This is a genomic window from Pseudomonas bijieensis (assembly GCF_013347965.1).
Classification (GTDB): Bacteria; Pseudomonadota; Gammaproteobacteria; order Pseudomonadales; family Pseudomonadaceae; genus Aquipseudomonas; species Aquipseudomonas bijieensis.
Window position 1 is genome coordinate 2,010,701 of record NZ_CP048810.1, and the last position, 230,686, is coordinate 2,241,386.

189 protein-coding genes, 1 other RNA gene and 7 pseudogenes (2 of these 197 cut by a window edge) are annotated in these 230,686 nt (G+C 61.2%); 94 read left to right on the plus strand and 103 right to left on the minus strand.

Annotated features, from left to right (window positions below; translation table 11 throughout):
- Window positions 1-555, plus strand: the 3' portion of a protein-coding gene (locus tag GN234_RS08630; RefSeq protein WP_176689571.1) for a LexA family protein. 177 nt of this gene lie to the left of the window's left edge; the window shows 555 of its 732 coding nt (coding positions 178-732); the start codon falls outside the window, past its left edge; it ends in the stop codon at window positions 553-555.
- On the opposite strand, the gene GN234_RS08635 is transcribed toward GN234_RS08630, so the two are convergent.
- The gene (locus GN234_RS08635; RefSeq protein ID WP_176688295.1) at window positions 542-1,528 is read right to left on the minus strand and encodes a hypothetical protein; all 987 of its coding nucleotides are present in this window, start codon (window positions 1,526-1,528) and stop codon (window positions 542-544) included. The genes GN234_RS08630 and GN234_RS08635 overlap by 14 nt on opposite strands.
- A 367-nt stretch (window positions 1,529-1,895) precedes the next feature.
- Here GN234_RS08635 and GN234_RS08640 point away from each other — a divergent pair, with 367 nt between their 5' ends.
- The 8 genes from GN234_RS08640 to GN234_RS08675 all read left to right on the plus strand — a co-directional run bounded on the left by GN234_RS08640 (window position 1,896) and on the right by GN234_RS08675 (window position 6,730).
- Window positions 1,896-2,477 carry a hypothetical protein gene (locus GN234_RS08640; RefSeq protein WP_176688296.1) on the plus strand — a complete coding sequence of 194 codons (582 nt, stop codon included), beginning with the start codon at window positions 1,896-1,898 and terminating at the stop codon, window positions 2,475-2,477.
- A gap of 10 nt (window positions 2,478-2,487) precedes the next feature.
- Window positions 2,488-2,772, plus strand: coding sequence for a phage antirepressor KilAC domain-containing protein (locus GN234_RS08645; protein ID WP_072348346.1), 285 nt, complete (start codon window positions 2,488-2,490; stop codon window positions 2,770-2,772).
- A gap of 158 nt (window positions 2,773-2,930) precedes the next feature.
- Window positions 2,931-3,260 (plus strand): pyocin activator PrtN family protein, encoded by a 330-nt coding sequence (locus GN234_RS08650; RefSeq protein WP_123351314.1) that lies wholly within the window; start codon window positions 2,931-2,933, stop codon window positions 3,258-3,260.
- 43 nt (window positions 3,261-3,303) lie between these two features.
- Window positions 3,304-3,720, plus strand: a complete 417-nt coding sequence (locus GN234_RS08655; protein WP_176688297.1) for a hypothetical protein — start codon at window positions 3,304-3,306, stop codon at window positions 3,718-3,720.
- A complete protein-coding gene (locus tag GN234_RS08660) occupies window positions 3,717-3,938 on the plus strand; it encodes a hypothetical protein (RefSeq protein ID WP_176688298.1) in 222 nt (73 codons plus the stop codon). The genes GN234_RS08655 and GN234_RS08660 overlap by 4 nt, the downstream gene beginning before the upstream one ends.
- A complete protein-coding gene (locus GN234_RS08665; RefSeq protein WP_134923535.1) occupies window positions 3,935-4,477 on the plus strand; it encodes a phosphohydrolase in 543 nt (180 codons plus the stop codon). The genes GN234_RS08660 and GN234_RS08665 overlap by 4 nt, the downstream gene beginning before the upstream one ends.
- 244 nt (window positions 4,478-4,721) lie before the next feature.
- Window positions 4,722-6,464: a DNA cytosine methyltransferase gene (locus GN234_RS08670; RefSeq protein ID WP_176688299.1), complete on the plus strand. Its 1,743-nt coding sequence runs from the start codon at window positions 4,722-4,724 to the stop codon at window positions 6,462-6,464.
- The gene (locus GN234_RS08675; protein WP_176688300.1) at window positions 6,461-6,730 is read left to right on the plus strand and encodes a pyocin activator PrtN family protein; all 270 of its coding nucleotides are present in this window, start codon (window positions 6,461-6,463) and stop codon (window positions 6,728-6,730) included. The genes GN234_RS08670 and GN234_RS08675 overlap by 4 nt, the downstream gene beginning before the upstream one ends.
- Before the next feature lie 26 nt (window positions 6,731-6,756).
- Here GN234_RS08675 and GN234_RS08680 read toward each other — a convergent pair whose 3' ends face one another.
- Together GN234_RS08680 and GN234_RS08685 are read right to left on the minus strand one after the other, a co-directional pair.
- Window positions 6,757-7,443, minus strand: a complete 687-nt coding sequence (locus tag GN234_RS08680; RefSeq protein ID WP_176688301.1) for a hypothetical protein — start codon at window positions 7,441-7,443, stop codon at window positions 6,757-6,759.
- Between the two features lie 26 nt (window positions 7,444-7,469).
- Complete coding sequence (locus GN234_RS08685; protein WP_176688302.1) at window positions 7,470-8,561, minus strand: site-specific integrase; 1,092 nt, start codon at window positions 8,559-8,561, stop codon at window positions 7,470-7,472.
- 102 nt (window positions 8,562-8,663) lie between these two features.
- Between GN234_RS08685 and dusA the strand changes: the two genes are divergently transcribed.
- Both dusA and tal read left to right on the plus strand, forming a co-directional pair.
- The gene (gene dusA / locus GN234_RS08690) at window positions 8,664-9,683 is read left to right on the plus strand and encodes a tRNA dihydrouridine(20/20a) synthase DusA (RefSeq protein ID WP_176688303.1); all 1,020 of its coding nucleotides are present in this window, start codon (window positions 8,664-8,666) and stop codon (window positions 9,681-9,683) included.
- Between the two features lie 177 nt (window positions 9,684-9,860).
- Window positions 9,861-10,787, plus strand: a complete 927-nt coding sequence (tal, locus tag GN234_RS08695) for a transaldolase (protein WP_072407787.1) — start codon at window positions 9,861-9,863, stop codon at window positions 10,785-10,787.
- A gap of 211 nt (window positions 10,788-10,998) precedes the next feature.
- On the opposite strand, the gene rssC is transcribed toward tal, so the two are convergent.
- From rssC to GN234_RS08710, 3 genes are all read right to left on the minus strand, one after another.
- Window positions 10,999-11,481 carry an anti-sigma factor antagonist RssC gene (gene rssC, locus GN234_RS08700; protein WP_025212773.1) on the minus strand — a complete coding sequence of 161 codons (483 nt, stop codon included), beginning with the start codon at window positions 11,479-11,481 and terminating at the stop codon, window positions 10,999-11,001.
- Window positions 11,481-12,662, minus strand: a complete 1,182-nt coding sequence (rssB, locus tag GN234_RS08705) for a two-component system response regulator RssB (RefSeq protein WP_014339338.1) — start codon at window positions 12,660-12,662, stop codon at window positions 11,481-11,483. Before rssB ends, rssC begins: the two co-directional genes overlap by 1 nt.
- A gap of 333 nt (window positions 12,663-12,995) precedes the next feature.
- Window positions 12,996-13,685, minus strand: a complete 690-nt coding sequence (locus GN234_RS08710; protein WP_109751600.1) for an MlaA family lipoprotein — start codon at window positions 13,683-13,685, stop codon at window positions 12,996-12,998.
- A gap of 200 nt (window positions 13,686-13,885) precedes the next feature.
- On the opposite strand from GN234_RS08710, the gene GN234_RS08715 reads away from it, so the two are divergent.
- Complete coding sequence (locus tag GN234_RS08715) at window positions 13,886-14,506, plus strand: HAD family phosphatase (RefSeq protein ID WP_116831875.1); 621 nt, start codon at window positions 13,886-13,888, stop codon at window positions 14,504-14,506.
- A gap of 109 nt (window positions 14,507-14,615) precedes the next feature.
- Complete coding sequence (locus GN234_RS08720) at window positions 14,616-14,879, plus strand: DUF4404 family protein (RefSeq protein ID WP_116831874.1); 264 nt, start codon at window positions 14,616-14,618, stop codon at window positions 14,877-14,879.
- 171 nt (window positions 14,880-15,050) lie between these two features.
- Here the strand turns inward: GN234_RS08720 and queF are convergent.
- Together queF and copI are read right to left on the minus strand one after the other, a co-directional pair.
- A pseudogene (gene queF / locus GN234_RS08725) lies at window positions 15,051-15,883 on the minus strand (NADPH-dependent 7-cyano-7-deazaguanine reductase QueF).
- A 61-nt stretch (window positions 15,884-15,944) separates the two neighbouring features.
- Window positions 15,945-16,466: a copper-resistant cuproprotein CopI gene (gene copI, locus GN234_RS08730; RefSeq protein ID WP_176688304.1), complete on the minus strand. Its 522-nt coding sequence runs from the start codon at window positions 16,464-16,466 to the stop codon at window positions 15,945-15,947.
- Between the two features lie 152 nt (window positions 16,467-16,618).
- Here copI and GN234_RS08735 point away from each other — a divergent pair, with 152 nt between their 5' ends.
- Both GN234_RS08735 and GN234_RS08740 read left to right on the plus strand, forming a co-directional pair.
- A complete protein-coding gene (locus GN234_RS08735) occupies window positions 16,619-17,299 on the plus strand; it encodes a heavy metal response regulator transcription factor (protein ID WP_109751595.1) in 681 nt (226 codons plus the stop codon).
- The gene (locus GN234_RS08740; RefSeq protein ID WP_176688305.1) at window positions 17,296-18,648 is read left to right on the plus strand and encodes a heavy metal sensor histidine kinase; all 1,353 of its coding nucleotides are present in this window, start codon (window positions 17,296-17,298) and stop codon (window positions 18,646-18,648) included. The genes GN234_RS08735 and GN234_RS08740 overlap by 4 nt, the downstream gene beginning before the upstream one ends.
- Before the next feature lie 180 nt (window positions 18,649-18,828).
- Here the strand turns inward: GN234_RS08740 and GN234_RS08745 are convergent, their stop codons facing one another.
- The 3 genes from GN234_RS08745 to GN234_RS08755 all read right to left on the minus strand — a co-directional run bounded on the left by GN234_RS08745 (window position 18,829) and on the right by GN234_RS08755 (window position 22,078).
- Window positions 18,829-20,073 carry a lipoprotein-releasing ABC transporter permease subunit gene (locus GN234_RS08745; RefSeq protein WP_109751593.1) on the minus strand — a complete coding sequence of 415 codons (1,245 nt, stop codon included), beginning with the start codon at window positions 20,071-20,073 and terminating at the stop codon, window positions 18,829-18,831.
- 63 nt (window positions 20,074-20,136) lie between these two features.
- The gene (gene lolD / locus GN234_RS08750; protein WP_162843734.1) at window positions 20,137-20,820 is read right to left on the minus strand and encodes a lipoprotein-releasing ABC transporter ATP-binding protein LolD; all 684 of its coding nucleotides are present in this window, start codon (window positions 20,818-20,820) and stop codon (window positions 20,137-20,139) included.
- 7 nt (window positions 20,821-20,827) lie between these two features.
- On the minus strand, window positions 20,828-22,078 hold the full coding sequence (locus tag GN234_RS08755) for a lipoprotein-releasing ABC transporter permease subunit (RefSeq protein WP_176688306.1): 1,251 nt from the start codon (window positions 22,076-22,078) through the stop codon (window positions 20,828-20,830).
- A gap of 94 nt (window positions 22,079-22,172) precedes the next feature.
- On the opposite strand from GN234_RS08755, the gene GN234_RS08760 reads away from it, so the two are divergent.
- Complete coding sequence (locus GN234_RS08760) at window positions 22,173-22,769, plus strand: PilZ domain-containing protein (protein ID WP_116831869.1); 597 nt, start codon at window positions 22,173-22,175, stop codon at window positions 22,767-22,769.
- Window positions 22,766-23,488 (plus strand): glycerophosphodiester phosphodiesterase, encoded by a 723-nt coding sequence (locus GN234_RS08765; protein ID WP_116831868.1) that lies wholly within the window; start codon window positions 22,766-22,768, stop codon window positions 23,486-23,488. Before GN234_RS08760 ends, GN234_RS08765 begins: the two co-directional genes overlap by 4 nt.
- Window positions 23,489-23,530: 42 nt before the next feature.
- Here GN234_RS08765 and sthA read toward each other — a convergent pair whose 3' ends face one another.
- The gene (gene sthA, locus GN234_RS08770) at window positions 23,531-24,925 is read right to left on the minus strand and encodes a Si-specific NAD(P)(+) transhydrogenase (protein WP_003183399.1); all 1,395 of its coding nucleotides are present in this window, start codon (window positions 24,923-24,925) and stop codon (window positions 23,531-23,533) included.
- 375 nt (window positions 24,926-25,300) lie between these two features.
- On the minus strand, window positions 25,301-26,350 hold the full coding sequence (locus tag GN234_RS08775) for an FAD:protein FMN transferase (protein ID WP_411828785.1): 1,050 nt from the start codon (window positions 26,348-26,350) through the stop codon (window positions 25,301-25,303).
- Between the two features lie 203 nt (window positions 26,351-26,553).
- Here GN234_RS08775 and tcuC point away from each other — a divergent pair, with 203 nt between their 5' ends.
- Window positions 26,554-27,852: an MFS transporter gene (gene tcuC, locus GN234_RS08780; protein ID WP_116831866.1), complete on the plus strand. Its 1,299-nt coding sequence runs from the start codon at window positions 26,554-26,556 to the stop codon at window positions 27,850-27,852.
- A 171-nt stretch (window positions 27,853-28,023) separates the two neighbouring features.
- On the opposite strand, the gene GN234_RS08785 is transcribed toward tcuC, so the two are convergent.
- Complete coding sequence (locus GN234_RS08785; protein WP_109751586.1) at window positions 28,024-29,487, minus strand: glyceraldehyde-3-phosphate dehydrogenase; 1,464 nt, start codon at window positions 29,485-29,487, stop codon at window positions 28,024-28,026.
- A gap of 168 nt (window positions 29,488-29,655) precedes the next feature.
- On the opposite strand from GN234_RS08785, the gene mfd reads away from it, so the two are divergent.
- From mfd to GN234_RS08800, 3 genes are read left to right on the plus strand one after another with little or no spacing between them, the layout of a single operon-like run.
- The gene (gene mfd / locus GN234_RS08790) at window positions 29,656-33,105 is read left to right on the plus strand and encodes a transcription-repair coupling factor (RefSeq protein WP_176688307.1); all 3,450 of its coding nucleotides are present in this window, start codon (window positions 29,656-29,658) and stop codon (window positions 33,103-33,105) included.
- Between the two features lie 10 nt (window positions 33,106-33,115).
- Entirely contained in the window at window positions 33,116-33,682 is a 567-nt protein-coding gene (locus GN234_RS08795) for a CsiV family protein (protein ID WP_109751584.1), read from the plus strand.
- 11 nt (window positions 33,683-33,693) lie between these two features.
- Window positions 33,694-36,387 carry a DEAD/DEAH box helicase gene (locus GN234_RS08800; protein ID WP_109751583.1) on the plus strand — a complete coding sequence of 898 codons (2,694 nt, stop codon included), beginning with the start codon at window positions 33,694-33,696 and terminating at the stop codon, window positions 36,385-36,387.
- Between the two features lie 27 nt (window positions 36,388-36,414).
- Here GN234_RS08800 and nagZ read toward each other — a convergent pair whose 3' ends face one another.
- Together nagZ and GN234_RS08810 are read right to left on the minus strand one after the other, a co-directional pair.
- The gene (nagZ, locus tag GN234_RS08805) at window positions 36,415-37,413 is read right to left on the minus strand and encodes a beta-N-acetylhexosaminidase (protein WP_176689573.1); all 999 of its coding nucleotides are present in this window, start codon (window positions 37,411-37,413) and stop codon (window positions 36,415-36,417) included.
- A gap of 169 nt (window positions 37,414-37,582) precedes the next feature.
- Complete coding sequence (locus GN234_RS08810; RefSeq protein ID WP_109751581.1) at window positions 37,583-38,296, minus strand: TetR/AcrR family transcriptional regulator; 714 nt, start codon at window positions 38,294-38,296, stop codon at window positions 37,583-37,585.
- Between the two features lie 241 nt (window positions 38,297-38,537).
- Between GN234_RS08810 and lexA the strand changes: the two genes are divergently transcribed.
- Together lexA and sulA are read left to right on the plus strand one after the other, a co-directional pair.
- Window positions 38,538-39,146, plus strand: a complete 609-nt coding sequence (gene lexA / locus GN234_RS08815; RefSeq protein ID WP_003199651.1) for a transcriptional repressor LexA — start codon at window positions 38,538-38,540, stop codon at window positions 39,144-39,146.
- Window positions 39,147-39,156: 10 nt separating this feature from the next.
- Window positions 39,157-39,630: an SOS-induced cell division inhibitor SulA gene (gene sulA, locus GN234_RS08820; RefSeq protein ID WP_163854643.1), complete on the plus strand. Its 474-nt coding sequence runs from the start codon at window positions 39,157-39,159 to the stop codon at window positions 39,628-39,630.
- Between the two features lie 71 nt (window positions 39,631-39,701).
- Here the strand turns inward: sulA and GN234_RS08825 are convergent, their stop codons facing one another.
- The 7 genes and pseudogenes from GN234_RS08825 to GN234_RS08855 all read right to left on the minus strand — a co-directional run bounded on the left by GN234_RS08825 (window position 39,702) and on the right by GN234_RS08855 (window position 48,138).
- A complete protein-coding gene (locus GN234_RS08825) occupies window positions 39,702-39,935 on the minus strand; it encodes a hypothetical protein (RefSeq protein ID WP_003183419.1) in 234 nt (77 codons plus the stop codon).
- 106 nt (window positions 39,936-40,041) lie between these two features.
- Window positions 40,042-40,566 carry a DUF6586 family protein gene (locus GN234_RS08830; protein WP_109751579.1) on the minus strand — a complete coding sequence of 175 codons (525 nt, stop codon included), beginning with the start codon at window positions 40,564-40,566 and terminating at the stop codon, window positions 40,042-40,044.
- A 218-nt stretch (window positions 40,567-40,784) separates the two neighbouring features.
- A pseudogene (gene topA / locus GN234_RS08835) lies at window positions 40,785-43,397 on the minus strand (type I DNA topoisomerase).
- Window positions 43,398-43,512: 115 nt separating this feature from the next.
- Window positions 43,513-43,749, minus strand: coding sequence for a DUF1653 domain-containing protein (locus GN234_RS08840; RefSeq protein ID WP_025212748.1), 237 nt, complete (start codon window positions 43,747-43,749; stop codon window positions 43,513-43,515).
- A gap of 109 nt (window positions 43,750-43,858) precedes the next feature.
- Complete coding sequence (gene fadA, locus GN234_RS08845; RefSeq protein WP_024618393.1) at window positions 43,859-45,034, minus strand: acetyl-CoA C-acyltransferase FadA; 1,176 nt, start codon at window positions 45,032-45,034, stop codon at window positions 43,859-43,861.
- Window positions 45,035-45,064: 30 nt separating this feature from the next.
- Window positions 45,065-47,212 carry a fatty acid oxidation complex subunit alpha FadB gene (gene fadB / locus GN234_RS08850; protein ID WP_176688308.1) on the minus strand — a complete coding sequence of 716 codons (2,148 nt, stop codon included), beginning with the start codon at window positions 47,210-47,212 and terminating at the stop codon, window positions 45,065-45,067.
- A gap of 488 nt (window positions 47,213-47,700) precedes the next feature.
- Window positions 47,701-48,138, minus strand: a complete 438-nt coding sequence (locus tag GN234_RS08855; RefSeq protein ID WP_109751576.1) for a hypothetical protein — start codon at window positions 48,136-48,138, stop codon at window positions 47,701-47,703.
- Between the two features lie 101 nt (window positions 48,139-48,239).
- Here GN234_RS08855 and GN234_RS08860 point away from each other — a divergent pair, with 101 nt between their 5' ends.
- Window positions 48,240-48,680, plus strand: coding sequence for a universal stress protein (locus tag GN234_RS08860; RefSeq protein ID WP_163854648.1), 441 nt, complete (start codon window positions 48,240-48,242; stop codon window positions 48,678-48,680).
- Window positions 48,681-48,876: 196 nt separating this feature from the next.
- Here the strand turns inward: GN234_RS08860 and GN234_RS08865 are convergent, their stop codons facing one another.
- Window positions 48,877-50,796 (minus strand): ATP-binding cassette domain-containing protein, encoded by a 1,920-nt coding sequence (locus GN234_RS08865; RefSeq protein ID WP_109751574.1) that lies wholly within the window; start codon window positions 50,794-50,796, stop codon window positions 48,877-48,879.
- 214 nt (window positions 50,797-51,010) lie between these two features.
- Between GN234_RS08865 and GN234_RS08870 the strand changes: the two genes are divergently transcribed.
- Window positions 51,011-52,939, plus strand: coding sequence for a transglycosylase SLT domain-containing protein (locus tag GN234_RS08870; protein WP_116834202.1), 1,929 nt, complete (start codon window positions 51,011-51,013; stop codon window positions 52,937-52,939).
- A 217-nt stretch (window positions 52,940-53,156) separates the two neighbouring features.
- Here GN234_RS08870 and GN234_RS08875 read toward each other — a convergent pair whose 3' ends face one another.
- Complete coding sequence (locus tag GN234_RS08875; protein ID WP_162893807.1) at window positions 53,157-54,935, minus strand: ABC transporter transmembrane domain-containing protein; 1,779 nt, start codon at window positions 54,933-54,935, stop codon at window positions 53,157-53,159.
- Window positions 54,936-55,184: 249 nt separating this feature from the next.
- Here GN234_RS08875 and GN234_RS08880 point away from each other — a divergent pair, with 249 nt between their 5' ends.
- A complete protein-coding gene (locus GN234_RS08880) occupies window positions 55,185-55,364 on the plus strand; it encodes a PA1571 family protein (RefSeq protein ID WP_003199629.1) in 180 nt (59 codons plus the stop codon).
- 224 nt (window positions 55,365-55,588) lie between these two features.
- On the opposite strand, the gene pdxB is transcribed toward GN234_RS08880, so the two are convergent.
- Complete coding sequence (gene pdxB, locus GN234_RS08885; RefSeq protein WP_176688309.1) at window positions 55,589-56,731, minus strand: 4-phosphoerythronate dehydrogenase PdxB; 1,143 nt, start codon at window positions 56,729-56,731, stop codon at window positions 55,589-55,591.
- A gap of 292 nt (window positions 56,732-57,023) precedes the next feature.
- On the opposite strand from pdxB, the gene GN234_RS08890 reads away from it, so the two are divergent.
- On the plus strand, window positions 57,024-58,427 hold the full coding sequence (locus GN234_RS08890; RefSeq protein ID WP_163854652.1) for an MATE family efflux transporter: 1,404 nt from the start codon (window positions 57,024-57,026) through the stop codon (window positions 58,425-58,427).
- On the opposite strand, the gene tusA is transcribed toward GN234_RS08890, so the two are convergent.
- Window positions 58,424-58,675 carry a sulfurtransferase TusA gene (gene tusA, locus GN234_RS08895; protein ID WP_109751569.1) on the minus strand — a complete coding sequence of 84 codons (252 nt, stop codon included), beginning with the start codon at window positions 58,673-58,675 and terminating at the stop codon, window positions 58,424-58,426. The two genes, GN234_RS08890 and tusA, sit on opposite strands and share 4 nt — an antisense overlap.
- A gap of 144 nt (window positions 58,676-58,819) precedes the next feature.
- Complete coding sequence (gene rlmM / locus GN234_RS08900; RefSeq protein ID WP_176688310.1) at window positions 58,820-59,908, minus strand: 23S rRNA (cytidine(2498)-2'-O)-methyltransferase RlmM; 1,089 nt, start codon at window positions 59,906-59,908, stop codon at window positions 58,820-58,822.
- A 172-nt stretch (window positions 59,909-60,080) separates the two neighbouring features.
- Between rlmM and acnA the strand changes: the two genes are divergently transcribed.
- The 3 genes from acnA to GN234_RS08915 all read left to right on the plus strand — a co-directional run bounded on the left by acnA (window position 60,081) and on the right by GN234_RS08915 (window position 65,389).
- Window positions 60,081-62,822, plus strand: a complete 2,742-nt coding sequence (gene acnA / locus GN234_RS08905; RefSeq protein ID WP_109751567.1) for an aconitate hydratase AcnA — start codon at window positions 60,081-60,083, stop codon at window positions 62,820-62,822.
- A gap of 125 nt (window positions 62,823-62,947) precedes the next feature.
- Entirely contained in the window at window positions 62,948-63,736 is a 789-nt protein-coding gene (locus GN234_RS08910) for a CPBP family intramembrane glutamic endopeptidase (RefSeq protein ID WP_109751566.1), read from the plus strand.
- Between the two features lie 87 nt (window positions 63,737-63,823).
- Window positions 63,824-65,389, plus strand: coding sequence for a methyl-accepting chemotaxis protein (locus GN234_RS08915; RefSeq protein WP_109751565.1), 1,566 nt, complete (start codon window positions 63,824-63,826; stop codon window positions 65,387-65,389).
- Between the two features lie 169 nt (window positions 65,390-65,558).
- Here the strand turns inward: GN234_RS08915 and GN234_RS08920 are convergent, their stop codons facing one another.
- A complete protein-coding gene (locus tag GN234_RS08920) occupies window positions 65,559-66,251 on the minus strand; it encodes an alpha/beta family hydrolase (RefSeq protein WP_233459540.1) in 693 nt (230 codons plus the stop codon).
- Window positions 66,252-66,346: 95 nt separating this feature from the next.
- On the opposite strand from GN234_RS08920, the gene ccoN (GN234_RS08925) reads away from it, so the two are divergent.
- The 18 genes and pseudogenes from ccoN (GN234_RS08925) to GN234_RS09010 all read left to right on the plus strand — a co-directional run bounded on the left by ccoN (GN234_RS08925) (window position 66,347) and on the right by GN234_RS09010 (window position 82,839).
- Window positions 66,347-67,771: a cytochrome-c oxidase, cbb3-type subunit I gene (gene ccoN, locus GN234_RS08925; RefSeq protein ID WP_047227191.1), complete on the plus strand. Its 1,425-nt coding sequence runs from the start codon at window positions 66,347-66,349 to the stop codon at window positions 67,769-67,771.
- Window positions 67,772-67,781: 10 nt separating this feature from the next.
- Complete coding sequence (gene ccoO, locus GN234_RS08930) at window positions 67,782-68,390, plus strand: cytochrome-c oxidase, cbb3-type subunit II (RefSeq protein ID WP_109751563.1); 609 nt, start codon at window positions 67,782-67,784, stop codon at window positions 68,388-68,390.
- Between the two features lie 3 nt (window positions 68,391-68,393).
- Window positions 68,394-68,597 carry a cbb3-type cytochrome oxidase subunit 3 gene (locus tag GN234_RS08935; RefSeq protein WP_109751562.1) on the plus strand — a complete coding sequence of 68 codons (204 nt, stop codon included), beginning with the start codon at window positions 68,394-68,396 and terminating at the stop codon, window positions 68,595-68,597.
- Window positions 68,594-69,547 carry a cytochrome-c oxidase, cbb3-type subunit III gene (gene ccoP / locus GN234_RS08940; protein WP_116831855.1) on the plus strand — a complete coding sequence of 318 codons (954 nt, stop codon included), beginning with the start codon at window positions 68,594-68,596 and terminating at the stop codon, window positions 69,545-69,547. Before GN234_RS08935 ends, ccoP (GN234_RS08940) begins: the two co-directional genes overlap by 4 nt.
- A gap of 482 nt (window positions 69,548-70,029) precedes the next feature.
- Complete coding sequence (ccoN, locus tag GN234_RS08945; protein WP_063322203.1) at window positions 70,030-71,472, plus strand: cytochrome-c oxidase, cbb3-type subunit I; 1,443 nt, start codon at window positions 70,030-70,032, stop codon at window positions 71,470-71,472.
- Window positions 71,472-72,080, plus strand: a complete 609-nt coding sequence (gene ccoO, locus GN234_RS08950; protein WP_018925301.1) for a cytochrome-c oxidase, cbb3-type subunit II — start codon at window positions 71,472-71,474, stop codon at window positions 72,078-72,080. Before ccoN (GN234_RS08945) ends, ccoO (GN234_RS08950) begins: the two co-directional genes overlap by 1 nt.
- Before the next feature lie 5 nt (window positions 72,081-72,085).
- Window positions 72,086-72,271, plus strand: a complete 186-nt coding sequence (locus tag GN234_RS08955) for a CcoQ/FixQ family Cbb3-type cytochrome c oxidase assembly chaperone (RefSeq protein ID WP_003183474.1) — start codon at window positions 72,086-72,088, stop codon at window positions 72,269-72,271.
- Complete coding sequence (gene ccoP / locus GN234_RS08960; RefSeq protein ID WP_109751560.1) at window positions 72,268-73,251, plus strand: cytochrome-c oxidase, cbb3-type subunit III; 984 nt, start codon at window positions 72,268-72,270, stop codon at window positions 73,249-73,251. Before GN234_RS08955 ends, ccoP (GN234_RS08960) begins: the two co-directional genes overlap by 4 nt.
- A 151-nt stretch (window positions 73,252-73,402) precedes the next feature.
- Window positions 73,403-73,657, plus strand: coding sequence for a type II toxin-antitoxin system Phd/YefM family antitoxin (locus GN234_RS08965; protein ID WP_109751559.1), 255 nt, complete (start codon window positions 73,403-73,405; stop codon window positions 73,655-73,657).
- Window positions 73,658-74,086: a type II toxin-antitoxin system VapC family toxin gene (locus GN234_RS08970; protein ID WP_109751558.1), complete on the plus strand. Its 429-nt coding sequence runs from the start codon at window positions 73,658-73,660 to the stop codon at window positions 74,084-74,086.
- 280 nt (window positions 74,087-74,366) lie between these two features.
- A complete protein-coding gene (gene ccoG / locus GN234_RS08975) occupies window positions 74,367-75,782 on the plus strand; it encodes a cytochrome c oxidase accessory protein CcoG (RefSeq protein WP_109751557.1) in 1,416 nt (471 codons plus the stop codon).
- Window positions 75,783-75,793: 11 nt separating this feature from the next.
- Window positions 75,794-76,333 (plus strand): FixH family protein, encoded by a 540-nt coding sequence (locus GN234_RS08980; protein WP_109751841.1) that lies wholly within the window; start codon window positions 75,794-75,796, stop codon window positions 76,331-76,333.
- 134 nt (window positions 76,334-76,467) lie between these two features.
- Complete coding sequence (locus tag GN234_RS08985) at window positions 76,468-78,918, plus strand: heavy metal translocating P-type ATPase (RefSeq protein ID WP_163854660.1); 2,451 nt, start codon at window positions 76,468-76,470, stop codon at window positions 78,916-78,918.
- A 24-nt stretch (window positions 78,919-78,942) separates the two neighbouring features.
- Window positions 78,943-79,161, plus strand: a complete 219-nt coding sequence (gene ccoS, locus GN234_RS08990) for a cbb3-type cytochrome oxidase assembly protein CcoS (protein WP_047227179.1) — start codon at window positions 78,943-78,945, stop codon at window positions 79,159-79,161.
- The gene (locus GN234_RS08995) at window positions 79,154-79,837 is read left to right on the plus strand and encodes a sulfite exporter TauE/SafE family protein (RefSeq protein ID WP_046065274.1); all 684 of its coding nucleotides are present in this window, start codon (window positions 79,154-79,156) and stop codon (window positions 79,835-79,837) included. The genes ccoS and GN234_RS08995 overlap by 8 nt, the downstream gene beginning before the upstream one ends.
- Before the next feature lie 164 nt (window positions 79,838-80,001).
- Entirely contained in the window at window positions 80,002-81,384 is a 1,383-nt protein-coding gene (hemN, locus tag GN234_RS09000; protein ID WP_176688311.1) for an oxygen-independent coproporphyrinogen III oxidase, read from the plus strand.
- Window positions 81,385-81,478: 94 nt separating this feature from the next.
- Window positions 81,479-82,213, plus strand: coding sequence for a fumarate/nitrate reduction transcriptional regulator Fnr (fnr, locus tag GN234_RS09005; protein ID WP_109751553.1), 735 nt, complete (start codon window positions 81,479-81,481; stop codon window positions 82,211-82,213).
- A 76-nt stretch (window positions 82,214-82,289) separates the two neighbouring features.
- Window positions 82,290-82,839: pseudogene (locus GN234_RS09010) on the plus strand (adenine phosphoribosyltransferase).
- A 133-nt stretch (window positions 82,840-82,972) separates the two neighbouring features.
- Here GN234_RS09010 and recR read toward each other — a convergent pair.
- The 4 genes from recR to dnaX form a co-directional block, all read right to left on the minus strand.
- A complete protein-coding gene (gene recR, locus GN234_RS09015; protein ID WP_003199585.1) occupies window positions 82,973-83,575 on the minus strand; it encodes a recombination mediator RecR in 603 nt (200 codons plus the stop codon).
- A 66-nt stretch (window positions 83,576-83,641) separates the two neighbouring features.
- A complete protein-coding gene (locus tag GN234_RS09020; protein WP_176688312.1) occupies window positions 83,642-84,676 on the minus strand; it encodes an NADP-dependent oxidoreductase in 1,035 nt (344 codons plus the stop codon).
- A 286-nt stretch (window positions 84,677-84,962) separates the two neighbouring features.
- Entirely contained in the window at window positions 84,963-85,301 is a 339-nt protein-coding gene (locus tag GN234_RS09025; protein WP_003183512.1) for a YbaB/EbfC family nucleoid-associated protein, read from the minus strand.
- A 64-nt stretch (window positions 85,302-85,365) separates the two neighbouring features.
- Window positions 85,366-87,435 carry a DNA polymerase III subunit gamma/tau gene (dnaX, locus tag GN234_RS09030; RefSeq protein WP_176688313.1) on the minus strand — a complete coding sequence of 690 codons (2,070 nt, stop codon included), beginning with the start codon at window positions 87,433-87,435 and terminating at the stop codon, window positions 85,366-85,368.
- A 142-nt stretch (window positions 87,436-87,577) separates the two neighbouring features.
- Here dnaX and GN234_RS09035 point away from each other — a divergent pair, with 142 nt between their 5' ends.
- Window positions 87,578-88,348: a substrate-binding periplasmic protein gene (locus GN234_RS09035; protein WP_176688314.1), complete on the plus strand. Its 771-nt coding sequence runs from the start codon at window positions 87,578-87,580 to the stop codon at window positions 88,346-88,348.
- On the opposite strand, the gene GN234_RS09040 is transcribed toward GN234_RS09035, so the two are convergent.
- Window positions 88,294-90,042 (minus strand): putative bifunctional diguanylate cyclase/phosphodiesterase, encoded by a 1,749-nt coding sequence (locus tag GN234_RS09040; protein ID WP_109751549.1) that lies wholly within the window; start codon window positions 90,040-90,042, stop codon window positions 88,294-88,296. The two genes, GN234_RS09035 and GN234_RS09040, sit on opposite strands and share 55 nt — an antisense overlap.
- A gap of 338 nt (window positions 90,043-90,380) precedes the next feature.
- Here GN234_RS09040 and GN234_RS09045 point away from each other — a divergent pair, with 338 nt between their 5' ends.
- Both GN234_RS09045 and GN234_RS09050 read left to right on the plus strand, forming a co-directional pair.
- The gene (locus GN234_RS09045) at window positions 90,381-90,695 is read left to right on the plus strand and encodes a helix-turn-helix domain-containing protein (protein ID WP_063322219.1); all 315 of its coding nucleotides are present in this window, start codon (window positions 90,381-90,383) and stop codon (window positions 90,693-90,695) included.
- A gap of 198 nt (window positions 90,696-90,893) precedes the next feature.
- A complete protein-coding gene (locus GN234_RS09050; RefSeq protein WP_116834201.1) occupies window positions 90,894-91,400 on the plus strand; it encodes a DUF4823 domain-containing protein in 507 nt (168 codons plus the stop codon).
- Between the two features lie 175 nt (window positions 91,401-91,575).
- Here GN234_RS09050 and ffs read toward each other — a convergent pair.
- The 7 genes from ffs to GN234_RS09085 form a co-directional block, all read right to left on the minus strand.
- An RNA gene (ffs, locus tag GN234_RS09055) (signal recognition particle sRNA small type) lies at window positions 91,576-91,672 on the minus strand.
- Between the two features lie 425 nt (window positions 91,673-92,097).
- A complete protein-coding gene (locus GN234_RS09060) occupies window positions 92,098-92,448 on the minus strand; it encodes a hypothetical protein (protein WP_176688315.1) in 351 nt (116 codons plus the stop codon).
- A 149-nt stretch (window positions 92,449-92,597) separates the two neighbouring features.
- Window positions 92,598-93,758 carry a zinc-binding metallopeptidase family protein gene (locus GN234_RS09065; protein WP_116831849.1) on the minus strand — a complete coding sequence of 387 codons (1,161 nt, stop codon included), beginning with the start codon at window positions 93,756-93,758 and terminating at the stop codon, window positions 92,598-92,600.
- Window positions 93,759-93,899: 141 nt separating this feature from the next.
- The gene (gene ligA / locus GN234_RS09070) at window positions 93,900-96,257 is read right to left on the minus strand and encodes an NAD-dependent DNA ligase LigA (RefSeq protein ID WP_176688316.1); all 2,358 of its coding nucleotides are present in this window, start codon (window positions 96,255-96,257) and stop codon (window positions 93,900-93,902) included.
- Window positions 96,258-96,517: 260 nt separating this feature from the next.
- A complete protein-coding gene (gene zipA, locus GN234_RS09075; protein ID WP_109751546.1) occupies window positions 96,518-97,363 on the minus strand; it encodes a cell division protein ZipA in 846 nt (281 codons plus the stop codon).
- A 258-nt stretch (window positions 97,364-97,621) separates the two neighbouring features.
- A complete protein-coding gene (gene smc / locus GN234_RS09080) occupies window positions 97,622-101,110 on the minus strand; it encodes a chromosome segregation protein SMC (protein ID WP_109751545.1) in 3,489 nt (1,162 codons plus the stop codon).
- Between the two features lies 1 nt (window position 101,111).
- On the minus strand, window positions 101,112-101,771 hold the full coding sequence (locus GN234_RS09085) for a GntR family transcriptional regulator (RefSeq protein WP_109751544.1): 660 nt from the start codon (window positions 101,769-101,771) through the stop codon (window positions 101,112-101,114).
- A 379-nt stretch (window positions 101,772-102,150) separates the two neighbouring features.
- Here GN234_RS09085 and xdhA point away from each other — a divergent pair, with 379 nt between their 5' ends.
- The 4 genes from xdhA to guaD all read left to right on the plus strand — a co-directional run bounded on the left by xdhA (window position 102,151) and on the right by guaD (window position 108,288).
- A complete protein-coding gene (gene xdhA / locus GN234_RS09090; protein WP_163854678.1) occupies window positions 102,151-103,605 on the plus strand; it encodes a xanthine dehydrogenase small subunit in 1,455 nt (484 codons plus the stop codon).
- Window positions 103,598-105,997, plus strand: a complete 2,400-nt coding sequence (xdhB, locus tag GN234_RS09095) for a xanthine dehydrogenase molybdopterin binding subunit (protein WP_176688317.1) — start codon at window positions 103,598-103,600, stop codon at window positions 105,995-105,997. Before xdhA ends, xdhB begins: the two co-directional genes overlap by 8 nt.
- 124 nt (window positions 105,998-106,121) lie before the next feature.
- Entirely contained in the window at window positions 106,122-106,964 is an 843-nt protein-coding gene (gene xdhC, locus GN234_RS09100; protein WP_116831845.1) for a xanthine dehydrogenase accessory protein XdhC, read from the plus strand.
- Window positions 106,965-106,983: 19 nt separating this feature from the next.
- Entirely contained in the window at window positions 106,984-108,288 is a 1,305-nt protein-coding gene (gene guaD / locus GN234_RS09105) for a guanine deaminase (protein ID WP_176688318.1), read from the plus strand.
- Between the two features lie 131 nt (window positions 108,289-108,419).
- Here the strand turns inward: guaD and GN234_RS09110 are convergent, their stop codons facing one another.
- Window positions 108,420-109,184 (minus strand): GntR family transcriptional regulator, encoded by a 765-nt coding sequence (locus GN234_RS09110; RefSeq protein WP_003183531.1) that lies wholly within the window; start codon window positions 109,182-109,184, stop codon window positions 108,420-108,422.
- Window positions 109,185-109,427: 243 nt separating this feature from the next.
- On the opposite strand from GN234_RS09110, the gene GN234_RS09115 reads away from it, so the two are divergent.
- Window positions 109,428-110,618 carry a benzoate/H(+) symporter BenE family transporter gene (locus tag GN234_RS09115; RefSeq protein WP_116831843.1) on the plus strand — a complete coding sequence of 397 codons (1,191 nt, stop codon included), beginning with the start codon at window positions 109,428-109,430 and terminating at the stop codon, window positions 110,616-110,618.
- A 159-nt stretch (window positions 110,619-110,777) separates the two neighbouring features.
- Here the strand turns inward: GN234_RS09115 and GN234_RS09120 are convergent, their stop codons facing one another.
- Window positions 110,778-111,122 carry a YggL family protein gene (locus tag GN234_RS09120; protein ID WP_025212695.1) on the minus strand — a complete coding sequence of 115 codons (345 nt, stop codon included), beginning with the start codon at window positions 111,120-111,122 and terminating at the stop codon, window positions 110,778-110,780.
- Window positions 111,123-111,353: 231 nt separating this feature from the next.
- On the opposite strand from GN234_RS09120, the gene dacB reads away from it, so the two are divergent.
- Window positions 111,354-112,820, plus strand: coding sequence for a D-alanyl-D-alanine carboxypeptidase/D-alanyl-D-alanine endopeptidase (gene dacB, locus GN234_RS09125; RefSeq protein ID WP_176688319.1), 1,467 nt, complete (start codon window positions 111,354-111,356; stop codon window positions 112,818-112,820).
- Window positions 112,821-112,970: 150 nt separating this feature from the next.
- On the opposite strand, the gene GN234_RS09130 is transcribed toward dacB, so the two are convergent.
- Together GN234_RS09130 and rlmKL are read right to left on the minus strand one after the other, a co-directional pair.
- On the minus strand, window positions 112,971-115,355 hold the full coding sequence (locus GN234_RS09130) for a sensor domain-containing diguanylate cyclase (protein ID WP_109751536.1): 2,385 nt from the start codon (window positions 115,353-115,355) through the stop codon (window positions 112,971-112,973).
- 143 nt (window positions 115,356-115,498) lie between these two features.
- Window positions 115,499-117,769, minus strand: coding sequence for a bifunctional 23S rRNA (guanine(2069)-N(7))-methyltransferase RlmK/23S rRNA (guanine(2445)-N(2))-methyltransferase RlmL (gene rlmKL, locus GN234_RS09135; RefSeq protein WP_163854684.1), 2,271 nt, complete (start codon window positions 117,767-117,769; stop codon window positions 115,499-115,501).
- 530 nt (window positions 117,770-118,299) lie between these two features.
- On the opposite strand from rlmKL, the gene rmf reads away from it, so the two are divergent.
- A complete protein-coding gene (rmf, locus tag GN234_RS09140; protein ID WP_003223300.1) occupies window positions 118,300-118,515 on the plus strand; it encodes a ribosome modulation factor in 216 nt (71 codons plus the stop codon).
- 311 nt (window positions 118,516-118,826) lie between these two features.
- Here rmf and GN234_RS09145 read toward each other — a convergent pair whose 3' ends face one another.
- From GN234_RS09145 to GN234_RS09280, 28 genes are all read right to left on the minus strand, one after another.
- A complete protein-coding gene (locus GN234_RS09145) occupies window positions 118,827-119,846 on the minus strand; it encodes a quinone-dependent dihydroorotate dehydrogenase (RefSeq protein ID WP_176688320.1) in 1,020 nt (339 codons plus the stop codon).
- A 98-nt stretch (window positions 119,847-119,944) separates the two neighbouring features.
- Window positions 119,945-121,303: a hypothetical protein gene (locus tag GN234_RS09150; protein WP_176688321.1), complete on the minus strand. Its 1,359-nt coding sequence runs from the start codon at window positions 121,301-121,303 to the stop codon at window positions 119,945-119,947.
- A gap of 49 nt (window positions 121,304-121,352) precedes the next feature.
- Window positions 121,353-121,790, minus strand: a complete 438-nt coding sequence (locus GN234_RS09155; RefSeq protein ID WP_176688322.1) for a hypothetical protein — start codon at window positions 121,788-121,790, stop codon at window positions 121,353-121,355.
- Window positions 121,780-122,487, minus strand: coding sequence for an oxygen-regulated invasion protein OrgB (locus GN234_RS09160; RefSeq protein WP_176688323.1), 708 nt, complete (start codon window positions 122,485-122,487; stop codon window positions 121,780-121,782). The genes GN234_RS09155 and GN234_RS09160 overlap by 11 nt, the downstream gene beginning before the upstream one ends.
- Window positions 122,459-123,025: a secretion system protein gene (locus GN234_RS09165; RefSeq protein ID WP_176688324.1), complete on the minus strand. Its 567-nt coding sequence runs from the start codon at window positions 123,023-123,025 to the stop codon at window positions 122,459-122,461. The genes GN234_RS09160 and GN234_RS09165 overlap by 29 nt, the downstream gene beginning before the upstream one ends.
- Window positions 123,012-123,734, minus strand: coding sequence for an EscJ/YscJ/HrcJ family type III secretion inner membrane ring protein (locus tag GN234_RS09170; protein WP_176689576.1), 723 nt, complete (start codon window positions 123,732-123,734; stop codon window positions 123,012-123,014). The genes GN234_RS09165 and GN234_RS09170 overlap by 14 nt, the downstream gene beginning before the upstream one ends.
- 2 nt (window positions 123,735-123,736) lie before the next feature.
- Window positions 123,737-124,045, minus strand: coding sequence for a type III secretion system inner rod subunit SctI (gene sctI / locus GN234_RS09175; RefSeq protein WP_176688325.1), 309 nt, complete (start codon window positions 124,043-124,045; stop codon window positions 123,737-123,739).
- Between the two features lie 59 nt (window positions 124,046-124,104).
- Complete coding sequence (gene sctF / locus GN234_RS09180) at window positions 124,105-124,368, minus strand: type III secretion system needle filament subunit SctF (RefSeq protein ID WP_176688326.1); 264 nt, start codon at window positions 124,366-124,368, stop codon at window positions 124,105-124,107.
- A 3-nt stretch (window positions 124,369-124,371) separates the two neighbouring features.
- Window positions 124,372-125,550 carry a PrgH/EprH family type III secretion apparatus protein gene (locus GN234_RS09185; RefSeq protein ID WP_176688327.1) on the minus strand — a complete coding sequence of 393 codons (1,179 nt, stop codon included), beginning with the start codon at window positions 125,548-125,550 and terminating at the stop codon, window positions 124,372-124,374.
- A gap of 117 nt (window positions 125,551-125,667) precedes the next feature.
- A complete protein-coding gene (locus GN234_RS09190) occupies window positions 125,668-126,141 on the minus strand; it encodes a transglycosylase SLT domain-containing protein (protein ID WP_283246450.1) in 474 nt (157 codons plus the stop codon).
- Window positions 126,138-127,274: a winged helix-turn-helix domain-containing protein gene (locus tag GN234_RS09195; RefSeq protein ID WP_232200390.1), complete on the minus strand. Its 1,137-nt coding sequence runs from the start codon at window positions 127,272-127,274 to the stop codon at window positions 126,138-126,140. The genes GN234_RS09190 and GN234_RS09195 overlap by 4 nt, the downstream gene beginning before the upstream one ends.
- Before the next feature lie 385 nt (window positions 127,275-127,659).
- Entirely contained in the window at window positions 127,660-127,926 is a 267-nt protein-coding gene (locus GN234_RS09200) for a phosphopantetheine-binding protein (RefSeq protein WP_109751529.1), read from the minus strand.
- A gap of 79 nt (window positions 127,927-128,005) precedes the next feature.
- Window positions 128,006-129,100 (minus strand): IpaD/SipD/SspD family type III secretion system needle tip protein, encoded by a 1,095-nt coding sequence (locus tag GN234_RS09205; RefSeq protein WP_176688330.1) that lies wholly within the window; start codon window positions 129,098-129,100, stop codon window positions 128,006-128,008.
- Between the two features lie 13 nt (window positions 129,101-129,113).
- On the minus strand, window positions 129,114-130,220 hold the full coding sequence (locus tag GN234_RS09210; protein ID WP_176688331.1) for an IpaC/SipC family type III secretion system effector: 1,107 nt from the start codon (window positions 130,218-130,220) through the stop codon (window positions 129,114-129,116).
- Window positions 130,221-130,244: 24 nt separating this feature from the next.
- Window positions 130,245-132,017: a type III secretion system translocon subunit SctE gene (sctE, locus tag GN234_RS09215; RefSeq protein ID WP_116834198.1), complete on the minus strand. Its 1,773-nt coding sequence runs from the start codon at window positions 132,015-132,017 to the stop codon at window positions 130,245-130,247.
- A gap of 2 nt (window positions 132,018-132,019) precedes the next feature.
- The gene (sicA, locus tag GN234_RS09220) at window positions 132,020-132,502 is read right to left on the minus strand and encodes a type III secretion system translocator chaperone SicA (protein ID WP_116831828.1); all 483 of its coding nucleotides are present in this window, start codon (window positions 132,500-132,502) and stop codon (window positions 132,020-132,022) included.
- 271 nt (window positions 132,503-132,773) lie between these two features.
- Window positions 132,774-133,808: an EscU/YscU/HrcU family type III secretion system export apparatus switch protein gene (locus tag GN234_RS09225; protein WP_163854713.1), complete on the minus strand. Its 1,035-nt coding sequence runs from the start codon at window positions 133,806-133,808 to the stop codon at window positions 132,774-132,776.
- A complete protein-coding gene (gene sctT / locus GN234_RS09230) occupies window positions 133,783-134,586 on the minus strand; it encodes a type III secretion system export apparatus subunit SctT (protein ID WP_116831826.1) in 804 nt (267 codons plus the stop codon). The genes GN234_RS09225 and sctT overlap by 26 nt, the downstream gene beginning before the upstream one ends.
- A gap of 3 nt (window positions 134,587-134,589) precedes the next feature.
- Window positions 134,590-134,844 carry an EscS/YscS/HrcS family type III secretion system export apparatus protein gene (locus GN234_RS09235; RefSeq protein WP_116831825.1) on the minus strand — a complete coding sequence of 85 codons (255 nt, stop codon included), beginning with the start codon at window positions 134,842-134,844 and terminating at the stop codon, window positions 134,590-134,592.
- 10 nt (window positions 134,845-134,854) lie between these two features.
- Window positions 134,855-135,514: an EscR/YscR/HrcR family type III secretion system export apparatus protein gene (locus tag GN234_RS09240; protein ID WP_109751522.1), complete on the minus strand. Its 660-nt coding sequence runs from the start codon at window positions 135,512-135,514 to the stop codon at window positions 134,855-134,857.
- Window positions 135,507-136,430 (minus strand): FliM/FliN family flagellar motor switch protein, encoded by a 924-nt coding sequence (locus GN234_RS09245; protein WP_176688332.1) that lies wholly within the window; start codon window positions 136,428-136,430, stop codon window positions 135,507-135,509. The genes GN234_RS09240 and GN234_RS09245 overlap by 8 nt, the downstream gene beginning before the upstream one ends.
- A complete protein-coding gene (locus GN234_RS09250) occupies window positions 136,427-137,320 on the minus strand; it encodes a SpaN/EivJ family type III secretion system needle length determinant (RefSeq protein ID WP_176688333.1) in 894 nt (297 codons plus the stop codon). Before GN234_RS09250 ends, GN234_RS09245 begins: the two co-directional genes overlap by 4 nt.
- On the minus strand, window positions 137,317-137,772 hold the full coding sequence (locus tag GN234_RS09255) for a type III secretion protein (protein ID WP_176688334.1): 456 nt from the start codon (window positions 137,770-137,772) through the stop codon (window positions 137,317-137,319). Before GN234_RS09255 ends, GN234_RS09250 begins: the two co-directional genes overlap by 4 nt.
- Window positions 137,756-139,042: a type III secretion system ATPase SctN gene (gene sctN / locus GN234_RS09260; RefSeq protein WP_176688335.1), complete on the minus strand. Its 1,287-nt coding sequence runs from the start codon at window positions 139,040-139,042 to the stop codon at window positions 137,756-137,758. The genes GN234_RS09255 and sctN overlap by 17 nt, the downstream gene beginning before the upstream one ends.
- Before the next feature lie 34 nt (window positions 139,043-139,076).
- Complete coding sequence (locus GN234_RS09265; protein ID WP_116831820.1) at window positions 139,077-141,128, minus strand: EscV/YscV/HrcV family type III secretion system export apparatus protein; 2,052 nt, start codon at window positions 141,126-141,128, stop codon at window positions 139,077-139,079.
- A 23-nt stretch (window positions 141,129-141,151) separates the two neighbouring features.
- Window positions 141,152-142,258, minus strand: a complete 1,107-nt coding sequence (sctW, locus tag GN234_RS09270) for a type III secretion system gatekeeper subunit SctW (protein ID WP_176688336.1) — start codon at window positions 142,256-142,258, stop codon at window positions 141,152-141,154.
- The gene (sctC, locus tag GN234_RS09275; protein ID WP_176688337.1) at window positions 142,255-143,907 is read right to left on the minus strand and encodes a type III secretion system outer membrane ring subunit SctC; all 1,653 of its coding nucleotides are present in this window, start codon (window positions 143,905-143,907) and stop codon (window positions 142,255-142,257) included. Before sctC ends, sctW begins: the two co-directional genes overlap by 4 nt.
- 4 nt (window positions 143,908-143,911) lie before the next feature.
- Window positions 143,912-144,643, minus strand: a complete 732-nt coding sequence (locus GN234_RS09280; protein WP_176688338.1) for a helix-turn-helix domain-containing protein — start codon at window positions 144,641-144,643, stop codon at window positions 143,912-143,914.
- A gap of 246 nt (window positions 144,644-144,889) precedes the next feature.
- Here GN234_RS09280 and GN234_RS09285 point away from each other — a divergent pair, with 246 nt between their 5' ends.
- From GN234_RS09285 to cobA, 8 genes and pseudogenes are all read left to right on the plus strand, one after another.
- The gene (locus tag GN234_RS09285) at window positions 144,890-146,101 is read left to right on the plus strand and encodes a CmpA/NrtA family ABC transporter substrate-binding protein (protein WP_109751513.1); all 1,212 of its coding nucleotides are present in this window, start codon (window positions 144,890-144,892) and stop codon (window positions 146,099-146,101) included.
- Between the two features lie 14 nt (window positions 146,102-146,115).
- A pseudogene (locus GN234_RS09290) lies at window positions 146,116-146,692 on the plus strand (ANTAR domain-containing response regulator).
- A gap of 450 nt (window positions 146,693-147,142) precedes the next feature.
- On the plus strand, window positions 147,143-148,354 hold the full coding sequence (locus tag GN234_RS09295; RefSeq protein WP_025212688.1) for a nitrate/nitrite transporter: 1,212 nt from the start codon (window positions 147,143-147,145) through the stop codon (window positions 148,352-148,354).
- A 9-nt stretch (window positions 148,355-148,363) separates the two neighbouring features.
- A complete protein-coding gene (locus tag GN234_RS09300; RefSeq protein WP_176688339.1) occupies window positions 148,364-150,034 on the plus strand; it encodes a bifunctional protein-serine/threonine kinase/phosphatase in 1,671 nt (556 codons plus the stop codon).
- 562 nt (window positions 150,035-150,596) lie between these two features.
- Complete coding sequence (gene nirB / locus GN234_RS09305) at window positions 150,597-153,050, plus strand: nitrite reductase large subunit NirB (RefSeq protein ID WP_176688340.1); 2,454 nt, start codon at window positions 150,597-150,599, stop codon at window positions 153,048-153,050.
- The gene (gene nirD, locus GN234_RS09310; RefSeq protein WP_018605256.1) at window positions 153,047-153,364 is read left to right on the plus strand and encodes a nitrite reductase small subunit NirD; all 318 of its coding nucleotides are present in this window, start codon (window positions 153,047-153,049) and stop codon (window positions 153,362-153,364) included. The genes nirB and nirD overlap by 4 nt, the downstream gene beginning before the upstream one ends.
- Complete coding sequence (locus GN234_RS09315; RefSeq protein WP_176688341.1) at window positions 153,364-156,081, plus strand: nitrate reductase; 2,718 nt, start codon at window positions 153,364-153,366, stop codon at window positions 156,079-156,081. Before nirD ends, GN234_RS09315 begins: the two co-directional genes overlap by 1 nt.
- Before the next feature lie 10 nt (window positions 156,082-156,091).
- Entirely contained in the window at window positions 156,092-156,847 is a 756-nt protein-coding gene (gene cobA, locus GN234_RS09320; protein WP_109751508.1) for a uroporphyrinogen-III C-methyltransferase, read from the plus strand.
- A 224-nt stretch (window positions 156,848-157,071) separates the two neighbouring features.
- On the opposite strand, the gene GN234_RS09325 is transcribed toward cobA, so the two are convergent.
- From GN234_RS09325 to ppsA, 8 genes are all read right to left on the minus strand, one after another.
- Window positions 157,072-158,106: an OmpA family protein gene (locus GN234_RS09325; RefSeq protein WP_109751507.1), complete on the minus strand. Its 1,035-nt coding sequence runs from the start codon at window positions 158,104-158,106 to the stop codon at window positions 157,072-157,074.
- A gap of 107 nt (window positions 158,107-158,213) precedes the next feature.
- Window positions 158,214-158,804, minus strand: a complete 591-nt coding sequence (gene sigX, locus GN234_RS09330; protein ID WP_092197526.1) for an RNA polymerase sigma factor SigX — start codon at window positions 158,802-158,804, stop codon at window positions 158,214-158,216.
- A 91-nt stretch (window positions 158,805-158,895) separates the two neighbouring features.
- On the minus strand, window positions 158,896-159,720 hold the full coding sequence (locus tag GN234_RS09335) for a mechanosensitive ion channel family protein (protein WP_053183230.1): 825 nt from the start codon (window positions 159,718-159,720) through the stop codon (window positions 158,896-158,898).
- 2 nt (window positions 159,721-159,722) lie between these two features.
- Entirely contained in the window at window positions 159,723-159,968 is a 246-nt protein-coding gene (locus tag GN234_RS09340) for a hypothetical protein (protein ID WP_014337331.1), read from the minus strand.
- 63 nt (window positions 159,969-160,031) lie between these two features.
- Entirely contained in the window at window positions 160,032-161,027 is a 996-nt protein-coding gene (locus GN234_RS09345) for a zinc transporter ZntB (protein ID WP_109751506.1), read from the minus strand.
- A 25-nt stretch (window positions 161,028-161,052) separates the two neighbouring features.
- Window positions 161,053-161,544, minus strand: a complete 492-nt coding sequence (gene rraA / locus GN234_RS09350; protein ID WP_109751505.1) for a ribonuclease E activity regulator RraA — start codon at window positions 161,542-161,544, stop codon at window positions 161,053-161,055.
- 126 nt (window positions 161,545-161,670) lie between these two features.
- On the minus strand, window positions 161,671-162,660 hold the full coding sequence (locus GN234_RS09355; RefSeq protein WP_109751504.1) for an alpha/beta fold hydrolase: 990 nt from the start codon (window positions 162,658-162,660) through the stop codon (window positions 161,671-161,673).
- Window positions 162,661-162,911: 251 nt separating this feature from the next.
- Window positions 162,912-165,287, minus strand: a complete 2,376-nt coding sequence (gene ppsA / locus GN234_RS09360; protein WP_109751503.1) for a phosphoenolpyruvate synthase — start codon at window positions 165,285-165,287, stop codon at window positions 162,912-162,914.
- A gap of 176 nt (window positions 165,288-165,463) precedes the next feature.
- On the opposite strand from ppsA, the pseudogene ppsR reads away from it, so the two are divergent.
- Window positions 165,464-166,283 (plus strand): annotated as a pseudogene (ppsR, locus tag GN234_RS09365) (posphoenolpyruvate synthetase regulatory kinase/phosphorylase PpsR).
- Between the two features lie 123 nt (window positions 166,284-166,406).
- Here the strand turns inward: ppsR and GN234_RS09370 are convergent.
- A pseudogene (locus GN234_RS09370) lies at window positions 166,407-167,253 on the minus strand (type 1 glutamine amidotransferase domain-containing protein).
- A 103-nt stretch (window positions 167,254-167,356) separates the two neighbouring features.
- On the opposite strand from GN234_RS09370, the gene GN234_RS09375 reads away from it, so the two are divergent.
- Window positions 167,357-168,253: a LysR family transcriptional regulator gene (locus tag GN234_RS09375; RefSeq protein ID WP_176688343.1), complete on the plus strand. Its 897-nt coding sequence runs from the start codon at window positions 167,357-167,359 to the stop codon at window positions 168,251-168,253.
- A 191-nt stretch (window positions 168,254-168,444) separates the two neighbouring features.
- On the opposite strand, the gene GN234_RS09380 is transcribed toward GN234_RS09375, so the two are convergent.
- The 5 genes from GN234_RS09380 to GN234_RS09400 all read right to left on the minus strand — a co-directional run bounded on the left by GN234_RS09380 (window position 168,445) and on the right by GN234_RS09400 (window position 173,039).
- Window positions 168,445-168,672 (minus strand): MbtH family protein, encoded by a 228-nt coding sequence (locus GN234_RS09380; RefSeq protein WP_134923423.1) that lies wholly within the window; start codon window positions 168,670-168,672, stop codon window positions 168,445-168,447.
- Between the two features lie 83 nt (window positions 168,673-168,755).
- Window positions 168,756-170,168: an aspartate aminotransferase family protein gene (locus GN234_RS09385; RefSeq protein ID WP_109751497.1), complete on the minus strand. Its 1,413-nt coding sequence runs from the start codon at window positions 170,166-170,168 to the stop codon at window positions 168,756-168,758.
- A gap of 92 nt (window positions 170,169-170,260) precedes the next feature.
- A complete protein-coding gene (locus GN234_RS09390; protein WP_109751496.1) occupies window positions 170,261-170,782 on the minus strand; it encodes a GNAT family N-acetyltransferase in 522 nt (173 codons plus the stop codon).
- A gap of 248 nt (window positions 170,783-171,030) precedes the next feature.
- Entirely contained in the window at window positions 171,031-172,362 is a 1,332-nt protein-coding gene (locus tag GN234_RS09395) for an ATP-binding protein (protein ID WP_116831808.1), read from the minus strand.
- Window positions 172,359-173,039, minus strand: a complete 681-nt coding sequence (locus tag GN234_RS09400) for a response regulator (protein ID WP_109751494.1) — start codon at window positions 173,037-173,039, stop codon at window positions 172,359-172,361. The genes GN234_RS09395 and GN234_RS09400 overlap by 4 nt, the downstream gene beginning before the upstream one ends.
- Before the next feature lie 176 nt (window positions 173,040-173,215).
- Between GN234_RS09400 and dsbD the strand changes: the two genes are divergently transcribed.
- From dsbD to dsbG, 3 genes are read left to right on the plus strand one after another with little or no spacing between them, the layout of a single operon-like run.
- On the plus strand, window positions 173,216-174,943 hold the full coding sequence (gene dsbD, locus GN234_RS09405; RefSeq protein WP_176688344.1) for a protein-disulfide reductase DsbD: 1,728 nt from the start codon (window positions 173,216-173,218) through the stop codon (window positions 174,941-174,943).
- Window positions 174,943-175,812, plus strand: coding sequence for a TlpA disulfide reductase family protein (locus tag GN234_RS09410; protein WP_163854742.1), 870 nt, complete (start codon window positions 174,943-174,945; stop codon window positions 175,810-175,812). The genes dsbD and GN234_RS09410 overlap by 1 nt, the downstream gene beginning before the upstream one ends.
- On the plus strand, window positions 175,788-176,555 hold the full coding sequence (dsbG, locus tag GN234_RS09415) for a thiol:disulfide interchange protein DsbG (RefSeq protein ID WP_163854744.1): 768 nt from the start codon (window positions 175,788-175,790) through the stop codon (window positions 176,553-176,555). Before GN234_RS09410 ends, dsbG begins: the two co-directional genes overlap by 25 nt.
- A 165-nt stretch (window positions 176,556-176,720) precedes the next feature.
- Here the strand turns inward: dsbG and GN234_RS09420 are convergent.
- Both GN234_RS09420 and GN234_RS09425 read right to left on the minus strand, forming a co-directional pair.
- A pseudogene (locus GN234_RS09420) lies at window positions 176,721-177,534 on the minus strand (alpha/beta fold hydrolase).
- A gap of 218 nt (window positions 177,535-177,752) precedes the next feature.
- Complete coding sequence (locus tag GN234_RS09425; RefSeq protein ID WP_176688345.1) at window positions 177,753-190,739, minus strand: non-ribosomal peptide synthetase; 12,987 nt, start codon at window positions 190,737-190,739, stop codon at window positions 177,753-177,755.
- A 282-nt stretch (window positions 190,740-191,021) separates the two neighbouring features.
- Here GN234_RS09425 and GN234_RS09430 point away from each other — a divergent pair, with 282 nt between their 5' ends.
- Window positions 191,022-191,570 carry an RNA polymerase factor sigma-70 gene (locus GN234_RS09430; protein ID WP_025212663.1) on the plus strand — a complete coding sequence of 183 codons (549 nt, stop codon included), beginning with the start codon at window positions 191,022-191,024 and terminating at the stop codon, window positions 191,568-191,570.
- 146 nt (window positions 191,571-191,716) lie between these two features.
- On the opposite strand, the gene GN234_RS09435 is transcribed toward GN234_RS09430, so the two are convergent.
- From GN234_RS09435 to GN234_RS09445, 3 genes are all read right to left on the minus strand, one after another.
- Window positions 191,717-192,730 (minus strand): GNAT family N-acetyltransferase, encoded by a 1,014-nt coding sequence (locus tag GN234_RS09435; RefSeq protein ID WP_176688346.1) that lies wholly within the window; start codon window positions 192,728-192,730, stop codon window positions 191,717-191,719.
- Between the two features lie 70 nt (window positions 192,731-192,800).
- The gene (locus GN234_RS09440; RefSeq protein WP_109751487.1) at window positions 192,801-193,577 is read right to left on the minus strand and encodes a substrate-binding periplasmic protein; all 777 of its coding nucleotides are present in this window, start codon (window positions 193,575-193,577) and stop codon (window positions 192,801-192,803) included.
- Window positions 193,578-193,692: 115 nt separating this feature from the next.
- On the minus strand, window positions 193,693-194,319 hold the full coding sequence (locus GN234_RS09445; protein WP_116831802.1) for a TetR/AcrR family transcriptional regulator: 627 nt from the start codon (window positions 194,317-194,319) through the stop codon (window positions 193,693-193,695).
- Between the two features lie 179 nt (window positions 194,320-194,498).
- Here GN234_RS09445 and GN234_RS09450 point away from each other — a divergent pair, with 179 nt between their 5' ends.
- The 6 genes from GN234_RS09450 (at window position 194,499) to ppnP (ending at window position 202,390) form a co-directional block, all read left to right on the plus strand.
- Window positions 194,499-196,289, plus strand: a complete 1,791-nt coding sequence (locus GN234_RS09450) for an acyclic terpene utilization AtuA family protein (protein ID WP_176688347.1) — start codon at window positions 194,499-194,501, stop codon at window positions 196,287-196,289.
- A gap of 209 nt (window positions 196,290-196,498) precedes the next feature.
- Window positions 196,499-198,115 (plus strand): geranyl-CoA carboxylase subunit beta, encoded by a 1,617-nt coding sequence (gene atuC / locus GN234_RS09455; RefSeq protein ID WP_176688348.1) that lies wholly within the window; start codon window positions 196,499-196,501, stop codon window positions 198,113-198,115.
- Window positions 198,116-198,148: 33 nt separating this feature from the next.
- On the plus strand, window positions 198,149-199,303 hold the full coding sequence (gene atuD / locus GN234_RS09460) for a citronellyl-CoA dehydrogenase (RefSeq protein ID WP_109751483.1): 1,155 nt from the start codon (window positions 198,149-198,151) through the stop codon (window positions 199,301-199,303).
- Window positions 199,304-199,437: 134 nt separating this feature from the next.
- Window positions 199,438-201,408: an acetyl/propionyl/methylcrotonyl-CoA carboxylase subunit alpha gene (locus GN234_RS09465; RefSeq protein ID WP_176688349.1), complete on the plus strand. Its 1,971-nt coding sequence runs from the start codon at window positions 199,438-199,440 to the stop codon at window positions 201,406-201,408.
- Between the two features lie 62 nt (window positions 201,409-201,470).
- A complete protein-coding gene (locus GN234_RS09470; protein WP_176688350.1) occupies window positions 201,471-202,013 on the plus strand; it encodes a 3'-5' exonuclease in 543 nt (180 codons plus the stop codon).
- A gap of 92 nt (window positions 202,014-202,105) precedes the next feature.
- Window positions 202,106-202,390, plus strand: a complete 285-nt coding sequence (ppnP, locus tag GN234_RS09475) for a pyrimidine/purine nucleoside phosphorylase (RefSeq protein ID WP_109751480.1) — start codon at window positions 202,106-202,108, stop codon at window positions 202,388-202,390.
- Window positions 202,391-202,511: 121 nt separating this feature from the next.
- Here the strand turns inward: ppnP and GN234_RS09480 are convergent, their stop codons facing one another.
- Both GN234_RS09480 and GN234_RS09485 read right to left on the minus strand, forming a co-directional pair.
- Entirely contained in the window at window positions 202,512-203,321 is an 810-nt protein-coding gene (locus GN234_RS09480; protein ID WP_109751479.1) for an MOSC domain-containing protein, read from the minus strand.
- Window positions 203,322-203,392: 71 nt separating this feature from the next.
- Complete coding sequence (locus GN234_RS09485; RefSeq protein ID WP_039588994.1) at window positions 203,393-204,316, minus strand: chemotaxis protein CheV; 924 nt, start codon at window positions 204,314-204,316, stop codon at window positions 203,393-203,395.
- A 481-nt stretch (window positions 204,317-204,797) separates the two neighbouring features.
- On the opposite strand from GN234_RS09485, the gene GN234_RS09490 reads away from it, so the two are divergent.
- From GN234_RS09490 to GN234_RS09500, 3 genes are all read left to right on the plus strand, one after another.
- On the plus strand, window positions 204,798-205,268 hold the full coding sequence (locus tag GN234_RS09490) for a hypothetical protein (RefSeq protein WP_109751477.1): 471 nt from the start codon (window positions 204,798-204,800) through the stop codon (window positions 205,266-205,268).
- Window positions 205,269-205,501: 233 nt separating this feature from the next.
- Window positions 205,502-206,395 carry a sensor histidine kinase gene (locus GN234_RS09495; protein ID WP_116831797.1) on the plus strand — a complete coding sequence of 298 codons (894 nt, stop codon included), beginning with the start codon at window positions 205,502-205,504 and terminating at the stop codon, window positions 206,393-206,395.
- Entirely contained in the window at window positions 206,392-207,051 is a 660-nt protein-coding gene (locus GN234_RS09500; protein ID WP_116831796.1) for a response regulator, read from the plus strand. The genes GN234_RS09495 and GN234_RS09500 overlap by 4 nt, the downstream gene beginning before the upstream one ends.
- Here GN234_RS09500 and yegS read toward each other — a convergent pair.
- Window positions 207,035-207,952, minus strand: a complete 918-nt coding sequence (gene yegS, locus GN234_RS09505) for a lipid kinase YegS (protein ID WP_109751474.1) — start codon at window positions 207,950-207,952, stop codon at window positions 207,035-207,037. The genes GN234_RS09500 and yegS overlap by 17 nt on opposite strands.
- A 346-nt stretch (window positions 207,953-208,298) precedes the next feature.
- On the opposite strand from yegS, the gene GN234_RS30035 reads away from it, so the two are divergent.
- The gene (locus tag GN234_RS30035; RefSeq protein WP_232200418.1) at window positions 208,299-208,607 is read left to right on the plus strand and encodes a hypothetical protein; all 309 of its coding nucleotides are present in this window, start codon (window positions 208,299-208,301) and stop codon (window positions 208,605-208,607) included.
- Between the two features lie 48 nt (window positions 208,608-208,655).
- Here the strand turns inward: GN234_RS30035 and GN234_RS09515 are convergent, their stop codons facing one another.
- Window positions 208,656-209,843: a molybdopterin molybdotransferase MoeA gene (locus GN234_RS09515; protein WP_176689577.1), complete on the minus strand. Its 1,188-nt coding sequence runs from the start codon at window positions 209,841-209,843 to the stop codon at window positions 208,656-208,658.
- A gap of 22 nt (window positions 209,844-209,865) precedes the next feature.
- The gene (gene moaB, locus GN234_RS09520; RefSeq protein ID WP_109751472.1) at window positions 209,866-210,405 is read right to left on the minus strand and encodes a molybdenum cofactor biosynthesis protein B; all 540 of its coding nucleotides are present in this window, start codon (window positions 210,403-210,405) and stop codon (window positions 209,866-209,868) included.
- Window positions 210,406-210,483: 78 nt separating this feature from the next.
- On the opposite strand from moaB, the gene mobA reads away from it, so the two are divergent.
- The 3 genes from mobA to GN234_RS09535 all read left to right on the plus strand — a co-directional run bounded on the left by mobA (window position 210,484) and on the right by GN234_RS09535 (window position 212,932).
- Window positions 210,484-211,086 (plus strand): molybdenum cofactor guanylyltransferase MobA, encoded by a 603-nt coding sequence (gene mobA, locus GN234_RS09525; RefSeq protein ID WP_176688351.1) that lies wholly within the window; start codon window positions 210,484-210,486, stop codon window positions 211,084-211,086.
- A gap of 75 nt (window positions 211,087-211,161) precedes the next feature.
- On the plus strand, window positions 211,162-211,383 hold the full coding sequence (locus GN234_RS09530) for a YgdI/YgdR family lipoprotein (protein WP_092197592.1): 222 nt from the start codon (window positions 211,162-211,164) through the stop codon (window positions 211,381-211,383).
- A 185-nt stretch (window positions 211,384-211,568) separates the two neighbouring features.
- Window positions 211,569-212,932 (plus strand): IS3 family transposase gene (locus tag GN234_RS09535; RefSeq protein ID WP_176688352.1). Its coding sequence is split into 2 segments (ribosomal slippage): window positions 211,569-212,034 and window positions 212,034-212,932, totalling 1,365 coding nucleotides; the frame shifts between segments, so codons are not numbered across the junction.
- Window positions 212,933-213,034: 102 nt separating this feature from the next.
- On the opposite strand, the gene GN234_RS09540 is transcribed toward GN234_RS09535, so the two are convergent.
- The 3 genes from GN234_RS09540 to GN234_RS09550 all read right to left on the minus strand — a co-directional run bounded on the left by GN234_RS09540 (window position 213,035) and on the right by GN234_RS09550 (window position 214,649).
- A complete protein-coding gene (locus tag GN234_RS09540; protein WP_109751470.1) occupies window positions 213,035-213,925 on the minus strand; it encodes a pseudouridine synthase in 891 nt (296 codons plus the stop codon).
- Window positions 213,926-213,999: 74 nt separating this feature from the next.
- Complete coding sequence (locus GN234_RS09545; protein WP_116831793.1) at window positions 214,000-214,320, minus strand: transcriptional regulator; 321 nt, start codon at window positions 214,318-214,320, stop codon at window positions 214,000-214,002.
- 92 nt (window positions 214,321-214,412) lie between these two features.
- Window positions 214,413-214,649: a glutaredoxin family protein gene (locus GN234_RS09550; RefSeq protein ID WP_176688353.1), complete on the minus strand. Its 237-nt coding sequence runs from the start codon at window positions 214,647-214,649 to the stop codon at window positions 214,413-214,415.
- Between the two features lie 189 nt (window positions 214,650-214,838).
- Here GN234_RS09550 and GN234_RS09555 point away from each other — a divergent pair, with 189 nt between their 5' ends.
- Entirely contained in the window at window positions 214,839-216,551 is a 1,713-nt protein-coding gene (locus GN234_RS09555; RefSeq protein WP_176688354.1) for a cation:proton antiporter, read from the plus strand.
- A 32-nt stretch (window positions 216,552-216,583) separates the two neighbouring features.
- Here the strand turns inward: GN234_RS09555 and GN234_RS09560 are convergent, their stop codons facing one another.
- Window positions 216,584-217,792 (minus strand): ammonium transporter, encoded by a 1,209-nt coding sequence (locus GN234_RS09560; protein ID WP_109751466.1) that lies wholly within the window; start codon window positions 217,790-217,792, stop codon window positions 216,584-216,586.
- 339 nt (window positions 217,793-218,131) lie between these two features.
- On the opposite strand from GN234_RS09560, the gene GN234_RS09565 reads away from it, so the two are divergent.
- From GN234_RS09565 to GN234_RS09595, 7 genes are all read left to right on the plus strand, one after another.
- Window positions 218,132-218,446 (plus strand): ElaB/YgaM/YqjD family protein, encoded by a 315-nt coding sequence (locus GN234_RS09565; protein WP_092166820.1) that lies wholly within the window; start codon window positions 218,132-218,134, stop codon window positions 218,444-218,446.
- A 2-nt stretch (window positions 218,447-218,448) separates the two neighbouring features.
- Complete coding sequence (locus GN234_RS09570) at window positions 218,449-218,838, plus strand: phage holin family protein (protein WP_024618372.1); 390 nt, start codon at window positions 218,449-218,451, stop codon at window positions 218,836-218,838.
- Window positions 218,835-219,161 (plus strand): hypothetical protein, encoded by a 327-nt coding sequence (locus GN234_RS09575; RefSeq protein WP_109751465.1) that lies wholly within the window; start codon window positions 218,835-218,837, stop codon window positions 219,159-219,161. Before GN234_RS09570 ends, GN234_RS09575 begins: the two co-directional genes overlap by 4 nt.
- Window positions 219,162-219,284: 123 nt before the next feature.
- The gene (locus GN234_RS09580) at window positions 219,285-220,613 is read left to right on the plus strand and encodes a deoxyguanosinetriphosphate triphosphohydrolase (protein WP_109751464.1); all 1,329 of its coding nucleotides are present in this window, start codon (window positions 219,285-219,287) and stop codon (window positions 220,611-220,613) included.
- Window positions 220,614-220,999: 386 nt separating this feature from the next.
- The gene (locus tag GN234_RS09585) at window positions 221,000-221,626 is read left to right on the plus strand and encodes a response regulator transcription factor (RefSeq protein WP_014337291.1); all 627 of its coding nucleotides are present in this window, start codon (window positions 221,000-221,002) and stop codon (window positions 221,624-221,626) included.
- A 9-nt stretch (window positions 221,627-221,635) separates the two neighbouring features.
- On the plus strand, window positions 221,636-225,256 hold the full coding sequence (locus tag GN234_RS09590) for a transporter substrate-binding domain-containing protein (protein WP_176688355.1): 3,621 nt from the start codon (window positions 221,636-221,638) through the stop codon (window positions 225,254-225,256).
- A 117-nt stretch (window positions 225,257-225,373) separates the two neighbouring features.
- Entirely contained in the window at window positions 225,374-228,322 is a 2,949-nt protein-coding gene (locus GN234_RS09595) for an HD domain-containing phosphohydrolase (RefSeq protein ID WP_176688356.1), read from the plus strand.
- On the opposite strand, the gene GN234_RS09600 is transcribed toward GN234_RS09595, so the two are convergent.
- Window positions 228,323-228,805 (minus strand): GAF domain-containing protein, encoded by a 483-nt coding sequence (locus GN234_RS09600; protein ID WP_109751460.1) that lies wholly within the window; start codon window positions 228,803-228,805, stop codon window positions 228,323-228,325. It abuts the gene before it with no gap.
- Window positions 228,802-229,692 (minus strand): ATP-binding protein, encoded by an 891-nt coding sequence (locus GN234_RS09605; RefSeq protein WP_109751459.1) that lies wholly within the window; start codon window positions 229,690-229,692, stop codon window positions 228,802-228,804. Before GN234_RS09605 ends, GN234_RS09600 begins: the two co-directional genes overlap by 4 nt.
- Before the next feature lie 163 nt (window positions 229,693-229,855).
- Between GN234_RS09605 and GN234_RS09610 the strand changes: the two genes are divergently transcribed.
- On the plus strand, window positions 229,856-230,686 hold the beginning of the coding sequence (locus tag GN234_RS09610) for a hybrid sensor histidine kinase/response regulator (RefSeq protein WP_176688357.1). Its footprint extends 1,491 nt past the window's final position; the window shows 831 of its 2,322 coding nt (coding positions 1-831); the start codon lies at window positions 229,856-229,858; the stop codon falls past the right edge of the window.

Here is a 230,686-nt window from a genome sequence, read left to right on the forward strand (position 1 = left end):
GAAGCTGACAGCATGGCGGCTCTGTGCTCATGGCTCGGAGTGCGCCGTGAGTGGCTTGAGTACGGCGTACCACCAAAAGGCGCTGTCGGAGAAAATAATATCTATCGTCTGACTCTCGACGACGAAAGCAACGTTAGCGAGGTGTCGTTACGATTCGGAAAAGTTCCTTTGATATCTTGGGTACGCGCAGGGTCTTGGTGCGAAGCGATATCGAACCTTGAGAATTATGATGCCGACTCATGGATTTCTTGCCCTGTCCCTATTAGCGCAAATGGCTACGCACTGAAGGTAAAAGGTGACTCTATGACCAATCCAGGTCCAGGGCGCTCATATCCCGCTGGGTGTATTATTTTTGTTGATCCAGAGGCAGAAGCAAAAACTGGCGATCGGGTCATAGCAAGATTGTCTCGCACTAACGAAGCCACCTTCAAAGTCTTGGTTGAGGATGCAGGGCGTCAATTTTTAAGGCCAATCAATCCTCAGTACCCAATAATTGAGATCAGCGAAGAAACACATATTTGTGGCAAAATTGTAGGCTCCTTCATTCCGGAGTAAGTGCAATTCCAACTAAAGCCTTTTTCGCATCAGCTTGAAAAACTGAGTCTTTCTCTAATCGTGCCGCAATAAAATCCGGGGAGATATTTTTACTACGAGCCAGGTATTCATCTGCCAAATCTTGATTGAATGTTTTGTACAACCTTGCAATATTATAAAGAATAATTGATTCAGACAGCGGCACCATATTGACGGTACCCAGCACCCCCTCAAGCACGCTAATCATTCTTCTCTTTACTTCCACATCAGCACCAATTGTTTCTGCCGTAAGGATATCTGACTCAACCCAATATTTAGGGCGTCCGAAATGATTAGAGTATTCTTTGGCCCGATCAGCGAAACCGTGAAATGCCAATAAAGATGCTAGATTTTCCTGTTGATTACCGTAATTTTTATTTGACCGCCCTGTTAACCTACTAACAATTTCAAACATTACAAATCTGGATTTTTTATTGCTCATTAGAAAGGCGAACACACCTGCATAAGCAGCAACCAAAGCAATAAGCATAGTGGGGACATTTTCTGTATTATTTTTACCTACCTTCTCTCCCTTTATCCCTTTAGCTCGGAGCGAAACAAGGGGCTCTTCAGACTGACCTGTCTTACCTTTCACCAACGCAGAAACGCTAAACCTCTCAGTTGGATTTAGATTTTCAGCAGTGACAACGATAGAGCTCTCATCAACTTTCTGATTATTTTTAATAGAACCATCTACATCTACTATAGATTTCTCTATAACTGAATGAGGGAACGTCACCGAAAGATAAACGTCTTCCGCTGCTTTATCCCCAGAATTGAGCACCTCAAACTGCTGTATAAATACCCTATCATTATTATCTTCAAAAGAGATGCTCTTAACATAATTATAAGTAAGTTTTGGTTCTTTGTTTTGAATCCAAAATAAAGCAGCTCCAGTACCTAGAGTAACGCCCCCGGTTACGATCCCGTTAATCAATATGGTTTTCCAGCTCATCCCTGCCCCCCCCAGCTAAGCGAAATAGTTACCTTGTGTTGAGTCAGGCTCGAGACCTACGCGCGTCCTGATTGCACACGGCCAATCATACATAGCGAATTGACATCTCACAGAAAAAAATCAACGACGGTTGACTAAAATCAACCAGCAGTTGATATTTGTCTCACTCTTCCACCACAGAGCGAGGCAAAACCATGCACACCACAGCATCCCTGCACGTCCATCCGGCCGTTGCCGACCTATCCCGCATCTTCGAAGTAAGGCGCCTGGCCCGCATCTACGGCTGCACCTTCATCCCGTCTAAACCTAAGCAACATGCCCGTACCGCACCGACTTCCTTCGATCCAAACGACGGAGGCCGGGCAGCATGAGCAAATTCCTTATCGACAACCGCACACTGACATTGCTCAGCGCCCAGGTGAACCTGAGCGGGACTTTCAATCACACCCTTCGGCGACTGTATCGACGCGATGTGCTGGCGTTTCGGCTGAAAGTTGAACGCAACAAGCCCGACAGCATCTTCACCGTTGAGCTGGGCTCAGAGCGCCACACGCTGATCGTGCCCAACACCAAAAAGACTCACCTGAAGCTCGCCGACTTCATTGAGGAGGTCGTCAATGGCCCTTCTGACCTGACCGAACCCCAGATGAAACGACATGCTGAACGCGAGTACGGCGCTTTCAGTAGCCAGCAGCGGGAACAGGTTTACAGACTGGTTTCCACAGGTGGATTTATCGACCTGGACCTGGGCTTTGAACTGCCGATTCGGCTCGCCGTGCACAGGACACGTACACGCTCAGGCATCACCGTAGTCATGAGCATCGGCGTCAAAAGCCCGCGTACCAAATGCTTCACCGTGTACGGCACCGACGCAGAGATGTACGAGCAGGTTTGCGAATCCATCAACCACCTGGCTGCGCTGGCGACACCCGCCGCGCACGCAGCTTAGGAGTTATGCCATGGAGCGCAACCTCGAAAAGACCGCCAAGCACTTCGGCCTGACCAGACCAGCCCTGATCAAGCTCATGCGTGAGAAGGGCCTGCTTACTGACCGCAACCTGCCGGCGTTTCCCGTTCGTGACCGTGAGTACCTGCGGGTGAAGGACAGCAACTGGTACCACGACACGCTGGGCATGCAGTACAGCCAATCGACACGCGTTCGGCAGGCCGGCATCCCGTGGCTAGCAGAGCAACTGGGCCTCGACCTTCCTGCCATCCCGGCAGACAACCGTGACGTGGCCTAGGGAATACGCCCACCAGATCATCGCCCTACGCACCCGAGAGGAGCGCAACGCCGCGCTCCTTGAGGTGCCGGAGCATCTGCGCGAGCTGACCAAACGCCATTGCCTGAATGCCTGGAATCACCCAGCCCGAAATAAACGCATGGAGAGCCCAAAGCCTCATGACTAGCCAGCCTCAAAACCCGCTGCGCCTGATGCCAGCACCGGAGACGGCCACCGTCGAGCTGCTGTATCGCACCTTCGGCGACGTGCTTATCCCCCTCGAAAAGCTGCGCGTGCAGTACTTCCGCAACCTCAACGAGCAGTCATTTGCAGCTGAAATCACCAGCGGCCGCATTCAACTGCCCGTGACCACTCTGGACAGCAGCCGCAAGGCACCGAAGTACGCGCACATCCGCCACGTCGCGGCACTGATCGACATCCAGGCTTACAAGGCCGACGAAGTCCACGCGAAGGCCCAGGCCGACGCAACCGAAGAAGCCCAACCGTAACGGCTGCCACCACCAGCCACACAAACCACCAGGAGCACACCACATGACTGCAATTCAAATCTGCGCATTGATCGGCCTGATAGTCAGCGCCGCCCTCATCTACTGGACCGGCTACCGAGGCGGGCTCATTGACGGCCGCGTCGAAGGCATTGAAGAGGGCACAAATGACGAACGCGCCGCCAACGCGAAAACCATTCGTGAGCTGGAGGCATCCCTCCAATTCATCCGCGCCGATCACCAGCACCTCGCAGCCCATGCGAAGCGGCTGAGAGAAAGCCAAGCCTTCGGCCCTCAAGAGCGCCAAACGCTTATGCAGATCGCCGAAAAACTGAGGCTGGCCTCTGACACCTTCCGCGCCATGAGTTCGAAGGCGCAGGCACAGCAGGCGCTCGACCTGCGCGAAAAAGCGCTGGGCATGGCCGCTCTGCTGGATCAGGTCGAAGTGGAGGACGCAGCATGAGCCGTCATTGCCCGATGCTACGCCTCTCACCTCAAGATGCCGGCGTGCTGCACCAGCAACACGCCAAAGCCACCGCTGAACTGCGCGAAGTGACTCGATTCCGCAAAGAGTTTGACCGACAACTGTCGCTGCTTATCGGCTACGACGCCCTGCGCAAGCTGCACAAGGATACCCAGAACGCCCTGCTGCTCGTCGACCTGATCAAGGAGGCCGCATGACTCAGATTCTTACCGCAACCGGCAAACGCTTTGACCTGTATGAGCCGGATGCCGACCTAATCGACCCACGCGATATCTCCCACTCGCTGTCAAACTTGTGCCGCTTCAATGGCCACACCCGAGAGTTCTACAGTGTGGCCCAGCACTGCTGCATAGTCGCAGATCTGGTGCCTGAAGAGGACAAGTTGGCGGCACTTCTACACGACAGCACCGAAGCCTTTGTCGGCGACATGGTCCGACCGCTGAAGGAATGGATGCACGCCTTCCAAGACGTCGAGCACTGGATCTGGGAGCGCATCTGCACCCGCTTCAACCTCGATCTCACACTACCAGCATCCGTCCACCATGCAGACCTTGTTGCCCTGGCCACCGAACGCCGCGACCTGATGCCGCCCGACCCGGCCACCTGGGATTGCCTTTTCGGTATCGAACCCGCGCCCGAACGCATTCGGCCGTGGTCACCCACCGAAGCCCGGCTCACCTACCACCAGCGCCTGATGGACCAACTCGCTATCGAACACCGGAGGAAAGCGGCATGAAGCAAGTACAGAACCACACCCCATCCCAGGCCGCTTTGCTCCGCAGCGCTAGCAAGGTCGACGCGCCTGTAAATAACAGTCTCTGCTGCGCAGCAGCAGGCATTACTGCTCTTCCCAGCAGCACCGCCGAGGCGCTTATACCCCACGAAAAGCTGCGCGGGGCAGCGCACACTGAAGCAACGCTAATCGCTCAGGATCGCCCGCTCGCGCAGCCTGTCGTGGGGTATACGCATGGAGGTTGGGTATGACCGCCTTTTCCAAAACCCCAATAAGCACTGCCGTCATCACCCAATTTGGCCTCGACCTTACGGGCAAGATCCGCGTCGATCTGTTTGCCGGTGGTGGCGGCGCAACCATGGGCCAGGAAATGGCCACGGGTAAAGCCGTCGATATCGCGATCAACCACAATCCCAAAGCCATCAGCATGCACAAGCGCAACCACCCAGGCGCAGAGCATTACATCTCGGACGTCTATGAGGTGTGCCCCCGAAAGGCGACACGAGGCCGCCCCGTCGCACACCTACACGCAAGCCCCGAATGTACCCATCACAGCCTTGCCGCCGGAGGTCAACCACGCAGCAGTGCCAGCCGCTCCCTGTCGTGGGTCACCGTCAAGTGGGCCGGACAGGTCAAACCCGACCTCATCACTATGGAAAACGTCTGGCAGATCCTGCAATGGGGCCCCTTGATTGCTAAGCGATGCAAAACCACCGGCCGGGTGATTCGCCGCGATGGGAGCGTGGCCGCACCAGGCGAGCGCGTTCCAGTTCAGGATCAATACCTGGTGCCTGATCCAAAACGTAAGGGCAAGACCTGGCGCCGCTTCCTCCAGATCCTTAAGAACATGGGTTATGACATTCTGCATGGAAAGCTCAAAGCCTGTGATTTTGGCGCCGCTACCACACGTGAACGCCTGTACATGGTCGCTCGATGCGATGGCAAGCCACTGTATTGGCCGGAGCCGACCCACTTCAAGGCCCCCGCAAAAGGCCAAAAAGCTTGGCGTAACGCAGCCAGTTGCATCGACTGGTCAATCCCCTGCCCGAGCATCTTCCTGACGAAAGAAGAAGGTCGTGCTGCTGGTGTACGCCGGCCATTGGCAGGCAAGACCATGGAGCGTGTGCGTAAAGGTGCCCTTCGCTATGTGGTCGATCATGCCGACCCGTTTATCGTAAGCGTCAACCATTCAGGTAACGACACAGCTCGATGCCAGTCGGTGCAAGAGCCAACCAAGACCATCACTGGCGCACATGGCTTCGCCCTGGTGACGCCACAAGTCGCGCCTTTCCTCACAGAGCACGCCAATGCAACATCCCAGCGAACCATGCCGGCTGACGCACCGCTGGGGACCATCTGCGCACAGGTCAAGGGCGGACACTTCGCACTCGCCGTGGCCTACATCGCACAACACAACGGTGGCTTCAACGAAACGCTGGGGCGGCACCCAGACCAGCCTCTGACAGCGATAACCACGACGGGCAGCCAACAGCAGTTGGTGACCGCCAATCTGCTGACCCTGCGCAGGAACTGTGTGGGTAGCGCGATGGATGAGCCGATCTCAACCATCTGTGCCGGCGCAGAACATCACGCGCTGCTCGAGTACACACTCGCACCGGACGAGGAGGAAGGCGCACTGCGCGTTGCCGCTTTCCTGATGGGGTACTACGGCACCGACAACATCTACGACCTGCGCGATCCGGCCGCCACGATCACCACACGGGATCGGCTGGCCCTGGTTACCGTGGTGATCAAGGGCACGCCATACGTTATCGTCGACATTGGCATGCGCATGCTGACGCCACGGGAGCTTTACCGAGCCCAGGGCTTTCCAGACAACTACGTGATTGACCACGGCCACGACGGCCTGAAGTTCAGCAAGAAAGACCAAGTATTGATGGTGGGCAATTCTGTTTCTCCATGGCCGATGATGGCTTTGATTGAAGCAAATATGAGCGAAAACATAAGCGAAGTTATGGAGGCTGCATGAACACCCTCTTCTTACTGATGGCACAATATGAAGGGCAAGCAGTCATTCCGCTCGGCCGAGTATGCGAAGACTATATGCATTTGACCGTGGAAAAATTCAAACGCAAACAATTGGATGGGGAAATTGATATTCCAGTAATCCGCATGGGCGCTAATAGCCAGAAGGCAGCCCTCGGCATCCATTTGAAAGACTTAGCCGATTACATTGATAGGCAGCGTGAAAAAGCAAAAATTGAGCAAAACAAGTTTATGGGCAGAGCAGCATAAAAAAGGGGGCGCCAGCCCCCTTTTGCTTATTCAGCTTTGTCCCGACCACACAAGTCTGATCGAAGCGAATCATTATCACGACAAGCTATACGTATAGCCTCTCCTAGTGACTCAGAACGAGTTTCATGCCAATAGTTATCAACTACTAGATACCTAGTTTTCGTGGAAGAATTACGTAACCCAATAGCACGCAATATTTTGTCAAGCCCAGCCAGTATCACATTGGTTGGGAGCACATCATATTGAACTTCAAGTATCGCAGCCACAGGCTGCATGTAATCCCTACTACTTAACGGCGGCATTCGAAATTTATGCGCAGAACGGGCCTGCAATTCTTTACCATCTAACTCATGAAACTCTACCGCTGGGATCCAGCTAATATTTCCTCCTGGAAGCGTAGCAGATCCATTTATATCAAGCTCTCCATAAATATCCCTGGTAATTCTAAAAATAAAAGATTGAGGACCAGGCGGAATCACTTTAAATGAGCTGACGCGCTGATCAACTGGAGTTTCATTACTGAGTTGGAATATATAATATCGACCATAAGGCCTTATAAAATCCAAAGAAACATCCTTGACCAAAAAACCATAAGCACTTGCTGCAATAAAACCTATCGCCCCCGTCGTTATCAAAAGACCTAAAAGCCGTCCCCCCCTTAACTTCCACTTCGTAACGACGCCCTGCCTTTTTTTGAAAACACCCTTCCTCACACTATCTCCCTAAATCCATTCAATTTTCATCGCAGGATTTTTTCTAAGTGCTGCCATCCTGAATAACGGTCACCCCTGCCGCGCAGATGGGTATATCGTCGGAGAGAATTCCAATCGCGATGTCCCGAAACACTCGACACTCTTGGAATGTCCCAGTCCATCTCAAACAACCGGCTCACACCCTCATGCCGCAGGTCATGATAATGGAGATCCTCAATACCCAACATCTTGCAAGCACGGGTGAAGGATGCCGACACGGACTTAGCGTTATAGGGAAAAATTTCTCTCTCAGCCTTAGGCATAGTATGCAGGATCGCCCAAGCCTCATCTGGTAAGTGACACCACACATCGTTACCAATTTTCTGGCCGGGATTCTTCATGTCTCGCACCAGCACAGCCTGCCTGGATTCGTCGAGATCCTCCCAGCGGATACGAGTTATCTCTTCCTGCCGCCGAGTTGAGAAGAGCGCAAAGGCGATCAACTTAGGCATAGGAATCGAGCTGTTCCCTCTCGCCTCCATTTCAAAGAAGTACTCCATCAGTTGATCTAGCTCTTCAAGACTAGGCCGACGATTGCGCTCCCTGCTCTTCGTGACCATGCCAAGCTTACGCAACACCCGACGGGCGTCAGGCATTGCCAGAGCATCAACCTCATATCCCCAGGCCGGCCGCGCAACGGACAACACCGCACTCAAATGCGACAAATCATTCCCAACGGTCTGCGCTTGCACGCCTCCTCCCTCAGCGCTCATACGCCATTGCGCAAACTCCACCAGCTTCTGGCTATTCAGCGCTGAATCATCGACCTCGCCCAGCCACGTCTCCTTGATCGCCGTCAGGGTTGCTCGCTTAGTCTTCCCCAGCGGCCGGATCTTTTCGTACTCGTCCAAGTACTGGTCGATCATTTTCTTGATCGTCACCCCCTTCCGGTTCGCACGCTCAATAGCACCTGGCGCAGCCAGCTCTGTCTCCCGCCGCTTTATCCATGCCTGAGCCACCTGCTTCCGGTCGAAGGTTTGGCTTTCCTGATAAACTGTCTTCCCGTCCCGATTAATCCGTATCTGCGCCGTGTAGGCCGTCGAATTGTCCTTGCGCTTGCGTGATGTGATCGTGCCCATATCCAGTTGCTACATTGCCGAGACCGGTTGCTACAATGTAGCAACCGCTATCCAAAAACAAGGAAAAATGGGTAAAAACCGCTGTATAAAAGATCAGTATCAATGAATTTAGAAAAACCTGAAGCGCCCGTAAACACTGGATCATCCCGTCGAGAGCCGTCCCGCCGCTTCAGCGTTGCGCCGATGATGGATTGGACCGACGCCCACTGTCGCTTCTTCCTCCGCATCCTCTCCAAACACGCCCTGCTCTACACCGAAATGGTCACCACCGGCGCGCTACTCAACGGTGACCACGAACGCTTCCTGCGTCACCACCAATCCGAACACCCCCTGGCCCTGCAACTGGGCGGCAGCGTCCCAGCTGACCTGGCCGCCTGCGCCCGTATGGCCCAGGAGCACGGTTACGACGAGGTCAACCTCAACGTCGGCTGCCCCAGTGACCGAGTGCAGAACAACATGATCGGCGCCTGCCTGATGGGGCATCCGGATTTGGTGGCTGACTGTGTGAAGGCCATGCGCGATGCGGTGTCGATTCCGGTGACGGTCAAGCATCGCATCGGGATCAATGGGCGGGACAGTTACGAGCAGTTGTGTGAGTTTGTCGGGACGGTGCGTGAGGCCGGGTGTACGAGTTTTACCGTGCATGCGCGGATTGCGATTCTGGAGGGGTTGTCGCCGAAGGAGAATCGGGATATCCCGCCGCTGCGTTATGACGTGGCCGCGCGGTTGAAGGCGGATTTTCCGGAGTTGGAGATTGTGCTCAACGGTGGAATCAAGACGCTGGAGGCGTGCCACGAACATCTGCAGACGTTCGACGGTGTGATGCTGGGGCGCGAGGCCTATCACAACCCGTATCTGCTGGCCGAAGTAGATCAGCAGCTGTTTGGCAGCACCGCGCCGATCATCACCCGGGCCGAGGCGCTGGCGCAGTTGCGGCCTTATATCGCCGATCACCTGGCGGCTGGCGGGGCGATGCACCACATCACCCGTCACGTGTTGGGGCTGGGGACCGGGTTCCCGGGAGCGCGGCGGTTTCGGCAGTTGTTGTCGGTGGATATTCATAAAACCAAGGATCCGCTGGCGTTGCTGGATCAGGCGGGACAGTTGCTGGAAGGACGCTGACCGTCACTTGCTTTGAACCTGCGAGCTGTTTTGGCATCGTATCTACCGATACCGCCCCGACCTTTCAAACAACCGTTTTCAGGTTGTTGCCACCGGGGCCGTCGATACCTATTCACGCCCTTGAGTGGCTGCCGGCCCTCGGGTAATGTCAACAGACCCATAGGACAGAGCACGCTCATGACTTCCAAGCTGGAACAACTCAAGCAATTCACCACCGTCGTGGCCGATACCGGCGACTTCGAGGCCATCGCCCGCGTCAAACCCGTGGACGCTACCACCAACCCTTCCCTGCTGCTCAAGGCCTCGGCCATTCAAGGTTATGCCGAGCAACTGAACGCCTGCGTGGCGGACTGCAAGGGCGATGTGGGCCTGGCCAGCGACCGTTTTGCCGTAGCGGTCGGGCAAGAGATTCTGAAAGTGATCCCGGGGCGTATTTCCACTGAAGTGGATGCACGTCTGTCATTCGATACCGAGGCCATGTTGAAGCGTGCGCATCGTCTGATCGATCTGTACGAAAAAGCCGGCATTGGCCGGGATCGCGTGCTGATCAAGATCGCTTCCACCTGGGAAGGCATTCGTGCCGCCGAGCAACTGGAGCGTGAAGGCATCCAGTGCAACCTGACCCTGCTGTTCTCCTTCGCCCAGGCCGCGGCCTGTGCCGATGCCGGGGTGTTCCTGATTTCGCCGTTCGTGGGCCGTATCTACGATTGGTACAAGAAAGCCAATGGCAACGACTACACCGGCGCCGATGACCCGGGCGTGCAGTCGGTGACGCGTATCTACAATTACTACAAGGCCAATGACTACAAGACCGTGGTCATGGGTGCGAGCTTCCGCAACCTCAACCAGATCGAACAACTAGCCGGCTGCGACCGCTTGACCGTCAGCCCGGACCTGCTGGAAAAACTGGCCGCCGATGAAGGCAAGCTGGAGCGTAAGCTGGCGCCAGGGCAAGCCGGGGAAGCGCGCTTGATTCTCAATGAAGCGCAGTTCCGCTGGTTGTCCAACGAAGACGCCATGGCGACCGAGAAACTGGCCGAAGGTATTCGTCAGTTTGCCCGGGACCAGGAGAAGCTGGAGGCGTTACTGCAAGCCAAGCTTTGAGCGGATTCATGTGAAAAAGGGCGAACCTTGGTGGGTTCGCCCTTTTTTATTGGTTTTGCGCACGGAATGCACTGGCCGGAACGGCCTCATCGCGAGCAGGCTCGCTCCCACAGGGGGTCAGAGTGAATCAGGTATTGCGGCAAAAACAAGTCCTTTGCGGGAGCGAGCCTGCTCGCGACGGGACCTGCTTAGCCGACACAAGACTCAAGCGTCAGGGCCGCTCCAGCGCATTCACCAAGTCGTGAAACGCTTCACGATTGGAGTCATTGAGCCCCATGAGAATCTTGTGGGCTTCGAGCACCTTGATCCGCACTTCTTCTTCAGACTGGTCCTGGTCAGGCAGGTCGTCCAGGCATTCAGGGCATGGCACGGGGTCGCCAACGATGTTGAACACCTGGTCAAAACCCATGGACTGCAGCAGACGGGTGATATCGTTGTGGGTGGTGACAACGGTCGGCAGCAAGCCGACCTTCTGCCGTGACAGGATCGACAACTTGGCCAGCAGGCCCAGGGTGGTGCTGTCGATGCTGCGGGTTTCGGTCAGGTCGATCACGATGGCGCTGAAGTTCAGCGCAGTGAAGATCCGCTCAATAGTCGCATCCAGCGCCGAACACAGGGTCAGGCGCACTTCACCGACAAACTTCAGGACAAAGGTGCCGTCCTGCTCGGCGAACTGGATTCTACCGGTACTCATCAAAGGTTCCTGCTCAACACTAACAGGGCGATATCATCCGGCATCTCCCCTAGCGTGGCTAATCCAAACACTTGACGCAAGCCTTCCAGGCTGCCGCCCGCTGCGCTTACCCGTTCAGGCAAGGCCGCTTCTTTCTCTTTGAGTGTAGGTTCTGTCAAAAGGTCCAAAATGCCATCAGACATCAGCGTCAGGCTGAATGTCGGTGGCAATTCCAGTACGTGGTCTTCGTAGGTGGCCTCGTTGAACAGGCCCACCGGCAAACCTCGCCCTTCCAGGTAACGAACGCTGTCTGGCGTATACAACACAGGCAAAGGCAGGTGACCGCCGATGCTATAGGTCAACAAACCAGTCTCCTCGTCGATGACTCCACCGACCATTGTGACGTGTTTGCCCAGCTTACAACTGATCAGGCCTCGGTTGATATGCCCAAGGACTTCTGACGGCTTGAATTCTGGCAATGTGCCATTGCGCTTGGATTCGAACAACAGGCGCGTGGTCATGAACTTCAACAACACCGTCACGAACGCCGAGGAAGCACCATGGCCGGAAACATCGGCCAGGTAAAAGGCCACTCGTCGTTCGTCGACCCGGAAATAGTCCACGAAATCGCCCGACAGGTACAACGACGGAATGATCTGGTGGGCAAACCGGAAATCGTCGACGGTCCAGGGGCTGACCGGCAGCATGTTCATCTGTACCTGGCGCCCGGCGTTCTGGTCTTCCTGCAACAGGTTCAGGCTGGCTTCCAGCTCGCGGTTGGCGGTTTCCAGCTTTTCACGATAGCGCTGGTTTTCCAGCAACAGCCGCGAACGGTCCAAGGCCCGGCGCACCGAGTGTTCGAGTACCGCGAGGTCTTCAAGGGGCTTGATCAGGTAATCCGCCGCGCCCAGGCGCAACGCCTCGACCGCGTCGTTCATTACGCCCGCGCCCGAAACCACGATCACCGGGGTCTGCGAGGAAATCTCGGTGACCTGGCGAATGAGTTCGAGTCCGCCCATCTGCGGCATGCGCAGGTCGCAGATGACCAGGTCGGGCTTGTCTTGCTCGAATACCTGAAGACCCTGTTGGCCATTGCTGGCCTGCAGGACGCTGAAACCACTGTCTTCCAAGTAGGCTGCGAGGCTGGCTCGCACCACTTCGTCATCATCGATTATCAGCAGCGTGGCACTGGTTTTTGGCATGTGGGCAAACGGCGCCAGAATTAGGTTGGCGTAGCGGGCTGGGCTGTCTGGCCTGGCACGCACTACTGGATTCGCTTTCTAGCCTCTCTGTCGTACCGGTTTCAGGCCTTTGCCCTACACGCAAATACATCAGAGGTGCCCTTCTAAGGCGCAGACGGTACTCCCATCCGCCGGGCGTTTCAAGCTCATGCAGATAGCCGCTTGCCGTCTTTATTTGTCAAAGTACAGAGAGTTATAAGAACCGAGCGAAGCGTAACTCAATGGAAGGATCAAACCACCTCCAAAGCACAGAAGGCGGCCTTTCGGGCCGCCTTCCAGATCTACGAGACGAAATCAGAAATCGTCTTCAACCTGGCCATCCTTGACTTTGAATTCGCGGTTTTGCAGGTAAGCGTTGCGGATGAAGACGTACTTGTCACCGCTCACCATCTTCTCGGCCGACAACAGGCTGGCACGGGTGTCGACGACGTTCAGGCCTCGAATGGAGTTACGCACCGAGACGTTATCGATATAACGATACGGAGCCGTGTAGTCATCGACCAGCTTGGCTGGCGCGTCACGCAGGGTGCTTGGCCCCAACAGCGGCAACATCAAATACGGACCACTGCCCAGGCCCCAGTAGCCCAGGGTCTGGCCGAAATCTTCATCGCTGCGCTGCAGGCCCATCTGGGTGCCCACGTCGAAGAAGCCCAGCAGGCCGAAGGTGGTGTTGAAGATCAATCGGGCGGTGTCGACACCGGCAGCGGCCGGCTTGGCTTGCAGCACGTTGTTGGCCAGGTTGCCCACGTCGCCGATGTTGCGGAACATGTTATGGATGCCGTCTTCGAGGAATTGCGGCGTCACGTATTGATACCCCTGGGCCAGTGGCTTGAGCGCATAGGTATCGAGGGTGTCGTTGAAAGTGAAGATTGGACGGTTGATGCTTTCCCAAGGATCTTCTTCCGTGGCGGCCTGGGCAGCGAACGGAACCAGCAAGACGCTGGCAGATAAACACAGCAGAGCTAGACGATGGCTCCAGCGCATAGGGAAAACTCCTTGGATTATTCAGGCAAGGGCGCCGAGCCCAGGCGGTAAGCTGGCTAGTATAAGACGGAACGCGTAGATAGGCAGCACCGAAAAGCACGCAGATCGTAGGACTTTTCCGCGACCGGCACCCTTCATCTCACTGTCACCGGACTGTCATCGAGGCCCATTAGGCTGCTGGTTATTTCAAGGACGTTCCCATGCCCCGCGCCGAAGCCCTGCCCCTCCCCGCCTCCAGCCTGACCGCCGTACTGTTTGGCCTGAGCGGATGCCTGGTGGATTTCGGCGCACGCATCCGTCAACCAGGGGCTGGGCCAGTCGAGCATGCGCAGCCCACACCTGGCGCCCTTGAGAGCTTGCAGCAGTTGCAGCGCCAGGAAATCCCCTGCGCCTGGCTCGACGAGTTGCCACCTGCCATCAGCCACGCCCTGGCGGCTTCATTGCCGACATGGATCAAACCACCGCAACTTCCTGCAACAAATAATCCTTGGCCGGCGCCGCATGCCTGCTGGCAAGCCTTGATGGCGCTGAACGTCCAGCAACTGGACGGCTGCGTATTGGTCAGTGGCGAACCCAGGCTGTTGCAGTCGGGGCTCAACGCCGGCTTGTGGACCATCGGCCTGGCGTCCTGCGGCTCGCTGTGCGGCTTGGCGCCTGACCAATGGCAGGCGCTGAGCCAACAGGAACGGGAAACCAAGCGCGCCAAGGCCACTGTGCAATTGTTCGGCTTGGGAGTGCACTCGGTGATCGACCACCTGGGTGAACTCGACACTTGCCTGGCGGATATCAGCCTGCGTCGACTCAAAGGCGAGAAGCCATGACCGGGATCATGCAGGGTGCGTGAGGGTGGATTACTCTTAAGGCAAGCCATGGACTTTTGACCAGCCGTCGCGGTCCATGGCTGTGCCTATCAATAAAGGGAGTACGCCAATGCCTGCCCGCGAATTGCAAGAACAGCTCAATAACCTGCGCGAGCAATTGGAACAGAATCCACCACTTTCCGAAGCCGAGCGCTATGACCTGCAGGCGCTGATGCAACAGATCGAACTTGAACTTGAGCTGGAAAGCAAAACACCGGACAACAACCTCGCCGACAATGTGAACCTGGCTGTCGAACGTTTCGAGGTGGAACACCCCACCCTTGCCGGGACCTTGCGCAACATCGTGCTGGCCTTGGGCAACATGGGGATCTGACCCCCTTCAAATGCAAAAAGCCCTGCTATCGCTAGCGGGGCTTTTTGATGTCGGCAATCTGAAATGCAATCCATTGTGGGAGCGGGCTTGCTCCCGAAGGCAGTGTGTCAACCAAATGGACGTCGACTGACACACCGCCTTCGCGAGCAAGCCCGCTCCCACATTAGATACTCATTGGCGGACCAAACGATGGTTCGGCAATTGCACCGCTTCAGTACTGCGATACGGGTTGATATCCAGCCCACCACGACGCACATACCGCGCGTACACGGTCAACTTCTGCGGCTTGAGCAAGCGCTGCAGGTCGAGAAAAATCCTCTCTCCACGCATTGCTCATGGAAATCCGAATGCTGGCGGAAGCTGACGATGTAGGCCAGCAGGCTGGCCGGGTCCAGGGCCGGGCCGCGATACTCCACCACCACGCTGCCCCAGTCCGGCTGACTGGTCACCGGGCAGTTGGACTTGAGCAGGTGGCTGTGCAGGCTTTGCTCGACGATGCGCGATGCATCGCAACGCAACAGCTCCGGGCGCGGGTGCGCGTAGGAATCGACGCTGATGTCCAAATCGTCGATGCATGTACCAGGCAACGCCACGATGCCTTCGCTTTCCACATCCTTGAGGCTGCGGATCCGCACGCCCACCGCTTTGCCGGCGGCTGCCGACAGGTCCTGGCGCAGGGTCGCTTCCAGGCTCGCGGTATCGGCGAACGGCGTCTGGTTCAGGGAATTGAGGTACAGCTTGAAGGATTTGGACTCGATGATGTTCGGCGAGTCCGCCGGGATCGCGAACTCACCGATGGCCACCACCGGCTTGCCGGACGGCAACAGCCACGACAGCTCGAAACAGTTCCAGAAATCCACGCCCTTGTACGGCAAGGTCTCGGCCGTCAGGCCCAGTTCCGCCCATTTCGCGGTGCGCGGGATCGGAAACAGCAGTGACGGCGTGTACGTGGCGATGTATTCGCTGGACTTGCCCAGCGGCGAGTGTTCGGCTGCGGGATGCATGACAGAAACCTGACTGAAGAATCAGCGGATTCTATCAGCCTTTGCCGTAGCCTTTGAGTGCTTACTGACTGACTGTCAGGTCGCCCTTCATCCCGGCCTGGTAATGCCCGGGAATATTGCAGGCAAACTCCAGGCGCGTGGCCTTGCTGAAGGTCCAGGTCAGCTCGGCGGTTTTGCCCGGCTCCACCAATACGCTGTTGGGGTCATCGTGGCGCATGCTCGCCTGGTCGTGGCCCATGGCGCCATGGTCCATCCCCGGCTTCATCGCGGTCGGCATCAACTGGCCGCTCTGCTGCATCTTGAGCATTTCCTGTTGGTGGTCGGCGTACATGGCGGCGTCGCCCAGGTTGAATTCGTGGAGCAACTGGCCTTTATTGATCAGCACGAACCGAACCGTCTCGCCGGCCTTGATATCAAGGGCACCGGGATCGAACGTCATGTCGCCCATCACCACCTCGATGCTGCGACTGGCCTTGGCTGCCGGTGCAGGCTGGCCAAAATCGAAATGGCCCGGCGATGCCCACGACGACGCACTGAGGGCCAGTGCGCAAGCGGCCAGGATCAAGCGGTTTCCCATCAACATGTCCATACTCCAATCAGTTTCAGCTTGTGGGAAACTCTATCGCTACAGGCCTGCCAGTCGGCTGACAGTTCGATTACAACTTTGTCAGGTTACACCACGAGCCCGCCTGCCACGGTATAACGCCCTCGTTCCAACCCTGCATTGAGCCGCCCATGAAACTGCTGATCGTCGAAGACCAAACCAAAACCGGCCAATACCTGCGCCAAGGCCTGGGCGAAGCCGGGTTCAACGCCGACCTGGTAGCCGACGGGATCACCGGCCAGCAACTGGCCTTGAGCGGCGAATACGCCTTGCTGATCCTCGACGTGATGTTGCCCGGCCGCGATGGTTGGCAGATCCTGCAAGCCGTTCGCGGAGCCGGGCTGGATACACCGGTGTTGTTCCTCACTGCGCGGGACGCGGTACAGGATCGGGTCCACGGCCTGGAGCTGGGCGCTGATGATTACCTGGTCAAGCCCTTTGCTTTTTCCGAGTTGCTGGCACGGGTGCGCAGCCTGCTGCGTCGAGGCAGCTCGACACAACAGGAAACCGCCCTGCAACTGGCCGACTTGCGCCTGGACCTGATCCGCCGCCGCGTCGAACGCAGCGGTCGACGCATCGATCTCACCGCCAAGGAATTCGCCTTGTTGGAAATGCTCCTGCGCCGTCAGGGCGAAGTGCTGCCCAAGTCGCTGATCGCGTCCCAGGTCTGGGACATGAACTTCGACAGCGACACCAACGTCATCGAAGTCGCGATACGGCGCCTGCGAATCAAGATTGACGATGAGTTCCCCAGCAAACTCATCCACACCGTGCGGGGCATGGGTTATGTGCTTGAAGAGCGCAGCCTGTGAGGGGCCGGTGGTCACTGAGTAGCCGCCTGGCGCTGCTGTTCGCTGCCTGCACCGCCGTGGTGTCATTGTTCGCCGGCATCCTGTTCAGCCGTGGCAGCGAGGCGCACTTCATCGAGCTGGACCAGCAACTGCTCGAAGGCAAGCTGATCGGCCTGCGCCGGACCCTGCAAGATCTCGACGCCGAACAGATCCAGGGCCGCCTGGAAGATGAACTGAGCCGTCAGGCCGATCTGGCGCTGCGCATCAAGGGCAGTGATGGTGTGCGTTGGTACGACAGCTCGATCCGGATCCCGGCTCAATTGCCGGAGCGGCCCGGCCTGTCGACCCTCAGCGATGCCGACAACGACTACCGGGTGTTGAACGCGCCGCTGTATCCCGATCGAGCCAATTCACCACAACTGACCCTGTTGCTGGACATCACTCATCACCAGCATTTCCTGCAACGCATGCAGCGCCTGATCTGGCTGACTGTCGGCCTCTCAGCCCTGGCCACGGCCCTGCTCGGTGCCTGGGCCGCCCGGCGGGCCTTGCGGCCATTGCGACGCATGGGCGCCATCGCCCGCAGCGTCTCGGCCCGCTCTCTCAACGCCCGACTGCCCGAAGAGCAAATGCCTACGGAACTGGCGGAATTGGCCCACAGCATCAATGCCATGCTCGGACGCCTCGACGATGCGTTTCAGCGACTCTCGGCGTTCTCGGCCGACATCGCCCATGAGTTGCGCACGCCGCTGTCCAATTTGCTGACCCATACCCAGGTCACCCTCACCCGCGAGCGCTCCCTGGAGGATTACCGCGAGGCATTGCACAGCAATCTCGAGGAACTGCAATGGATGGCGCAATTGGTCAATGACATGCTGTACCTGGCCAAGGCCGACCACGGCCTGCTGGCGATCAATCGCGAACCGCTGCAATTGGCCGAAGAAGTGGACTTGCTGCTGGACTTCTTCTCGCCCCTGGCCGAAGACACCAACGTACGCCTGAGTCGCGAGGGCGAAAGCCACATCGAGGGCGACCGTAATATGTTGCGTCGGGCCCTTTCCAACCTGCTGGACAACGCCCTGCGCTTCACCCCCGTTGACGGCGAAGTGCGGGTACGAATTGTCGATGAGGTTCAAGGGGTGAGCGTAAGCGTGGAAAACAGTGGCGAGGGGATTCCAGCGGACCTGCTGCCGCGCCTGTTCGACCGTTTCTACCGCGCCGACCCGGCTCGCCAGGAAGGCAGCAGCGAACACGCGGGGCTCGGGCTGGCGATTACCCGCTCGATCATCCGCGCCCATGGCGGGCAGATCCACTGTGAGTCAGCCGATGGCTGGACGCGGTTTGTGATCGAGTTGCCGAAAGAGAATTGAAGGCAGCACACAACCTGTGGCGAGGGGATTTATCCCCGCTGGGCTGCGAAGCAGCCCCAATACAGTCAACTCAACCTGCCTACTACCCCCAGGTGCCAGGGTTTAGGGTCGCTTCGCGACCCAGCGGGGATAAATCCCCTCGCCACAGAGAGCATCCATTTGACACGAGGTTGTGCGACCTCAAGAGTAGCGCAACGCCTGCGCCGGCTCGATCTTCGCCGCACGCCACGCCGGGTACACGGTAGCGAGGAAGCTCAGGATGAACCCGGCCGAGCAGATCAGCAGAACATCGGCGCGCTGAAGCTCCGACGGCAGGTTGCTGACAAAGTACACATCAGAACTGAAGATGTGCTGGCCACTGACCCGCTCCAGCCAGCCCACCAGCTCACTGACGTTCAACGCCGCGATCACCCCCAACACGCCGCCGATCAGCGTGCCGACGACGCCAATCACCGTGCCCTGGACCATGAAAATCGCCATGATCTGCCGCGGTGTGGCACCGATGGTGCGCAGGATCGCGATGTCCGCGCCTTTGTCGTTCACCACCATGATCAGCGTGGCGATGATGTTGAACGCCGCCACGGCGACGATCATCAGCAACAGCAAGCCGATCATGGTCTTTTCCATCTTCATGGCACTGAACAGGCTGCCCTGGGTGTGGGTCCAGTCGTCGGCCTTGTAGTTCGCGCCCAGGCCGGTGGCGATGTCCCCGGAGACCTTCGGCGCCGCGTACAAATCTTTCACCGCCAGGCGCACGCTTTGCACCTGGTTCGGCTGCCAATGCTGCATCTGCGCGGCGTCGGCCACGTGGATCAGGGCCATGGAGCCATCCAGTTCGGCACCGACCTTGAATACACCCACCACGTTCAGCCGCTGCATGCGCGGAGTGATACCACCCGGCGCGGTGCTGACTTCCGGCACGATCAGGGTGATTTTATCGCCGACGTTCAGGCGAAAACGCCGCGCGGTGATTTCACCGATCACCACGCCAAACTCGCCCGGCTTCAAGGCATCGAGACGGCCCTGAACGATGTGCTGGGCGACGATGGACACCTTGCCTTCCTGGGCCGGATCGATGCCGCTGATCTGGATCGGCTGCATCGAACCCTTATGGCTCAACATCCCTTCCATCTCGGTGAACGGCACGGCGGCGGTCACCTCGGGATTTTTCAGCGCCGCGGCGGCCACTGGCTGCCAGTCGTCGATCGGATTGACGCCGACGATGGTGGCGTGGGGCACCATGCCGAGGATGCGCGAGCTCATTTCGCGCTGGAAGCCGTTCATCACCGACAACACCACGATCATCGCCAGCACACCCAGGGCGAGGCCGATCATCGAGGTCATGGAGATGAACGAAACAAAGCGATTGCGGCGCTTGGCGCGGGTATAGCGCGTGCCGATAAAGATCGATAACGGTCTGAACATTCGCGGGGCACCGTATGAAAATAAAAGACCCGGCACGGGTTTCAAGTGCCGGGTTTCGGTCGGTCAGATGGGCGTCAGGCAACCTTCCTGCAAGTGCAGGACGCGGTCCATCTGCCGGGCCAGGTTCATGTCGTGGGTCACCACCAGGAACGCCGTGCGCATCGAGGTGCTGAGTTCCAGCATCAGGTCCTGAATGCCTTGGGCGGTGTGGGAGTCGAGGTTACCGGTCGGCTCGTCGAGCATCACCAGGCCAGGCTTGTTGACCAGGGCGCGGGCAATCGCCACACGTTGGCGCTCGCCACCGGACAGTTCTGCCGGCTTGTGCTCCAGGCGATGGCCCAGCCCTACCCGTTCCAGCAACGCCGTGGCGCGCTGACGGGCTTCAGGAATCGCTGTGCGACCGATCAACAGCGGCATGCAGACGTTTTCCAGCGCGGTGAACTCAGGCAGCAAGTGGTGGAACTGGTAGACGAAACCGAGGGAACGGTTGCGCAGCAGGCCACGAGCCTTCTCGTTCAGCGCCGAAAGCTCTTCGCCGGCCAGCCAGACACTGCCAGCGGTCGGCGTGTCGAGGCCGCCCAGCAGGTTGAGCAAGGTACTCTTGCCCGACCCGGAGGTGCCGACAATCGCCACGCGCTCGCCAGGGTGCAACTCCAGTTGCAGGCCCGACAGCACCACCACCGACTCAGGACCTTCCTCGTAGGATTTGCCCAGGTTGCGGCAACTCAAGATAGCTTTTTCACTCATGCCCGACTCACTCATAACGTAACGCCTCCGCAGGCTGGGTGCGCGCGGCACGCCAGGCTGGATACAGGGTGGCGAGGAAACTCAGGACCAACGCAGCGCCGCAGACCATCAACACGTCATCGGCCTGCAATTGCGACGGCAGGTAGTCGATGAAGTACACGTCGGCGTTGAGAAACTTGTGCCCGATCAGGCCTTCGAGGGCAGCAATCGCGGCGCTGACATTCAGCGCGGCGAACATCCCGACCAGGGCGCCGACGAACGTGCCGATCACGCCGATGACCGTGCCCTGGACCATGAAGATCCGCATGATCTGCCCCGGCGTGGCGCCGAGGGTGCGCAGGATGGCGATGTCGCCCTTCTTGTCGTTCACCACCATCACCAACGTGGAGATGATGTTGAACGCCGCCACGGCGACGATCAGCAACAGCAGCAGGCCGATCATGGCCTTTTCCATGCGGATCGCCTGGTACAGGTTGCCGTGGGTGCGGGTCCAGTCCCGGGCGTAGTAACGGTCTTCGCCGAGCTGCTGGGCGATGGTCCAGGCCACACGCGGGGCCTGGAACAGGTCGTCGAACTTCAACCGCAGGCCCTGGACCTGATCCGGTTTCCAGCGATGCAGGCGCGCCAGGTCCTGGAGATTGGTGACGCCCAGGTAACCGTCCAGCTCGCCGGCGCCGACATGGAAAATACCAACCACGGTAAAGCGTTTCATGCGCGGGAACATGCCGCCCGGGGTCACGGTGACCTCCGGGGCGACGAAGGTCAGCTTGTCGCCAATGGTAACGCCGAGCTTCGCCGCGGCCTTGTCGCCAATGACGATGCCGAAACTGCCTGGCGCCAGGTCGTCGAGTTTGCCCTGCTGCATGAAGTTATCGATGATCGATACCTGCCGCTCGAGCCCTGGGTCGATGCCGTTGAGCAACACCTTGGACACCTTGCCGTCGTTGGTCAGCAGCCCCTGCATCTGGGTGAACGGCGCCACGGCCAGCACCTGCGGGTTCTGCTTGACCTTGGCGGCCAGGCTCGGCCAATCACTGATGGCTTCGCCGGTTTCGAGGGTCGCGTGGGGCACCATGCCCAGCACGCGGGTGCGCATCTCATGGTCGAAGCCGTTCATCACCGACAGTACGACGATCATCACGACCACGCCAAGGGCCAGCCCGATGATGGACGTCAGGGAAATGAACGATACGAAATGATTGCGACGCTTTGCACGGGTATAACGCGTGCCGATAAATACGAAGAGAGGTCTGAACATGTCGGGGCTTGTTCGGAGGGAAAAGGAACGTCCTTGTGGCGGGGGTCTCAAACCAGCTTTACACTCAGACCACCGCCGCTACCATGGGTTCGCCATGTCGACATTAGATGAAGAAGATCGCCGCGAATACTACCGTATCGAGGACACGATCGCACTGGAAATTCGGCCCCTGTCCATTCCTGAAGCTGCTGGCCAGGAAGTGTTGCAGGATGCTTCTCCATTGTTCAATCTGCTCAGCGAACTGCACCTGAGCGAATTCGAGTCACAGCACCTGCTGCGCCAGATCAGCGAGCGCGAACGCAGCATCGCGGCGTACCTCAAGGCAATGAACAAACGCATCGACCTGCTCAGCCAGGTCATTGCCCTGACGGTGCTCGGCGAAATCGGTGAACCGCAGCCGGTGATCATTTCCGAAGGCGGCGTCGACTTCCAGTACCCCACACCGATCGCGGTTGGCGCCCATCTGTCGATCAAACTGGTGCTGATGCCGCAAGCTCTCGGCTTACTGCTCCGGGCACGGGTCACCCACTGCGACCCCAAGGGCGGCGGCTACGACGTGGGCACCGAGTTCGAACGCCCGACCGACGCCCAGCGCCAGTTGCTGGCCCGCTACATCCTGCAGAAACAGGCGCAAGAACGACGCCTGGCCCGGGAACTGAACGAATCAGGTATCAATAAGGAAGAACCGTGACCCTCATTTATGGCCACCGCGGCGCCAAGGGCGAAGCGCCGGAAAACACCCTGACCGGTTTTCAGGAGTGCCTCAAGCACGGCGTACGCCGTTGCGAGCTGGACCTGCATCTTTCGATGGACGGCGAGTTGATGGTGATCCACGACCCGACCCTCAAGCGCACAACGGATCGCCGGGGCAAGGTGGTGGAGCATTCCGCCGCCGAACTGGTGACCTACGATGCACGCAAGGGTGGCCCGGGCTGGATCAAGCCGTGCCCAATCCCACGCCTGGAAGAGTTGTTCGAGAAGTGTGACTTCGAGCATTGGCAACTGGAGGTCAAGAGCGCCTCGCGCACCCGCGCCGCAGCCACGGTATTGGGCATCCGTGAAATGGCCCAGCGTTTTGGGCTGCTGGACAAGATCACCATCACCTCCAGCTCCCGGGAAGTGCTCAAGGCGGCCCTGGACCTGACCCCGGACATCTCTCGCGGACTGGTGGCCGAGTACGCCTGGCTCGACCCGTTGAAGGTCGCCCAGAGCTACGGCTGCGAGATTCTGGCGTTGAACTGGACCCTGTGCACGCCCGAACGCCTGGTCAAGGCCCAGCGTCAGGGGCTGCATGTGTCGGTGTGGACCGTCAACGAGCCCGCGCTGATGCGCAGGCTCGCCGACTTTGGCGCTGACAGCCTGATTACAGACTTTCCCGGTTTGGCCACTGCCACGCTCGAGAACTGCTGAAATCGGTCTCCCCGGCCGGCTCAGGCCACCGGCCGGAGCCGCTCAAAAAAGCCGGTTGAGCCCGTCATAGGCCGCTACCCGATAGGCTTCGGCCATGGTCGGGTAGTTGAACGTGGTGTTGACGAAGTACTTCAGCGTGTTCAATTCGCCCGGCTGGTTCATGATCGCCTGGCCGATGTGCACGATCTCCGACGCCTGATAGCCGAAGCAGTGCACGCCCAGCACTTCCAGGGTCTCGCGGTGGAACAGGATCTTCAGCATACCTTGCGGCTCACCGGCGATCTGCGCCCGCGCCATGCTCTTGAAGAACGCCTTGCCCACTTCGTAAGGCACCTTGGCCTGGGTCAGCTCCTGCTCGTTCTTGCCGATCGAGCTGATCTCCGGAATGGTGTAGATGCCGGTCGGCACGTCGTTGACGAAGCGCCAGCTGCCATTGTCGACAATGCTGCCGGCGGCCGAACGGCCCTGGTCGTGGGCGGCACTGGCCAGGCTCGGCCAGCCGATCACGTCACCGGCACCGTAGATGTTCGGTACGCAAGTGCGGTAGTTCTCGTCGACTTCGATCTGGCCACGGCTGTTGACCTTCACGCCGATGTTTTCCAGGCCCAGGGTGTCGGTGTTGCCGGTACGGCCGTTACACCAGAGCAAGGCGTCGGCCTTGATCTTCTTGCCGGACTTGAGGTGCAGGATCACACCATTGTCGACGCCTTCGACGCGGTCGTAGTCTTCGTTATGGCGCACGGTGATGTTGTTGTTGCTGAAGTGATAGCTCAGGGCCTGGGAGATTTCCGAGTCCAGGAAGCTCAGCAACTGACCACGGTTATCCACCAGCTCCACCAGCACACCCAGGCCGCTGAAGATCGAGGCGTATTCGCAACCGATCACCCCGGCGCCGTAGACGATCAGTTTGCGCGGGGTGTGGCCCAGGCTCAGGATGGTGTCGCTATCGTAGATGCGCGCGTGGTTGAAATCGATGTCGGCCGGGCGATACGGGCGTGAACCGGTGGCGATGATGATGTGCTTGGCCACCAGTTTCTCGACCACACCATTGCCGCAGACCACTTCAACCGTCTGCTCATCGGCGAAGCTGCCGGTGCCGAAGAACACGTCGACACGATTGCGGGCGTAGTAACCGGTGCGCGAGGCCACCTGCTTGGAGATCACCTTCTCGGCACTCTTGAGCACGTCCGGGAAGGAGAACCAGCGCGGCTCGCCGATGGCCCGGAACATCGGGTTGGTGTTGAACTGCATGATCTGCCGGACCGAGTGACGCAAGGCCTTGGACGGGATGGTACCCAAGTGGGTGCAGTTGCCGCCGACCTGCCGACGGCTGTCGACCATCGCCACCTTGCGCCCTGCCTTGGCCGCGTTCATTGCCGCGCCTTCCCCCGCCGGGCCGGAGCCCAGTACCACCACGTCGTAGTTGTAGACAGCCATGCGTACTCCTCAGAACAGGCCGTGGCGCCTCACTTGGCACCGACGGCTAAATCATGCCGGCCTGCGGCATGAAGGAACAATTTGGGGCCGGTTCACGAGCCCGGCCACAGTCTATAGAAGCGTCAACGCCGCGCACATTACCCCTTGGTCGCGTCGTAGGCTAGTTTTGCCTGCGCTATTTCGCCACAGGCATGCTTTCACAGCGCTGTCATCATTGCATGACCTTATCTCAAGTTCGCCTGAATCAATGTGGCGAGGGAGCTTGCTCCCGCTTGAGTGCGAAGCGCTCAAAAAAGAGGGTTGCTGCGCAACCCAGCGGGAGCAAGCTCCCTCGCCACGGATTATTTACGCCCTAAGCGAACAACATTGCTGGCATCACTGGTTTGTTCCACGAATGATCCGTTCAAACACATCGTTGGTGCGGGTGACAAAACGATTGCCATCGCGCACCACGAAAAATACCCCGATACCGTGCTTTTCGGCATAGTCCCAACCCCGTTCAGGCCCGAGAATCAACAACAGCGTCGATAGTCCATCGGCCATCAACGCCGAAGGATGAATCACTGTGACCGACGCGAGATTGTGTAGGACTGGTGTACCGGTGCGCGCATCAAACGTGTGGGAATAACGCCTGCCGCCCTGTTCGAAATATTTACGGTAGTCACCCGAGGTGGAAACCCCGTAGCCGTTGACCTCAATGACACGCTCGGCCACTTGCCGATCATCCCGGGGTTCTTCCAGGGCGATACGCCAGGCCGAGCCATCGGGTTTGCGCCCGACGGCCTTGAGCTCACCGGTGGCTTCGGCCAGGTAACTGTCGACGCCCAAGGCCTGGAGCCTGGCGGCGATGCGGTCGACGGCATAACCGGCGGCGATACTGTTGAAGTCGACCTCCACCGCGGCGTCCTTGCACAACCGGTCGCCCTCAATACGCAAATGACCGTGACCGACGCGCTGGCGCACCAAGGCCAACGCCTCGGTACTCGGCACTTGTTCTTCCCGGGACTGGGGCCCGAAGCCCCACAGGTTCAGCAACGGCTCCACGGTCAGGTCGAAAGAGCCATCGCTTTGAACCGACAACTGCTCGCCCACGCGGATCAACTCCAGGATCGGGCCAGGCATGATCTGACAGCTATCGGCCGGCAACGCATTGAAACGTTCGACGTCCGAGTCGCTGCGATAGGTCGAGAATTGCCGATCCACTTCGGCAAGGATGTTTTCCACCTCGGCCTGAACCTCTTTCGGACCCGGCCCGGCGGAATGCCTGACGTACTGAATGGAATAATGACTGCCCATGGTCGGCCCATCGAAGCGTTCCAGCGTGTCGCCGTTGCCGCAACCGGACAACACGCCGGCCAGCACCACAACCCCAATCCATCGTCCAGTTAACAAATCTTCATCTCCCCTCAAAACCGCGCCGGCCATTATGGGCTTCAGCGCACGCAAAAACCTGTGGGGGCCGATGGAACCTTGTGGGAGCAAAGCTTGCTCGCGATGAACGATGACACGGTCTCGCAGTTAAACCGTGTCGACTGCATCGCGAGCAAGCTTTGCTCCCACAGGTTCCCACAAGGCTTCCACTGGGGTACGGCGCTTTCATACAAGATTGTCAGAGTGAGTACCTACACATGCCTTCCAATACGAGCAACGGCAAGGCGATTTTTCGCGTTGTCAGCGGCAACTTCCTGGAGATGTTCGACTTCATGGTCTACGGCTTCTACGCCACGGCCATCGCCAAGACGTTCTTCCCCGCCGACAGTGCGTTCGCCTCGCTGATGCTGTCCCTGGCCACGTTTGGTGCAGGGTTCTTGATGCGCCCCCTCGGGGCGATTTTTCTCGGCGCCTACATCGACCGCCACGGACGCCGCAAAGGCTTGATCATCACCCTGATGCTGATGGCCATGGGTACCATACTGATCGCCTGCGTACCGGGCTACGCAGTCCTCGGCGTGGCGGCCCCCTTGCTGGTCCTGCTGGGCCGCTTGCTGCAAGGCTTCTCCGCTGGCGTGGAACTCGGAGGCGTATCGGTTTACCTGGCAGAAATTTCCACGCCGGGGCGCAAGGGTTTCTTTGTCAGTTGGCAATCGGCCAGCCAGCAGGCTGCCGTGGTGTTTGCCGGCCTGTTGGGGGTTGGCCTCAATCACTGGCTGAGTCCCCAGGAGATGGGCGACTGGGGCTGGCGCGTACCGTTCCTGGTGGGCTGCATGATTGTGCCGGCAATATTCATGATCCGTCGTTCACTGGAGGAAACACCTGAGTTCCAGGCGAGAAAACATCGTCCTAGCCTGTCGGAAATTGTCCGCTCCATCGGTCAGAACTTCGGCATCGTCTTGGCAGGCATGGCGCTGGTGGTGATGACCACCGTATCGTTCTACCTGATCACCGCTTACACACCGACCTTCGGCAAGGCCGAGCTGAACCTGTCGGACCTGGATGCACTGCTGGTCACGGTGTGCATCGGCTTGTCGAATTTCTTCTGGCTGCCGGTGATGGGGGCGTTTTCCGACAAGATCGGACGCAAACCCCTGTTGCTCGGTGCGACTGTCCTGGCGATCCTGACGGCCTATCCGGCACTGTCCTGGCTGGTGGCGAACCCCAGCTTCAGCCATTTGCTGATCGTCGAGCTGTGGTTGTCGTTCCTGTATGGATCCTACAACGGTGCCATGGTCGTGGCCTTGACGGAAATCATGCCGGTCGAGGTGCGCACCACCGGTTTCTCCCTGGCCTACAGCCTGGCGACAGCGACGTTCGGCGGGTTTACTCCGGCGGCCTGTACCTACCTGATTCATGTGCTCGACAACAAGGCTGCACCGGGGATATGGCTCAGTGGCGCGGCGGTGCTGGGGTTGATTGCGACCCTGGTGCTGTTCAAGGGCAATCGGCATGAACTGCGCACTGAACAAGCCTCGATAGTCGGCGGCGCCTGAAAAATCGTCATCGCGAGCAGGCTCGCTCCCACATTTGATCACATACATCAGCAACAACTCGGTCAACTGTGGGAGCGAGCCTGCTCGCGATGAGGCCAGCCCAGCCAACAAAAAACCTGCAGACAAAAAAACGCCCCGACAAGTCGGGGCGTTTTCACAAGCAGCTAAGGCTTAGCGCGGGAACGCTGGCGGGTTTACCCCGGCCATGTCTTCCATCACGCGAACCACCTGGCAGCTGTAACCGAATTCGTTGTCGTACCAGACGTACAGGACAACGCGGTTGTCTTGGCTGATGGTGGCTTCAGCATCCACGACACCGGCGTGGCGCGAGCCCACGAAGTCGGTGGAGACCACTTCCTGGGAATTGACGAAGTCGATCTGCTTATGCAGCTCGGAGTGCAGCGCCATGTAGCGCAGGTACTCGTTCATCTCTTCACGGGTGGCGGCTTTCTCAAGGTTCAGGTTGAGAATGGCCATCGACACGTTCGGCGTCGGCACGCGGATCGCATTGCCGGTCAGCTTGCCGGCCAGTTCAGGCAGGGCCTTGGCGGCGGCGGTGGCGGCACCGGTCTCGGTGATGACCATGTTCAGCGCGGCGCTGCGACCACGGCGGTCGCCCTTGTGGAAGTTATCGATCAGGTTCTGGTCGTTGGTGTACGAGTGAACCGTTTCAACGTGACCGTTGACGATGCCGAACTTGTCGTTCACAGCCTTGAGCACCGGCACGATGGCGTTGGTGGTGCAAGAGGCGGCGGAGACGATCTTGTCGTCAGCGGTGATGTCGCCGTGGTTGATGCCGTGGACGATGTTCTTCAGCTTGCCCTTGCCAGGCGCGGTCAGGACAACGCGGTCGATACCCGGGCAGGCCAGGTGCTGGCCCAGGCCATCGGCGTCACGCCATACACCGGTGTTGTCCACCAGCAGTGCGTCCTTGATACCGTACTGGGTGTAGTCCACCTCGGTCGGGTTCTTCGCGTAGATCACCTGGATCAGGTTGCCGTTGGCGGTGATGGTGTTGTTTTCTTCGTCGATGGTGATGGTGCCGTTGAACGAACCATGGACCGAATCGCGACGCAGCAGGCTGGCACGCTTGGTCAGGTCGTTCTCGGCGCCCTTGCGCACCACGATGGCACGCAGGCGCAGGCCGTCGCCACCACCGGTTTTTTCGATCAGGATGCGCGCCAGCAGACGGCCAATACGACCGAAGCCGTACAGGACCACGTCGGTGCCTTTGCGAGCCGAAACGTTCTGCTGGCCAACCACATCAGCCAACTCTTCACGAACGAACTGCTCGGCGCTACGGCCGTTGCCTTCGTTGCGGAACTTGAACGCCAACTTGCCCAGATCCACCGAAGCCGCGCCGAGCTTGAGCTCGCTCATGGCTTTGAGCAGAGGGAATGTTTCGTGGACGGAGAGTTCGCTGTCGTCGGAAGAACGGTGGCGAGCAAAGCGGTGGGCTTTGAGGATCGCGATGACAGACTGGTTGATCAGGCTGCGGCCATAGATCGAGCTCACCACGTTGTTATTGCGGTAGAGCTGACCGATGAGAGGGATCATCGCTTCTGCGAGAGCTTCACGATCAATCCATTCACCAAGACACTGGTCGGGCTTCTGAGTCACGGTAACCTTCCACATGTAGGGGCTGAAAAAAGGGGCTACATTATGCCGCCGAGTCCTCGGCTGAGCAATGCGCGCCTGTCGCACCGTGGTTTTCCTGTCTGCCTGGGTAGTCTGCGACTGACAGCAGCCCCCTTCCCCCGCTACAATTGCCGACTTTGTCGCAACGCTGGAGCTCAACCTTCCGTGCCCGTTCTGCGTCTTCCGCTTCTCCCTGCCGCGGCAGGTAAACAGCACTGGGGCAACCTGCCCGGTGCCGCCCTGAGCCTGGCCATCGCCGAGGCTGCCAGCGCTGCAAAGCGTTTCACCCTGCTGCTGACCGCCGACAGCCAAAGCGCCGAGCGGCTGGAACAGGAGCTGAGTTTCTTCGCTCCGGATTTGCCGGTCTTGCATTTCCCGGACTGGGAAACCCTGCCCTACGATCTGTTTTCGCCACACCAGGACATCATTTCCCAGCGAATCGCCAGCCTTTATCGGCTGCCGGAGCTCAGTCATGGCGTTTTGGTAGTGCCGATCACCACGGCCCTACATCGCCTGGCACCGACCCAGTTCCTGCTCGGTAGCAGCCTGGTGCTGGACATCGGCCAGAAGCTCGATGTCGAGCAAATGCGCACCCGCCTCGAGGCCACTGGCTATCGCTGCGTCGACACGGTGTACGAGCACGGCGAGTTCGCGGTACGCGGCGCCTTGATCGATCTGTTCCCGATGGGCAGCAAGCTGCCTTATCGCATCGACCTGTTCGATGACGAAATCGAGACCCTGCGCACCTTCGATCCGGAAAACCAGCGCTCCATCGACAAAGTGCAATCGATCCGCCTGTTGCCGGCCAAGGAGTTCCCGCTGCAGAAGGAAGCCGTGACCCGCTTCAAGGCACGCTTTCGCGAGCGCTTCGATGTGGATTTTCGCCGTTGCCCGATTTTCCAGGACCTGAGCAGCGGGATTACTCCCGCCGGCATCGAGTACTACTTGCCACTGTTTTTCGAAGAAACCTCCACCCTGTTCGATTACCTGCCCCAGGACACCCAGGTGTTCTCCCTGCCGGGCATCGAGCAAGCAGCGGAAAACTTCTGGAACGACGTGCGCAACCGCTACGAAGAGCGTCGCGTCGATCCTTCCCGGCCTTTATTGCCGCCAGCCGAGCTGTTCCTGCCGGTGGAGGACTGTTTTGCCCGCCTCAAGAGCTGGCCGCGGGTGGTGGCGAGCCAGCAGGACGTGGAGACCGGTGTCGGTCGTGAACGCTTCCCGGCCAAAGCGTTGCCGGACCTGGCCATCGAAGCCAAGGCCACGCAGCCACTGGCAGCGCTGGCTGGCTTTCTCGACACATTCCCCGGTCGCGTATTGTTCACCGCCGAAACCGCGGGTCGTCGCGAAGTGCTGTTGGAGCTGCTTGAACGCCTGAAGCTGCGACCGAAGACGGTGGACAACTGGCCGGACTTCGTCGCCGGCAAGGATCGCCTGGCGATTACCATCGCCCCGCTGGACGAAGGACTGGTACTCGATGACCCCGCCCTCGCGCTGGTCGCCGAAAGCCCGTTGTTCGGCCAGCGCGTCATGCAACGTCGCCGTCGCGAGAAACGCGCCGACGCCGCCAACGACGCCGTCATCAAGAACCTCACAGAACTTCGCGAAGGTGCGCCCGTGGTGCACATCGACCACGGCGTGGGCCGCTACCTGGGCCTGGCGACCCTGGAGATCGACAATCAGGCCGCTGAATTCCTCACACTGGAATACGCCGAGGGCGCCAAGCTCTATGTGCCGGTGGCGAACCTGCACCTGATCGCCCGCTACACTGGCAGCGACGACGCCCTGGCCCCACTGCATCGCCTGGGCTCGGAAACCTGGCAGAAAGCCAAACGCAAGGCGGCCGAACAGGTGCGCGACGTGGCCGCCGAACTGCTGGACATCTACGCCCGGCGCGCAGCTCGTGAGGGCTATGCCTTCGCCGATCCGAAAGCCGACTACGAAACCTTCAGCGCCGGTTTCCCGTTCGAAGAAACCGTCGACCAGCAGACCACCATCGAAGCGGTGCGCGCCGACATGCTCGCGCCCAAGCCCATGGACCGGCTGGTGTGTGGCGACGTCGGCTTCGGCAAGACCGAAGTGGCGATGCGCGCCGCGTTCATCGCCGTGCACGGTGGCAAGCAGGTGGCGATCCTGGTGCCGACCACCCTGCTCGCCCAGCAGCACTACAACAGTTTCCGCGACCGCTTCGCCGACTGGCCGGTGACCGTGGAAGTCATGAGCCGTTTCAAATCCACCAAGGAAGTGAATGCCGCCGTGGCCGACCTGGCCGAAGGCAAGATCGACATCGTCATCGGCACGCACAAGCTGCTGCAGGACGACGTGAAGATCAAAAACCTGGGGCTGGTGATCATCGACGAGGAGCACCGCTTTGGTGTGCGCCAGAAAGAGCAGCTCAAGGCCCTGCGCAGCGAAGTCGACATCCTGACCCTGACGGCCACGCCGATCCCACGCACATTGAACATGGCCGTGTCGGGCATGCGCGACCTGTCGATCATCGCCACGCCGCCGGCCCGGCGCCTGTCAGTGCGCACGTTCGTGATGGAGCAGAACAAAAGCACGGTCAAGGAAGCCTTGCTGCGTGAGCTGCTGCGTGGCGGCCAGGTCTATTACCTGCACAACGACGTGAAGACCATCGAGAAATGCGCCGCCGACCTGGCCGAACTGGTGCCGGAAGCCCGTATCGGCATCGGCCACGGGCAGATGCGCGAACGCGAACTCGAGCAGGTGATGAGCGACTTCTACCACAAGCGCTTCAATGTGCTGATCGCCTCGACCATCATCGAGACCGGCATCGACGTGCCGAGCGCCAACACCATCATCATCGAGCGCGCCGACAAATTCGGCCTGGCCCAGTTGCACCAGCTGCGCGGCCGGGTCGGGCGTAGCCACCACCAAGCCTATGCCTACCTGTTGACCCCGCCACGCCAGCAGATCACCCCGGATGCGGAAAAGCGCCTGGAAGCCATCGCCAATACCCAGGACCTCGGCGCCGGTTTCGTGCTGGCCACCAACGACCTGGAAATCCGTGGCGCCGGCGAATTGCTCGGCGACGGCCAGAGCGGTCAGATCCAGGCCGTCGGTTTCACCCTGTACATGGAAATGCTCGAACGAGCGGTCAAGTCGATCCGCAAGGGCGAACAGCCGAACCTCGACCAACCCCTGGGCGGCGGGCCGGAAATCAACCTGCGGGTGCCGGCACTGATCCCGGAAGACTATCTGCCGGATGTCCACGCGCGGCTGATTCTCTACAAACGCATCGCCTCGGCCAGCGACGAGGAAGGCCTCAAGGACCTGCAAGTGGAGATGATCGACCGCTTCGGCCTGTTGCCGGAACCGACCAAGAACCTGGTGCGCACCACGCTGCTCAAGCTCAAGGCCGAACAGCTGGGCATCAAGAAAGTCGATGGCGGCCCCAACGGTGGCCGGATCGAGTTCGAGGCCCAGACGCCGGTCGACCCACTGGTGCTGATCAAGCTGATCCAGGGCCAACCCAAACGCTACAAGTTCGAAGGCGCCACGATGTTCAAGTTCATGGTGCCCATGGAACGCCCGGAAGAGCGTTTCAATACCGTAGAAGCGCTGTTCGAGCGCCTCACTCCGACCACTGCTTGAAGGACGCCACATGCGCCTGTTTCGCTCACTGACCTTGCTGTTGACCCTGGTCGCCCCCCTGGCGTTTGCCGACGACCTGTATCAGGTTGAAATGATTCTGGTGCGCCAGAATGCCGAGCCGGCGATCATCAGTCGCGCCGCACCGGAAGACTGGGACGCCGGCGCGCAACGCCTGGGTGCCGATAGCCAGCGTACGCCGGCCCTGGGCAACATCGTCGAGAAACTCAACGCCAGCGGCCAATACACGGTATTGATGCACAAGGCCTGGCAACAGACCCTCGGTGAACAGGGCCGCAAAGTCGCCATCAGCGACGGTGCCGAGCAGTTCGGGCAATTCCCTATCGAAGGCACCCTGGAGCTGAAACTGGGTCGTTTCACCGACGTGGATGCCGATTTCTGGGTCAACCAGATCAACACCAATGGCCTGGTCACCGCCAGCGAGCGCCTCAAGCAACAGAGCCACACCAAGAATGGCCAACTGAACTTCCTCGACAACGGTCATCTCGGCCTGTTGATCAAGATCACCTCGCTGACCGCGCCCGCGCCACGGCAGGCACCTGAAGTCATTCCGGACTGATTGGCGCGCCTATGCCCTCGCCCCTGAGCAAACCCCTGGCACCTTCCTGGGTCAATCGATTCAAGGAACAGAGCCTGGAGCGCGGGCGCCGTTATGCGCTGGAAAACCGCGTCAGGATCGTCGAGGCCGGCGACAGCACCATCACCGCCAGTTGCGAAGGCTCTGGCGGCAACGTCTACCGTCAGACCATTCGCCTTAAAGAGTCAGCCAAGGGCGCGCTGATTCTGCTCGAAGCCGCTTGCTCCTGCCCGGTGCGTATCAACTGCAAGCATTGCGCGGCAGTGTTGCTGCAAGTCCAGGAAACCCTGGCCTACCCGGCCGCCGAAAAAGACGCGCAGTTGCTGGAGAAACTCCAGGCGGTGCTGGACAACCGCAGCCCCAAGGCCCCGCCGCAAGTGCTGGTGGATAACGTGCAGCCGGTACCGCGGCTGTGGCTGGCCAGCATCGAGTTCAGCGCCTTCGAGCCACGCAACGGCAAGATGCAACGCTACATCCAACACCGCGCGGCCCTGTCCTTCAGTTACCTGGACGAATACGTCAGCGGCCAGCGCAACACCGACGTGCTGATTCGCCAGGAAACCCAGACGCTGCGGATAAAACGCCACACCGATGTGGAGCAGTCCTACCGCGAACAGCTGCGAATCCTCGGTTTCAAGGTCGCGACCCGACAAAGCAAGGCCTTGCCGGAAAGCGCCGGGGAACTGTACGAGATGGTCAACGACAGCGCCTGGTTGACCTTCACCCTCAACGACCTGCCGAAACTCCGTAGCCAGGGCTGGGAATTGCAGATCGACGAGGACTTCGGCTTCGACCTGACGGCGGTGGACGAGTGGTACGCCACTGTCGAGGAAACGCCGGAGCGGGACTGGTTCGACCTGGAACTGGGGATCATCGTCAACGGTGAGCGCCTGAGCCTGTTGCCGATCCTGCTGAACCTGATGCGTTCGCACATCGAACTGTTCAACCCGGAACGCCTGGCCCGGCGCCGTGACGACGAACTTATCCTGGTCAACCTGCCCAACCGCCCGAACTCGGAGTTCGGCCCACAGCAAGTGGCGCTGCCCTACGGCCGGCTGAAACCGGTGCTGGCGACCCTGGGCGAGTTTTACCTGCAAGAACCCGGCACCACCAAACTGCGCCTCAACAGTGCGGACGCCTTGCGCCTGAACCCACTGCAGGACATGCCGCTGACCTGGGAAGGTGGCGAACACATTCGCGGCCTGGCCCAACGCCTGCGGGATATCAAGGATTACACCGCCACCGCGCCAGAAGGCCTGAACGCGACACTGCGGCCTTATCAGCTCGAAGGCTTGAGCTGGATGCAATCGCTGCGTCAGCTGGAAGTCGGCGGCATTCTCGCGGACGACATGGGTCTGGGCAAAACCCTACAGACCCTGGCGCACATTCTCAGCGAAAAGAACGCCGGACGCCTCGACCGACCGTGCATGGTGGTCATGCCCACCAGCCTGATTCCCAACTGGCTCGACGAAGCGTCCCACTTCACGCCGCAACTCAAGGTGCTGGCGCTTTATGGGGCCGGGCGCAAAAAACACTTCGACCGACTGGCCGACTACGACCTGATCCTGACCACCTATGCGCTGCTGCCCAAGGATGTCGAACGTCTCGCCGCGCAGCCATTGCACGTGCTGATTCTCGATGAAGCCCAGTACATCAAGAACCCCACCAGCAAAGCCGCCCAGGCCGCCCGCGAGCTCAACGCCCGCCAGCGGTTGTGCCTCTCCGGTACACCACTGGAGAATCACCTGGGCGAATTGTGGTCGCTGTTCCACTTCCTGCTGCCGGGGTGGCTTGGGGACGTCAAGAGCTTCAACCGTGATTACCGTGTGCCTATCGAAAAACGTGGCAGCGATGTCAGACTCCAGCACCTCAACGGTCGGATAAAACCTTTCCTGTTGCGCCGGACCAAGGAACAAGTGGCGACGGAACTGCCACCCAAGACCGAGATCATCCATTGGGTCGAACTCAGCGATGCCCAGCGGGACGTCTACGAAACCATGCGCCTGGCGATGGACAAGAAAGTCCGTGACGAGATCACCCGCAAAGGCGTGGCCCGCAGCCAGATCATCATTCTTGAAGCGCTGCTCAAGCTGCGCCAGGTGTGTTGCGATCTACGCCTGATCAACGACGCCGCCCTGCCTGCCCGAGGCAGCACCTCGGGCAAGCTCGACAGCCTGATGGAAATGCTCGAAGAGTTGTTTGAAGAAGGCCGTCGGGTGCTGCTGTTTTCTCAGTTCACGTCCATGTTGGCGCTGATCGAAGATGAGCTGAAAAAGCGCGGGGTCGATTACGCGATCCTGACGGGTCAGACCCGGGACCGACGCACGCCGGTCAAAGAATTCCAGAGCGGCAAGCGTCAGATCTTTCTGATCAGCCTGAAGGCCGGGGGTGTAGGCCTGAACCTGACCGAGGCCGACACGGTGATTCACTACGACCCGTGGTGGAACCCCGCCACCGAAAACCAGGCGACCGACCGTGCCTACCGTATCGGCCAGGAAAAACCAGTGTTCGTCTACAAGCTGATTGCCCGAGGCACGGTGGAAGAGAAAATCCAGCTGCTGCAAAAGGAAAAATCCGACCTCGCGGCCGGCGTGCTGGACGGACGCGTGGCCGGGGATTGGAAATTGCAGAGCGACGATATCGAAGCGTTGTTCGCGCCGCTGCCGGACAAACTGGAAAAGCGCTGATCCACAGCGCTCCCCCATTGCTTAGCGCTAGTCGATCAGTTGGGCAGCTCTCAACGCGCCCAGTGCCGCCAGCCAGCGCGGGTCCTGGCGGTATTCAGTGGAGGCATAGGCCTGGCCGCGCATGCGGGCGATCCGCGCCGAAGGCTTGACCTTCAGGCGTTGGGCGGCGCTCAAGGCCAGCTCCGCGGCAGCGCGGTCATTGCACACAAGGCCCATGTCGCAACCCGCCGTCAACGCTGCCTCGATACGACTGGCAGCATCGCCGACCACATGAGCTCCAGCCATCGACAGGTCATCACTGAAGATCACACCCTCGAATTGCAACTCCCCGCGCAGGATGTCCTGCAACCAGCGACGGGAAAATCCGGCTGGATTGGCGTCAACCTGAGGATAAATGACATGGGCAGGCATGACCGCCGCAAGCTGCTTGCTCAGCTTGGCGAACGGCACCAGGTCGTTGGTGCGAATCTGCTCGAGACTGCGCTCATCGTTGGGAATAGCCACGTGGGAATCGGCCTCGGCCCAGCCATGCCCCGGGAAGTGCTTGCCGGTGGCCGCCATCCCCGCGGCGCTCATGCCACGGATGAAGGCACCGGCCAGCAACGCCGCGCGCTCGGGGTCGCCTTCAAAGGAACGACTGCCGACGACGGCGCTGCGCTGGTAATCGAGGTCCAGCACCGGGGCAAAACTCAAGTCGAGACCGACCGCCAGCACTTCGGTGGCCATGATCCAGCCACACTGCTCGGCCAGGTATTCGGCATTCGGGTTGTCGGCTATCGCCCGCATCGCCGGTAACCGCACAAACCCCTGGCGCAGGCGCTGCACGCGACCACCCTCCTGATCGACCGCCAGCAAAAGGTCGGGACGGATGGCACGGATCGAGGCGCTCAATTCGCGCACCTGCCGTGGATGTTCGATGTTGCGCGCGAAAATAATCAGGCCACCCACTTCGGGCTGGCGCAACAGGTGGCGATCTTCGGCCGTCAGCCAGGTACCGGCGACATCCACCATCAACGAGCCTTGCAGGCCAGCAGTCATAGTATTTCCTTAATAACGATGAACCCCACAGGCACGACCGTGCCGCCGGGCTGCAGGGCCGGCAGGCAACGATTGTGGAATAAAATACAAAGCAGGTTCGAAACGAGAGTCGGCATGGGCGGCTAGCTTAGCGGATGTAGGCTGCCGCGCCCACCCGTCAAGCCTTGGCCAACACCGGGGCCGGGGCCGATTTGCTACGAGGGCGTAATTGTGCGGCAGCCATGGCCTCATCGGTGACACCGCTTTCGGCACGCATGCCGGCCGCCAGGAACGGCACCATCAGGCGCATCACCTGCTCGATCGACGTGTTCACGCCAAAATCGGTTTCAGCGATGGCCCGCAATGCCTTGATACCGGACATGCTGAATGCCGCAGCACCGAGCATGAAGTGCACCCGCCAGAACAACTCGATCGGCGGAATGCGCGGCGCGGCCTCATTGACCAGCAGCATGTAGCGGCGGAACACCTTGCCGTACATGTCTTCCAGATAACGCCGCAAGTGGCCCTGGCTCTGGCTGAAAGCCAAGCCTAGCAAACGCATGAAAATGGAAAGATCGTTACCACTGCGTGGCTGCACGGCAAGCGCTTGCTCGACCAGCATTTCCAGCAGTTCTTCCAGGGTCGGCTTGACGTCAGGCTTGGCCTGGCGCCGCTCCAGCTCGCGATCGAGGCTGAGGCAGAAAGGCCCGAGGAAACGCGAGAAAACCGCCTGGATAAGGGCTTTTTTCGAACCGAAGTGATAGTTCACCGCTGCCAGGTTCACCCCGGCCTTGCTGGTGATCAGACGCAACGAGGTTTCAGCGAAACCTTTTTCCGCGAACAACTGCTCGGCAGCATCGAGAATGCGTTCAACGGTTTCCGACTGGGCCATGGTTACTCCGCCTGACAAACACTTGTTTGAAACATACGTTTCAGCCCATGGGTTGTCAAGCCTGCCGGGGCGTTTTGCGAACGCCCGGTCACGTATTTAACCACACCTTTTCACGGGTGGTAGCCATGTCGTGTCCAACAGTCCGACCGACCGTCCAGCGGCCTGTGAAAAAAGGAGGATTGCCAAGCGGCGTCCACTGTATATAATCCCAGTCACTGTATAAAAAGACAGAGCGATCAATATGCTAAAGCTGACGCCACGCCAAGCAGAGATTCTGGCCTTCATCAAACGCTGCCTCGAAGACAACGGCTACCCGCCAACCCGTGCGGAAATCGCCCAGGAACTGGGTTTCAAGTCGCCCAACGCGGCTGAAGAACACCTCAAGGCGCTGGCGCGCAAGGGTGCGATCGAAATGACCCCGGGCGCATCCCGTGGCATTCGCATCCCCGGCTTCGAAGCCAAGGCCGACGAAACCACCTTGCCAATCATCGGCCGGGTGGCGGCAGGCGCACCGATCCTTGCCCAACAGCATGTCGAGGAATCCTGCAACATCAATCCTTCGTTCTTCCATCCTCGGGCCGATTACCTGCTTCGTGTACACGGCATGAGCATGAAGGACATCGGCATCTTCGACGGTGACCTCCTGGCCGTCCACACCACCCGCGAAGCCCGCAATGGCCAGATCGTAGTGGCGCGAATTGGCGACGAAGTGACCGTCAAGCGCTTCAAGCGCGACGGCAGCAAGGTCTGGCTCATCGCCGAGAACCCTGAGTTCGCGCCCATCGAAGTGAACCTGAAAGATCAGGATCTGGTCATCGAAGGCTTGAGTGTCGGCGTCATTCGCCGCTAAAGGAGGCTTTATGCAGTTCCCTCACACACCACAACACACACAACTTCCGCTGTTCGAGGCATTCATGGCTCAACCGCTGGTTCCAGTCCTGAAAGAGGTCATCGAGTCGCCGTGGAGCGTCGAGCCCGAGGCTTTCAGCGAACTGTCGTTACGTGGTGCGGCTGGAAACTGCCTGAACCTGTTGGCGCCGATTCTGCGGGAACTCAGCCAGGACCAGGACGCTCGCTGGTTGACGCTGATCGCGCCGCCGGCCAGCGTTACCCAGGCCTGGCTGCGGGATGCCGGCCTGAACCGCGAACGCATTCTACTGTTGCAGCCGCGAGGCACCCAAAGCGCCCAACAGTTGACCTGCGAAGCATTGCGCCTGGGCCGTAGCCACACCGTGGTCAGTTGGCTCAATCCACTGACCACGACCGCACGGCAACAGTTGATCAGCGCCGCCCGTATTGGGGACGCACAAAGTCTGAATATTCGATTGGGTTAAAACAAACGCGGGGCTTCTCCAAGACAGAGAAGCCGGCCAGTCATACTATTCAAAAAAGCCGACAGGCGGGATCAATGAAGAACCCGCGGCCCCTCTTCCTTGTTGAATTCGCCTTCAACCAGGCGACCTGCCATCTGGACGCCCACGCTCAGCATCGCCTTGGCGACTTCGACGTGTTGGCCCTGAAGGAATACCTTGGCATCTTCGGAGAAGTTCAGGGTCACCAGAGAACCTTCGTCCTCAGCCCTGCGCAGCTCGATGCGGCCATCAGGAAGTTCGACAATTTCTAGAAAGGACGTAGGCATAAAAGTCTGTTCTCCACGAAAGGCGAGGATTATATAGTCATCGGCCAGGCTCCGCTCGGGATCTTGACCAAGCGTCATCAACGAGCGTAACGGGCCGTGGGGAAACTCAGCACTCGTTCAACCCTTCACGAAAGCGTATCGCCAGGCTCTTGAGGTTCTGGCGCCAGCTCTCCAGCTCCTCCCGGCTCAACTCCTGCTCAGGTTCTTGCTCATCCAGATTGACCGCCACGATCAACGGCTGGGTCACGTCCCCCTTGGGCTTGCGCGGGGCCCGGGGCGGCTCGAACAGCGCCGCATGGGCCGCCAATAGCTTCGCCAGCCAGGTTTCCGGATTGTGCGCCAGCTCGACCATTTCGGCCAATTCCGGAATAGCGATGGTTTCCAGCACCTCGCGGGTCAACAACAACTCGGCCCGCGACGCGTTCGCTTGCGGCAGGCGATAGAAACCGGCGATTTCATGGCACAACCCCAACAGCGCACCGTAAAGGTGAAACAGCGCGGATTCGCGTCCTGCCTGGAGCAACGCCGGGGAATTCATCGCACGCCCATCCTCGGCCCTGGTGAGCGCTTCAAGCGACAGACCGGCGAAATAAATTTTCTGATTGGTGCGGGTATAGAGTTCGTGGGCCATGGTGGCGTCTCCCCAACGAAATGAAAGCTTCAAGCAAGTGGGACAGTGTCGTGGATCAACCGAGGCCACTGCAAGCCAAAAACAAGAAGGCCGCATGAAAACCTACGGGGTGTCATGCGGCCTTTTGCTCAGTTCAGGCTATAGGGACGGCTACGTCGCCCAGCGGGAGCAAGCTGCCTCGCCACGGGGAGCCCCCTAACTCAGGCAAGCGCCAGCGATCAGCGCTTGTCTTCAACCGTCCACTTACCGCCGTCGTAGTAGGCTTTCCAACCGGTCGGCTTGCCGTCGACTTCGGTCTGCACATATTGCTCCTTGGTCTTGCGGCTGTAGCGAATGACCGCTGGACGCCCTTCCGGATCCTTCTGCGGCGCGTCACAAAGAAAATGGTACTTCGGATCGATCTCGTCCTTGTGCGGCACGATCTCCATTACCAACGGTGCACGGGTCTCACGGTTTTTCGGGAACTGGCTGGCCGCCAGGAACAGGCCGGAGGCGCCGTCGCGCAGGATGTAGGTGTCATTGACCTTCTCGCACTTGAGTTCAGGCATCTTCACCGGGTCCATCTTCGGCGGCGCCGCGTCACCGCTCTTGAGCAGTTTGCGGGTGTTCTTGCAGGTCGGATTGGTGCACCCGAAGAACTTGCCGAAACGACCGGTCTTGAGCTGCATCTCACTGCCACACTTGTCGCATTCCAGGCTCGGACCTTCGTAGCCCTTGATGCGATAGGTGCCCTCTTCAATCTCGTAGCCGGCACAGTCCGGGTTGTTGCCGCAGATGTGCAGCTTGCGCTTTTCATCCAGCAGGTAGGCATCCATCGCCGTGCTGCAGATCGGGCAGCGATGCTTGCCGCGCAGCACCAGGGATTCCGACTCGCCCTCGTCGTCCGCGGCGATTTCGTCGCCCGGTACCAGGTTGACCGTCGCCTTGCAGCGCTCCTTGGGTGGCAGGCTGTAGCCCGAGCAACCGAGGAAGACACCTGTCGATGCCGTGCGAATTTGCATCGGACGCCCGCAGGTCAGGCACGGAATGTCGGTCATGACCGGCTGATTGGCCCGCATGCCATTGTCGGCGCTTTCAGCCACTTCGAGTTTTTTCTTGAAGTCGCCGTAGAACTCGTCGAGGACGTTTTTCCAGTCCCGCTCGCCCTGGGCCACATCGTCGAGGTTCTCTTCCATGCCGGCGGTGAAACCGTAGTCCATCAGGTTCGAGAAGCTCTCGGACAAACGTTCGGTAACAATGTCGCCCATCTTCTCCGAATAGAAACGACGGTTGTGCAGCGCTACATAGCCGCGATCCTGGATGGTGGAAATGATCGCCGCGTAGGTCGAAGGACGACCGATGCCGCGTTTTTCCATTTCCTTGACCAGGCTGGCTTCCGAATAACGAGCCGGTGGCTTGGTGAAGTGCTGGGTCGGATCAAGCTTGATCAGCTTCATCACGTCACCCTGGGCCATGTCCGGCAGGACGTCGTCATCCCCGGGCTTGGTGATTTGCGGCATGACGCGGGTGTAGCCGTCGAACTTCAAGATGCGGCCCTTGGCGCGCAGCTCGAAGTCGCCAGCACCGACGCTGACGGTAGTCGACAGGTATTGCGCCGGCAGCATCTGGCAGGCCAGGAATTGGCGCCAGATCAACTCGTAGAGACGCTCGGCGTCGCGCTCCATGCCCGACAGCTTGCTTGGCTCGGTATTGGCATCGGACGGACGAATCGCTTCGTGAGCCTCTTGTGCGCCTTCCTTGCTGCTGTAGACGTTCGGCGTGTCCGGCAGGTATTTCTTGCCGAACTCGCTTTCTATATAAGTGCGCGCCATCGCCACGGCATCGGCCGAGAGGTTGGTCGAGTCGGTACGCATATAAGTGATGTAGCCGGCTTCATATAGACGCTGGGCCATCATCATGGTTTTCTTCACGCCAAAACCCAGGCGGTTGCTCGCAGCCTGTTGCAGCGTGGAAGTGATGAACGGCGCCGACGGTTTGCTGCTGGTCGGCTTGTCCTCGCGCTTGACGATGCTGTAGCTGGAAGCCTTGAGCTTCTCCAGCGCAGCCATGGCCTGGGCTTCGTTGAGCGGCTAGAAGGCCTCACCCTTCTCGCGGGCCACCTCGAAACGCACGGTAGCGCCCTTGGCAGTGCCAAGGTCGGCGTGGACTTCCCAGTATTCTTCAGGGATAAACGCGCGGATCTCCCGCTCGCGCTCCACCACCAGCTTCACCGCGACCGACTGCACACGACCGGCAGACAGCCCGCGGGCGATCTTGGCCCACAACAGTGGCGAGACCATGTAGCCCACCACGCGATCGAGGAAACGACGCGCCTGCTGGGCGTTGACCCGATCGATATCCAGCTCGCCCGGCTGAGAGAAGGCTTCCTGGATGGCTTTCTTGGTGATTTCGTTGAACACCACGCGCTTGTAGCGGCTGTCGTCCCCACCGATGGCTTCGCGCAGGTGCCAGGCAATGGCTTCCCCTTCGCGGTCCAAGTCCGTTGCGAGATAGATGGTGTCAGCATCCTTGGCGAGCCGACGCAGCTCTTCGATGACCTTTTCCTTGCCTGGGAGGATCTCGTACTTGGCTTTCCAGCCATGTTCCGGATCGACCCCCATGCGTGAGACCAGCTGCTTGCGCGCCTTGTCTTTCGGCGACAGCGCCGGCGCTTCACCGGCAGCAGCCTTGCCGCGCTTGGCGGCTGGCTCCTTGCTGGCGCTAGCCGAACCGCTGGTGGGCAGGTCTCGGATATGGCCGATACTCGACTTCACCACGTATTGGTTGCCCAGATACTTGTTGATGGTCTTGGCCTTAGCCGGGGATTCCACAATGACCAGCGATTTGCCCATGGATCAGAAAATTCCTGAATTCTAAAAAGTGAAAGGCGGTTGGCGCCTGACGCGGCACCGCTATATATAGTGGCTGCAAGGTGAGGTCAAGCGCAGGGTTGCCCGCATACCGGCCTCAAGGCTTGGAAAAAATGCTCTCCTCGGCCTGCACCAAAGCAAAGCGTGGCACCTGTTCGCCGTCAACCTCGACGGACTCCTGGAACATGCTCAAGGGACGTACCCAAAAGCCGTAATCGCCATACAGGGCTTGATAGAAGACCACTTCTTCCTCGGTCTCGGAATGCCGCGCAATGCTGAATACGCGGTACTGCGGACCTTTATAATGTTGGTAGAGCCCAGGTTGTATCGGCATGCTTTGGCCCTCACTGAAATCTTTTCAAAATAAAAACAAAAATCTTTTTTACTAAACCCGGAAAAACAAAAACCGGGGCACTTGGCCCCGGCTTCCATCGACGCAACGCTTAGACGCGTTCGAAGACAGTGGCGATGCCCTGGCCGAGGCCAATGCACATGGTGGACACACCAAAGGTGCCGCCATTCTGCTTCATGACGTTGAGCAGCGTGCCGGAGATACGCGCACCGGAGCAACCGAACGGGTGACCCAGGGCGATCGCGCCGCCGTGCAGGTTAACCTTCTCGTTCATCTTGTCGAGCACTTTCAAATCTTTCAGCACTGGTAGGGCCTGTGCGGCGAAAGCTTCGTTGAGCTCGAAGAAGTCGATATCAGCAATACCCAGGCCTGCACGCTTCAAGGCTTTCTGCGTGGCCGGTACTGGACCATAGCCCATGATCGCCGGATCCACACCCGCCACGGCCATCGAACGAATCACCGCCATCGGCTGGATACCCAGGTCCTGGGCGCGCTGGGCCGACATCACGATCATGCACGAGGCACCGTCGGTGATCTGCGACGAAGTACCGGCTGTCACGGTGCCGCCCTTTGGATTGAATGCCGGCTTGAGGGCCGCCAGGCTTTCCAGGGTGGTTTCCGGACGAATGGTTTCGTCGTAGTCGAACAGTTTCAGGAAACCGTTCTCGTCGTAGCCCTGCATCGGGATGATCTCATCCTTGAACTTGCCTTCCACGGTCGCCTTGTGGGCGAGCTGGTGGGAGCGCACGCCAAAGGCGTCCTGCTGCTCGCGGGTGATGCCGTGCATCTTGCCAAGCATTTCCGCGGTCAGGCCCATCATGCCCGAAGCTTTTGCCGCGTACAGCGACATGTGTGGGTTCGGGTCGACACCATGCATCATGCTCACGTGGCCCATGTGCTCGACCCCGCCGACGACGAACACGTCACCGTTGCCAGTCATGATCGCCTGGGCGGCGGTGTGCAACGCACTCATGGACGAACCGCACAGGCGGCTGACAGTCTGGCCGGCCGCCGTGTGAGGGATCTGGGTCATCAGCGAGGCCATGCGGGCGATGTTCCAGCCCTGCTCCAGGGTCTGGTTCACACAGCCCCAGATCACGTCTTCGACTTCGTTGGGGTCGACCTTGACGTTGCGCTCCAGCAGCTTGCTGATCAGGTGCGCCGACATGTCTTCGGCGCGGGTGTTGCGGTGCATGCCGCCCTTGGAGCGGCCCATCGGCGTACGACCGAAGTCGACAATCACGACGTCTCTAGGATTCAAGCTCATAAATGTTCTCTCGCTCTAGTCGTTGGGCGCTTAACCGAAGAAGCTCTGGCCGTTCTTGGCCATTTCACGCAGCTTCGCAGTCGGGTGGTACAGCGCGCCCAGATCAGCGTACTGGTCAGCCAGGGCAACGAACTTGGCCACACCGATCGAATCGATGTAGCGCAGCGCACCGCCACGGAATGGAGGGAAACCGATACCGTAGACCAGCCCCATGTCGGCTTCGGCGGCGGTTTCGACAATGCCGTCTTCCAGGCAACGCACGGTTTCGAGGCACAGCGGGATCATCATCCAGTTGATGATGTCCTCGTCGGTGACTTCGCGCTGCTCGTAGACGATCGGCTTGAGCACTTCCAGTACCGACGAGTCGGCGACTTTCTTCTGCTTGCCGCGCTTGTCGGTCTCGTAGGCGTAGAAGCCCTTGCCGTTCTTCTGGCCCAGGCGCTTGGCCTCGTAGAGCACGTCGACGGCCGAACGGCGGTCGTCCTTCATGCGATCCGGGAAGCCTTCAGCCATGACGTCGCGACCGTGGTGGCCGGTGTCGATGCCGACCACGTCCATCAGGTACGCCGGGCCCATCGGCCAGCCGAATTTTTCCATGATCTTGTCGATGCGCACGAAGTCCACACCGGCGCTGACCAACTTGGCGAAACCGCCGAAGTACGGGAACAGCACACGGTTGACCAGAAAGCCCGGGCAGTCGTTGACGACGATCGGGTTCTTGCCCATTTTCTTCGCGTAGGCGACGGTGGTGGCAATCGCATGTTCGCTGGACTTCTCGCCACGGATCACTTCCACCAGCGGCATCATGTGCACCGGGTTGAAGAAGTGCATGCCGACGAAGTTTTCCGGACGCTTGAGGGCCTTGGCCAGCAGCGAAATGGAAATGGTCGAGGTGTTCGAGGCAAGGATAGTGTCCTCCTTGACCTTGTCTTCGACTTCGGCCAGTACCGCTTGCTTGACCTTCGGGTTCTCGACAACGGCTTCGACCACCAGGTCGACATGGCCGAAATCGCCATAGGACAGGGTCGGACGAATGCCATTGAGCACTTCGGCCATCTTCGCAGCGGTCATGCGACCTTTGTCGACGCGGCCGACCAGCAGCTTGGCGGCTTCGGCCAGACCCTGCTCGATCCCGTGTTCGTTGATGTCCTTCATCAGGATCGGCGTGCCCTTGGACGCCGACTGGTAGGCGATACCGCCACCCATGATGCCGGCGCCGAGCACGGCAGCCTGCTTCACATCACTGGCGATTTCGTCGTAGGCCTTGGCCTTTTTCTTCAGTTCCTGGTCATTGAGGAACAGACCGATCAGGCTTTGCGCAGCCGAGGTCTTGGCCAGTTTGACGAAGCCTGCGGCCTCGACTTCCAGGGCCTTGTCGCGACCGAAGCTCGCGGCTTTCTGGATGGTCTTGATCGCTTCGACTGGTGCCGGGTAGTTCGGGCCTGCCTGACCGGCCACGAAACCCTTGGCGGTTTCGAAGGCCATCATTTGTTCGATGGCGTTGAGCTTGAGCTTCTCCAGCTTCGGCTGACGCTTGGCCTTGTAGTCGAACTCGCCGCTGATAGCGCGCTTGACGGTTTCAAGGGCTGCTTCCTGAAGCTTGCCAGGTTCGACCACGGCATCCACGGCGCCGACTTTCAGCGCGTCTTCAGCACGGTTTTCCTTGCCCGCGGCAATCCACTCGATGGCGTTGTCGGCACCGATCAGGCGCGGCAGGCGCACGGTTCCGCCGAAGCCCGGGTAAATGCCCAGTTTGACTTCCGGCAGGCCGATCTTGGCCGTGGTGGACATGACGCGGTAATCCGCCGCCAGGCACATTTCCAGGCCGCCACCCAGGGCGATGCCGTTGATGGCCACGACGGTCGGTACGTTGAGGTCTTCGAAGTCGCTGAAAATACGGTTGGCTTCGAGGTTGCCAGCGATCAGTTCGGCATCGGGCAGCTTGAAGTTGTCGACGAATTCGGTGATGTCGGCACCGACGATGAATACGTCCTTGCCGCTGCTGACGATCACACCCTTGATCGAAGCATCTGCCTTGATAGTGTCCACGGCCTGACGCAGTTCATTCAGGGTTAGACGGTTGAACTTGTTGACGGACTCACCCTTGAGGTCGAATTTCAGTTCGACGATGCCACTTTCAAGAGCCTTAACCGTGATGGCTTTACCTTCGTAAATCATCAACTGATCTCCACGATATGGAAGCTGAACAGTACACGTTGAACGCTGACCGCAGGTATGGCATTGACGTTTACCGTCGATGCTACGCCAATCCGCCAGGCACACCCGTCAACGCGATAGTCGGGGTCTGTAGGAGCATTCTGAAAATACAAACGCTCAATTCATACGCCCGTTTGATTTGGGTACGTCACCTTCACGGAATTTCCGACAATTGTCAATCGCCCTAAACACAGGCATGAACGCGACTTTACGGTCATTTCCGTACCGTACGGATCCGCAACACGGCCCCGCATGAGCAGCTATTCATAGAATCAATAATTAGAAAAATCGCCCTAATTCCACACATAACGGATCCAACCGACTACGCTGTCGGGTGCGCGATTGAAAATTCAGGAATGAAGGGCGTTACGAACGCACGCCCTGGCACAGCTTGATTACCGGCCTGCCTGGCCAACCCGCCCGATGAGACTGTCGGGCTTTTTTATGTCTCAGGCCAATGCCTTGAGCACATCGGCAATGGCCAGCAACACACTGGCTTCGCCCTTCTCGCCCCAGTACAAGGCAATCATTTGTCGGTCGGCTTCGACCTTGTAGACGTTGGCCGGCAATTTTTCGAAATGATTGAGCAGAGATTCATCCAGGCAGACTTCCCGCCACTGATTGACCCAGACGCCCGGCGCAGTTTGCCAGTAGCTCCAACAGGCTGGTTGGCTGCCTCGCCGAGGCCGGTGGTACTGGGCGCAGGGGTTGGGCGGCTGCTGGCCCAGCCAGTGCGGCCACTCCTGCGGCGCCAGTTGCATGGCCAGGCCCAGGCGTCGTGCTTCCATGCGCAAGGCCATGCGCCCGCTCTGTACACGGGACGGACGCAACCATGCCAGTGGACTTAACACCACCAACAGGATTGACAGCACTATCCAGACCGTCATATTCGTACTCCCCGATTCTGATGAGCCCATTGACCCAGGTCGCGTCAATGCGCTTGAAACCAGCCATACTTACCGTATCGCAATTCTCTGGAGTGCCTTCCATGTACTACAAACACGTTCTGGTCGCCGTTGACCTCACTGAAGAATGCGATCCGGTCGTCAAGCGCGCCCTCGCCCTTTGCGAAGGCCGAGACACCCAGCTGTCACTGGTGCACATCGTCGAACCGATGGCCATGGCCTTCGGCGGCGATGTGCCGATGGACCTTTCCCAGTTGCAGCAGCAGCAATTCGACCAGGCCAAGGAACGCCTTGACCGACTGATCGTGAAATACCCGGCCCTGAAGAAGGAGTTCAGCCACCTGACCTACGGCCAGCCACGCCAGGAAATCCATCACCTGGCCAAGGAACAGGGTTGCGACCTGATCGTCGTCGGCAGTCATGGCCGCCACGGCCTGGCACTGTTGCTAGGCTCGACCGCCAACGACGTACTGCATGGGGCGCCTTGCGATGTGTTGGCGGTGCACCTGGTCAAGCGCACATAACCCCATACCCTGTGGGAGCGAGCCTGTGGGAGCAAAGCTTGCTCGCGATGAAGGCATCCCGGCCTGTCGAATGACCGCGTTATCGTTCATCGCGAGCAAGCTTTGCTCCCACTGGCTCACCCCTACAGGGGAATAGCGTTTCAAGTAAAAATCCCGGCGTCCATTGCTGAACGCCGGGATTTTTCTCAACGATGGATCAAGCGTCCAGTTCAGCCCAACGCTCGACCAGCGCGTCCAGCTCGGCCTGCAATTGCTCCAGATGCGCGATCACCTTGGCGGTTTCGGCGGCAGGTCGCTGGTAGAACCCGGTGTCGGCCATCTCCGCTTCCACCGCTGCGATCTGCTGTTCCTTCGCGTCAATATCACCCGGCAAGGCTTCCAGTTCACGCTGCAGCTTGTAGCTGAGCTTTTTCTTCGCCGGAGCCGGGGCCGCTGCGGCGGTAACCGGGGCTGGCTCAGCCTTGACCACGGCCGAATTCAGGTCGGCCTTGCCGGACTTGCTTTCGGTCACGCCCAAAAGACGCGGCGAGCCGCCCTGGCGCAGCCAATCCTGATAACCACCCACGTATTCGCGAACCAGGCCTTCGCCTTCGAATACCAGGGTGCTGGTAACCACGTTGTCGAGGAATGCCCGGTCGTGACTGACCATCAGCACAGTGCCGTTGAAGGTCAGCAGCACCTCTTCCAGCAACTCGAGGGTTTCCACGTCCAGGTCGTTGGTCGGTTCGTCGAGCACCAGCAGGTTCGCCGGCTTACTGAACAACTTGGCCAGCAACAGACGGGCGCGCTCACCACCGGAGAGCGCCTTGACCGGCGTGCGGGCACGCTGGGGGCTGAACAGGAAATCTCCGAGGTAGCTCAGCACGTGGCGGCTCTGGCCGTCGATATCGATGAAATCGCGACCTTCGGCCACGTTGTCGATCACGGTCTTCTCCAGGTCCAACTGATGGCGCAACTGGTCGAAGTAGGCGACGTCGATCTTCGTGCCCTCTTCCACCTTGCCACTGGTCGGTACCAGGCCACCGAGCATCAGTTTGAGCAAGGTGGTCTTGCCGGTGCCGTTGGCGCCCAGCAGGCCGATGCGGTCGCCACGTTGCAGGACCATGGAGAAGTCCTTGACCAGGAACGGACCGCCTGGATGGGCGAAGCTGACGTTCTCCAGCACCATCACCTGCTTGCCAGACTTGTCAGCCGTTTCCAGCTGGATATTGGCCTTGCCAGTGCGTTCGCGTCGTTCGCTGCGCTCCACGCGCAAGGCCTTGAGGGCCCGTACACGGCCTTCGTTGCGGGTGCGACGGGCCTTGATGCCCTGGCGGATCCAGACTTCTTCCTGGGCCAGGCGCTTGTCGAACAGTGCGTTGGCGGTCTCTTCCGCCGCCAGTACCGCTTCCTTGTGCACCAGGAAACTGGCGTAGTCGCCGTTCCAGTCGATCAGCCCGCCGCGATCCAGCTCGAGGATGCGGGTCGCCAGGTTTTGCAGGAAGGACCGGTCGTGGGTGATGAACAGCACCGCCCCCTGGAAGTCTTTCAGGGCCTCTTCAAGCCAGGCGATGGCGCCAATGTCCAGGTGGTTGGTCGGCTCGTCGAGCAGCAGCAGGTCCGGCTCGGACACCAGGGCCTGGGCCAGCAGGACGCGACGACGCCAACCGCCGGACAACTCGGCGAGAGTCTTGTCGGCCGGCAATTGCAGGCGGCTCAGGGTGCTGTCGACCAGCTGCTGCAGGCGCCAGCCATCGCGGGCTTCAAGGTCGTGCTGCACGTGCATCAACTTGTCCAGGTCGGCATCGGTGACGATGTTCTGGCTCAGGTGGTGATACTCGGCCAGCAGCGCGCCGACACCGTCCAGGCCTTCGGCAACCACGTCGAACACGGTCCGCTCGTCGGCCACCGGCAGTTCCTGGGGCAATTCGCCGATTTTCAGGCCTGGCGCGCGCCAGACCGAGCCGTCGTCGGGCTTCTGATCGCCCTTGACCAGCTTCATCATGCTGGACTTGCCAGTGCCGTTGCGGCCGATGATGCACACCCGCTCACCACGGGCGATCTGCCAGGACACCTTGTCCAACAACGGCATAGCGCCGAAAGCAAGGGACACATCGCTGAATTTGAGCAGGGTCATGAGCTTCTCCAAAAACTGGGCGCGCATTCTACCTGAGATGAGCCCTCAAGGGTCCGCCAATTTCGCCACTGAAGCACTCTGCACAACAAATGTTGCCAACTTGCGCCGACAGCCCCGCAAAGCTTTCGCCGGCTGCTGGCAAAAGGCTAAGCTACAGGCAGTTACCCTGGGTTAACCCTTGGGCTTGTCATGTTTTTTTCTGCCCGGACGTATCATGCGCAGTCGCCTTTTCAGTGCTTTATCTTGTCTTTTCATCTGTGCCACTGCCTTTCAAACCGCTCAGGCGGTGGATATTTCCACCCAGCGCCAGTATTACGACGAAGCCAAGCGCGCCTTGGCCAAGGGTGATTCCGGCCCCTACTTTCGCTACAGCCAGGCCCTGCGTGATTATCCGCTGGAGCCGTACCTGGCCTATGACGAACTGACCGCCCGCCTCAAGAGCGCCAGCAACGCGGAAATCGAAAAATTCCTCGCCGAACACGGCGACCTGCCCCAGGCCAACTGGATGAAGCTGCGCTGGTTGCGTTGGCTGACCGAACGCGGCGACTGGGAAACCTTCGTCAAGTATTACGACCCCAAGCTCAATTTCACCGAACTGGACTGCCTCAACGCCCAGTACCAACTCAGCCATGGCCTGAAGGCCGAAGGCTACGCCAACACCGAGAAGTTGTGGCTCACCGGCAAATCCCTGCCCCAAGCCTGTGATGCGTTGTTCGGCCTGTGGGCCGGCCAAGGCCAGTTGACCGAACAGAAACGTTGGGAGCGGACAAAACTGGCCGCCCAGGCGCGCAATTATCCCCTGGCCAACAGCCTGGTCAGCGGCCTGACCACCCTCGCCCCCCGTGGCAAGTTGCTGGTGGACGTGGCGCAAAAGCCCGAGTTGCTCAACCAGCCCTCGCGCTTTAGCCCGGCCGATGAACCGATGTCCGACATCGTCAGCCTTGGCCTGCGTCGCCTGGCCCGCCAGGACCCGGAAAAAGCCATGGCGCTGCTGGATGGCTACGCCAGCACCATGCATTTTTCCCGGGATGAAAAAGTCGCGATTGCCCGGGAGATCGGCCTGACCCTGGCCAAGCGCTTCGACGGTCGGGCCCTGGACGTGATGACGAAATACGACCCGGAACTGCGCGACGACACCGTTTCGGAGTGGCGCCTGCGCCTGCTGCTGCGCCTGGCCCGTTGGGACGATGCGTACCAATTGACCCGCCGCCTGCCCGAGTCGCTGGCCAGCACCAACCGCTGGCGGTACTGGCAAGCCCGTACCCTGGAGTTGGCTCAGCCGCAGAACCCCGAGGCCCTGACGCTCTACAAGCACCTGGCCCGTGAGCGGGACTTCTATGGTTTCCTGGCCGCCGACCGTTCCCAGTCGCCGTATTCGTTGGTGAACAAGCCGCTGGTGATGAGCCAGGCATTGATCAATAAGGTGCGCAACACCCCCGGCGTGCGTCGGGCGCTGGAGTTCCATGCCCGCGGAGAGATTGTCGACGGACGCCGCGAGTGGTATCACGTCAGCCGGCATTTCAACCGGGACGAGATGGTCGCCCAGGCGAAGCTGGCCTACGACCTGAAATGGTATTTCCCGGCCATTCGCACCATCAGCCAGGCCAAGTACTGGGACGACCTGGACATCCGCTTCCCGATGGCCCACCGCGACACCCTGGTGCGCGAAGCCAAGATCCGTGGCTTGCATCCAAGCTGGGCGTTCGCCATTACCCGGCAGGAAAGTGCGTTCATGGATGATGCCCGCTCCAGCGTCGGCGCCGCCGGCCTGATGCAATTGATGCCAGGCACCGCCAAGGAAACCGCGCGCAAGTTCAGCATTCCCCTGGCCTCCCCCCAACAAGTGTTGAACCCGGACAAGAACATCCAGTTGGGCGCGGCCTACCTGAGCCAGGTTCACAGCCAGTTCAACGGCAACCGCGTCCTGGCCTCGGCGGCCTACAACGCCGGCCCCGGTCGCGTGCGCCAGTGGCTGCGCGGCGCCGACCACTTGAGTTTCGACGTCTGGGTCGAAAGCATCCCGTTCGACGAAACCCGCCAATACGTGCAGAACGTGTTGTCGTACTCGGTGATCTACGGCCAGAAACTCAACTCGCCGCAACCGCTGGTGGATTGGCATGAGCGGTATTTCGATGATCAGTGAGGGTTAGCGGCAAGCTGTTCCTGAAAAACAAAAAAATGCCCGTTTCGAAAGATACGGGCATTTTTTGTCGGTTACTTGGTCGGGTGCTGGACCCTGTGGGAGCGAGCCTGCTCGCGATAGTGGTGTAACAGTCGACATCATTGTTACTGATCTGACGCTATCGCGAGCAGGCTCGCTCCCACATTGGTTTCGACTCGTCAGGATCTCAACATCAGACTCACTGAACCGCATCACTCTGCTGATTGAACTGCAACGCCGCCAACCGCGCATACAACGCATTGCTGGCGACAAGTTCCTGGTGAGTGCCCACGGCAACCACCTTGCCCTGGTCCATCACCGCAATCCGATCGGCGTTTTTCACCGTGGCCAGGCGGTGGGCGATCACCAACGTCGTACGGTTTTTCATCAGGCTGGGCAAGGCTTGCTGGATCAGGTGTTCGCTTTGCGCATCGAGGGCGCTGGTGGCTTCGTCCAGCAGCAGGATCGGCGCGTCCACCAGCAAGGCCCGGGCGATGGCCAGGCGTTGACGCTGGCCGCCGGATAGCCCGAGGCCACCGTCACCCAGGTGAGTCTGGTAGCCGTCGGGCATTTTTTCGATGAAGTCGTGGGCGTAGGCGATCTGCGCGGCCTCGCGCACCTGCTCCGACGACGCCTGCGGGTTGCCATAGCGGATGTTCTCTTCGACCGTGCCGAAGAACAGTGCCGGGTTTTGTGAAACCAGGGCGAAGTGGCGGCGCAGGTCCAGTGGATCGAGTCGAGTCAATGGCACATCGTCGATCAGGATCTGCCCTTGCACCGGATCATAGAAACGCAGCAGCAAATCGTAGACCGTCGACTTGCCCGCACCGGAAGGCCCGACCAGGGCCAGGGTCTCACCGGCCTTGATACTCAGGTCGAGACCGTCGACCGCGTAACTGTCCGGCCGAGACGGATAGGAAAAACGCACGCCTTCGAGGCGCAAATCGCCGCGGACCCGCGCCGGCAAGGTCACCAGGCCTGAAGCCGGCGGCTGGATGATGTTTTCCGAACGCAGCAACTCGGCAATACGCTCAGCCGCACCCGCCGCCCGTTGCAGCTCGCCGATCACTTCACTCAGGGTACCGAAGGCGCTGCCGACGATCAGGCTGTAGAACACGAATGCCGCCAGCTCACCGCCGGAAATCCGTCCGGCGATCACATCCATGCCGCCGACCCAGAGCATCACCCCCACCGCGCCCAGCACCAGCACGATCACCAGGGTGATCAGCCAGGCCCGCTGGGCGATGCGTTTGCGAGCGGTATCGAAGGCCTGCTCCACCGTCACGGAGAATCGCTGCTCGTCCTGGACCTGGTGGTTATAAGCCTGCACGGTCTTGATCTGGCCGAGGGTTTCGGAAACGTAGCTGCCTACGTCGGCAATGCGGTCCTGGCTCTGGCGCGACAAACTGCGCACCCGGCGACCAAATACCAGGATCGGCGCCAAGACCAGCGGCAGGGCAATCACCACAATGCTGGTCAACTTGGGATTGGTGATGAACAGCAGCACGATGCCGCCAACCACCATCAAGGCGTTGCGCAAAAACAACGACAGCGACGAACCGATCACCGATTGCAGCAAGGTCGTATCGGCGGTCAACCGCGACTGGATTTCCGAACTGCGGTTGTTTTCGTAGAACCCCGGGTGCAAGTACACCAGATGGTTGAAGACCTGCCGCCGGATATCGGCCACCACCCGCTCGCCGATCCAGGACACCAGGTAAAAACGCGAAAACGTACCGATCGCCAACCCAACCACCAGCACCATGAACAGGCCGATGGATTGATTGAGCAGGTGTGGTGAACGGGTCATGAAGCCCTGGTCCACCAGCAAGCGGATACCTTGGCCCATGGACAAGGTAATACCGGCGGTGACAATCAGGGCCAGCAAAGCGCCGGCGACCTGTTTGCGATAGGGGGCGATGAAGCCGCTGGCCAGGCGTATGGCACGGCGATGTCGGGAAGAAAGCATCAAGAGCATCCGTTAATGCAGCAGGGAAAAGGCCGGCCAGCGACGCCAAAGCGCAGCGGAACCTATTTGAATCAGAATGAGTCAGGTTAAATATGACCACAACGACTAGGGGCTAGATGTTATCGGTCTAAAGTCTGGCTGGAAACGCAACTGTGTTTCTGATTGAGTGGAGGTGTCGCCATGAACCTACAAGGAGTGTCATGGCTCGGTCACCTGGCGACATTAAAGTAGGCACACAACCTGATGAGGAGACAGGCCATGTCCTTGCAACACAGCAGCGACGACAAGATTCAAGTAATCCGCACGCAACCGGATCAGTCTCTGGGCTGCTCGTTCATCGATGCCCAAGGGCGCGAAGTACCGATCACCGAGGACATGATCCAGAAAGCCTGCAGCGAGCTGGAAAAACGACTGGTCAAGCCTGCCGAACAAAAGTGATACAGCCCGTCTCGATTGAACCCGACCTTGATGTCGGGTTTTTTATGCCTGGAAGACAAGGCTGCCATTGATCTCTGGTCCGACACAAAACCTGTGGCGAGGGGATTTATCCCCGCTGGGGTGCGAAGCACTCCCTGAAATCTGACGAATCCGGTGTGTCAGTTTTGAACCATGGGGCTGCTGCGCAGCCCAGCGGGGATAAATCCCCTCGCCACAAAAGGCGTCTAGACGATGGTGGCGCCCAGCGCGCTGACGATCTGCTGCAAGGTCGGGGACTGCCCTTCGATACGAACCTTCAAGCTGTCGATCTCCCGCCGTGGCGGATAATGCTTGCGCAAAGCATCGAACGCGCTGCGTTGCTCGCTGACCGTGCCCACCAGACTGCGACGAAAGTTCGCGTCGTCACCACGCGGGTCGTACACGCTCCGGCACAGCGCCGCCAAGGCCCAGGCCGGGTCGGTTTCAGCGTCCAGGGTGATACCGCCCAGCCAGGGCCGAGGCAACAGGTCGCTGAGGCTGACTTCAACCGGCCGCTCCAGGAAAGCACACAAGGCCTGGTAGATCTGGGCGGTGCCACGCTGGCGGCCATCGAGGCTGTAGCCGGCAATATGCGGGGTGGCGATCACGCACAAGTCCGCCAGATCCACGTCCACGGTGGGCTCCTGCTCCCAGACATCCAGCACCGCCTGCAAGTCTTCGCGCTCCAGCAACACCTCGCGCAGCGCAGCGTTATCGATCACCGGCCCACGGGCCGCATTGATCAGCCAGGTCCCGGGCTTGAGTTGGTTCAGACGCGCTTCGTCGAACAGGTGCCAGGTCGGTTGCTCGCCGTCGCGCGTCAACGGTGTGTGCAGGCTGATCACATCGCACTGTTCGATGATCTGTTCCAGGCTCACATAGTCGCCCCCTTCGGCAGCCTGACGCGGCGGATCGCAGACCTTCACGGTCCAGCCAAGCCCCTTGAGCACCTCGATCAACCGCCCGCCCACCTGGCCTGCACCGACCACGCCGAATGTGCGCTGCTTAAGCTGCACGCCTTCGATTTCCGCCAGGGTCATCAGGCTGCCCAGCACATAGTCCACCACGCCACGGGCATTGCAGCCGGGTGCGCTGGCCCAGCGAATGCCGGCCTCGGCCAGATAATCCAGGTCCAGGTGATCGGTGCCGATGGTGCAGGTGCCGACAAAGCGCACTTTGCTGCCTTCCAGCAAGGCTCGATTGACCTGGCTGACCGAACGCACCAGCAGCACATCGGCTTGCTCGACCATCGTCCGGTCGATCCCCCGGCCCGGGACCCGGCGAATTTCGCCGAACCCTTGGAAAAATGCATCGAGCAGGGGAATGTTTTCGTCGGCGACGATCAGCATGGCGAAGCTCCTTTGGCGGGATGGGCAGTGTAGGCGTTCCGTTGGACCTGTGCATTACCCGGAGCGAATGATGTTGTGGCGAGGGATTATGTGGGAGAAAAGCTTGCTCGCGATGCAGGCACCTCGGTTCCTCGGGAGACCGCATCAGCTTCATCGCGGGCAAGCCTTGCTCCCACAGGTGCTCGAAAACTGAAAAAGCGATTACAAATCCACAACACAGGTTTTTTCCTGACCACTGCGTCAAAGCGTAGAATTCGCCGCCTTGCGCTTAACCTTTTCGGACGCTTGCCCTGTGAATCCTGTGATCGACACCCCCACCACCCTCTCCCGCCCGGCCCGGGTTCGCCTGGAATTCAAGACGTTGCTGGCCCTGGCCCTGCCGATCATGGTCGCGCAGTTGGCGACCACCGCCATGGGCTTCGTCGATGCGGTGATGGCCGGTCGGGTCGGTCCACGAGACCTGGCGGCGGTGGCACTGGGCAACTCGATCTGGGTGCCGGTGTTCCTGTTGATGACCGGCACATTGCTGGCGACCACGCCAAAAGTTGCCCAGCGTTTCGGTGCCGGGACGTTCAACGAGATCGGGCCGCTGGTACGCCAGGCGCTGTGGTTGGCATTGGTGGTGGGGTTGATCGCGACGCTGGCGCTGTTCAGCGCCGAACCGATCCTGCACGTCATGAAGGTCGATCCTGAATTGATCGGCCCGTGCATGGAATACCTGCGAGGCATCGGCACGGGCCTGCCGGCCGTGGCGCTGTATCACGTGCTGCGCTGCTTCAGCGACGGCCTGGGTCGCACGCGGCCGGCGATGGTGCTGGGGTTGTGCGGGCTGGCGCTGAACATTCCGCTCAATTACATCTTCATCTATGGGCACCTGGGCGTGCCCGCCATGGGCGGCGTCGGGTGTGGCTGGGCCACGGCCATCGTGATGTGGGTCATGGCCCTGGGCATGGCCGGTTGGGCCCGGTGGGCACCGGCCTATCAGTCGAGCCGGTTGTTCAGCCGTTTCGACTGGCCGCAATGGGCCGTCATCAAGCGCCTGCTGGGCATCGGCTTGCCGATCGGCATCGCGGTATTCGCCGAGTCGAGTATTTTCGCAGTGATCGCGTTGCTGATCGGCAGCCTCGGCGCCACGGTGGTGGCCGGGCACCAGATCGCGCTGAACTTCAGTTCATTGGTGTTCATGATCCCCTATTCCCTGGGCATGGCCGTCACCGTGCGGGTCGGCCAGGCGCTGGGCCGGCGCCAGCCCCGCGAAGCGCGCTTCGCCGCCGGGGTGGGGATGGGCACGGCCTTGGCGTACGCCTGTCTGTCGGCAAGCCTGATGTTCGCACTGCGCGGACCTATCGCGGCGATCTATACCGCCGATCCGGTGGTGATCGAGGTGGCGTCGATGCTGATCGTCTACGCGGCGCTGTTCCAGTTTTCCGATGCGATCCAGGTCACGGCGGCGGGCGCGTTGCGCGGCTACCAGGACACCCGGGTGACGATGATCCTGACCTTGTTCGCCTATTGGGGCATCGGCCTGCCGGTAGGTTACGCCTTGGGCCTGACCGACTGGCTCGGCGCAGCCAGCGGCCCGAGCGGGTTGTGGCAAGGCCTGATAGTGGGCTTGAGCTGCGCGGCGCTGATGCTGTCGATCCGCCTGGCACGTAGCGCGCGCAAGCAGATCCGCCTCAGCCGCTCGATGGATTAAGCGAGTTTCTTACGGATCCAGTAGAGGTAAGTGCCCGCCTCTTCCTGCTGGGCCACCAGTTCGTGGTCCAGGAACACGCAAAACTTGGGGATGTCGCGGCGAGTCGAGGGGTCGGTGGCGATCACTTTCAGCAGGCCACCGGGGGCCAGGTCGCGGATATGCTGGTGCAACATCATCACCGGTTCCGGGCAATTGAGACCGGTGGCATCCAGCGTGCCGTCGACCGGCGTGTTGTTCATTTCACTCATGTTCTACTCCTGAAACTGGCCGGTATTGTCGCGCAATGTCGGGTGAGAGCAAAGCCTGTGGAGTCGCAACCATGTGAAAGCCAAACTGTGGGAGCAAGGCTTGCCCGCGATGCAGGCACCTCAGTTGCCAGACCGTGTCACCGTTCATCGCGAGCAAGCTTTGCTCCCACGGGGCTTATTGGTATCCAACCGCCGCAGATGGCACGTCACTTCCTCGCGGTCGTGGTACAGCTGCTTGCAACCGATCTCGACCTTGATACCCCGGGCCTTGAAGCCCTCGGCGATGCGTTCGAGCAGGCGTTTGACCTCGGCGTAGCGCTGTTTCATCGGCAGCTTGAGATTGACCACCGCCTCGCGGCAATGCCCTTCGCCAATCCACTCTTCCAGCATCGCCGCGTTGCGCGCCGGTTTCTCGACGATGTCGCAGACCATCCAGTCCACCGGCTGCTTGGGCTTGAATGTGAAGCCATCCGCCATCAGATGCTGCACCAGGCCGGTGTCCATCAGGCTTTCGGCCATCGGACCATTGTCGATGGCCGTCACCAACATGCCCCGGTTGACCAGTTGCCAGGTCCAGCCACCCGGCGCGGCACCAAGGTCCACACCGGTCATGTCACTGTGCAGGCGCTCGTCCCACTGGTCCCGGGGGATGAAATGGTGCCAGGCTTCTTCGAGCTTGAGGGTCGAGCGGCTCGGCGCTTCCCTGGGGAACTTCAAGCGCGGGATGCCCATCGGCCACATCGCCGAATTATCCGCGTCCGCCAGGCCCAGGAAGACTTCGCGGCCACTCTTGAAGGTCAGCAGCAGGCGCGGCTTGCGCGGATCGTCCATCAACTTGCCGGCGCCACTCAATGCCTTGCGCAGCGGGCCTTCGAATTTCTTGCAGAAGTTCGACAGTTCCTTGCCGTCGTTGGTGTCTACCACCTCCAGCCAGAGGCTGCCGCAGGTCGGGAAGTCAGCCATGTGAGCCAGAATCACGCTGATACGGTCGGTTTCCGGTAAATCAATGAACGTGCCACGGGCCCACTGGCGCGGAAAAATCAGCTCGGCAAAACGCTGCCCACGCATCAACCGCTCGGCGCCGTCCTCCTCAGTGCAGACAAATTCGGCGCAGGCGCTGGCCGGTTTGGCCTTGGCGTAGCCGGCCACGTTGAGCCGGGCCGCGTGTTCGGCGATCTCGGAACAGACCTCGCCTTCGAAGCCCGGCCGGCAGTGCATAAAAAGCGTGTTCATTGAAACTCCGTAGCAAAGCCTGTCACGAAAACCGGCGCATCATAGCGGAGTTCGGAACCCCGAACCTGCCTATAGAGTCCAGTGATTAGTCATACGCTCAAAACAGGGCTAGGTTAAAGGCTCTGTCCGTTCCGTCAGTCCGTAGCCGTGCGGACTCAAAGGAGTCATTTCAATGCCGTCCCTCGATAGCCTGAAAACCCTTAAAACCCTGCAAGTCGACGCCAGGACCTACCACTACTTCAGCCTACCGGATGCCGCCCGAAGCCTGGGCGACCTGGACAAACTGCCCATGTCATTGAAGGTACTGCTGGAAAACCTGCTGCGCTGGGAAGATGAAAAAACCGTCACCGGCACCGACCTCAAGGCCCTGGCCGGGTGGCTCAAGGAACGTCGTTCCGAGCGCGAGATTCAATACCGCCCCGCCCGGGTGTTGATGCAAGACTTCACCGGGGTTCCCGCCGTGGTCGACCTGGCCGCCATGCGCGCCGCCGTGGAAAAGGCCGGCGGCGATCCCCAGCGGATCAACCCGCTGTCGCCGGTGGACCTGGTGATCGACCACTCGGTGATGGTCGACAAGTTCGCCAGCAGCCAGGCGTTCGAGCAGAACGTCGACATCGAAATGCAACGCAACGGCGAACGCTACGCCTTCCTGCGCTGGGGCCAGAGCGCCTTCGACAATTTCAGCGTAGTGCCGCCGGGCACCGGCATCTGCCATCAGGTCAACCTCGAATACCTGGGCCGCACCGTGTGGACCAAAGAGGAAGACGGCCGCACCTACGCCTTCCCGGACACGCTGGTGGGCACCGACTCCCACACCACCATGATCAACGGCCTCGGCGTACTGGGCTGGGGCGTCGGCGGGATCGAGGCGGAAGCCGCCATGCTCGGCCAACCGGTGTCGATGCTGATTCCCGAGGTCATCGGCTTCAAACTCGTCGGCAAGCTGCGCGAAGGCATCACCGCCACCGACCTGGTGCTGACCGTCACGCAGATGCTGCGCAAGAAAGGCGTGGTGGGCAAATTCGTCGAGTTCTATGGCGACGGTCTTGCCGACCTGCCCCTGGCCGACCGCGCCACCATCGCCAACATGGCCCCGGAATATGGCGCCACCTGCGGTTTCTTCCCGGTGGACGATGTGACCCTGGACTACTTGCGCCTGTCGGGGCGGCCAGCGGAAACGGTGAAACTGGTGGAAGCCTATTGCAAGGCCCAGGGCCTGTGGCGCCTGCCCGGCCAGGAGCCGGTGTTCACCGACACACTGGAGCTGGACATGGGCAGCGTAGAAGCCAGCCTCGCCGGCCCCAAACGCCCTCAGGACCGAGTCTCGCTGCCGAATGTCGGCCAGGCTTTCAGTGATTTCCTGGGGTTGCAGGTCAAACCCACCAGCAAGGAAGAAGGTCGTCTGGAAAGCGAAGGTGGCGGTGGCGTCGCGGTAGGCAACGCCGATCAGGTGGGAGAAACCGAATACGAGTTCGAAGGCCACACTCATCGCCTGAAAAACGGCGCGGTGGTGATCGCAGCCATCACTTCCTGCACCAACACCTCCAACCCCAGCGTGATGATGGCCGCCGGACTGCTGGCGAAAAAAGCCGTGGAAAAGGGCCTTACCCGCAAGCCTTGGGTCAAGAGTTCCCTGGCGCCGGGTTCCAAGGTGGTCACCGACTACTACAAGGCGGCCGGCCTGACCGAGTACCTGGATAAACTCGGCTTCGACCTGGTGGGCTATGGTTGCACCACCTGCATCGGCAACTCCGGGCCGCTGCCAGAGCCCATCGAAAAGGCCATCCAGAAAGCCGACCTGACCGTGGCCTCGGTACTGTCGGGCAACCGCAACTTCGAAGGCCGGGTGCATCCGCTGGTGAAGACCAACTGGCTGGCCTCGCCGCCGCTGGTGGTCGCCTATGCCCTGGCCGGCACCGTGCGCATCGACATCAGCAGCGAGCCGCTGGGCAACGACCGGGACGGCAACCCGGTGTACCTGCGGGACATCTGGCCCAGCAGCCAGGAAGTGGCTGCCGCCGTGGCCCAGGTCAACACCAGCATGTTCCACAAGGAATACGCCGCCGTGTTTGCCGGTGACGAACAATGGCAGGCCATCGAAGTGCCGCAAGCGGCGACTTACGTCTGGCAGGACGACTCGACCTACATCCAGCACCCGCCATTCTTCGACAACATCGACGGGCCGCCACCGGCCGTGAGGAACGTCGAGGGCGCCCGGGTCCTGGCCCTGCTGGGCGATTCAGTGACCACCGACCATATCTCCCCGGCGGGCAACATCAAGACCGACAGCCCCGCCGGTCGCTACCTGCGCGAACAGGGCGTAGAGCCGCGAGACTTCAACTCCTATGGCTCCAGACGCGGCAACCACCAAGTGATGATGCGCGGCACCTTCGCCAATATCCGCATTCGCAACGAAATGCTCGACGGCGAAGAAGGCGGCAACACGATCTACATCCCCAGCGGCGAACGAATGCCGATCTACGATGCCGCCATGCTGTACCAGGCCACGGGCACGCCACTGGTGGTGATCGCCGGCCAGGAATATGGCACCGGATCGAGCCGGGACTGGGCAGCCAAGGGCACGAACCTGCTGGGGGTCAAGGCGGTGATCGCCGAAAGCTTCGAGCGCATCCATCGCTCCAACCTGGTGGGCATGGGCGTGCTGCCGCTGCAGTTCAAGCTCGACCAGAACCGCAAGAGCCTGAACCTTACGGGCAAGGAAACCCTGGACATCCTGGGACTCAATGACGTCGAACTGACCCCGCGCATGAACCTGCCCTTGGTCATCACCCGCGAGGACGGCAGCCAAGAGCGAATCGAAGTGTTGTGCCGGATCGATACCTTGAATGAAGTGGAGTATTTCAAGGCCGGCGGGATCCTTCACTATGTCCTACGGCAATTGATTGCAGCGTAAAAAGACCTGTCCTACGAAAACACCGCCGCTTAAGGGCGGTGTTTTCGTTTGGGCCTGCCTATAATCCCGCCGGTTCCGACCGCCCTGCCCGCTACAACTGTTCATCAGCCTCAAAAGGATGTGATATGCCTGCCCTACCCTGGCCCTACCTGGCCCTCCTCTCCATTGGCTATACCCTGGCCCTGGCCTACGGCCAGCTGGCCTGGACCGCGGTCATTTCCATTGCGCTGTTGCTGTTTGCCGGGTATGCGGTTCGTCAGCAGCAAATGCCGGTGGGTCGGTTTCTCGGACACGTCCTTTTCGCGGTGATGGCATTGGCGTTGGCCATGCACTGGATGCCCGGGTTCTTCAATGGGCGCGTGATCCCGGCGCAACGCCTGACCGACGATGCCGCACCGTTCGCGATGTACCTGAACCAGGACAAGCCGCTGATCGGTTTCTGGCTGTTACTGGCCTGCCCCTGGATCGTCGGCCGGCGCCCATTGCGCCTGTCGGTCCAGGCCACGGCGCTGGGCCTGGCGGTGAGTGCGCTGCTGGCCCTCGGCGGAGCCGTGCTGCTGGGCATGGTCCACTGGGCGCCGAAGTGGCCGGATCACGCCTGGTTGTGGATGCTCAATAATCTTTTATTGGTGACGCTCGTGGAGGAAGCGCTGTTTCGTGGCTACATTCAGGGGAGCTTGATCCAGCGCTTCAAACATTTGGCCCATGGCGACACTCTGGCGTTGCTCCTGGCCTCGCTGCTGTTCGGCCTGGTACACGCCGGCGCAGGGTGGCAATGGGTGCTGCTGTCGGGCTTGGCGGGGGTCGGTTATGGCCTGGCGTATCGTTTTGGTGGCCTGGGAGCGGCGATTGCCACGCACTTTCTGCTCAACCTGCTTCATTTCGCCCTATTTACCTACCCGATGCTCGCGTGATAGCGACAGGCAAAAATAACTTCAACTAAAACCTGACGACGCCGACAACCTTTCATAGCCTTTCAAAGCCTTGCGGATCTACACACCATGCGTAATAACCAACCCGTCACACAACGCGAAAGGACCTTCCCGGCCCAGCAACGACTTATTTCTACCACCGACACCAAGGGCGTAATCACCTACTGCAACGATGCGTTCGTCGAGATCAGCGGGTATTCGAAGGAAGAACTGATCCGTTCGCCGCACAACCTGGTGCGCCATCCCGATGTCCCATCCGCTGTGTTCGCGCACATGTGGGGCATGCTCAAACAAGGCTTGCCATGGATGGGCATCGTCAAGAATCGCAGCAAGAACGGTGACCATTACTGGGTCAACGCCTACGTCACGCCCGTGTTCGAGGGCAATCAGGTGGTCGGCTACGAATCGGTGCGGGTCAAACCTTCCGCCGAGCAGATCAGCCGCGCCGAAGCCCTTTACCTACGCATCAACCAAGGCAAGTCCGCGGTTCCGGGCAGCGACAAATGGCTGCCGATGCTACAGGACTGGCTGCCGTTCATTCTGGTCAGCCAACTGAGCTTCGTCGTGGGTGCCTTCCTGAATTCCCACTGGGGCTTTGCCCTGGCGGCCGTGCTGTCAGTGCCCTTGGGGCTGATGGGCCTGCAATGGCAGCAACGCGGGATCAAGCGCCTGCTGCGCCTGGCCGAACAAACCACGTCCGACCCGCTGATCGCCCGGATGTACACCGACAGCCGCGGCGTCCAGGCACGCCTGGAGATGTCGATCCTCAGCCAGGAAGCGCGCCTGAAGACCTGCCTGACCCGTCTGCAGGACACCGCCGAGCACCTTAACGAACAGGCTCGCCAGTCCAACAACCTGGCCCATGACAGCTCCAACGGCCTGGAGCGCCAGCGGGTAGAGACCGAACAGGTCGCCACGGCTGTCAACCAGATGGCGGCAACGACCCAGGAAGTCGCCAGCCACGTGCAGCGCACCGCCGATGCCACCCAGGAAGCCAATCGCCTGACCAGCCGCGGCCGCGATATCGCCGGGGAAACCCGTGACGCCATCGAGCGTTTGTCGGTGGTGGTCGGCGAAACGGGCCAGACCGTGACCCAACTGGCCAAGGACAGCGACGAGATCGGCGGCGTGGTGGACGTGATCAAAGGCATCGCCGACCAGACCAACCTGCTGGCCCTCAACGCCGCCATCGAAGCGGCCCGCGCCGGGGAAATGGGCCGCGGCTTTGCCGTAGTGGCCGATGAAGTGCGGCAATTGGCCCAACGCACCAGCGAATCCACCGGGCAGATCCACGCCCTGATCGCCAAGCTCCAGCAGACCGCCACCAACGCCGTGCAGACCATGGATGCCGGCCATCGGCAGGCCGAAGAAGGCGTGGCGCGGGTCATGGAGGCGGACGCGGCGCTGGTGGGGATCAGCGAAGCAGTGGCCAACATCACCGACATGACCACACAGATCGCTGCCGCTACCGAAGAGCAGAGTTCGGTGGCCGAAGAGATCAGCCGCAACATCAGCAACATCTCGGAACTGGCCGACCAGACCTCGGGCCAGGCCCACAGCTCGGCGCTGCTCAGCGAAGAACTGACCCGGACAGCCAATACTCAGTATTCGTTGGTGGAGCGGTTTAACCGCTGATCGTTGGCTGGAACAGAAAAACCCGGACAGCGAAAGCGTCCGGGTTTTTTATTGCCTGGCGGGCCGCCATCGCGAGCAGGCTCGCTCCCACAGGGGTTGTGGGTCGCTCATTCAAATGCATTCCACTGCGGGAGCGAGCGTGCTCGCGATGAGGCCATGACTGGCAGCATCAGTCTTGAGACAGGAACCCGGCCACTCCCTGCGCCGCCGCCTCCAGATGCTGCTCATGGCTAAACCCCGAAGCCTTCAGCGGTTTCAAATCATGATCGCCCGCCACCAACCACATCACCTCGATGCTGGGTGACAATGCATATCCCTGCACCGCCTCCCGATTGCCCAACGCATCGCGCTCGCCCTGGACGATTAAGGCCCGGGTCTTCAACGTCGCCAGGTGCTCGACCCGTGGTTTCTGCGGCTTGCCCACCGCATAGAAGGGATAGCCCAGGCACACCAACGCGTCGGCCCCCAATTCGTCGGCCAGCAAACTCGCCATCCGCCCGCCCATGGACTTGCCGCCAATGGCCAGCCGCCCAGCGACATAAGGCCGCACCGTGGCGTACACCTCCCGCCAGCATTCCAGCAGCTTGGGTGCCGGGTTGGGTGGGCGCTTGCCCCCATCCAGGCGCCGCTGGGCCATGTAGGGAAACTCGAAGCGCAACACGTTGATCCCTTGCGCGGCAAGGCGCGCGGCCATTTCCTCCATGAAGCCGCTGTCCATCGGCGCACCGGCGCCGTGGGCCAGGATCAGCGTCGGCGACCCGGCGCTGACGCCCGGCTGCGCAGCCGTCCACAGCCAACCGTGTTCAGCCACGCACCGCGCCCATTGATCCCCGTCAATACTGGCCTTGTGCTGTTTGTCCATGCTTGCCTCGCTTTTAGTCTGCCTATAACTCCAGGCGAAGACGCCGCACTGCCTTGCGCAGGCGCTTACTTCGGCTGAACCGTGGATGGGGAACCATGAACACTTCTATCAGTACCGCCTACAACTACAAGGTGGTCCGCCAATTCGCCATTATGACGGTGGTGTGGGGCATCGTCGGCATGGGGCTCGGGGTTTTTCTCGCCGCCCAATTGGTCTGGCCACAGCTCAACTTCGATTTGCCTTGGACCAGCTTCGGCCGACTGCGCCCACTGCACACCAACGCAGTGATCTTCGCCTTTGGCGGCTGTGCGTTGTTTGCCAGTTCGTTTTATTCGGTGCAACGCACCTGCCAGACGCAGCTGTTCGCGCCGAAAATCGCCGCGTTCTGCTTCTGGGGCTGGCAACTGGTGATCCTGCTGGCGGCCATCAGCCTGCCACTGGGCTACACCAGTTCCAAGGAATACGCCGAACTGGAATGGCCGATCGACATCCTGATCACCATCGTCTGGGTGGCCTACGCCATCGTGTTCTTCGGTACCGTGGCCAAGCGCAACACCAAGCACATCTACGTCGGTAACTGGTTCTTCGGCGGCTTCATCCTGACTGTGGCGATCCTGCACATCGTCAACAACCTGGAACTGCCGGTGAGCTTCACCAAATCCTACTCGGTGTACGCCGGGGCCACGGATGCGATGGTGCAATGGTGGTACGGCCACAACGCCGTGGGCTTTTTCCTCACCGCAGGCTTCCTGGGGATGATGTACTACTTCGTGCCGAAGCAGGCCGAACGTCCGGTGTATTCCTATCGCCTGTCCATCGTCCATTTCTGGGCGCTGATCACCCTGTATATCTGGGCCGGCCCACACCACCTGCACTACACCGCGCTGCCGGACTGGGCACAGTCCCTGGGCATGGTGATGTCGCTGATCCTGCTGGCGCCAAGCTGGGGCGGCATGATCAACGGCATGATGACCCTGTCGGGTGCCTGGCATAAGTTGCGCAGCGACCCGATCCTGCGATTCCTGGTGGTGTCCCTGGCGTTCTACGGCATGTCGACCTTCGAAGGTCCGATGATGGCGATCAAGACCGTCAACGCCCTCTCCCACTACACCGACTGGACCATCGGCCACGTACATGCCGGTGCACTCGGCTGGGTGGCGATGATTTCCATCGGTGCGCTGTACCACATGATCCCGAAAGTCTTCGGCCGGCCACAGATGCACAGCATCGGCCTGATCAATGCGCACTTCTGGCTCGCGACCATCGGCACCGTGCTCTACATCGCCTCGATGTGGGTCAACGGCATCGCCCAGGGCCTGATGTGGCGCGCAGTGAACGAGGACGGCACGCTCACCTACTCCTTCGTCGAAACCCTGGTGGCCAGCCACCCTGGCTTCATCGTACGGCTGGCGGGCGGGGCGATCTTCCTCCTCGGCATGCTGCTGATGGCCTACAACACCTGGCGCACCGTGCGGGCCTACCAGCCTGCCGAAGCCGCCGCTGCCGCGCAGATGGCCTGAGGAGTCCACCATGAAACACGAAACAATCGAAAAAAACGTCGGCCTGCTGATGCTGCTGATGGTCCTGGCCGTGAGCATTGGTGGCCTGACCCAGATCGTCCCGCTGTTCTTCCAGGACGTGACCAACAAGCCGGTGGACGGCATGAAGCCCTACACCGCCCTGCAACTGGAAGGCCGCGACATCTACATCCGCGAAGGCTGCGTCGGCTGCCACTCGCAGATGATCCGTCCGTTCCGCGCCGAGACCGAGCGCTACGGCCACTACTCGGTGGCCGGCGAAAGCGTCTGGGACCACCCGTTCCTGTGGGGTTCCAAGCGGACCGGACCGGACCTGGCCCGGGTCGGCGCGCGTTACTCCGATGACTGGCACCGCGCCCACTTGTACAACCCGCGCAACGTCGTGCCCGAATCGAAAATGCCAGCCTATCCGTGGCTGGTTAGCCAAGCGGTGGACAGCAGCCACACCGAAGGCAAGCTGCGCGCCATGCGCACCCTGGGCGTGCCGTACACCGACGACGACATCACGGGCAGCGTGGCCTCGCTCAAGGGCAAGACCGAAATGGACGCGCTGGTGGCCTACCTGCAAGTGCTCGGCACTGCCATCAAGAGCAAGAGGTGAGCCATGGTTCTTGAAATGAGTACAGGAATGATCCGCGGCCTGGGCACCGTCGTGGTGTTCATCGCCTTCATCGGCCTGACCCTGTGGGTATTCAGCAGCAAGCGCGGGCCGGAATTCGCCCAGGCGCGCCTGCTGCCGTTCGCCGACGAGCCGTCCGCCGATATCGCCACCCCCCAAGACCCTGCAACAAGGAGTACCCGGCCATGACCACCTTCTGGAGTACGTGGATCTGCGTACTGACCATCGGCAGCCTCATCGGCCTGACGTGGCTGCTGATCGGCACTCGCAAGGGCGAGACCAAGGGCAGCGTCGACCAGACCATGGGCCACAGCTTCGACGGCATCGAGGAGTACGACAACCCGCTGCCGCAGTGGTGGTTCCTGTTGTTCGCCGGCACCCTGGTGTTTTCCGTCGGCTACCTGGTCCTCTATCCAGGCCTGGGCAACTGGAAAGGCATCTTGCCAGGCTACGAGAACGGCTGGACCGGCGCCCATGAATGGGAAAAGGAAATGGCCAAGGCCGACGCCAAGTTCGGGCCGATCTTCGCCAAATTCGCTGCCATGCCCGTGGAAGAAGTCGCCAAGGACCCACAGGCCCTGAAGATGGGTGGCCGTTTGTTCGCCTCCAACTGCTCGGTCTGCCACGGCTCGGACGCCAAGGGCGCCTTCGGCTTCCCGAACCTGGCCGACAGCAACTGGCGCTGGGGTGGCGCTGCCGACACCATCAAGACCACCATCATGGGCGGTCGCATGGCGGCAATGCCGGCCTGGGGTGAAGTGCTGGGGGAGGCCGGAGTCAAGAACGTGGCCGCGTACGTACGCCACGACTTGGCCGGCCTGCCACTGCCAGCGGACAGCGGTGCCGACCTGCAAGCCGGCCAGCAGGCCTTCAACACCACCTGTGTCGCCTGCCACGGGGCCAATGGCCAAGGGACCGAAGCCATGGGTGCGCCGAACCTGACGCAACCGGCCGGCTTCATCTACGGCACCAGCCTGGCCCAATTGCAGCAGACCATTCGCCATGGTCGCCAGGGCCATATGCCAGCGCAGAGTGAGTTGTTGGGCAATGACAAGGTGCAGTTGCTTGCCGCCTACGTCTACAGCCTGTCCCACACGGCCGGTGCAGAGCGCCTGCAAGCCGAACACAAAAGCGAATAAATCCTGACCGCATAAACAGCCGCATTCATCTGGATGCGGCTGTTTTGTGTCCCTGCGCGACGCATTGTCGCACCCCTCCCATAGTCTTCCTTTCGGTTCCCCGCAATCGCGTCTAAGCTTGCCTTTGCGTGCGCTGGCGACTGCCGGTTTCAGGTCGACCCGACCCGATGCGTTCGACAATCGTTCGTCAAAAAGGCCGCAAAGGCAGGTGAATACCGGCTGTTGCGACAGTTGCCTGGCATCACCCGAACGTTGTGTTCGAACACACCCCGTTACAACCGACCTGCCCCCCTCGCCTCTTTCCTTCGTTGCGACATTTTGCCGTGGGCCATTTTTGTCCCTACACGGAACATGGAAAGGCCGCAGAATCAGCTTCGGAAAGCATTGACCCAGGTCATGGCGCGTTGCAATGACCCCCCGCTTTCTCCATACTTGCGACCGATTTTTATCCTAATAAAACACCCAAACCGTGGAACCTTAGAATGAGCACAGCAATCAGTCCGACTGCTTATAACTATAAGGTAGTCCGCCAGTTCGCCATCATGACGGTGGTCTGGGGGATCCTTGGCATGGGGCTCGGTGTCTTCATCGCCTCGCAACTGGTCTGGCCGGAGTTGAACTTCGATCTGCCATGGACGACATTTGGACGCCTGCGCCCGCTGCACACCAACCTGGTAATCTTCGCCTTCGGTGGTTGTGCATTGTTTGCCACTTCTTACTACGTCGTGCAGCGAACCTGCCAAACGCGACTGATCTCCGACAGCCTCGCCGCCTTCACCTTCTGGGGCTGGCAAGCGGTTATCGTGGGTGCGATCGTGACCCTGCCACTGGGTTACACCACCACCAAGGAATACGCTGAGCTGGAATGGCCCCTGGCTATCCTGCTGGCCATTGTCTGGGTGACCTACGGTCTGGTGTTCTTCGGCACCATCGTCAAGCGCAAGACCAAGCACATCTACGTCGGTAACTGGTTCTACGGTGCCTTCATCGTCGTGACTGCCATGCTGCACATCGTCAACCACGCTTCCCTGCCGGTCAGCTTCTTCAAGTCGTACTCGGCCTACTCGGGCGCGACGGATGCGATGATCCAGTGGTGGTATGGCCACAACGCCGTGGGCTTCTTCCTGACCACCGGCTTCCTGGGGATGATGTACTACTTCGTGCCGAAACAGGCCGAACGTCCGATCTATTCCTATCGCCTGTCCATCGTGCACTTCTGGGCGCTGATCACCCTGTACATCTGGGCAGGTCCCCACCACCTGCACTACACCGCACTGCCAGACTGGGCCCAGTCCCTGGGCATGGCGATGTCGATCATCCTGCTGGCACCAAGCTGGGGCGGCATGATCAACGGCATGATGACCCTGTCGGGCGCCTGGCATAAGCTGCGCACCGACCCGATCCTGCGCTTTTTGGTGGTGTCGCTGGCGTTCTACGGTATGTCGACCTTCGAAGGTCCGATGATGGCGATCAAGACCGTCAACTCCCTGAGCCACTACACCGACTGGACCATCGGCCACGTACACGCCGGTGCGCTCGGCTGGGTGGCGATGATCTCCATCGGCGCCATCTACCACATGATCCCGAAACTGTTCGGTCGTGCGCAGATGCACAGCACCGGCCTGATCAACGCGCACTTCTGGCTCGCAACCATCGGCACCGTGCTCTACATCGCCTCGATGTGGGTCAACGGCATCACCCAGGGCCTGATGTGGCGTGCGATCAACGACGACGGCACCCTGACCTACTCGTTCGTCGAAGCGCTGCAAGCCAGCCATCCTGGCTTCATCGTCCGTGCCCTGGGCGGCGCGTTCTTCGCCAGCGGCATGCTGTTGATGGCCTACAACGTGTACCGCACCGTTCGTGCCTCTGACCCGGCTGAAGCTGAAGCCGCCGCCAAGATCGCCGTAGTTGGAGCTCACTGATGAAGCACGAAGCAGTAGAGAAGAATATCGGCCTGCTGGCCTTCTTCATGGTCATCGCCGTGAGCATCGGCGGCCTGACCCAGATCGTCCCGCTGTTCTTCCAGGACGTGACCAACAAGCCGGTCGAAGGCATGAAGCCGCGGACCGCCCTTGAACTGGAAGGCCGCGACATCTATATCGCCAACGGTTGTGTCGGCTGCCATTCGCAGATGATCCGTCCGTTCCGCGCCGAGACCGAACGCTACGGTCATTACTCGGTGGCCGGTGAAAGCGTCTGGGACCACCCGTTCCTGTGGGGTTCCAAGCGTACCGGTCCGGACCTGGCCCGCGTTGGCGGCCGCTACTCCGACGACTGGCAGCGTGCGCACTTGTACAACCCGCGCAACGTGGTGCCCGAGTCGAAAATGCCGGCCTACCCGTTCCTCGTAGAAAACAAGCTCGACGGCAAAGACACCGCCAAGAAAATGGAAGTCCTGCGCACCCTGGGCGTGCCTTACACCGACGAAGACATCGCCGGTGCCAAGGATGCGGTCAAGGGCAAGACTGAAATGGACGCGCTGGTGGCCTATCTGCAAGGCCTGGGCACCATCATCAAAAGCAAACGGTGATTTAGATGGATATCGGGATGATTCGTGGCCTGGGCACCGTCGTCGTGATGGTGGCCTTCATCGGTCTGGCCCTGTGGGTGTTCAGCCCCAAGCGCAAGTCGGAGTTTGACGACGCGACCTTGCTGCCGTTCGCGGATGATCCCGAAGCCATCAAGCACGTCGAGCAAGCTTCTAGGAGTAACAAAGAATGACTACATTCTGGAGTCTGTACGTCACAGTCCTCAGCCTGGGAACGATCTTCGCCCTGACCTGGCTGTTGCTGTCGACCCGCAAGGGCCAGCGCGCCGAGCAAACGGACGAGACCGTCGGTCACTCGTTCGACGGGATCGAGGAGTACGACAACCCGCTGCCGAAATGGTGGTTCATGCTGTTCGTGGGCACCATCGTGTTCGCCCTCGGTTACCTGGTGCTCTACCCTGGCCTGGGCAACTGGAAAGGCCTGCTGCCCGGCTATAACTACCTGGACACCGAAAAGCAGACCGCCTTCGCCAACGGCCAGACCGGCTGGACAGGCGTTCATGAGTGGGAAAAGGAAATGGCCCGCTCGGACGCCAAGTTCGGGCCGATCTTCGCCAAATTCGCCTCCATGCCGATCGAAGAAGTCGCCAAGGACCCGCAAGCCCTGAAGATGGGTGGCCGCCTGTTCGCCTCCAACTGCTCGGTCTGCCACGGTTCCGACGCCAAGGGTGCCTATGGCTTCCCCAACCTGACCGACGCCGACTGGCGCTGGGGCGGTGAGCCGGAAACCATCAAGACCACCATCATGGGCGGCCGTCACGCCGTGATGCCGGGCTGGGCTGCCGTGGTTGGCGAACAGGGCGTGGCCGACGTGGCTTCCTACCTGGTGACCAGCCTGCACGGTCGCAAACTGCCGGAAGGCGCCAAGGCCGATCCGGCCAATGGCCAGAAGCTGTTCGCGGCCAACTGCGTGGCCTGCCACGGTCCAGCCGGCAAGGGTACGCCTGCCATGGGCGCACCTGACCTGACGCATCCGGCGGCGTTCATCTACGGTTCGAGCTTCGCTCAACTGCAGCAGACCATCCGCTACGGCCGTCAGGGCCAGATGCCGGCCCAGGCCGACCTGCAAGGGAACGACAAGGTCCACCTGCTGGCGGCCTATGTCTACAGCCTGTCACACGGCGAAAAGGCTCCGGCCGCTGACGCCCAGTAAGGCAAGTAGCTGATACACCAAAGGCCCCGCCAATCCGATTGGCGGGGCCTTTTTGTTGCCGGCTGAAAAACCTGGGCAAATCTGTTGCGCTTGCCGCCCCTCCACACGAGTAGTAACGTGCCTACATTGGAATTCAAAACGAGGGCACCCCATGTCCATCACGACTATCTCCAGCCGCGAATTCAACCACGACACAAGTGGTGCCAAAAAAGCCACCCGTGAAGGGCCGGTTATCATCACCGACCGTGGCAAGCCGGCCCATGTGCTGCTAAGCATTGAGGAGTACCAGAAACTGACCGGCATCGGCACCAGCATTGTCGAGTTACTGGTCATGCCCGATGCGTCGGATATCGACTTCGAGACCGAGCGCGCCGTCATCACTCCCCGCTCGGTAGACCTGTCCTGAATGTTTCTACTCGATACCAATGTCATTTCCGAACTGCGCAAATCCCAGGCAGACAAAAACGTCCAGGCCTGGGCACGCAGCGTTCCCGCTCCCAGCCTGTATGTCTCGGCGATTACCGTACTGGAACTGGAAACCGGTGTGCTGCGCTTCGAACGCAAGGACCCGGCGCAAGGCAGCCGCCTGCGGGCATGGCTGGACAATCACGTGATGCCTGCCTTTGCCGGCAGGATCCTGGCCGTTGACCGCGCCGTCGCACTGCGCTGCGCTCGCCTGCATGTGCCTGACCGCAGCAATGAATGTGACGCTTTGATTGCCGCTACCGCCCTGGTCCATGGGCTGACCGTGGTGACCCGTAACGTGAGCGATTTCCAGAGCAGCGGCGTGGCGGTACTCAACCCGTGGTCAGGCGATGAAAAGAACCAGATCTGAAGCTTCAGCAAACCGAGCTTGAGGGCTTCTCCTGTCTACTAACTGGCCCACAATCACCCTTTCGTTTTTCGCCAGAGCAACGGGCTGTCTATAGTCAATTGATCTGGGTCATGAACTTGTTACATCCGCTACACCATTCTATGCACCGCCCCAACGCGACCAAAGGTCGCACCCTTGGGCCAGAGCGACAGGCGTATCATTGCGCCACCGCAACACCCTTTCTGACCGTGGTCGGCACGTACTGGCCCCGGCACTTTTCCACTGCCGTGGGATGCATTTGATGAGCAACCAGATTCCGGTACATGACGTTACCCCGCCTGCCAAGGACGCGACCAAAAGCGTCGACCTGTATGCCTCCCGGGAAAAAATCTACACCCGCGCCTTCACCGGCCTGTTCCGTAACCTGCGGATGCTTGGCGGAGCGTTCCTGTTCCTGCTGTATTTCGGTACGGTATGGTTGAACTGGGGCGGTCACCAGGCCGTCTGGTGGAACCTGCCGGAACGCAAGTTCTTCATTTTTGGCGCGACCTTCTGGCCCCAGGATTTCATCCTGTTGTCCGGGATGCTGATCATTGCGGCATTTGGCCTGTTTTTCATCACGGTCTATGCCGGACGAGTGTGGTGCGGCTATACCTGCCCACAGAGCGTGTGGACCTGGATCTTCATGTGGTGCGAAAAAGTCACCGAAGGCGATCGCAACCAACGCATCAAGCTCGACAAGGCCCCCATGGGCGCCAACAAGTTCCTGCGCAAGTTCGCCAAGCACAGCCTGTGGTTGCTGATCGGCTTCGTCACCGGCATGACCTTTGTCGGTTACTTCACGCCGATCCGCGAACTGGTATTCGAGTTCTTCACCGGCCAGGCCGATGGCTGGTCGTACTTCTGGGTCGGTTTCTTCACCCTCGCCACCTACGGCAATGCCGGCTGGCTGCGTGAACAGGTGTGCATCTACATGTGCCCTTACGCGCGCTTCCAGAGCGTGATGTTCGACAAGGACACCTTGATCGTTTCCTACGACCCGCGCCGTGGCGAAAGCCGTGGCCCCCGCAAGAAGGGCGTTGACTACAAGGCCCTGGGCCTTGGCGATTGCATCGACTGCACCATGTGCGTCCAGGTCTGCCCTACCGGCATCGACATCCGCGACGGCTTGCAGATCGAGTGTATCGGCTGCGCAGCCTGCATCGATGCCTGCGACAACATCATGGACAAAATGGATTATCCACGCGGCCTGATCAGCTACACCACCGAACACAACCTCTCGGGGCAGAAAACCCATAAACTGCGCCCGCGCCTGATCGGTTATGCCGTGGTGCTGCTGGCCATGATCAGCCTGCTGGCGGCGGCGTTCTTCATGCGCTCGCTGGTGGGTTTCGACGTCAGCAAGGACCGGGTGCTGTACCGCGAAAACGCCGAAGGCCGGATCGAGAACGTCTACAGCCTGAAGATCATGAACAAAGACCAACGCGACCATACGTACGTCCTGGAAGCCGCCGGCCTGCCCGACCTCAAGTTGCAAGGCCGCCGGGAGATCAAGGTCGCGGCCGGCGAGATCTACAGCCAGCCGGTCGAGCTGTCCAGCGCACCTGAGCAACTGCCATCGAGCACCAACGAGGTGACCTTCATCCTCAAGGACGCCGATGACAGCAGCGTACATGTCGAAGCCAAGAGCCGGTTCATCGGCCCACAAACTCGTTGAGAGAAATGAACATGCCTGCAGCAACCGCCACCAGCCCTTGGTACAAGCACCTCTGGCCGTGGATCATCATCGCGATCCTGACCTGTTCGGTGACACTGAGCCTGACGATGGTGACCATTGCGGTGAAGAATCCGGACAACCTGGTCAACGACAACTATTACGAAGCCGGCAAGGGCATCAACCGCTCTCTGGAGCGCGAACTGCTGGCCCAGACCCTGCAACTGCATGCCAACGTGCAACTGGATGATGTGACCGGCGAAGTGAACCTGCGCCTGAACGGCGACAGCCGCCCCCAGACCCTGGAACTGAGCCTGATCTCGCCAACCCAGCCGGAGAAAGATCGCAAAATTGTCCTGACCCGCAACGACAGCGAGCCGGGGCGCTACGTCGGCCAGTTGACGGACAAGATCGAAGGCCGGCGCTTTGTCGAATTGCTGGGCGTGGAGAACGACAAGACCTGGCGCCTGTTCGAAGAAGAACAGATCAGCCACGACCAGGACATCCTGCTCGGCGATGAACCGCTGCAAGGCGCTGAAGACCTGAAGAAATAGCGGCTGCGTTTCGCGCAATCGCGAGCAGGCTCGCTCCCACATCAGGTTTATGTCACCACGACATTCCAATGTGGGAGCGAGCCTGCTCGCGAAGAGGCCTTCAGATGCCAGCAAGTTTCAATATGTGAATACCCATGACCACTCCACAGCCCTGCTACCACTGCGCCCTGCCCGTTCCTCCCGGCAGCCGCTTCACCGCCGTTGTCCTCGGTGAAACCCGCGAGCTGTGCTGCCCGGGCTGCCAGGCGGTGGCCGAGGCGATTGTCGCCGGCGGCCTGGAAAGCTATTACCTGCATCGCAGCGAAGCGTCAGCCAACCCCGACACCCTGCCTGTCCAACTGACCGATGAACTGGCGCTGTACGATCGCCCCGACGTGCAGCAATCGTTCGTGCGCCATGAAGGCGAACTGGCCGAAACCACCTTGTTGATGGAAGGCATCAGTTGCGCCGCCTGTGGCTGGTTGATCGAAAAACAGCTGCGCAACCTGCCGGCCGTGGCCGAAGCACGGCTGAACCTGTCCAATCATCGCCTGCATGTACGCTGGGCCGACGCCCAATTGCCGCTGAGCACGTTGCTCGCCGAGTTGCGCCAGATCGGCTACGTCGCCCACCCGTACCAGGCCGACCAGGCCTGTGAACAACTCGCCGCACAAAACCGCCTGGCCCTGCGCCAATTGGGCGTGGCCGGCCTGTTGTGGTTCCAGGCAATGATGGCGACCATGGCCACCTGGCCGGAATTCAACATCGACCTGAGCCCGGAGATGCACACCATCCTGCGCTGGGTCGCGCTGTTCCTCACCACCCCTATCGTCTTCTACAGCTGCGCGCCATTCTTCAAAGGCGCCATGCGCGACCTGCGCACCCGGCATCTGACCATGGACGTTTCGGTGTCCCTGGCCATCGGCAGCGCCTACATTGCCGGGATCTGGACATCGATTACCGGCGTCGGCGAGTTGTACTTCGATGCCGTCGGCATGTTCGCCCTGTTCCTGCTGGCCGGCCGCTACCTGGAACGCCGCGCCCGGGAGCGCACCGCCGCCGCCACCGCCCAATTGGTCAACCTGCTGCCGGCCTCGTGTCTGCGCCTGGAGGCGAACGGCCAGAGCGAACGCATCCTGCTCAGCGAATTGCGCACCGGTGACCGGGTACTGGTGCATCCGGGGGCGGTCCTGCCGGCCGACGGCAAGATCCTCGATGGGCAGTCCAGCATCGACGAATCGCTGCTGACCGGCGAATACCTGCCACAACCTCGCCAAGTGGGCGATGCGGTCACTGCGGGCACGCTGAACGTCGAAGGGGCCCTGACGGTCGAGGTACTGGCCCTCGGGCAAGACACCCGATTGTCGGCCATCGTGCGGCTTTTGGAGCGGGCCCAGGCCGAGAAGCCGCGGCTGGCGGAAATCGCCGATCGTGCCGCCCAATGGTTCCTGTTGTTCTCGCTGGTCGCGGCGGCGGCCATCGGCCTGTTGTGGTGGCAGCTGGATGCCTCGCGGGCCTTCTGGATCGTACTGGCGATGCTCGTCGCCACCTGCCCTTGCGCGCTGTCCCTGGCTACACCGACGGCCCTCACCGCTGCCACCGGCACCTTGCACAAACTCGGCCTGCTGCTGACGCGCGGTCATGTGCTGGAAGGCCTGAACCAGATCGACACGGTCATTTTCGACAAGACCGGCACCCTCACCGAAGGCCGCCTGGCGTTACGCGCGATTCGGCCATTGGCGGTCCTCGACAGCGATCAATGCCTGGCCTTGGCCGCAGCCCTGGAAAACCGTTCGGAACACCCCATCGCCCGCGCCTTCGGCCGCGCGCCCTTGGCCGCCGAGCAGGTGCAGAGCACGCCGGGGCTGGGGCTGGAAGGGCTGGTGGCCGCACAACGCCTGCGCATCGGCCAGCCCGGTTTTGTCTGCGAACTGAGTGGCGCTTCCGTACCGCTGATGCCGGACGAACCCGGGCAATGGCTGTTGCTGGGCGATGAGATCGGGCCGCTGGCCTGGTTCGTCCTCGATGACCGCTTGCGCGTCGATGCCCCTGCCCTGCTGGCGGCCTGCAAGGCGCGGGGCTGGCGCACGCTGCTGTTGTCGGGTGACAGTTCACCGATGGTTGCCAGCGTCGCCGCCGAACTGGGCATCGATGAGGCCCGGGGCGGCCTGCGCCCGGACGACAAACTGGCCGTGTTGCAACAGTTGCACCAACAGGGCCGCAAGGTGCTGATGCTCGGTGATGGTGTGAATGACGTGCCAGTGTTGGCGGCGGCGGACATCAGTGTCGCCATGGGCTCGGCCACCGACCTGGCCAAGACCAGCGCCGACGCGGTGTTGCTGTCCAACCGCCTCGACGCCCTGGTCCATGCCTTCAGCCTGGCCCGACGCACCCGCCGGGTGATCATCGAGAACCTGGTGTGGGCAGGGCTGTACAATGGCCTCATGTTGCCGTTCGCCGCCCTCGGCTGGATTACGCCGGTGTGGGCCGCGGTCGGCATGTCCATCAGTTCGTTGACCGTGGTGTTGAATGCGCTGAGGCTGACCCGTCAGCCCAAGGTGCAGGTTATCGACGCCACGCCCGATACCCGCCCGCTGCCGGCCTGAGCCGCGCGGGCATGGAGTTCCGACATGCCAGCTCTCTACGTGATGATTCCGGCCGCGCTGCTGATCGTGGCCATCGCCGTGTACATTTTCTTCTGGGCCGTGGACAGCGGGCAGTACGACGACCTCGACGGCCCGGCCCACAGCATTCTGTTCGACGATCAGGACCCGAACCACAAGGCGGCGGTGGACGAAGCCAGTGGCGAGCCCCGCAAGCCGGACGACAAGGCCCCACCCCATGCTTGACCTGGCGCCCCTGTTGGTTTCGGCGGTCATCCTCGGCCTGCTCGGCGGCGGCCATTGCCTGGGCATGTGCGGCGGCCTGATGGGCGCCCTGACCCTGGCAATTCCCAAGGAACAGCGCAGCCGGCGCTTCCGGTTGCTACTGGCGTACAACCTGGGGCGGATCCTGAGCTATGCCACCGCCGGGTTGTTGATCGGCCTGGCCGGTTGGGCCGTCTCCAACAGCCCGGCAGCGATGATCATGCGGGTGCTGGCCGGCCTGCTGTTGATTGCCATGGGCCTGTACCTGGCGGGTTGGTGGAGCGGCCTGACCCGTATCGAAAGCGTCGGGCGTGGCTTGTGGCGGCACATCCAGCCTGTCGCCAACCGTTTGCTGCCGGTGTCGAGCCTGCCCCGGGCCTTGCTGCTTGGCGCGCTGTGGGGTTGGTTGCCGTGTGGGTTGGTCTACAGCACCCTGTTGTGGTCCGCCAGCCAGGGCAATGCCTTGGACAGCGCATTGCTGATGCTCGCCTTCGGCCTCGGCACCTGGCCGGTGCTGCTCGCCACCGGGCTGGCCGCCGAACGCGTCACCGCCCTGCTGCGCAAACGCAGCGTGCGCATGGCCGGTGGCTTGCTGGTGATTATTTTCGGGATCTGGACACTGCCCGGGCCGCATCAGCATTGGCTCATGGGGCATTGACCGAGTCGCCGCCAATCGCGAGCGGGCTCGCTCCCACAGTCTCCTGTGGGAGCGAGCTTGCTCGCGATGAGGCCAGCACCGATGCCCCGTTGACGCAAATCAAAACGGCCTTGCCCACAGCCCCCTAGACTCGCCTCATGCCAGTCTATCCGGGAAATGCCCGCATGCTCGACACCATTCGTTGGGACTCAGATCTCATCCGCCGTTACGACCTGGCGGGACCACGCTACACCTCGTATCCTACTGCGGCGCAGTTTGGCAGCCAGGTGGGCACCTTCGACCTGCTCCACGCCCTGCGTGACAGCCGCAAGGCCCTGCGGCCGCTGTCGCTGTATGTGCACATACCGTTCTGCGCGAACATTTGCTACTACTGCGCCTGCAACAAAGTCATCACCAAGGACCGTGGCCGCGCCCACGCCTATCTGCAACGCCTGGAACAGGAAATCCAGCTGATCGGCTGCCACCTGGACCCCACCCAACGCGTGGAACAGTTGCATTTTGGCGGTGGCACCCCGACGTTCCTCAGCCACGACGAACTGCGCCAACTGATGGCCAAGTTGCGCAAGCATTTGAACCTGTTGGATGACGATTCCGGCGACTACAGCATTGAAATCGACCCCCGGGAGGCCGATTGGTCGACCATGGGCCTGCTGCGTGAATTGGGTTTCAACCGGGTCAGTATCGGCGTGCAAGACCTTGACCCGGCGGTGCAACGAGCCGTCAATCGCCTGCAAAGCCTGGAAGAAACCCGTGCCGTGGTCGAAGCCGCCCGGACCTTGCAGTTCCGCTCGATCAATATCGACCTGATCTACGGCCTGCCCAAGCAGACGCCGGAAAACTTCGCTCGCACCGTCCAGGAAGTCATCCATCTGCAACCGGACCGGCTCTCGGTATTCAACTACGCCCACCTACCGGAACGCTTCATGCCCCAGCGGCGCATCGACAGCCAGGACTTGCCGAACCCGGAGCAGAAACTGGCGATGCTGCAAGGCACCATCGAACAACTGACCGCCGCCGGTTACCGCTACGTAGGCATGGACCACTTCGCCCTGCCCGACGACGAACTGGCAATCGCCCAGGAAGAGGCCACGCTGCAGCGCAACTTCCAGGGCTACACCACCCATGGTCATTGCGACCTGATCGGTCTGGGCGTTTCAGCCATCAGCCAGATCGGTGATTTGTACTGCCAGAACAGCAGTGACCTGAACCATTACCAGAACACCCTCGCCGACGGGCAACTGGCGACCAGCCGCGGACTGATATGCAACGCCGACGACCGCCTGCGGCGCGCGGTGATCCAGCAGTTGATCTGCCATTTCCACCTGGCTTTCGCCGAGATCGAACAAGGCTTCAACATCGATTTCCGTGGCTATTTCGCGTCGTTGTGGCCGCAGTTGCAAGCCATGGCCAAGGACGGCCTGATCGAACTGGACAGCACACATATCAAAGTACTGCCGGCGGGTCGCCTGCTGGTGCGATCCGTGTGCATGGTGTTCGATGCCTATCTGGAGCAACAAAACCGACAGCGCTTCTCCCGAGTCATCTGAGCGCGACAATTTGACGACGAAAGCACACTGGTCGGGGCGACTACGCTGGGGTACCCTTACGCCTTATGTGTGATTTCCCACAAGGATTTAAGAAATGTCCGAGCCAGTCAAACTGCGCGCCCATAACCAGGCCCATTGCAAGGATTGCAGCCTGGCGCCCCTCTGCCTGCCACTTTCGCTGAACCTGGAGGACATGGATGCGCTGGACGACATCGTGAAGCGGGGCCGACCTTTGAAAAAAGGTGAGTTCCTGTTTCGCCAGGGCGACGCCTTCGACTCCGTTTATGCCGTGCGCTCGGGCGCCTTGAAAACCTTCAACTTGAGCGATGGCGGCGAAGAGCAGCTCACTGGCTTCCACCTGCCCAGCGAGCTGGTAGGCCTATCCGGCATGGACACCGAGAGCCATCCGGTCTCGGCCCAGGCGCTGGAAACCACCTCGGTGTGTGAAATCCCCTTCGATCGCCTGGACGAGCTGGCCTTGCAACTGCCGCAGCTGCGCCGCCAGTTGATGCGGGTCATGAGCCGGGAAATCCGTGACGATCAGCAAATGATGCTGCTGCTCTCGAAAAAAACCGCCGACGAGCGTATCGCCACGTTCCTGGTCAACCTCTCGGCACGCTTTCGCGCCCGCGGGTTCTCAGCCAACCAGTTCCGCCTGAGCATGTCGCGCAACGAAATCGGCAACTACCTGGGCCTGGCGGTGGAAACCGTGTCCCGAGTGTTCACCCGTTTCCAACAGAACGAGCTGATTGCCGCCGAAGGCAAGGAAATTCACATTCTCGACCCGATCCAACTGTGCGCCCTGGCCGGCGGTTCGATCGAAGGCTGATGGACCCGCGCGGCTGAGGGATTTGTCTCGCCGCGCTATACTGCCGCGTTTGCAGCCCTGCCAGGACACCTCCACGATGGTCTTTGACTCCTTCGACATCAAATCCCTGATCCGCCCCGTGATCGATTTCCCCAAGCCCGGCGTGATCTTTCGCGACATTACCCCACTGTTCCAATCCCCGACCGCCCTGCGGCTGGTCATGGACAGTTTCGCCCACCGGTATGTCGAGGCCGAGTTCACTCACATCGGCGCGATGGATGCCCGAGGCTTCCTGATCGGCTCGATCCTGGCCTATCAGCTGAACAAGCCGCTGGTCTTGTTCCGCAAGCAAGGCAAGCTGCCGGCCGATGTGCTGGCCGAGGGTTACCAGACCGAGTACGGCGAAGCCTTCCTGGAAGTGCACGCCGATAGCTTGTGCGAGGGGGGACTCGGTGGTGATGTTCGATGACCTGATCGCCACTGGCGGCACGCTGATCGCCGCCGCCAACCTGATCCGCCGCATGGGCGCCAAGGTCCACGAGGCCGCGGCGATCATCGACTTGCCAGAATTGCTCGGCTCCCAGCGCCTGGAGGACATGGGGATCCCGACGTTCTGCCTGACGCAGTTCTCGCTCAGCGAAAAATAATCCTCACCCACAACACATAACCCTTGTGGGAGCGAGCCTGCTCGCGATAGCGATAAATCAGCCAGTATTGATGTTGACTGACACACCGCTATCGCGAGCAGGCTCCGCTCCCACAAGGATTGTTGGGTTGATGTTATAAGGCGATCGGCTTGCGCCCCGCAAACGAATGCGCCAACGTGCCGCCATCCACCAACTCAAGCTCCCCACCCAACGGCACGCCGTGGGCAATGCGCGAGGCGATCAGGCCTTTGTTGTTCAGCAGTTGGGCGATGTAATGGGCGGTCGCTTCGCCTTCGACCGTCGGGTTCGTGGCGAGGATAACCTCCGTGAACGTACCCGCCTCTTCGATCCGCGCGATCAACTGTGGAATGCCGATGGCTTCAGGCCCCAAGCCATCGAGCGGTGACAGATGGCCCTTGAGCACGAAATAACGACCGCGAAAACCGGTCTGCTCCACCGCATACACATCCATCGGGCCTTCCACGACGCACAGCAGGCTGTCGTCCCGACGCGGATCGGCGCATTGCGGGCAAAGATCGTCTTCGGTGAGGGTTCGGCATAAACGGCAATGCCCTACACCTTCCATGGCCTGGCTAAGAGCCTGGGCCAGGCGCGAACCGCCGCTGCGATCACGCTCGAGCAATTGCAACGCCATGCGCTGGGCAGTTTTCTGACCCACACCCGGTAACGTTCGCAGGGCATCGATCAGTTGGCGAATCAAAGGACTGAAGCTCATGGAGGAAATGTCCGACATAACAACGAGACGCGGTTTATACCCGCGCCTCCGATTAGCGTCAAATACTCAATCCTGCGCGACCCGAACCACCAACTTGCCGAAGTTGCGCCCTTCCAGCAGGCCGATAAACGCCTGTGGCGCATTCTCGAGGCCATCGACCACGTCCTCGCGGAACTTGACCTTGCCATCGCGCACCCAAGGCGCCATGGCACTGATGAACTCCGGCTGACGATCACCGTAGTCGTCAAACACAATGAATCCCTGGATCCGCACGCGCTTGGTCAGCAAGGTGCGCTGCAGTTGTGGCAAACGGTCCGGGCCGCTCGGTGCCTGTTGATCATTGTAGGACGCGATCAGGCCACAGAGCGGGATCCGGGCCTTGGCATTGAGCAACGGCACGACGGCATCGAAGACTTTGCCCCCGACGTTTTCGTAATAGATGTCGATGCCCTTGTCGCAGGCCTGCGCCAGTTCCTCGGCAAAATTCGCGCTTTTATGATCGACACAGGCGTCAAAGCCCAGTTCGTCGACCACGTACTTGCATTTTTCGCGGCCGCCCGCAACGCCGATGACACGCAGGCCCTTGATTTTCGCCACCTGGCCGACCACCGAGCCCACCGCACCGGAGGCGGCCGCGACCACCAGGGTTTCCCCGGCCTTGGGTTGGCCAATGTCCATCAATCCCATGTAAGCGGTCATGCCCGGCATGCCCAGCACCCCAAGGGCCATCGACGGGCTAGGCAGCCCGGCGGGGATGGGCATCACATTGCGCCCATCGCTGATGCTGTGGCTCTGCCATCCCGTGGCGCCCACCACCAGATCACCCTCCTGGAATTTCGGGTGCAGCGAGAGCTCCACGCGGCTGACGGCGCCTCCGGTCATCACCCCATCGATTTCCACCGGCGCGGCGTAGGAAGGCGCGTCGCTCATTCGTCCGCGCATGTAGGGGTCCAGGGACAGGAACAGCGTCTTGAGCAGGATTTGCCCGTCCACCAGGTCCGGTAGGTTGATCTGCTCGAAGCGAAAATTGTCCGGGGTGGGTGCGCCTTTGGGTCGGGAGGCGAGGACGATGCGTTGGTTGGAGGTCGACGCTTGTGACATGGAAAGGTCTCCTTGATCGTTGATCGGCTCTTTATAAGGAGCAGACCCTTTTGAAGGGGGTGTGTTCGATGCTCTTGCCGTTGGACCGCGGTGCCAGCATCGCGAGCAGGCTCGCTCCCGCAGGATGACGGTGGCAGACCTGGATTTTGTTAGTACCTTCAGACACTGTGGGAGCGAGCCTGCTCGCGATAGCGGTTTAACAGCCACCGAGGCTTTGGAGCAGAAACAAAAATGCCAGGCGCGATGCCTGGCATTGTGTGTAGCCCATCCCGACCGGGATGGCGAATCAGAACGGCAGCTTCATGCCCGGCGGCAGCTGCATGCCGGCGGTCATGCCGGACATCTTGTCCTGGCTGTTGGCTTCGATCTTGCGCACCGCGTCATTGACGGCGGCGGCGAACAGCGCTTCGAGCATTTCCTTGTCGTCTTCGCTCAGGCCTTCGACCACGCTTGGGTCGATGCTCACGCGCTTGATGTCGTGGCGACCGGTCATGACCACGGTCACCATATCGCCGCCGGACTTGCCGGTGACTTCGGCGTTGGCCAGTTCTTCCTGCATCTTGGCCATTTTTTCCTGCATCTGCTGCGCCTGCTTCATCAGGCCGGCCATGCCACCTTTCATCATGGGAATCACCTCGAAAGTACTTGGATAAACAACGCGCCCGGCCCGTTGGGCCCGACGCCTTCAGTTATGAGCCCTGGGTGACCGGGGCCTCGACAGGTTCGATAGTATCGTGACGGACCACGGCGCCGAACTGTTGCATCATCTGCTGGATGAATGGATCACTGTGGATCGACTCTTCGGCTTCGCGCTGACGGTCGGCACGGCGACGGGACGCGGCCTGGGCCGGGGTCTCCTGCTCGGGCTTGATCAGCTCGATGGTCAACGTCAGGGTGCGCTGGTGGTACTGGTTCAGTGCATCGTTGAGGCGACGCTGCTGGGTCGCGTTGAACAATGCGCTGTGGGCCGGGTCCAGGTGCAACAGCCAGTGGTCGCCTTCCACGGAGATCAGCGTGCAGTTGGCGGCGATGCTACCGGTCATGCCGCTGATCGGCAGTCGAGGGAACAGTTCCAGCCATTGCAGGGCCAGCCCGGTGGCCGGCATCGCCGCCGGTTCCGGCTCGGGCTCCGGGGCCGGCTCTGCGGCGTGCTCGCTGGCCAGGTCGTCCAGGTAGCTGTAGGCCGAATCCATGTCCGGCTCGATGTAATCCTCGTCCAGCTGCGGCTCATCGTCCAGGTCGATGCCCGGCGTGGCGACGTCGACGTCGGCCACTGTGGGCTCGGGCACTGGCGCGACGACCCATTCCGGCGCATCGGGTACCACGCTGTCGGGCGTTGGCAATGGCATCGGCGGCAACTCAGGCTGCTCGGCGATGGTCTCCAGGACCGGCTCCACGGCGGGTTGCTGGACGACCTCCGGCTCGACCGGATCGTTCCAGGGCAGGTCGACCACGGCTTCGACGACAGGTTCGGGCGCCGCCTCGACGACCGGTTCGGGTTCCGGCTCAGGGGCCGTGACAACGGGTGTCGGGGTCGGTTGTGCCACAGGCGCGTCCGGAGCCGAAGCCACTGCCGGCGCAACGACGGGCGCGGCAGCCACTGGCTTGGCGGAATCAGCTGTGGCCTGGCTGATCCCCACTGGCTTTAGCGGCTGCCTCGGGGCGTCCGCCGTGTCGGCTGGCCGGAACGCCAGCATTCGCAACAGGACCATTTCGAAGCCGCCGCGCGGATCCGGCGCCAGGGGCAGGTCGCGACGGCCAATCAGGCCCATCTGGTAATAGAACTGCACGTCTTCGGCCGGCAGCGCCTGAGCCAGGGCCAGTACGCGATCACGGTCGCCATGGCCGTTGTCGACACCGTCCGGCAAGGCCTGGGCGATGGCGACACGGTGCAGCACGTTGAGGATTTCCGAGAGCACGCCATTCCAGTCCGGCCCCTGCTCGGCCAGGTGACGCACGGCCTCGAGCAGCGCCTTGGCGTCGCCTTCGATCAGCGCCTGCAACACGTCATAGACCTGGCCGTGATCGAGAGTACCGAGCATGGCCCGGACATCGGCGGCCATGACCTTGCCTTCACCGAAAGCGATGGCCTGGTCGGTCAGGCTCATGGCATCGCGCATCGAACCATCGGCGGCGCGGCCCAGCAGCCACAGCGCATCGTCCTCGAAGGGCACGTTCTCGACGCCCAGTACGTGCGTCAGGTGCTCGACGACCCGTTCCGGCGTCATGTTCTTGAGGGAGAACTGCAGGCATCGCGACAAAATCGTTGCAGGAAGTTTCTGCGGGTCAGTGGTCGCCAGGATGAACTTGACGTAGGGCGGCGGCTCCTCGAGGGTCTTGAGCAGCGCATTGAAAGAATGGCTGGAGAGCATGTGCACTTCGTCGATCAGGTAGACCTTGAAGCGCCCACGGCTCGGCGCGTACTGCACGTTATCGAGCAGTTCGCGGGTGTCTTCGACCTTGGTGCGGCTGGCGGCGTCGATCTCGATCAGATCGACGAAACGGCCCTCGTCGATTTCCCGGCAGACCGAGCACTCGCCGCAAGGCGTCGAGGTGATGCCGGTTTCACAGTTCAGGCACTTGGCGATAATCCGCGCGATGGTGGTCTTGCCCACGCCGCGGGTACCCGTGAACAGGTAGGCATGGTGCAGCCGCTGGCTGTCCAAGGCATTGATCAGAGCCTTGAGCACATGGGTCTGGCCGACCATTTCGCGGAACGAGCGCGGACGCCATTTACGTGCAAGAACCTGATAACTCATCGAAAACCGTCGCAACGAAGGAACATAAGCGGCTAATGCTAGCGGAGCAGGGGCGAAATTGCATCCGGTGTGCTCGTCTAATCTGACTAAGATTGGTCAAGGACTCGGTTGTCGACGCGGTTTTGTACAGTCAGGAGAGTTTATGCGCTCAGCCATGGGGGCTTTGCTGTTGTTGGGTACCAGTTGCTTTGCCGAGGAAGGCCCCTTGCGCTTCGCCGTTACCGACGGCTGGGCGATGCCCATGGTGCAGATCGAACGAGGTCGGCCGATTCAGGGCATCATTCCCGACATCATGACAAGCCTGGCGACCCAGGTAGGGCTGCCGGCGCAATTCCACGTCCTGTCCCGCGCCCGGCTGGACGGCGCCATGAAACACGGCGAAATCGACCTGCGCTGTTATGTCAGCCCCGACTGGGTGAAGGACAGTGGCGATTATTTGTGGAGCATCCCGTTGTTTTTCCAGCGTGACCTGCTCGTCGCCACGGCAAGCACCCCTGCGGCGGTCACACCCGCAACGTTGCCGGAACAAGCCATCGGCACGGTGCTCGGCTATACCTACCCGACCTTGCAACCCTTGTTCGACAGCGGCCAACTGCACCGAGACGACGCCCGCAGCCAGGAACAAGTGCTGGCGAAACTGCTGGCCGGACGTTATCGCTACGGGATCAGTAACCAATGGGCACTGGACTGGTTCAATCAACGCCATACCGCCGATCGACAACTCCATGAAGTGGCGGTACTCCAGGAACAGCAGTTGAGCTGTTACGTGCGCAACGATCCGAGCATCCCGGCGCAACGCATCCTGAGGACATTGCTGACCATGAAGACATCCGGGGAGATCGACGCAATCATCCAGCTTTATACCGGTCGCAGTGACGTATCGCCGGCCAGCAGCAACACACCCTCTCCCTGATCGCCGGGTCGCTGCCGCCATTGCGCCGGCGGGATGAACCCCAGGACCCAGTCGGGGATCTGTTCGGGCGGCATGGGCCGGGCGATGAAGTAACCTTGGGCCACCTCACAGCCCAGGCGCAGCAGCAACTGGCCATGCTCCAGGCTGTCCAGGCCCTCGGCGACCACCTCACGGCCAAACGCCCGGGCCAGGCCGATCACCGCTTCGGTCAGCGCCAGGTCGTCCTGGTCGTCGAGAATGTCGCGGACAAAGGTCTTGTCGATCTTGATGGTCTGCGTGCGCAGGTGCTTGAGGTCGTTGAGCGAGCAGTAGCCGGTGCCGAAACCACCCAGTGAAAAACCCACGCCCAACGCCTGGCAGGCCTGGAGGCAAGCGCTGACGTGTGCAAGGTTCTCCACCGCGACGGATTCGACAATCTGCAGATCCAACAGCCGTGGCGGTACCGCCGGATGCCGCTCCAGCACCTGACGCAACCGCTCGACAAAATCCGCCCGCTGGAAATGCCGCGCCGAGATATTGATGCTCACCGGCCAGCCCTGCCCCGCCTGCTGCCATTGCTGCAATTGGATGAGTACCTGCTCCATGACCCACTCGCCGATCTCGACGATCAGGTCAGTCTCTTCCACCAGGGGCAGGAACTCCCGAGGCGGCACCAGGCCACGTTGCGGGTGCTTCCAGCGCAGCAGCGCCTCGAGGCCGACCACGGTGCCATGGCGCATATTGACCTTGGGCTGGAAATGCAGCCGCAGCTCATTACCGGCCAATGCCTGGCGGACCCGCTCGACAGTCTGGTAAGTGGCTCGCACTTCCTTGTCCCGGGACACATCGAACAAGTGGAAACGATTGCGACCGCTTTGCTTGGCCACGTACATCGCCTGGTCAGCGTGGCGCAACAAGGTCTCGGCGTCTTCGTTGTCCCATGGGAACAGCGTGACACCAATGCTGGCGAAAACCTTGATGTCCTTGCCGTCGATGCCATAAGGCATGGAAACGGCGATCAACACCCGGTTCAAGGCAGCATGTAATTCATCCATCCCACGCACATGGCGCAGCACCAGCACGAACTCGTCCCCACCCAGCCGTGCTACCACGTCCTCGCCACGCACAATGCTGCGCAGGCGCCTGGCAACTTCCACCAGCAGCCGATCGCCGCTGGCATGACCATAGCCGTCATTGACGGCCTTGAAGCCATCGAGGTCGAGCATGCACACCGCCAGGGGCAGGTTCTCCGCGCGTGAAAACTCCAGGGCCTGGTCCAGCAGTTCGGACAGATAAGTGCGGTTGGGCAGCCCGGTCAGCACATCGTGCCCTACCCGCCATTGCAGCGAATGCAGCAGGCGCCGCTTTTCGCTGACGTCGAAGCGAATCGCCAGGTAGCGTTCAATTTGCCCGGTCTCGTCGTCGATCACCGGCACCAACGTGGTGTCGACCCAGTGCAGCGTACCGTCCTTGGCCCGGTTGCAGATCTCCCCTTTCCAGACCTGGCCCAGGGCAATGGTGCGCCACATGGCGCTGAAGAACTCGTCAGGGTGTTGGCCGGAATTGAGCAGGCGATGGTTCGCTCCCAACAACTCATCGCGCCGGTAACCAAAAAGGCTGCAAAATTGATCGTTGACGTAGGTGATGCGCCCGCTCAGATCGGTTTCGGAAAAAATCGCGGCGGCGTCAACGGCTCTGCGGTACTTCTTATCCATCGAAGCAGTCATCCATGAGTCAGGCTCATTTGTCGCGCGCGGTTGCACCGCCTTCAAGACAGGCGAAAATCAACTAGGCTCAAACACTTTGAGAAAAGCCGGAGCGCGGGTCCTGGTGGTGCCAAGGTAAGGCTTCAGCCCTTGCCTTGTATCGCGGCAAGAAACGCAAGGACCGGTCTGCGCGCACACCCAGGCTTCTGAAGCAGGTCACCAAATGCCCGTGCCAAAGGCCGATTCTACGAAACACATCACACTTTGCAAAGCAAGGTGATGGATCACGCGGTTGCCTAATGCGAAAATCTATCGTTAAGTTCTTGATTCTAAATGGGAATTAAGCGATGCAAATTTCAAGTTTGGGTCCAGCCATCAGACGCTACCGCAAAGTAGCGGGGCTTACTCAGGCTGAACTTGGCGAAAAAACCGGTTTTGACCCCAAAACCATCAGCCGCTTCGAAACCGGCACCTACACCCCCAGCGTCGAAGCCTTGTTCCTGCTTGCCAATGTGCTGGATGTACAACTGAAAGCCTTTTTTGCCGACATGGGCGATGAGGACGAACAGCGGGCGTATCTATTCGGTGTCATACACAGAGCCACCCCGAAGGATCTGGGAAAGCTGATCGCAGCGGTCGACCAGGCCTTGTCCAAGCCTTGACGCCATGAAAGAGAAGCCTGGCCTGTCAATGCGAGACAGGCCAGGCTTCTCTTTGCTCGCTTGCCCAATTCCGAGGGCGACGCAAGACATAATGTCACGTTGACATCGTCCACCACGAACCCGGACTATCAACGCGCTGATTCCTGCGTCCCTATGACGCCTACGACTCGTCTACACAATAAAATCCCAGGGGACACCGTGCATAAACTTTCGATCATTCTCGTTTCGATACTCGCCACCGGCTGCACCGCCAAATACGCGCAACAAGAAGTATTCCCCAACCCTGGAAAACTTGATCGGCAAATGCCAGTCACCATCGCCACACCAGTTGACGGCCGCTACGAAACGACACCCTATACTGCCTCCGGAGATATGACAGCTGCCGCCATCAAGACGGCATTCTCTTATTACACCAACCGTGTGACGGTAACGGGCACGTGCCATGAATTGAACTGCCTGAGGCAGAACAACCCTTCGGGCTACTACGTCATCCCGGAAATCCTCCATTGGGAAGAACGCGCCACAGAATGGTCGGGCCTCCCCGACAAGATTGAAGTGAAGCTCGCCATTTATGGCTCGACTGGAACACAGCCGCTGGGGTCTGCGATCCTGTCCGGTAAAAGCAAGTGGGCGACTTTCGGCGGGGATCATCCACAGGATCTTTTACAAGAGCCGATTAATGAGTATGTGAAAGCTCAGTACTGACTGTAGGGGCCCGTCCTGCCGGTGCACAGGGCCGCCCTCCTTATCGACGCTCGATTGCCCTACCCGGCCAAAACCCGGACAGCAGAAAGCACCGATCGATATCGATCAGCAAAACGAAAGGAAATTCTGAATTTGGCAAACCTTGCGAACGAAGGCTTGGGCGTTATGGAGGCAACCCCACCAGCCACACCCCGGCACACAATGTTCCCGCTGTGGCTGCTTCCTTCCGGATCTGACCAGGTTCACGGGTAATCGTTGCGGGGGGACCGATGGGGTCACCATAACGATGCCCGCCTGACGGCGAGCCGCGCCATTGTACCTATCTGACGAGAAGTTACAACCGTTCGTACCAGATAAAAAAACTGAAGATGTTCAAGCACTTGCTGTGGGGTGCTTGCTCTGGCGTCGGCACATCCGACAGGAAGGCAAGCTAACCTGCCGCCATCGTGAGCAAGCTCGCTCCCACATGAGTTCTCTAGTGTTCACAGATCCAGCGCTCTGCCCAGGTCCCTTATGGGAGCGAGCCTGCTCGCGATAGCGCTGGATCAGCTTGCATTGATGTTGAATGAACCTCCGTCATCGCGAGCAGGCTCGCTCCCACGGAAAAACTGCGGTAAAGCTTTAATCGATTGAATCTTTTAACCAATACTTACGAACAACTACAAACATTGCATCATTGTCGATATTAAATGGCCGATCATGACGACGTATTACAAACCACCACTGGGCAGAACGGCCCATACTCACCATTGGAAGCTTGAGCCCGAACTTGAACATTGAAATAAACAGGTCGGGATCCCCCACTGACGCCTATCTCATGCTGGTACCAGCCGCGTCCGTCCGGTTTCACTTGGGTTGCGGGAACGAACTGCGGCTGTCCAGTTGCCACCGCTGTTACTTTAAACGTGTGCCCCGCAATCTGATCGGGCCGGACATTATCCGAAATTTGCCAGGCTAATATAATGGTGTATTGGCTCTGTCCGGCCTGGGAAAGTCTCCGAGGCGCATTGGGAATGGTTGTCGCTTTATCTGCTTCATCATGTTTCATCGTATTATCCATAATAAATATAGCCATCATCCATGGCGGCCTTAGGGTAAAGGAAAACTTGAATATAAAACCACCATCAAAACAAATAGCATTACTTTAACGCTGCCTAGCCTCCCAACGAGGCAGGCAAACTTAGTGCGAAAACAAAGTTACATAAGCACCTCATCCGCCCGACCACCCTCCTCCTGAATAACCAGATGGATGAAATGCAGCTTGGTGATGACGGCGGCGGGTACGACGAACGGATAGAAATCCGGCTGGCCCATGCTGCGGGACAGTTCGTTGAGCATGCCAGCCAGCTCGATCCAGGCGTTGACGAATGACAGGAAGGCCGTCCCCCCAGTGTGCTCGGGGTCGTACAAGGTCTCGGGCGGAAAAGGCTGGTAGTCGATATCCATTTCCCGAGCACTCATGCCAAAACCCAGCGCCGTGTCCACCGCATCCATCATGTGCAGATAGTGAGCCCAGGTTTCCGCCCAGTCTTCCCAGGGATGCATGGTGGCGTAGGCGCTGACGTAATGGGTTTGCCAGTCCAGCGGCGCTCCCTGCTGATAATGCCGCTCCAAGGCTGCGGAATAACTGGCGCGCTCATCGCCGAACAGCTCACGAAACGCCTCGAGCCAGTGAGTGTTGGCGATCAGCCGATCCCAGTAGTAGTGCCCCACCTCATGCCGGAAATGTCCGAGCAAGGTGCGATACGGTTCGCGCATCTGCTGGCGCACGTATTCGCGATGGGCATCGTCGGCTTCTTTGATATCGAGGGTGACCAGGCCGCTGGCGTGACCTGTGGTCGGAGGCGTGCCATCGGGATCGACGCCAATGAAATCGAAAGCCAGGCCGATATGTTCATCGACGGTTTTCGGGATCACCGGCAAGCCGAGGGTGATCAGTTGCGCCACCAACCGGCGCTTGGCGGTTTCGACCTTGCGCCAGCGCTCGGGGTTTTCCGGGATCGACAAATCGGGGATGGTGCGATTCAGGCTGCAGGCAATGCACAAGGCATCATGTCCGTTGGCTGGCAACAGCCAGTTGCACGCCGCCGGGGTGTCGAGGTTGGCGCAGCGGCGGAACAGTCCGGCTTGCGGGCCGGCGTCCAGCGTCCAGGTGTCGGGTTGCTCGCCGGGTTGCAAGGACGACAGGCGGCTTTGTTCAGGCTGATAGCCCAGCGCCGCCAGGCAAGCCAGGCATTGGCTGTTGCGAAAAAACAGCGACTGGCCGCAGCGACACGACCAGATTTTGCTATTGCGCGAACGATCGCCCATGAAAGGCGCGGCAATGCGTGAGGTCAGTTGTTCGAAGAAGCGGTACATGGCGATCTCTCCCTGGAGCCTGCAAGACTAGATCATCCTCTGCCCACGATCGTTCCCATGCATTGCCTGACCGGTGCCGCCGAGCGGGAGCAAGCTCCCTCGCCACAGAAACCAGAGTATTGCCCGAAGGAGCGCTCACGGTTAAACCGTGATGCCATGCTTACTCAAGAAAGCGACAAACGCCTCTTCGTCGAGCACCTTGAGCCCCAGCTCATTGGCCTTGGTCAGCTTCGACCCCGCCCCCGGCCCGGCTACCACGCAATGGGTTTTCGCCGATACGGAACCGGCGACCTTGGCCCCCAGGCTTTCCAGCTTGTCCTTGGCAACATCGCGGCTCATCAGCTCCAACGACCCGGTCAACACCCAGGTGTGCCCCGCCTCGGGCAAGCCTTCGACGACTTTCTTCTCGCTCTGCCAATGCATGCCGAAGTCCCGCAGCTGTTGTTCCGCAGCTTGGGCCTGCTGGCGATTGGCGGCGACAGCGAAGAACACGCGTACGGCGTTGGCCTGTTTTTCCGGCAGGGCCTGGCGCATGTCCAGCCAGTCGGCGTTCATCACGGCTTCGAGTGAACCGAACTTGTCCGCCAGTTTCTGTGCCCCGCCCGGCCCGACCGAGGGAATGTGCAGTTTGTCGAGAAAGCCGCCCAGGGTGGTGCTGGCGGAGAATTCAGCGCCCAACTCGCCCTGATCCTGGATATCGAGACCATGGCGTAGCAGATCCTTGATCACCTCGCGATTGTGCGGGTCTTCGAAGAAGCTGTGGATCTCGTGGGCCACTTCCAGGCCGACGTCGGGCAAGTAGGTGAGCACCTGAGGCAAGGCCGCCTGCACGCGCTCCAGCGAACCGAGGGAGCGGGCCAGGACCTTGGCGGTCTCCTCGCCCACGTCGGGGATGCCAAGGGCGTAGATGAACCGCGCCAGGCTTGGCTCCTTGCTGTCGACGATGGCCGCCAGCAGGTTTTTGCTCGACAGTTCGGCGAAGCCTTCCAGGTCGACCACCTGCTCGAAAGTCAGGGCATACAGATCGGCAGGCGAACCCACCAGCCCCTCGTCCACCAACTGCTCCACGCTCTTTTCACCCAGCCCCTCGATGTCCATGGCCCGGCGCGACACGAAGTGAATGATCGCCTGCTTGAGCTGCGCGCCGCAGGCCAGGCGACCGACGCAACGGTACACCGCGCCTTCGCTGATGGTTTCACGACCCTTGCTGCGCTTGATCAGTTGCGTGCGCTCGACATGGGAGCCGCAGACTGGACATTGCTGGGGAATTTCAACGGGACGGGCGTTTTCCGGGCGACGTTCGGTGACGACTTGCACCACTTGCGGGATCACGTCCCCGGCACGACGGATGATCACGGTGTCGCCGATCATCAGGCCCAGGCGCGCCACTTCGTCCATGTTGTGCAGGGTGGCATTGGCCACAGTCACGCCTGCCACCTTGACCGGCTTGAGCCGCGCCACGGGTGTCACGGCGCCAGTGCGACCGACCTGGAACTCGACGTCCAACAGCTCGGTGAGCTCTTCAGAGGCCGGGAATTTATGGGCGATGGCCCAGCGCGGCTCCCGGGCGCGAAAACCCAGTTCGCGCTGGGAGGCGATGCTGTTGACCTTGAACACCACGCCATCGATTTCATAAGGCAACGCGTTGCGCCGTTCGCCAATGTCGCGGTAGTAATCCAGGCATTCGTCGATGCCATGGGCGAGTTTCAGTTCGCGACTGATGGGCAGGCCCCAGGCCTTGAGCTGCTTGAGATTGCCGATGTGGGTATCGGCAATGTCCGCGGTCACCTGGCCGATACCGTAGCAGCAGAATTCCAGCGGGCGGTTGGCGGTGATCCTCGAATCCAGCTGGCGCAGGCTGCCGGCCGCCGCGTTGCGCGGGTTGGCGAAGGTCTTGCCGCCCGCCTCCAGTTGCGTGGCGTTGAGGCGCTCGAAGCCGGCCTTGGACATATACACTTCGCCGCGCACTTCCAGCAGCGGCGGCCAGCCGCTGCCCTGTAACTTGAGGGGGATGTTGCGCACGGTGCGCACGTTGACGCTGATGTCTTCGCCGGTAGTGCCGTCACCGCGCGTGGCACCGCGCACCAGCATGCCATCCTGGTACAGCAGGCTGACCGCCAGGCCATCGAGCTTCGGCTCGCAGCTGTATTCCACCGCCGCGCCGCCGCCCAGCAAGTCGCCCATGGGCAGGTCGAGACCTTCGGTCACCCGGCGGTCGAACTCGCGCATGGTGGTTTCGTCGAAGGCGTTGCCCAGGCTGAGCATCGGGATCTCGTGACGGACCTGGCTGAAGGCCGACAGCGCCACGCTGCCGACCCGCTGCGTCGGGGAATCGCTGGTCACCAGCTCCGGATGCTGCTCCTCCAAAGCCTTGAGCTCGTGGAACAAGCGGTCGTACTCGGCGTCCGGGATGCTCGGCTCATCGAGGACGTGGTAGCGATAGTTGTGCTGGTCCAGCTCGGTGCGCAGCTGTTGGATGCGGGTTTCAACGGCATTCATGGGTGTTCTCTCATCATAAAGCAAAAGAGCAGCCGAGGCTGCTCAATCTCTTGAAATCATCGGCAGTCGGACCTGAGCCCGCCGAACATACAACCTGTGGCGAGGGGATTTATCCCCGCTGGGCTGCGAAGCAGTCCCAAAGCTAACGACTCAACTAGCTGATAAGGCCAAGGCGCCAGGATTTAGGGCCGCTGCGCAGCCCAGCGGGGATAAATCCCCCTCGCCACAAAAGCCCTTCAGCCAGAAAAATTCTGCCGACTTTAGCGCTTCTGGGTCAGCGCCCGGCGCTCGAATTCGACGATACGCTGGCGGTAGTGTTCGATGGTCTGGGCGGTCAGCACGCTGCGCTGGTCGTCCTTCAACTCGCCATTGAGCTCCTGGGACAGCTTGCGCGCCGCGGCCACCATCACGTCGAAGGCTTGCTTGGGATGGCGTGGGCCTGGCAGGCCGAGGAAGAAGCTGACGGCTGGGGTACTGAAATGGTCGATGTCGTCCAGGTCGAACACGCCTGGCTTGACCGCGTTGGCCATGGAGAACAACACCTCGCCATTGCCGGCCATGCTCTCGTGACGGTGGAAAATGTCCATCTCGCCGAAACGCAAGCCACTTTCCAGGATGTTCTGCAACAACGCCGGCCCCTTGAAGCCAGCCGGGTCGCGGCAGATCACGCTGATCACCAGCACTTCCTCAGCCTGGGCCTGGTCTTTGTCGGCGCTCGATGCCTTGTTCTCGTCCGGGAAATCGTTGTCGCGACTGCTGAAGCTCGGGCCACCATCCAGGTCGAGATTCAGGTTCAAATCCCCCTGGGACGGCTCGCTGTTGCGCTTGCCGCGCTTGGAACCCGACTCCCGCGGCTCACGTGCAGGCGCGCTCATCGACGGCAGGTCGTGCTCGTCCAGCTGTGGCTCCTTGTGGGTGTCCAGCACCCGGGGCGGGCCCAGCAGCTCGGCGTTGTCATCCTCATCGGGCAGGTTCGACAGGCTGCGATCCAGGCGAAACTTCAGTTTCCCCTTGCCGCCGCGCATGCGACGCCAGCCGTCGAAAAGAATACCGGCAATGACAATGATGCCGATGACGATCAGCCACTCGCGCAGACCGATTTCCATGTAATCCCGTGCCTCTATAAAAATGCTGAAAAATAAGGGGTTTAGCTATTTGCAAACCGCTTTAAAACGTGGCGCCAACTCTATGTTCTGAATGGCGTTTTGCCCACGCACACGAAAAATTGACATTAAACTAGCACGACCAAAGATAACTTTACACCGTCTGTCGCACAGGCTCGTGCCCAAACTGTGAATTGAACAACAGGCACAAGGGTAAAAAATACCTACATCGTTCCCGGTAAATGCCCTACAGCCCGTGCTTCAGGCATCCACCATTGCCATGGCCTCCTCCACATCCACCGCCACCAGCCGCGAACAGCCTGGCTCATGCATCGTCACGCCCATCAGCTGATCGGCCATTTCCATGGCGATCTTGTTGTGGGTGATGTAGATGAATTGCACCGTTTCGGACATCTCCTTCACCAGCCGTGCGTAACGGCCTACGTTAGCGTCATCCAACGGTGCATCGACTTCGTCGAGCATGCAGAACGGCGCCGGGTTCAATTTGAAGATGGCAAATACCAGGGCCAATGCGGTCAGCGCCTTCTCGCCACCGGAGAGCAAATGGATGGTGCTGTTCTTCTTGCCAGGAGGACGCGCCATGATGGTCACCCCTGTATCGAGTAAATCTTCGCCCGTCAGTTCCAAGTAGGCGCTGCCTCCACCGAAAACTTTTGGGAAAAGTGCCTGCAAACCGCCGTTGATCTGATCAAAGGTATCCTTGAAGCGGTTGCGGGTTTCCTTGTCGATCTTGCGAATGACGTTTTCCAGGGTCTCCAGCGCCTCGACCAGATCGTCGTTCTGGGCATCCAGGTAGCGCTTGCGCTCGGACTGTTGCTGGTATTCGTCGATGGCCGCCAGGTTGATCGCCCCCAGGCGCTGGATGCGCTGGGCAATGCGCTCCAGTTCCTCCTCGGCTTCCTTTTCGTTCGCCCCGGCCACCAGGGTGGCGAGTACGCCATCAAGGTCGTAGCCGTCTTCCAGCAATTGGTCCTGCAAGGCTTTGCGCCGCACCGTCAGCGCCTGCCATTCCATGCGCTGCTGCTCCATCTGGCCGCGGATCAGTTGCGATTGCTGCTCGGCCTGGCTGCGGCGCTTCTCGGCGTCGCGCAGTTCGCGGTCGGCGTCCTCCAGAGCGATCTGCGCCGTCTTGAGCTCCTCGTCGACGCTCATGCGCTTGTCGAGCAACTCTTCGAGCTTGAGACGCAGCTCTTCCAGCGGCGCTTCGCCCTCTTCCAGATTGAGGCTCAACTGCTCGCGCTTTTCAGTAAGACGCTCGGACTGCATTTCCAGCCGCTCCAAAGCCTGGCGCGTGGAATCGTGCTGGGCCTTGAGCGAGCCCAGCCGCACCGCCAACTGATGGGCATGATCCTTGTGCTGGCGTGCTTCCTGACGTACCCGGTCAAGGCGTTCGCGCAGGCTGTCGCGCTGGGCCAGCAGCAGTTCGCGCTGTTCGGTGTCCAGGGCCATGGCATCGAGGGCTTCCTGCAATTGCAGGCGCGCCTCGCCGATCTGTTCGTGTTCCAGCGCCCGCTGCTCGCCCAACTCGGCAATTTCTTCTTCGAGACGGGTGCGGCGCAGCGCCAGCTGTTCGACCTTGGCCTTGCCAGCCGACAACTGCGCCTTGAGCTCGCCTTGCTGGCGCGCTTCGTCCTGCAACAGCCGCCGCAAGTGTTCGCGGCCGTTCTCCTGTTGACGCTGTTGCGCCCGCAGGTTCTGCAATTCGGTTTCCAGGGCTTCGACGCTGGCCTCGCGCTCTTCGCGCTCGGCACTCAGGTGTTGGATTTCCTGGCCGCGGGCGAGCATGCCGCTCTCGGCTTCGCTGGCCCGGCGCACCCGCAGGAAATGCCGACCAACCCAGTACCCGTCGCGGCTGATCAGGCTTTCACCAACGGCCAGTTGCCCGCGCAAAGCCAAGGCCTGTTCAAGACTGTCCACCGGCTTGACCTGCCCCAGCCACGGTGACAGATCGACCTGGGCCTCGACCTTGTCCAGCAGACTCCCGGGGATTCGTACCCCGTCGCCAGCCGGGCTGAGCAGACGCAGATCGCCCTGGGTGAAACCTGACAGGTCGAAGCCGCCAAAGTCATCCACCAGCACCGCTTGCAAGTCGGCGCCCAGCACGGTTTCCACCGCCAGTTCCCAACCGGCATCGACCTTCAAACCTTCGGCCAGTCGCGGACGTTCGGCCAGGTGCTGGTCGCGCAGCCATTCGGCGGTGCCGGTGCCCGGGTCCAACGCGGCTTGTTGCAAGGCCTCCAGCGAGGCCAGGCGCCCGTTGAGCCGCTGCAATTCGCCCTGGGCCTGTTGTTGGTTCTGCAAGGCCAGTTGCAAGGCTTGGCGAAGCTGCTCAAGCCGTTCGACCTGGGCATCCTCACTGGCCTGCAAGTCTTCGAGGGTGGCTTCGCTGGTCGCCAGTTGCTCGCTCAGATCCAGAATCGCGGCGTCTTCCGGGTCCGCCGCGAGCAAGGCGCGTTCTTCGGCCAGGCGACGCTGACGTTCGGCCAGGCGCTCCATGCTGGTTTCCAACTGCTGGATACGCGACTGCTGGACTTCAGCCTGACGACGCGGCTCGGCCGAGGTCAGGTTGAAGCTGTCCCATTGTTCTTGCCAGCCGTGCATGCTCAGCTCAGCTTCTTCCAGGGCCGCGGCAGCCTCTTCAGCGGCGGCACTGGTGATTTCCTGTTCCGGTGTGAGCCGGTCCAGTTCCTCGCCAAGGGTCAGCAGCAGCGTACGGTCGTGGCCCAGGTGCGATTCGGTCTCCAGACGCGCCCGCTCGGCTTCCTTCAAATCATCCTGCAACTGCCGCAGCCGTTGCTGGCCATGCTGGATGCTCTGCTCGACCCGGGCGATGTCGCCGCCCACGGAATAGAAGCGCCCCTGCACCAGATTGAAGCGTTCGGACAGGTCATGGTGCCCGTCACGCAGGCGCTCGATGGCGGCATCGGCGTTACGCTGCTCAGCCACCAGCGCTTCGAAGCTGACCTCCTGGTTGCCGATGATCGCCTCACGCTGGCCGACCTGCTCATTCAACGCCTGCCAACGCAGGGCCGAGAGCTGCGCCTTGAGCTGGCGCTCCTCGCCCTTGTACTCCTGATACTTCTTGGCCGCCTCGGCCTGACGGTGCAGACGCTCCAACTGGCGCTCGAGCTCTTCGCGCAGGTCGGTCAGGCGCGCGAGGTTTTCGTGGGTGCGACGAATACGGTTTTCAGTCTCGCGGCGGCGCTCCTTGTATTTGGAGATGCCGGCGGCTTCTTCGATAAAGTTGCGCAGGTCCTCGGGCTTGGCCTCGATCAGCTTGGAGATCATGCCCTGTTCGATGATCGAGTAGCTGCGCGGGCCCAGGCCGGTGCCGAGGAAAATATCGGTGATGTCGCGACGTCGGCACTTGGCACCGTTGAGGAAATAACTGTTCTGGCTGTCGCGGGTCACTTTGCGACGAATGGAGATTTCCGCATAGGCCGCGTACTCGCCCACCAGGGTGCTGTCGGAGTTGTCGAACACCAGCTCGATGCTGGCCTGGCTCACCGGCTTGCGGCTGGTGGAGCCGTTGAAGATGACGTCGGTCATCGACTCGCCGCGCAGGTTCTTGGCCGAGCTCTCGCCCATCACCCAACGCACGGCGTCGATGATGTTCGACTTGCCGCACCCATTGGGCCCGACCACCGCCGCCATGTTACTGGGGAAGTTCACCGTGGTCGGGTCGACGAAGGATTTGAACCCCGCCAGCTTGATGCACTTGAGCCGCACGTCAGGCCGCCGTCAGGGCAGAAACCACCAGATCGCAGCTGCGCTGGGCGTAGGCCGTGAGCACGATGCGGATCTGCGGCAAATCACGGGCCAGCACGGCGGCAAGCAGGCGCTGGAACAGGTCGAGGAACTCGCTCATTTCCGCCTTGCGCTGCTCCAGAGCCAGGAAATAGGCACGGCTCATGGCCGGCTGCAGGTTCTCGACGGTTTCCTGCAGGTACGGGTTGTTGGCAAAGGGATAGGCGGCGCGCATCACGCTGAAGCTTTCATCGACGAAGGTGCGGATGTCCTGACGCGCGTAGGCCTCGTTGAGACGCTGCTGGATCGCCACGAACGGCGCCATGTCGGCTTGTTCTTTCCAGCCATGGGCCACGGCGTTGCCCAGCAGGATGTACAGCTCGCTCATCAGCGCGCAGAGGCTGCGCACCTTGTGTTCGGTGAGTTCGGTGACGTGGGCGCCACGGCGCGGCAGGATCGCGATCAAATGGCGTCGCTCCAGGATCAGCAAGGCCTCGCGGACCGAGCCGCGGCTGACGTTGAGCGCCAGCGTGACCTTCTGCTCCTGGATGCGCTCTCCCGGTTTCATTTCGCCGCGAATGATGCGTTCGGCGAGGTGATGGGCGATTTGCTCGGCGAGGCTGTCCGGGGCCTTGAACGTCATGGTTGTCCTTCAAACTCTTCGATCTGCACAAGCGGCGCAGTGTAGCGCACTCGACACGTCATGGCGCAGGGCCTGCACCGGGTTTTTGGCACGATTCAAGCAAAAAGTTTGAGCCTCATCCTGAAACAGAACCTGTGGAAGAACCTGTGGGAGCGAGCTTGCTCGCGATAGCGGTCTGTCAGCTTGCATCCATACTGAATGTACCGCCGTCATCACGAGCAAGCTCGGCTCCCACAGGGTTCTACAGTATCCATAGAGCGCTGTTCATCGACCAAATGAACTTTCCTGACCTTTAAGTCAGAAAATCGTTGACCGAAAAGTCAGACCTGATAAATTCAGGCCCAGTCGGTACAACAATAATGAGTCTGCGAGGCCTTCCGTGATCCAGTTTTTACTCAACCAGGAACTCCGTAGCGAGCACGCCCTGGACCCGAACCTGACCGTGCTCAACTATTTGCGCGAACACGTTGGTAAACCAGGCACCAAGGAAGGCTGCGCCAGCGGCGACTGTGGCGCGTGCACTGTGGTGGTGGGCGAATTGCACACGGACGAAAAAGGCCAGGCGCGCATTCGCTATCGCAGCCTCAATTCGTGCCTGACTTTCGTCTCGTCCTTGCACGGCAAGCAACTGATCAGCGTCGAAGACCTCAAGCACCAGGGCCAATTGCACAGCGTCCAGCAGGCGATGGTCGATTGCCACGGCTCGCAATGCGGTTTCTGCACCCCGGGTTTCGTCATGTCGCTGTTCGCCCTGCAAAAGAACAGCGAGCACGCCGACGCCCACCAGGCCCACGAAGCCTTGGCCGGCAACCTGTGCCGTTGCACCGGCTACCGGCCGATCCTGGCCGCCGCCGAGCAGGCCTGCTGCGGCAAGCCAGCGGACCAGTTCGACGCCCGCGAGACCGAGACCATCGCCCGTCTCAAAGCCATCGCCCCGACCGAGACCGGCGAGCTCAATAGCGGCGACAAGCGCTGCCTGGTGCCGCTGACCGTGGCCGACCTGGCCGATCTCTACGACGCTTACCCCCAGGCACGGCTGTTGGCCGGTGGTACCGACCTGGCCCTGGAAGTCACGCAGTTCCACCGGACCCTGCCGGTGATGATCTACGTAGGCAACGTCGCTGAACTCAAGCGCATCGAGCGTTTCGACGATCGCCTGGAGATCGGCGCCGCCACTCCGCTTTCCGATTGCTACGAGGCCTTGAAAGCCGAATACCCGGACTTCGGCGAACTGCTGCAGCGCTTCGCCTCGCTGCAAATCCGCAACCAGGGCACCCTGGGCGGCAACATCGGCAACGCCTCGCCGATTGGCGACTCGCCGCCCCTGCTGATCGCCCTCGGCGCGCAGATCGTGTTGTGCAAAGGCCAGACCCGTCGCACCCTGGCCCTGGAAGACTATTTCATCGATTACCGGGTCACCGCCCGCCAGGAAAGCGAATTCATCGAAAAGATCATCGTGCCCCGGGCCAGTGCCGAACAGGCGTTCCGCGCCTACAAGGTATCCAAGCGCCTGGATGATGACATTTCCGCCGTGTGCGCGGCGTTCAACCTGCGCATCGACAACGGCGTGGTCCGCGACGCCCGCGTGGCCTTCGGCGGGATGGCCGCGACACCCAAGCGCGCCACGCATTGTGAAGCCGCCTTGATCGGCGCCCAGTGGAACGACAGCACGGTCGAGCGCGCCTGCGCGGCCCTGGCCGAGGATTTCACACCACTGTCGGATTTCCGCGCCAGCAAGGAATACCGCCTGCTCAGCGCCCGCAATCTGTTGCGCAAGTACTTCATCGAACTGCAAACGCCGCACATCGAGACTCGGGTGACCGCTTATGTCTAACCATCACGCCGTAGAAAAGACCCAAGCCGAACTGGCCGAGCTGTTCGCCCGCGACCTGAGCACCGGCGTGGGCCGCAGCGTCAAGCATGACAGCGCCGCCAAGCATGTGTCCGGCGAGGCGCAGTACATCGATGACCGCCTGGAATTCCCCAACCAGTTGCACGTCTATGCCCGGCTGTCGGACCGCGCTCACGCCCGGATCCTGCGCATCGACACTGCGCCCTGCTACGCCTTCGAAGGCGTGCGCATCGCCATCACCCACGCAGACATTCCGGGCCTGAAGGACATCGGCCCGTTGCTGCCCGGCGATCCGCTGCTGGCCATCGATGACGTGCAGTTCGTCGGCCAACCGGTGCTGGCCGTCGCCGCCAAGGATCTGGAAACCGCGTGCAAGGCCGCCATGGCGGCCATCGTCGAGTACGAAGACCTGGAACCGGTGCTGGATGTGGTCGAAGCCTTGCGCAAACGACACTTCGTGCTCGACAGCCACACCCACCAACGGGGTGATTCGGCCACGGCCCTGGCAAGCGCCGAGCACCGTATCCAAGGCTCGCTGCACATCGGCGGCCAGGAACACTTTTACCTGGAAACCCAGATTTCCTCGGTGATGCCCACCGAAGACGGCGGCATGCTCGTCTACTGCTCGACACAGAATCCCACCGAGGTGCAGAAGCTGGTGGCCGAGGTACTGGGCGTGTCGATGAACAAAGTCGTGGTGGACATGCGCCGCATGGGCGGCGGCTTTGGCGGCAAGGAAACCCAGGCCGCCAGCCCGGCATGCCTGTGCGCGGTCATCGCCCACCTCACCGGCCAGCCGACCAAGATGCGCCTGCCGCGTGTGGAAGACATGCTGATGACCGGCAAGCGCCACCCGTTCTACATCGAATACGACGTGGGCTTCGACAGCACCGGGCGCCTGCACGGCATCGCCCTGGAACTGGCCGGCAACTGCGGTTGCTCGCCGGACCTGTCGGCGTCGATCGTCGACCGGGCGATGTTCCATGCCGACAACGCCTATTACCTGGGCGACGCGACCATCAACGGCCACCGCTGCAAGACCAACACCGCGTCGAACACCGCTTACCGAGGTTTCGGCGGGCCGCAAGGCATGGTCGCCATCGAAGAGGTGATGGACGCCATCGCCCGGCACCTGGGCCTCGATCCGCTGGCGGTGCGCAAGGCCAACTACTACGGCAAGACCGAGCGCAACGTCACTCACTACTACCAGACCGTCGAGCACAACATGCTCGAGGAAATGACCGCCGAACTTGAGCAAAGCAGCCAGTACGCCGAACGCCGCGAAGCGATCCGTCGCTACAACGCCAACAGCCCTGTGCTGAAAAAAGGCTTGGCGCTGACCCCGGTGAAATTCGGTATTTCGTTCACCGCCAGTTTCCTCAACCAGGCAGGTGCCTTGATCCACGTCTACACCGACGGCAGCATCCACCTGAACCATGGCGGCACGGAAATGGGCCAGGGCCTGAACACCAAGGTCGCGCAAGTGGTGGCCGAGGTATTCCAGGTGGAAATGGACCGAGTGCAGATCACCGCGACCAACACCGACAAGGTGCCAAACACCTCACCCACCGCCGCATCCAGTGGCGCCGACCTGAACGGCAAGGCCGCGCAGAATGCCGCCGAAACCATCAAGCGGCGCCTGGTGGAGTTCGCCGCGCGGCAATACAAGGTCAGCGAAGAAGACGTGGAATTCCACAACGGCCATGTGCGGGTGCGCGATCACATCCTGACGTTCGAGGCGCTGGTGCAGCAGGCGTATTTCGCCCAGGTCTCGTTGTCGAGCACCGGTTTCTACAAGACCCCGAAAATCTACTACGACCGCAGCCAGGCCCGTGGCCGGCCGTTCTATTACTACGCCTTTGGCGCGGCCTGTGCCGAAGTGATCGTCGACACCCTCACCGGCGAGTACAAGATGCTGCGCACCGACATCCTCCACGACGTCGGCGCCTCGCTGAACCCGGCCATCGACATCGGCCAGGTCGAGGGCGGCTTCATCCAGGGCATGGGCTGGCTGACCATGGAAGAGCTGGTGTGGAACGACAAGGGCAAGCTGATGACCAACGGTCCGGCCAGCTACAAGATTCCCGCCGTGGCCGACATGCCACTGGATCTGCGGGTCAAGCTGGTGGAAAACCGCAAGAACCCCGAAGACACGGTGTTCCACTCCAAGGCCGTGGGCGAACCGCCGTTCATGCTTGGCATCGCCGCGTGGTGCGCGATCAAGGACGCCGTGGCGAGCCTGGGGGATTACCAGCACCAACCGAAAATCGACGCCCCGGCGACACCGGAGCGGGTGTTGTGGGGGTGCGAGCAGATGCGCGGGTTGAGGGTGGCGAAGGTTGGGGAAGCTGAAACCGAGTTGGCTTCGCTCTAGGACCGTGGCGCAGCCTCATCGCGAGCAGGCTCGCTCCCACAGAGAATGGTGAACACCAGCCAATGTGGGAGCGAGCCTGCTCACGATGAGGCCCGAACAGACAACAGAAATGTTGAGGTGAACTATGTACAACTGGATCAGCGCCCTCGCCGACCTGCAAGATCGCGGCGAACCCTGCGTGCTGGTGACGATCATCGAAGAGCTCGGCTCCACCCCGCGCAACGCCGGTTCGAAGATGGTCATCAGCGCCAGCCAGGCGTTCGACACCATCGGTGGCGGGCACCTGGAATACAAGGCCATGGAGATTGCCCGGGACATGCTCGCCAGCGGCCAGCAAAGCACCCATCTGGAACGCTTCAGCCTCGGCGCCAGCCTGGGCCAGTGCTGCGGCGGTGTGACCGTGTTGTTGTTCGAACCCATGGGTCAGGTCCAGGCGCAGATCGCCGTATTCGGCGCCGGCCATGTCGGTCGTGCCTTGGTGCCGTTGCTGGCGAGCCTGCCCTGCAAGGTGCGCTGGATCGACTCGCGGGAAGCCGAGTTTCCCGAACACCTGCCCCACGGCGTGCGCAAGATCGTGACTGAAGACCCGCTGGATGAAGTCGACGAATTGCCCGCCGGCAGTTACTGCATCGTCATGACCCACAACCACCAGCTCGACCTGGAGCTGAGCGCCGCGATTCTCAAGCGCAACGATTTTGCCTACTTCGGCCTGATCGGCTCGAAGACCAAGCGGGTCAAGTTCGAACATCGCCTGCGTGATCGGGGTTTCGACAGCACCACCTTGCAGCGCATGCGCTGCCCGATGGGCATCGGCGAAGTCAAAGGCAAATTGCCTGTGGAAATCGCCATCTCTATCGCCGGCGAAATCATCGCCACCTATAACGCCGATTTCGGCCAGCACACCGCCCGCGCCGAACCGATTGCCAAGCTGCTACCGGCCTCGCGCCGTAGCCAGGCGAACCGTTGAACAATCGTTGAGTATTCCCATGCCCCTGACACGCAAAGCCTACCGCGCCGCCCTGCTCCACAGCCTCGCCGACCCCGCCGAAGTCGGCATCGAGGCGTCCTATGAATATTTCGAAGACGGTTTGCTGGTGGTGGAAAACGGCCAGATCAGCGCCATCGGCCATGCCCACGACCTGCTGCCGACCCTGGCGGCGGACATCGAAATCAAGCATTACCCGGATGCGCTGATCACCCCCGGCTTCATCGACACCCACATTCACCTGCCACAGACCGGCATGGTCGGTGCCTATGGCGAGCAATTGCTCGACTGGCTCAATACCTACACTTTCCCCTGCGAAAGCCAGTTCGCCGACCAGGCCCACGCCGATGCGGTGGCCGATATTTTCGTCAAGGAACTGCTGCGCAACGGCACCACCACCGCACTGGTGTTCGGCAGCGTGCACCCGCAATCGGTGAACTCGTTTTTCGAAGTGGCCCAGAAGCTCGACCTGCGCATGATCGCCGGCAAAGTGATGATGGACCGCAACGCCCCGGACTATCTGGTCGACACCGCCGAATCGAGCTACACCGAAAGCAAGGCGCTGATCGAGCGCTGGCACGGCAAGGGCCGGCTGCACTATGCCGTGACCCCGCGCTTCGCGCCTACCAGCACGCCGGAACAATTGGCCCTGGCCGGTCAGTTGCTGGGGGAATATCCAGACCTGTACATGCAGACTCACATCAGTGAAAACCTGCAGGAAGTGCAGTGGGTCAAGGAACTCTTTCCGGAGCGCAAGGGTTACCTGGACGTCTATGATCATTACCAACTGCTCGGCGAGCGCTCGGTGTTCGCCCATGGCGTGCATTTGTGCGACGACGAATGTGCGCGCCTGGCCGAGACCGGTTCGGCCATCTCCTTCTGCCCGACCTCGAACTTTTTCCTCGGCAGCGGCCTGTTCAATCTGCCTATGGCCGAGAAGCACAAGGTGAACGTAGGGTTGGGCACGGACGTGGGCGGCGGCACCAGTTTTTCGCTGCTGCAAACTTTGAACGAAGCCTACAAGGTGATGCAGTTGCAGGGCGCGCGGCTGAGCCCGTTCAAGTCGCTGTACCTGGCCACCCTCGGCGGCGCCCGGGCACTGCGCCTGGAGGACAAGATCGGGACTTTGCAGCCGGGTACCGATGCGGACTTTCTTGTGCTGGATTACAACGCCACGCCGCTGCTGGGCTATCGCCTCAAGCAGGCCTGGGACATTGCCGAGAAGTTGTTTGTGTTGATGACGCTGGGGGATGACCGGACGGTGGCGCAAACTTATGCGGCTGGCCGGTTGGTGCATCAGCGCTAGATTCTTGTTGCCTGCCAGATCGCCAATCGCGAGCAGGCTCGCTCCCACAGGGGAATGTGAACGACACAAATCCACTGTGGGAGCGAGCCTGCCCGCGATAGAAGGCGACTCGGTATAACTGGCTCAATCCATCAGAGTTTGGCCGTCGACCGCCCCGGCTTCTTGCTCTGCAACAAATGCGAGAACACCGCATGCAAGTCATCCGACGCGCTTTCCTCGTCGAGGTTGAGCTTGCTGTCGATGTGATCCATGTGATGCATCATCAGGTCCACCGCCAGCGTGGCATCGCGGGCCTCGATGGCGTCGATCAGCTGGGTGTGTTCGTCGTAGGAACAGTGGGAACGGTTGCCGCTTTCGTATTGGGCAATGATCAACGAAGTCTGCGACACCAGGCTGCGTTGGAAGCTGATCAACGGCGCGTTCTTCGCCGCTTCGGCGAGCTTGAGGTGGAACTCGCCCGACAGGCGGATGCCGGCGCCGCGGTCGCCACGGGAGAAGCTGTCGCGCTCGTCGCTGACCATCTGCCGCAGTTCAGCCAGTTGTTCGGCGGTGGCATGCTGCACCGCCAGTTCGGTGATAGCCCGCTCTACCAGCCGTCGGGCCATGAACACCTGGCGCGCCTCTTCGACACTCGGGCTCGCCACCACGGCACCGCGATTGGGCCGCAGCAGCACCACGCCTTCGTGGGCCAGGCGTGACAGCGCCCGGCGAATGATCGTGCGGCTGACCCCGAAAATCTCCCCCAGTGCCTCTTCGCTCAACTTTGTACCGGGCGCCAGGCGTTGTTCGAGGATGGCCTCGAAGATATGCGCATAGACAATATCGTCCTGGGTTCCGCTGCGGCCGGCTTTACCTGCTCGCGGTTGTTTCTTGAGGGGCTGCAACTGTTCGTTCATGGGCACTCGAGTCGGGAGAACTGCGGCGAATTGACCGTGACTGTAATACGGCACAGCGGGTCGCTGGCAAGTATCGCGTAAAAAACAGCTCGATTGTACACAACCTCTGATGGCAACACGACTGTATGGCTGTTTGCGGGCATGGCTGTATTGCAATCGGTGACTTCGTTGAGTTTAGGCTTAAACCCGCAATCCGTGGCTCCACCAGGCCAGGCAAATCTACAATAAGGACCACTCTGCACCATGACCGAAGTCACGACCACGCCACTTCGCCCGCTGGCCGACACCTCGCCCTCGGCCATCGTCGCCGGGTTCATCGCGATGATGACCGGCTACACCAGTTCCCTGGTACTGATGTTCCAGGCCGGGCAGGCAGCGGGGTTGAGCAGCGGGCAGATTTCCTCGTGGATCTGGGCGATTTCCATCGGCATGGCGGTGTGCTCCATCGGCCTGTCGTTGCGTTATCGCACACCGATCACCATCGCCTGGTCGACACCCGGCGCGGCGCTGCTCATCACCAGCCTGGGCGGCGTGAGTTACGGCGAGGCCATCGGCGCCTACATCACCTGTGCGGTATTGGTGACGGTCTGCGGCCTGACCGGCAGTTTCGAGCGCCTGGTCAAGCGGATTCCGGCCTCACTGGCGGCGGCGTTGCTGGCGGGGATCCTGTTCAAGATCGGCAGCGAAATCTTCATCGCCACCCAACATCGCACCGGCCTGGTGCTGGGGATGTTTTTCACCTACCTGTTCGTCAAGCGCCTGTCGCCCCGCTACGCGGTACTGGCGGCACTGTTGATCGGTACGGCGTTGTCGGGCCTGATGGGGTTGCTGGACTTCAGCGGCTTTGTCCTGGAAGTCGCGACGCCCGTCTGGACCACACCACACTTTTCCCTCGCGGCCACCATCAGCATCGGCATTCCGCTGTTCGTGGTGGCGATGACCTCGCAGAACATGCCCGGCATCGCCGTGCTGCGGGCCGACGGCTACAACGTACCGGCCTCGCCGCTGATCACCAGCACTGGCATCGCTTCGTTGCTGCTGGCGCCGTTCGGTTCCCATGGTATCAATCTGGCGGCCATCAGTGCGGCCATCTGCACCGGGCCGCATGCCCACGAAGATCGCAACAAGCGCTACACGGCGGCGCTCTGGTGCGGGGTTTTCTACGGGATCGCCGGAGTGTTCGGCGCAACGCTGGCGGCGTTGTTCGCGGCGCTGCCCAAGGAATTGGTGCTGTCCATCGCGGCCTTGGCGCTGTTCGGGTCGATCATCAACGGCTTGAGCATCGCCATGAGCGAAGTGAAGGAACGGGAAGCGGCGCTGATCACCTTCATGGTCACGGCGTCGGGGATGACGCTGTTTTCCATCGGCTCGGCGTTCTGGGGGATTGTGGCGGGGGTGTTGACCTTGCTGATCCTGAACTGGCGCAACGCTTAAAAGCATCGCGAGCAGGCTCGCTCCCACAGGGTTGTTGTGAACGACACAGATCCCTCTGTGGGAGCGAGCCTGCTCGCGATGGCGGCCTGAAGGACAACATCTACCCAACAGACAGGCACAAAAAAACCGGCGCCCGGAAGGGCTGCCGGTTTTTTTACATCAAGCGACCGGATTGATCGGCTTTTCCGGGTACCAGACGTCCATCAGCGGGCTGACTTCCACGCTGGTCAGCTCAGGACGTGCCTTGAGCCAGGCTTCAACGGCAGCACGTTGCTCCTGGGTGACCGAACCACGCTTCTGCAGGCAAACCAGACCGTAGTCGTCACCGCCGACATAGCCCAGGCCGTTGGCTTCCATGGCTTCTTTCAGGAAAGCGTCGAGGAAAGCGTCAATAGCCTCATCGGCCAGATCTTCTTTGAAATCCAGGTTCAGTTCGAAACCCAGCTCTTGAAATTCATCCACGCACAGTTTTTTGCGCAGACGCTGGGAACGGTTAGTCGCCATTGGAACAATCCTCATAAGTAATAACGGCCGGCACTTTACCAGTTTGGTGCGTCGATTGCCCGACTGATCGGGCGTATCGACCTACCGTCGGTAAAAAATAGCATTCGAAGGGCTCAGGCACGGCCCAAGCCGTTGCGGCTTGGGGCATAATGCCGACACTTTCATGACCGTTGAGGACGTTCATTTTCATGTCCTCGTCTTTTCCCCCTCGCCCGTAGGGTTTTATTTCAAATGATCAAATCTTTGCGTCCACTGCTTCTGGCCAGCCTTCTTCTTCCCCTGGCCCTGCCTGTCACCACCCACGCCGCCACGATCAATACCGCCCTGTCGCCCAACGTGCAAAAGGCCCTCAAGGCCAGCAAGCTGCAGGATGACGCCCTGTCCCTGGTAATGATCCCGCTCAACGGCCCCGGTACCCCGACCCTGTACAACGCCGACGTTTCGGTGAACCCGGCGTCCACCATGAAACTGGTGACCACCTACGCGGCCCTGGAAATGCTCGGTCCCAATCACCAGTGGAAAACCGAGTTCTACACCGACGGCACCCTCAGCGGCGGGATTCTCAACGGCAACCTGTACCTCAAGGGCGGCGGCGACCCCAAGCTGAACATGGAAAAACTCTGGCTGCTGATGCGTGACCTGCGGGCCAACGGCGTGCAGCAAGTCACCGGCGACCTGGTGCTCGATCGCGGCTTCTTCATCCAGCCGCAACTACCCGAGTTCAACGACGACGGCAACGACGAGAACAAACCGTTCCTGGTCAAGCCCGACTCGCTGCTGGTCAACCTCAAGGCCCTGCGCTTCGTCGCCCGCAATGACGGCGGCCGGGTGCTGGTGTCGGTAGAGCCACCGATTGCCAGCATTCGCATCGAAAACCAGGTCAAGGCCGTCAATTCCAAGCAATGCGCTGGCGGCGTGCGCTACAACCCGGTGACCCAGCCGGACGGCAGCGTGACGGTGACCGTCGGCGGCCAGCTCGGCGACGGTTGCAGCTCGCAGACTTATCTGTCGCTGCTGGACCACGCCACCTACACCGCCGGTGCGGTGCGGGCGATCTGGAAGGAACTGGGCGGCAGCATCCAGGGCCAGGACCGCCTGGCCCCGACCCCAAGCAACGCCAAGGTGCTGGCCCGGGCGTTCTCCCCGGACCTGGCGGAGATCATCCGCGACATCAACAAATACAGTAACAACACCATGGCCCAGCAGCTGTTCCTGAGCCTGGGCGCGCAGTTCCGCAACGAAGCCGACGGTGACGACGCAAAGGCGGCGCAACGGGTGGTGCGCCAGTGGTTGGCGAAGAAAGGCATCACCGCGCCACACCTGGTGATGGAGAATGGCTCCGGGCTGTCCCGCGCCGAACGGGTCAGTGCCCGGGAAATGGCCGCCATGCTGCAAGCCGCCTGGCGCAGCCCGTACTCGGCGGAGTTCATCAGTTCGATGCCGATTGCCGGCACCGACGGCACCATGCGTAAACGCCTCAAGACCACTGCCATGGCCGGTGAAGCCCACGTCAAGACCGGTACCCTGAACACCGTCCGCGCCATCGCCGGCTACAGCCGCGACATCAACGGCAATACCTGGGCGGTGGTAGCGATTCTCAACGATCCGAAGCCTTGGGGCGCATCTTCGGTACTGGACCAAGTGCTGCTGGACCTGTACCGCCAGCCGAAACTGCCGCAGACGGCTTCGGTGCTCTGACCCGGCACAAACCCAATGTGGGAGCCTTCTCGCGATTCGGTCGGTCAGCGAACATCTATGTTCAATGACACACCGCTATCGCGAGCAGGCTCGCTCCCACAGGGAATCTGTGTCATACACGCACTTGTGCCCGCAGAAGATCAATCGGGGCTAACCCAACTGCACTTCGACCCGATCCCGCCCGGCCTGCTTGGCTGCATAAACGCCAGAGTCAGCCCTTAGCAGCAACGCATCGGCGCCCTCCCCGGCGCGCCAGGTGGCGATACCGAAGCTGGCGGTGACAAAACCCACATCCTCGATGGGCGCTGCCCGCAAGCCTTCCCACAGCCCCAGCGCCAGGGAATAGGCACTGTCGCTGTCGGTGTCCGGGCACAGCACTACGAACTCTTCGCCACCCAGCCGGCAGAACACATCGGTGCGACGCAACCGTTGGGCGACGCGCTGGCAGACCACCTGCAGCACCCGGTCGCCCACCGCGTGGCCATGCTGGTCGTTGATGCGCTTGAAGTGATCGATGTCGAGCATGATCACCGCCAGCCCCCCGGAACCGCGTTCGACTCGGGCCATCTCCGAGGTCAGGCGTTCCTGGAAATAGCGGCGGTTGCGGATGCCGGTCAAGGCGTCGGTCACGGACAAGGCTCGCAGCTCTTCCTCCACCCGCTTGAGATCGGAAATATCCGAGATATAGCCGTGCCACAACACCCCGCCGCCGGGCAGTTCCTCGGGCGTGGCCTCGCCGCGCACCCAGCGCAGGCCGCGCAAGGGCAACTGCACCCGATACTCTTCCCGCCACGGGCTCAAGGTGTGAGCCGAAGAACGGATCGAAGCGCGAACACGCGTGCTGTCCAGTGGGTGGATGCGCGAGAAGATCGCCTCGGCGTTCTGCACCAGCACATCGGGCTCCAATTCATAGATGTCGCGAATGCCGTCGCTGGCATAGATCACACTGAAACGGCCGTTGAAATCCATTTTGAACTGGTAGATGCCTCCGGGCACATGGGCGCTGAGTTTTTTCAACAACAGGTCTCGGGCGGCTAATGCTTCGTGGACACGCTTGCGTTCGGTGATGTCAATACAGATTGCCAGGTGCCCGACCCACAGCCCCTGGTCATCGAGCATCGGAGTGGCGAGCATGTTCACGGTCAGGTGGCTGCCATCGCGGCGCACCAGGGTCCACTCCCGCGCCTGTTGTCCGCCCTGCTCGCCGCCCTCGAGCAGCATCGCATGACACGTGGGAATCGGTTTGCCAAAGCGCGCGCCGAGTTGCGCGGCGCGGGCCTGGAGTTCGCGCGGTACATGCAGGCCTTCCAGGGTCATGCTTTGCAGGACCTCGCAGCTCTGGTAGCCGAGCATCTGTTCGGCGCCAGCATTGAAGGTGGTAATGACACCGCGCAGGTCAGTGGCGATGATCGCGACCTGGGTCGCGGCATCCAGCACACCACGCAATTGGCCGTGGGTACCGCGCAACTCCTGCTCCCGGGCGCGCAACTCAAGGGTGCGTTGCTCCACCAGTTTCAAGGCTCTTTGCCGCTGGCTGACCAGCACATAAAGCAAGGCGCTGAGCAGCAGACTGAGCAAGCCGCCGAGTATCACCATGCTGGTGACCGACGAATGATTGGTCGACAGGAACACCCGGCTGGGACGCAACTCCACCCGGTAGTCGCGATCGGCCAAGCGCAATAGACGGGTCGCCGACAAATCACTACGGCCCACAGGGTTGTGGGACTCGAACAGCGCCTCTTCCGCGTTTTCGACAGACAGGTCCATGATCCGCATCGACAGATTGTCGTGACCGGACGCTGGCAGTCCGTCACCTACCAGTTGCCGCATGCTGATGGCCGCCACCACGTATCCGAACGGTTCGCTGGCCGATTCCCGGATAACCGGCGCAACCAGCAGTACTCCGCGGGTAAACACCGGGTCGGCGCCCATCAGGTCCACGGGTTGCGAGACCACCAGTCCGCCGCGCTGACGGGCACGTTCGAGGGTGGCACGGCGCAAGGGTTCGGAAAGCAGATCCAGGCCCAGTGGTGCCCCGTAGGGAGTCCGATTGTGGATGTAGAGCACCGGTGCGTATTCGTCCCGCTCGGCGGCCTGCCGCAAGCCACCGTTGTCATCCGCCTCGCGGATCGCAAATTGGCTGGCCACTTCGGCCCGCGCCTGCTGTTCGAACGCTTGCCGTTCGTCGCGTAGCACCCTGGGTGCCCAGGCGAAGGCCCGGGTACGGCGCAACAGTGCGTCGGCGTAACCATGGAATTCGCTGTCGGAGACATCTTCGGAGTTGGCAAAGAAGCGTCCCAGGCTGTCGAGGAGTAGCTCCTCGTCCTGGAAATGTTCCTCGATGCGGCTGAAACGCTCCTCTGCTTGCAGTTCGAAGCGCTGGCGCAATTGCTGATTGAACAGGTTCATCATCGCCCAGGTCAGCAAGCCGGTCAGGACCGTACCGGCCAGCAGGACCAGCGAAGCCACCAGCCATGCCGACACATCTTCGCTGATAAAGCCCAGTATCCTGGGGCGCACCTGATGCAATGCCATAAATACAACTCAGAAAGGAGCCAGGCATAGGCACAGCCCTGGACACAGCCTAAGTTATAGCTATTAGCCATTACTTTGACCAGTCCCCAAATGAGGCCAGAAGCCTTGAAATACAAGGCTTCGTGGATCCAATCAGCTACGAGTCAACGAGACATGATCTTCCAGGCACGGTGGATCTTACCGTTGCGTGCAAAATCCGGATCAATGGTCTTGGCTGTGATCTCTTCCACCGCATAACGCTCGCCGAGGTTATCTTCGAGCTGGAACTTGCGGAAGTTGTTGGAGAAGTACAGCACACCGCCCGGTGCCAGGCGCGCCATGGCCAGGTCCAGCAACTGGACATGATCGCGCTGCACGTCGAACACTCCCTCCATGCGCTTGGAATTGGAGAAGGTCGGCGGATCGATGAAAATCAGGTCGTACTCATCACGGCTGGCTTCAAGCCAGGCCATCACATCGCCCTGTTCCAGACGGTTCTTGTCGGAAAAACCATTGAGCGACAGGTTGCGCCGCGCCCAATCCAGGTAAGTTTTCGACAAATCGACACTGGTGGTGCTCCGGGCACCACCCTTGGCAGCGTGGACGCTTGCGGTCGCGGTGTAACAGAACAGGTTGAGGAAACGCTTGCCAGCCGCTTCCTTCTGGATCCGCAGGCGCATTGGCCGGTGGTCGAGGAACAGGCCAGTGTCCAGGTAGTCGGTGAGGTTGACCAGCAGCTTCACCCCGCCTTCGTTGACCTCGGTGAACTTGCCCTGGGCGCTCTGGCGCTCGTACTGCTTGGTGCCGCTCTGACGCTCGCGGCGCTTGATCACCACGCGGCTCTTGTCGATGTTCAGTGCCTGGGGAATGGCCGCCAGGGCGTCGAACAAACGGGCCGAGGCTTTTTCCGGGTCGATGGACTTTGGCGCAACGTACTCCTGAACGTGCACCCAGTCGTGGTACAGGTCAATGGCCATGGAGTATTCCGGCATGTCGGCATCGTAGACCCGGTAGCACTCAACGCCTTCACGCTTGGCCCACTTACTCAGCGACTTGAGGTTTTTTTGCAGGCGATTGGCGAACATCTGCCCGCCTTCGCTCAACCGCGCCTGCTCGACCACAGGGGCTGGCGACGGGGCCGGTTTGATCGGGTTGCCGTTCTTGTTGTACTGGCGCTCTTGCGGCACTTCCGGGGTTTGATCGTAGGCGGCCTGCTCACGCTCGGCCTGACGCTGTTCCGGGCTACGGCGCTCGCCGGTGACGAACTGATCCGGCAACACCTTGATCAGCAGTAACTTGCACGGCAAGGCCCCGTTCCAGAACGAATACTGCTTGTGGCTGCGAATGCCCATGCGCTTGCCCAGATCCGGCGCACCAGTAAACACCGCCGCCTCCCAATTCAGGCAGGCCTGGCGCAGGCGCTCGCCCAGGTTCTGGTAGAGGTAAAGCAGGCTGGCTTCATCGCCCAGACGCTCACCGTACGGAGGGTTGCAGATCACCAGGCCCTTCTGGTTCTGGTCCGGACGGGGTTCAAAGGTGGCGACTTCGCCTTGATAGATCTTGATCCACTCGCTCAAGCCTGCACGCTCGACGTTGTTGCGGCCCGGCTGGATCAGCCGCGGGTCGGCCTCGTAGCCACGAATCCACAACGGCGGCTTGGCCAGCCCGGCGGCGGCGCGGGCGGTCGCCTCTTCGTGGAGCTTCTTCCACAGCGCCGGCACGTGGCCGAGCCAGGCGGTGAAGCCCCATTGCTGGCGGCGCAGGTTCGGCGCCATGTCGGCGGCGATCATCCCGGCCTCCACCAGGAACGTGCCGACACCGCACATCGGGTCGGCCAGCGCCCCGCCTTCAGCGGCAATACGCGGCCAACCGGCGCGGATCAGGATCGCGGCGGCGAGGTTTTCCTTCAGCGGCGCAGCGCCCTGCTGCAAACGATAGCCGCGCTGGTGCAGGCTGTGGCCAGAAAGATCCAGGGAGAGGATCGCTTCGCCACGGTCCAGGCGCAGGTGGATGCGCAGGTCCGGGTTGAGCTTGTCGATGGACGGTCGCTCGCCTGTCGGGGTGCGCAGCTTGTCGACGATGGCATCCTTGACTTTCAAGGCGCCGAAGTGGGTGTTGTCGATGCCCGAGCCGTGGCCGCTGAACTCCACCGCCAAGGTGCCATCAGCGAGCATGTGGTCTTGCCAGTCGACGTCCAGCACGCCGTGGTACAGGTCTTCGGCGTCCTTCATCGGGAAGCGCTTGAGTACCAGTAACACGCGGTTGGCCAGGCGCGACCACAGGCACAGGCGATAGGCCGTTTCCATGTCGGCCATGCCGCGCACGGCGGAGGTGTGCTCGCGCGCCTCTTCAAGGCCAAGCCCGACGGCTTCCTCGATGAGCAGGCCTTCGAGGCCCTTGGGGCAAGTGAGGAAGAGTTCGAAACGATCGGACATGGGATTTCCAGAGCCTTTGGCTAAGTGGACCGGGCAACGCATTGCCGGGTCGGGTTCAATCAGGTGCTTTTCTCAAGAGCACCCGCGTGGCACGAGAGTGTGCCGTCCCGCCCTCGCCGCTCAGGTTAGAAGAGCTTGGATGCGAAGGCAGATAAAAAATTCTGTGCAACAAATTGTGAAAACTCGACCCTTTCGTCGAATAGTACCTGAGTGCAACAGGGGGACATTCTCATTCGAAGGAAGACTGCCCCTTTGGCGCAGGGCCGATCATACAGGGGTCTTGCTCAAAAGCGGTCAACGAACATCAAGTTACTTATCGCCCTAACATCTTTATTGTTACGTGCTTATGACAAAACGATCATTCCATCCATGTGACGCTTTGGTTAGAACTCAACACAGGTTGACGTCGCAACGGCGCCAACACCTTGGCTCGTCACGCCGGCAACGAGCCACCAACGGCAGAATGATTCTGCCCCGGCCTCGATAGAGGTCGACGCGAAGCAACAGTCAACAAGTGAGGGAAACACCCTATGAGAAGACTTAAGCGTGATCCGTTGGAAAGAGCATTTTTACGTGGTTACCAATATGGCGTTGGTGGTAAATCCCGTGAGCTTTGCCCCTTTACTCTACCGTCGGTACGTCAAGCCTGGATCAATGGCTGGCGAGAAGGACGCGGCGACAATTGGGACGGTATGACCGGCACTGCGGGTATCCATAGACTCAACGAACTTCACGCCGTCGGCTGACACAGGGCTTAATACTCAAGAACTCGACAATTTGACACCCATATCGATTTAACCACGCACGTCCCATCCGGACGGCGGGCTACGGCCCAAGGGGCTCCTTCGAGGAGCCCTTTTTAATGCCTGGGTTTTCTGAACACTGTGAATACCTGGACTGCAAACACTCTTGTGGGCGAGCCCCACCTTCTGTGGGAGCAAGGCTTGCCCGCGATGAAGACGACACGGTCTATCTGGAACCGAGGTGCCCGTATCGCGAGCAAGCTTTGCTCCCACAAAAAAACCTGCTCGCCACAATAGAGCCGAGCGCGCCTGAATCAACGCAACGCCGCAATCGCATCCACTGATTCACGAATCAGCGCCGGCCCTTTGTAGATAAAACCCGAATAAATCTGCACCAGGCTCGCCCCGGCGGTGATTTTCTCGGCGGCATGCCGGCCCTCGGTGATGCCTCCCGCCGCAATGATCGGCAAACGCCCTGCCAACTCATCAGCCAGCACTTTCACGGTGTGGGTGCTCTTGTCACGCACCGGCGCACCGGACAAGCCACCCGCCTCGTCACCGTGTTCCAGCCCTTCGACACCTTCGCGCCCCAGGGTCGTGTTGGTGGCGATCACCGCGTCCATGCCGGTCTCGATCAGGGCCTGGGCCACCTGAATGGTCTCTTCGTCGGTCATGTCCGGGGCGATCTTGATCGCCAGTGGCACATGCCGGCCGTGGGTCAATGCCAGTTCCGCGCGACGCTGGGCCAGGTCGGCCAGCAGTTGCTTGAGGGAATCACCGAATTGCAGGCTGCGCAGGCCCGGAGTGTTCGGCGAGCTGACGTTGACCGTCACATAGCTGGCATGGGCGTAGACCTTGTCCAGGCAGATCAGATAGTCGTCGACGGCACGCTCCACCGGGGTGTCGAAATTCTTGCCGATGTTGATGCCCAGCACGCCTTTGTACTTGGCCGCCGCTACGCGGGCCAGCAAATGGTCGACGCCCAGGTTGTTGAAGCCCATGCGGTTGATGATCGCCTCGGCTTGCGGCAGGCGGAAAAGCCGTGGCTTGGGGTTGCCGGGCTGTGGACGCGGGGTAACGGTACCGATCTCCACAAAACCGAAACCCAGCTGGGCGAACCCGTCGATGGCCGCGCCATTCTTGTCCAGGCCCGCCGCCAACCCGACCGGGTTGGGAAACTCCAGGCCCATGACCGTCACCGGTAACTTCGCCGGCGCCTTGCACAGCAAACCGTTGAGGCCCAAACGTCCGCCCGCGCCGATCAGGTCCAGGGACAGATCGTGGGAGGTTTCCGGGGAAAGTTTGAACAGCAGCTCACGGGCCAGGGTGTACATGGGTGGGTTTGACTCGATCGGAGAAATGAGGCGCGGATTATAGCCGGGGTGGAGGGATGGGAGCGAGCAACCGATGGTTGCCCACTCTTGGGGTTGGATCAAGACGTGGTCGTTTCCTGCAGAGCATAAGTGTTGTTGGTTTGCTTTAGGTTGGCAAAGATGAGTGGAAAGTAAAGAAGCGCAACCATCACGGCGAAACAACCATTGAGAACATGGCCTTGGGTATCCTCACCCATCTCGTCACCCAACAAGGCCGTTACCGCACCTACGAACAAGCTGACAGCGTGCCCAAACGAGAGCCGTGCCCCCGCAACATTCACAAATGCATCGGCCAATTGAGTGCGGGTGGGCCACTGAACACCAACGCGCACCTCCAGGGCCATTTGTTGTAACTCCGGATCAGAAAAGACCGAATCCAGTCCTCGCTGGGGCGATAGCACATGCCAACTTTTGCAGGCAATCAAGGTAGCCACATCGGCTACCATTCCGAGAGCATTCAGCCCGGCTTGAATAGCATCCGCCCCGAAATCGTAACCAAGCCCCTCGGCGGCCCTGGCAGGACCACTCAATGGCATGGCCTTGCCCAGTTCCGCCAGCGCAAATTGGCCTGCGCCATAAGCCGCAGCTGTAACCCCTGTTGCCGCTTCGTTCGCGGAACCTGCATTGTCTTTCAAAGGGAAGAAGGATTGAGCCACGGCCCTGGCCGTGATGTAGACCACTGAGCCGGTCATTGCAGGGAAGAGCTTTGACGCCGCTCCCGTGAGAACGGCTCCGAGCGTGGCTCCCATCACAGCGATCGCCAGGCATGCACACCCCATCCGCGACTTCCAGCTCGCCTCCCCTGAGAACTCCCTGCGGATGGCCCCCATCAGCGTCAACCCGGGCCCGATCATCGCCAGCGCAACCGCCGCCCACGCCCGAGAAGCCTCGGGGGCGTCACCTTCACGCATAGCGTTCTCGACGAGATAGCCAACGTACTGGCGCAAACAGGTGGCCAGTGCAATGATCATCCCCGTGTGTCCAGCGATATTCAGCAGGTTGAGCCCTGGCCCCTTGGTGGCTTCGAGCAGTTCCATGCCAGCCTCGAGCATAGCTTTCAATCGATCTACACGGCTTTCGGCGCCCGTGGCGTTCCCTCCGTCGATTAAGTTAAAAACTCCGTTACGTTCAGGCTCAGCAGGCATTTCACCTGATTCGATAAAGCGTTCAATTTCAATTTTCGCGCCTAGATCATGTTCTCCCAGATCGCACTCCGGAGAGGGATACTCCGTTGCGCGACTGATATGTTCAAAAGCCGCTTTGAGTTGCCTGGGTGATCCCAACTGGCTCGGTTGAAACCCTGTAATGTCCAACGCTGCAGGGTCAAGCTTCGCTAAAGACCCTGTCGAGATATTTGAAACTGAAGCAACGTCGCCCCAAGCAGCAGCGGGTATGCCGGTCCCTTCTGTAATATGCATGGTCATTTCTCCTTGTAGTCATACGAACAGTCAAATTTTCAAGTGTTTTTCACCACTCACTCTTCTCCCACGCCTCATCCCCCATCGGTTGGAACACATCGCGCATGAAGTTTTTGGTAAACAGATCCATCGCGAACGCCAGGCCATTGGCACCGCTGACCTCTTTATAGAGCTGGGACTTTTCCAGCCCGTCATTCTTCAAGCGAACCAAAACCTGTAGCGTGATCGCCAGCAACGCCTGGGCCGTGGGGTACGCCGCCGTGGCGCCATCCGCCCCCCGCAGCGTGCGTAAAAATTCATGGATCGCTTTCTCCCCCTGCCCTTCCATGACTAGCAGCAATTGATACAAGTGCTCGAACTCAGGATCCGGACGTTTGCTCTCAGGCACTTGCTCACGGGCAGCCAGTAGCCGTGATTCCAACGGTTCTACCGACGAATTCGCGTCGCGATCCAGAACGCTGGGAGTTGTCGTGGGCTCAATCTTCATGGCGAACCTCGGCCAGGCCGGCGGGCGTGGAATCGGTGAAGCTGGCGCACAGGTCCACCAGCGCCTGTCTCGATGCCTGATCCAGCAAACGCACCGTCTCCGGCAGGTTGGCCAGGCTTGCCAACAACCGCGGCGCCAGCCGTTCCCGGGTCGCCTCGACATCGAACTCCAGCAGTTGATCCGCCAGCCGCAGCACATAGCGGTCTTGCGGGTGATACTCCAGGATCAGTTCGCCAGCCCATTGCCTGCCCACGCTCTCACGCAGCGCTTGGCCGCGCGGACGACAGTGCAGTGGCACTAACAGGTGCAAGACCGCGCCCGAGTCGCTCGTTTGCTCGGCCAGCCAACGCTCCAGTATTTCGTCCAGCCACTCGGGGCGACTCAAGGCTTGGGCGAGCAGGTCACCGGCGGCCTGGGCCAGACCGTTGCGCAATTGCTGTGCCAGGGTTTGCGTCTTAAGCAAAGCCTCGGCCAGATGCCCGCTCGCCCGCAGGACGCCCTCGGCGTAGCCCTGTTGAAACGCCTGCGCCTGCACGGCCTCGGCCTCACGCTGGGCCTGTTCGACACATTCCCGTGCCCGGCGCCGGGCCTCGCGCTGCAAGGCCTGACGGCGACGGGCGGCGGCGATGTCTTCGCGGGCCAGGTGCACGTCTTCGCCAACGGGCACATCAGTCAGGGTTCGGATGGAGTCGAGCATGCTGCACCGCCAAAAAGAATAGGGTTGGATCAGGTTTCGTGACGGGCCATTGCCGGTGCAGGTGAACGACCGGCTCGCAGAATTGCAGGTCCAGGCGTTCGAGCAATGGGGACGGGACGACCCCGTGCCAGCTCCACAACGCGTTGAGGCCGGCCGCTTGTACCTGCTCCAGCGAAACCGGCGAAGATTCGATCGGCAGGCGCTCCCGAGCCCCCAGGTTGAAGCGAGCGAACCGGCGAACCGTCTCTGGCAAGTCCAACAGCGCTGCGCCGCGCGCCAGTTCGGACCGCAAGCGACAGGCGCCCATCAGCGAGGCGATGTAGGGCAGTTGTCGCCAATGACGCACCCATTGTTTCGCCACGCCGGTCAGTGGCACAGACGGCCATGGCCCTTGCAACTCCAGCCCCTCGAGCACGATGCGATTGAGCAGCCTTCGGGCCGCGGCATCCTCGAATCCCGCCGGTATCACTAGACGTCGAGGGTGCAGATAAGCCAGCGGCTCGGCGAGGATCTGCTGTAACCCCTCAGTGTCCGACATCGCGCCGCCCTGCGTTTGACTGATGGAAAACCCAGGCTGCGCCGCCAGCCAGCAGCACGCCGCCGATCACGGCGAACAACCAAGGCCAGCGCGACGGTCCCTGCGGTACGGCCAGCGACGGCGCGACATGCTGGGTCGGCGAACGCTTGGACAGCACCACCGAGATGTTCTCGTACTCCACCGCCGCAAAACTGTTCTTGAGGAAACGCTTGATGTCAGTGATCAGCAATTGCGCTTCGATATCGCGCTCATGCAGCACCAACGCCGAAAGATGGATAGGCGCCGGCTTGCGTCCACCCTCGCCGGCGTCGAGGTCGTAACTGACATGCACCCGTGCGGAAACCACGCCTTCGAGTACCCCCAAGGACTGTTCGATGCGCTGCTCCAATGCCGAATACAAGCGGGCCTTTTCCGCGCGGGGTGAAGCCACCAGGGAGTCGGACGGGAACATCTCGGCGACTTGCAGGCGCGGCCGGGACGGCAAGGAATAGAGGTTGAGCAGATCGACCGCGGCGGAAAAATCCAGCTGATCGATTTTCACCGCGTAGCCGGCTTTGCCGCCGTCGACTTTCACTGCCGCGATGTTGTTGCGTTGCAGCACCGAAAGCACTTCGTTGGCCTGCTGCTGATCCAGCCCTTCCAGCAGGCTCGGCTGGCGACACCCCGCCAGCGCCAGGCACAACAGCAGCCACAACAGGCCAGGCCTCAATGTCATGACGCACGCAACAGAGTTTCTGCCGTGCCCACCGCTTTGCGCACCAGCACGTTGAGCAAGTTGATGTCGACGTTGTATTGCCCGGTCAACTCCTGCAACTGGGTCAACACTTCAGGGTCGGTGATGTCCGGGCGCTGTAGCAGTTGATTGATCGCCGAAACGTCTTGCGCACTGTCGACGGCGGAACCGGCAAACGCTTCGATCAAGCGCGATTCCAGGGAAACGATTGGGCCTTCCTGCGGGCCGCGCAATTCAACGAAGGCTGAACGCGCGATAAGCGACGGGGAAATAGTTTGGATGGACATACGAGGCACTCATGAAAATGGCCATTGTCACGAGCAATGGCCAGCCGAAAGAGCAAGCGTCAGCGAGCCGCCTGGATGATCGCCATGTCGATATCCTTGAAGCCCTTGACCGTGTTGGTCTGGGCATTTCGGAATACCGTGTAGGACGAAAATGCGGTCTGGTAGGCGGCGAGCTTTCCAGGGTCCGACGCATCGATTTTGAGCTCATCGAGGGCTTTATCCAGGGCCTCTTTGAGGCTCTGAGCGCCGCGCTCGAACGCAGCGGCCTGCTCTCCGAGAAAGTCATCGGGAAATTCGGGAAACACGATCGGGATACCAGCCATACGTCACCTGCTCTGCTTGTTTGAAAAAAACCAGGACGAAGGACTCGTCTTGACATAGCCCTGGGGGCCGGTTTGAAACGACTTGCCCTTGAGCGCGTCGTCCTTGAGCTCGACAGCGAAATGCACATAGCGATCACCCCACTGCCGGTAAAAATCGTCGACGTACTGGCGAGCGGCGGCCAGCTCGGCATCCTGCAGGTTGCCCTCGACGGCAAACGTTACGCTGTCCTGGTGTTCGACCCGGCTGAAGGCCAGCGAAAGACGCTGCAAACCGCCCTGGGCGAGATCGGCGAGCAGCCTGTCATCCTGCATCTGCACCACGACGTCGCGGGCATAAGGTGCTGCCGCGAGCAACGTATCGAGCAGTTGGGCTTGCTTGCCGGGCGTCAGCAAATTGCGTTGGGTGCTGAGCAGCAGTCGCGGCACCGACGGGTCCTTGAGGTCCAGGAAATGCCAGGCCAGTTGCGGATCGTGGTCGACCAGCACCTGCTCCAGCCGGCGACGCTCCTGGTCGATCATCAGCACCTGGCCGTCCAGGTTGTTGTGGCGGGTCAACACCTGGCGACTCCAACCGGCATCACGCTCGGAAGACACCAAGACGTAGACCGACTGATCACGACCGCGCAACACCTGAACCTGGGCACTGGCGCCATTGATCAGCGCACGGATATCGGTTTCCGGCGCGGGCCCCGGCGTTGACCAAAAGCCAATCGCAACGAACAGCGCCACCAGCGCCAGACCGCCAGCGATCCATCGCGTCAACGCGACACGTCCCTTCATGAAATGGGTTGGCTTGGCTGAAGCGCCGGGCCCATGGCCGAGAAGCTCCGGCGCCCAAGGCTGGTCATCAGGACGCAAGGCGATGTGCAGGCCGCCAATCTGCATCCGGGCTTGAAAGGCACAGTGACGCACTTCCACTGAATCGCCGAGCAGCCGCAGCGGCAGGCCGTCCGGCGTGGCCTGATCGGCCAGCACCTCAAAATTGCATCCACCTTGTTCCAGGGGAACGAAGATCGCATCCGCCGGAACGCTGGCCGAACGTGCGCCATCCCCGAGCACCTCCACCGCATCGACCACGAACAAGCTGGTGCCTGGGCCTAGCGCAAATTCGCAGCCCTGCAACGGACCATTGAGGATCCGCAGGACGCAGGGCTTTAGGGTGGGGGCCGTCGGGACTGTCACCGTCCAAACTCCAGGGCAGTCGAATGAGCACTCAGGGTAGAAAGGCCGGCGGCAGGATTCCTGATCGAATTCTGCCGATTGCCTGGGGCAAAGGATCAGAATCCTGCGCCAGCCCGCTCATCGCGCCGATTGTCGAGCCTGGGTGAGCACTCGATAACGTTGCCAGACTTTGCGCGCGTAGCGAAGCCGCGCGGCTTGCCGATGGGGTGAGTTACCAGCGTTGTAGGCACCGACCGCCGTCCAGTTGTAGCCATGACGGGCGATAAACTCGGCCAGCACCGACGCACCGACCTCCACCGACAGGCACGGCTCATCCAGCAGGCGTTGCTCGGTAATGCCTCGGGCACGCAATCGAGGCAGATGAATGCTGTTGATCTGCATCAACCCGATATCGCGGGTGCCATTGCGGTTGTGGTTGATCGCATCTGGCCGCTGCCCGGATTCGACATCGGCAATCGCTTGCAGCAGTTCCGGTTCGATGGCATGCAACTGCCCCGCCCTGCTCCAGCACCAGGCATGCGCCTGGGCCATTCCAAGCCCCAGGCCCAAACACACCGGCCAGCACAACCATTTGCTCCTGCGCCGCCTCATGCCAGGCGCCGCTCGCGGATCCACGTCAGTTGTTCGTGAATACGCACCCGCATGATCTGCGCCCGTACACAACCCGGATCATGCTCCAGGCATTGGTCGATCATGTCCGCCGCCTGCTCGTTGCGCCGCCAGAACCAGTGATGCCAGGCATGAAAGTACAGCACGTCGGCCTGATCGGCCGACAACAGGCAGCGGCGGAACAACACCTGGGCCGCCTGCTCGCAGCCGCGCAAACTGGTGAGCAACGCCAGGCGCGTCAATGCCGGGATGCTGCCGGGGTCCAGCGCCAATGCATTGGAAACCGCCGAATGCGCCTCTTCGATGGCGCGCTCCGGGTCGCCCAGGCCCATCATCGCCTGCCCCAGCCACACATCCGCCAAACCGCACCAGGGCGGCGCGTAGCCGGCATCGAGTTTCAAACACTGCCTGAACAGCACAAGAGCATCGCGCAGGCTTTGCGCCGTGTGCTGCTGCACACTGCACAAGCCATTGAGATACGCCACCGCCACCGCATAAGATCCACAGCGCTCACCCACCGGACGCAACCCGGGTACGCGCTGCGCCACCAGACATGTCAACGCGCCCAGCGCCTCCCCCGGATCCCAGGCATCCAACGTCTGTCCATGCAGCAGCGCCTGGTCGCGTCCACGAATCAACTCGATCGACCAGTGTTGCAACCCGCCCGCACCGATAAAACGACCGTTCAAGCAATAATCCGCCGACAACCGCCCGGCCAACGAGCGCACATCGCCCGACGCCCCGCAGGCCGCGATCAGCCCCGAGGGAATGACATGCAGCGCCTCACCGAACGCCGCGGTCAGTTGGCGGATCATCAGATCCTGCAGATCCAGCGCCGCGATCTCGTCCAGATTGCGAAAAGGCAAGACCGCCAGCGAAGGCGCCATCACCCTCGCCTGGCTCGGCACGTCGAGCTCGACCACGGAACCGGTAAACCTATAACCCTGGCCGTAAACCGTCGCAATGTAGCCCTTGTTCTCCTTGAACAACTTGCGCAAGGCATAGATACACCGGGTCAACGACTCCTCCGCCGCATCCATCCTTGGCCAGACATGATCAAGCAGATAATCCTTACTCACGACCGTACCCGCCGACGTCAACAACAGGCGCAGCACGTGCAGCTCTTTGGGAGGAACATGAACTCCTTGTCCATCTCGCATCAGCGTTCCATCGCTTTGCAATAGCCAGTGGTCAAAAACGAATGACTTCACCGGCGGTTGATCAGTTGCACTGTCCATACTCAGGGATTTCTCTATAGAAAGTTACTGAAGCGCGATTGAGCCTGTGGTGTGACAGGCTCGGGATGACGAGCTTCGTGACTATAGGAAGATGCGTAGGAGGATTCCGTAGGGTACTGAATGCTATTAACGTAGGAAACAGAGACGAGAACCGTAGGAAGGAACTCAATAAAATCAAGCTAGAACACTTAACCAGACCGGGATGGGCGAATAAACACAGCGATGCACTTAAAAGAGCGCTGCCCACCCGAACAGGTACCCATCAAGGGCTACTCTCCATGTGCCTGCGCACCGAATCGACGACATCCTGCATCGTCCTCCATTCCTCCACTTCAGCTTCGGACAACTCAATACCGAAAGCGTTATTCAGCTCCAAAACAAGCTCGACCAGACTCATGGAATCGATAGAAAGGTCTTCGACCAACCGCGAACCACCGCCAATGACCCGACCACGAAGGGGCATACCCACCACCAACGACTTGATGATCGCGTGGATACTTTCAAACCGATCAATTGGATTTTCTGACATTTTTTCTTTCCTAAGAAATCTGGCGGACGTGGAACATGTACACGCCAAGCCAGACTCAATATCGTCGCTGTCGCTAATCCTAGAAATTCAACATCGCCCTCAACATATCCGCAAACTGATTCAAATGCGCCGACAAGGTCTTATTGAAATTGTCATGATACGAATTGGCATTCGAGTACTTCTGCGTCAACGACTGCAGCATGTTTTTCAAGCGTTCCTCCTGGGCGTTGAAGCCGGTTTGCCATTGGTTGTATTTGGCGGTATCCCAGGTCACCGTGCCGCTGGAGGGCAGGTCTTTTTTCATTAACGTCAGCGGCCCGGTATCGATGACCACGCACCAAGTACCGTCGCCGTTTGGTTTAAGGCAATTAGCAGGCAAGCCCAGTGCTTGACGCCATTTGTCTGCTTCTTCCTCGCTGGCTTCTTCGCCCGGTTTCGGAAACAGAATGGAGGCCGGGTTCGGATGGCTGTAATCGGCGATCAGTTGCGTCAACGCAGCGTGCAGTGCACCCGCGTTCAACCTGACATCTTTACCGTCGTTCGCCCCTTCGACCCAATTTTTCATCATCGCGGTGATTCGGGCATTGAAGGCGGCGAAGAAGTCCGTATAGGCCGAGATGATATGTTCGTAACCGGCGAGGTAGCCGTTCTTGATCAGGTCGATCAGTTCAAGGAGTTTTTCGAAGAAGTCATTCGATGAATTTATCGTTGCATCCAAGGCCTCTGCGATCTCAAGGGGCTTGTGCTCTTCCAAATGTCGTTCGAGGGCGTGGAGGATTTGGTTGTGTTCGTCATCGACCTGCTGGAGTTGGCTTTCGTCCAACAGCCCGGCTTTCAGACTGTGGGTCATCACGGCACAGCACTGGCGCAGCTGCATGGCCAACATTTGCGCTCGGTCACGCTTGGCGTGGATCTGTTCGACAAACTCCGCGATGAACGGCTGCGCTGTCGCCTCGCTGGTCATGCCGTCCACCTGCTTGGCGGTGATTGACGGGCACTTGAGCATTTGGCCGAGGCCACGATTCATGGCGTTCATGGACCGGTCCAGCAGATGGGTCAGGGAACTGACCGTTTGAACTTCAACGGGTACCTCGAGAGGCGGTGCAGTATCAGTGATGGTCTCCACGTTCGGCAGCAATACGATAGGGGGACGAGTAAATGGCGCGATCTCCATGGGGCTCTTCTCCTCAAGCCGTCAGGGCGCGAATGACATCGCTGCGCCCTTGAAAAAGCTGCATCACCATGTCCATCAGTTTTTGCAAGAGCGCCGCATCGGCCGCGTCTTTCTGGCCGACTTCATCGCTCAGGCTCTTCTGGCTGTTCTGCGCACTTTGCTGCAGCACTTCTTTTTCCCGGGCGGCGTGCTCGGTCAGGCGCACCATGCTCGCCACCACCTGACTCAAGCTCATCGACATGGCGCTGAGCGCGCGGCCGATTTCCAGTTTCTTGTCGATCCCCTTGCTGCCCATCTGGCTCAACCAATCAGAGGTCTCACTGACCTTTTGCGCGTTGAGGATTTGCTTGTCTAACCAGGCTTGATCCTGGGATGACAGGGACGAAGCCTTGGGTTTGAAATCGACCGTCGTCGGGCGACCGAAGTCATCCACGGTCTTGATCTTGTAGGTGGTCTGCGGATTCCACTCGGTACGGTTGCGCTCAAGCTTGAGGTCGCGTTCGATATCGCGAGCGTCCATGGCGTTGCGCTTGTGCAAGTCGATGTCCGCATGCCTCAACTTCTGGCCCTGGAAAGTCTTGAGCAGGGCGAATCCGGAAATGGCTCCGGACACGATTGCCCCAGTGATGGCGCTGTACATCGCCGCCTTGCCGGACTCGACAATCGCCGCGCCTTGGGCCTTGGCCGCATCGGAGGCCATGACGCTGAAATGCCCGCGCAGTTGCGCGTTGGCCACTCGGGCGATGTTCAGCGCGATGATCGCAGCCACCAACACGTTGGCGTGTTTCTCCCATGCACCGGGGTCGAATATCAGGTCGTTGCGTACTTCATCGCTGAGCATCATCGAGGCTGAAAGACAGTCCTGCCAGTCTGATTCAGTGGGCTGGTAGCCGTTGATTTCACGCTCCAGTTCCACAGCCGAGGGCGCTATGAAGTCGCCGTTCTTGAGTACTTGCCTGGCGAGGCTGCTGTCGGAAATCCGAGAGTCCAAAAGGGACTTGGCTTTGAGATCCTTTGAAAGCTGCTCTTGAGCGACTGACTCGCTCAACCTCGCGTCATTGGTCAGATCGTGGTCAATGACAACGGGGGCGATTCTGATTGGAGCGTGAATAGTGGTCATCATGGATACCTGTTGTAGGTGATTTCAAACATGCCGAACCATTTGCAGGCTGACGGAATGGCTGCGTTGCATGTCGGCAAATAGCTGCTCGATCTGGCGGGTTCGTTCGTGCATCGCCTGACCGTAGTGCTCGACCACCTGAGTCAGGTAGGCGCTGATTTCCTCGCTGATTGCCATGCGTACCCGCACATTGGCCAGGTGCACGGCAGCCTGGGCCTGGTGTTGGCCGCTTTTGATTTGCAGCCCGCCTTGTACCGCGACATTGCCGAACTCGGTGACGGCCTGGGCGATCTCCAGGTTGGCGGCATAACGGGCCAGCGATACCGCATCGGCGCCGTTGGTGATGAACCCGCGCAACTGCGTGAGTATCTGGGTCAGCGAGTTGCCCACCGACGTTGCCATCTGCTTCATGGCTTGCATCGCGACAGGCGCGGCCTGGGCGGCCACCGATGCCAGTTTCGAGGCGACGGCGCTGATCATCGGCCCGATCACCTGCGCCCCGACCATGACCACCAGCGCGACGGCGGCCAGCGTCGAAACGACGCCCTGGATCATGCCGGCGATCTGCCCGATTTCCTTGGCCTTGTCTTCATCAACGCCCAGGTCTATCAGCATTTGGGTGTACATCTCGGAGAACCGCTTGATGGCTTCCTGCATGACGAAGGTCAGCGGTTTCATCGCTTCGGCCATGAACGACTTGCCGGTTTTTTCCTCGACCACCGCATCGGCAATCATCACCCCCGCGCCAATCACACCCACCACAATCAGCACCGGGTTGGCGGTCAACACCCCGGCAACAATGGTTGCCGCGCTCAAGATCGCCCCGACGATCTTGCCGATGCAGCCCATGGTTTTCTGCAATGCCTCGGCCTTGCGGACTTCTTCCAGGTATTTATCCGACTCCCGCTTCATGTGTTCCTGAAGCTTGACCTGCAACGCTTGGAACAACTCCTGGCTGAGTTCCTCTTTGTTCTGCGCCGCCTCGCCGAGCAGTTCGATGATCTTCAAGCGATTGAGCAACGCCAGGGCACTGCTGCTGAGGGCTTTTTCATCGGTGTCCTTGAGGGCGGGGCCGCTGGTGCCGGACACCACCAGCACCTTCGCGACCACCCCGCTCAGGGTTTTGGCAAAGGCATTGGCGATCTCGATCAGCTTCAGATGAGCGTCGACTGCCACATTGAAGGCTTGGGTATGGCTCGCCAGTTCGCCTTTGAGCTGATCGCGACGGGCCAGCTCCTGGGCGTACTCCGGCGAATCAGGGTCCAACTGCGCCAGGCGCGCTTCGCTGTCTTCCAGCAGGCCCTGGACCTGCTGGACTCGTTCACGCAACTGTTCTAGGTGTCCCTGGCTGCTGCCGACCTGGCCCTCGGCAGCCTCCAAGGCCTGGACGGCTGCGGCGTATTCAGCCGAGAGGTTGGCATAGCCCTGCTGCTTGGCACCGGCCATGCTCTGCAACATCGCCAAGCGGTTGCTCAGTTTCTTGACGTCGACCTCACCGATCAGCTCACTGATCATCGCCATCAACAGCGTGAACAGATCACCGTTGGTTTCCTGTTTGTTGCCATCGGCGCGCAGCGCTGGCGCATGCAGCACGGGCCGGCCAGTAGCGGCGACGGACGGGCCATTCTGACCTTCGTATTTCACCGACATCAGGTCCGCCAGGGCTTGCTTGCCGGCCGCCTGAAAATCGGCGGTCCTGACGGCCTTGCTGGCCGCCGCACCATATTTTTCAAAGGCTTCGCTGCGACTCATCCCCCCCTGGAATGCGGGGCTTGGGGTGCTTCTGATTTCACTCATGTTCAGTCCTCCGAACATTGCTGTTCCATGTGGGCCAAGGTGTCGAGATACACCTTGGCCTGCTCTCGCAGATCGTCTTGCGTGGCTTGCTCAAGCACGTATTCGAAACACAACCGGGCCTTGCCGATCCTGCCCAGGGCCAGATGGCATTGGCCGGTGTACAACATCGGTCGGTAATCGTTCTTGCCTTGGGCAAAAGCGATGGCATACAGGTCGATGGCCTTCTGGTGGTTTTGCTTGAGCTGGTGCACCGCAGCCAGTCCCATCCAGTAATGGCTGTTGTAGAAGTCGTAGATGCACAGGAAGTGAAAGAACTTCTCGGCATCGTCCAGTCGCCCTTGTTCGTAGAACTGGAAAGCGAAGGCATAGAGACTGTCCATGTGCTCGTCACTGAGGCCTTGCACATCTTTCAACGCCGCCCCACCGAGCATCGCGTCGACGACGTCCAGGGCCACCTGCTCGTCTTGTTTGTTGTCGCGACTCATCAGCCACACTCCCTGAAAAAAAGTCAGCGTCGCTGACCGGTGCCATTGAGCCAAAACGTCGGGAGGCCCGCTGCCAAATTGCGCTCATGCCGTTGTTGAAACGCGCAAGAACCTCCTGCCTGGCGAGAATGCTTTTGTGGCTAGGGGATTTCTGTGGGAGCAAGGCTTGCCCGCGATGAGGACCGCGCGGTCTCAGGGGAAACGAGGCGCCTGCATCGCGGGCAAGCCTTGCTCCCACAGCCCCTCCTTGCCACCAGGGTTGGGCTGGGCCTCACGCCTGTTCAACCTGTTCAAGCCAGATCAACAACCGCAGCACTTCCTCGATCTCCTGCACCTGCAGAAAGCTGTAGCGCTGGTGGGTCTTGAAAATCCGCCGGGCCAGTGCGACGTCGTTGATCACCGGCACCCCGACCTCCTTGGCATACGCCCGTACGGCCAGTGCGCGCTGGTTGGTTTCCATCAGGGAGATGAACGGCAGCAGGGTGATTTCCGGGCGGAAATACACGCCGATGGCAATGTGGGTTGGGTTGGCGATGATCATGCGTGAGCTGCGCACATCGGACTTGACCTGCTCCGACAGCAGCTCCATGTGCAGGTCACGGCGGCGGCCCTTGATCTGCGGGTTGCCGTCCTGCTCCTTGTGTTCGCGCTTGACCGAATCCTTGTCCATCATCTGGTCTTTCATGAACAACCAGTATTCGCTGAGGGCATCGAGCACGACGATCAGCAGGATACAGGCCAGGAATGCCAGCACCAGCACCAGCAACAAGTGTCCCCAGATCGCGAACAGGTCCGGCGCCTGGGCGAACAGTTGGGCGAATAGCAATTGCCGCTGGGTGACCCAGACGAGCCACAGCGCCATGGCGAAACTGCCCAGGTACAACAGCGCCTTGAAGGTGTCCTTGACGGTGCGCAGGCTGAACAGTTTCTTGAAGCCATTGATCGGGTTCAACGCACCGAGGTTCAGCTTCAATGCTTCGCTGGCCAGGGCAAAACCGCTTTGCAGCAGGGCCGGCAAGGCACTGGTCAGCACGCACACCAACAACAACGGCAGCAATGCCTTGAGGCCGACCTGCACCAGCATGGCCGAGTAGGCTTGCAGGTCCGCGTCAAAGTCGCTGGCGATGATGCGCCGGTAAACCTCCATGATCTCGCCCAGCGAGCTGTTGAAAACCATGTAGCTGATGCCGCACAAGGTCAGGCAGGTGATGACCAGGTCCTTTGCCTTGAACGTCTGGCCTTTGCGCGCGGCATCCCGGAGACGCTTGGCGGTGGGTTTTTCAGTCTTCGAGGCGCTGGACGACATGCCCGCCCTCCCCGCCACCCAGATAGCGGGCCAACCCATTGGACGTTGTGCCCATGCGCAAGACTTCATCCGGCAGATGCACGCCGAAATACAACATCAACACCACCAGCGCCACCAGGCTCTTGACCGTCAGCGACACCGAGAAGGCGTTCATCTGCGGCGCATACCGCGAGAGCAAACCGAGCAACGCTTCGCTGACCAGTAAGGTGGCGACCACCGGTGCGCTGATCACCAGGGTCTTGCTCACCAACCCATCGAGCAAACCATAGAGGGCCGGCAGGTGTATCTGGCAGTCGTTCGCCGGCGTGCAAATGCGATAACTGTGACCGACGGTTTCGAGCATCAGCAACATGCCGCCACCTTCGAGGTACACCGCCGCCGCAAACAGCTGGAGAAAATTCGCCAACTCCGAGGTATCGACACCGTTGGCCGGGTCCACCGTGCTGCTGAGCATGGCCCCGCGCTGGTTGTCGATCAGGTTGCCCATGGCGTGCAGCACCCAGAACGGCCAACACAGCAGCACCCCCAGCAACACGCCGATACCCGCCTCGCGCAACACCAGGCCAAGAAAGGCCACGCTGTCGAGGGCCGGCGCGGGCACGCCAACGTAGCGCCAGAACCCCAGCGCGACCAAGACGATCACCGCTTGGCGCGCCACGCCGGTCAGCACACCGCTGTTGAGAAACGGCAACATGAAGAAAATCGGCGCCAGGCGCGCCACCCCCAACAGCGCCGCAGCGAACCAGGCGTACAGCTCGAAGAACAACGTCACCGACATCGCCTAACCCAACGCCAGGCGAATGACTTCACGACTGAAATCCAGCAGGGTTTCGCCGTACCAGCCCGAGAGCAAAAACAGGCACGCGGCGACCGCCACCAGCTTGAAGCCGAATGGCAGTGTCTGCTCCTGCAACTGGGTCACAGTCTGGACCAAGCCGACCACCAGGCCGACCACGGTGGCGACAATGATCGGCCAGGCCACCATCAGCAGGATCAGGTACAGGGTCTTGTTACCGGCATAGACCAGTTCATTCATGGGCGTGGGCCTATGCCAGCAAAGTCAGGTATTGCTTGACCAGCCCGGTGGACAGCAGTGCCCAGCCGTCGAGGGCGACGAACAGCACCAGTTTGATCGGCACCGAAATGATCACCGGGCTCATCATCATCATGCCCAGCGCCAGCAGGATGCTGGAGATCACCAGGTCGACGATCACAAAGGGCAGGTACAGGTAGAAACCGATCCTGAAGGCGCTCTTGATTTCGCTCAGGGCATAGGCCGGCAGCAGCGAAAACAACGACGGCGCCAGTTCTTCATCGGCGGGCCAGTCGGCGTCGGTTTCATCCTGGACCACCTGGGCCCGTTCGAAAAACAGCGCCAGCTCCGGGTCGGTGTACTTGCGCAGGTAGTCCTTGTAGCTGCCCAGGCCGTTCTCGGCGAAATTCACCACCGACTCGATGTCGGTGAAGGCCACCGCCTCGCGCTTGTAGTAGTCATGGCCCTGTTTCATGACCGGCGTCATGACGAAAATAGCCAGCATCAGCGCAATCGCATTGAGCGCCATGTTCGACGGCACTTGTTGCAGGCCCAAGGCGTTGCGCACGATGACGAAGACGATGGAGAACTTGAGGTAGCAGGTGCCCGCCGCCACCAGGAACGGCAACAGCGAAGCGAATGCCAGCAGCGCGATCAGCGAGACGTCATTCATCGCCGTCGTTCCGATAGACCTTCAGCAGCTCGACGCCCAACTGGTCGTCCAGCTGCACCAACTCTCCCAGGGCAATCGGCTTGCCGTTGGCGCGAACCTCGATGTGTCGCACGGCGTTCTCAGCCAACGGGATCAGTTGCCCGGCGATGATGTGCGACAACGTCGCCAGGTCGGTGTCGTGGGTCGCGAGCAGGAACTCCAGGCGTACCGGGAGCGCACTGAAATCGATGTCCACGTCAGGTTCGGGCGTGTTCTCCGGATGGGCATCGGCCACGGTCGATTGCATGTGTAAACCCTCTTCGCTAAAGGTAAAAACGCCAAGGCAGCGATCCGCCAGAAAACAGCGTTGAGCCCGCTGGGTGATGCGCAGCACATCGCCTTCACCCAGGCGCATCCGACTGGCAAGACTCAGGTGGCTGACGCCGAGCATCAGCGCCAGGCGCACCGGCAAGTCCCTCAGCCATGAGTCAGCACCCAACGGAGCACGCACGGCGGTGCGGGGCGGCAATTGGGTCAACCACACGCGCCCTCGCGGTGTGTCGAGCCACGGCAAGTCGTGCGTGGGCAATCGCGTCGGGGCCACGCATTCGACGTCCGTCAGCGTGCGGTAACGCAACTCCTCCACCTCCAGCAACAAGGGCCGTGGCACCGCCTGGAACAGTTCGACGATGCTCGGCAACGGGCATTCGAGCACCAGCAACGATTGCAAGGTCGGGAGCGTGTGATGCAGCCAGTCGCGGGCGAGGATCAGCCCGCGCCAATCCGCGCCATCAGCCGCTGCGCAAAAACCCAGGTAGCCGGAGCGCACCGGCACCTTGCCCGAGCCCGCGTCCCGACCGGTGCGCCGCCAGCGTTGAATCGCCTGCGCGCGGGCATGGGCGACAGAATCGATCCGACGGAGCCGCAATGCGCTCACGCTTCAAACCCGGACTGTTCATCCTGATCTTCATCCGGCTGCTGCTGTGAACCCTGGCGCTGCTGCTCGCCACCACTATCAGCCAACCGCCAGGCAGGTTCCCGGGCCAGTTCGAAAGGCGCCTTGAGTTGCTCGAACACCTGGGCATTGCTGGGGCTGAGCGTCAGTTGCCGAGTGGGTTCCTCGGGCAACCGACTGATCGTCACTTGGCCGCTGGCCGCCCCTCTGTTGAAAGGCACTTGCAGCAAGCCCCGGTCGGCACCCGACAAGGGCTCGACCATGACCTCGGGCGTTGGCAGCGCTACCGATGTCGCCGCTGGCGGGATCGATACAGGGGCAACCGCAGGCGCATGGCGCATGCTGTGAAGGCTCTGCGGCGCTTGGAGCAATGGCTCATCGAAGCCCGATATCGAGCGCGCATCGGCAGCGGTGAAAGGATCGAGCGCCATCGGCTCGACCGACGCTGGGGATGTCGGCGCCGCCAGGTGATCGCGGGTGGAAGCACCCGGCTCCAGGCGTTGGGGCAACGCCTGTTGCATCGCTTTATTGAACAGCAGATCGGCGTGTGGAAAAGGCATCGCATTGCGGGCTGCCGGTCGTGCTCTATCAGGTTCCACGTCCGTCGTTGTCGGGACAATCGATCGTTCTTCATCGTGATCGACATCCACCGCCGCCTGGGCCATGTTCATCGAATGCCCCGTCACTGCCCGGGCGTTCTCCATCGTCGGTTGTCGCTGCCGAATCAGCGCAACCACAAGATCCAGCACGCCTTGCGGCAGCTCATCCTCTTGCACTGGGACGAGCGGGTCTTGCAGCTCGTCGATTGGGCCTTCATCGACGGGGTCCAGGGTTTGCACCGGTCGAGCAGGCACCACAGATATTTCTTTCATCGCCGAACCCCAATCGTCTCTTCCAACTCCCGTTCTTCCCGGCGCACCGCCTCGAGCCGTTGCGCACGCAACAATTGCTGGACTGAACGCACGTACTTGTCATGCTTGCGCTGGAGCAAGCGCAGGTGTTCATGCTGCTCCTGCAACTGCTGCTCGACCTGCCGGCACTGCTGCTCCAAGCGGTCGCGCTCGACACGCAGCAGATCGATCCGCCGCCGGATCACCGCCTGGGTGCGCAACAGCGCCAACAGCTGCCCGTGCTCCAGCACACAGTCATTGGCCCGATGACTGGCCAACAAGCGTTGCAGTGCGGCCTCCTGTTCCTCGAAGCCACCGCGCTCGGCAAGCAGCGGCTGCAACTGGCGCTGGACCCGCAGCACGGCCTGTTCGCCGCGTTGCCGGCGGAACTGACTGAAGGCCAACAGGCGCCGCTGGTCAGGCAATGATTTCATGCAGGCTCCGCAAGGTTTCGTCCGGCGCGCAACACTCGCCCGTTGGCTGGCGCAACCACTGACTGAGGGCTTCGCGACGCTGCATGGCGTGGTCATTGGCCGCGTCCGCGCCCGGGCTGTACTCGCCCATGTCGAGAAAGACCTGCAGTTGCTCAAGACGCGCCAGGGTTTCCCGGGTCGACGCTGCCAGTTGCTGGACCTGCGGCGTAGTGACTTGCGTCGCCACGCGGCTAACGCTGCGCAACACATCGATGGCCGGATAATGCCCTCTGGCCGCCAGGGCGCGACTGAGGTAGACGTGGCCGTCGAGAATCGAGCGGATTTCCTCGGCAATCGGGTCCGGTTCATCGTCACTTTCCAACAGCACCGTGTACCAGGCGGTGATGCTGCCGCTCGCCGTCACGCCAGGTCGTTCCAGCAAGCGCGGCAAGGCATCGAACACCGAGGCCGGATAACCGCGCCGCGCCGGTGCTTCACCGGCCGCCAAGGCCAGGTCGCGGCGAGCGCGGGCATAGCGAGTCAACGAGTCCAGCAGCAACACCACACGCTTTCCCTGGTCGCGGAAATACTCGGCGATGGCCGTGGCTTGCAGCGCCGAGTTGCAGCGGTCCACCGAGGAAAAATCCGAAGTGGCGTACACCACCACACACCGGGCGCACTTGGGTGATTGGCGCAAATGCTCGATGAACTCAGTCACTTCACGGCCGCGTTCGCCAATCAGGCCAATCACGAACACATCCGCGTCCGTGTGTTCGATCAGCATATTGATCAAGGTGGTCTTGCCGGACCCGGCGGCGGCAAAAATGCCGATGCGCTGGCCGACACCGCAGGTCAGCAAGCCGTCGATCACGCGAATGCCGGTGCTCAAGGGTTCCGCCACCGGGCGCCGTTGCTGGTACGTCGGCGGGTCGGCATCCACTGGACGGTCCTGTTGCGCCACCGCCGTCGACGGTGCCAGGCGCTCGACAACCGTGCCCTGGGGATCCACCACACTGCCGAGCAAGGCATCACTACAAGTCAGCTGCAGGATCGCGCCCGTGGGCACGATCATCGATTCCCGGGACAAGCCTTTTGCATCGCCCAGCAAACTGAGCAGGACCGCGCCGGGTTTGAAACCGATCACCTGCGCCCGCGCCGTGACCTCGGGCAAACGCCAATGCCGGCGCACATCACAGACTTCGCCGATCACCACCCCGTCCAGCGCCGCTTCGATCAAGGGTCCGCTCAAACGCAAGGGATGGGCGGCCTGCTTTTCCAGTCGCAGGTTCATCGCCCGGCGATATCCATCGGTAGCATTTTCAACCTCACAGGGTCTTGATGACATTGACCGAGACCGTCTCGGAGATTTCGCCGAACGACATCACGTCCAGCTCCCGGAAGCGTCCCTCGATCAGTTTCTTGATATAGCGCCGCACATCCACCGAACACAGCAGCACCATGTCCTTGTGGGCGATGTGCACACTGTCCAGGCCGACGCTGAGGCGGTCCATCAGCTCTTCGGACTCGGCCGGTTCCAGGTTGAGGAAACTGCCGCCCGAGGTTTGCCGGATGCCCCGGCGTACCACGTCTTCGAACTCCGCCGACAGCAACAGCACCCGCAGGTCGTTGCCCTGGGCAAACTTGTTGCTGATGTAGCGGGCCATCGCGCCGCGTACGTGCTCGACCAGCGCCAGCACGTCCTTTTCCCGGGAGGCCCAATGGGCGAGGGATTCGAGGATGAGCTTCATGTTGCGCACGGAGATACGCTCGCCAATCAGGCGTTGCAGCACTTCGGCGATCTTCTGCACCGTGACGTGGCGATAGACTTCCTTGAGCAGGTCGGGGTAGCGCACCTCCATTTCGTCGAGCAACTGCTTGGTTTCCTGCACACCGAAAAACTCCTGGATGTTGCGCGCCAGCAACGTGACCAGGCAGCGATAGCATTCTTCATCTGCCGCGCGCAGGTGATAGCCCAACTGCTGCACTCGCTCGCGGTCGGCTGCGGTGACCCAGACGCCGCCCAGGCGATTGCTGTCGTTGCCGCGCACCAGGGCAAAACCCAAGGGTTCCAGTTCCGGGGAATAGTCCAGCAGGCGCCAGTGCTCGAAATGAATATCGAACTGCTCGGCACGCACTTCATTGATCAGCACCGCCACTTGATGGACCGGCAGTGCCTCGCTGGCCCGTAGCTGCGGTTCGGGAATGCGCAGTCCATAATCGACGAAGAACTGGCTGCGAAAGCGCGCCGTCCAACGGTCCTTCTCCAGCGCTTGCAGGCGCGCAGAGGGCACCAGCAGCATCAGGGCGACGGTTTCGGTGGCAATGTTGTCGACATCCTCCAGCAGCCCGGAATCGCTCGGCAACGCGTCCTGCTCGGCGGATGCGGTACGGCTTTCCCCCGAGCCGGCCGGGCGCGAGGATCGGCGGTGGCGCACAAACACCACCAGCCCCAGCACACAAGCGATCGAGAGAAAGGTCAACAGCGGAAACCCCGGCAACAGGCCCACGCCCACCGCCAGCAACGCGGTGACGCCGAGGACGAACGGGTTGCCCAGCATCTGGGCGAGCATGTTGCGCCCCAGGTTGCTGTCATCGCCGTTGACCCGGGTGACGATGAAACCGGCGCCGATGGCGATCAGCAACGCGGGGATCTGCGCTACCAGGCCATCGCCGATGGTCAACAGGGTGTAGGTCGACAGGGCCGTGGACATGTCCATGCCCAGCTGCCCGACACCGATGGCCATGCCGCCGATGAAGTTGACGAAAATAATGATGATGCCGGCGATGGCATCGCCCTTGATGAATTTCATCGCGCCGTCGAAAGAGCCATACAACTGGCTTTCACGCTCCAGCACGCTGCGTTTTTCCCGGGCCTGGGCCGCGTCGATGGCGCCGGCCTTGAGGTCACCGTCGATGCTCATCTGCTTGCCGGGCATACCGTCCAGGGAGAAGCGCGCCGCCACCTCAGCGACCCGTTCCGAGCCTTTGGTGATGACGATGAACTGGACAATGGTGACGATGGAGAAAATCACGAAGCCCACCACCAGGCTTTCGCCGATGACGAAGTCACCGAACGACGCGATGATCTCGCCGGCATCGGCCTGGCTGAGAATCAAGCGGCTGGTGCTGATCGACAGCGCCAGGCGAAACAACGTCGTCAACAGCAGCAACGCCGGGAACGTCGAATAGCTGAGGATGCGCTCGATGTAGAACGAGCCCATGAACACCAACAGCGAGATGACGATGTTCAGGCCGATGAGAAAATCCACCAGCACGGTCGGCAGGGGGATGATCAGCATGGCGATGATCATCACCATCAAGGTCAGGATCAGCAGTTCCGGGCGAGCGCCGACGTTGCGCAAAAATACATTGAGCATTCAGGACTGGCTCCGGGACAACATCATGGATGACCGCCGGCGCGGCGCTGGTCGATGCACTCGTGGGCATAGGCCACGTCCGCCAGGCGCGTGAATTGTGTGGCCAGGCGCAACGGCGCCTCTTCGTCGGCAAACAGCGGCGGCGGTAATCGCAGGCTGAGCCGGCGCAGGGTCTGCAGCACTGTCGAACGTTCACGGTGAGCACTGAGCAGCACACCCTCCCCCAACGCGCCGAGCAACAGCTGGTCGAGTTCGTCGGGATAGGTCAACACGCCGAACAGGAACACCAGCCAGTCGGACTCATCGGGGTTGTGCCGACAGATGAGTGCATCGCCGAGCAGCGCGCCGATAAACAGTTCATCGGCTGAGCGCAGGCGCTTGAGGTCGGTCACCCGGCCCAGCAGTTGGCCGAACTCGGTGCGCGAGCAACTGGGGTCCTGGGCGCTGATATCAGTGAGCAGCGCGGCTTCGATGAAGGCCAGCACGCTCATGCGCTGTGCCGGGCCGTACAGGGCAATCCAGTCCTGGTAGCAACTGAGCGGGCCGTCGTCGGACTCGAGAAAATCCCGGTAGGTCTCACGCAACAGACCGGCCCGTACCGCCATGCTCTTGCCGAACAGCCTGGCCTTGAGCGCGGCGTTGATCCCGGCGTTCATGCGCTTGGGAGAGCCTTGGGCAATCACCGTCTGCAAGAGTGTTTCGAGCCGCTGCCGTGTGCGCGCTTCCAATGTCCTTCGGCGCAACAACGCCCGCAGCACCAGCGCCAGGTCGCTGTCATCGGGGAACAGTTGTCGCGCCATTTGCAGCAGCCAGGTGACAGGTTTGTCCGCCATCCGCGCCAGGCTCAACACCTGCCGTGCCTTGGGCACGGTATCGTCCTCCAGTACGCGTTCGAAGGTGTCGGTCAGCCCCTCGGACTTTTGTTCGAACAAGCGCCGGCCTCGAAATTGCGTCAGCGCCGCTGACAACTCGTCGCTGATCTGCACGAGGCGCTGCGCCACCGCCGCCGTTGCGCTGTCGTCCAGCCCTGTCTCGGCCTCCATTTGCGGCAGGGGATGTTCGGCGGCCTTCTCGGCATTCAGGCGAGCCTGGGCCGCTCGCCCTCCCAGGGAGATCGGCGGCAGGATCATGGCTCTGACAATCGAAAATAGGAGCGGCGCAGGCGCTCATACTGCTCCGGGCTCAGCAACTGCGCGCCGTGTTCGACGGTGGCGGGCTCAAAGCCGTCGCGAATCTCCTTGGGCTGGATCAGGAACACCCGCACCGTGTTGGCCGAACGGTTCTGGCGATAGCTGAACAAGCGTCCGATCCACGGAATCGAACCCAACACCGGTACGCGTCCAATCTGTTCGCCGTGGTCATCGCGGGTGAAGCCGCCCACCAGCAGGCTCTTGCCCTGGGGCACCCGCGCCACCGTACTGATGCGGGTACGGCCAACCGTCGGCAACGCACCCAGGCGCTCGCCCCGCCCCGAGTCGACTTCGCTGCCGTCCTCTATATTGAGCGACATCTCGATCTCGTCCGCCTGGGCGAAACGCGGCAGCACGCTCACCAGGGTGCCGTAGGTCACGTGTTGCAGGTCGACACTGCGCTCGCCGACCAGCGGGGCATAAAACGTGCGGTTGTTGTCGAAGATCGCCGGCACGTTCTCCTGGGTCAGGATGACCGGGCGCGAAACCACATTCGCTCGCTGGGTCCGCTCCATCGCCATGACCTGGGTCACGAACGATGCGCCATCGAGGGTGGTCGCCGAGCCGGCGTTGAGCGATGCGCTGAAGGTGCCCCCGGACTTCACGGCGCCTTGCCAGTTGATGCCCAACTGGTTGAGTTCATCCTTGTGCAGATCGATGATCCACAACGACAACTCGACATGTCGTTTCGGCGTATCCAGGGCATTGACCAGGTTTTCGATAAAGCGCACCTGTTCCGGCAGGCCCTTGACCAACAGGCTGTTGGTGTCCGGATAGGCCACCACGCGGATGTTGCCGGCGGCCACCTCGCGCGCAATGATGCGCGGCGCCGTTGGATCTTGTTCCGAGGATGTGTTCGCCAGGCCCTCCAGGGGAAACACCGGCATCGCTCCCCGCGCTCGCGGCTCGGGGGCTTGCGCCACAGACGGCTCGACCTCGTGCTTTTCGCCGCGCAACAATGCCTCGATCACCGTGGCCAGCCCGGGAATGGTCACTTTATCGTCGCGCAGTTCATATTGACGGTCGTTGACGAAGGTATTGCGCACATGGATGACGCCAATCTGTTGCTTGCCGAGCAACAGTTCGGAGCGCTGGTTGTCCATCAACCCCGCCGCTTGCAGCACCAGGTCGACGTAGATGGGCGGCCCGGAGACGTGAAAGGTGCGCAACCCATCAGTGCGTAGCGGATAGCGCGCATCATGCAGCCCGGACTGCTTGAGAAATTCCAGCAGCTTGGCCACGGTCAAGGTCTGCAACGAGGCCATGGCGCTTTTGATTTCCGAAGCGTCATACAGGTAAATCGCCTGGCCATCGCTATACCAGATCAGCCCCATCTGCACGCTGATGCGTTCAAAAGTCTGTTGCGGCGTGCGTAGATCGAACGTACCGCCAATCCGCTTGGTGGCGGCGGCCTTGCTGACAATGACTGGCTTGCCCAACGACCCGGACAGTTCGCTGAAGAAGGTGCGCGCGCTCTGTTCACGGGCTTCGAAGGTATAGACATCGGCCCGCGCGGCAACGGGTACGAGCAGCGACACGGTGCTCAAGCAGACGGATAAAAGGGACAGGAATATCCATCGGCGGCTCATCGGATCAATGACCGGAAAGGCAGGTGATGTCGGCGAGATTGCTGGGGGCAAAGCCCACCAATTCGCGGACTTCCTTGGAGAAATGCGAAGAAGAGGCAAAACCGAACTCCAGTGCCACATCGGTCAGCGAGCCGCCTTGAAGGCTCATGTTCAACAGCGCCTGGGCCGTGCGCCAGCCACGCAGGGCCGGCTTGGCCGCACTGCCCAGGGCCTGACGGCAAAGCCTGCGAAAATGCGAAACCGATACGCCATAACGCTGCGCCAGGGTCTGCAGTTTTTCGCTGCGGGTGCCCTGCTCCAACAAAAACCGCACGAGCCCGTAGCTCTCGTGATGCCGCAGCAGGTTGGCGACTGCGTGATAATCCGGGGTACCGCCCATCGCTTGCTCGATGTACCAGCGCTCGAGTCGTTCCCCGGATCCAACGATCTCATCTTCCAACGGCAACACCGCCCACGGCGCAACCTCCGTTCTCTGGCTGGCGAAGGCATCGCTCATGTCGAAAAAAGCCTGCAGCTTCACCAGCGGCGCTGCGCAAACCGGCAATACGTGTAGCTCGCCGCCGGTGAATTGCAGCGAATCGCGCAACACCAGCAATCCTTGCCAGCCGACCGGCAGGCAGCGATCGAGCCCAAGCCCCGCGGCGTCCAGTCGAACCGGGCTTTGGGCGACACGCAGGTACAGCACGCGGTCGCGCAGATCAGGCCATGCCGTGGCGCGAATGGATTTGTTTTGCACAGCCGTCTCCTTTGCTACGTGGCGGTGGAAGCAGCGACAGGATGAAAGACAGGGCGCCTTGAATCTTGATGGAAAGGTGATGAGCAACCGGGCTGGCATATGCCTTGCACCATTACTGTTCATCGGCGCCCATGCCAATGGCGGAATGAGTGCCACACTGTTTTTAGGGACAACGGCGTCGTCATCCGGCCCTGCTCTGGCAATCGGCCGGGTACGGCGCTTTTTTTATGTAGAAGGTGATGCGCGATGAATGAAGTTCCAGCCAATCCCCTGGCCTGGGTCAACGGCAGCGATGCCCCGGAAAAGAGCGCGGTCAACCTTGGCTTCATGGCTTTGAGCGACTGCGCCCCGGTGGTCGTGGCCGCGACCCAAGGTTTCGCCCAACCCTACGGCCTGACCCTGAACCTCAAGCGCCAGGCGTCCTGGGCCAACCTGCGGGACAAGCTGGTGAGCGGTGAAATCGACGCCGCCCACAGCCTGTACGGCCTGATCTATGCCGTGCACCTGGGCATCGGCGGCGTCGCATCGACCGACATGGCCGTGCTGATGGGGTTGAACCAGAACGGCCAGAGCATCAACCTGTCCCATGGCCTCCAGGCCCAGGGCGTGACCAGTCCTGAAGCACTGGAACGGCACGTGCACCAAACTCGCCCGAAACTGACCTTCGCCCAGACCTTCCCCACCGGCACCCACGCCATGTGGCTGTATTACTGGCTCGCCGCCCAGGGCATCCACCCGTTGTCGGATGTCGACAGCGTGGTGGTGCCGCCGCCGCAGATGATTGCGCACCTGCAAGCCGGGCGTATCGACGGGTTTTGCGTCGGCGAGCCTTGGTGCGCCAGCGCGGTGAAGCAGAACCTCGGTTTCACCCTGGCGACCACCCAGACCATCTGGCCCGACCACCCGGAAAAAGTCCTGGGCTGCACCCGCGCGTTCGTCGAGCAGTACCCCAATACCGCCCGGGCCTTGGTCATGGCGATCCTCGAGGCCAGTCGTTTTATCGAACAAAGCAGCGAAAACCGCCGCAGCACCGCACAATTGTTGAGCGCGCCCGAATATCTCGACGCGCCGCTGGACTGCATCGAGCCGCGCCTGCTGGGCATCTATGCCGACGGCTTGGGCAATAGCTGGCAGGATCCTCACGCGATGCGCTTCCATGGCAACGGCGAGGTGAACCTGCCGTACCTGTCCGACGGCATGTGGTTCATGACCCAGTTCCGTCGCTGGGGCCTGCTGCGCGAAGACCCGGATTACCTGGCCGTGGCGCAGGAAGTCCAACAACTGAAGCTGTACCGTGAAGCCTGCGCGGCGCTGGATATCGCGTCCCCGCGCCAGGACATGCGCAGCAGCCAACTGATCGACGGCACTATCTGGGACGGCTCGGACCCGGCCGGGTATGCCAAGAGCTTCAAACTGCACGCCTTGAGCGATGCGGCTCCCCTTCTCGCCAGCCGCTGACAGGAGCCACGACCATGCTGCGTATCCTGCTGATCAACGACACGGCGAAAAAAGTCGGCCGTCTCAAGGCCGCCCTGATTGAGGCCGGCTTCGAAGTCATCGATGAATCCGGCTTGACCATCGACCTGCCAGCGCGCGTCGAAACGGTGCGTCCGGACGTGATCCTGATCGATACCGAGTCACCCGGGCGCGATGTGATGGAGCAAGTGGTGTTGGTCAGTCGCGACCAACCACGACCGATCGTCATGTTTACCGACGAGCACGACCCCAATGTGATGCGCCAGGCGATCAAGTCGGGCGTCAGCGCCTACATCGTCGAAGGCATCCACGCCGCGCGCCTGCAACCGATCCTCGATGTGGCCATGGCCCGCTTCGAAAGCGATCAGGCCCTGCGCGCCCAACTCCTGGCCCGCGACCAGCAACTGGCCGAACGCAAGCGCATCGAACTGGCCAAGGGCATGCTGATGAAGATGAAGGAATGCAACGAAGAACAGGCCTACACCCCTGATGCGCCGCCAGGCCATGAGCCGCCAGCAGAAGCTGATCCAGGTGGCGGAGCAGATCATTGCCATGAACGAGTTGCTCGGCTGAAAGCCTTGTACCGCCTGGCCTGGCGCCATCGCGAGCAGGCTCGCTCCCACAGGTCCTGTAGCCACTGAAGTTTCAATGTGGGAGCGGGCTTGCTCGCGAAAGCGGCTTTCCATTCAACATCGATGTCGACTGACCGGATGCCTTCGCGAGCAAGCCCGCTCCCACAGGTATTGTGCCCACTAACGATCCATTGTGGGAGCGAGCCTGCTCGCGATAGGCCGCCCCACAATCCCCGGGTTGGCACAGATCTCGCTTAAGCAATCCCACAGGTAACCAACGGCGGTTGCCCCACCTACGACAAAGACGTCGCACACCCTCCTTGCCTCTCTGGCGATCCGGGTTGCGGCGTTTTTTTTGTTTTGGCCTCTCGGGGCCGGTGGTGCGACCACAGACGGCGCACTGCTCAAAGCACTGACTCATTTCTCGAGACTTTTACAGCTGAGGTGCGCGATGAATTCAAGCTTCTGGAAATCCGGCCATACCCCGACACTGTTCGCGGCCTTCCTTTATTTCGACCTGAGCTTCATGGTCTGGTACCTGCTCGGCCCACTGGCGGTACAGATCTCCGCCGACCTGCACCTGACTACCCAGCAACGCGGCCTGATGGTCGCTACGCCGATCCTGGCCGGCGCCGTACTGCGCTTGTTCATGGGCTTGCTGGCCGACCGGATCTCGCCAAAGACCGCCGGCATGGTGGGCCAGGTGATCGTGATCGGCGCGCTGTTCTGCGCCTGGAAACTGGGCATCCACAGCTATGAACAAGCCTTGCTGCTGGGCCTGTTCCTCGGTGTGGCCGGCGCTTCGTTTGCCGTGGCGCTGCCGCTGGCCTCCCAGTGGTATCCACCACAACACCAAGGCAAGGCCATGGGCATTGCCGGTGCCGGTAACTCGGGCACCGTGCTCGCGGCGCTGATCGCCCCGGTGATGGCGGTGGCCTTCGGCTGGACCAATGTGTTCGGCTTCGCACTGATCCCGCTGGTGCTGACCCTGGTGCTCTTCGCCTGGCTGGCCAAGAACGCCCCCGAACGGCCAAAAGCCAAATCCATGGCCGACTACCTCAAGGCCCTGGGCGACCGGGACAGCTGGTGGTTCATGTTCTTCTACAGCGTGACCTTCGGCGGTTTCATCGGCCTGGCCAGCGCCCTGCCCGGCTACTTCAACGACCAGTACGGCCTGAGCCCGGTCACCGCCGGCTACTACACCGCCGCCTGCGTCTTCGGTGGCAGCCTGATGCGGCCATTGGGCGGCGCCTTGGCGGACCGTTTCGGCGGTATCCGCACCTTGCTCGGCATGTACACCGTTGCTGCCGTCTGCATCGCGGCGGTGGGCTTCAACCTGCCGAGCTCCTACGCAGCCCTGGCCCTGTTCGTCTGCACCATGCTCGGTCTCGGTGCAGGCAATGGCGCGGTGTTCCAACTGGTGCCACAGCGCTTTCGTCGCGAAATCGGCGTGATGACCGGGCTGATCGGCATGGCCGGCGGCATCGGTGGCTTTGCCCTGGCGGCGGGCATGGGCGCGATCAAGCAGAGCACCGGCAGCTATCAACTGGCCCTGTGGTTGTTCGCCAGCCTCGGGGTCCTGGCCTGGTTCGGCCTGCACGGCGTCAAGCGTCGCTGGAGAACCACTTGGGGTTCGGCCGCTGTCACCGCTGCCCGGGTATAACCTGCAACCATGAGCCTGCAATTGAGCTTCGCCGAAGCCAGTGCCATCGGCCCGCGGGAAGAAAACCAGGACGCCCTGCGCCTGGTCACCCCGGCCCCGGCCCTGGCCGCCAGCAAGGGTTACCTGTTCGCCATCGCCGACGGCGTGAGCCAATGCGCCGATGGCGGGCTGGCGGCCCGTTCGACCTTGCAGGCCTTGGCCCTGGATTACTACTCCACACCGCAGACCTGGGGTGTGGCCCAGGCGCTGGACCGCTTGCTGCTGGCGCAGAATCGCTGGCTGCAGGCCAACGGTGGCGGGCAACCGCTGCTCACCACCGTTAGCGCGCTGGTGCTGCGGGGCCGACGCTTCACCCTCGCTCATGTCGGCGATTGCCGGGTCTACCGCTGGCATGCCGATCATCTGCAACGAGTCAGCGAGGATCACGTCTGGGAACAGCAAGGCATGCAGCACGTGCTCAAGCGTGCCCTGGGCCTGGATCAACACCTGATCCTGGACTTTCTCGACGGCGAGTTACGCATCGACGAAACCTTTGTGCTGCTCAGCGACGGTGTCTGGGCAGTCCTGGGGGACACGGCCATCGCCGGCATTCTTCGCGACCAGCCGGACCTGGACCTTGCGGCGCAGACACTGGTCAATGCCGCACACCTGGCCGGTAGCCAGGACAACGCCAGCGCCTTGTTGGTGCGGGTCGATGCCGTGGGCGAAGCGAGCATCGGCGATGCCCTGATCCAACTGCAGCAATGGCCCCTGCCGCCGGCATTGAAACCGGGCCAGGTGTTCGAAGGCTGGCAGATCGAAGGCCTGCTCGGCCATAGCCAACAATCGTTGCTCTATCGGGTACACGACGGTCAGGGCCAGCCCTGGCTGCTGAAAACCTTGCCGACTCAGTTGCGCGACGATAGCCGGGCCGCACAGGCATTGCTCTCGGAAGAATGGTTTCTCAAACGGGTCGCCGGGCGACAATTTCCCGAGGTCCATGGCGTTCCCCAGCGTCAGCATCTCTACTACGTGATGCGCGAATATTCGGGCGTGACCCTGGCCGAGCTGTTCAACCAGGACGGGCCACTACCTCTCGCCCAATGGTTGGAGCTGGCGCAGCGGCTGGTGCGGGCGGTGGGCCTGTTGCATCGAAGGCAGATCTACCACCGCGACATCAAGCCGGAAAACCTGCACCTGGGTGACGACGGGGAGTTGCGCTTGCTGGATTTCGGCCTGGCGTACTGCCCGGGCTTGTCCGAGGACCAGGCCAACGTGCTGCCCGGCACGCCCAGTTACATCGCTCCGGAAGCCTTCGCCGGCACCGCGCCAACCGCGCAACAGGATTTATATGCCGTTGGTGTGACCTTGTACTTCCTGCTGACCGGGCATTATCCCTACGGCGAAATCGAAGCCTTCCAACGCCCGCGTTTTGGCGCGCCGGTCGGTGCCAGCCGCTATCGGCCGGACTTGCCCGAATGGCTCGGGCAGAGCCTGGAACGGGCCGTCGCGGCGGATCCGGATCAACGCTTTGAAACCGCCGAGGAATGGTTGTTGCTGTTGGAACAGGGCGAACGTCGCAGCTTGGGCGTAAGGCCCAGGCCGTTGTTGGAAAGAGAACCGCTGAAGGTCTGGCGGACGTTGGCGCTGGTGTCGTTGGTGGTGAACATCGTGCTGCTGTTTTTGGTATTTCATGGCTGAGATCCAGTCGCGCCCATCGCGAGCAGGCTCGCTCCCACAGGTTTTGTGGCCACCACAGATCCAATGTGGGAGCGGGCTTGCTCGCGAAGGCGGCGGCACATTCAGCATTGATGCAAGCTGATCCACCGCGTTCGCGAGCAAGCCCGCTCCCACAGGGGATTTGCTTGGTATGCAGTTGCAGCATGCACTGAAGCCCTCTGTGGGAGCGAGCCTGCTCGCGAAGGCGGCCTAGCTGCCACTACAAAGCTATCGGCTACCACGCTCCATTACCGGGCAACACGCTTTGATTCGGTGCAATAAATCCCTCTCCCCTGCGCGCCATCAGCCGCTCCCCCAATAAATTCGTGACCCCGAGCCACTTGGCACAACCACTGCATAACCTCTCTCACCATACATAAAGCAACGCCTCCAACGATGAAGGCGGTGCTTCCCGAGAGAACGGGACCAGGACAAAGGCGTCCTCGCTAGGCAACTAGCGGGACGCCTTTTTTTGTTTTCGAAAAAATTGCCGAGCCAGCCCGATCACCGTGATGAAACGGGCCTGAACTTGCGGAGAACCCTGATGAAAAAACTCAAACTGGTAATGATCGGCAACGGCATGGCCGGGGTTCGAACCCTCGAGGAGCTGCTCAAGCTGAGCAACGAGCTGTACGACATCACGGTGTTCGGCGCCGAGCCCCACACCAACTACAACCGCATCCTGCTTTCGCCGGTGCTGGCCGGCGAGCAGACCTTCGAAGAGATCGTACTCAACGACCTGAGCTGGTACCTGGACAACAACATCAAGCTGCTGCTCAACCGCAAGGTGGTGGAGATCGATCGGGTCAAGCGCCGGGTCATCGCCGAAGACGGCAGCGAAGCCGAATACGATCGCCTGCTGATCGCTACCGGCTCCACGCCTTTCATCCTGCCGATCCCCGGCAACACCCTGGAGGGTGTGATCGGCTACCGCGACATCGCCGACACCCAGGCCATGATCAACACCGCCAAGACCCACAAGCACGCCGTGGTGATCGGTGGCGGCTTGCTCGGCCTGGAAGCCGCCAACGGCCTGAAGCTGCGGGGCATGGACGTGACCGTGGTGCACCTGGGCGAATGGCTGCTGGAGCGGCAACTGGACAAGACCAGCGGCCAGTTGCTGCAAACCGCCCTGGAAAACCGTGGCCTGAAATTCCGCCTCAGCGAGCAGACCCAGGCCCTGTACGACGCCGGCAACGGCCGGGTCGGCTCGGTCCAGTTCAAGAACGGTGACATCATCCCCGCCGACCTGGTGGTGATGGCCGCCGGCATCCGCCCCAACACCGAGCTGGCGGAAAAGTCCGGCATCCCGTGCAACCGCGGGATCCTGGTCAACGACACTATGCAGACCTACGATCCGCGCATCTACGCCATCGGTGAATGCGCCAACCACCGTGGCACCGCCTACGGCCTGGTAGCACCGTTGTTCGAACAGGCCAAGGTCTGCGCCAACCACCTCGCACAACTGGGCTTCGCCACTTACAAGGGCTCTGTCACTTCGACCAAGTTGAAAGTCACCGGCATCGACCTGTTCTCCGCCGGCGACTTCATGGGCGGCGAAGGCACCGAAACCATCACCCTCTCCGACCCCATCGGCGGGGTCTACAAAAAGCTGGTGATCAAGGACGACGTGCTGGTCGGCGCCTGTCTGTACGGCGATACGGCGGACGGTGGTTGGTATTTCCGCCAGATCCGTGAGAACCATGCCATCGGCGAGATCCGCGATCACCTGATGTTCGGGGAAAACGCCCTGGGCGATGTAGGCCACCAAGGCCAGGACAAAGCCATGAGCATGGCCGACAGCGCCGAAGTCTGCGGCTGCAACGGCGTGTGCAAGGGCACCATCGTCAAGGCGATCCAGGAACACGGGCTGTTCAGCGTCGATGACGTGAAGAAACACACCAAGGCCGCCAGTTCCTGCGGCTCCTGCGCCGGCCTGGTGGAGCAGATCCTGATCAATACCGTCGGCGGTGCGGCGGACGTCAAGCCGAAAAGCGAAAAAGCCATCTGCGGTTGCAGCGACCTCAACCATGGCCAGATCCGCCAGGCAATCCGCGATCAGCACCTGCTGACCATCGCCGGGGCCATGAGCTACCTGAACTGGCGCACGCCGAACGGCTGCGCCACCTGCCGGCCAGCGCTTAATTACTACCTGATTTCCACCTGGCCCGGCGAGGCTCAGGACGATCCACAATCACGCCTGATCAACGAACGCGCCCACGCCAACATCCAGAAAGACGGCACCTACTCGGTCGTCCCGCGGATGTGGGGTGGCGTGACCAATCCTGCGGAACTGCGGCGCATCGCCGACGTGGCCGATAAGTACAACGTGCCGATGGTCAAGGTCACCGGCGGGCAGCGCATCGATTTGCTGGGGATCAAAAAGCAGGACCTGCCCGGCGTGTGGAAAGACCTCGACATGCCCTCCGGCCACGCCTACGGCAAATCCATCCGCACCGTGAAAACCTGCGTGGGCAGTGAGTTCTGCCGCTTCGGCACGCAGAACTCGACCCAACTGGGCATCGAGCTGGAACACGACCTGTTCAACATGTGGTCGCCGCACAAGGTGAAGCTGGCCGTCTCCGGTTGCCCACGCAACTGCTCGGAAGCCGGCATCAAGGACGTTGGCATCATCGGCGTCGATTCCGGCTGGGAGATGTACATCGGCGGCAACGGCGGGATCAAGACCGAAGTGGCCGAGTTTTTCGTCAAGCTCAAGACCGCCGAGGAAGTGCGCGAATACAACGGCGCCTTCCTGCAGCTGTACCGCGAGGAAGCTTTCTACCTCGAACGCACCGTGCACTACATGCAGCGGGTCGGCATGGAGCACATCAAGAAAGCCGTGCTGGAAGATCCCGAGCGGCGCAAGGCCCTCCACGAACGCCTGAAGTTTTCCCTCTCGCTGGAGCAAGACCCCTGGAAACAGCGCCTGGAACAGCCACTGCTGAAAAAAGAGTTTGAAGTCATCCCCGTGAAAAACCTGGAGGTGCCGGCATGAACTGGTTGGATATCTGCGCACTGGAAGAAATCAACATCCTCGGTTCGCGCATCATCAATGGCCCCAAAGGCGATATCGCGATATTCCGCACCAGCGACGATGAAGTGTTCGCCCTCGATGACCGTTGCCCGCACAAGGGCGGCCCGTTGTCCCAAGGCTTGGTCTACGGCAAGCGCGTGGCCTGCCCGCTGCACAACTGGCAGATCGACCTGGAAAGCGGCCAGGCCCAGGCGCCGGATGTGGGTTGCGCCCATCATCATTCGGCCCGGGTCGAAAACGGCCGAGTGCAACTGGCCCTGCGGGACGCAAGCTGATGAACCGCCAGATCACTGCCTCGACCTGCTGTTATTGCGGGGTCGGCTGCGGCGTCCTGATCGAGCATGACGACGAGCGCATCCTCGGCGTCAGTGGCGATCCCGCCCATCCAGCCAACTTCGGCAAACTGTGCAGCAAGGGCTCCACCCTGCACCTGACCGGCGACCTCACCGCCCGCGCCCTCTACCCCGAACTGCGCCTGGGCAAAGGTCTGGCCCGGGCCCGCAGCGACTGGGACAGCGCCCTGGATCACGCCGCCAGCGTCTTCGCCGAGACCATCGCCGAACACGGCCCCGACAGCGTGGCGTTCTACATCTCCGGCCAATTGCTCACCGAGGATTACTACGCCTTCAACAAACTCGCCCGGGCATTGGTGGGCACCAACAACATCGACAGCAATTCGCGGCTGTGCATGTCCTCCGCCGTGGTGGGCTACAAGCGCAGCCTCGGCGCCGACGCCCCACCTTGCAGCTACGAAGACCTGGAACTGAGCGACTGCGTGATGATCGTCGGCAGTAACATGGCCTACGCTCACCCCATCCTCTTTCGTCGTCTCGAAGAGGCGAAATCCCGCCGACCGCAGATGAAAGTCATCGTCATCGACCCGCGGCGCACCGACACCTGCGACCTGGCGGACCTGCACCTGGCGATCCTGCCCGGTACCGATGTCGCCTTGTTCCATGGGATTTTGCACCTGCTGCTGTGGGAAGACTGGGTCGACCGCGACTTCATCAAGGCCCATACCGAAGGCCTGGCGGACCTGAAGAACCTGGTACGCGACTACACCCCGGCGATGGTCGCGCAGTTGTGCGGCATCAGCGTCGAACAACTGCACCAGTGCGCCGAATGGGTCGGTACCTCGCCGAGCTTCCTGTCCCTGTGGTGCATGGGCTTGAACCAGTCCACCGCCGGCAGCGCCAAGAACAGCGCGCTGATCAACCTGCACTTGGCCACCGGGCAGATCGGGCGGCCGGGCGCGGGGCCCTTCTCGCTGACCGGTCAACCCAACGCCATGGGCGGACGGGAAACCGGCAGCCTGTCGAACCTGCTGCCGGGCCATCGCGAAGCCGCCAACCCGGAACATCGCGCCGAAGTCGCCCGCTATTGGGGCGTCGAGCAATTGCCCGCCACCATCGGTTTGAGCGCCATCGAGCTGTTCGAGCAGGTTCGCAGTGGCAAGATCAAGGCCTTGTGGATCGCCTGCACCAACCCAGCCCAATCGATGCCAGACCAGACGGCGGTACGTGAAGCGCTGCAAGCTTGCCCATTCGTGGTGTTGCAGGAAGCCTTCCGCACCACCGAGACCGCTGCCTTTGCCGACCTGCTGCTGCCGGCGGCCAGTTGGGGCGAGAAAGAAGGCTCGGTGACCAACTCCGAACGGCGTATTTCCCACGTCCGTCGGGCCATCGGCGCACCGGGGGAGGCTCGTGCGGACTGGGCAATCACAGTGGATTTCGCACAACGCCTGGAGAAACGCCTGCGGCCGGGGCAGCCCAGCCTGTTTGCCTTTGCAGCCCCAGCCGAACTGTTCGATGAATACAAACAACTGACCCGCGGCCGTGACCTGGACTTGTCCGGCATCAGCCATGCCCTGATCGATCAACTCGGCCCGCAACAATGGCCCTTCCCCGAGGGTGCGACGGTCGGAACGGCTCGCCTGTACATGGACGGGATTTTCCCTACCGACAGCGGCCGGGCACGGTTTGTGGCCGACCCCTATCGCGCCGCCAAGGAACTGCGTGACGCCCGCTACCCATTGACGCTGAACACCGGTCGCTTGCGTGACCAGTGGCACGGCATGAGCCGCACCGGTACCGCCGCGCAGTTGTTCGGTCATGTGAACGAAGCGGTACTCAGCCTGCATCCCGACGAACTGCTCCGGCATCGCCTGCAGGCGGGCGACCTGGTCAACCTCAAGAGCCGTCGCGGCAGCGTGATCGTGGCCGTGGACAGCGACGACAGCGTACGCCCTGGCCAGGCGTTCCTGCCCATGCACTGGGGCGATCGGTTCCTCAAGGGCGGGGTCAATACCCTGACTCAACCGGCCTTCGATCCGTTGTCGAAACAACCGGAACTCAAACACAGCGGTGTGCGCCTGGAACCGGTGAACCTGCCTTGGCAGCTTTTCGCCCTGATCGAAGGCGATGTTCAACAGCATCTGGAGGCGCTGCGGCCCCTGTGTGAGGCGTTTTCCTACGTCAGCCTGAGCCTGACCGGCCGTGAGCGTCCCGCGTTGCTGATTCGCGCGGCCAGCGCTGTTGCCCCCGAACCGCAGCTGCTCCAGGCGATCGACGAGCAATTGGGCCTGATCGATGGGCCGGTACTGGCCTATGACGATCCCCGTCGCTCTATCGGTAAACGGGTTCGAATCGAAAACGGCCGCATCACCGCCATTCGCCTGGCTGGCGAAACCCTGGCTCGGCACTGGCTGCAGAACCTGTGGCTGGAAGGTCGTGCCGATGAACAACTGCGACGCTGGCTGCTGGCGCCTCTGAGCGCGCCGCCGGGCAATGTCGGCGCCACGACGGGGGGCAGCAAAACGCTGTGCAACTGCATGAACGTCAGCCAGCGTGCGATCTGTGCAGGCATTGAACGTGGTCTGGACTTGCAGGGACTCAAACAGGAACTGGGCTGTGGCACGCAATGCGGCTCCTGCGTACCGGAAATCAAGCGCCTGCTGGTTGCCACTGCGCAACCACTGGCGGCTATCTCGTGAGGAAAACACTATGAACGCAAAAGTCTGGCTGGTGGGTGCGGGTCCCGGTGACCCTGAGTTGCTGACCCTCAAAGCCGTGCGCGCCCTGGGTGAGGCCGACGTGGTGTTGATCGACGATCTGGTCAATACCGCAGTGCTGGAGCATTGCCCCGATGCGCGCATCATTGCCGTCGGCAAGCGCGGCGGCTGCCGCTCCACGCCCCAGGCGTTCATTCATCGATTGATGCTGCGCTATGCTCGCCAGGGCAAATGCGTGGTGCGTCTCAAGGGCGGCGACCCCTGCATCTTCGGTCGCGGCGGTGAAGAAGCCCAATGGCTGCGCGAGCATGGCGTCGAGGTCGAACTGGTCAATGGCATCACCGCCGGCCTCGCGGGGGCGACCCAGTGCGATATTCCACTGACTCTGCGCGGGGTTGCTCGGGGCGTGACGTTGGTGACGGCCCACACCCAGGATGGCAGCAGCCTGAACTGGCAAGCCTTGGCACAAAGCGGCACGACGCTGGTGGTGTACATGGGCGTGGCGAAACTGAGCGAGATTCGTGAGCAATTGCTGGCCGGCGGCCTGGCGGCGAATACGCCAGTGGCCATGATCGAAAACGCCTCCCTGCCCCATCAGCGTGATTGCCGCAGTGACCTGGCTTCGATGGAAGCCGATGCAGGCACCTTTCAACTCAAGAGCCCGGCAATCCTGGTGATTGGCGCAGTGGCAGGCGCGACCGAATGTGCAGGGTCGCAGCCTTCGTGGGTTCAGGCTTCGGCGCTGTAACAAACAACACCCAACCACCGAACCTGTGGGAGCAAAGCTTGCTCGCGATAGCGGTGTGTCAGCCCATATGAATGTTGCTGGCCCTACCCCATCGCGAGCAAGCTTTGCTCCCACAGGTTCGGTGTTTTAAGCAGCCACACTGTGGCGACACCAAGGCTCTTTCAATAAATCGCAGGCAAAGAAAAGCCCGGCCTAAGCCGGGCTTTTCCAAAGCTGTGGGCTAATTACTTAGCTTGGGCTTCAACCTGCGCTTCTACGCGACGGTTAACTGCACGACCAGCTTCAGTGGCGTTGTCAGCAACTGGGCGGGATTCGCCGTAGCCAACAGACTGAACGCGGGACGATTCAACACCGTACTGGTTGGTCAGAACTTGCTTAACGGCGTTTGCACGACGCTCAGACAGTTTCTGGTTGTAAGCGTCAGGACCGACGGAGTCAGTGTGACCTTCAACAGTAGTGGTGGTGGATGGGTACTGCTTCATGAAGTCAGCCAGGTTCTTGATATCGCCGTAGCTGTTAGGCTTGACGACCGACTTGTCGAAGTCGAACTTGACGTCCAGCTCAACACGAACGACTTCAGCAACAGCTGGGCAGCCATCAGCGTCAACGGTTACGTTGGCTGGGGTGTCAGGGCACTTGTCGACGTTGTCGCAGACGCCATCGTTGTCGCTGTCGGAGCAGACTTCAGCCGGAGCTGGAACTGGAGCAGCGGCAGGCTTGGAACCGCCACCGAAGTTCACACCGATACCGACGCTTGGAGCCCACTCGGTGTCGCCCTGGTCGATGTTGTACTGAGCTTCAACGCCAGCACGGGCGTAGAAGTTCTCGGTGAAGTACAGCTTGGCACCGCCGCCAACGTTGGCGAAGGTGGAACGGTTACGACCGTTGCTGCCATTCTGGTCGATGCTCTGGTCCGAGAAACCGGCAGAGACGTAAGGACGCAGCATGTCGCCTGGGTTGTTGAAGTGGTACAGAGCGTCCAGAGCGGTGTTGGCGCCTTTGACGTTGGTGCCGTCGTCAGTACGGGCGTTGTGCACTTCGTCGTAGGCCAGACGCAGTTCAACGTCGTCGGTCAGGAAGTAACCAACCGAACCGCCGAACAGGTTGCCGTTGTTCTTGAAGTTACGAGCGCTGTCGAATTGTTCTTTCTTGGCGAAGCCTTCGATTTCAACTGCGCCTTGGCCTTGTGCCAGAGCGCCGAACGAAGTGGCAGCAATCAAAGAACCAATGGCAAAGCCCAAGGTGTTTTTCAGTTTCATCCGTTAAATCCCCATCTGGTGATTGTGAAGCAGTCCCGCAAACCGGGGGACAACTCGGCGGCAAGTCTATCAGAACTTGCCTACACGTAAGAGATATTTGCGCCGAACTAAGTTTCAGCAATGCCCGCAAATTTCTCACGCAATTTGTCTAGAGCGCGCTTGTAACGCATTTTTGTCGCGCTCAAACCCATATGCATTATGTCTGCGATCTCCTGGAATTCCAGCTCTGCGACAAATCGTAGCACCAGAATCTCCCGATCGATCGGGTTCACATGGACCAGCCAGCGATCGAGTCCACCCTTTTCCTCGGGCTTGGGCGCCTTGTCTTCAGACGCTTCCTCGAGAGGGTCCAGGCTCAACGCGTCCATCAAGCGACGCTTTCGCCGTTCCTTGCGATACTGCGTGATGCATTCGTTGTACGTGATGCTGTAGAGCCAGGTCTTGAACTTCGATTTCCCCTCGAAGTTCTTCAGGCCATACAGCACCTTCAACATCACCTCCTGACAGACATCATCAGCGTCGCGATCGTTCCCGAGATATCGTGCACAAACGTTAAATAATGTCCTCTGGTAACGGCGCATCAATTCTTCGTATGCACGCGTTACGTGGAATAACTCCGTATGCGCGCGCGCGACCAACTCCTCATCGGAGAGATCACGGGGGTCGTAGCGCGTGGATAGCGATTGGGGTTTGTTCAAAACAAGTCGGGCCGACAGTCTAGGTCAATGTGCGCCGCAGCCTGCCGTATCGGGCATTTTGCGGCGGCATACATTAGCAGGGTTTGCCGGGTTAGCGGCTACTCACATGCTGTTCCAGCAGGATCCGATTGGAAAGCGACACCAGTTCGCCCTCCTCGGTCAGCAATGTGGTTTTCACCGTGCCGATCTCTTCGATCTGGCCTTCGACCTCGCCAACACGCACTTGTTGCCCAACCTCATACAATTCACGCACATAGATTCCCGCCAGGATCTGCCCGGCGATTTCACGACTTCCCAATCCCATTGCCAGGGCAATCGCCAGACCAACGGTAATCAATACGATCACGATCACGTGGTTGAGCAGGTCAGTCTTGACCTCCAACTGGCTGATCGCTACCGAAATACTGATGATGATCACCAGGCCCTGGGCAATTCGCCCTACGCCCGCGGCGTAATCCAGCCCGACGCCCTCAGCGGCACCGCGCACCAGCCCGTTGGCCAGCTGCGCCAGCAGAACACCGACCAGCAGTACCAGCGCGGCACCAAAAACCTTCGGCAAGTACAGCGCAAGCATGTCGAGCGTAGCCGAAACTCGCTCAAGGCCAAGGGATTCCGCAGCCGAAACCAGGAAAATCAGCAGTACGAACCAATACACGATCTTGCCGACCAGGGTCGAGATCGGTACCTGGATGCCGCCACGGGACAACAGTTTGGTCAGGCCGGTGCCGCCCATCAGGCGGTCGAGACCCAGTTTGGCGAGCAGCTTGGACAGCAGCGTGTCCAGCAGCTTGGCCACGACAAAACCCAGCAACAGCACCACCAGGGCGCCGAACAGGTTCGGGATGAAGTTAGCCACCTTGGTCCACAACGCAGTCATTGCCGTGACGAGGCTCTGGGTCCAGAGATCAAGTTCCATATTCAATCAGCCTTATCAGCGGTGCGAGTAACAGGTTTACGGCGGGAAACCGGCGAGACATGGGCCGATCCGTTATTCAGGGCGATCATCAGCGCAGGCAACCAGCGGCCCAGCAGGCTGAACAGATCGCCCGCACCGACCTGGCGGTTGGCGGTTTTCAGTACACGTCCCAGGCACGCATCATCATCCCGGCTGGACGGCGAAGCCTTGAGCATGTCGCGCAAAGACTGTTCAAACGGATCGTGCATACGCACCTCTCGTGATGTCTGTGGAAGACGCGATCAAATTTCGTCGGGTCACATGAAACCCCATCACACCCAGCGCAAGCGGCGGAACAACCACCACTGCCCGAGCGCCACGCAGATCATCAACAGGCAGGCAATCATGAAACCGTAGGGGCTTTCGGAAAACGGAATGCCGCCGACATTGATGCCCAGAAGGCCGGTGAGAAAACTCATCGGCAGGAAAATCCCGGTGACGATGCCGAAGCGGTACATGGTGCGGTTCATCCGCACCGAAAGGCGCCGGTCTTCGGCCTCCAGCACAAGCCCCACGCGCTCTCGGGTCAATTCCAGTTCCTCGAGGTAACGGGTCAGGCTGTTGTTCAATTCGTTCCAATAGTCGCTGTCATCGTCGAAAAACCACGGCAGCTTGAGTCGCGTCATCTGGCCGAAAATGTCCCGCTGTGGCGCCAGGAAGCGCTTGAGTCCGGCGGCCCGTCGCCGGATGTGCAAAATGGCATCGTGCTCGGGGGTATACCGTTCGTCGGTATCAAGTTTTTCTTCCTCGGTATCGACGATCTCAGAGAGACAAGTGACCAGGTCCTGCACTTTGTTGGTGAGGTACTGCGCCATATAAAGGATGAGTTCCGACGCGTTTTTCGGTCCTTTGCCCTCGGCCAACTGCGCCAGCAGTTCATCGGTAGCGCGCAACGGACGCAGGCGCAGAGAGATCACCCGCTGGGCGGATGCAAAGATCCGTACCGAGACCATGTCTTCCGGCTCGGCACCCGGGTTGAGGTTGATGCCTCGAAGAAACAGCAGCAACTCGGCGTTGGGCAATGGCAACAGGCGCGGACGAGTATTCTCCTCGAGCAGCAGGTCGCAGTTGAATTCGCTCAAGCCGCTGGATTTGCGCAGCCAGGTGTGGGTTTGCGGATGACTGCGATCCCAGTGCAGCCACAGGCTTTCATGGGCCTGCAACTGCAAATCGTCGAGTTCGGTCCGGGCTATGGAACGCGCGCCGCCTTTACCGTCCAGCACCAGGGCATGCACCAGCCCCCACTGCGCGTTTTCTTCCTCGAACATCCTCATCCCTTATGGCAGTGGTGCTTCATTCAGGCATTTTCAGCGGGCTAGGCGAGACGATCACGCCGTTGTTGTCCGCGTAGACATACTCGCCTGGACGAAACGTCACGCCGGCAAAGGTCACCGGCACATTGAGTTCGCCGACGCCACGCCGGTCGGTTTTCATCGGGTGGCTGGCCAGGGCCTGGACCCCGAGGTCGGTCTGGGCAATAACGTCTACGTCACGGATGCAACCGTAGATCACCAGCCCTTCCCAACCATTTTTCGCGGCTTTTTCCGCCAGCATGTCCCCCAGCAGCGCCCGACGCAGGGAGCCGCCGCCGTCGACGACCAGCACCTTGCCGTTGCCCTCGAGTTCAACCTGCTCCTTGACCCGTGAGTTGTCTTCGAAGCACTTGATGGTCACGATTTCGCCGCCGAAGGAGTCGCGGCCACCAAAATTGCTGAACATCGGCTCCAACACCTGCACCAGTTCCGGGTAGGCGTCGCACAGGTCGGGCGTGAGGTAATGGTTCATCGAACAACTCCTGAAAGGCTGGAACGTCGGACTGAATGAGCAACCGTTTGTGACTGGAACCGCGTCAAGCGTCATATCTTAGCCGCAAGCCGACCAGAGCGAAATGCCCATGTCAGAGCCTTTCCCTCAAACCGCCTCGGCCAGGGCGGGCAGACTTTCCAGCAACGGCGCCTGCTGATCTTGCAGCCAACGGGCTACCAGAGGCCAGACCTCAGCCTGTGCCGCTTTGCTGACCAGCATCTCGACGTGGCCGAAATCGCCCTTGAAACCCTGCTCCTGGCCCAGGCAGACAAACTGCTTGTGCTCGGAACCGATCTGCTCGAAGAGCTTGCGGCAAGCCCAGGTAGGGTCCTGGTGATCGCCAGCGGCACTCACCGCCAGCACCGGCAACTGGACATCGGCCAGCCCGGCCCACCAGTTCTTCTCGGCATCGCCGAACCGTCCGAACAGGCCGTACCAGCGCATGCTTTCCAGCGCCAGGCCGATGGGCTCGTCCTCGGGGCCGCGCTTGAGCCTTGAGCCGGACAACTGGGCAAAGCGCTTGAGGATGAACCGGCCGCTCCACTCCACCGGCGGGATCTTCAACGGCCAGTAGGTGCGGCTGACCTGGGTACCGAAAAACGCCGCCGAAGCCACCGCAGGTTCGCCCAGGTAATGGCCACCCAAGGCTGCCGCGAGGGTAATACCCCCCAAGGAGTGACCGATCCAGTGGGGCACTTGCCCGCTCTGCTCACGCACGAAGGCACCGATGGCCGGCAAGTCGTAGCGGGCATAGTCGGCCACCCGATTGTTTCGATAGGCCTGGTTGCGCTGGGATAACCCATGGCCGCGCATCTCGGGAATCCACACATCGAAGCCCAGGCGTGCCAGGTAGGCTCCCAGCCCCAGGCCCTTGGGCGAATACCAGAAGCGTCGATTGGAAAAACTGCCGTGCAACAGGATCACCGGGACGCCACGGATTTCGCTGGCATCGGCCATGCCCAGCCGGGTGACGGCCAGTTCGACGCTGGCGTCGGGGCTGTTGCCGGGTTTCAAGCGATAGACATCTTCACTCAGATCACCGCGCCGCTCGGCGCTGATCAGAGCGACAGGAAAGAGGTTGCTGCTGCTTTGCATAATGCTCTTGCACAAAAAAGGGCGGCATCCTTGTGGAGCCCGCCCTACTTCAATCAAAAGGGTCGCGTCACTGTAACGCTGCTCATTGAAGAGGATAAGTGAAACCGTGGCGAGGGAGCTTGCTCCCGCTGGACTGCGCAGCAGTCCCTTTTTGTGAGCGCTTCGCACTCAAGCGGGAGCAAGCTCCCTCGCCACAATGAACTTCACCAGCCTTCAGTACACAGTATTACCGTTGACCGCCCTTCACTCAATCAGACCGCAGCCTGTCCCTCAGCCAGGAAGAACCAGGTTTCCAGCACAGAGTCCGGGTTCAACGAAACGCTTTCGATGCCCTGCTCCATCAGCCATTTGGCCAGGTCCGGGTGGTCCGAAGGACCCTGGCCGCAGATGCCGATGTACTTGCCGGCCTTGTTGCAGGCGGCAATGGCGTTGGCCAGCAGCTTCTTGACCGCCGGGTTACGCTCGTCGAACAGGTGGGCGATGATCCCGGAGTCGCGGTCCAGGCCCAAGGTCAGTTGGGTCAGGTCGTTGGAACCGATGGAGAAACCGTCGAAGAACTCGAGGAATTCTTCCGCCAGGATCGCGTTGGACGGCAGCTCGCACATCATGATCACGCGCAGGCCATTGTCGCCACGGGCCAGGCCGTTTTCCGCCAGCAGGTCCACGACCTGGCTCGCTTCGCCCAGGGTCCGGACGAACGGCACCATGATCTCGACGTTGGTCAGGCCCATCTCGTTACGCACGCGCTTGAGGGCACGGCATTCGAGCTCGAAGCAGTCGCGGAACGATTCGCTGATGTAGCGCGAAGCACCACGGAAGCCCAGCATCGGGTTTTCTTCTTCCGGCTCGTAGAGCTTGCCGCCGATCAGGTTGGCGTATTCGTTGGACTTGAAGTCCGACAGCCGCACAATGACCTTTTTCGGCCAGAACGCCGCCGCCAGGGTGCTGATGCCTTCCACCAGCTTCTCGACATAGAAGCCGACCGGATCGTTGTAGCCGGCAATACGCTTGTCGACGCTGTCCTTGATTTCCTGCGGCAGGCCGTCGTAGTTCAGCAATGCCTTGGGGTGCACGCCGATCATGCGGTTGATGATGAACTCCAGGCGGGCCAGGCCCACGCCTGCGTTCGGCAACTGTGCGAAGTCAAAGGCACGGTCCGGGTTGCCGACGTTCATCATGATCTTGAACGGCAGGTCCGGCATGGCGTCCACGGAGTTCTTCTTGATGTCGAAGCCCAGTTCGCCTTCGAAAATGTAGCCGGTATCGCCTTCAGCGCAGGAAACGGTCACGCCCTGGCCGTCCTTGAGCAATTCGGTGGCGTTGCCGCAACCCACCACTGCCGGGATACCCAGTTCACGGGCAATGATCGCCGCGTGGCAGGTACGACCACCACGGTTGGTGACGATGGCGCTGGCGCGCTTCATCACCGGTTCCCAATCCGGGTCGGTCATGTCGGAAACCAGTACGTCACCGGCCTGGACCTTGTCCATTTCCGAGACGTCCTTGATGATCCGCACCTTGCCGGCGCCGATGCGCTGGCCGATGGCACGGCCTTCCACCAGCACGGTGCCGGTTTCCTTGAGCAGGTAGCGCTCCATGACGTTGGCCTGGGTGCGGCTCTTCACGGTTTCCGGACGGGCTTGCACGATGTACAGCTTGCCGTCGTCACCGTCCTTGGCCCACTCGATGTCCATCGGGCACTTGTAGTGCTTCTCGATGATCATCGCCTGCTTGGCCAGCTCGCTGACTTCGGCGTCGGTCAGGCAGAAACGCGCGCGCTCGGCCTTGTCCACGTCGACGGTTTTCACCGAACGACCGGCCTTGGCTTCGTCGCCGTAGATCATCTTGATGGCCTTGCTGCCCAGGTTGCGCCGCAGGATGGCCGGGCGGCCGGCTTCCAGCGTGCCTTTGTGGACGTAGAACTCATCCGGGTTCACGGCGCCCTGCACGACGGTTTCACCCAGGCCATAGGCGCCGGTGATGAACACCACGTCACGGAAGCCCGACTCGGTGTCGAGGGTGAACATCACGCCGGCGGTGCCGGTTTCGGAGCGGACCATGCGCTGCACACCCGCGGACAGGGCAACCAGCTTGTGGTCGAAGCCCTGGTGCACGCGGTAGGAAATGGCACGGTCGTTAAAGAGAGAGGCGAAGACTTCCTTGGCGGCACGGATGACGTTTTCCACGCCACGAATGTTCAGGAAGGTCTCCTGCTGGCCAGCGAAGGAGGCGTCCGGCAGGTCTTCGGCGGTGGCCGAGGAACGCACGGCGACGGCGACATCGGGATTGCCCTCGGACAACTTGGCGAACGCGGTGCGGATCTCGGCATTCAGTTTCTCGGGGAACTCGGCTTCCATGATCCATTGGCGGATCTGGGCACCGGTCTTGGCCAAGGCATTGACGTCATCGACGTCCAGGGCATCGAGCGCATCGTGAATCTGCTTGTTCAGGCCGCTCAGTTCCAGGAAATCACGATAAGCCTGAGCGGTCGTGGCGAAGCCACCTGGCACCGATACGCCGGCACCGGCGAGGTTGCTGATCATCTCGCCCAGGGATGCGTTCTTGCCCCCCACATGCTCCACATCATGGACGCCGAGCTTATCGAGGGAAACTACGTACTCTACCAAGGTGATCTCTCCACTAACTGTGTTGGAAAAGCTCAAGGCACCGGAGGCTCCAGGGGAGCGATTACCGGCGATATGGCCTGGACCTGGAAAATAAGTGAGAATGCGGGCCACTGGCGGCCAGCAAATCGCGCCTATCATATCCAAGAATCGTTACTAGCTTAAGGCCCAAGGCGCAAATGAAACGATCTGCTTTCTTTATCTCCGACGGCACCGGCATCACGGCCGAAACGCTAGGCCAAAGCCTGTTGGCGCAATTCGAAAACATTACCTTCACCAAAGTGACACGTCCGTACATCGACAACGTCGACAAGGCGCGGGCCATGGTACAGCAAATCAATAAAGCCGCCGAAAACGACGGTTTCCGCCCGATCATCTTCGATACCATCGTCAATCAGGACATCCGTGAGATTCTCGCAACGTCCAATGGTTTCATGATCGACATTTTTTCCACCTTCCTGGCCCCCCTGGAGCAGGAACTGAGCGAGCACTCGTCCTACTCGGTCGGCAAGTCCCATTCCATTGGACACAACTCCAACTACATGGAGCGGATCGAGGCAGTCAATTTCGCGCTGGACAACGATGACGGCGCGCGCACGCATTATTACGACAAGGCCGACCTGATCCTAGTGGGCGTGTCGCGCTGTGGTAAGACACCGACGTGCCTATACATGGCGATGCAATTCGGTATCCGCGCGGCCAACTATCCGCTGACCGAAGACGACATGGAGCGCCTGCAACTACCTAGCGCCCTGCGCGCCCACCAGCACAAGCTGTTCGGCCTGACCATCGACCCGGACCGCCTTACCGCGATCCGCAACGAGCGCAAGCCCAACAGCCGCTATTCGAGCTACGCCCAGTGCGAATTCGAAGTGCGCGAGGTGGAAAACCTGTTCCGGCGGGAGAACATTCCCCATATCAATTCCACGCATTTTTCCGTGGAAGAGATTTCGGCGAAGATCCTGGTGGAGAAAGGGGGTGGAGCGGCGGTTCAAATAAACCCATCCCCCCTGTGGGAGCGAGCCTGCTCGCGATAGCCGAGTGTCAGCCAACATTAATGTTGCTGATCCACCGCAATCGCGAGCAGGCTCGCTCCCACAAAAGAACCTGTGGCGTTCCTGGTCAGCGCTTCAACCGCTTGACCAACGCCTGCCCCACCTCCAGCGCCGACGCCGGGTTTTGTCCCGTGATCAATTCCCGATCCGTCACCACATGGGACGTCCACGGCGCGGTGTTGCTGCTGTAGTGCCCACCGGCCTGCTCCAACGCGGTTTGTGGATAGAACTTCATGCTCCCGCCGCCCAGCAGCCCCTTGGCCAGCTCTTCTTCCTGATTGCTGATCACCGTCATCTTGTACCCCCGCGTAGATCCAGTCGGCCTGGGCCGAGGCCTGACCATTGGCGGCCAACTGGCCAGTGAAGCCCTTGGCGTCGGCCAGGGTCGACAGCAACGCTATCGGCCCGTGGCAAACCAGCGCGGTGGTCTTGCCCTGGGCATGGAAGTGCGTCAGCACCCGGCCCAGCGGTGCGCTCGTGAGCAAATCCTGCATCGGTGCATGCCCACCGGGGATGTACAGGGCGTCGAACTGCTCCAGGCCGATCTGCTCGGCACGAGCCAGACTGATCACCGGAGAGTCCTTGGCCGACGTGATGTTCAACTGCGCCAGCAACGCCTGGTAGCGCTCCAGCTCCGCCGAGTCGTTATTGAAGTACATCTTGTCCAGCGAGGACCGATCCAGCGTCGGCGCCTTGCCCTCGGGCGTCGCGAACGTCACCTGGTGACCGGCATCCAGCAGCAGTTTCACCGGTTGCAGCAATTCGTTGAGGTAAAACCCGGTGGAGAAGACCTTGCCATTTTTCAGATCCAGATGATCGGAATCGGACAGGACCACCAGCACGTTATCGGCATGGGCCACGACACTGATGCCTGCCAGTACAACAGATGTTGCCAAGGACGTGAGCTTTTTCATGATGACTCCAGGACGCTTCGATAAAAGATGCGCTCACTGTATTGATGCGCCTACCGGCGATAAACTGGCGCTTCGGAACATCACCTGGCCCCTGGAGGCAACAATGCCCCGTCGATTCGATTACCTGGCCGACGTGGAAGCCTTCGTCACGGTCGTGGAAAAAGGCACCCTCAGCGCCGGAGCCGTGACGCTGGGGACCACGCCTTCGGTCCTGAGCCGCGCCATCTCCCGCCTCGAAGCCCGGCTCGGGGTGCAACTGCTACGACGCACGACACGGCGGCTGAACCTGACCGATGCCGGTGCCCTGTACCTGGAACAGTCGCGCTCGGCCTTTGCCCTGATTGACGATGCCGAGCGACGAATCCAGGGCCAGGACGGCGTCCTGTCCGGTCGCGTGCGCTTGAGCGTGCCGACCACCTACGGCCATTACCGCTTGCCATCGCTGCTGTCGCGCTTCGGCCAGGCTTTTCCACAGGTACGGGTCGAGCTGAGCATTACCAACCGCAATGTCGATCTGGTGGCTGAGGGGTATGACTTGGCGATTCGTCTCGGGCCGCTGCCGGACAGCGGATTGGTCGGCCGCAAGCTCGAAGACGCCCGCCTTTGCCTGGTAGCCGCGCCGCAATACCTGGAACGCGCCGGAACGCCCCGGCACCTCGACGAATTGGCAACCCACGCCTGCCTGCCCTTCGTGATGCCCAGCAGCGGACGCATCGCACCCTGGCTGTTTCGCATAAACCATGAAGATCGGGAATGGCTGCCGGCGGGCAATGTCCAGGTGTCCGACGATGTGCTGGGTATCGTGTCCCTGGCCCAGGCCGGGATGGGGATCTGCCAGACCTATGACTTCATCGTCCGGGAACGAATCGCGCGGGGGGAATTGGTGGCGTTGCTGGAGGACGTTGGCGGCCGCAGCCGACCGTTTTCAATCATTTACCCGCCCCATCGACAATTGCCGGCGGCGGCGCGGGCGTTGATTGATTTTTTGATCGGGCAATAGCTGGTAACGCCGGCCGGTCCCTGTGGGAGCGAGCTTGCTCGCAATGGAGGCGTGTCAGCCGGCATCGATGTTGCTGATCCGCCGCCATCGCGAGCAAGCCCGCTCCCACATGGATTCCGATGTGACTGCAGGATTTGCATCCTCCCGCAGCCATCCTGTGGAAAGCTTCCTTGCTGCCACAGGTTCTACATTCAATGAACCGCAGCCGCCTGCTCTTCCATCTTCTTGCGCAAGCTCAGCGGGCGCATGTCGGTCCAGACTTCTTCGATGTAGGCCAGGCAGTCCTTCTTGAATCCGCTTTTGCCTACGGTACGCCAGCCTTCGGGGACGGCCTTGTAGTCCGGCCAGATCGAGTACTGTTCTTCGTGGTTGACCACGACCTGAAAGACGATGTCCTCGCGGTCGAATACTGAAGTCATGGGTGTTTCTCCATCGTTGCTCGAGGTTCGCTACGTTGTATGCGCAGCGGGATATGAAAGGAACGTACGGGACCGGGTGAAAATTAGGCGCCAGCGACAGCAGCAGCCAAGGCGCGTCCGAAAATCTCGGCGACCCGGTCGATTTCCGCTGCCGTGATGATCAGCGGCGGCAGAAACCGCACCACGCCGCCCTGCCGGCCACCCAGCTCCAGGATCAGCCCGCGCTTGAGGCATTCGCGTTGCAGCCGTGGTGCCAGTCGCGCATGCACCGGCGGATGGCCCAGGGCATCCGACTTACCCGTCGGCTCCACCAGTTCGACCCCGAGCATCAGCCCGCGACCACGGATATCGCCCAACTGCGGGAAATCCCGCTGCAGGATGTGCAGGTGCTCACTCAAGCGCTCGCCCATGGCGGCGGCGTGAGCCGACAGGTCGTGCTCCAACAGATAGCGCATTACCGCGGAACCGGCGGCCATGGCCATCTGATTGCCGCGGAAGGTCCCGGCATGGGCGCCCGGCAGCCAGGTGTCGAGCCAGTCGCGATAAACCACCACCGCCAGCGGCAGGCTGCCGCCGATGGCCTTGGACAGCACCACCACGTCCGGGATGATCCCGGCATGCTCGAACGCAAACATTTTGCCGGTACGGCCGAAGCCGCTCTGGATTTCGTCGACGATCAACGCCACTCCCGCCTGCTCGGTGATTCGCCGCAAGCCACGCAGCCAATCCAGATCAGCCGGAATCACCCCGCCCTCGCCCTGCACCACCTCGACGATCACCGCCGCCGGCAATTGCACGCCAGCCTCGGGGTCATTCAGCAGGTTTTCCAGGTAATGCAGGTTGGCCTTCACGCCCGCCACACCGCCCAGCCCGAACGGGCAGCGGTAATCGTAGGGGTATGGCATGAACTGCACACCGCTGCTGAGCAAAGCGCCCAGGGGTTTCTTCGGCCCCAGGCTGCCCATCAGGCTCAACGCCCCCTGGCTCATGCCGTGGTAGCCGCCCTGGAACGACAGCACGGTGCTGCGTCCGGTGGCGGTGCGCACCAGCTTGAGGGCTGCTTCCACCGCGTCGGTGCCGGTGGGACCGCAGAACTGGATCTTCGCCTCGGCGGCCAATTGCGCCGGCAACAGGCCGAACAGGTCCTGGACGAAACGGTCCTTGACCGGCGTGGTCAGGTCCAGGGTATGCAAGGGCAGCTCGTCGGCCAGCACCTGCTGGATCGCTTCGATCACCACCGGGTGGTTATGCCCCAGCGCCAGTGTGCCGGCACCAGCCAGGCAATCGATGAAGGTCCGGCCCTCGACGTCCTCGACATACACCCCCTTGGCGCGCTTGAGGGCCAGGGGAATGCGCCGTGGATAACTGCGGGCATTGGACTCCTGCCGACTCTGGCGAGCCAGCAACGGCGACTCATTGAACTGGTAGAGCGTCTCGGCCGGTGCCGGGCTGACCCGGGCCGGTTGTGCTTCGATAAGGCTGTTGGCGACTGACATCTCTCGACCCCGCAATAATGACCCAAACGACACACCGGGCAGGTGCGCATCCGGTCGAGGCGCACGTGCAGGTTTCCTGTTGTGGAAACGCATCAGCCGCGAAGGGATTTACTCTCGGCCAGAACTTTCGCCGTCGGCGCGATCAATGGCTTGTGCATCGCAATGGCCTTGACCCCACCGATGGCGAAGGCGTCCGAGCTCTGCTCGAACCCCAGGCGTCGATAGAAGGCACGGCTGGTACGCGTGCTGTTGAGGCGCACCCGGGTCACCCCACGCCCGCGCAGCCACGCCTCGATGTCCCGCACCAGCGCCTCGCCGACACCACGGCGAAAAGACTCTGGCTGCACGTAGCAGAAGGCGATCCGGCCGCTGACCGAAGCCATGGCGACACCCACCGGCCGCCCCTGCAAACGCGCCACGGTCAGGCGCAACCGTGGATTGGCCAGCCAGGGGTGGATATGAGCGAAGGTGTTGTTGCGTACCCAGGCGGCCACGATGCCGGGGTCGTTACGGTGTTCGGCGGCACACCCGACCCGGATGGAGCGCTCGGCGATCCGGCTGATGATGCCGGCATCGCTGGGGGTGGCCGTGCAGATTTCGATGAAGGTATCCATGGCGCGGTTTTCCTCAGTCCTTGAGTCGAGCTGAAAAAAACATAGACCCGGATCAGGTGGGCGCGCCAATGGCAGGTCGTTACAGCAGATGTATGCGAAGGAGCAAAACGAGGGGGAATTGAACCTGTGGGAGCAAAGCTTGCGCGCGATGGCATCACCTTGCTCAGCAATCAGACCGAGGTGCCTGCATCGCGAGCAAGCTTTGCTCCCACAGGTTTGGCACCGGCAGGTTGTGTTTGCACAGGGGATTAACCCGGCAACACCTGCACCGGCATCGTCAGCTCGACCCGCAACCCATCCGGGCGGCTATCGAAATGCAGGCCGCAGCCGCAACGCTGGACGATGGCCTGGACGATCGCCAACCCCAGCCCGCAGCCGGTGCTCTGGCCGTTGCGCCAGAAGCGTTGGGTCAGGTGCTGGATGTCGTCGGCGGCGATGCCGGGGCCATGATCGCGGACCTGGAAGCGCACGCGCTGGCCGATCATCTCCAGGCTCAATTCCACGTCAGTATCGACCGGGGTATGGCGCAGGGCGTTATCCAGCAGGTTGCGCAAGGCGGCGATGGAGAGCACCGCTGGCATCTGCACCGGTGCGTCGGACACCCCTGGAGAAAGATGCAGCTTGATTCGCCGGGAATCACTGCTGGCCGCATCCTGAATCGCCAACCGCGCCACCTGTTCGGCATTGCATTGCACGCCATCGTCGAACGACAGGCTGCCTTCGACCCGGGCCAGCAGCAGCAATTGTTCGAGCGTGCGGTGCAAGCGGTCGGCCCCCTCCTCGGCCCGGGCCAGGGATTGGTCGCGGGCGACGCCCTCGGTCATGCGTGCCACTTGCAGGTGGGTCTTGATGGCGGTCAGCGGGCTGCGCAGCTCGTGGGCGGCATCGCCAGTCAGCCGGCGCTCGCGCTCGATGGTCTTGCCGATGCGCTGGAACAATTGGTTCTGGGTTTCCAGCAACGGTCGCAACTCACTGGGCAGCGGATGGATCTGCAAGGGTTCCAGTGAATCGGCACTGCGCCGCATCAACGCATCGCGCATGCGATTGAGTGGCGCCAGGCCCTGTCCGATGCCCAGCCAAAGCAAGCACAGGCAACCGAGCAACGCCACGCCCACCGGCACCGAGGCGGCCAGCAGTATCGACATGTTCAAGGCTTCGCGTTCGATCTGGCGGTCGGCGGTGGTGATGCGCAGATCGCCCCGGGCCAGGGTGAAGCTGCGCCAGGGCGCGCCGTCGATCATCTGGTCGTGAAAGCCCATTTTCTCGGCTTCCAGGGTCTGTTCCGGGGTGCCATGGCTGCGAGCCAGGATCTCGCCGCGCAAGGAGCTGACCTGGCAGGCCATGCCACCGGGAATGCTCAATTGCTCGGAGCTCAAATGCGTGCCGTCGCCCTTGCTGGGCAACGGCGGCATCTGCTCCAGCAACCCGGCGACCATCCGCGCCGAGGCCACCAGGCGCTGATCGAGGGAAAACATCATCTGGTTGCGCAGGTCGCTGAGCATCCACGCCGCGGCCAGCGCCCAGATCAAGGCAAAGGCCGCGCCGAGGGTCAGGCTCAGGCGCAGTCGCAGGCTCATCACTTGGAGGTTTCTCCACCGTCGGCCGGCCCCAGGCGATAGCCCAGGCCGCGCACGGTCTCGACAATCCCGTTACCCAACTTGCGCCGCAGGTGATGGATATGGACATTGAGGGCGTTGCTTTCCAGTTCGTCGTTGAACCCGTAGACACTGTCCTTGAGTTGCTCGGTGGACAGCACCCGGCCACGACTGTGCAGCAGTGCCTGCAACAGCGATTGCTCGCGCCGGGACAGATCCACCGGTTGGCCGTCCAGGGTGGTTTCCCGGCTGCTGGGATCGTAGGTCAGGCGACCGTGCTCGATCAGGTTGACGCTGCGCCCCGCCACGCGCCGCAGCAACGTGTGCAGGCGCGCCGCCAGTTCGCGCAGGTCGAAGGGCTTGAGCAGATAGTCGTCGGCACCGGCCTGCAAGCCGTCGACCCGGTCGGTCACCGAGTCCCGGGCGGTGAGGATCAGCACCGGTGTCTCCAGCCCCTGCTGGCGCAGTTGCCTGAGCAGCTTGAGACCGTCCTCGTCGGGCAGGCCCAGGTCCAGCACCATGACATCAAACTCCGCCACGCCGACCATCGCCCGCGCCGCCGATGCGGTGGCGACGTGTTCGACAGTCAGGCCCTGCGCCGTAAGGCCGGCAACGATCCCGCTGGCAATCAACTCATCGTCTTCGCAAACCAGTACGCGCATGGGTAAGCCCCGTGGAAAAAGGTACATTAGGCCGCCGGCCGATTAAGCCGACATTATGCGACGAGTACGGCAAACATGGGCGATCATCGCTACCTGCCGGTCGTCGTCGGGTTAATCGACGGTTAATCGCCAGCCGCCATTGTGTTTTCCACTCGCTTCGTTCTAAGGCTTTATCCATGCGTCGATTGTTTTTGCTGTGGCTGTTCCTGATCTCGGGCCTGGCCCAGGCCGCCAATCCCTTCGAAACCAAACCGGACTTCCTGCCGGTGGAAAAGGCATTCGTGTTTACCTCCGAACGCCTGGATTCCGGTGAAACCCAGCTGTTCTGGCAAATCGCCGATGGGTACTACCTGTATCAGCAGCGGCTCAAGTTCGATGGCCTGGCCGAGGCCCAGAAACCGAAATTGCCCGAGGGCGAGGCCCACAGCGACGAGTTTTTCGGCGACCAGCAAGTCTACCGCCAAGCGCTGGAGCTGAAGATACCCGCCGGTGCCACGGGCAAGATCAAGGTTGGCTTCCAGGGCTGCGCCGACGCGGGCCTGTGCTATCCCCCCCAAACCCAGGTGGTAGACCTGGGTGGCAACGCACCTGTGGCGGCCACTGGCGAGGCGCCAGACCAGGCCCTGGCCAGCGGCCTGCAACAACGGGCCTTGGGCTGGAGCCTGCTGGTGTTCTTCGGTTTGGGCCTGCTGCTGGCGTTCACCCCTTGCTCGCTGCCGATGCTGCCGATCCTGGCCGGGCTGGTGGTGGGCAGCGGCGCCGGGCCAAGACGCGGCCTGGCCTTGGCCGGCAGCTACGTGATCAGCATGGCCCTGGTGTATGCGGCCATGGGCGTGCTCGCCGCGCTGCTGGGGGCCAACCTTCAGGCGCTGCTGCAACAACCGTGGCTGCTAGGCAGCTTCGCGGCCGTGTTCGTGTTGCTGGCGTTACCCATGTTCGGCTTCTTCGAATTGCAATTGCCGGCGGCCCTGCGTGACCGCCTGGAAAACGCCGGACGCCAGCGACGCGGTGGCAGCCTGGTGGGCGCCGGCGTGCTTGGCGCCTTGTCCGGCCTGCTGGTGGGCCCATGCATGACCGCCCCGCTGGCTGGCGCCCTGCTATACATCGCCCAGAGCGGCAATGCGCTGCACGGCGGGCTGATCCTGTTCACCATGGGCATCGGCATGGGCTTGCCGCTGTTGCTGCTGGTGACTGTGGGCAACCGCTTCCTGCCCAAGCCCGGCGCCTGGATGAACCTGCTCAAGGGCGTGTTCGGCTTCCTGTTCCTGGGCACCGCGCTGCTGATGATTCGCCCGATCATCGATGGCTCGTTGTGGGTCGGCCTGTGGGGCGTGCTGTTGTTGATCGCCGCCTACAGCGCCTGGCGCCAGACCGAAGGGTTCGGTCGCATTGCCTACGTCTGCGGCAGTGCTTCGCTGCTGTTCGGCCTGTGGGGCAGCCTGCTGGTGATTGGCGCCGCGGGCGGTGGCGATGATTTCTTCCAGCCCCTGAAGGTGTACGCCGGTACCAAGGGAAGTGCGACCGTCAGTGCCCATGACGCGTTCGTCACGGTCAGCGAGCCCGCCGCCCTGCAACGGGAACTGGACGCCGCCAAGGCCCAGGGCCAATGGGTGCTGCTGGACTACTACGCCGACTGGTGCGTGTCCTGCAAGATCATGGAAAAACAGGTATTCGGCCGCGCCGAGGTGCTGGACGCCCTGAAAGGCGTGCGCCTGGTGCGTCTGGACGTCACCGCCGACAGCCCCGCCAGCCGCGAACTGCTGAGCCGTTACCAGGTGCCGGGGCCGCCGAGCCTGCTGTGGATCGGTGCCGACGGTGCAGAGCGCCGCAGCCAGCGGATCACCGGGGAAGTCGATGCCAAGGTGTTCCTGGAGCGCTGGAACCTCACTCGGGACGCGCGCTGATGCTGACGCTCACCCTGGGCACCTTTGCCATCGCCCTTAACCACCTGTTGCTGATCAGCGCCCTGGCGCTGGCGACCTTCGTGGGCTGGCGGGTGGCCAAGCGTGGTGGCGAAAACCCCGAGTCGGTGCTGTTCGTGCTGTTTTTACTGGGCCTGCTGGCGGCGCGGATCGGTTTCGTCGCCGCCTATTGGCAACATTACCGGGATGACCCGTGGCAGATCGTCGACCTGCGCGACGGCGGCTTCCTGGCCTGGCCGGGCATCGTGGCGCTGCTGATTGGCGCCTTGTCGTGGGCCCGGCACCGCCCGGCCCTGCGTCGACCGTTGGGCTTCGGCGTCGGCAGCGGCCTGCTGTTCTGGCTGGTGGCGACCCTGTCGCTGACGATTTATGAACAAGGCACCCGACTGCCGGACATCAACCTGCGCACCGCCACCGGCGAGACCGTAAAGCTCACCGATTACCAAGGTGGCCCACTGGTGATCAATCTATGGGCCACCTGGTGCCCGCCCTGCCGGCGTGAAATGCCGGTGCTGGAAGAAGCCCAGCAACAGCGTCCGGACCTGACGTTCCTGTTCGTCAATCAGGCCGAAAGCATGCAAAGCGTCAGCACCTACCTCGCCACCCAAGGCTTGAGCCTGACCAATGTGCTGTTCGATGGCAGTGGCCGCCTCGGCCAGGCCGTCGGTTCCATGGCCCTGCCGACCACCCTGTTCTACAGCGCCGATGGCCGCCTGCTGGGCAGCCACCTGGGTGAATTGTCGGAAGCGAGCCTGGCTCGTGCCCTGGAAAACTTCGAAACGCCGGACTCGTCCACGAAGCCCCACTCCGCCACAAGGAAACTGCCATGCCCCGCCTCCGCCACCTGCTGACCCTGGCCGTTGCCGCCACCCTGTCGCAGGCCCCGCTGCTCCAGGCCGAAGAATTGCCTGCGGCCATCAAGAAGATCGAAGCCAAGGGCGCGAAAATCGTCGGCACCTTCGAGGCGCCGGACGGGTTGCGCGGTTACGCGGCGCAATACCAGAACCGAGGCATGGCGCTGTACCTGACCCCGGATGGGCAGCACGTCCTGTTGGGCAACCTGTACGACGCCGACGGCAAGGACCTGAGCGCCGAGCCTCTGCAAAAACTGGTCTATGCACCGATGGCCAAGCAAATCTGGGCGAAGATGGAAGCCAGCCACTGGATCGCCGACGGCAACAAGGACGCACCGCGCACGGTGTACCTGTTCAGCGACCCGAACTGCCCTTACTGCAACATGTTCTGGGAGCAGGCCCGACCCTGGGTCAAGGCCGGCAAGGTGCAGTTGCGGCACATCATGGTGGGCATCATCCGCGAAGACAGCCCAGGCAAATCCGCCGCCTTGCTGGCGGCCAAGGACCCGGAAAAAACCCTGGCCGAGCATGAAAAGGCCGGCAAGGGCAGCCCGCTCAAACCGCTCAAGGACATACCGCCCGCCATCCAGGCCAAACTGGATGCCAACCAGCAGTTGATGGACGAGCTGGAACTGTCCGCCACCCCGGCGATTTTCTATCTGGATGAAAAAGGCGACCTGCAACAGCAGCAAGGCGCGCCATCCCCGGACAAGCTGGTGAAGATTCTCGGGCCGAAGTGATACAAAAGCCCAAAACAGCTCTTGTGGCGAGGGAGCTTGCTCCCGCTGGGGTGCGAAGCACCCCTTGGGTTTCTCGCAGCGGTTCGTCAGGTTGACTGCATTTGTTTTTTGGGGCCGCTACGCAGCCCAGCGGGAGCAAGCTCCCTCGCCACAGTTAGCCAGCCATCAGTGTTTGCGCGCCAGGAACTCTAGCAATGCCTCGGTCACGAACTCCGGATTCTCCAGGTTGGAGATATGCCCCGCCTCCGGAATCAACACATGGGGGGCAGCCGATCAGCTCGGCCATTTCCAACGCCTCGGACGGTGGACGTGGCTTGTCCTGGTCGCCGCACATCACCACTGTACGCTTGGCATCCAGCGCATGCAGGCGCGGCAGGATGTCGTCCCGACCGAAAATGATCCGCCCCAGCGGCACGATGCTGTCGCGCAGGCGATCGGTCGGCAACGCGGCCAATGTGGCGCGGAACTGTTGATAGAGCGCCGACTGCGGGTCGATACCCGGCCGGAAGAAGATCGGCACGACGATGTCCAGCAACGGCTCGGGAATGCTGCCACTGGCTTCGATCTTGTCGAACAGTGAAAAATAATAAAGGCGGGTCGGCTCCGGCTCGACGCCGACGTAGGTGTCCATCAATACCAGCGACTGCACGCGCTCAGGTGCCGCCAGCGCCAGCCGAGCGCCCCACATCCCGCCCACCGAAAGCCCCACCAGGTGGAAGCAGTCGATGTCCAGGTGATCCATCAACGTCAATGCCTGGCGGGCCAGGTCGTCCAGGGAGGTCATGCCCTCAGGCAACTGCCCGGACTGACCGTGGCCCCATAGATCCAGGGCAATGACCCGAAAATGCCGGGACAACACCTCGATCTGCGGCGCCCACATGGTGTGGTCCCACAGATAGCTGCTGCCCAGCAACACCACCGGGCCTTGGCCTTGGTCCAGGTAGTGAAGCGGTTGTCCGTCGATCGTTGCAAAGGGCATGGGTGACCTCCTTGTTTGAGTCTGGAAAAAAAGCCTTGGAAGACTGAGCTGCGCAGGCTGAGCAGTCAACCTTTGAGCCGGCAGTGCCTGTGCTGTCCCCATCGCGGGCAAGCCTTGCTCCCACAGGGATTGCTGCTTGAACACAAACAATCTGCTCGCAGCCGATCCCTGTGGGAGCAAGGCTTGCCCGCGATGAGGTCTTCATAGACGCCGCAAAACTACAATCCTTCCAATTGCGCCATCAAATCATTCAACCGATCCACCTTCTCCTCAGTGATCTCACTGGCCGCCAACCCATCGATGTACTCGGCCAGTTCCTGCACCGTGCTGCATTCGAACATCGCCCGCAGCGGCACGTTGCGTTGCAGGGCCTTTTGTACCCGCGAGGCGATTTGTGTCGCCAGCAAGGAATGACCGCCCAGCTCGAAGAAGTTGTCCCGCACCCCCACCCGCTCGACTTTCAGCACCTGGGCCCAGATGTCCGCCAGGGTCTGTTCCAACTCATTGCCGGGGGCTTGATAGTCCTGGCTTTGCAACTGGCCGATCTCCAGGGCTGGCAAGGCCTTGCGGTCGAGCTTGCCGTTGGCGTTGAGGGGCAGGCGATCGAGCCACAGCCAGTGCAGCGGCACCATGTATTCCGGCAGCTCGGTCCGCAGGCGCTGCTTGATACGCTCCAGGCGTTCGGCGGGCTTCAGCGCCGAGTCGGTGGCAACGAGGTAGCCCACCAGATGCTTGCCATTGGCGCCCTCCTGCACACCCACCGCCCCATCGCGCACTTCCGGCTGTTCATGCAAGCGCGCTTCGATTTCCCCCAGTTCGATGCGGTAGCCGCGGATTTTCACCTGATGGTCGATACGCCCGACGTACTCCAGAATCCCGTCGCTGCGCCGCCGCGCCAGGTCACCGGTGCGGTACAGCCGTTCTCCCGGCGCCCCGAACGGGTTCGGTACAAAGACCGGGGCGGTGCGCAACGGATCGCTGACATAACCGCGCCCTACCCCGGTGCCGGCCACGCATAACTCACCCACCGCGCCCAACGGCACCAGGTCCAGCGCGCCATCGAGCAGGTACAGGCGATTGTTGTCGGTGGGCGTGCCAATCGGCAGGTAAGTGCCACGGGTCGAGGCCAGGTCGACCCGGAAAAACGCCACGTCATCGGAGCATTCCGCCGGACCGTAGGCGTTGACCAGGCCAATGTCCGGGTAACGCAACAACCACTGATGGGCCAGTTCCGGCGGCATCGCTTCGCCGGTGGGCAACATCCAGCGCAGGCCATCCAGGCCGATGCGCTCCTGGGCGAGCATGCCCTGGATCAGCGACGGCACGCTTTCCAGCACGGTGATGCCTTGCTGCTGCACATGCTCGAGCAGCCCTTGCGGATCGTGGGCGATGGCGTTGGGCACAATGTCGACCCGGGCACCGAACAACGGCGCGGCCAGGAACTGCCACACGGAAATATCGAAGCTCTGGGACGCCGTCTGGGCGATCACGTCCGCCTCGCTCAGCGCCAGGTACGGCACTTTGCTGAGCTGGTTGTTGAGCATGCCCCGCTGTTCCACCATCACGCCTTTAGGCAGGCCGGTGGAGCCGGAGGTGTAGATCACGTAGGCGAGGTTGTCCGGCCCGCTACGGACGCCAGGGTTTTGTGGTGAAAAGTCGCCGGCCTGGACGGTTTCCCATACCAGCAACTTTGGCCGCCCGGCACAGGCGAACTCGTCCAGCAACGCCTCGGCCTGGGCCTGGCAGGCCTGAGTGCAGACCAACAACGGCGTGCGGCTCAGTTCGATGATGCGGCTCAGGCGCTGGCTCGGCAGCCCCGGATCCAGCGGCAGGTAGCCGGCACCGGCCTTGAAGCTGCCGATGATCATGCCCAGCAGGTCTGCATCCCGTTCAGCCAGCAGTGCCACCGGCTGATCCAGGCCGACGCCGACAGCGATCAAGGCGTGGCCGAGGCGGTTGCTGCGGGCATTCAACTCGGCGTAGCTGTAGCTCGCCTCCAGGCAGCTGACGGCGATGCGTTGCGGATGGGCGGCAACCCGGGCCTCGAACAGCTCGACGTAACTTTGCTCCAGCGGATAGGCATGCTCGCTCTGGTTGCAGCCGTCGATCAGGAAATCCTGTTCTTCGGCACCGATCAGCGGCAGCTCGGCCATGTCACCGTGCAAACCTTCCATCAGCGCCAGCAGCAAGCGCTTGAACTCGCCGAGCAAACCCTGGACGGTGGACTCATCGAAGTAGCGCTGGTCATACGAAAGGTGCAGCCCCAGGTCATCCCCCGGATAGCAGACCGCCGTCAGCGGGAAGTTGGTGTGGGTACGGCCCGAGTCGGAGGTGGCGTTGAGGCTTTGGGCGCGGTCCAGCACCGAGACTTCCACTGGGGCGTTCTCGAACACGAACAGGCTGTCGAACAGCGGCTGGCCCTTGGGCAGTTCGCTGACCTCCTGGATACTCACCAGCGGCAGGTATTCGTACTCGCGCAGTTGCATGTTGCTGTCCAGCAAAGTGCTGAGCCATTGGCGCACGCTGCACGGCTGATGGTCTTCAGGCATCCGCACCCGCAAGGCGATGCTGTTGATGAACAGCCCCACGGTGCGTTGCATCTGCGGCAGCTCCACCGGACGCCCGGCGACGGTGACGCCGAACAGTACGTCGCGATCACCGCTGACTCGCCGCAGCACCAACGCCCACGCCGCCTGGGCGAAGGTGTTGACCGTCAGTTGATGGGCCTGGGCCAGTTCCCGCAACCGCGCACCGTCCCGGGCATCGAGACGGGTGTAGCAGTCGCCGACGATCATGCCGCCGCTGTCACCGGCGTGCTCACGCAGGAACGGCCGGTCGCTGGGGATCGGGGTGGTCCGCTCGAAGCCTTGCAGGTTGTGCTTCCACCACTGCCGGGCTTCGGCCAGGCTCTGGTGTTGCAGCCAACCGATGTAGTCGCGATAGCGCGGCGGCACGGCCAACTGTGGTTCGCGGTTTTCACCCTGGGCGGTGTAGATCTCGAAGAAGTCGTCCATCAGCAGCGAACGGCACCAGGCATCGATCAGGATGTGATGGTTGCTCATCATGAACCAGTAGCGTGCCGCGTCGACCCGGATCAGCCGCAGGTGGAACGGCGCCTGGTTCAACAGATCGAAACCGGCCTCGCGCTCGTTCTTGAGCAGCGCCTGGAGCTTGGCTTCCTGGGCGTCTTCGGGCACTTGCGACCAGTCGAGATACTCCACCGGCGAGCTGCCAGGCTTGTGGATGATTTGCAGCATGTCTTCGCCGACGTTCCAGCAGAACGAGGCGCGCAAGGCTTCATGCCGGGCGATCACCGCCTGCCAGGCCCGGGCGAAACGCTGCGGGTCCAGTTCGCTGTTGATGCGGTAGCGGTCCTGCATGTAGTACAGGCCCGTGCCCGGCTCCAGCAAGGTGTGCAGGAGCATGCCTTCCTGCATCGGTGTCAGCGGGTAGACGTCTTCGATTTGCCCGGCCGGTACGGGCAGGCTGTCGAGCTGGCCCTGGGTCAGCTTCGCCAGGGGGAAGTCCGATGGCGTCAGACCGCCCGCCTCGTCCGTCAGGCAATGTTCGATCAGGCGTTGCAGCTCGTCGAGGTAGGCCTCGGCCAATGTGGCAATGACTTGTCGATCATGGCGCTCGGCACTGAAGGTCCAGCGCAGCACCAGCTCGCCACCGCTGACCTGGCTGTCGACGCTCAGTTCATTGGGCAGCGGCGCGGCGGGATCGTGGATCGCGCCCAACGGCGCATCCAGCGGCTGGAGCAGCGCAGCTTGACCCAGGGTCTGGTCGAGTTGGCCCAGGTAGTTGAAGGTGATCGCCGCTTGCGGCAGGCCGGCCATCGCTTCGCGAGTCGCCGCGTCCGCCAGATAGCGCAGCACACCATGGCCGAGGCCCTTGTGGGGCACTGCGCGCAGTTGCTCCTTGATGGCCTTGATCGAGGCACTCAAGCCTTCGGCCGCCGGACTCAGGCGCACGGGATAGACGCTGGTGAACCAACCCACGGTGCGGGTCAGGTCGATGTCGTCGAACAGAGCTTCACGGCCATGGCCTTCGAGCTGGACCAGGACCGATGCATGGCCGCTCCAATGGCACAGCACCCGGGCCAACGCGGTAAGCAGCAAGTCGTTGACCTGGGTACGATAGGCACTCGGCGCCTGTTGCAGCAGTTGCCGGGTACGCTCGGCGTCCAGGCGCACACTGACGGTTTGCGCGTGACGCTCCTGGAGCCCGCCGTCGGGATTCGCGCACGGCAGCGCCCCCTGCGCGCCACTCAACTGCGCTTGCCACCAACCCAGTTCCTCGCGCAGGGATTCGCTGCCGGCGTAGGCCTGCAAGCGCGCGGCCCAGTCCCGCAAGGGGCTGGTCTTGGCCGGCAACTGCGCCTCCCGCCCAGCGGTGAGCTGGCGATAAATGGTTTGCAGATCGTCCATCAGCACCCGCCACGACACGCCATCCACCACCAGGTGATGGATGACGATCAGCAACCGTTGCTGACCATCAGGGAGCTGCGCCAGCACTGCGCGCAGCAATGGCCCGGTCGATAGATTGAAACGGCTTTGCGTCTCGGCAAACAACGCTTCACAAGCCTGCACGGTGTCTACCGACAGGTGCTGCAACAGCGCAACGTCAGACAATGGTTGGTGCTCGGCGCGCCAGTGCCCGGCGGTTTCGCCGAAGCCCAGGCGCAAGGCATCGTGGTGCTGGAAGACAGTGCGCAGCGCCTGCTCCAGGAGTAGCGGCTCCAGGGCCGAGGTCGGTTCCAGCACCAGCGCCTGGTTCCAGTGATGCCGGTTGGGGATCTGGCGCTCGAAGAACCAGTGCTGGATCGGCGTCAACCCCGATTCACCCTGCAACAGGCCCTGCTCGGCGTGCACCTGCTGGCTGCGCGTGGCAACGGCGGCCAGGGTCTGTACGGTCTGGTGCTGGAACAAGTCCCGGGGCGTGAAATGAATGCCTTGCTGCCGGGCGCGGCTGACCACCTGGATGGACAGGATCGAATCGCCGCCCAGCTCGAAGAAGTTATCGTTGAGGCCCACCTGCCCCACGTTCAGCACCTCGCACCAGATCGCCGCCAGGGTCTGCTCCAGGGCGTTGCTCGGCGCCACGTAGTGTTGGCGATTGAGCTCAGGATCAGGCATTGGCAAGGCGCGGCGGTCAAGCTTGCCGTTGGCGGTCAGCGGCATGCTCGCCAGCAGGATCAGATGGGTGGGCACCATGTAGTCCGGCAACTGGGCCTTGAGGTGATTTTTCAACGCTTCGCGCAGGGCTGCTTGTTGCTCGCCATCCTGGCTGGCGATGTCGCTCACCAGGTAGCCGGCCAGTTGCTTGCCTCCGGGCGCGTCGAGGGCCAGTACCACGGCTTCGCGCACCGCCTCATGCTCCAGCAGGCGGCTTTCGATTTCCCCCAGTTCGATACGGAAACCACGGATTTTCACCTGATGGTCGATGCGTCCGAGGTATTCCACCAAGCCATCGGTACGCTGGCGCACCAGGTCGCCGGTGCGATAAAGGCGTCCGCCGGCGGTGGCGAACGGGTCGGCAACGAAGCGCTCGGCAGTCATGCCCGGACGCTGGTGATAACCCTGGGCCAGACCGGCGCCGCCCACATACAACTCACCCGTGGCGCCTGGCGGTACCAACGCCAGGTCGGCGTCGAGGATGTACGCCACCCGGGCGCCAATCACGCTGCCAATCGGCACACTGGCCGCGCCCTCTTCCAGTTGCTCCGGGGCCAGGCTCGCCAGTGGCATGACCACGGTTTCGGTCGGGCCATAGGCATTGAAGAACTGACTCGGGCTGAATGCCGCGCGAATGCGTTGCAAATGCTCACCGGTCAGGGCCTCGCCACCGGTGATGCACATGCGCACCGGCAGGGTTTGCCCTTGGGTCGCCAACCATTGCGCCAACTGGCTGCCGTAGCTGGGGGTAAAACCGAGGATGTTGACGCGATGCTGGCGAATCAGCCCGCAGATTTCCTCGGCGTCCCATTGGCCTTGGGCCCGCAGCACCACCTGGGCACCAGTGAGCAGCGGCACCAGCAGGCGCTCGGTGGCGGCGTCGAAGTTGATGGAATAAAAATGCAGCTCGCAATCGTCCGGGCGCATGCCGAAACGCTGGATCACTGCCTGGCAATGCATGGCGATTTCACCGTGGGACACCACCACGCCCTTGGGCTTGCCGGTGGAACCGGAGGTGTAAATCAGGTACGCCTGGTGCTGCGGCAGATTGATCAATGGCAACGGGTGATCCGGGTATTGGGCCAGGGCAGCCGAATCATCTTCCAGGCACCAGCAGCCCACACCTTCGGGCAACGCACCGAGGGCCTGGAACATCGCCCGGTCACTGAGCAGCAAGCCGACGCCGCTGTCCTCGATCATGTAGCCCAAGCGGTCCAGCGGATATTCCGGGTCCAGCGGCACATAGGCGCCGCCGGCCTTGAGGATCGCCAACAGGCCGATGACCATTTCCAGCGAGCGCTCCAGGGCCAGGCCGACCCGCACCTGCGGCCCGACGCCTCGCTCACGCAGCATCCAGGCCAGGCGATTGGCGCGGCTGTTCAGTTGCCCATACGTCAGGGTCTGTCCGGCGAAGGTCAGGGCCGGCGCGTCAGGTCGAGCCTTGGCCTGTTCGTCGAACAGTGGGTGAATGCATTGATCCAGGCGATGCGCACCGGGCTCGACACCCAGGCTATCGAGCATCCGTTGCTGTTCGCCAGCGTCCAGCAATGGCAGCTCGCTCAGTCGTCGGCTTGGATCGACCAGCAAGGCTTCCAACAGATTGCGCCAGTGCCCGGCCATGCGCGCGATGCGCGGTTCGTCGAACAGGTCGGTGCTGTAGGTCAGACAGCAGCCCAGGCGCTGGTCGAGGTCGGTGACTTCAAGGTTGAGGTCGAACTTGGTCGCGCGGGCGTCGTTGACCAGGTATTCAACCGTCATGCCGGCCAGCGTGCGGCTCTGCTGAAACTCCCAGCGCTGCACGTTGCACATCACTTGGAACAGCGGGTTATAGGCGGCGCTGCGCGGTGGTTGCAGGGCTTCCACCAGATGATCGAAGGGCAAATCCTGATGGGACTGGCCTTCGATGACGGTGTGGCGCACTTGTTCGAACAGTTCGCCCACCGACATCTGTCCGTCGAGCTGGCAACGCAACACCTGGGTGTTGAGGAACGCCCCGATCAGCCCTTCGCTTTCCGGGCGGATACGGTTGGCCACCGGCGCGCCGATGCGCAGGTCGGTCTGGCCGCTGTAGCGATAGAGCAGCACGGCCAGGGCGGCGGTCATGGTCATGAACAGGGTCAGGCCCTGTTGCGCGTTGAAGGCGCGGACCCGCACGGCCAGGTCATCGCTGAGGTCGAAACGGAACAGTTCGCCGCGGTGGCTTTGCACCGGCGGGCGCGGGCGGTCGCCGGGCAGCTCCAGCAACGGATGTTCGCGGCCCAGTTGCGCGGTCCAGTAGTCCAGCTGCCGCTGGCGCTCGCCCGATTCCAGCCACTGGCGCTGCCAGACGCTGTAGTCCAGGTACTGCACCGGCAAGGGTTCCAGCGGCGACTCACGGTCGTCGATGAAGGCCTCGTACAGCGCGCTCAACTCACGAGCGAAAATGTCCATCGCCCAGCCTTCGGTGACGATGTGATGCAGCGTCAGCACAAAGTAATGCTCATGCTCGGCGGTCTTGACCAGGCAGGCTCGCAGCAGCGGCCCGGTTTCCAGGTCGAAGGGCTTGTGAGCCTCGCTACCGGCCAATTGCTGGACCCGCTGTTCGCGGATGTCAGCAGCCAGCATCGAGAAATCCTTCCAGTCCATGCGCAGGCCTGTCTCGCTGTGCACCTGCTGGCGGGCCACGCCGTCGACGCTCGGGAACGTGGTGCGCAGGGTCTCGTGGCGCAGGATCAACGCCTGCAACGCGGCCTCGAAACGCCCGACATCCAGCACCCCGCGCAAGCGCGCCATGCCACCGACGTTGTAGGCCGGGCTGTCGGGCTCCAGCTGCCAGAGGAACCACATGCGCTGCTGGGAATACGACAGCGGCACCGGTTGGCTGCGGTCGACCATCTCGATGGGCGGCTGACGGTTGGTCTGGCCACTGGCCTGGATCAAGCGCACCTGTTCGGCGAACGCCCCCAGTTCACTGGCCTCGAACAGCGCCCGCAACGGCAGCTCGACATCACAGGCCTGGCGGGTACGGGAAATGATCTGGGTCGCCAGCAGCGAATGGCCGCCGAGGGCAAAGAAATCGTCCCGCAGGCCGATACGCTCCAACCCCAGCACGTCGCGCCAGATGCCGGCGATTTGCTGCTCCAGGGCGCTGGCCGGCTCGACGTGTTCGCGCACCTGCCACTGCGGCACGGGCAAGGCGCTGCGGTCGAGCTTGCCGCTCGGGCTCAGGGGCATGGCGTCCAGGCGCAGCAGTTGGGCGGGCACCATGTAATCCGGCAGTTCGGCGGCCAGGGCGGTCTTGAGCCGGCGGTTCAACTCGTCCTGGTCTTGAGCGACCTCCGGGGCGGTGTAGTAGCCGATCAACTGCGGGCCGGCCGAGGTGGCGCGCACCAGCACCGCCACTTGGGCGACGCCGTCCTGGGCCAGCAGGCGCGCTTCGATTTCCTGCGGTTCGACCCGGAAGCCGCGCAGCTTGACCTGCTGGTCGAGACGGCCGAGGTATTCGATCACGCCGTCGGCATTCCAGCGTGCCCGGTCACCGGTCCGGTACAACCGTGCACCGGCCAGCCCCAATGGGTCGACGACGAAACGCTCGGCACTCAGGCCAGGACGGCCGAGATAACCCCGAGCCAGGCCCAGGCCGCCGATGCACAGCTCCCCGGGCACACCGATGGGAACGAGATTGAGGTCGCTGTCGAGTACCCTGCACAGCACGTTGCCCAGGGGCCGGCCGATTGGCGAGCGCTCGCCATCGGCTTCGGTGCAATGCCAATGGGTGACGTTGATCGCGGTTTCGGTCGGGCCATAGCGGTTGTGCAGCTCTGCCAACGGCAGTTGCGCCAACACCCGGTTGCGCAACTCGGCCGGCAAGGCTTCGCCGCCAGAGAACACCCGGCGCAGGCTGGTGCAGCGGGCGCTCAGCGGTTCATCGACAAACAGGTTGAGCAACGGCGGCACGAAGTGCAGCGTGGTGACGCCAAACTGCTGGACCAACTGGGCGATGCGGTGCGGGTCACGGTGTTCGCCAGGGCCGGCCAGTACCAGTTGGCTGCCGGTGATCAGTGGCCAGAAGCACTCCCATACCGACACGTCGAAGCTGATGGGGGCCTTTTGCATCAGCACGTCGGTTTCATCCAGCGCGTAAGTGGCCTGCATCCATTGCAGGCGCTCGGCCAGGGCGGCGTGGGTGTTGCCGACGCCCTTGGGTTGGCCGGTGGAGCCGGAGGTGTAGATCACGTAGGCCAGGTGATCGCCGTGCAAGTGCAGGCCCGGCGGATTGCTCGGCCATTGCTCCAGGTGCAGGGCGTCCATGGCGATGACACTGACGCCCTCGCAGGCCGGCAAGCGTTCGAGCAACGCGGTTTGCGTCAGCAGCAGATCGACACCGCTGTCGGCCAGCATGTAGGCCAGGCGCTCGGCCGGATAGTCGGCATCCAACGGTACGTAGGCACCACCGGCCTTGATGATCGCCAGCACACCGATAAGCAGTTGCGGCGAGCGCTCGGCGGCAATCGCCACACACACGTCCGGGCCAACGCCCTTGTCCCGCAGGTAATGAGCCAGGCGATTGGCCTGGGCATGCAGCTCGGCATACTCGAGTTGACCACCGTCCCAGCGCAGGGCGAGCCGTTGCGGCGTGCAGCGGGCCTGCTCGTTCAACAGCTCCGGCAGCCATTGGCTGGCCGGCACGCACGGAGCCGCGCCCCACTGACGCTGTTGGCTGTGTTCATCGGCGGTCAATAACGGCACGTCGCCGATCGCTTGTTGCGGATCCGCGCAGACTGCCCGCAACAGGTTGCAGTAATGCACCGCCAGCCGCTCGATGGTCGCCGCCTCGAACAGTTCATCGGCGTAGTCGAACGACAGCGTCAACCGGCCATTGCGATCTTCTTCGCTGTGCAGTTGCAGGTCGAACTTGGCTTCGCGGCTGTGCCACGGCAACTCCTCGGCCAGCAACCCCGGCAGGCGCCGCAACGCCCCCAGGTCACGTTGCTGGTGGTTGAACATCACCTGGAACAGGCCTTGCTCGCGCGCCTGGGGAAACGCTTCGAGTAGTTGTTCGAACGGCAGGTCCTGGTGGGCCTGGGCACCGAGCGTGGCTTCCCGGGCCTGGGCCAGCAGCGCAGCGAACGGCTGACGCGAATCGACCTGCCCGCGCAGGACCTGGGTGTTGATGAAGAAGCCAATCAACCCCTGGGTCTCCAGGCGCGGACGGTTGGCGTTGGGCACACCGATGCGAACGTCGGATTGCCCGGTGTAACGCTGCAACAGCGCCTGGAAGGCTGCCAGCAACAGCATGAACGGGGTTGCGTCATGGGCTTGGGCCACTTGGCGCAGGGCATCACCGAGACCTTTATCCAGACGCAGGCTATGGCGTGCGGCGCTGCGCTGGTGTTGCGCGCTACGGGGATGATCCGTGCTCAGCGCCAGGGCCGGATGTTCGTCGCCCAGTTGTTGCTTCCAGTACGTCAGCTGACGCTCGGCCTCCCCTTGGGCCAGCCACTGGCGCTGCCAACTGCCGTAGTCGGCGTATTGCAAAGGCAACGGCGCCAGCCCGGCGACCTGGCCTTGGGATGCAGCGGCGTACAACCGGGAGAACTCTTCGATCAACACATTCATCGACCAGCCATCGGCGATGATGTGGTGCAGCGTCACCAACAACTGATGGTCATCCTCGTCGCGGCGCAACAGGGTGACGCGCAGCAGCGGCCCCTTCTCCAGATCGAACGGCATGGCCGCTTCGTCTTCTCGAATCTGCTGCGCCCGGGTTTCACGCACGTCGTCAGGCAGGTCGCCGAGGTCGATTACATGCAGCTTGAATTCGCCCGCCGGATCGACCTGTTGCAGGGCCACGCCGTCACGTTCCAGGAAGCGCGTGCGCAAGGACTCATGACGCTCGATCAGTTGCTGGAAGCTGGCGCGCAGCGCGTCTTCGTCCAGTTCGCCGCGCAGGTGCAAGGCGCCGGGAATGTTGTAGGCGAGGCTCGTCGGATCAAGCTGCCAGGTGATCCACAAACGGTTCTGCGCCAGGGATTGTGGCAGTGGCGCATGGCGCGGCAACGCACTGATCGCGCCCAGGGCCTGGCCACCGCCCTGTTGCAGGTTTGCCACCGCCGCCGTGAACGCGGCCAGGGTTGGGGCTTCGAACAGCAGGCGCAAATTGAGCGTCAGCCCCAAGGTTTCGCTCAGGCGTGCGATCACCTGGGTGGCGGCGATGGAGTTACCGCCCAGCAGGAAAAAATGGTCGTCAGCCTGGACTCGCTCGACCTGCAATTGCTCGCGCCAGACCTGGCCGATGAGGATTTGCAACTCGGATGACGGCGCAGGTTCATCAGCCACATCCACTTCGGCTGACGGAAACTGTGCATAACTGTCCAAGCTGCCGTCGGCCCATCGGGTGCGGCAGGCCGAGCGCTGCAACTTGCCGCTGGAAGTCTTGGGCAATGCGCCGGGATTGAGCAGCAGCACCACGCTCGGGGCTTGCTGGCAGGCCTCGGACACGGCCTGGCGAATGGCTTTGATCAAGGCTTCCGGCGGCAGGATTTTCTGCACGCTGCGGCTGATTTCCGCAGCGATGCCGATGCCTTCCTCGCCATTGTCGTTGACCGCGAACGCCGCCACCCGGCCCTTGCGCACCACCTCCACTTCGCGCTCGATGGTTTGCTCGATGTCTTGGGGATAGAGGTTATGCCCTCGCACGATCAGCAGGTCTTTCAGGCGACCGGTGATGAACAGCTCGCCGTCGCGCAGGAAGCCCAGGTCGCCGGTGCGCAGCCAGGTCCGACCGTCGTGCTGGACAAAGGTCTTGGCGCTGGCTTCGGGGTTGCGCCAATAGCCCAGGGCAATGCTCGGGCCGGCGGCCCAGACTTCACCGACCTGATTGTCGGCCAGCGGCTGCAACGTGGCCGGCTCAACGATCAGCACCGAATGCCCGGGCTGGCTGACACCACAACTCATCACCGCACTGCCCTGCCCCGGCTCGGCACGGTTTTGCGCCAAGGCCGCGTCATCCACCCGCAGCGAAGGAATGCCCTGGCGACGTGGCGTGCCGGCGACGAACAAGGTCGCTTCGGCCAGGCCGTAGGAAGCCATGAAATTGTCCGGCGTGAAGCCGCACGGGGCGAACTTCTCGGCAAAACGCTCCAGTGTGTCGAGGCGGATCGGCTCGGAGCCGGAATAGGCCACGCGCCAGCCGCTCAGGTCCAGACGCTGGAGGGCCGAGTCACTGACTCGTTCGCTGCACAATCGATAGGCGAAGTCCGGTCCGCCGCTGATGGTGCCACCGTATTCGCTGATCGCTTCGAGCCAGCGCAGGGGCCGGGCCAGGAAGTAGGCCGGCGACATCAATACGCATGGGACGCCGCTGAACACCGGCTGCAACAAGCCGCCGATCAAGCCCATGTCGTGGTACAGCGGCAGCCAACTGACGATGACGTCCTCGGGATTCAGGTCGATACCAAAGCCATGGCGGATCAGCGATTCGTTGGCCACCAGGTTGCCGTGGCTGACCTGCACCCCCTTGGGCAATGCGGTGGAGCCGGAGGTGTATTGCAAAAAGGCAATGTCATCGTCCTGCAGCACCGGCATCCGCCAGTGCCCGGCACGGGCCGGGTCGAGGGTATCGACGCACAACACCGGCGGCGCCGCTTCGATGGCTTGCAACGGCTCGCGCAGATCGCTGCTGGTGAGCAACAGGCGCGGTTCGGCGTCTTGGATGATCGACAGCAAGCGCTCCTGATGATGGCGACGGGCGGACTCCGGTGGATAGGCCGGCACCGCAATCACCCCGGCATAGAGGCAGCCGAAGAATGCCGCGACGTAATCCGGGCCGCTGGGGAACAGCAGCACGGCGCGATCGCCCAGCGCCGCTTCGGCTTGCAAGGCGGCGGCGATGGTTCGGGCACGCAGGTCCAGGTCGCGATAACTCAACACCACACCCTGCCCGGGGGTGTCGGCGAGGAAGCGCAGGGCCACCCGGTCCGGCGTCAACGCGGCGCGGCGCTGGAGGGCATGAGCCAGGGTGCTGGGGAGTTCGAACGCGTCGGTCATGGGGGTTTCCTGCCTGAATTCGGCTTGCAAGTTGTCACCCATGGGAACGGATAGCGCCGGCAAATAATTAGTCGGGGCGCCCTCTCACCGAAGCCTGCGGCGCAGCAGCCAACCGCCATGCGCCGCGGCAATGGGTCGCGGCACCGAGGCTGGACTTTATTGCATCAATAATTCTTCTTCTCAATTGACAATCATTATCATTAAGCCTAATTTGGCCGTCGATGTGTAGGACGGGTCCGGCATCCGGCCGTCCTGCTAACTTTTTGCAGCAAGGTGAATTCCATGACGGAACAAGTATCCACAAGCAGGTGCGACTCACCGTTACTCCAGGCATTCGTCGATAATCGAATGATTCTGGTCAAGATCGCGGCGCGCATTACCGGCTGCCGGTCCCGCGCGGAAGATGTAGTGCAGGACGCGTTTTTCCGGCTGCAATCGGCGCCCCAGATCACCTCCTCGTTCAAGGCACAGCTCAGCTACCTGTTCCAGATCGTGCGTAACCTGGCGATCGATCACTACCGCAAGCAGGCGCTGGAACAGAAATACTCGGGGCCGGAAGAGGAAGGGTTGAACGTGGTGATCCAGGGTGCTTCGCCAGAAACCTCCCACATCAACTTCTCCACCCTGGAGCACATCGCTGACGCGCTGACCGAACTGCCCAGCCGCACCCGCTATGCCTTCGAGATGTACCGCCTGCACGGCGTGCCACAGAAGGACATCGCCAAGGAACTGGGCGTCTCGCCGACCCTGGTGAACTTCATGATCCGCGATGCCCTGGTGCATTGCCGCAAGGTGTCGGGGGTTCGGGGGGATACCTTCGCCCGGCGGTAATGCGGGCAGCAGTTCCGGCCCCATCGCGGGCAAGCCTTGCTCCCACAGGTTACCTGTTCACAAAAAGGTGCCTGATAGAGCTCCTGTGGGAGCAAGGCTTGCCCGCGATAGCGTCCTGACGGCCGCCACTTGTGCCGAGCTGAACCTCACATCAACCCACACCGATCAAAAAACCGCTCACGCCCCAGGATCATCAGCGCCGCGCGCTTGTGGGGAAAATCGAATTCCTTTTCACAATGGAAACACTGGTTGTCCAGGTGCCCAATCATCCTGGCATTGTCGGCCCGGGGCTCGGCCACCACGCGCTGGGTGCGCGGGTCGTCCAGGAACAGGTAATGCACCAGCGCCGACAGCCAACTCGCCACCTTGTGCGGCCCCCGGTGTTGCTCTTCGCCCACCAGCATGTGGATACCGCGGTCATAGTTCCCGGCGTCATAGAACGGCGCGATGCGGTCTTCCTTGGCCCAATAGGCTTCGAAATAAGCGAACGGTTGATCATCGAAACAACCGATCAGGGTCAAGACCCGGGGATCGGCCTGCAATTTGCCCAGGTACTCGCGATGCTGTTCCAGGCTGCCCTCCTCCTGCCAGAAGCTCGCCACCCGAGGGCTGTTTTGCCAGCGGTTGAAACGCTCCAGGTCCTGCTCGATTTCCAAGGTACGCAAGGACACCCAGGCCCCCAGGCGTGCATCAAAACGCCGATACACCTCGCCACGCGGCTTCATGGGCCGGCGTGGATGACGCTGGCCATCGGTGATGATCATGTGCTGTGGGTAACTGCCGTTGAACGATTCCCCCAGCCAGGGCTGCGGCAGTTGCCAGAACATCGTGCGCTCGCAAATGTATTCACCGGCGCGCTCGGTGCCCGTCAACAAACCGCTCAGCAAGGCTTCGCCAGGACGCTCGTCGAGGTGCCAGGTCAGGCGCTGGCAGTCGGGATCGCGAGCAAACAGCCAATAGCAGGCCGCCCACAGCGCCGGGCCTACCGGGCGGTCATGGATTTCCTGCAAGTGCACATGCAACTGCGGGCCACGCACAAGGCGCAGCCGGATCAGCGGCGCACCTTCGAGCATCAGGCTCAGGTGGCGTTCGGTTTCATCGGCGCCGAGACGACGACCGCCAGGCAAGGGCAGCGTCGTCGGCTGATTGAGGTTGGACATGGAAGGGGCTCGCGTATTCGTCGGTAGTCAACGTGGGACGTGAGCCGGGAAGGGAAATTTAGTGTCACCTTCAATGGGAGTGCGCGGGCACCAGATGAATCTGGTAGGGCTGGAAAATTTTCAGCAACTGACCGTCATCCCGCAGCTTTTGCAGCAACTGTGCAAACGCCTCACTGGAGATGGGCGCCTGCGGTCGGATCAGCGCGTAATGGTGGTAAATCTGATCGATACGTTCCGATACCAGCAATTGCGGGCCGACTTCAGGATTGCGCAACACGTAATCGTTGAGGTACGAACGGGTCACCAGGGCGATATCCGCGCGCCCTCGCAACACCATCAACAAGTTGCTGTCGTGGGAATAGGTCAGCGTGGCGTTGTATTGGCCAGCGAGGAACTTGGGGTCGGCGTTGAACTGGGCGAAGGCGTAGTGATAGCCGCTGAACAGGGCCAGGCGCTTGCCCCTGAGGTCTTCGAAATAACTTTGCTGGCGATCCGCCTGGCGCTGGGAGACGAAGACTTCCGCATCTTCCAGGCCCATGTCTACCGAGGTATGCGGCACATCCTGCCAACCCCATTCGGGGTTTTCGAAAATCGCCATGTCGACCCGGCCCTGCTTGAAATCATTGAACCGGCGCGGGATCGACGTCGGCACCAGCACGAACTGATAGTCGGTTTGCGACTGGTTCAAGGCCTCCACCATTTGCGGCAACAGGCCCGTGTCGGCGCCGTTCTCGGGACGAACGGTATAAGGCGGAAAATGTGCCGCGCCGATCCGCACCAGTTGCGCCGCCTCGATGGGCAACGCCAGGAAAACGGCCAGAGCAGCCAGCAGCAAACGCGAGGTCATCCCCATCGATGAAAACGTCAAGATAACCCACTCCCCAAAAGTCCCCATCAATACAATCAAGCTAGGCGGTTTCAGCCACTTAGCCAGCCACACGATCGTTTAAGGCACTGTTCGACTATTGTTTTTCTTCAAGCACCAGGATCAAGGCTTGCTCGGCCAGCTCATCGAGGCTCAGGCTGCCTTCGGTGCGAAACCAGGTGGTGGTCCAGGATAGCGCTCCCGTGAGGAACCGCCGGGTAATGAACACGTCCCCGCGAATATACCCGGCCTCCTTGGCCTGGCCCAGGACCTCGAGCCACAAGTCTTCATAAATATCACGCAGGGCCAACACCTGCCGTTGCCCTTGCTCCGATAGCGAACGCCATTCATAGACCAGCACCGCCATGGCCTCGCCGGTGCCGCCCATGATCGACTGCAATTCGCAGCGGATCAGCGCCAGTACCCGCTCGCGCACGCTATCGGCCTCGGCCAGGGCGGCGCGCATCAAGGCGGTGTTGTAGCGGATGGTTTCTTCCATCACCGCCCGCAGGATCTCATCCTTGCTCTTGAAATGGTGAAAGATGCTGCCCGATTGAATGCCCACGGCACTGGCCAGGTCACGCACCGTGGTGCGCTCGAAGCCTTTGTTGCGAAACAGGTGGGCGGCGGTCTGGAGCAGTTTGCCGCGAGCACTGTCCGGGTCGGTCAGTTGCCCGTTGTCGACCAGCTCACGCATCACGCCCAGGGCTTTTTGCTCGTCCACCCATTCTCTCCTACAGTCGATCAACCAACGCGCGGGCATTGCACACCAAATCATCAGTGGCGCGGGCAATTTAAGCCGAGCGAGCCAACCAAGCAAGCGCTCGGCAGAAGAACCCGCGGTCGTTTACAGACCAAGCGCTTGCTTGGTAGTCTCGATCCACCTTTGCCGGAGGCAACGCCATGCCAAAAACGATCCGTATCGGTTGCGCCAGCGCCTTCTGGGGCGATACCTGTACCGCGGCGGCGCAACTGGTCGAGGGCGGGGCTCTGGATTACCTGGTGTTCGACTATCTGGCCGAGGTGACGATGTCGATCATGGCCGGCGCGCGCCTGAAGGACCCGCTGAGCGGCTATGCCACGGACTTCATCGAGGTCCTCACACCGCTGCTGCAGCGTTTGCATGCCGATGGGATCCGCGTCATCAGCAACGCCGGCGGGGTCAACCCCCAAGCCTGTGCGAAGGCCCTGCAAGCGGCCTGCGACCAGGCGGGCGTGCCGTTGAAGATCGCCGTGCTGCTGGGCGATGACCTGCAACCGCAATTCGAACAACTCGCCGCCCAGGGCATCCGTGAAATGTTCAGTGGCGAGTCCCTGCCATCGGCGTGCGTCTCCATCAACGCCTACCTCGGCGCGCCCGGCATCGTCGAAGCGTTGCGCCTGGGGGCCGATGTCGTGATCACCGGCCGCGTGGTGGACAGCGCCGTGGTCAGCGCCGCCCTGATACATGAGTTCGGCTGGGCCTGGCACGATTACGACAGATTGGCCCAGGCCGCGCTGGCCGGGCATCTGATCGAATGCGGCGCCCAGTGCACGGGCGGCAACTTCACCGACTGGCAGGACGTACCGGATTACGAACACATCGGCTTTCCCATCGTCGAGGTCAGCGCCGACGGCCAGTTCCTGGTCACCAAGGCCGAAGGCAGCGGCGGGTTGATCACGCCGTTGACCGTTGCTGAGCAGTTGCTTTACGAAATCGGCGACCCGCAAGGCTATCTTCTGCCGGACGTGATCTGTGATTTCAGCCAGGTCAGGTTGGTCCAGCAAGGCAGGCACGCCGTACGGGTCCACGGGGCCAAGGGCCTGCCACCCACCGACCAGTACAAGGTTTGCGCCACCTGGCCGGACGGCTGGCGCTGCACCGCCACCTGCCTGATCGCCGGCATCGATGCGGTGACCAAGGCTGGCCGAGTCAGTCAGGCGATCATCAACAAGACTTCGCAAATGTTCGATCAGCGTGGCTGGGCGCCCTACAGCGAAGTGAATGTCGAACTGCTGGGCAGCGAAGCCACTTACGGCCAGCATGGCCGGCGTCGGGACAGCCGTGAGATCGTCATCAAGCTGGCGGTACGGCACCCGGACAAGCAGCCGCTGACGCTGTTTTCCAGGGAAATCGCCCAAGCCGCCACCGGCATGGCGCCAGGGCTGACCGGCCTGGTCGGCGGCCGGCCGACGGTGTCCCCGTTGATTCGCCTGTTCTCGTTCCTCATCGATAAAGCCAATTGCCAGCCCGAAATCGAAATCGACGGCCAACGCCACCCTTGTCCCCTGCCCACTTTCGAACCACTGGACACCGGCGACCTGCCAGTCGCCCCGGACCTGCCCAAACCCCAGGGCCGGGCCGATGCCAGCGTGCCGCTGGTCAAACTGGCGGTGGCGCGCTCCGGCGACAAGGGCAACCACAGCAACATTGGCGTGATCGCCCGCAAGCCCGAATACCTGCCCTGGATCGCCGAAGTGCTGACGCCGCAGGTGCTGGTCGACTGGATGAGCCACGTGCTCGACCCGCGATTGGGCCGAGTCGAACGCTGGTACCTGCCGGGCACTCACAGTTTGAATTTCCTGCTGGAAAACGCCCTTGGTGGCGGCGGTGTCGCCAGCCTGCGCATCGATCCCCAGGGCAAGGCGTTCGCCCAGCAGTTGCTGGAGATCCAGATACCGGTGCCGCAGCACATTGCAGACCGGGTCAACTAAGGGATGGTCGCTATGGCCCATGTCAGTCACACATGATGAGCAGGTTGAATTGAATCTGTGGCGAGGGGATTTATCCCCGCTGGGCTGCGCAGCAGCCCCCAAAACAGTCAACTCAAACCATTGCACGCATTTAGGGCCGCTTCGCGCCCCAGCGGGGATAAATCCCCTCGCCACAGGGTTCTGCGCTAATCCGTTTGAAAGGAGGCTGCATGCCGGTCATCGAATCGCACCTGGATCCCCACAGCGCTGACTTCGCGCGCAACCACGCGGCGATGCTGGCCGGCGTCGAACAGTTGCGCCAGCTCGAACAGGCCGTGGTGGACAAAGCCACCCAGGCCCAGGGCAAGTTCGACCAGCGCGGTCAACTGTTGCCGCGCCAACGCCTGAACCTGCTGCTCGACCCCGGCGCCCCGTTCCTCGAGCTGGCGAGCCTGGCCGGCTACAAACTTCATGACGACAAGGATGGCAGCCAGGCCGGCGGCGGCCTGATCGCCGGGATCGGCTACGTGTCCGGGGTGCGGGTGCTGGTGGTGGCCAACAACAGCGCGATCAAGGGCGGCACCATTTCCCCCAGTGGCCTGTACAAGACCCTGCGCCTGCAACAGATCGCCATGGAAAACAAACTGCCGGTCGTTACCCTCGCCGAAAGTGGCGGTGCCAATCTCAATTACGCCGCGCAGATTTTCGTCGAAGGCGCGCGCTGCTTCGCCAATCAGGCGCGGATGTCGGCCATGGGCTTGCCGCAGATCACCGTGGTGCATGGCTCGGCCACCGCGGGCGGTGCCTATCAGCCGGGTCTGTCGGATTACGTGGTGGTGGTGCGCGACAAGGCGCGACTGTTCCTGGCCGGGCCGCCATTGCTCAAGGCCGCGACCGGCGAAGTCGCCACCGAGGAAGAACTGGGCGGCGCACAAATGCATGCGCAAGTGGCGGGCACCGCCGAATACCTGGCCGAGAACGACGCCGACGGCATCCGCCTGGCCCGGGAAATCCTCGGCATGCTGCCCTGGAACAGGCAACTGCCGCCACAGTCCGAACCACGCTGGGCGGAGCCACGGTATCCAGCCGAAGAACTGCTGGGATTGATCCCCGACGACCCGAAGAAGCCCTACGACGTGCGGGAAATCATCGCGCGCATTGCCGACGGCTCGAATTTCCTCGAATTCAAAGGCGAATTCGATCCACAGACCATCTGCGGCCACCTGCACATTCGCGGTCATGCCTGCGGCCTGATCGGCAACAACGGACCGATCACGCCCAAGGGCGCGAGCAAGGCCGCACAGTTCATCCAGTTGTGCGACCAGAGCCGCACGCCGTTGCTGTTTTTGCACAACACCACCGGGTTCATGGTCGGCACCGAGTCGGAACGCCAGGGGGTGATCAAGCACGGTGCCAAGATGATCCAGGCCGTGGCCAATGCCCGGGTGCCCAAGCTGACCGTCGTGGTGGGCGGTTCCTATGGCGCCGGCAATTACGCCATGTGCGGTCGCGGGCTCGACCCGCGCTTCATCTTCGCCTGGCCCAACAGCCGCACCGCCGTGATGGGCGGTGCCCAGGCCGGCAAGGTGCTGCGCATGGTCACCGAAGCTACCCAGCTCAAAAACGGCCTGACCCCGGACCCGAAGATGCTGGACCTGCTCGAACAGACCACTGCGCAGAAACTCGACAGCCAGTCCACCGCCCTCTACGGCAGCGCCAACCTGTGGGACGACGGGCTCATCGACCCGCGCGACACCCGCACGCTACTGGGCTATTTGCTGGACATCTGTCACGAGGCCGAGCACCGGCCACTGCAAGCCAACAGCTTCGGCGTGGCCCGTTTCTGAGGACGCTCCACGACTCACAGGAGAACAATAAAAATGATCTTCACCCAGGAACACGAAGCACTGCGGCGCACCGTTCGCCAGTTTGTCGAGCATGACATCAACCCCTACGTCGACGAATGGGAGAAGGCCGGGCGTTTCCCCATCCACGAGATTTTCCGCAAGGCTGGCGAGCTGGGCCTGTTGGGTATTTCCAAGCCACCGGCATTCGGCGGCATGGGCCTGGACTACAGCTATTCGATCGTCGCAGCCGAGGAATTCGGCACCATTCATTGCGGCGGCGTACCGATGTCCATCGGCGTGCAAACCGACATGTGCACCCCTGCCCTGGCCCGCTTCGGCTCCGATGAACTGCGCGAAGCATTCCTGCGCCCGGCCATCCGCGGCGAACAGGTGGGCTGCATCGGTGTCTCGGAGGTCGGCGCCGGCTCCGATGTCGCCGGGCTCAAGACCACGGCGCGCAAGGACGGCGACGACTACGTCATCAACGGCAGCAAGATGTGGATCACCAACTCACCAAGCGCCGATTTCATTTGCCTGCTGGCCAACACCTCGGATGACAAACCCCACGTCAACAAATCGCTGATCATGGTACCGATGCACAGCCCCGGCATCAGCCTCGGTCAGCACCTGGACAAACTCGGCATGCGCAGCTCGGAAACCGCCCAAGTGTTTTTCGATGACGTGCGGGTGCCGCAACGCAATCGTATCGGCCAGGAAGGGGCCGGATTCATGATGCAGATGCTGCAGTTCCAGGAAGAACGCCTGTTCGGCGCGGCCAACATGATCAAGGGCCTGGAGCATTGCATCGACAGCACCATCGAGTACTGCAAGGAGCGCAAGACCTTCGGCACGGCCCTGATCGACAACCAGGTGATCCATTTTCGCCTGGCGGAACTGGCCAGCGAGATCGAATGCCTGCGGGCGCTGGTCTACCAGGCCACCGAGCAGTACATCAACGGCCAGGACGTCACGCGGCTGGCGTCGATGGCCAAGCTCAAGGCCGGGCGCCTGGCCCGGGAAACCACCGACAGTTGCCTGCAATACTGGGGCGGCATGGGCTTCATGTGGGACAACCCGGTGGCCCGGGCCTATCGCGACGTGCGACTGGTGTCCATTGGCGCCGGTGCGGACGAGATCATGCTGGGGATCATCTGCAAACTCATGGGGATTTTGCCGGGGAAAAAATAATGAATACATCGCCTGCCAGGCTGCCATCGCGAGCAAGCTTTGCTCCCATAATGCCTGGTGAGTGCATTCGCCTGTGGGAGCAAAGCTTGCTCGCGATGAGGCCCTGATAGCCACCGCAAACCCCAGGAGTGACCATGCCCACCTTCAGCAAGATCCTCATCGCCAACCGCGGCGAAATCGCCTGCCGGATCCAGCGCACTGCCCAGGCCCTGGGTTATCGCACGGTGGCGGTATTCAGCGAAGCCGACGCCGACGCGCTGCACGTGCGCATGGCCGATGAAGCCGTGCTGATCGGCCCGGCTCCGGTGCAGCAATCCTACCTCGACCCTTCGGCCATTCTCGATGCAGCCCGGCGCTGCGGTGCCGATGCGATCCATCCCGGCTATGGCTTGCTCTCGGAAAATGCCGGCTTCGCCAAGGCCTGCGCCGAGGCAGGTCTCGTGTTCATCGGCCCCAGCCCCGAGGCCATCGACCTGATGGGCAGCAAACGTCGCTCGAAAATCGCCATGATCGAAGCCGGCGTTCCCTGTATCACCGGCTACCAGGGCGCCGCCCGGGACGATGACACGCTGCAGCGCGAAGCCGGGCGCATCGGCTACCCGTTGATGATCAAGGCCAGCGCCGGTGGCGGAGGCCGAGGGATGCGCCTGGTCCAGCGCGCCGAGGATCTGCTGGAGCAGTTACGCAGCGCGCGCTCGGAGGCCTTGCACGGCTTCGGCAACGACGAGTTGATCCTCGAACAGGCCTTGCTCGATCCGCGTCATGTGGAGGTACAGATTTTCGGCGACCACCACGGCCAACTGATCCACCTGGGCGAACGCGACTGCTCGATCCAGCGTCGCCACCAGAAAATCATCGAGGAAGCGCCCTGCCCGGTCATGACCGCCGAACTGCGACAGGCCATGGGCGACGCGGCGCTCAAGGCGGGGCGCGCGGTGAGTTACGTCGGTGCCGGCACCGTGGAGTTCCTGCTCGCTGGGGACGGCCGGTTTTACTTCCTGGAGATGAACACGCGCCTGCAGGTCGAACACCCGGTCACCGAGCTGATCACCGGCCTGGATCTGGTGGCCTGGCAATTGGACGTCGCCGCCGGCAGGCCCCTGCCCCTGCGCCAGGACCAGGTGACGCTCAGCGGCCATGCCATGCAAGTGCGGCTGTACGCCGAAGACCCGGCGGCGGATTTCCTGCCCCAGACCGGTCGACTGATCGGCTGGGAGCCGCCCATGCGGGACGGCGTGCGAGTCGACCATGGCCTGTTGGAGGGCCAGGCCATCACCCCGTTCTACGATTCGATGCTGGGCAAACTCATCGTTCACGGCGCCACACGCGAGGAGGCCCGGCGCAAATTGTTGCGAACGGTGGAAGATTGCGTATTGCTTGGCGTCCAGAGCAACCAGCGATTGCTCGCCGCGTTGCTGGCACATCCGCAGTTCATCGACGGCGACTTCAGCACCGGCTTCATCGGGCAGCACTTGGCCAATCATCCGGCGCTCCTGCCTCTTGAGCCCTCGGCCGAACAGCTCGCCATCGCCGCGGCGGCGTTTTATCAAGCCTCACAGGCACGCTATGCCCCTGGCCTGGGCGGATGGCACAACAACATCGGCGCGGAGCTGCACTACCGGATCGGCGCTGGGGAGCACGACTGGGTGCTGAGCCTGGTGGCCGAAACCGGCGGGACGCTCAGCATCCGCAGTGCAGGGCGCTTGATCGAACTGAAACTGCTCGACGTTGACCTCCATGGCGCAACGCTGGTCATCGACGGGATTCGCCGCCGGCATGGGTGGCGCCTCGATGGCCACGATCTTTGGCTGTCTACCCGCCCCGGTGGCCTGCACTTGCAAGACCGGACCCACGCCCCCATCGCCGCCAAGGCCAGTGCCAGCGACGGGACACTCGAGGCGCCAATGGACGGCGCCATCGTCGAGCTGCTGGTCAGTGAAGGCAGCACGGTGCGCCAAGGCCAACTGCTGATAGTGCTTGAGGCGATGAAAATGGAGCACCCGCTCAAGGCCGGCATCGACGGCGTGGTCAGGCAATTGCAGGTCATGCGGGGTGATCAGGTGAAAAACCGTCAGGTTTTGTTGCGTGTCGAAACAGGCCACTAGTCGGATGCCAAGGGTTTGACTACGCTCAAACCCATCAGCACGCCGACACCGGGAACCCTGCGATGCCTCACTGGCTGGTGATTGATCTGGAGGCCACCACCGATGAAGGTGGCTGGCCGGTAACCGAAATGGAAATTATCGAAATCGGCGCCACGCTGGTGAATCGTGACGGCCGCGAGGTGGATCATTTCCAGCGCTTCGTGCGGCCCTTGAGACGACCGCTGCTGACGCCTTTCTGTCGCGAACTGACCCACATCACCCAGGTCAATATCGACGGTGCCGCGCCCTTGACCGAGGTCTGGCCGGCATTCGAGCGCTGGCTGGCGCCGTATCACCCGAATCTGGAAAGCTGGGTCAGTTGGGGCGATTACGACCGCAAGCAACTGCTTCAGGAATGGCAGCACCAGCAATTGCACAGTGTCCTCGGCCAGGTACCGCACATGAACCTCAAGCAACGCTTCGCCAAGGCCCGTCGGCTGGAACGACCACTGGGGCTCAACGGCGCGTTGCAACTGGCTGGCCTGCAGTTCTGCGGTCAACAGCACCGTGCGCTGGAAGATGCCCGCAATACCGCACGGTTATTGCCCCTGGTACTTCCCGGTTGAGCGGCAACCACCTACCGGCCGACAGATGACGAATGTTGAAGCCTTGTGCATACTGGCCAGCCTTTTTCAGCCCCTTTTTCGAGGAATCGCCCATGTTCAAAGTCAACGAGTACTTCGACGGCACCGTCAAGTCGATCGCTTTTGGCACTGCCGAAGGCCCTGCGACCATCGGCGTCATGGCACCGGGCGAATATGAGTTCGGCACGGCCCAACGTGAAATCATGCACGTCGTCTCTGGCGCCCTGACCGTGAAGCTGCCTGACAGCACCGACTGGGAAACCTATGAGGCCGGCAGCCAGTTCAATGTGCCGGCCAACAGCAAGTTCCAGCTCAAAGTGGCCGTCGATACCGCCTACCTGTGTGAATACCGCGGCTGATTCGGCAGATAACCCTGCGGCGAGGGGATTTATCCCCTCGCCACAAAAGCCCTGGCATGGCATCGGGGTAATGAAAAATGCCCGTGTCCAACGACACGGGCATTTTTGTTCACGGATTTTTTTATTCGAGCACTTCAACCGGCATGCCGACTTCAAGCCGACCGTCGCTGTCGTTGACCAGGTTCTGGCCGAACATCGCACCGTCCGGGGTCGAACGGTATCGCTGCAACGTGGCAAAGGGTTCGCGATTCGGATCGCGCTCGCCGGTCTGCGGATCGACCGTGGTCATGATGCAACGCGAACATGGCTTGACCAGGCGGAATTCCACCTCGCCGATACGAATACGCTTCCAGCCGTCCTCGGCAAACGCCTCGCTGCCCTCGACCACCAGGTTGGGACGAAAGCGCAACATTTCCAGCGGGCGACCGACCCGGCTCGACAGGTCCTGCAAGGACGCCTGACCAATCAGCAGCAGCGGGAAACCATCGGCAAAGGCGACCTTGTCGTCATCCTTGCCATAACCGGCTGCCGTGGTGCGCGCCAGTTCCACAGGCACGTGCACCAACCGGGTAGGATTGCCGATGAACTCGCTGACCCAGGCCGCAGCCTCGTCACCGGCATCCGGCACACGCAAAGTGTCACGCCAGATGATCACCCCGCGCCGCTGCTCCTCCAGGACCGGCGGCAGCGGCACATCGATGGCCTCATGGCCCGGCGCACTGAGCGTCAGGCCGCCGGCCTCGTTCCACAGGGCCGAAAGCTGGCTCATCTTCGCCACGGCGCGTTGGGTCAGGAAACGACCGGTGCCCTCATCCACCAGCATCCAGCGCCGGTCACCGTCCAGCCCGAGCTTGTCCAGGCCAATCCCTTGCAAGGGCTGGCCCTTGCCGGACTTCAACGGATACCGATACAGCGCGCTCAGCCGCAACATGGTCAACTTCCCTGGTGGCGAAAAAATGCCACCTTATACGAGCCGGCCATTGAAGCAAACCACCATCAGCTTCAGTCGAGCATCAGCCGCTGACGCACCACATCGACCAGCTTGTCCGGCTGGAATTTGGAGAGGAAATTGTCGCAACCGACCTTCTTGACCATCGAATCGTTGAAGCTGCCGGACAGCGAGGTGTGCAGTACCACATAGAGCCCACGCAAGCGCGGATCGTTGCGGATTTCGGTGGTCAGGCGGTAGCCGTCCATTTCCGGCATTTCCGCATCGGTGAAGATCATCAGCAATTTATCGGTCATCACCTCGCCACTATCGGCCCAGGCCTTGAGCATGTTCAGCGCTTTCAGGCCGTCGCTGGCGATGTGCATTTTCACGCCCAGCTGACCCAAGGTATCGCGCAGTTGTGAGAGCGCGACGTTGGAGTCATCCACCAGCAACACTTCGCGGCCACGAGCGCGCTCCAGCACCGGGTCTTCGAGTTTGTCCCGGGAGACCTTGGCGTTGTATGGCACGATTTCGGCCAGGACTTTTTCCACGTCGATGATTTCCACCAACTGATCGTCCACCTTGCTGATGGCCGTCAGGTAATGCTCGCGACCAGCGCTGGTCGGCGGTGGCAGGATGGCTTCCCAGTTCATGTTGACGATGCGGTCGACTCCACCCACCAGGAATGCCTGAACCGAGCGGTTGTATTCGGTCACGATAATCGTGCTGTTCGGACCCGGCACCAGCGGACGCATGCCAATGGCCTGGGACAGGTCGATCACAGGCAACGTCTGGCCCCGTAGATTGACCACACCGCACACGAACGGGTGACGCTGCGGCATGAGGGTCAGCTTGGGCAGTTGCAGGACTTCCTGGACCTTGAACACGTTAATGGCGAACAACTGTCGACCCGCGAGGCGGAACATGAGAATTTCCAGGCGATTCTCACCCACCAGTTGGGTTCGCTGATCTACTGTGTCGAGAATGCCGGCCATCGATGACTCCTGGGCTTGTTCGGTTGAATCCAATAAAAGAGATATCGGCTGCACGAACCGAATCTTGACCCCGGATAAAATACGAGCGAGGGGCATTGATGTCACATTAACATCATGCTTTACTGGCTTCATGATTTTCACCTGCAATTTCCCCTGCCGCGCGACCCTGGTTCGCGTGCAAAGTTCCCTTGTCTAAGGGATTCCCCTAGGCACAATCAGGTCCAACCTGATATTCCCGTTATCCAATAGCCATTAATGTGACGCCATTCTCATTGCTGAACGGAGTCAGGCTTTTGTGCGCGACCACAGGACATCGGACCTGCAGCCTCTCGGCCGATCCCGCCCGTGCAATCGTTAGCGAATTTGCCTTCGCTGAACGGCCCGGGCATGTCGCCGTGCGTCCGTTCGCGGTCGTCCTTGAGATCCAGCCGTTCGCCATACGCGGTTTTCTTTCGCCTGACATGATGTTGTGGAGATAAGCATGCCGAACGATCGTAGAAACTGGAGTCAGCGTCTTCCCGAGCTTCTGATCGAGGCCGAGACGCTGTTGGCCAAGTCGGAGGAATGCCTGAGCCATCTGCAATTGATCAACAACGACAAGGATGCCATCGATTGCATGCTCAGCACCTTGCTGAAACTCTCGAACAAGGCCAATGCCCTGGCGCTGGAAGCCGTTTCGGAGTTTTCGCTGCACATCCATGGCTTGCTCAGCCACGCGCAGAACCACATGCAGTTGCATGACCAGGCCCTGGATGCCCTGAAGGATTGCCTCACCCTGATGGCCTGGCAATTGGAACTGGTCGATCACACCACCGGCCAGCTGAGCCTGGACAGCAGCGAACAGATCTCGTTGATCGAAGCATTTGCCTTCCAGGTAGGCCAGAGTCCTGGCCAGGCATTGGCAGCGTCACGTCCGCTGGCGTTGGTACCCTACTCCCAGAAACAAGCCTGATACGATGATGCCGGCTCAATGCGGAGTGCCTGGTCCATAGCGCTTTCGTCGCGCCATGCCGAACGCGACCAACGAAATGTGAAGTGGTACTATCTCCCGCGTCAGCCACTTCAAGACAGCGCCGTAAAAGCCGCCAACCGAAGCAGCCCTCGACCTGAAACGTTTACCCGACCCGGCCTGTCAGATGCGCTGACCGGCCAGCCCGCAGCGAACATTCATTGGCTCCATCCGCTATGCACGCCAGCCTCAAGTCATTTATCACCTGGCCTCCCTCCCGAGAAAACGCCCGTCGCTTCACATTATTATTGTGCATCTGCTCGACCCTCGGCTGCCTGTTGACCTACCTGTACGCCCATACGGTGCCGTTGAGCTTGCTGGCATTGAATGTCGCGGCAATGACCTGTGTCTGGATCCACCATCGATTGTCGCGCAAATCCATCAAGTTCCAGCCGCAGGAACTGGCCGAGCGGTTGCTCGAGGTCCAGGAAAACGAGCGTCATCGGCTCAGCCGCGAACTGCACGACGACATTGGCCAGTTGCTGACTGCGGCGAAACTGCAAGGCGAATGGCTCAAGCGCCGGATGCCGGAAGAATTGCAGGGCCAGTGCGCGCTCCTGTGCGAGACCCTGGACGAAACCCTCAACAAGGTCCGCGATGTATCGGCGATCCTCAACCCCAGGGAACTGGCCAGCCTCGGGCTTGAAGCCAGCCTGCGGGCGCATTTGCTCAAGACCCTGGCCAATGCCCCGGTAAAATGGAGCCTCGATTGCCAACAGCGCATGACAGGCATCCCCGAGGAGATGTCGGTCGCGGTGTTCCGGATCACCCAGGAGGCGGTCACCAACATCTTGCGCCATGCCCGGGCGACGAATCTGCTGGTACGCTTGCAACGCCTGCCCGACGGCCTGACCCTGCTGATCAGCGACGACGGCCAGGGGTTTGTCCCGGCCACCCACCCCGCTCGTGAAGGTCAACGGGGCATGGCCGGCATGTCGGAACGGGTCGAACAATTGGGCGGTACCCTCAAGATCATCAGCGAAGCCGGCAAAGGCACGCACATCGAAGCACGCTTTCCCTGGGCGCCGCGTGCCCTGGAGCGAGCCAGTAAGAATAAGGTTCTCCTTTGATTTGTAATTTGCTTCTGGTAGATGACCACTCCCTGATCAGGGCTGGCGTACGTGCGCTGGTCACGGACATCCCGGGCTATGCCGTCATCGGCGAAGCCAATGACGGCACGCAATTGGTGGAATTGGTAGAACGGCTGAACCCCGACATCGTGCTGCTGGACATTTCCATGAAGGACACCAGCGGCCTGGATGCCTTGCAACAGCTCAAGCGGGTGCGCCCCCATAGCAAGGTGCTGATCCTGTCCATGCATACGGATCCAGCACTGATCATGCAGGCGCTGGAATCCGGAGCCCATGGCTACCTGCTCAAGGACACCAGCGCCAATGAGCTCAAACACGCCCTGGAGGCGCTGCGCAACAACGAACGCTACCTGAGCCCGGCCATCGCCCATACCGTGATCAACCAGGCACTGATCCGCGTCCAGAAGCAGCAGCCGGACCCTGCCCAGGCCCATAACCTGACCGCACGCCAACTGGAAATATTGCGGCTGATCGTGCGCGGCAAGTCCACCCGGGAAATTGCCAACGGCCTGAACCTGAGCATCAAGACCGTCGAAACCCACCGGGCGCAAATCATGAAGCGCCTGCAGATCCACGACGTGGCCGGACTTGTGCTGTTCGCCGTGCGCGAAAAAATCATCAGCCTGGACGATTGAGCGCCGCCGCAGCGCCCAACAGCGGCGAATCGGACGGCAAGTGCACGCGCAGTGCCTTCGGGCGGACAGTGAAACGCAGGGTGTCCACCTGCAACGGCTCACCATCGAGATTGATATCCAGGCCTTGGGCGACCTTGATCTCCACCCATGGCAAGCGTGCGCGGACAAACATGTTATCGATGCCCAGGCCTCCCGCCAGCAAGTCCTTCAACGTACTGACCACTTCCTGAGGCGCCGGCAGGATGCTGATGTCCAGCAACCCATCATCGGCCAAGGCCTGCGGGCACAGCACATGACCTCCCCCCGCCTGCCGGCCATTGCCGATACCCAGCGCGAGCAAATCGCCTCGCCAGTGAAAATCGGGACCCTGCAACTCGCCATAGGCGGCACTCAGCTCACTGAATCGCGATAGGCCGGTGAACAGGTAGGCCGCGCCCCCCAGAACTTTCTTGAGGTCCTCGGAGGTGTTCGCCGTCACCTGGCTGCCGAAACCACCGGTGGCCATGTTCAGGAAAATCCGGCCGCAGACTTCACCCACATCCACGGCCTGCGGCGCAACGTCGAGCAAATCCAGGGCCTGCGCAGGCTCCAACGGAACACCGGCGGCCCGGGCAAAATCGTTGGCAGTACCCAACGGCAGCAGTACCAGGCTGGCATCGCTCGACTTGAGGACGATCGCTTCGGCGATATCACGCAAGGTTCCATCACCGCCGCCGGCGATCAGTCGCGTGTAACCGGCCCGCAGCGCCTCATCGACGCATCGTTGGGCATCACCGGCCTCCCAGGTTAACCGTACCGCCAGGTCCCAGCCCTGCTCGCGCTTGAGCATCACGGCCGTGCGAACCTCTTCGTTGAGCGCTTGCTTGCCATGCAAAATCAACAGTGCCTTGCCTTTGCTCATCGTTGTCTCCGTCATTGGAAGGTTCAGGAAATGGGACCGCTCATTTGACCGAAAAAGTCTCGGTGCACCTCAATTTATTAAAAAGGGCAGGAGGTTTGCCCCAGGAGAGAACCCGTTGGGCCGCTCGCCTGATCGGTACGCCTTGATTCGAAGAGTTTTCTTACAAGACCTGGCGAATCAGCTCAATTGACCCTCTAGCGGTATTGAGACACCTTGGCCCTCTGTTTTGCTGGAACGCTAAAACCTCATCACACAAGGAAGCACTTACCCATGGATGGATACATCACGGCTCGCCGGGGCCGGCTCAGTCGTTCGAACAGTTATGGCCAAAGGGATGAACCGTCCCATGCATAACCGTGAATACAAGCTGCTGCCCCGGCAGCGCGCGCCCTTTGAGGGCGGGCAGGCCGATACTCGAAACGAATGCAAAAGTTGCAGTAATCCCGTTGGAGGAATTGATTTGGAACCGCGCGTCGTTGAGCTGGAAACCCACCTCAAATACATCCGCAAAGACATGGATGAAATTCGCACCGATGTAAAGGTGATCCGCCACAGGCTGGCCTATTCGGCTGGCGCCGCAGCGGTGGTGCTCGGCCTGTTGGGCTGGATTGCCAACAATCGATTCGATCAACTGGTGATGCTGCTCACGCGCTGAAGGTGAGGTGCATGAAGGCCCGGGTACCCGACTCGGGCCGGAGAACAGCTAACCCAGGACTTCGCTCAAGGGAATGAAACCCACTTCATCGCCCTCAACCAGCGTCTGCCCCTCGAGCACTTCGACTAGCCCCTCGGCCCAGGCCGCGCTGCGTAGGACACCCGAGCTTTGATTGCGGTAGATGATCGCTCGACCATTCTCCATGCGACCGCGCAAATACTCTCGTCGACTGCCCGCCTTCGGCCAGGCGAAACCGGCCGGCACCTTGAACTTGAGCGGCGCCACCGACTGGACGCCTTGGCGCCTTAGCAGGTAGGGCCTTGCCAACAGCGCGAAAGTCACGAGGGTCGAGGCAGGGTTTCCAGGCAGGCCTATGACTGGCACGCCACGGTAATGCCCGAACGTCAGCGGCTTACCCGGCTTGATAGCGAGCTTCCAAAGCGCCAGCTCGCCGTCCTCGCGCAAGGCGATGCCCAGGAAGTCCGCCTCGCCCACCGATACCCCGCCGGTGGACAGGATCAGATCGACATCTGACAACTGTGCCAGGCGCTCACGGGTGGCCGATAAATCGTCGGGGAGGATACCCGCGTCAACCACTTCACAGCCCAGGTGTTGCAGCCAGCCACACAGCAGCACGCGGTTGCTGTTATAGATCTGGCCTGGGCCCAGCGCCTGACCGGGTTCGACCAGTTCATCCCCCGTGGACAGGACCGCAACGCGGACCTTGCGCACCACTTCCAGCGTTGCACAGCCCAAGGATGCCGCCAGCCCCAGCTCGATCGGCCCCAAGCGAGTGCCGGCAGCAAGAACCTGCTCCCCAACGGTAGCCTCCTGTCCCTGGGGGCGAATGTTCTGTCCGCTGACCATGGGCTCGGTAAACCGCACGCGCTGGTCGCTTTCAACCACGGCGTTTTCCTGCATCTCGATGCAATCGGCGCCGGCCGGGACTGGCGCCCCCGTGAAGATCCGCGCACACGTGCCAGCGGCCAGCGGTTCCGGTGCCTGCCCGGCAAAAACCCGCTGGCTGACCCTCAACGGCTCGCCATTCCAGTCAGCCAGCCGCAAGGCATAGCCGTCCATGGCGCTGTTGGGCCATGGCGGCAAATCAAGGGTCGACACCAGGTCCTCAGCCAGCACTCGCCCTAGCGCTGCGGCCAAAGGCAAATGCTCGCGCTGGACAATCGGTGTGGCCGCCGCCATCTCCAGCAGCCGCTCCAACGCAACCTCAACGGCCATCAAGGCACCGCCCTTGCCCGGTTTACCCACGGGATTCACACGGATCTGCCTGTTTCAAATGAGCCACGAAATTGCACGGCCGATGCCGCACATCCAGCTGTTCAGCCAGGATGCCATCCCATCCGGTACGCACCGCGTTGGTCGAACCCGGCAGGCAACATACCAGCGTGCCATTGGCCAGGCCTGCCAGCGCGCGGGACTGCACGGTGGAAGTGCCGATGTCAGCCACGGATATCTGCCGGAACAACTCGCCGAAGCCATCGACCTGCTTGTCCAGCAGGCAGGTGACGGCTTCCGGCGTGCTGTCACGCCCCGTGAAGCCGGTGCCGCCAGTGATCAGCACCACCTGCACCACGTCCTCGGCAATCCAGGTCGCGACTTGCGCACGGATCTTGTACAAATCATCTTTGAGCAGGACCCGCGCCGCCAGGTTGTGGCCGGCCGCCGTGAGCCGATCGACGAAGACCTGCCCGGACGTATCGGTTTCCAGGGTACGGGTATCACTGACAGTCAGCACCGCGATATTGAGCGGCACGAAAGGTACATCAGCCTTGGCTTTCATAGGCTCGTCCAGTTGTGGAGGAAACAGCCCGGTGTTATATCACAGCGCTTCATTTTTTCGCCCGTGCGGAGACACGCCATGACCTCGAACACGCCACTGCCCTCCTGCTCCATCCTGCTCTTGGCGGGCGGACGCGGACAACGCATGGGCGGCCAGGACAAAGGCCTGGTGCACTGGCAGGGCGAACCGCTGATAGCCCATCTCCATCGCCAGACCCGCGCCATGAGCGACGACCTGATCATCTCTTGCAACCGCAATAGGCAACATTATGCGATGTATGCCGATCAGTTGGTGCATGACGAGGAAGGCGACTTCCCCGGGCCGCTGGCGGGCATCCGGGCAGGCCTCAAGGCAGCGAAGCATCCATATTTGCTGGTGCTGCCATGCGACGTACCGCAAATCGACTCAAGCCTGCTCGACAACATGCGCAAGATGGCCAGCCAACACCCCGACAAACCACTGATGGTGCGGCACGGCGAGCACTGGGAGCCGCTGCTGTGCGTCATTCCGTTGGTCCTGGCAGGAACCTTCGAACACGCCTGGAGCGAAGGCGAACGCAGCCCCGGCCGAATCATGCGCGCACTCCACGCCGTTGCATTGCAATGCCCGGCCGACGATCCCCGGCTGGCCAACCTGAACACGCCGGAGTTACTGGCCCAACATAAAGGCGTGTCAGATTGACACTAGCCAGGAACTTGCGCGCGATGTATACGTCTGAAGGTCAGTAACTTGAAGAATCCATTTCGGAGAAACACCATGATACAACGGACCCTCGCCACGTTCATGCTCGCTCTGGGCCTCGCCACCCTTGCCGGGTGCGCATCGCCAACAGTGATCACCTTGAATGACGGTCGCGAAATCCAGGCCGTCGATACTCCACATTACGATGAAGAAAGCGGCTTCTACGAATTTGAGCAACTGGATGGCAAGCAGACTCGCGTGAACAAGGATCAGGTTCGTACCGTTAAGGATTTGTAATCTGTAACGTTGCTGCCCGATGTTGCTGGAAAAACCGGCGCTTCCTGAAGAGGGAAGCGCCGGTTTTTTTTGGGGCTTGGGGCTTGGGTGTATATCCGTTGCTGCGGTAACGGCCACTTAGGGTTCCGCCCTTACGTGAACTGGCCCCCGAATGTTGGACACCTGACCCCTCGGGAGGGTGTTCCATGACGAAATACAACCTAGTGCTCAAGCAATCACTGATTGAAGAGTGTCTGTCTGCCAGTAGCGTTCATGAGGTGGCCCTCAAGCATGGCTTGAGTCCATCGCTGCTGCGGCGATGGGTCAAGGGTTTTGAAAAGCACGGCGCCTCTGGCTTGATTGCCAAGTACAGCCATTACGATGCCCAGTTTAAATTGAAGGTTTTGCAGTGCATCGAACAAGGCGGACTGTCGGACCAACAGGCCTGTATACGGTTTGATATCCGTGGTCCAAGTAGTATCAGGCAGTGGCGAAAGCTGTACGATGAAGGCGGTGTAGAAGCGCTACAACCGCATCGTCTTAAAGAGTCCAGCATGCCCCGCAAACCTTCCAGGCAACCCAAAGCAAGTCCTGCTCTTCCTGCGGACGCAGAACTGACCCCTGAACAAATGCTCGCAGAACTGGCCTATCTGCGCGCGGAGAATGCCTATCTAAAAAAGCTCGATGCCTTAATCCAAGCGGATCCCCGTACTGCGCAGCCAAAAAAACGCAGGCCGTCCAAGGATTGAGGCATGAGCATCCACTTGCTCTGTTGCTACGTGCTGCGGGACTTGCACGCAGCACCTTCTATTACCAAAGCAAAACACTGCTAACCAACAAGCATGCCGACCTTAAAGATCGCATCCGCAGCGTCTATCACGGGCATAAGGGGCGTTACGGCTACCGCCGCATCACCGCGACCCTTGGAAACAGTGGTGAGTTGATCAATCACAAGAAGGTGCATCGGCTGATGCAGATGATGGGCCTCAAGTCGCTGGTCAAAGTGAAGAAATATCGCTCTTACCGAGGTGCTGAAGGGCTTGTTGCGCCTGATCTACTAAAGCGCGAATTTAAGGCAGAAGCCCCTAACCAGAAATGGGCAACCGACGTGACGGAGTTCAAGGTGAAGGGGCAAAAGCTGTTTCTCTCGCCTCTCATGGATTTGTACAACGGCGAGATTCTGGCTTACCAGATCAACCGACGTCCCGAATTCAGGATGGTTTCGATGATGCTGGAAAAAGCCTTCGAGCGACTGAGTCGAGATGAAAAACCAATACTGCACTCTGACCAGGGTTGGCAGTACAGGCAGCCTACCTACCGACACATGCTGGCCGAAAAGAGCATCGAGCAGAGCATGTCGCGCAAGGGTAATTGCTTGGACAATGTCGCCATGGAAAGCTTTTTCGGCACGCTCAAGAGTGAGTTTTTCTATCTGGAATCATTTGAGAGTGTGGAGCAGCTGGCATCAGGCATAGAAGATTACATCGCCTACTACAACCAAGACCGCATAAGCCTCAGGCTGAATGGCTTGAGTCCGGTACAATTTCGGACCCAGGCACTAAATCAATAGCGTCCCCTGTCCAACTTTTGGGGGGCAGTTCACGTAAGGGCGGAACCATAAGCCGCCGTTACCTAAATAACGGATATACACACCATACCCTGAACAAAAAAACTACCACTGCAACGAAATACCGCTCTCGAACACCCGCTCCTGCCCCGTAACCGGATCAACGAAACGCAACCCCTGAGCCAGCAGCTTAAGCGGATTAGCGTAATCATCCTCAACATCCCGAAGCACATCAGGATAAAACGGATCGTTGCAAATCCCCGCCCCAAGGGCATTCATGTGAACCCGCAACTGATGCTTCTTGCCCGTAACCGGATACAAGCCATACCGCCACAGCTCGCCATTGCGCTCCAGCACTTCGATGGCCGTTTCGGTATTGGGCTCGCCCGGCCCTTCCTGCATCCGGAAGAACGGCTCGCCATCGATCATCCGGCTTTTATGCACCCGGGGAAAGGTCAACCCGGGCAATGCACGGGCAATGGCCTGGTAGCGTTTCTCGATCTGCCGCGTCGGGAATAACGACTGATAGGCCGAACGTGTGTGCGGGTTGGCCGAAAACAACACCAGCCCGGCCGTATGCCGGTCGATGCGGTGCAAGGGCACCAGATGCGGATTGTCCAGCCGCCGGATCAATCGCCGCAACAAGGTTTGCTCGACGTATTCGCCCGCCGGGGTGACAGGCAGAAAATGCGGTTTGTCTGCCACCACCAAGTGCTCGTCGACATACAGGATCGACTCCACCACCGGGATCGGCTTCTCGTCGGGCACTTCACGGAAGTAGTGAATGCGCAGGCCTTCGCGGTACGGCAAATCGACAGGGATGGCCTTGCCCTCCCCATCCAATACCCGGCCCCGGGCGATCCGGTCCAACCACTGCTCGCGACTGATGGCGCTGAAATGCTCGCACAGGCACTCCAACACCGTCGACCAGGAACCGGGCGGCAGATACAGCGTACTGGCCTGATGATGAGCGGCGGAAAACGATGGACCGGACATTGAAAACTCTTAGGCATTTTTTTGCAGGGCGGCATTATCCGACAGTCGCACCAGCCAGCCCAGCGATGATTGCTTTACGCCGTGACTGACGTCGATTTTGCCGCCGCTTCGGTGAACTCCTTCAACCAGCGCAGCACCTCCACCGGCTCCCAGCGACCTGGATCGTACAGCGCGTAGAGCAAGCCCTGGTAACCCACCACATCCAATTGTTTGTGATAACCGGCGCGCTGGAACAACGCTTCGATCTCGGCAAAACAGGTGTTGAAATGCAGCTTATTGAACGGCGTCTTGCCTTCGGTCACCAGGCCATCCAGGCGCAGTTCCAGGACTGCCTCACGCACAACGTCCGCGGACATCCTGTTTACACTGCTTTTCAGTTGTTCGACATTGACCAAGGGGGAACACTCCAGATAGCTGTATGCACATACAGTAACCGAAGCACGCTAGTTTCGCCAACCGCCGTATCAGGAACTGACGGACGAACCGCTCAACGGAGGAAGGTCACGATCTGTTCGGCCTCAAAGGGCCATTCCAGCTCGGCACCGGTATCCAGCCTGCGCAGCACGGGGATACGCAGCGCATAATCGTCCACCCAGTCTTCACGCTCTGAAATGTCTACCAGCTCCACCAACAATCCATGTTCGACGAAAGGCATCAGCACCCTTTCTGCAACTTCACATAGATGACACCCCAGGGTGCCGAACAGCTGGCATTCAGGAAGCATGGCGGGTAGACCCAAAAAAGTTAGACGGTCATTCTAGGCCCGCCCCGGGAAACCGTCGAGTCGCTGGCTCGCTCCAGGGTGTTTCGGTAAAACGCTGATGCAAATCACTGAACACAAATGTTTTTCCAGCGACGCTTGGCGCATTTTCCCCTCTACGCTGTAGGTTGTAGCCTTGAAACGGAGTTCCCCTTGTTTGCCAATCTGCTGATCATCCTTGCCTCGTCCCTGGTGGTCATCGCCTTGTTCAGGCGGCTGCGCCTGCCACCCGTGCTGGGTTATCTCTGCGTCGGGTTGGCGGTCGGGCCTACCGCGCTGGACTGGGTGAACGACAGCGAAGAATTGCCAGACCTGGCCGAGCTCGGGGTGGTGTTCCTGCTGTTCTCGCTGGGGCTGGAGTTTTCCCTGTCGAAAATGCTCGAACTGCGTCGGGTCGTGTTCGGCCTGGGCAGCCTGCAGGTGCTGTGCTCGGGAGCGGTCCTGGCGGGATTGCTGGCATTGTGTGGCGCGCCGGTGATCGCCGCGTTGCTGCTTGGCGCAGGCCTGGCGTTGTCCTCCACTGCTATCGTCAGCAAGGAATTGACCAGCCTGGGAGAGATCTTCAGCAGCCACGGCCAGAACGCCATCGGCGTGTTGTTGTTCCAGGACGTTGTCGCGGTGCTGTTGTTGACCTTGGTGCCGGTATTCGCTGGCAGCAGCGAGCACCCGTGGTACTGGGCGCTGCCCTTGACCCTGGGCAAGACCCTGGTTTTGTTCGGTGGCCTGCTGCTGACCAGTCGGCTGCTGTTGCCCAGGCTGTTCCATGAGGTGGCTGCGTCCCGGTCCGCCGAACTGTTCGTGCTGCTTGCCCTGGTAATCGTGTTGCTGACGGCGTGGCTGACCCATCTGCTCGGTTTGTCGCCGGCCCTGGGGGCTTTCCTGGCGGGCATGTTGCTGGGGGAAAGCCACTATCGGCATCAGATCGAAGCTGACATACGCCCGTTTCGCGACATCCTGCTGGGGCTGTTCTTCGTCAGCATCGGCATGCTGATCGACCTGCAGCTGTTCCTCGATGACGGCTTGTTGATCCTGGGTTTGACCCTCGGCTTGATGCTCATCAAGGGCTGCGTGGTCGCCGCCCAGGTGAAATGGCGCGGCAGCGACGGTGAAACGGCCTGGCGCAGCGGCCTGGCCCTGGCCCAAGGTGGTGAGTTCTGCTTTGCCCTGATGGCACAGATGCAGCAAAACCGCCTCATGCCCGCCGACATCAGCGGCCTGCTGCTGGCCGCGACATTCTGCTCGATGCTACTGACCCCGCTGTTGCTGCGCGCGGCACCACGCATCGCTGCGCGCCTGCATCGCAAACCCAACGAAGAAGCACAACTGGACCAGATCAGCGCACTCAATGCCGGCTTGTCGGGTCACGTAGTCATTTGCGGCTACGGTCGCGTCGGCCAGTCCATCGGGCGCTTCCTGCGCCGCGAAGGCCAGGCGTTCGTCGCCCTGGATGACGACCCGGTGATCATCCAGGAAGCCACCGTCGGGGAAAACTGCGTGCATTATGGAGATTCGCGACGAAGTGACCTGCTTGCGGCCGTTGGCTTGAGCCGCGCCAGGTTGCTGGTGATCGCGGTGGACAAGACCGACATCGCTATCACCGTGCTCAAGGCGGCTCGACAGGTCAACCACCAGATACCCATCCTGGTGCGTACCCGTGACGACAGCCAACTGGCCGAGTTGCAGGCTGCCGGGGCCAGCGAAGTGGTCCCGGAACTGTTGGAGTCGAGCCTGATGCTGGCCTCCCACGCCCTGATCATGCTGGGCCTGCCCGAGCAACAGGTCCGGCATCATGTGGATCAGGTGCGTCACGACCGTTACCGTCTGCTCCATGGCTTTTATCCCGGTAACCAGGACAAGGAGCCTTAGTGGCCTGTGTGGTTAGTTCGTTAGTGCGACGATCAGTCCTGGCTGACCGCGCCGATCTTGTGAATCGACAGGTCGGCGCCGTAATACTCTTCTTCCTGGGTCAGGCGCAGCCCCAGCACAGCCTTGATCACCCCATAGACCGCAAAGCCTCCGGCCAGGGCGACGACAACACCCAGCACCGTGCCGAACAACTGGCTGATCAGGCTGACCCCACCCAGGCCACCCAGGGCAGTCTGGCCAAAGATGCCACAGGCAATACCGCCCCAGACCCCGCACAATCCGTGCAATGGCCAGACGCCGAGCACATCGTCGATCTTCCACTTGCCCTGGGCCGCAGTGAAGCACCAGACAAACAAGGCACCGGCAATGGCACCGGTGGCCAGCGCACCGACCGGGTGCATCAGGTCGGAACCGGCACAGACGGCCACCAACCCGGCCAGCGGGCCGTTGTGCAGGAAACCTGGGTCATTGCGCCCGACAATCAATGCCGCCACGGTACCGCCCACCATGGCCATCAACGAATTGACTGCCACCAGCCCGCTCACCCCGGGCAAGGTCTGGGCGCTCATCACGTTGAAACCGAACCAGCCGACAATCAGGATCCACGAACCCAAGGCCAGGAATGGAATGCTCGAAGGCGCGAATGCCACCAGGCGACCGTCCCGGTAGCGGCCGTTACGCGGCCCCAGCAAGAGCACGGCAGCCAGCGCCAGCCAGCCGCCCATGGCATGCACCACCACGGAGCCGGCGAAGTCATGGAAACTGGCGCCGAACCGGGCTTGCAGCCAGGCTTGCAGACCCAAATTGCCGTTCCAGACCAAGCCTTCGAAAAACGGATAGACAAACGCCACGATCAGCACCGTGGCACACAACTGCGGTGCGAACCGCGCACGCTCGGCAATACCGCCGGAGATGATGGCTGGGATCGCGGCGGCAAAGGTCAGCAGGAAGAAGAACTTCACCAGGCTGTAGCCATGATCGGTACTGAGCGCCGCCGCCGGTTGCAGGAAAGTCACACCGTAGGAAATCCAATAGCCTATGAAGAAATAGGCCAGGGTCGAGACCGCGAAATCGCTGAGGATTTTCGACAGCGCATTGACTTGGTTCTTTTGTCGGACCGTTCCCACTTCAAGGAACGCAAAGCCGGCATGCATGGCCAGAACCATGACTGCGCCAAGCAGGATGAACAGCGTGTTGGAGCTGTGGACCAGACTGTCCACGGCACTTTGCATATTTTCCATGGTATTGGCAGACCTGAAAAAGTTGAAAAAAGCACCAAACCGGCTCGCCCACCCCGCAAGCGCACCAAGTTGAAACAGCTCATCTGCCGAACGCAGGCCGATGAACCGCTTTGGTGCGCAAGAACGGGAAAAACGAAATCCCGCCTGGAGGTGCTTCGCGGGTTTTGATTATTTGGGTTAAGGTTTTGCGGGATTTCGCCCAGCTTCAGCGCACTGGCGCAGGCTGACGCACCAGTACATGGCAAAAGCCTGAGCAAAAGTTGTACCAGTCACTTGTACTGAACCTTCGCGCAAGGCTCATACTCGAACGTTTCAGACGTCACTTACGGAGATCCACCGATGGCCAGAACCCAGGCAAAGACTGCTCAAGAAATCCTGATGGAAGATTTCCAGACGCTGGTCAGCGACACGGAGCGGTTGCTCGATCACACCGCGACGCTGGCAGGCGATCAAGCCGATGCACTGCGCAGCCAGATCCACGAAACCCTCTTGCGCGCCCGCGAAACACTAAAGCTGACGGAAGATTCCATGCGTGAACGCGGCCAGGCTGCCGTGGTCGCCACCGAGGAATACGTACAGGCCAACCCTTGGCAATCGGTAGGCATTGCCGCGGGCGTTGGCTTTCTGATTGGTTTGCTGGCGACACGGCGCTGATGATGGGTATCGACGAATCCGGCTCGTCCGAAGCGGGCACCCAACCGACTGCACGCCGCCTCGGCGCGGCGTTTCTTGGCTTGTTGCACAGCCACGTCGAATTGTTCGGCATGGAGCTGCAGGAACAGAAGGCACGCACCGTCAGCCTCCTGCTGTTCGCCGGCTTGGCGCTGGTGTTCGGCTTGCTGCTGTTGGTCGGGCTTTCGGCGTTGGTACTGATCCTGGTATGGGACACCTATCGCCTGGCGGGCATTATCGGCCTGTGCCTGTTCTATCTGCTGGCGGCGCTGTTCTGCGGTCTGCGGCTCAAGGCAGCGATCTATGACGAGTCCTCCCCTTTCAACGCCACCCTCGAAGAATTGGCCAATGACCGGGAGCGCCTGCTGCCATGAGCCTGCCTGATATCCCTCAAGCCCGGACACGACAGGAAATGCGCAAGGCGCTGGTGCGTCTGCGCATGGAAATGCATCGCCAGGAAATCCGTCAGGAAACCCGCCAGTTGCTGCAACCCTTGCAGCGGGTGCGCGGCTTGACGCAAAGCTGGCACGAAGGTTTCGGCATCAAGCACGCGCCACTGTGGGGCGTGGCCGCAGTGACCTTACTCGGCTTCATCACCGGCAAACGCAGTCGCAGCGGCGGCTTGACCAGCCTGATCCGGTTGGCAACGACGCTGTTGCCGTTGATCAAGCTGGCCAAGAGTGTGCGCAAGCCCTGAGGCTCGCGCCACAGGGTTTTGTACTTGACCATCTTGCGACCCTGCACAAGCCCTTGGACCTTGCAGGACGCCCCACGAACCGGGAAGCTAGGGCATCGACCTCATCACACGGAGTAACCGGCCTTGGATTGGCACACCCTGCTGACTCGCGAACGCCTCGGAAAACCGCTGCACAGTCCGCAAGAGCTGGGCCGCAGTCCCTTCCACAAGGACCACGACCGCATCATCTTTTCCGGCGCCTTCCGCCGTCTCGGACGCAAGACACAAGTGCATCCGGTCTCCAGCAACGACCACATCCACACACGCCTGACCCACTCCCTGGAAGTCAGTTGCGTCGGGCGTTCCCTGGGCATGCGCGTGGGAGAAACCATTCGCAGTGCCCTGCCTGACTGGTGTGAGCCCAGCGACCTGGGCATGGTCGTGCAATCGGCCTGCCTGGCCCACGACATCGGCAACCCACCGTTCGGTCATTCCGGCGAGGACGCTATTCGTTATTGGTTCCAGCAGGCCGCCGGCCGTGGTTGGCTTGATGCCATGAGCGAAGCCGAGCGCAACGACTTCCTCAACTTCGAAGGCAACGCCCAGGGATTCCGCGTCCTCACGCAGCTTGAATACCATCAGTTCGACGGCGGGACCCGGCTGACCTACGCCACCCTCGGCACCTATTTGAAATACCCCTGGACCGCCCGCCACGCCGACTCGCTGGGTTACAAGAAACACAAGTTCGGTTGCTACCAGAGCGAACTGCCGCTGTTGGAGCAGATTGCCCACAAGCTCGGCCTGCCACAGATCGAGGACCAACGCTGGGCGCGGCATCCCCTGGTGTACCTGATGGAAGCCGCCGATGACATCTGCTACGCGCTGATCGACCTGGAAGACGGCGTGGAGATGGATCTTCTGGAATACCCGCAGGTGGAGTCGCTGCTCCTGGACCTGGTGGGCGACGATCTTCCGGACACCTACCGGCAGCTTGGGCCACTGGATTCGCGGCGGCGCAAACTGGCGATCCTGCGGGGCAAGGCCATCGAACACCTGACCAACGCCGCCGCCCGGGCTTTTGTCGAACAGCAGGAAGCGCTGCTTGCCGGCACGCTGCCAGGGGATCTGGTGGAGCATATGCATGGCCCGGCAAAACGCTGCGTGTTGAATGCCAAGGACATGGCGCGGCGGAAAATTTTCCAGGACAAGCGCAAGACCCTGCATGAAATCGGCGCCTACACCACGCTGGAAATCCTGCTCAACGGATTCTGCGGAGCCGCCCTCGAACAGCACGGTGGCCGCACGCCTTCGTTCAAGAACCGTCGCATTCTCGACCTGCTGGGGAATAACGCGCCGGATCCCAACGGCCCCTTGCATGGCGCTTTCCTACGCATGATCGATTTCATCGCCGGGATGACCGACAGCTACGCCAGCGAAATGGCTCAGGAGATGACAGGCCGCACGCGCCAATAATAGGTGGGAGCGGGCTTGTTCGCGAAAGCGGCGGGTCAAGCTGCGACGATGTTGAATGAGCCTGCGCCTTCCCGAGCGAGCCCGCTTCCACAATGGCTTCATCGTACAAGTTCCACGGCATGAAACTTTCCACGCAATATTGAACAAATCCGTCACACTTGTTTGGATAAACATCCCTTCGAAAGAAATATCCTTTCACAAACGGCCAGTAACCCTCACCGTCTTATTTCAATCGCCTACTAAAAACCCGATTACATCGTAATATCTTGCCTCTTTTTTTGTAGGAAACTTCTGAAATTGAAGTTGCATGCCTGTCTCTTCGTACGGCCCGGGTGGTAAGTGGGCTAAGGTGCGCGCTTTATTCAAGTTCGCAGGGTAATTTATTCATGAACTCCGTTTTCATTGTCGACGATCATCCGGTCATCCGCCTCGCCGTTCGCATGCTTCTGGAGCATGAGGGCTATAAGGTCGTAGGAGAAACTGACAACGGCGTCGACGCGATGCAAATGGTGCGCGAATGCATGCCAGACCTGGTTATCCTGGACATCAGCATTCCCAAACTCGATGGACTGGAAATCCTTTCGCGCTTCAACGCCATGACGACTCCGCTCAAGACGCTGGTGCTCACGGCCCAGTCGCCGACGCTCTTCGGCATTCGATGCATGCAATCCGGTGCCTCTGGTTACGTTTGCAAACAAGAAGACCTCAGCGAACTTGTCAGCGCGATCAAAGCGGTATTGTCCGGCTATAACTATTTCCCCAGCCAGGCGCTGAATCCGGTGCGCCCGGATGATCCACGCAGTATCGAGCTGGACCTTTTCAAAAGTGTCAATGATCGGGAACTGATGGTGCTGCAACTTTTTGCACAGGGACGTACCAACAAGGAAATAGCCAAGGGAATGTTTCTCAGCAATAAGACCGTCAGTACTTATAAGAAACGGCTGATGCAGAAACTCAAGGTCAAGTCCCTGGTCGAGTTGATTGAAATGGCGAAGCGCAACGCGCTGGTGTGAGAAAAAAGGATGCTCAGACGCCTATCGGAATGCCTCTTGCTGATCAGCGCAGCGTTATATACGGGAGTACTCGCGGCGGCACCGGATACGCCCGAGCGATACACGCTGCTGGGTCGTTCCTCCATGACCCATACCGAGATCAAGCTCGATGATGTTCAGCGCGCCTGGCTACAGGATCGACAGAACCTGGTCCTGGGAACTTCCGCCCCGGATTACCCGCCCTTCGACCTCTCCACCAGTGGACGCGACTACGAGGGCCTGACCGCCGATTATGCCGATATCATCGCCAAGGCCACCGGCCTGCCCATCAGCGTCCTGCGCTTTGGTTCCCGCGAGGCGGCCATGGCCGCACTCATGGAGGGGCAAATCGATATGCTTGGCACCGCCAACGGTTTCGAAGCCCGCAACCCCGACATCGTGCTGTCGACGCCGTACGCCGTGGACCAACCCGTTCTCGTCACCCGAACGAATGAAAGCCGATCCCTGACCGACGATCTCGAGGGGTTGCGGCTGAGCATGGTCTATCACTACCTGCCGCTACAGGAAATTGAAAAACTCTACCCCAAGGCACTCATCACCACCTACCCTTCCTACCAGAACGCCATCAACGCCGTCGCCTTCGGCCAGGCCGATGTATTTCTCGGCGATACCCTTTCCACCCATTACATGATCAACAATGGATACTTGGGCAATATCCGCATGGCCAGCTTCGGCAAGCATGAATCCCACGGGTTCGGGTTCGCCGTACGACGCAGCGATACCCGCTTGCTGGACGTCATCAACGCTACGTTGAACCAGGTCCCCATTGCCGAGCAGGCAGCCATCTCCAAGCGCTGGAGCGCAGGTAGCGACCTGTACCTCACGGACCACAGGATACAACTGACCGAACGCGAGCAACGCTGGCTGGCGAAGCATCCGGTGGTCCGGGTGGCGGTGAACGAAACGTCCGCACCCTTCACCTTCTTCGATTCTGACGGCGACTTTCGCGGCATCAGTGCCGATCTGCTGGAACTGATCCGGCTGCGCACCGGCCTGCGCCTGGACATCCAGCGCCGCCAGAACGACAGCGAAATGATTGCTGCGGTCCTGAACGATCAAGCCGACATGATCGCTGCACTGTTGCCCAGCAATGAACGACAACTCCAACTGAAATTCAGTCGCCCCTACATCACCAGTTCATTCGTCCTGCTGACCCGCAAACAGTCCGATACGCCCACGACACTCGATCAGTTCGGCCACGCAAGCCTGGCAATCGCCAAAGGCAACCCGGTCATTGAATGGTTACGCAACCAGTACCCGAGCATCCAAATCATCGAAACGGACGGCCCCTTGCGCGCCGTGGAAATGCTCGCCCATGGCCAGGTCGACGGCAGCGTGAACTCACAAGTGATGGCCAACTATTTCATCGCCTCCCACGTGTTGCGGGACAGGTTGCAAATCAGCAGCACGGTGGGCACCCAACAGGCCATGTTCGCGCTGGCCACGGCGAAAAACGCCACCGAGTTGAATGCCATTCTCGACAAGGCCCTGACCAGCATCGACCCCGACGAACTGGGCGTCATCAACAACCGTTGGCGCGGTTATGTCTCACCCTCGGAACACACCTGGCGCACCTACAACCGTCTGTTCTTCCAGATCGTCGCGGGCGTCGGCCTGTTGCTGCTGCTTTCCCTGGCGTGGAACGCCTACATGCAGCGCCAGATCAGGCAACGCCAGCGGGCGGAACTGGCCCTCAATGATCAACTCGAGTTCATGCATTCGCTGCTCAACGGCACCCCTCATCCCATCTACGTAAGGGATCACAACGGCATCCTGCAAAGTTGCAACGACAGTTACCTGCAAGCGTTCGCCGCAAAACGCGAAGACGTCATTGGCAAGAGCCTGATGCCGGGCTCCATGAGCAACGCCTTCGAAGCGCAGGAGTACCAGGCGGACTACCAGCGCGTCATGGCCGAAGGCACCGCCCTGATCGTGGATCGTCCCCTGCACATCGGGGACAGGAAACTGACGATCTATCACTGGATCCTGCCCTACCGAAACTCCGCCGGCGAAGTGCAAGGCATCATCGGTGGCTGGATCGACATCAGTGAACGGCGCCAGCTGTTCGAGGAACTGCGCGCGTCCAAGCAACAGGCCGATGACGCCAACCGCGCCAAAAGCACGTTCCTGGCGACCATGAGCCATGAAATCCGCACCCCCATGAACGCGGTGATCGGCATGCTCGAACTGGCCCTCAAACACGCCGACAAGGGCCACGTCGACCGCTCGACCATCGAAGTCGCGTACGAGTCGGCCTCCGGCATGCTCGAGCTGATAGGCGATATCCTGGACATCGCGCGTATCGAATCAGGCCATCTGAGCCTGGCCCCCGAACGAGTCAACCTCAGGGCCCTGCTGCAATCGGTGATACGGGTATTCGAGGGCGTGGCCCGGCAGAAAAACCTGGCGTTGACGCTGCAATTCGACACTGCCGAGGGTAACCCTGACGTATTGATCGACCCGTTGCGATTCAAGCAGGTGCTGTCGAACCTGATCAGCAATGCCCTCAAATTCACCGAGCAGGGCCAGGTTCTGATCAAGGTCCGGCTGTCTCCAACCGACCGGGACGACGTGCTGCAAATGCACCTGGAGGTCAACGACAGCGGCATCGGCATCAGCCCGGCGGACCTGCAACGTTTGTTCGAGCCTTTTGCCCAGGTCGACAATAGCGGCCGGATGGCCCGTACGGGTGCGGGACTGGGGCTGGTGATCAGTCGCAACCTGTGCCGGATGATGGGCGGCAGCCTGCACATGAACAGCCAGCCCGGCACCGGAACCCAGGTCCGGATCTGCCTGCACCTGAACATCCTGCCGCCGACAAACGCTTGCGCTGCGCTTGAGCCGGCCATCGAAACGGCCGAAGCCGCCTTGAATGTGCTGGTCGTGGACGATCATCCGGCCAACCGCCTGCTGATGTCGCAGCAACTGGAGTATCTGGGTCACCACTACCAGGTCGCCTACGATGGTGCGCATGGGCTCAAGGTTTGGCAGGATGGGCATTTCGATCTGGTCATCGCCGATTGCAACATGCCCATCATGAGCGGCTACGATCTGGCCCGGTCGATTCGTCGCAACGAGTCCGAGCAGCAACGGCCGCCCTGCACCGTCCTGGGCTTCACGGCCAATGCCCAACCGGAGGAAAAACAACGCTGCCAGGACGCTGGAATGGACGATTGCCTGTTCAAGCCGATCAGCCTGAGCGCCTTGAGCCAATGGATCAAGGCGGTCAAACCCGCCGGCCACCCCGCGATTTTCAGCGTACAAAGCCTACAGGCATTGACTGGCGGCGACCCTTCGTCCAACCGGCGCCTGTTGGCCGAACTGCTCAGTAGCAGCCGCTCGGACCGCCAGGAGTTGCTGGGCGTCGCCCACGGCACAAACCGGCAAGCATTGACTGAAACGGCACACAAGATAAAAGGCGTCGCCCGCATCGTCCAGGCGACCTCGCTGATCCAGCGGTGCGAGGCTTTGGAACAGGCTTGTCAGCAGGCACAGGCGCCTGAGCGAATCAGCGCTTGCGCCGACGCCCTCGACCGCGCCATGAGCGAACTGGAGCGGGCCCTGGAAACGGAGATCGCCAAGGCAAAATAATCCAGCGTTTACTATGCTGTTCGCTCAGCAGTGCGTACATGGGGGGGTTCTCGATCGGTTTCCCTTGCACGCGCAAACACCCATCGAGAACGCCCCCCGACACTTGGAGTGACTGCAATGCCCAGCGCACCGCGTCCGAAAAAACGCCGGTTCCCCCTGCACGTCCACATCAGCGTGATGTTTACCCTGCTTTTGCTGCTGACCGGGGTGGTGCTGGGTATTTTCAATTACCGGCAAACCACGCAAATCATCCTCTCCAGCAGTGAAAAACTGTTCAACCGCATTGAACAGGATGTGCGCCTGGATTTGTACGACACCTACGAACCGATCCGCCATCTGCTGAGCCTGCTGGCCGACTACCCGGCGACGCGCACGCCGCAGATGGCGCAACGCCTGGCCCTGCTCGTGCCCTTCAGCCAGGCACTGCGGGATAACCCGAACCTGGCGTCGTTGTACCTGGGCGATCGTCACGGCAACTTCCTGATGGTCCGGCCATTGCGCACCGCTGCCCTCAAAGCCGCCCTGCAGGCACCGGCCGAGGCGGCCTACCAGGTCTGGACCGTGGAACGGACAACCGAGCAGGCGCCGATACTCGCCCAATCACTGTTTTACGATGAAACCCTGACGCTCATCGAACGCCGGGACATTACCGGTGAAACCTACGATCCACGCAACCGCGGCTGGTTTCGCAGCGCCGTCGGCAGCACTGAGCAGATCACCACCGAGCCCTACGTTTTTTTCTCCATCCATAACGTCGGCACCACCCTCGCCCGGCGCAGCGGCGAACAGGCTGTCATTGGCGCCGACCTGACCCTGGCGGCCTTGTCCCAAACCCTGGCCAAGCACAAGGTGACCAGCGGCACCGAAATCGTCTTGCTCGACCCCAAGGGCAACGCAGTGGGTTATCCCGACAGCAGCCGGCTGCTCGTCGATGCCCAGTCGGCACGCCTGATCAAGGCTCGCGACCTCAGCCCCGCGATCGCCGCTGCGCTCGATGACAACACCGATGCGACGCGCCTGGAGGCGGCCGGACGCCAGTGGATCGTTTCTCGCAGCCATATGCAGGAAGGCGGGCCCCACGGCCTGGAACTGGCATTGCTGGTCCCTGAGGATGAGCTGCTGGCCAATGCCTATCGCATGCGCTGGCAAGGCGCGCTCATCACCCTCGCCACCTTGCTGCTGTGCCTGCCGCTGGGCTGGCTGACGTCCAGAATCCTGGTCAAGCCCTTGCGCGAACTGGTGCAGGAGGCCGATGCCATTCGCAGCTTTGATTTCAACTATCCGGTGTCCCGTCGTTCCCCGGTGCTGGAGGTCGATCAATTGAGCGTATCGATGGCGCGCATGAAAGAGACCTTGGCAAGTTTCTTTGAAATCACCGCCAGCCTGCGCGCCGAAACCCGCTTCGCACCATTGCTGGAGCGGGTGTTATTTGAAACCGTGAAAATCGGCCAGGCCCAGGCCGGTCTGATCTACCTGCGCGAGAACGACGACAATCGGGTCAAGCCACATGGGCTGGTGATCGACGGCGCACCTCGGGATCTCGATGACTTCAAACTGCGCGGTCATGAGTTGCAAGCGGGCGACAGCCCTCAATGGCTCCAGCAACTGGCCGTCTCGGAAAATTTCGTGACATCCCTGGGCTTCGAGCAGGCGGGCGACTTGCAGGGCGTCCTGCGGGAACTGGACTCGCCGCGGGTCCACCTGATCGGTATCCGTCTGCGCAATCGGCACCAGGAAACCGTCGGCGTACTGGTATTGCTGATCACCGACAGTGGCACCGAAGCCGACCTGGAAAAACTGCAGCCCGACCGCATCGCCTTCCTGCAGGCCGTATCCGGTGCCGCCACCGTGAGCATCGAGAGCCAGCGCCTGCAAGCCAGGCAAAAGCAATTGCTGGACGCATTCATCCAATTGCTGGCCGGCGCGATCGATGCCAAGAGTCCCTATACCGGCGGCCATTGCCAGCGGGTGCCGGTGCTGACCCTGATGCTCGCCCAGGCCGCCGCCGCCAGCCAGGCACCGGCATTCGACACCTATCAGCCAACGGAAGATGAATGGGAAGCCCTGCACATCGCCGCCTGGCTGCACGATTGCGGCAAGGTCACTACCCCCGAATACGTCGTCGACAAAGCCACCAAGCTGGAAACCCTGAACGACCGGATCCACGAGATACGCACCCGTTTCGAAGTGCTCAAGCGCGATGCCTGGGTCGATTACTGGCAGGCCGTGGCAAGCGGCGGCGAGGCCTCATCCCTGGCGCAACGGCGCGACGCGACATTGGCGGCCCTGGATGACGACTTTGCCTTCGTCGCCCATTGCAACCAAGGCAGCGAAGCCATGGCCGAGGCCGACCTGCAACGCTTGCAACAGATTGCCCAACGCCCCTGGACGCGGACCCTCGACGATCGCCTGGGAGTTTCCTGGGAAGAGAACCGTCGCCAGGCCCGCACGCCCAAGCCGACACTACCAGTCACTGAGCCGCTGTTGGCGGACAAGCCCGAGCACCTGTTCGAGCGCCACGCGAGCGAACTGATCCCGGCGGACAATCCGTGGGGCTTCCAGCTCGATGTACCGGCCTGGAAATACAACCGCGGCGAACTCTACAACCTGAGCATCACCCGAGGCACGCTGACCCGCGAGGAGCGCTACGTCATCAACCATCACATGGTGCAGACGATCCTGATGCTCAGCCAGTTGCCCTTCCCCAGCCACCTGGAAAACGTGGCGGAGATAGCCGGCGGTCATCACGAGAAGATGGATGGCAGCGGTTATCCCAAGCGCCTCAAACGCGATGAGATGAGCCTGCCGGCACGCATGATGGCCATTGCCGATATTTTCGAAGCGCTGACGGCGGCCGACCGCCCCTACAAGAAAGCGAAGAAACTGAGCGAAGCCCTGGGCATCATGGCCACCATGTGCCGTGACGCCCATATCGATCCCGAACTGTTCGGGCTCTTCATCGATGAAAAGGTCTACCTGAGCTACGCCAATCAGTTCCTCGACCCGCACCAGATCGATGAAGTCGACCCCGATGCCCTGCTGGTCAAGGCCGGGCTGAAGGCATGATCAGCAATCCGTCAGGCGCAGGAATATCGCAGCCAACGCTTCAATGCCAGCCTGGTCATGTTCGGTAAAGCGCGCCAGTTTCGGGCTGTCCAGGTCCAGCACGCCAATCAGGCGCCCGTCCTTGACCAACGGCACCACCAGCTCGCTGTTCGACGCACTGTCGCAGGCGATGTGCCCGGCGAAGGCATGGACATCTTCGACGCGCTGAGTCTGCCGGGTCGCTGCCGCCGTGCCACACACGCCGCGGCCAAAGGGAATCCGCACGCAGGCGATCTGGCCCTGGAACGGCCCCAGGACCAGCTCTTCGTTGCGATTGAGGTAGAAACCGGCCCAGTTCAGGTCGTCCAGCTGACTGGACAGGAAAGCCGAGAACTGCGCCGCGTTGGCGATGAAGTCACGCTCATCGGCCAGCAAGGATTCCAGCTGTGCCGATAACAACGCGTAGCCGTCCAGGCCAACTCCGGTGCCCTTCAAATCGATCATGCCTTGTGCTCCAACAATTTCAGGCCTACCCAATAACGGGCAAACTGATAGGCGCAACGTCCGTTGCGGTTGCCGCGACCGGTTGCCCAACGCACCGCCAGCACATCCAGCGCTTCGTCGCGCTGCCAGGCCAGCCCGGCCTTGGTCGCCAGTTCGCCGATCCAGTGCTCCACCACGTTGAGGAAATGCTCCTGGGTAAAGGGATAAAACGACAGCCACAAGCCAAAGCGGTCGGACAAGGCGATCTTGTCCTCCACCGCTTCGCTGGGGTGAAGTTCGCCGTCGACCCGTTTCCAGTTCTCGTTGTCGCTTTCCTTTTCCGGCACCAGGTGCCGACGGTTGGAGGTGGCATACAGCAGCACGTTGTCCGGTGCCTGCTCCAGGGATCCATCCAACACGCTCTTGAGCACCCGGTAATCGCCCTCACCGGATTCGAACGACAGGTCATCACAGAACAATACGAAACGCTGTGGCAGTTTCGCAACCTGCTCGACCACCCGGGGCAGATCGGCCAGGTGATCGCGTTCGATCTCGATCAACCGCAGGCCTTGCTGGGCATGTTCGGCCAACAGGGCACGCACCAGGGAAGACTTGCCGGTGCCACGCGAGCCCCAGAGCAAGGCATGGTTGGCGGGCATGCCATCGAGGAACTGCCGCGTGTTGCGGCCCAGTTGTTCGACCTGGCGGTCCACGCCGATCAGGTCCGACAGGCGCATGTCGAGGCTGACCTGCAGCGGCAGCAGATAGCCGCTACGTCCATCACGCTGCCAGCGGGCGGCCAGGGTCTGGGTCCAATCGATGGCGGGCCGGGGCGCCGGCAGCAAAGGCTCGATCCGGGCCAGCACGGCATCGGCACGCTCAAGAAAAGCATTCAATCGCGAGTCCACGTCTTTTCCTCGGACAGGTTCACAGTAATGATGGCGCTCGGGCTACGAAACGCCGTAGCCAATGGCGGGTCTACTTCACACAATACACACCGGCTGCACCGGTATTCAGAGATGATCAGCTATGCTTGACCGGCGAAGGGAAACGTAAGTGGTTCATCACTCAATGGACATCAGATTCACCCAACGGCTTTCCTATAAGCAGGCCCGCCTGACCGTCCTGGTGGGCTTCGTGTTGGGCACCTTGCTCAGCCTGATGCAGATCGGCATCGATTATGCCAGTGAAGACGCGTCGATCAACCGTGAAATCCTCTCGCTGCTGGAAATCAGCCACAACCCGGCTTCGCGCATCGCCTACAACATCGACGCCGAGCTCGCCCAGGAACTGTCCATGGGCCTGTTGCGCTCACCGGCCATCATCGGGGCCGAGCTGATCGACAATAACAATACGGTGCTGGCCAGCGTCAAGCGGCCCGAGCTGCAAAGCAGCTATCGGTTCATCAGTGACTTCCTGTTCGGCGCCCAGCGGCAGTTCGAGGACCGGCTCTACCTGGACCACCTGCCCGGAGAATCCCTGGGCATGCTGCGACTGGACGTCGACACCTATGCGTTCGGCAGTCGTTTCCTGCGCCGTGCCGAGGTCACCTTGCTCAATGGCTTCGCCCGCAGCCTGATCCTGACCGGCCTGTTGCTGGCGCTGTTCTACGTGATGCTGACCAAGCCCCTGGTGCGGGTCATCCGCGAACTGAGCAGCCGCGACCCGAGCAGCAGCGAACAGAACCGCCTGGAATGCCCTTCCGGCCACCAGTCCGATGAGATCGGCGTGCTGGTGTCCGTCGCCAACCAGCAGTTCGAAAATATCTCCACCGAAATCCAGCAACGACGCACGGCCGAAAATCGCCTCACTGAATACCTGGCGCAACTGGAAAACATCGTCTCGGCCCGCACCGCCGAACTCAAGGCCATCAATGCCCGCCTCAGCCAGTCCAACGAGGAG

Bases quoted from the DNA above. Each gene is read 5' to 3' on its own strand.
- GN234_RS08635 (WP_176688295.1), bottom strand. From the start codon at position 1,528: ATGAGCTGGAAAACCATATTGATTAACGGGATCGTAACCGGGGGCGTT.
- GN234_RS08640 (WP_176688296.1), top strand. From the start codon at position 1,896: ATGAGCAAATTCCTTATCGACAACCGCACACTGACATTGCTCAGCGCC.
- GN234_RS08645 (WP_072348346.1), top strand. From the start codon at position 2,488: ATGGAGCGCAACCTCGAAAAGACCGCCAAGCACTTCGGCCTGACCAGA.
- GN234_RS08650 (WP_123351314.1), top strand. From the start codon at position 2,931: ATGACTAGCCAGCCTCAAAACCCGCTGCGCCTGATGCCAGCACCGGAG.
- GN234_RS08655 (WP_176688297.1), top strand. From the start codon at position 3,304: ATGACTGCAATTCAAATCTGCGCATTGATCGGCCTGATAGTCAGCGCC.
- GN234_RS08660 (WP_176688298.1), top strand. From the start codon at position 3,717: ATGAGCCGTCATTGCCCGATGCTACGCCTCTCACCTCAAGATGCCGGC.
- GN234_RS08665 (WP_134923535.1), top strand. From the start codon at position 3,935: ATGACTCAGATTCTTACCGCAACCGGCAAACGCTTTGACCTGTATGAG.
- GN234_RS08670 (WP_176688299.1), top strand. From the start codon at position 4,722: ATGACCGCCTTTTCCAAAACCCCAATAAGCACTGCCGTCATCACCCAA.
- GN234_RS08675 (WP_176688300.1), top strand. From the start codon at position 6,461: ATGAACACCCTCTTCTTACTGATGGCACAATATGAAGGGCAAGCAGTC.
- GN234_RS08685 (WP_176688302.1), bottom strand. From the start codon at position 8,561: ATGGGCACGATCACATCACGCAAGCGCAAGGACAATTCGACGGCCTAC.
- dusA (WP_176688303.1), top strand. From the start codon at position 8,664: ATGAATTTAGAAAAACCTGAAGCGCCCGTAAACACTGGATCATCCCGT.
- tal (WP_072407787.1), top strand. From the start codon at position 9,861: ATGACTTCCAAGCTGGAACAACTCAAGCAATTCACCACCGTCGTGGCC.
- rssC (WP_025212773.1), bottom strand. From the start codon at position 11,481: ATGAGTACCGGTAGAATCCAGTTCGCCGAGCAGGACGGCACCTTTGTC.
- rssB (WP_014339338.1), bottom strand. From the start codon at position 12,662: ATGCCAAAAACCAGTGCCACGCTGCTGATAATCGATGATGACGAAGTG.
- GN234_RS08710 (WP_109751600.1), bottom strand. From the start codon at position 13,685: ATGCGCTGGAGCCATCGTCTAGCTCTGCTGTGTTTATCTGCCAGCGTC.
- GN234_RS08715 (WP_116831875.1), top strand. From the start codon at position 13,886: ATGCCCCGCGCCGAAGCCCTGCCCCTCCCCGCCTCCAGCCTGACCGCC.
- GN234_RS08720 (WP_116831874.1), top strand. From the start codon at position 14,616: ATGCCTGCCCGCGAATTGCAAGAACAGCTCAATAACCTGCGCGAGCAA.
- copI (WP_176688304.1), bottom strand. From the start codon at position 16,466: ATGTTGATGGGAAACCGCTTGATCCTGGCCGCTTGCGCACTGGCCCTC.
- GN234_RS08735 (WP_109751595.1), top strand. From the start codon at position 16,619: ATGAAACTGCTGATCGTCGAAGACCAAACCAAAACCGGCCAATACCTG.
- GN234_RS08745 (WP_109751593.1), bottom strand. From the start codon at position 20,073: ATGTTCAGACCGTTATCGATCTTTATCGGCACGCGCTATACCCGCGCC.
- lolD (WP_162843734.1), bottom strand. From the start codon at position 20,820: ATGAGTGAAAAAGCTATCTTGAGTTGCCGCAACCTGGGCAAATCCTAC.
- GN234_RS08755 (WP_176688306.1), bottom strand. From the start codon at position 22,078: ATGTTCAGACCTCTCTTCGTATTTATCGGCACGCGTTATACCCGTGCA.
- GN234_RS08760 (WP_116831869.1), top strand. From the start codon at position 22,173: ATGTCGACATTAGATGAAGAAGATCGCCGCGAATACTACCGTATCGAG.
- sthA (WP_003183399.1), bottom strand. From the start codon at position 24,925: ATGGCTGTCTACAACTACGACGTGGTGGTACTGGGCTCCGGCCCGGCG.
- GN234_RS08775 (WP_411828785.1), bottom strand. From the start codon at position 26,350: ATGGCCGGCGCGGTTTTGAGGGGAGATGAAGATTTGTTAACTGGACGA.
- tcuC (WP_116831866.1), top strand. From the start codon at position 26,554: ATGCCTTCCAATACGAGCAACGGCAAGGCGATTTTTCGCGTTGTCAGC.
- GN234_RS08785 (WP_109751586.1), bottom strand. From the start codon at position 29,487: ATGTGGAAGGTTACCGTGACTCAGAAGCCCGACCAGTGTCTTGGTGAA.
- GN234_RS08795 (WP_109751584.1), top strand. From the start codon at position 33,116: ATGCGCCTGTTTCGCTCACTGACCTTGCTGTTGACCCTGGTCGCCCCC.
- GN234_RS08800 (WP_109751583.1), top strand. From the start codon at position 33,694: ATGCCCTCGCCCCTGAGCAAACCCCTGGCACCTTCCTGGGTCAATCGA.
- GN234_RS08810 (WP_109751581.1), bottom strand. From the start codon at position 38,296: ATGGCCCAGTCGGAAACCGTTGAACGCATTCTCGATGCTGCCGAGCAG.
- lexA (WP_003199651.1), top strand. From the start codon at position 38,538: ATGCTAAAGCTGACGCCACGCCAAGCAGAGATTCTGGCCTTCATCAAA.
- sulA (WP_163854643.1), top strand. From the start codon at position 39,157: ATGCAGTTCCCTCACACACCACAACACACACAACTTCCGCTGTTCGAG.
- GN234_RS08825 (WP_003183419.1), bottom strand. From the start codon at position 39,935: ATGCCTACGTCCTTTCTAGAAATTGTCGAACTTCCTGATGGCCGCATC.
- GN234_RS08830 (WP_109751579.1), bottom strand. From the start codon at position 40,566: ATGGCCCACGAACTCTATACCCGCACCAATCAGAAAATTTATTTCGCC.
- GN234_RS08840 (WP_025212748.1), bottom strand. From the start codon at position 43,749: ATGCCGATACAACCTGGGCTCTACCAACATTATAAAGGTCCGCAGTAC.
- fadA (WP_024618393.1), bottom strand. From the start codon at position 45,034: ATGAGCTTGAATCCTAGAGACGTCGTGATTGTCGACTTCGGTCGTACG.
- fadB (WP_176688308.1), bottom strand. From the start codon at position 47,212: ATGATTTACGAAGGTAAAGCCATCACGGTTAAGGCTCTTGAAAGTGGC.
- GN234_RS08855 (WP_109751576.1), bottom strand. From the start codon at position 48,138: ATGACGGTCTGGATAGTGCTGTCAATCCTGTTGGTGGTGTTAAGTCCA.
- GN234_RS08860 (WP_163854648.1), top strand. From the start codon at position 48,240: ATGTACTACAAACACGTTCTGGTCGCCGTTGACCTCACTGAAGAATGC.
- GN234_RS08865 (WP_109751574.1), bottom strand. From the start codon at position 50,796: ATGACCCTGCTCAAATTCAGCGATGTGTCCCTTGCTTTCGGCGCTATG.
- GN234_RS08870 (WP_116834202.1), top strand. From the start codon at position 51,011: ATGCGCAGTCGCCTTTTCAGTGCTTTATCTTGTCTTTTCATCTGTGCC.
- GN234_RS08875 (WP_162893807.1), bottom strand. From the start codon at position 54,935: ATGCTCTTGATGCTTTCTTCCCGACATCGCCGTGCCATACGCCTGGCC.
- GN234_RS08880 (WP_003199629.1), top strand. From the start codon at position 55,185: ATGTCCTTGCAACACAGCAGCGACGACAAGATTCAAGTAATCCGCACG.
- pdxB (WP_176688309.1), bottom strand. From the start codon at position 56,731: ATGCTGATCGTCGCCGACGAAAACATTCCCCTGCTCGATGCATTTTTC.
- tusA (WP_109751569.1), bottom strand. From the start codon at position 58,675: ATGAGTGAAATGAACAACACGCCGGTCGACGGCACGCTGGATGCCACC.
- rlmM (WP_176688310.1), bottom strand. From the start codon at position 59,908: ATGAACACGCTTTTTATGCACTGCCGGCCGGGCTTCGAAGGCGAGGTC.
- acnA (WP_109751567.1), top strand. From the start codon at position 60,081: ATGCCGTCCCTCGATAGCCTGAAAACCCTTAAAACCCTGCAAGTCGAC.
- GN234_RS08910 (WP_109751566.1), top strand. From the start codon at position 62,948: ATGCCTGCCCTACCCTGGCCCTACCTGGCCCTCCTCTCCATTGGCTAT.
- GN234_RS08915 (WP_109751565.1), top strand. From the start codon at position 63,824: ATGCGTAATAACCAACCCGTCACACAACGCGAAAGGACCTTCCCGGCC.
- GN234_RS08920 (WP_233459540.1), bottom strand. From the start codon at position 66,251: ATGGACAAACAGCACAAGGCCAGTATTGACGGGGATCAATGGGCGCGG.
- ccoN (WP_047227191.1), top strand. From the start codon at position 66,347: ATGAACACTTCTATCAGTACCGCCTACAACTACAAGGTGGTCCGCCAA.
- ccoO (WP_109751563.1), top strand. From the start codon at position 67,782: ATGAAACACGAAACAATCGAAAAAAACGTCGGCCTGCTGATGCTGCTG.
- GN234_RS08935 (WP_109751562.1), top strand. From the start codon at position 68,394: ATGGTTCTTGAAATGAGTACAGGAATGATCCGCGGCCTGGGCACCGTC.
- ccoP (WP_116831855.1), top strand. From the start codon at position 68,594: ATGACCACCTTCTGGAGTACGTGGATCTGCGTACTGACCATCGGCAGC.
- ccoN (WP_063322203.1), top strand. From the start codon at position 70,030: ATGAGCACAGCAATCAGTCCGACTGCTTATAACTATAAGGTAGTCCGC.
- ccoO (WP_018925301.1), top strand. From the start codon at position 71,472: ATGAAGCACGAAGCAGTAGAGAAGAATATCGGCCTGCTGGCCTTCTTC.
- GN234_RS08955 (WP_003183474.1), top strand. From the start codon at position 72,086: ATGGATATCGGGATGATTCGTGGCCTGGGCACCGTCGTCGTGATGGTG.
- ccoP (WP_109751560.1), top strand. From the start codon at position 72,268: ATGACTACATTCTGGAGTCTGTACGTCACAGTCCTCAGCCTGGGAACG.
- GN234_RS08965 (WP_109751559.1), top strand. From the start codon at position 73,403: ATGTCCATCACGACTATCTCCAGCCGCGAATTCAACCACGACACAAGT.
- GN234_RS08970 (WP_109751558.1), top strand. From the start codon at position 73,658: ATGTTTCTACTCGATACCAATGTCATTTCCGAACTGCGCAAATCCCAG.
- ccoG (WP_109751557.1), top strand. From the start codon at position 74,367: ATGAGCAACCAGATTCCGGTACATGACGTTACCCCGCCTGCCAAGGAC.
- GN234_RS08980 (WP_109751841.1), top strand. From the start codon at position 75,794: ATGCCTGCAGCAACCGCCACCAGCCCTTGGTACAAGCACCTCTGGCCG.
- GN234_RS08985 (WP_163854660.1), top strand. From the start codon at position 76,468: ATGACCACTCCACAGCCCTGCTACCACTGCGCCCTGCCCGTTCCTCCC.
- ccoS (WP_047227179.1), top strand. From the start codon at position 78,943: ATGCCAGCTCTCTACGTGATGATTCCGGCCGCGCTGCTGATCGTGGCC.
- GN234_RS08995 (WP_046065274.1), top strand. From the start codon at position 79,154: ATGCTTGACCTGGCGCCCCTGTTGGTTTCGGCGGTCATCCTCGGCCTG.
- hemN (WP_176688311.1), top strand. From the start codon at position 80,002: ATGCTCGACACCATTCGTTGGGACTCAGATCTCATCCGCCGTTACGAC.
- fnr (WP_109751553.1), top strand. From the start codon at position 81,479: ATGTCCGAGCCAGTCAAACTGCGCGCCCATAACCAGGCCCATTGCAAG.
- recR (WP_003199585.1), bottom strand. From the start codon at position 83,575: ATGAGCTTCAGTCCTTTGATTCGCCAACTGATCGATGCCCTGCGAACG.
- GN234_RS09020 (WP_176688312.1), bottom strand. From the start codon at position 84,676: ATGTCACAAGCGTCGACCTCCAACCAACGCATCGTCCTCGCCTCCCGA.
- GN234_RS09025 (WP_003183512.1), bottom strand. From the start codon at position 85,301: ATGATGAAAGGTGGCATGGCCGGCCTGATGAAGCAGGCGCAGCAGATG.
- dnaX (WP_176688313.1), bottom strand. From the start codon at position 87,435: ATGAGTTATCAGGTTCTTGCACGTAAATGGCGTCCGCGCTCGTTCCGC.
- GN234_RS09035 (WP_176688314.1), top strand. From the start codon at position 87,578: ATGCGCTCAGCCATGGGGGCTTTGCTGTTGTTGGGTACCAGTTGCTTT.
- GN234_RS09040 (WP_109751549.1), bottom strand. From the start codon at position 90,042: ATGGATAAGAAGTACCGCAGAGCCGTTGACGCCGCCGCGATTTTTTCC.
- GN234_RS09045 (WP_063322219.1), top strand. From the start codon at position 90,381: ATGCAAATTTCAAGTTTGGGTCCAGCCATCAGACGCTACCGCAAAGTA.
- GN234_RS09060 (WP_176688315.1), bottom strand. From the start codon at position 92,448: ATGAAACATGATGAAGCAGATAAAGCGACAACCATTCCCAATGCGCCT.
- GN234_RS09065 (WP_116831849.1), bottom strand. From the start codon at position 93,758: ATGTACCGCTTCTTCGAACAACTGACCTCACGCATTGCCGCGCCTTTC.
- ligA (WP_176688316.1), bottom strand. From the start codon at position 96,257: ATGAATGCCGTTGAAACCCGCATCCAACAGCTGCGCACCGAGCTGGAC.
- zipA (WP_109751546.1), bottom strand. From the start codon at position 97,363: ATGGAAATCGGTCTGCGCGAGTGGCTGATCGTCATCGGCATCATTGTC.
- GN234_RS09085 (WP_109751544.1), bottom strand. From the start codon at position 101,771: ATGACGTTCAAGGCCCCGGACAGCCTCGCCGAGCAAATCGCCCATCAC.
- xdhB (WP_176688317.1), top strand. From the start codon at position 103,598: ATGTCTAACCATCACGCCGTAGAAAAGACCCAAGCCGAACTGGCCGAG.
- xdhC (WP_116831845.1), top strand. From the start codon at position 106,122: ATGTACAACTGGATCAGCGCCCTCGCCGACCTGCAAGATCGCGGCGAA.
- guaD (WP_176688318.1), top strand. From the start codon at position 106,984: ATGCCCCTGACACGCAAAGCCTACCGCGCCGCCCTGCTCCACAGCCTC.
- GN234_RS09110 (WP_003183531.1), bottom strand. From the start codon at position 109,184: ATGAACGAACAGTTGCAGCCCCTCAAGAAACAACCGCGAGCAGGTAAA.
- GN234_RS09115 (WP_116831843.1), top strand. From the start codon at position 109,428: ATGACCGAAGTCACGACCACGCCACTTCGCCCGCTGGCCGACACCTCG.
- GN234_RS09120 (WP_025212695.1), bottom strand. From the start codon at position 111,122: ATGGCGACTAACCGTTCCCAGCGTCTGCGCAAAAAACTGTGCGTGGAT.
- dacB (WP_176688319.1), top strand. From the start codon at position 111,354: ATGATCAAATCTTTGCGTCCACTGCTTCTGGCCAGCCTTCTTCTTCCC.
- GN234_RS09130 (WP_109751536.1), bottom strand. From the start codon at position 115,355: ATGGCATTGCATCAGGTGCGCCCCAGGATACTGGGCTTTATCAGCGAA.
- rlmKL (WP_163854684.1), bottom strand. From the start codon at position 117,769: ATGTCCGATCGTTTCGAACTCTTCCTCACTTGCCCCAAGGGCCTCGAA.
- rmf (WP_003223300.1), top strand. From the start codon at position 118,300: ATGAGAAGACTTAAGCGTGATCCGTTGGAAAGAGCATTTTTACGTGGT.
- GN234_RS09145 (WP_176688320.1), bottom strand. From the start codon at position 119,846: ATGTACACCCTGGCCCGTGAGCTGCTGTTCAAACTTTCCCCGGAAACC.
- GN234_RS09150 (WP_176688321.1), bottom strand. From the start codon at position 121,303: ATGCATATTACAGAAGGGACCGGCATACCCGCTGCTGCTTGGGGCGAC.
- GN234_RS09155 (WP_176688322.1), bottom strand. From the start codon at position 121,790: ATGAAGATTGAGCCCACGACAACTCCCAGCGTTCTGGATCGCGACGCG.
- GN234_RS09160 (WP_176688323.1), bottom strand. From the start codon at position 122,487: ATGCTCGACTCCATCCGAACCCTGACTGATGTGCCCGTTGGCGAAGAC.
- GN234_RS09165 (WP_176688324.1), bottom strand. From the start codon at position 123,025: ATGTCGGACACTGAGGGGTTACAGCAGATCCTCGCCGAGCCGCTGGCT.
- sctI (WP_176688325.1), bottom strand. From the start codon at position 124,045: ATGTCCATCCAAACTATTTCCCCGTCGCTTATCGCGCGTTCAGCCTTC.
- sctF (WP_176688326.1), bottom strand. From the start codon at position 124,368: ATGGCTGGTATCCCGATCGTGTTTCCCGAATTTCCCGATGACTTTCTC.
- GN234_RS09190 (WP_283246450.1), bottom strand. From the start codon at position 126,141: ATGAGGCGGCGCAGGAGCAAATGGTTGTGCTGGCCGGTGTGTTTGGGC.
- GN234_RS09200 (WP_109751529.1), bottom strand. From the start codon at position 127,926: ATGTCAGAAAATCCAATTGATCGGTTTGAAAGTATCCACGCGATCATC.
- GN234_RS09205 (WP_176688330.1), bottom strand. From the start codon at position 129,100: ATGGAGATCGCGCCATTTACTCGTCCCCCTATCGTATTGCTGCCGAAC.
- GN234_RS09210 (WP_176688331.1), bottom strand. From the start codon at position 130,220: ATGACCACTATTCACGCTCCAATCAGAATCGCCCCCGTTGTCATTGAC.
- sctE (WP_116834198.1), bottom strand. From the start codon at position 132,017: ATGAGTGAAATCAGAAGCACCCCAAGCCCCGCATTCCAGGGGGGGATG.
- sicA (WP_116831828.1), bottom strand. From the start codon at position 132,502: ATGAGTCGCGACAACAAACAAGACGAGCAGGTGGCCCTGGACGTCGTC.
- GN234_RS09225 (WP_163854713.1), bottom strand. From the start codon at position 133,808: ATGTCGTCCAGCGCCTCGAAGACTGAAAAACCCACCGCCAAGCGTCTC.
- sctT (WP_116831826.1), bottom strand. From the start codon at position 134,586: ATGTCGGTGACGTTGTTCTTCGAGCTGTACGCCTGGTTCGCTGCGGCG.
- GN234_RS09235 (WP_116831825.1), bottom strand. From the start codon at position 134,844: ATGAATGAACTGGTCTATGCCGGTAACAAGACCCTGTACCTGATCCTG.
- GN234_RS09240 (WP_109751522.1), bottom strand. From the start codon at position 135,514: ATGAATGACGTCTCGCTGATCGCGCTGCTGGCATTCGCTTCGCTGTTG.
- GN234_RS09250 (WP_176688333.1), bottom strand. From the start codon at position 137,320: ATGAAAGAAATATCTGTGGTGCCTGCTCGACCGGTGCAAACCCTGGAC.
- GN234_RS09255 (WP_176688334.1), bottom strand. From the start codon at position 137,772: ATGAAATCATTGCCTGACCAGCGGCGCCTGTTGGCCTTCAGTCAGTTC.
- sctN (WP_176688335.1), bottom strand. From the start codon at position 139,042: ATGAACCTGCGACTGGAAAAGCAGGCCGCCCATCCCTTGCGTTTGAGC.
- GN234_RS09265 (WP_116831820.1), bottom strand. From the start codon at position 141,128: ATGCTCAATGTATTTTTGCGCAACGTCGGCGCTCGCCCGGAACTGCTG.
- sctW (WP_176688336.1), bottom strand. From the start codon at position 142,258: ATGATCCTGCCGCCGATCTCCCTGGGAGGGCGAGCGGCCCAGGCTCGC.
- sctC (WP_176688337.1), bottom strand. From the start codon at position 143,907: ATGAGCCGCCGATGGATATTCCTGTCCCTTTTATCCGTCTGCTTGAGC.
- GN234_RS09285 (WP_109751513.1), top strand. From the start codon at position 144,890: ATGAATGAAGTTCCAGCCAATCCCCTGGCCTGGGTCAACGGCAGCGAT.
- GN234_RS09295 (WP_025212688.1), top strand. From the start codon at position 147,143: ATGAATTCAAGCTTCTGGAAATCCGGCCATACCCCGACACTGTTCGCG.
- GN234_RS09300 (WP_176688339.1), top strand. From the start codon at position 148,364: ATGAGCCTGCAATTGAGCTTCGCCGAAGCCAGTGCCATCGGCCCGCGG.
- nirB (WP_176688340.1), top strand. From the start codon at position 150,597: ATGAAAAAACTCAAACTGGTAATGATCGGCAACGGCATGGCCGGGGTT.
- nirD (WP_018605256.1), top strand. From the start codon at position 153,047: ATGAACTGGTTGGATATCTGCGCACTGGAAGAAATCAACATCCTCGGT.
- GN234_RS09315 (WP_176688341.1), top strand. From the start codon at position 153,364: ATGAACCGCCAGATCACTGCCTCGACCTGCTGTTATTGCGGGGTCGGC.
- cobA (WP_109751508.1), top strand. From the start codon at position 156,092: ATGAACGCAAAAGTCTGGCTGGTGGGTGCGGGTCCCGGTGACCCTGAG.
- GN234_RS09325 (WP_109751507.1), bottom strand. From the start codon at position 158,106: ATGAAACTGAAAAACACCTTGGGCTTTGCCATTGGTTCTTTGATTGCT.
- GN234_RS09335 (WP_053183230.1), bottom strand. From the start codon at position 159,720: ATGGAACTTGATCTCTGGACCCAGAGCCTCGTCACGGCAATGACTGCG.
- GN234_RS09340 (WP_014337331.1), bottom strand. From the start codon at position 159,968: ATGCACGATCCGTTTGAACAGTCTTTGCGCGACATGCTCAAGGCTTCG.
- GN234_RS09345 (WP_109751506.1), bottom strand. From the start codon at position 161,027: ATGTTCGAGGAAGAAAACGCGCAGTGGGGGCTGGTGCATGCCCTGGTG.
- rraA (WP_109751505.1), bottom strand. From the start codon at position 161,544: ATGAACCATTACCTCACGCCCGACCTGTGCGACGCCTACCCGGAACTG.
- GN234_RS09355 (WP_109751504.1), bottom strand. From the start codon at position 162,660: ATGCAAAGCAGCAGCAACCTCTTTCCTGTCGCTCTGATCAGCGCCGAG.
- GN234_RS09375 (WP_176688343.1), top strand. From the start codon at position 167,357: ATGCCCCGTCGATTCGATTACCTGGCCGACGTGGAAGCCTTCGTCACG.
- GN234_RS09380 (WP_134923423.1), bottom strand. From the start codon at position 168,672: ATGACTTCAGTATTCGACCGCGAGGACATCGTCTTTCAGGTCGTGGTC.
- GN234_RS09385 (WP_109751497.1), bottom strand. From the start codon at position 170,168: ATGTCAGTCGCCAACAGCCTTATCGAAGCACAACCGGCCCGGGTCAGC.
- GN234_RS09390 (WP_109751496.1), bottom strand. From the start codon at position 170,782: ATGGATACCTTCATCGAAATCTGCACGGCCACCCCCAGCGATGCCGGC.
- GN234_RS09400 (WP_109751494.1), bottom strand. From the start codon at position 173,039: ATGCGCGTACTGGTTTGCGAAGACGATGAGTTGATTGCCAGCGGGATC.
- dsbD (WP_176688344.1), top strand. From the start codon at position 173,216: ATGCGTCGATTGTTTTTGCTGTGGCTGTTCCTGATCTCGGGCCTGGCC.
- GN234_RS09410 (WP_163854742.1), top strand. From the start codon at position 174,943: ATGCTGACGCTCACCCTGGGCACCTTTGCCATCGCCCTTAACCACCTG.
- dsbG (WP_163854744.1), top strand. From the start codon at position 175,788: ATGCCCCGCCTCCGCCACCTGCTGACCCTGGCCGTTGCCGCCACCCTG.
- GN234_RS09425 (WP_176688345.1), bottom strand. From the start codon at position 190,739: ATGACCGACGCGTTCGAACTCCCCAGCACCCTGGCTCATGCCCTCCAG.
- GN234_RS09430 (WP_025212663.1), top strand. From the start codon at position 191,022: ATGACGGAACAAGTATCCACAAGCAGGTGCGACTCACCGTTACTCCAG.
- GN234_RS09435 (WP_176688346.1), bottom strand. From the start codon at position 192,730: ATGTCCAACCTCAATCAGCCGACGACGCTGCCCTTGCCTGGCGGTCGT.
- GN234_RS09440 (WP_109751487.1), bottom strand. From the start codon at position 193,577: ATGACCTCGCGTTTGCTGCTGGCTGCTCTGGCCGTTTTCCTGGCGTTG.
- GN234_RS09450 (WP_176688347.1), top strand. From the start codon at position 194,499: ATGCCAAAAACGATCCGTATCGGTTGCGCCAGCGCCTTCTGGGGCGAT.
- atuC (WP_176688348.1), top strand. From the start codon at position 196,499: ATGCCGGTCATCGAATCGCACCTGGATCCCCACAGCGCTGACTTCGCG.
- atuD (WP_109751483.1), top strand. From the start codon at position 198,149: ATGATCTTCACCCAGGAACACGAAGCACTGCGGCGCACCGTTCGCCAG.
- GN234_RS09465 (WP_176688349.1), top strand. From the start codon at position 199,438: ATGCCCACCTTCAGCAAGATCCTCATCGCCAACCGCGGCGAAATCGCC.
- GN234_RS09470 (WP_176688350.1), top strand. From the start codon at position 201,471: ATGCCTCACTGGCTGGTGATTGATCTGGAGGCCACCACCGATGAAGGT.
- ppnP (WP_109751480.1), top strand. From the start codon at position 202,106: ATGTTCAAAGTCAACGAGTACTTCGACGGCACCGTCAAGTCGATCGCT.
- GN234_RS09480 (WP_109751479.1), bottom strand. From the start codon at position 203,321: ATGTTGCGGCTGAGCGCGCTGTATCGGTATCCGTTGAAGTCCGGCAAG.
- GN234_RS09485 (WP_039588994.1), bottom strand. From the start codon at position 204,316: ATGGCCGGCATTCTCGACACAGTAGATCAGCGAACCCAACTGGTGGGT.
- GN234_RS09490 (WP_109751477.1), top strand. From the start codon at position 204,798: ATGCCGAACGATCGTAGAAACTGGAGTCAGCGTCTTCCCGAGCTTCTG.
- GN234_RS09495 (WP_116831797.1), top strand. From the start codon at position 205,502: ATGCACGCCAGCCTCAAGTCATTTATCACCTGGCCTCCCTCCCGAGAA.
- yegS (WP_109751474.1), bottom strand. From the start codon at position 207,952: ATGAGCAAAGGCAAGGCACTGTTGATTTTGCATGGCAAGCAAGCGCTC.
- GN234_RS30035 (WP_232200418.1), top strand. From the start codon at position 208,299: ATGCATAACCGTGAATACAAGCTGCTGCCCCGGCAGCGCGCGCCCTTT.
- GN234_RS09515 (WP_176689577.1), bottom strand. From the start codon at position 209,843: ATGGCCGTTGAGGTTGCGTTGGAGCGGCTGCTGGAGATGGCGGCGGCC.
- moaB (WP_109751472.1), bottom strand. From the start codon at position 210,405: ATGAAAGCCAAGGCTGATGTACCTTTCGTGCCGCTCAATATCGCGGTG.
- mobA (WP_176688351.1), top strand. From the start codon at position 210,484: ATGACCTCGAACACGCCACTGCCCTCCTGCTCCATCCTGCTCTTGGCG.
- GN234_RS09530 (WP_092197592.1), top strand. From the start codon at position 211,162: ATGATACAACGGACCCTCGCCACGTTCATGCTCGCTCTGGGCCTCGCC.
- GN234_RS09540 (WP_109751470.1), bottom strand. From the start codon at position 213,925: ATGTCCGGTCCATCGTTTTCCGCCGCTCATCATCAGGCCAGTACGCTG.
- GN234_RS09550 (WP_176688353.1), bottom strand. From the start codon at position 214,649: ATGCTTCCTGAATGCCAGCTGTTCGGCACCCTGGGGTGTCATCTATGT.
- GN234_RS09560 (WP_109751466.1), bottom strand. From the start codon at position 217,792: ATGGAAAATATGCAAAGTGCCGTGGACAGTCTGGTCCACAGCTCCAAC.
- GN234_RS09565 (WP_092166820.1), top strand. From the start codon at position 218,132: ATGGCCAGAACCCAGGCAAAGACTGCTCAAGAAATCCTGATGGAAGAT.
- GN234_RS09570 (WP_024618372.1), top strand. From the start codon at position 218,449: ATGGGTATCGACGAATCCGGCTCGTCCGAAGCGGGCACCCAACCGACT.
- GN234_RS09575 (WP_109751465.1), top strand. From the start codon at position 218,835: ATGAGCCTGCCTGATATCCCTCAAGCCCGGACACGACAGGAAATGCGC.
- GN234_RS09585 (WP_014337291.1), top strand. From the start codon at position 221,000: ATGAACTCCGTTTTCATTGTCGACGATCATCCGGTCATCCGCCTCGCC.
- GN234_RS09590 (WP_176688355.1), top strand. From the start codon at position 221,636: ATGCTCAGACGCCTATCGGAATGCCTCTTGCTGATCAGCGCAGCGTTA.
- GN234_RS09595 (WP_176688356.1), top strand. From the start codon at position 225,374: ATGCCCAGCGCACCGCGTCCGAAAAAACGCCGGTTCCCCCTGCACGTC.
- GN234_RS09600 (WP_109751460.1), bottom strand. From the start codon at position 228,805: ATGATCGATTTGAAGGGCACCGGAGTTGGCCTGGACGGCTACGCGTTG.